The sequence below is a fragment of the Rhodococcus sp. PAMC28707 genome (assembly GCF_004795915.1).
Taxonomy (GTDB): Bacteria; Actinomycetota; Actinomycetes; order Mycobacteriales; family Mycobacteriaceae; genus Rhodococcoides.
The window spans coordinates 1,378,339-1,609,024 of the sequence record NZ_CP039253.1 but is presented as its reverse complement, the minus strand read 5'-3'; the positions used below and the strand labels follow the sequence as shown (position 1 = coordinate 1,609,024).

Genomic DNA, 230,686 nt, shown 5'->3' with positions numbered 1-230,686 from the left:
ATGACGCGGTGTGCCTGCCCGACGAAAGCGGCATGATCCTGCTCTCGCGGGACAACTTCGAGGCATTGATCGCCGACCACATCGATCAGGCCATCGAGTTCGCACGCAGTGTTCTCATCGATGCAAACGTTCCTATCGACGCCGTCGTTCTCATCGGTGGTGGGTCGCGCATCCCGCTCGTTCGTGAACGCGTCGGCCCATCTCTGCATTTGCCGGCGATCACCCCGAACGAGCCGGAAACTGTCTCGGCCCGCGGCGCAGCACTCTCGGCGCGCCCCGCTCCTGCAGCGCCGGTCCGGCCGGAATCGGACCCTGCGCCCGCCGCCGGCTTCGTCGCGCCTCGACCTGTCGAAACGACTCCGACCGCAGCGAACGCGCGGAAGAATCTACCCGCTGCAGATACGGGTGCGCGGCCGTTCTATCCGCCGACAGCCCCGGCTGTAGCTCCTACCGTTGCCGCGCCTGCCGTTTCTGCTGTGCCGGATGCGAGGGAAGTCGAATCGGCTTCGCCCGCCCCGAAACACTTCGCGCTCGAGAAGGTCTACTGGCTGGACGCGGATTACGAAGAAGACGACGGTGAAGACGAAGACGTGCGTAGACGACGCCGAATTCGGGCGTGGTCCGTATTCGGAGTTGCTGCTGCAGCGGTGATCGCCGTATCGGGATTCGTCGTGACGCGTCCGGACGCGCCCGCGGTCGTCGAGACCGCGGTGACGCAGCCGCCCGCCACCTCGAGCGTGGCAGGGACGTCACCTCTGGCAGCACCTCCGGTGATTCCGGCTCCGCTTCCGCCGCCACCGCCCGTGGAGACCGTCCCGGAAGCTCCGGTCGTCGAACCCGAACCCGAGGTTGTCGAACCGACGCGCCAGCAAGTTACCGAGGATCGAACGACGGAGCAATCTTCCGAGCCGGAGGTCGCACCGCCACCTCCGCCTCCACCGCCCCTGATCCCCGGCTTGCCGGACTTCACGCTGCCTACCTTGCCGCCGCTCTTCCCGCCCGCTCCCTGATCGAAGTTTCAGGCGACCGGATTCCGCGGGCGAATGTGCTCGAAGATCAGAGTGGTCTCGGTGGCGGCGACGGCTGGATGGGCGCTGAGGTTGTCCACGACGAAGTTGCGTAGTGCCGCGGTGTCTACCGTCGATACATGGATCAGAAAGTCGTCCGCGCCCGCGATGAAGTAGATGTTCAGCGTCTCCGCGAGCGCGGCGATCTGCTCACCGAATTCGTTGATTCTTCGTCGGGCATCCGCCTGTAGTCGGACCGAGATCATGGCCTGGATGCCCTGCCCGAGCGCTTCGGGATCGATTTCTGCATGAAACCCGCGAATGACTCCGCGCTCGACGAGGGAACGCACCCGTCCCAGGGCGGTCGATGGTGCAATGCCCGCTGCCGCCGCAAGTGCATTGTTGGGCGTTCGGGCGTTGTGCCGAAGTACGTCGATGAGGATGTGGTCGATGTCGTCGAGTGGCGTCTTTCGAGCATCTGCCGCGTGCCGAACATCGTTCGGATCATGCCTCACCCGGTCGCCATGCACTGAACTATTTGATCCCATCCACCCAATCTACAGAATTATGTTCACATCTCTTGAGCCTTTTTCTATTTATAATTCACAATTGTGGCAATCCGTCGAATTTCTATTCAGGAGGCCACCATGAAGATCGGAATTCCTCGCGAGATCAAGAACAACGAGTACCGGGTGGCCATCACCCCAGCGGGCGTACACGAATTGGTCTCGCACGGACACGAAGTCATCGTCGAATCCGAAGCAGGCGTCGGTTCGTCGTTCTGCGACACCGACTTCAAAGCGGCAGGCGCGCAGATATTCGCCGAGGCTGCCAAAGTGTGGGACGCGGCCGACCTGCTGCTCAAGGTCAAGGAGCCGATCGCCGAGGAGTACGCACTGCTCCGGCGTGATCAGGTCCTGTTCACCTTTCTGCATCTGGCTGCCTCGAAGCCCTGCATTGACGCATTGCTCGCATCGGGCACCACCGCAATCGCCTACGAGACCGTCACTGCCCCGAACGGATCACTCCCACTGCTGGCGCCGATGAGCGAGGTTGCCGGAAGGCTTGCACCGCAGGCAGGTGCCTACCATTTGATGGCCAGCGGTGGAGGCCGCGGCGTTCTCATGGGGGGAGTGCCCGGAGTGCGTCCGGCGAACGTCGTCGTCATCGGTGCAGGCGTGTCGGGGAGGAACGCCGTCGCCATCGCGCACGGCATGCACGCCGACGTCACGGTCCTCGATCTCGACGTGAAGGCGCTGCGCGGCATCGACGATCTGTACCACGGCAGCGTCAAGACGGTCGCGTCCAGCGCCTTCGAGCTCGAACAGGCCGTTCTGGCAGCCGACATGGTGATCGGGGCGGTATTGGTACCCGGGGCGAGAGCGCCGATGTTGGTCTCCGACAGTCTCGTTCAGCGCATGAAGCATGGTTCGGTGCTCGTCGACATCGCCATCGACCAGGGCGGCTGCTTCGAGAATTCGGTTCCCACTACGCACGCCGACCCGACCTACCGGGTGCACGAGTCGGTCTTCTACTGCGTCGCGAACATGCCGGGCGCTGTCCCGCGGACGTCGACCTATGCGTTGACCAACGCGACGCTGCCCTACGTCTGCGCGCTCGCCGACAAGGGTTGGGAAGAGGCATGCGAGGAGGACGCAGGCTTGCGTAACGGGCTCAGCACGCACCACGGTGATCTGTTGTCGGAGAGCGTCGCGGCAGCCTTCGCATGACTTTTCGGCTCTCCTAGCGAGAGTGCCTGCCTGCCTTTCTCGCGGTCGACTCCGACGGCTCGGGCGGCCCTCCCGGCCGGGCGAGCATAGCGGCGATGGCAGTGGTCAGCGGAACGGACAGCGCCAGCGCGATACCGCCGACCGAAGAGCGGACGATCTCGATGGCCACGGCGTCACCGGTCAGAACATCCTGGATGGATCGGCCGGTGACGCTGAACAGCAGTAGAAGTGGAAGCGCCCCACCGGCATACGCCAGCACCAGGGTGTAGACGGTGCTGGCGATATGGTCACGCCCCACGCGCATCGCGGAGGTGAAGATCTGCCGTCGCGTCGTCGTTGCGTCCGCCGAGGCGATCTCGAACGCAGTCGACGCCTGGGTGATCGTCACGTCGTTGAGGACACCGAGCGACCCGATGATGAACCCCGCAAGGAGCAATCCGGTGATGCTGACTTGTTGGATGTAGGCCTGAACGTTGGTGTTCTGTTCTTCCGACAGCCCCGTCAGGTGGGTCATCCGAATCGCAACATAGGACAACATTGCAGCCAACGCCATCGACATGAGAGTTCCGAGGAGGGCAGAACTCGTCCGCAGGTTGACGCCGTGCGCGAGGTAGAGAACGCCGTACAGAATGACAGCTCCGGAGACCAGGGCGACGGGAATCGCGGGTGCGCCGTCGAGAAGTGCAGGGAGCATGAATCCGACGAGCACGCCGAACGCCACTATCAATCCCAGCAGCGCACGAAATCCACGCCACCTCGCAACGATGCAGATGACGACGGCGAATACACCGACGATGACTGCGAGTGGCAGTCCGCGGGCGTAATCGTTGAACGAGTACTGGGTGGTTCCGGTGGGGTCGGTCTGCCGGACCAGCCGAATGCTCTCACCGGTGCGAAGGTCCGGTTGGCCGGGGCCCGGGACGACTTCGATCAGGGTCCGCGTGCCTGCATTCGGTCCTGAGTCGATCGTGACGATGCTGCGTTGGCAGTCGTATCCTGCGCTGGCAGGTGGCGTCGGGTTACCGGTGAATACGCGTCCGGACGAAGCGCTGCCGCAGGGCCCGATGTCTTGCGACACAATCGTGCCCGCTTCGCTTTGGACCGCGCGACCACCGGAGGTATTGAACGGGAGCGGGATGTCGACGTTCTGCTGGCTCGGCCACAGTGCAATTGCACCGCCGATCACGCATATTCCGATCGCGACGAGAAGCCCCACGACTATTCGTGCGGCGACGGGTCCGAGCGGTGCCGGTGCGTTGCTATGTCCGTGCCCATGACCGTGTGAATCCACGGTGACACAGTATCGGGGTGTGAAGAGCGGTCTGCAGCCTCATCGGATCTCGAACCGTTATGGAGCTCGGTGGCGGGGAGCAGGGGGGGCGTCCCCCGCCACCTTCCTGATCGCCCCGGGGGGGGGTGGGGTACGACCAGTGCTCGGGCACGCGAGGTGCCGTACGCCAATGTACAGATCTACAACTGATTTGGCAGGAGCATGCAACTGTTTTTTATGTCACTTTTCAATTAATTTCCCTACTTTACGGTCAGGTGCAGAAGTGATACCCGCAAACTTTGAACTGACAAACCTATTGCTTGTACGAAGCAAGAAAGTTGCCGAACCGTTCGATCGCCTCCGAAAGATCACGCGCCCACGGAAGCGTGACGATGCGCACATGGTCGTGTCCAGGCCAGTTGAAACCGGTGCCCTGCACCACCAGAATCTTCTCCTGCAACAGCAGATCCTGGACAAGCTTCTCGTCGTCGTAAATCTCGTGCACTTCGGGGTCGAGGCGCGGAAATGCGTACAGAGCACCGCGCGGTTTCACACACGAGACGCCGTGGATCTCATTCAACTTCTGCCACGCGACGTCACGCTGCTCGAGCAGTCGGCCACCGGGCAGAATGAGGTCATTGATGCTCTGATGTCCGCCCAGCGCCACCTGAATCGCATGTTGGGCGGGCACATTGGGGCACAGCCTGGTCGACGCCAACAGATCGATACCTTCGAGGAACCCGGCTGCATGGGCCTTGGGTCCGGTGATCGCGAGCCACCCTGCCCGGTACCCAGCCACCCGGTACGCCTTGGACAGCCCGTTGTACGTCAAGCACAGGAGGTCGGGAGCAAGGCTTGCCAACGACGTGTGTTCGGCGTCGTCGTAGAGGATGCGGTCGTAGATTTCGTCGGCCAACAGTAGAAGCTGATGCTTACGAGCCAGCTCGACGATGCCCCGCAGGATCTCCTTCGAATACACCGCACCGGTCGGGTTGTTCGGGTTGATCACCAACAGCGCCACCGTCTTGGGGGTGATCTTCGACTCGATGTCGGCGAGGTCGGGGTTCCACTCGTTTTCCTCGTCACATATGTAGTGCACGGCCTTGCCGCCCGCGAGCGTCGTCATCGCCGTCCACAGTGGGTAATCGGGTGCAGGGATCAGGACCTCGTCGCCGTCGTCGAGCAGTGCCTGCATCGTCATCGTGATGAGCTCGGACACGCCGTTACCCAGGTAGATGTCGTCGACGTCGAGCTCGGGGAAGCCAGGTTCGAGTTCGTAGCGCGTGACGATCGCACGCCGGGCGGACAGAATGCCCTTCGACTCCGAGTAGCCCTGCGCATACGGCAACGCGGCGATCATGTCACGGACTATGACGTCGGGCGCCTCGAAACCGAACGGCGCAGGGTTGCCGATATTGAGCTTGAGAATCCGATGACCTTCGGCTTCCAGTCGCGCCGCGTGGGCGTGTACCGGGCCGCGGATCTCGTACAGCACATTCTGCAGCTTGGTCGACTGCTGCAACGTGCGAGGTTGACGCGTCTGATGATTCGTCTGCGGATGGTTCACCCCCCTATCGTGCCAGGTCGGTGCCCAGCACATCCAGGCATAGTGGACCAGGCCTTTCTTGTCGGTCCAGGATGCGACAATTTTCATTATGTGCGGACGGTATGCCAGTACCCAGAGCGATCGTGACCTACGGGCAGTCTTCGACATTGCCGAGACCATCGGCGAAGAACTGCCCCCGGCGTACAACGTGGCGCCCACGCAGACCGTGCGAACCATTCTCGAGCGCGCACCCAAAGACGAACCCGAGGCCGACGCCGTACGGCAGTTGCGTTCGGTCCGCTGGGGTCTGATCCCGTCGTGGTCCAAGGACATCAAGATCGGCAGCAGGCTCATCAACGCGAGATCCGAGACGATCACCGAGAAGCCGGCATTCAAGAAGGCCGCAGCCCGTAGGCGATGCATCGTCCCGGCCGACGGATACTACGAGTGGGAGAAGCGCGAAGGCAGCAAAGTGCCCTACTTCCTGCACTCCGAACGACTCCTGGAGATGGCCGGCCTGTACGAGCTGTGGCGCGACCCGACGAAATCCGAGGAGGACCCGGATCGATGGGTCTGGTCGGTCACGGTATTGACGGCTCCCGCCGCGGACGCGCTCGGTCACATTCACGATCGCTCCCCGGTGATCGTGCCGGAGTCCCTCCGGTCCGAGTGGCTGGACCCGGCGATGACCGATCTGGGTTCGGTCCAGGAGATGCTGGCCGCTATCCCCGAACCGAGCTTGGTGCCCTACGAGGTGAGCTCCGCGGTCAACAGCGTCAAGAACGACAACCCCGATCTGCTTCAACCGGTCGGCTAGTTCCATCGTTGCCGGCACGAAGGTGCGCACGGTGCGGGGGAGGGACTCACCTACCCTGGTCGGTGTGACCTCTGCAGCGCTGCCCTTCGGATCCTGGCCATCCCCGATTTCCGCCGTCGATCTCTCCGCCAGCGGACACCCCGTCGAAGGGGGTCGGTTCGTCGGCGATGAGGTGTGGTGGTCGGAGATGCGGCCGACCGAAGGTGGGCGCACCACCATTTGCCGCATCGAGAACGGTGGTGTTACTGCACTACTGCCCGAGCCTTTCAACGCGCGCACCCGTGTTCACGAATACGGGGGTGGGGCGTGGACCGCGACCGATGACGGTCGGATCGTGTTCTCGGAGTTCACCGATCAACGTGTCTATATCGGCAAGCCCGGCGAGACACCGGTGGCGTTGACCCCGGCGCCTGCCGTGGCGGCAGCGGTTCGATACGGCGAACTGTCGATTGTCGGCAACGAAGTGCTGGCGGTTCGGGAAACCCACGACGGGGCGAAGGTTTCCCGCGACATCTGTGCGATTGCAGTCGACGGTTCCGGCGTTCGATCGCTGGCCTCGGGATCGGACTTCCTGGCGTACCCGAGGCTCTCGCCGAATGGGAACACGCTGGCGTTCGTCGCCTGGAACCACCCGCAGATGCCCTGGGATGGAACCGAACTCCGAATCGTCGATCTGGCCACCGGAGTGTCTCGAACAATCCTCGGCGGTACCGAGGAATCGGTGCTGCAACCGGAGTGGATCGACGACGAATCGCTGTACGTCATCAGTGACCGATCCGGATGGTGGAATCTTTACCGGACATCCGTCGATGCAGACCTAGTGGCTTTACATACAGCGGATGCGGACTTCGGTGCTCCGCTGTGGCAGCTCGGCGCACAGTGGTACTCGGTGCTCGACGACGGAAAGCTCCTGACAGTCAGGACCTTCGGCACCGATACGCTCGGCATCCTCGATCCCATCACCGGATCGCTCGACGACATCGACCTCGACGGGCTCACCTCCATTTCCCTCAGTGGCCGCCGCGGCTCGTCCGTGTTGCTGCGCACGGGCGGTGCACACAATGCCAGCGGGCTGCGACTGTTGGATCTCGACACGCGCTCGCTGGTGGAAATCCGCTCGGGGCGGGAGACGATTCCCGACGCCGCCTACCTCCCGCAGGGCGAGCCGATGACCTTCCAAGGCCCACAGCGCGAGGTCCATGCGATCGCCTACGCGCCGCGCAACCCCGAATACCACGGACTCGAAGGAGAATTGCCGCCCTACGTGGCATTCGTCCATGGAGGCCCGACGGCCCACGTCGCGCCCGCGCTCAACCCGGTATTCGCATACTTCACCAGCCGCGGAATCGGAGTTGTCGACGTCAACTACGGCGGATCGAGCGGATACGGGCGGGAATACCGTAACCGTCTCCGCGGTCAGTGGGGAGTGGTCGACGTCGAGGACACGATCGCGGCAGTGCAAGGCCTCGCCGACGCCGGCTTCGCAGATCCAACCAGACTCGCGATCGAAGGCGGATCGGCAGGAGGCTGGACCGTGCTGGCGGCACTCACATCCTCGGATGTATTCGCTTGCGGTGCTTCGTACTATGGTGTTGCCGAACTGGAAATGTTCGTCGCCGAGACTCATGACTTCGAATCACGGTACATCGACAGCCTGATCGGACCGCTCCCCGACACGATCGACCTGTACCGAAGTCGCGCACCGATCAACAACGTCGACGGATTGTCCTGCCCCGTACTGTTGCTGCAAGGGCTCTCCGACCCGATCGTGCCGCCGTCACAGGCCGAACGATTCCGGGATGCACTCGTACGCAAAGGCATTCGGCACGCATACCTGGCGTACGAGGGTGAATCGCACGGCTTCCGCAAATTGGAGACACAGGTTCACGCGCGGGAATCCGAACTATCTTTTTACGGTCAAGTGCTCGGCTTCACCCCGCCCGGAATCCCTCAGCTCGAATTGTGGAGGCCCTGAGCGTCGTTCGGTTTGGAGCGCGCACCCTTTTTGGTAACCGTGACCGGTTGTTCGCGTCCGAGCGCGGGGGTGCGCTTGGGAAAAAGGGTGCGCGCTCAGCGGGTTATCGCGGTCGGCGGCGGCGACTTGGCCGCTCTTAGCGCTGCGGCTTCGATTTTTCGACGAATCTCGATCGGCGCAGACAAGTCCGCCCACGTCAGACGGACCACTTGAATGCCGGCGTCGCGTATCGCGTCCTCGCGAAGCTTTTCGCGCCACACCACCTCGTGTGCGGTCGAGCCTTCGGGGACTAGTCGTCCGTATTTGATCTTGCCGTCGAACTCGCATGCCGTCGTGATAGCTCGAAGGTAGAAGTCGACGCGTGCGATCGATTTACCCTGCACGACAATCGAAGTCTGCAGCTCGGGACGGTAGCCGAGCTCGGCCAGTGCCACGCGAGTTCGAGATTCCCCGACGCTTTCCGCACGACCGTTCATGAAGTTGGCCACCCGTAACCCGGCTGCGTTCCCGGAATGCGTCGGGCGGAGATCCAGTGCGTTCACCACCTCGGCCGTGGTCAGATTGTGTAGCCGAGCGGCTTCGTCGGCCGCGCACACCGCAGGCTCGAACTTTTCGGAGCGTGCGATATCGGCGATGGTTCGTCCGAGACTCGTCACTCGAATACCGTCGACGTCCACTATCTCGTGTGGATGGTATGGCGAACAGTGTAGGACGCGAACCGAACTCGTGCGCGCTCCACTTCTGCGATTGCGTGTGACGTGCACTTTCCTCAAAGGCAGGCCCCACACCGACAGGCCATGGACGACGGCCGCCGAGACGTGACTGAGCACGGCATCAGGGGTGCGAGCCGCGCCGAATACTGCCTCGGCGATCACGCGGTGCTTGTCGACGGCACCGAGCGCGTCGAACTCGTCTCGGCTCACGAACGCCCCTGGGCGCAAACGCTTCCATGACTCGGTTCGGCAATAACGCTGTAGTTCGGAGTCGGTGATTCCGCGGGTGAGGGCGTCCTGCCGGCGAACGATTCGGGTCACGTGCTCATAGTCGTCAGCGATCCAGCTCAGGGCAATGGCCTGTGTATGGATCTGTGGATAACGCGAGCGCGCATCCTTTTTCACAAGTAAACCCCCTTTCTCTGAGGCGAGAAAGGGGGTGCACTTGCGAAAAAGGGTGTTCGGTTACTTCTTTCGGCCCGGAGCCTTCGCGCCCGCTCGGAATCCGAGACCGCCCGGCTTGGCGGCTGGGGGAGCAGCAGGTGCGTCACCGTTCGAGGGCTGTGCACTCTCGCCTGTCGAAGCGGTCGGCTCCTTGGCCTCGGCTTCGTTCGACACTGCAGGCTCGGACTCGACAGCTACTGGAGCCTCTACTACCGGTGCCTCTGCCGCCGGCTTGCCCGGTGCCTTGGCGCCTGGCTTCTTGTAGCCGGACTTGACTGCCAGGCCCTTGGCCTTGACGGTCGGCTTCGATTCGACGGCTGCTGAAGCTTCGGTCGCTGCCGGTGCCTCTGCTGACGGGGCCTCGGTTGCCGCCGGTGCCTCAGCCTCGACTGCTGGTGCCTCGGTTGCCTCAGCCGGCTTGCCCGGTGCCTTGGCGCCAGGCTTCTTGTAGCCGGACTTGACTGCGAGGCCCTTGGCCTTGACGGTCGGCTTCGATTCAGCAGCTGCCGGGGCCTCGGTCGCTGCCGGTGCCTCTGCTGCCGGAGCCTCGGTTGCCTCAGCCGGCTTGCCCGGTGCCTTGGCGCCCGGCTTCTTGAAGCCGGACTTCATGGCAAGACCCTTCGGCTTGACGGTCGGCTTGGTTTCCGTCGCTTCTGCCGAGGATTCCGTTGCCGACTTATTCGCTGCGGGTGCTGCAGCCTCCGCTGCCGAAGCTTCGGCGGCCGGTGCAGCAGCCTTGGCGCCAGGTGCCTTGCCTTTCACCTGAAGGCCCTTGCCACCTGGTGCTTTCGCGCCACCGGCCATACCGAGGCCCTTGGGCTTGGCTGCTGGCGGCGCGGCTTCTGCCTCGGGCGCAGCGGGTGTCGTGGCAGCTCCCGGTGCCTTCGCTCCCGGTGCTTTCGCGAGGCCCTTCATCTTCAGGCCACCGGCCTTGGGTGCCGGAGCTGCCGGTGCGGATGCCGACTCTGCGGGCTCTTCGACGGGCTGGACGCGCTCGGCTTCTTCGACCTCAGCGGCTTCCTCGGTGACGATGTCGGCCTGTGCAGGCTTCTCTCGTGGAATCACCTTGATGTTCTCGCCCAGAACCGAGGACTCGACGCGAGTGATCGACTCGAGCATCAGCTGCGCGACGTCGACGACCTCGACGCCTTCGTGTTCGCCACCCTCTTGGCGTGCGGTGACGCCGTCGGTGAGCATGACGCGGCAGAACGGACAACCGGTCGCGATCTTCTTCGGGTTCATGCTGAGCGCTTCGTCGACCCGGTCGACGTTGATGCGCTTGCCGATGTTCTCTTCCATCCACATACGAGCGCCACCGGCGCCGCAGCACATGGACCGTTCGCCGTGTCGTGGCATTTCCTTCAGGTTGGCACCCGAGGCTGCCATGAGTTCACGAGGAGCGTCGTAGACCTTGTTGTGACGTCCGAGGAAGCACGGGTCGTGGTATGTGATGTCCTGGCTGACCGACGCGACCGGGATCAGCTTCTTCTGACGGACGAGACGGTTGAGGAGCTGAGTGTGGTGCACGACCTCGTAGTCGCCACCGACCTGTGGGTACTCGTTGCCGAGCGCGTTGAAGCAGTGCGCACAGGTGACGACGATCTTTCGCTGCTTCTGCTCGACGCCGTCGAACAGGTTGTTCAGCGTCTCGATGTTCTGCATCGCGAGCTGCTGGAACAGGAATTCGTTACCGGCACGGCGCGCGGAGTCGCCGGTGCAGGTTTCGTCGGCGCCGAGGACCAGAAACTTGACTCCCGCAGTGGCGAGAAGCTCTGCGACGGCCTTGGTGGTCTTCTTGGCGCGGTCCTCGTAGGCACCGGCGCAACCGACCCAGAACAGGTACTCGTAGTCCTGGAAGGAATCGGCATCCTGCCCGAAGACGGGGATGTCGAAGTCCATCTCTTTGATCCAGTTGAGGCGGTCCTTGGAGTTCTGGCCCCAGGGGTTGCCCTTGTTCTCCAGGTTCTTGAACAGGCCTGCGAGCTCGGATGGGAACTCCGATTCGATGAGCACCTGGTAGCGACGCATGTCGAGGATGTGGTCGACGTGCTCGATGTCCACGGGGCACTGTTCGACGCAGGCGCCGCACTGGGTGCAGCTCCACAGTGTCTCGGGGTCGATGATGCCGCCGTCGATGGCTTCGGCGACGAGCTTGCGATCGGCTTCGTCGCGGGCTGACTGCGGGATCTTGTCGAGCTTGGCCTGGTCGGGTTTGCCTTCGGCGTCGACGAGTCCGATTTCGTCGCCTGCCATGTCCTTCTTGCCGCCGGCAAGAAGGTATGGGGCTTTGACCTGGCTGTGATCGCGCAGCGACATGATGAGCAGCTTGGGTGAGAGTGGCTTGCCGGTGTTCCAGGCGGGGCACTGCGACTGGCAGCGACCGCACTCGGTGCAGGTGGTGAAGTCGAGCCAGCCCTTCCAGCTGAAGTCCTCGATCTTGCCGGCGCCGAATGCGTCGACGTCGGGGTCGGCCTCTTCCATCACGAGGACCTTGCCGCCGGACATCATCGGCTTGGCTGCGCCGAGGGCGGCGGTGCCGTCGTCCTCACGCTTGAAGTAGATATTGGGGAACGCGGTGAAGCGGTGCCATGCGACGCCCCAGTCGATGTTCTGGCCGACGTAGTAGAGCCAGATCATGCCGGACATCAGCTTGATGAAGGCGAAGACCGAGACCATGACGACGCTGGCCGGAAGGATCTTGGCGACGTTCATCGTGAAGAAGTCGGTCCACGGGTTCGCGTGGCCGTAGGTGGCGATCTTGCCTGCCTTGACGAAGATCATGCCGAGGCCCTCGACGAGAACGACGGCCTCGACGAAGTAGGCAGCGCGGAACCGGGAGCCGGCGAAGCGCGACTGGCGCTCGGCCTTGCGAGGATGATTGAGCTGGCGAATGGTGATGAGAACGAGGATGCCGACGACGGTGCCGATGCCGAGAATCTCGTCCATCAGGTGGTAGATGGCCCAGTTGCCGAAGATGGGCCAGTGAAACTCGGGGTTGAACGTCTGGCCGTATGCCTCGAACCAGAAGACGGCTCCGAGCATGAAACCGACCATGACGAGCCAGTGCGCCCAGCCGACGGTGCGGAACTTGACCATTTTGGTGTGTGCGGCGAACTCGACGATCATCTGCTTGAAGCGAGGGATGATCGGGCGCCAGCGGTCCGGAGCGGGTTGCCCGAGGCGCACGATGTTGAACATCTTCAATCCACCGCGGATGAAGGAGTACCAACACACGAGACTGAGCAGCGCACCGAACGTGCCCAACGAAATCGTCACGGCGTTCATGTAAGCGGCCTTTCGTTATTTAGGCAGCGGGGGAGCTGCCTCGGGTCGAGCCCGACAAGCGTACGACTTTTCAGGTTACTCGCCAGTAATAAGGTTTGCGTACTGGTGGGTAACTTAGCAACGCGGAGATCGCTCTGCGCTGGTGGATCGCCGGATCGTTCAACTTTCCGGTGGGCTGAACCGGTCGGTAGAGTGCGTCCTGGTGGTCACGTTATGCGTAGGGCGAACACCGGTGTTCGAGAAGGCAGTCCTAAGTTCGCTCGCATTGCCTTCTTCGAGGGTTCGGATCGGCGGTCACCGACGCACGGTCGTAGTCCAAGTTCGGTACCGAATCGTGTCCATTGTTTGTGTCAGAGGGTTCAGATGTGACAAATGAGAACTATTGTGACTCGAAAAGAACGCGAGAGGATAACGATCGGTCGAGTTGTAGGTTATGCTGCTGCCGCACCGACTAACTCGCGGATTCGGTCTTGGGGTGTTTCTGCGTCTGCGGGGCAACTCTGTTCGACAACAGCCGGGCTCGATTTGCATAGAAACGGAAACAATCTCCAGATGAAACTCAGCAAAATGGTCGTCACATCGGTGCTCGTTGCCGCGGCGATGGGGCTCGCCAGCGGAACAGCCTATGCAGATCCGACTCCGGCGGCGCCAGAGGCTCCTGCACAGGACATCGGCTACGAGTCGAACCTCGAAGATCGCACCATCGTCACCACGATCGATGCGGGCGTCTTCAAGGTCGCCGACGACGGCAAGACCGTCGACGTGCTCGATCAGGCAGAGAACGTAGTCGTCACCCTGCCGCTCAGCTTCAATCTCGGCGGCATGAGCTTCCCGTACGAGCAGAACGTCGACAACGACGGCAAGACGCTCCGTCTCGTTCCTCAGCTCGATCTGACCAAGGCCTCGGCCAACTCCCGCACGCTCGGTGCAACGCAGGTCGCCTCGGCCGAAGAAAATTCAAAGGCCCAAGAGGTCTTCGCGTCGCAGCTTGGTATTGCGACCGCTATCGGTGGCTTCACTGGAACCGCAATCGGTTTCGGTATCGGTCTCATCGGCTTCCTTGCGGGCCCCGTCGGGATCGGTACTGTGCCAGCTTTCGCTGCAATTGGTGGAATCATTGGCACAATCGTCGCCGGCGGACCAACCTTGGTCGTGGCAGGAATCGATCTGCTCAACACCCTGAACGCTGCCCCGGGAACCACGCAGTTCGCGAAGTAGTTTCTCCACTCTCTTGCTCCAATGAGCCGGCCACCTCGACGAGGTGGCCGGCTCATTCGCGTTCCAGGTCAGCCGAATCGAACACCCGGGTCTGTCCATCTGATTCCCGACACCTCGATGATCACCAGGTAGCCGAACGACGCCGCCGACTGCGATCGCTCCGAGCCAGGACTGGTGCGCCTCGTGTGAATGAAGCCGTGTGAAGGTGCCCGACTGTCCGCGGCGATATCTGACGCGATGTCCGTCGAATTGAACACTGCCAGGACAGGTTTCGGCCCACGGGTGCGTGTGGAGACCCTCAGTCCGCGTGTCGGTTGTTCGGATGAATGTTTTGGTTTTCTTTGCAATCCCTTGGTACTTTGTTGGAGTGGAAACAGGCGTCACTGCAGTTACGATGCATGTCCACTCCGAGCCCTCGTCCATCGAATCCGAGTGGTCCGCGCTCGCTGACCGGGTCGGGACGGTGTTCTCGTCGAGGCCGAGCTTTGTGGTCAATGTTGCGCATGCGTTGAGTCTCGACTTCGAATTGGTGGCGATTCGTCGAGATGGGCGTTTGGTTGCGTCGGCAGCTTTGTCTCTGGTGCGCCGAGGGCCGTTCACTCTCGCAAAGGTGATCGGGACCGGTTTGGGAGTGCCGATCGAATTTCTCAGCGAGGATCCCGAAGCCTCCGACTCGTTGCTCGACGCCATTGCATCCCTCGGCTACATGGTCGATGCGGATTCGATGATTGCTAACGATCCCACCGTGCTGAGGCTCGCGCAGCACCCGTCGTGGACAGTCGAGATGATGGTGCGTGAACGTGTCCCGGTCATCGATCTGGCTGTCGGGCAGAGTGCCTCGGGCATTCGAAGTGCGAAGTCGCTGAAGAGGCTTCGCCAATACCGCAGCGAGGTGCAGCGTCGGTCGTCGTTCCGGGTCGAGGAGATCACCGAGGTCTCGCATCTGGACGCTCGGTGGAACGACATCTTGGAGGTAGCGGTCCGCGGGATCGCCGGCACCACGAAGATCAACTATCTGACTGCGCCGCACGGCGAGTTCGCTCATGACTTCCTACGGAGCGAGGCGCGAGCGGGCAGGCTCTGCATTGCAGGTCTGGTGATCGACGGGCAATGGGCAGCCCACGAGATCGGGCTGCGAACAGGCTCACGGATGGAAGGGTGGCTCACGCATTACGACCCGTCGGTCGGGCGGTGCCAACCCGGCCATCAACTGATCGAATGGTTCGCGAACAATCACGACGAACTGGGCGTCGACGCACTCGACCAGGGAGTAGGCGTCAACGAGATCAAATCGGCTTGGGCCACATCGGATTACGAGCTCGTTCGAGTGTCTGCGGTACCGACGGCCTGGGTCATGTCCGGGGTGCTGGTCCGACTTCTTCGCCAGCTTCCCCCGGCCCTCTCGCGCATGCGACGGTACGTCCAGCGCTTTCGGTGACTCGCCCCCGGGCGGAGCGGACTATTTTCAGTCGAGCGAGGCAGTCCTGACGGTTGTGCCTGTTTCTGCCGCAACCTGATCGATCGGGATTCCCAAGCTTGCCGTGCCACCGAACTGGGCGAGTGCAAGGTTGGCCTCGGTGCAATCCGGTGCGCCGCCACTGTTGGAGCCGCTGGTGATTCCCAGAGCGAGCGTTCCCGTCACGATGGCGCCACCACTGTCACCCGCGAGAGTGCATGCGGTACTTGCGAAGCCGCGAACGGTGCGGCTGGTGCCGTCGTCCATGAACAGTTGGGTCTCGACGCGGTCTGCGGCAACTACCCCGCAGGTGAACGAGGACGACTGACCGGACTTGCAGACGGGCGCTCCGACGACGGGGGAAGCAGTGCCGGTGATGGTCACCGTGCTGCCGTTGGCTCCGCGGACGGTCGGCTTGTCGAGACCGGAGGAGGTGCCGTTGTCGTTGAGTGAGATGACCGACCAGTCGAGTGCGCTGGGGGATCCGAGGCTGGACTTGGCGAAGGTGCCGATTTGGGTGCTCTCGTGCACGTTGGCCGGGTTGGGCAGGTAGACCGGTGCGCCGCCTACGCCGGTGGAGGCATTCGGATTGCAATGCCCTGCACTGAGGTTGACCGATTCGCCGGAGCCCGATGTGGCGTTGAATCCGAAGGAACAGACGCTGATGTCGGTGGGCGCGGTGTCCTTGATGGGACCCGAGGTGGTGACGTAGGTGTCTCCTCCCATCGGTGTGGGATCGGTGGGCTTGGGTCCACCCGGCGACAAATTGACCTTCAGGTTCGCCAGCAGTGTCGGAAGGTTGAGCGCGTTGCCGATGGGACTGTTCGCGAGGTCGATGACGATCTGATTGTCCAAAACGTCGATCGAGGTGCCGTTGACCTGACTGGCGACCTCGCGAGGCAAGGTGGAGATCCAGTTGTTCAGGTCCGTGAGGGACCGTTCCAGCCCGTCTGCCGAGACTGGGGCCTGCGCGGACTCGTAGCCGTCCTGCGCCACGGCATGGGCGGCGTCCTGAGATGTCACTGCGACGACTGCCTTGCCGTCGGGACCTATCCAGGCACCAGCGAAGTCGGCTGGTCGGTTGGCGCGGAAATCCGTTGCGTAAGTGGACAACTCCTGCGCACGGGCTGCGCGATCGAGGTACTCCTGGGGAGAGATTTTCAGATCGCGTTCTACAGCCTCTGCGAGTTCACGCGGCAACTGATCTGCGGCAGACTGGTCGACTCCACTGTCGGGCTCGGCCGAGGCCGGTGCAGAGAAGGTACCGAAGAGTAAAAACGCCGTCGAACAAACCACCGCTGCGCGCAGTGCCCCCGTGTTACGCATGAAATCCCTTCATCAGGTGCTGGCCGTCAGCGCCCCACCTTAGGCCATAGGTCACAAAAATTTATGAACGGTATGGTCAGCGGCCTGGCAGGGAAAGATCGGGAAACGTGAAGTCGGGAAAAGTCAGCCGTGGTGGCTGCGTTTTCGTCGGCGGGGGTGGTAATGAGGGTTCGACCGGATCGGGCGCAACGGTCTCCGGGGCGGGCGGGGGAAGTGGCTGCGCCGGAATCGTCTCGACGATCGGCGGCGCAGGATTCGGCGGCGCAGGAGTCGGCACCGATTCCGGGCTCGGCAATTCGCTGGGTGGGGCGCCGAAGGTCGGAATCGGCACGGCAGCGGCGGGGACAGGCGTCGGCGACGATTCGGTTGTCGGTGTGGCGCCCGCATCGGTGATCGTGGGGGGAGCGACGCCGGCTCCGTCGCTGAATGCACCCATGGCCGCGGCGATACCGATCGAGACGAGAACGAGCGCGACGGCAGCCGCTGTCACGATGGCGATGGGGCGCTTGGAGTTCGGTGATTCCGTCGACTGTGTACTTTCGTGCGCCGGTGGACCCTGCACCGGGATCGCCTCCGAGAATGCCAAGGCGGGCGCGGGAGTGACGACGGGCAGTGCGTCGGTATCGGCCGAATCTGCTGGGACCGGGTACATGGCTTCGACGATTCCCAGCGCACCGCGGGTGACGGTGACCTGGTCGAGGTCACCGGAGTTCGATCGAAAAAATTCCCGCGCAGCAGACTCGTCCGAGATCAGCGTGACCTGATCGAGGTCGACGCGGTCGAGGGCGTCCCGCACCGAGTCGATCGCGCGAGAACTCCAGGTGTTCGGGTGTGTCAGGACTGCGTGCGGCACGGTGCCACCGTGCTCGGCGGTCACCGCGTTCACGAGGCAGAAGGCGGCGGTCGCGACGAGATCTTCGGCGCGGAACTCTTGACCGCTGTCCTCTGGCTCGTCGACGCGGCCGAAGAATCCGACGAGGGGCGTCGAGTCCGCTGACGCGTCGGCTCCGAGTCGCGCGGTGCCGTCGCCGGAGTAGGACAGGGCGGTGTCGGTGACGAATACCGACGGGTGCTCGCTTCGGGTACGTCGATGGACTGCCACCGACACTCCGTCGGCGATCGTCATCGCCAGGTATCCGGTCATGGTGTCGGCTTCGCCATGGTGTCGTCCTGCTGACTGTCCGGGGTGGTGCCGCCGGACTCCGGGGGCTTCTCCGGATCGATCGGATCGGTCGGCTTCTCCGGGCTCGGCACGACCACCTCCGGCTTGTCGACGTCCGGCTCCACGGTCTTCGGCGTGGTCGTTTCCGGCCTGGTTTCGACCGAGGTCTTCGGGGCGGGCTCGGTCGTCGGAGGTGTGACGACGTCCGAGGTCCGAGGCGGTTTCGGGGGCTCAGTGGTGGGCGCAGGGGTCGGGGCGAGGATCTGTGCGGTCGATGGTTCGAGGAACGGTACGACCGTGGGGAACGGAATCTGCGAACTCGGTCGGACGATCGGAACGGTGGCCTCGGCGATCTGTGCGCTGTCGATCTCTGGAATCGACGGCCCGGAAGTGTCCTGAATCAACAGTGCCGTCAGGCCCGCGCCGAGCGTCAGCAGGGCTGCGAACGCGGCCGCCGCAAGGATGGGGGTGCGTGTCCACAGTGGGCGCACCGGAGTCCGCAGCGGTATTTCCTCGGTCACTGCCTCGATGGGGAACTCGGCGGCGAGCACCGCAGCGCCACGTGCGGCTGCGATACCGGAATCCGATCCGGCCCACCTGACATCGAGTCCTCCTGCCCAGGCTGCGCGCGCTTCGGACTCGGAGACGAGTGCGACGTGGTCGAGGCCGACGCGGCTCATGGCCATCCGCACTGCCGAGACCTGTTCCGCCGTCCAGCGGGCCGGGAATGTCGCCGCAGCTGCGAGCGTGTCCACCGGGGTGCCGATGGACTGGGCGACGTCGGCGAGAAGGCACCGAAGTGCCATCGCGACGAGGTCGCCGGGGGCATGATCACTCGATGCTTCTTCACCGATCGCGTCGACGAATCCGGTGAACTCGACCGCATCGGGGTCGACGGTTCGACCGAGCGAAGCCGAACCGTCGGCATGGACGTAGAGAACAGTGTCGTGCAGGGAGGCGACGTGCAGGGAAGGACTCGAATGCGCGGCCCGCGATACCGCTGCGATCGCGCGCTGATTGTCGATGTACATGCCGACGTCGGGTAATACGTGTGCGGGCGGATGGGCCTGCACCGGTTCGGCGGACCGATTTATCATCGCTACTGCTACCTCGTCGTCTACATATGCCTTGTGGGCGGAGTACTGAGATAGATGTCGTGTGCAGGCCCGCAGAAGTTACACAGCCCGCGCACGACTACACAGTAGTTCCGTAGCCCATCCCACGCAGCATCGACAGCAGTTCCGAGCGTGTGCCCGCACCGAGGCGCCGCTTGATGCGCGCGACGTGGTGTTCGACGGTCTTGGCAGAGATGTAGAGCCGATTGCCTGCTTCGCGGTAGGTGATGCCGAGGACGAGCATTTCCGCGACTTCTGCCTCGCGTGCGCTGAGCGCACCTTTCGGTTCTGCGGTTTCCGCGCTCGGTGACGCGACGGGCTGGCGAAGTGCTCGAGCCACCTGGAGCAATGTGGTCGCAGCTCGGGTGTCGGCGACGCGCAGTGCGGCTTCGCCGGCGAGGCGGGCGCCGTCCCACGACAATCCGAACTGGGTGAGCGAGTGGGCCGCCGCTTCGACGTCGGATACGTTCGGATGGCCTTGCAGTACGCCCAACCAGGCGCGACCGGCGGATGCGAGGGTGGCGCTGTACCGGTTCGATTCGGCTGCCGAGGCGAGTGCCCGCGCATGCGGAACCAGTTCGGTGGGGTTCTCGGCAGCGATGGCGGCCTGAACTCCGTACCAATGAAATGCCGACGCCCAGGCGCTCGGCTCGTCCAGGCCTGCAAGTACGGATTCGACCTGCGCAAGCAGATGCGTCATGCGGTCGGGTTGACCCACCCGCACGGACCCGAGCCAGAGTTCACCGATCGGTAGCAGTGAGAACAAGTCGGCCGAGTATTCGGCGATGACGTCCTGCGCCTCCTCCCAAGCATTGATCAGTGCCCCTCGGTCACCGGACCGGCGGGCCAGCCCGACTCCGATCGCGTGGAAGAAGAGTCGATTTCGACTGTGCGAAGACGGGATCCGCATCGTCTCGATGCGGGCTGCTGCTGCTGCCACATCACCGGACAGCATGCTCGCCCAGGTGTGGAGCAATGCAATTCTGGTGCCGCTCGGATGCTGCACGGGTGCGGTGGACCGCGACACCAGCGATTCGACGCGCCCGAGATCGCCACAGTGAAGCGCGAACAAGATGGCGGTTGCCGACGCAGTCTCGGGGGCCGCTCGCCTGACGTCGGCGCCGGACAGTGACACCGCGCGCATCAGTGTGTTCGTCGCAGCGGTGGTCTCGGCCGTCGACTCCGCAGTGATGGACTGCTGTAGTCCACTGTTCAGCAGGGTCAGCGCAGCAGTCGCCGACGTGGGCGGTGCTGTAGTCGCAGCCGTACCGGTAGGCACGACGCCTGCCACCGAGGCGACGACGGCGGCCAGTGGGGCGTCCGTTCCTGCGCGTTCGGGGCCGAGCCACTCGTAGAGTTGACGTCCACGCTCGGTCATGCCCCGCTCGGCAGCAACGGTGGCCGATGTCCTTATCGCTGTCCGCAATTGGCCTGCAGTCACCGAATCGCTGTGCTCGAGGATGTGATCACCGAATCGCTCGGCTGCATCGAGATCGCCGAGCACAGCTGCTACATCGGCCCTTCGCGCAGCCAAGGGAAGTGGTTCGGCGCCCGCGTCGACGGCACACGAATACAGCGTCGCGGCCGATTTGGGCTCTGCGCGATCAGCTTCGACGGTGAGGAAGTACGCCAACTGTGGATGTCGAACGCCTGCACCGACGATAGTCACTGCCATAGCGACGTCGAGAGTGTCTGTCTTGCAGCGATATTCGAGCAGGGAAGTAAGTATCTCAGAGAGTCGAGGTGCGCCGAGTGCGGCGAGTAATACCTCGGTGACACCGGACAGTGAGGGAGGTTCCTGTGCCAATACGCCTGCCGCTACTGCACTCTCGCGAACTGCTGCCGGATCGGTGGATCCCTCGATGAGTTCGGTCAGCACTTCGGTGTCGGATTCGGCGCCGAAATGAGCCAGCGCGACCACACTCTGCTCGGCGCGAGTCAACGCAGCGAGGTACATCACTCGATGAGCATGGACAGCGTCGACGACGACCTTGGTGACCGACATGTCCGCGTCGACACGTCTACTGGCCTCCAGCGCGACGTCGACGGTATTCTCACATCCACCGGTGGCGGTCAGGATGGTCCCGGCCAGCGCGCGCGAAATCGGTCGTCCAGCATTGGTTGCCCGGGCGGCGATGTCGGACTTGGTCAGCACGAAAGCTGCTACTTGTTGCCGAGCAACGGGGGAACGAGTCCGACGATGCCACCGACCGCATCGCCCGTGCCCTGAACAACACCCCCGACGCCCTGGCCGACGCCTTGAAGCACGTTCCCTGCGGCATCTCCGGCGTCGGACAAACCAGGACCGGTGTAAGCCGGTGGTGTGTAGGCCGGTGGTGTGTATCCCGGGAGCTGCGGATTCGGTGCGGGCACATTCGGTGCGGGCACATTCGGCGCAAAGACGCCCGGCACCGGGGCAGGGGCACCGGGTGCTCCGACTGCGGCAGCCGGAACGGCGGATCCTGGAACGGAGACGACCGAGCCGTCAGCGGCGATAGCCGTTCCCGGTGCCGGGATCAGCGATCCGTCGGCAGCCACGGTCGGAGCAGGTAGACCGTTTGCGGCCGTGCCCATCTCGGCAACGGTGGCGGCAGTTACCGCCGACGTACTGGCTCCGGTGCTGTTCTCCGACACCGAATCGACCGGCGCATCCTCGGTGGTCAACGCGGTTCCTACGGACAATCCGCCACCGGCGATGACCACGAGCGCGGCAACGCCAGCGAAGACGATACCGACCTTCCTGCGGCCGGATGCTCCGGTCGATTCGGTCGCGGACGTGGCAGCCGGCGATGCGAACGCTGGGCGCGGCGCGGGCCGGGTGAGCGCGACGGCAGCGGCAACCGGAGCGTCGAGGACAGCCGCGCGGGCCATCTCGTTGGCAAGCAATGCTGCGCCGATGGCGGGGATGCGGTCCGGATGCGGACTGGTGACCACCGGAACACGCAGGTGTGAGGAAACAAGTTCGGCGACAAGGGGAATGCTGGAGCTACCCCCGATGAGGAGGACCTGAGTCACATCGGAGACGTCGAGGCCGGAGGTGTGCAGCACGTCGCGAATCAGCTCGATGGAATCGAGGACCGGGCGGCGGATCAAGTCTTCGAGTTCGCCACGGACGAGCCGTGTCTCGGTGTGCACAGAAGGAAGGTCGATGGTCAGCGTCGTTGCAGTCTCCGAAGAAAGCTCTTCCTTCGCCTCACTGCAGCGGGCACGAAGTTCGACGAGGGCGCCGACGGTATCGGGATCGAACGGGTCGAATTCGAACGATGCGCTACTGGCCGCGGTGTCGAGGACGTGCTCGGTGATCAGGTGGTCGAACTGTGCTCCGCCGAAGTCGGTGGAGTTGGCTCCGGCTCCGATGGTTCCGGATTCGGCGCCGGTGCGCATCAGGGTGATATCGAGGGAGGAGGCGCCGAGGTCGTAGATGACGACGAGGCCGTCGCTCGCAGCGCCGCGTGAACCCTCGAGCCAGCGCATGGCCGCGGCCGAGTCGGGGACGAGCGTCGCATCGGGAACGCCTGCACGTTCCAAAGCGCCGCGGAGAACGTCGGTCGTATAGGTCGACCACCGGTCGGGATGAGTGACCACGACGGTGGGATCGCAGGGAGTGCCCGCACACGCTTCGGCAACGAGGGCCCGCGTGGCAGTGGCGAAGAGGTCCTCGGCCTGATGCGACCGTCCGTCCTCGTCGATGACGGGAACGGGGTCTCCGACGCGGTCGGCGAATCCGCTGATCAGATGGCGGCTCTGGCGATTCTGGCGCCCGGCGAGGCTGGGAGCGGCACCGGGGCGAAGGTCCAGAGCGGACCGGCGAGTGACGGTGAGCATTGCTTCATCGGTGGCGAAGTCGCGGGGCGCGTGGGGATCTTCGGAAGTATCGAGGGCAGCCACCGAGGCAGCTGTTCCAATCCGTATGCCGAGCCCTGCGCTCATCTTCATCTCCGGCTTCTTGTTCGATCCGCACGTCCTATTCGATCTTGTGTCGGAAGCATCGCACCTTTCGTTACGTCTCACAGCAGGTGAAGCGGTATCGAAGGGGAAATCCCCCAACAGCTCCGAATCCCCTAACGGCTCACCCCTAGGCCCGCTGGTTCGACTAGGGGGATCGGCCCCGTTCTGCCGGGAACCGGCGGCACATAGCTTTGTGATCAACCACGAAAGACCGAGCAAAAGAATGGAGCCACTTCACATGGCCACCAACGCAGTACTCGACTTCATCCTCAGCCTGCTCCGCGACGACAAGGCAGCTGCCGCATACTGCGCCAACCCGGATATCGCGCTGGCCGCGGCAGGGTTGGGGGATGTGTGCCATGCCGACATCGTCGCGGTTGCCCCCCTGGTAGCCGAGTCAGGGCTGTTCGCAGGAGCAAGCTCGCAGCTCTCGGCCATCCTCGGTGCGGGCGCAACGGGAAGCATCGAAGGCGGCCTGGCCGGTGGCGGTGCAATCGGCGGTGGACTATCGACCGGCCTTGGACTGACAGCCGGTGCCGTCGCAGGCGGAGGACTTGCAGGTGGCGGACTCATCGGTGGCGGCATCGGTGGTGGTGTAGATGGCAGCGTGGGCGGCGAGGTCGATCTGGCCGGTGACATCGCGGTCCAAATCGGTGCCTCGCTCAGTGCAGCTCTCGCCGCAGGCGGACACATCGGGGCCGACCTCGGCGCAGCGCTCGGTGCCGTACTGGACGCCGGCGCATTGGCAGACCTCGACCTCGCCGGAATCGCGAATGCCGACATCGGTGTCCTCGTCGGCGGCGCCCTCGGTACTGCCCTCGATCTGGACATCAGCGTCGTCGGCAGCCTGACCGCTGCATTGAACACCGCAATCGACGCTTCCGGACAGGCCGGAGTTTCGACCACGCTCGAAGGTGTCCTCGGTGGCGCATTCGGTGTAGGTGGCGAAGCCGGAGCAGGTCTCGGAGCAGCTTTCGACGGAGTTCTCGGCACAAGCGGTGCACTCGACCTCGGCGCAATCCTCGGTGCCGGTACCGAACTCGGAGCAACTCTCGACGGCGCACTCGGATCGGCTCTCGGCGCCGCGGGCGGCGTCGCAGGATCCGGTGATCTCGACCTCAGTGGTCTTACAAGCGCAGGCATTGCCGGTGGAATCGACGGCGGCATCGACGCCGTCGGCGAAGCAGGCTCGGGGGTCACCGGCGGATTGTCCGGGCTTGCCGGGCTGGGCGGCGGCCTTGCCGGAGGTCTCGGCAACCTGGGCGGCGAGCTGGGTGGCTCGCTCACCGGCGCGCTCGACGGCGCAGCAGCGGGTGCAGTGGACATCGGCGGCGGCGTAGCCGGAACCATCGACGCCGGCGCATCCGCTGGTGCCGACGCGGCTGTCTCCACGGGCGCAGGGGTAGCAGGCGCAGTCGGTGGTGGGCTCGGCTCGGCTACCGATCTGTCCGCCGATCTATCCGGCGCCGCTGCCGGTGGAGCCGACATGGTCGGTGCAGTCACCGGCGGCATCACGGGCGGCGCATCCGGATCGTTCGATTCGACCTCGGCCTTCGATTCGAGCGCCTGGTCCGGCATAGATTCGAGCATCTTCGGACAAGCACAGTCCGACGCGGGTCTGCACTCGGACACCGGTCTGCACGGTGACTTCGACAGCTCGGCACAGTCGGTCGCCGACCTGTCGACCGGTGATCACCACACCGATCTGCTCGACCCGTAACGATGCGGTTGCTCTGTCGTTAGAGTTCACCCGAATGCTCGAGAAGGAACGTGTATCGGAAAGAAGGCTATGGACGGGCAATCGAAGCAGCTGGCCGATTTGCTCGATCGCACTGCGGAAGTGGCGCAGAGTGTCGGTCGGTCCGATCTCGTGTCGAGAGTGGAACTCGCGAAGGAGCGAGTGCTCGATCCCAGAAGGCGCATCGTCGTCGTCGGGCCTCTGAAACAGGGAAAAAGCCAGTTCGTCAACTCGTTGCTCAATCTCGACGTGTGTTCGGTCGGTGACGACGAGACGACCGCCATCCCCACCGTTGTGCAGAACTCGGAACGTCCGTATGCAGAACTGGTGCTTGCCGATCCAGGCAACGAGGCCGTTCGGGTCGAAGTACCGCTCGAAGAACTACAGACCATCACCCCTGCTGATCCTCGGGCGCAATCGCGCGAGGTCCTTCGGCTCGAGATCAATGTACCGAGTCCGCTACTGGCCGACGGGCTCGTGCTCGTAGACACTCCCGGTGTGGGTGGCCATGGAAACCCGCATGCCGCAGGCACACTTGGATTGATTCCGTCCGCAGACGCGGTACTGGTCGTCTCCGATGCCAGTCGCGAGCTCACCGAGCCCGAAGTGTCTTTTCTCCGACAGGTTCTCGGCCTCTGCCCTTCGGTTGCATTGTTGGTCACCAAGACCGATCTCTATCCGCACTGGCGGCAGATCGTCGACGCCAACCTCGCTCACCTGGCTCGTGAAGGCCTCGATGTGCCGATCATCGCACTGTCTTCCTTGCTGCGATCACACGCACTTCGGCTCAGTGACGAGGAGTTGAACAGTGAGTCGGGATTTCCCGAGCTCTACACGTTCCTCCGCGAGAGCGTCCTCTCGCGCGCCGATGCGACGACGCGAGCTGCCGTCTCGCTCGATATCAGGTCGGTCACCGAGCATCTCACGCTGGCAATGTCGAGTGAGCTTGCGGCACTACGCGATCCGCAGCGAGCCGAGGCAGCTGTTGCCGGACTGCAACGGGCGAAAGTGGCGGCCGAGGAGCTGCACAAGAAGACCTCGCAGTGGCAGCACACCCTGTCCGACGGTATTGCCGACCTCGCCGCGGATATCGACCACGACCTTCGTGATCGACTGCGTCGAGTGACACGCGAGGCAGAGGAGACCGTGGACGGTGGGGATCCGAGTTCGGACTGGCTCGAGCTCGGTGACTGGCTCGAAGAGCAGATCGCCGCATCGGTGGGTGACAACTTCGTGTGGGCACACGACCGTGCGCTGTGGTTGTCCGAGCTCGTCGCGGAGCACTTCGCGGCCGCCGGCTCCGTCGCGCTGCCCGATCTCGATCTGGGCGATCTCGACGACATCCTCGAACCCGTTGCCTCGCTTGCCGATCTGGAGACGGGGAAGACCGGGATCACCCAGAAAGTCCTCGTCGGAATGCGTGGATCGTATGGAGGGGTGCTGATGTTCGGGCTCATCACCACCTTCGTCGGGCTCAGTTTGCTCAATCCGATTTCCATCGGTGCGGGCGTGCTGCTGGGCACCAAGGCGTACAAGGAGGACAAAGAAAATCAGGTCAGGGCTCGTCGTTCGGAAGCCAAGATCGCGATTCGCCGCTTCACCGATGACGTCAGCTTTCAGGTCGGTAAGGAATCGAAGGATCGGCTACGCCTGATTCAGCGGGTGCTGCGCGATCACTTCACCTCCATTGCCGAGCAGACGCTGCGATCGCTCAACGATTCACTGCGCGCAGCCCAGGACGCAGAAACCGTCGAAACGGCCGAAAGATCAACGAGGATAGAGCATTTGGATCGGGAGATGAAGGTCGTCGCGGAGCTGAACGAGCGTGCCTGCGCTCTAGTGCCGAACGGCCGAGCGCAGTGACACCGCTCGCCGATGCCCGTGAGCTGATCTCCGCCGCACGCGCTGCATATTCGATCGACACCTACGCCGCTGCCGCACTGACCGAGGTACTGGATCGGCTGGGCCAGCCGCTGCGCGTCGCGCTCGCCGGGTCGCTCAAGGCCGGTAAGTCGACACTGCTCAATTCTCTTGTCGGGCAAGATATAGCGCCGACCGACGCCACCGAATGCACCAAGGTCGTCACCTGGTATCGCAACGGTGCCAGTCCGAACGTCACAGCCTGGTACGACGGAGACAAGTCCACACACGTGCCGGTGCAGCGCCGCGACGGACGCTTGGCGTTCGACCTCGGCGATCTGACGGCGTCCGATGTCGACCGTCTCGAAGTCGAGTGGCCCGCGCGCGCCCTGACACACAGCACCATCATCGATACGCCCGGCACCTCCTCGCTCTCCCGAGACGTGTCGGCTCGCACGTTGTCGATGCTGGCGCCGGAGAACTCGTCTTCCGGGGCCGACGCCGTCGTGTATCTGATGCGGACGCTCAACGCTACCGACGTGAGCTTCCTCAGTCAGATCGGTGCTCATGTCGGCGGTGAGTCGGGACCGCTCGGTGTGATCGGAGTTCTCTCACGTGCGGACGAGGTCGGGGCAGGCCGGATGGACGCGATGATGTCCGCACACGAGGTTGCGGCTCGGTTCGCTGCGGAGTTGGAATCGACAGGACTGTGCCAGGCCGTCGTGCCGGTTGCGGGGTTGCTCGCGCTGGCCGCTGGAACATTGCGGCAGTCGGAGTTCGCGGCCTTCGAAACCCTGGCAGGTGTGCCCGAGAAAGATCTGGCGTTGGCGATGCTGTCGGCCGACCGGTTCTCGCGGCCCGGACTGCTTCCGGTCGATGCGGATCTGCGCGCGTCGATCGTCGATCGCTTCGGCATGTTCGGAATCAGGATGGCGATCACTCTGATCAAACTCGGCGTCCGTGATTCGCCGACATTGGCAGCGGAATTGACCGAACGGAGCGGGTTGAGCGAACTGCGCTCGGTGATCGACGTGCAGTTCGGTCAACGTGCGGACCAGCTGAAACTACATTCGGCACTCGTTGCGCTGCAGCGCATTCTCGAATCTCGGCCGATTGCGCAGTCCGCAGTCTTTCGAGCCGAAGCGGGCCGGATGCTGGCCGACGTGCATGGCTTTCAAGAACTACGGCTGCTCGGACGGCTACGATCCACCGTCCCGAAACTGCCCGACGGTGACCTCGCGGAACTGCAGCGGATCATCGGCGGATATGGCATCGACACCGCCGTCCGGCTCGGCTTGGATCCGGACTCCGGACCGGCCGAGCGCCGCGACAGGGCGCTCGACGCGATCTCGAAGTGGCGCAGACTTTCCGAGCATCCACTGCTCGATCAGTTCACCTCGCGCGCCTGCGCCATTGCGGCGCGCAGCGCAGAAGGTGTTGTCGCCGTGACGCATTGATCCGCGCGTCAGCGCAGGATGACCGGCACCCCCTGGTACGGGGCGAGGGTCATCGGGAAGCTGTTGAGCTCGTCGACCAGGCCGAGCTCCGAGTCGTCGAACATGTCGAAAACGCCCGCGCCGGGAGTCAGGAACTTGGACTGGATGGTGGCCGCTACCTCGTCCGAGGAGAAGTTGATGACCGTTGCCTGAATGGTGCCCTGACTCAGTTCGTGCACCATCACCAACAGTCCCTTGTGCGAGACGGTCGGTACATCGAGTTGTTGCGCGGTCGCAATGCCGAATCTGTTGCGAATCTCGATGATTCGACCGAGCTGGCTGGCAAACGAGTTTGGATCCTTCAGCTGTGCAGGCAAAGCACCATAGAGGCTGCGGCCACGAGGTATGCCCGATTCCGAGCGGACCGCGTCGGGGAAGCTGTCCATCAGATCGTGCGCGCCACGGTTGATCCAGCGGGTGTCGCCTTCGCGAATCAAATCCGCGACGTCCTCGGCGTCGATAGGAAGCACACCGAGTAGATCCCAACCCGACAACGCGAACACGCCCGGCTGCAGGGCGTTGAACATCGCGAGCATCAGATGAACGGTTTTGACGGTGTCGATATCGGACTCGTCCATCCGATCGAGATCGCGGATTCCGAGTGAAGCGGTGATGACACTGGCTGTGGTGCAAGCGATTCCGTTGGTGGTGAAGGTTCGGTTGTACGGCGCCCAACGTCCGGTGAGTCGATCGGTGAGATCGGACCGAATCAGATTGCCCAGATCCGAACCCTTCACGACGTCGCCGCAGTAGCTGAACTCGTCCTCTGCGTGCAGCGTTGCGAAGTGGATGAGCTCGAAGGTCAGTTCATCGTGGTTCTGCAGTGCGTGCACCAGCGAGGCCGGGTCGACGCCGTGGTCACGGCACAGCGTCATGGTGAGCCTGAGGAATTCGGTATTCCCCATGACGAGCGCGTGATGGTAGGCGGGTCGGTTGATGAAGTCGTACGACAGGTCGGCGCCGTTCTCGCTCATGGCCTTGATGTCGTCGATCGTCAAATTCAACTCTTGGAAGGTGAATCCGCCCATCTTGCGCACCACACTGGCGATCAGATGATTCGCGGCCTCCGACAGAGGGTGCCCCTCGGACCAGCCGGGGCCTTCCGCGCGACGCTCGACGCCGAGGAAGCCGTTGGCGTCCAATCGCAGCGCGCCGGCGCCGAGGTCGGCAATGGAGTGGCATGCGTCGCCGATCACCAGGCGCATCCCGGCGAACGACGGGTCGAGCCAGTTGATCGACGGCTGCCCGGCCTTGAAGTAGTGCAGGTACACCCAGCGACGCTCGATGCCGTCGATGCCGACGACGGGAGCTGTTGCGCTCCAGTTGGTTTCCTTTACTCCGAGCTCGTAGAAGATGACGCGTTGTAGCTGACCGATGATGTAGCCGGCGCGCGCGAGATTGGCTTCGGCTTCGGCGTCGATGTTCTGCGAGTCGGCACCGGCACGGACGCGCGGTAGTAGATGCCAGTCCTCCGGCTCGATCTCCACCATGTGGTAGATCCCCGGGTAGTCGGCGACCGCCATTTCGGCGAGGCGGAAATCCGCTCCCTTGCCGGTGTGCCCCGGGACGATGTCGTCGATGACGATGCCCTCGTATGCGGCGGCGACGACGCACAGGCGTCGAAACTCTTCCTCCGAGCCGAACGCGGGATCGATCTGCATCCCGATGCGATCGAAGTGACCGTCTACCGAAGGCGTCGGCTTCCAACCGTGGATACCGCCGGCGACCTTGACCGGTCCGGTGTGGACGGCGGTGATGCCGATATCGGAGAAGGCCTGCCAGAGTTCTTCGCTGCCCAGGGTGTGCAGAAAGCTGGTCTGCGGGGCGTTGATCACCGAGATCGGGTAGGCGGTGAACCAGACCGGGGCGCGCTCGACTGCTCCCCGTGGGTTGGGGTCGGCATAGGGGTTCTGCCACATGCTGCCCTTGCCGGAGAGCTGTTCGGCGATGAGTTTGGCATCCCTCAGCATCGACTGCTCGGTGAGCCATTCGACGTATTCACCATTGGCGGCGGTCGGATCGCTGTCCTGGGAGGAGTTGCCGATCCGGTTGGCCCGACGGACGGAGGGGCGGAGCGGTCGAGGTCTGGCTGGATAGAACTTCTCGTCGTAGGTGATCTCGCTTGGTTCGTGCTGCACTTCGGGATCCATATGCCTCCGTAGCCTCGCTTTTCCTCAAACCCTACGTAGGGAACGGACGGTCCGCAGTCTGGTATATCCCCGGTCGGGGCGCAGGCGAAACCCGGGGCAAGATGTTCGGCTCCTGAATTACATCGATGTTCTTCTGGGAGAACGTGATCGACCGGTGAGTAAAGCGTCACTCAATCGAGACCGCCTGGTATGGAATGTCTGGTTCGCATAGGTAATAGTCAATCTGGCAACAACAACATCAACTGCAACACCAACCTCATCTTTCACAGGAGACCCTCATGCGTCACATCGCCCGCGCCACCGTCCTGGCCTCGACAGCCGCTATTGCCGCCGCCATGGGTGCGGTCGTCCTGGCGCCCATCGCCTCCGCGGAGCCCGAAGCACCCGTAAGTCCCTTCGGTTCCTCGGCCGCCGAATCACCCGACCTCGTCGTCACGATCGGAACGGCGTGCGTGGCGAAAGACGACAAGAAGCCGGAGGGGGAGAAGGTCGGCGCGCTGGAGATCTCGGTCGAGAACGTCGGCAAGGGTGCCGCATCTGCGGTGTCCGTCAACTATGCGGTGCTGCCCGATGTCAACGGTGCCGCCACTGTCGAGAAGGTCGATCCGGGTAAGACGGAAAAGGTAATCGTGCCGAGTGGCGCAACCGAGTGGGTCTCGCGCCCGGGTGGTGTGGCGGTGTTCTCACCGCAGCTCGATGTCAACTACTCGAACAACGTCGCTGTCGGCCTGCTCAGTGTCGATTGCGCACCGGCGCCTGCCGACGTCGAGGAGTAGTCACGGACGGTTTCACCTCGATCCTGCGCCGTGACGGCACTGCCGTCACGGCGCAGTCTTGTGCGTAGGACGGCGTGTGTAAAAGGGTGCCGGGAACAAATTGCGCACATGCTCCGTTAACCCTTTCGACAGCCTTGAGTGGATGAGGCTCAAGTCCAGCTTGACGAACGAGAACTTGTCTTGCAGACTTGAGCGCAGTTCACTCAGCTAGGCATTTTTCACAGCAATAACAGGAGGAAACATTATGGCTCGTGCGGTCGGTATCGACCTCGGGACCACCAACTCGGTTGTGTCCGTCCTAGAGGGCGGCGAGCCGGTTGTGGTCGCCAACTCCGAAGGATCACGCACCACACCGTCGGTCGTCGCCTTCGCCAAGAATGGTGAAGTGCTCGTCGGCCAGCCCGCGAAGAACCAGGCGGTCACCAACGTCGACCGCACGATTCGTTCCGTGAAGCGTCACATCGGCACGGACTGGAACGTGGAGATCGACGGTAAGAAGTACACGCCACAGGAGATCAGTGCGCGCACGCTGCAGAAGCTGAAGCGCGACGCCGAGGCTTACCTGGGCGAGGAAATCACCGACGCGGTCATCACCGTGCCCGCTTACTTCGAGGACGCGCAGCGTCAGGCAACCAAAGAAGCCGGCCAGATCGCCGGCCTCAATGTCCTGCGCATCGTCAACGAGCCCACCGCGGCTGCACTCGCATACGGCCTGGACAAGGGCGACAGCGAGCAGACCATTCTGGTGTTCGACCTCGGTGGCGGCACGTTCGACGTCTCCCTGCTCGATATCGGCGACGGTGTCGTCGAGGTCCGTGCAACCTCGGGCGACAACCACCTCGGTGGCGACGACTGGGACGAGCGGATCGTCACCTGGCTCGTCGACAAGTTCAAGGCTCAGAACGGCATCGATCTGACCAAGGACAAAATGGCCCTGCAGCGTCTGCGTGAAGCTGCCGAGAAGGCGAAGATCGAACTGTCCTCCGGGCAGAGCACCTCGATCAACCTTCCGTACATCACGGTCGACGCCGACAAGAACCCGTTGTTCCTCGACGAGCAGCTCAGCCGCTCGGAGTTCCAGAAGATCACCTCCGACCTGCTCGATCGCACTCGTGCGCCGTTCCAGGCAGTGGTCAAGGACTCCGGCATCGCCGTCAAGGACATCGACCATGTCGTACTCGTCGGTGGTTCGACGCGTATGCCAGCGGTCTCCGAGCTGATCAAGGAACTGTCCGGCGGACGCGAGCCCAACAAGGGCGTCAACCCGGACGAGGTCGTGGCCGTCGGTGCCGCACTGCAGGCAGGCGTGCTCAAGGGTGAGGTCAAGGACGTTCTGCTCCTCGACGTCACACCGCTGTCCCTCGGTATCGAGACCAAGGGTGGCGTGATGACCAAGCTCATCGAGCGCAACACCACCATCCCGACCAAGAGGTCCGAGACCTTCACCACTGCTGACGACAGTCAGCCTTCGGTGCAGATCCAGGTCTTCCAGGGTGAACGCGAGATTGCTTCGCACAACAAGCTCCTCGGCTCCTTCGAGCTGACGGATCTGCCACCGGCCCCTCGCGGTGTGCCCCAGATCGAGGTCACCTTCGACATCGACGCCAACGGCATCGTGCACGTCACGGCCAAGGACAAGGGCACCGGCAAGGAAAACACGATCAAGATCCAGGACGGCTCCGGCTTGTCCAAGGAAGAGATCGACCGCATGGTGGCCGACGCGGAAGCTCACGCCGACGAGGACAAGGCTCGTCGCGAAGAGGCCGAGGTACGCAACCAGGCCGAGTCCCTCGTTCACCAGACGGAGAAGTTCGTCAAGGACAACGAGGACAAGGTCGACGCAGCTCTCAAGGGACGCGTCGAATCGGCAATCGAAGAGGCGAAGTCGGCTCTGAACGGCAGCGACATCTCGGCAGTCAAGACTGCAGTTGAGAAGCTGTCCACGGAGTCGCAGGCTCTCGGTACCGCCATCTACGAGGCTCAGGCCAACGAGCAAGGCGGCGCTGAGGGCGGTGCTCAGGCTGCTGACGACGGTGTCGTCGACGCCGAGGTCGTGGACGAGCCCGCCGACGACACGGACAAGAAGTGACGCCCCGCGACAGCGATCACGATCTGCCTAACTCCGAGAAGGAACCGGTCACTTTCGTGGACAAGCGAAAGATCGATCCCGAGACCGGTGAAGTTCGGGAAGGTGATGCAGTTCCGGAGCCCCTAGTGGGCACCGGGGCTGCACCCCAGCCCGGCTCGGCGGACCAAGGGGATGTCGAGGTAGAGGTGGTGGAGGACGTTCGCGATACACAGATCGCGGAACTCACCGCCGATCTGCAGCGGGTGTCGGCAGAGTATGCCAACTACCGTCGTCGGACCGACCGCGAGAAGCAGGTAGGAGCGGAGAACGCGAAAGCGTCCGTCGTCTCCCAGTTGATTCCCGTGCTCGACGATCTCGAGCGGGCACGCCAACACGGGGATCTCGAGACCGGGCCTCTCAAAGCACTGTCGGACAAGCTCGCCAGCGTCTTCGCGAACATCGGCCTCGCTGCTTTCGGCGCCGTCGGTGACAAGTTCGACCCTTCGGTTCACGAAGCTGTGTCCCATGAGGGTGAAGATCACTATCCGGTAATCGGAACGCTCATGCGTCCGGGTTACAAGCTCGGCGATCGCGTCCTGCGGACTGCGATGGTCGGTGTGGTCGATGATGCGTCACAAGATTCGGGAGCCGATGCTCCCGAGGGGCAGTAAACAAAAATAGCGTGAGAGGAGGAAACGCCCGGTGAGCCAGCGGGAGTGGATCGAGAAGGACTTCTACAAGGAACTGGGCGTTTCCTCCAACGCGTCCACAGACGAGATAAACAAGGCGTACCGGAAGCTGGCCAAGGACAACCATCCTGACGCCAATCCTGGAAACGTCGAGGCCGAGCGTCGCTTCAAGGCGGTCAGCGAGGCCAAGTCGGTTCTCATCGATCCGGCGAAACGTAAGGAGTACGACGAGGCCCGTCGACTCTTCGCTTCCGGTGGATTCGGCCAGGGCGGAGGCGGATTCAGCCCCGGTGCGGGCGGATTCGGCGGGGGTGGTGGCGGCCAGACCTTCGACGTCGGCGACATCTTCGGTCAAGCCGGAGGCGGCGACGGCGGAATCGGCGACATCTTCGGTGGACTGTTCAACCGCGGTGGGACGCAGCAGCGCCCCGCGGGCAACCGTCCACGACGGGGCAGCGACGTCGAGACCGAGACCACTCTCGGTTTCCGTGAAGCCACGCAAGGTGTCACCGTTCCCCTGCGACTCACCAGCCCGTCCTCGTGCACCACCTGTCACGGCAGCGGTGCGAAACCAGGAACCAGCCCGCGCGTATGCCCCAGATGCAACGGTGCAGGCGTGGTCAACCGCAACCAAGGCGCGTTCGGGTTCAGTGAGCCGTGCGACGACTGCCGCGGAAGTGGTTCGATCATCGACGATCCGTGCCAGGATTGCCGCGGTACCGGAGTGCAGAACCGCACGCGCACCATCACCGTGCGTGTCCCGCCCGGAGTGTCCGACGGCCAGAAGATCAGGTTGGCAGGCCAGGGCGAAGCCGGTCTGCGTGGGGCGCCGTCGGGCGATCTGTATGTCACAGTCCGGGTTCGGCCCGACAAGGTCTTCGGCCGCAGCGGCGACGATCTCACCGTGACGGTGCCGGTCAGCTACGGCGAACTGGTCCTCGGAGCCACGTTGTCGATCCCGACCCTCGACGGCCGAGTCGGCGTCAAGGTGCCACCGGGCACAGTCGACGGACGTGTACTGCGTGTTCGCGGACGAGGAGTTCCCAAGAAGACCGGAACCGCAGGTGACCTGATGGTCACCGTCAAGGTCGCGGTACCGCAGAAACTCGACGATCCCGCCATCGAGGCACTGCACGCTTATCTGGAAGCCGAGAAGGCCAGCGGATTCGACCCGCGGGCCGGGTGGGCAGGTGCGTAGTGACACTGCCTCCCACACCAGGACCGGGTAATTCCGCAGGCTCCACTCCAGGATCGGGTCACACTGACCCCGATGCCCAGGTGTTCGTCATCTCGGTCGCGGCCCAACTCGCAGGCATGCACGCGCAAACCCTGCGTACGTACGACCGTTTGGGGTTGGTGACGCCGCAACGCACTACCGGTGGGGGACGGCGTTACTCGCCGCGCGATGTGGCATTGCTGCGCGAAGTGCAGCGGCTCTCGCAGAACGAGGGCGTGAACCTGGCAGGCATCAAGCGGATCATCGAACTGACCAATCAGGTCGAGGCGCTGCAGACACGTGTCACCGAACTCGCCCAGGAGTTGGCGAACGTACACGTGGGTTATCGACGCGATCTCGTTCCCGTACAACGCAGCGCGTTGGTCGTCTGGAAACCTCGACACCAACGCTGAGCATCCATGTCGAAGTCCGGAAGCTATCGGCTGATCGCGCGCAGGCTGTGAGACCGCTTATCCTTGATGCCATGCAGATGTGGAACGCAAAAGTGGTCCAGTACAACCGACTACGCAACGACTTGGCTGTCGTCCGCCTAGTCGGGGACGCCGTTCCATTTCGAGCCGGACAGTCGATAGAGGTCGTGGTGCCGCAGAACGCAACACTGTCTCGACGGTATTCCTCGGCGCTTCCGCCGTCGGCGGACGGCAAGCTCGAATTTCATGTTCGAGCGGTGCCGGCGGGCTGGGTCAGTGGGTCGATCGTCAACGAAACCCGCCCGGGTGACGTGTGGCAACTCCGCAATCCGGGCGGCAACTTTCACATCGACGACTCCGGTCGAGATGTCGTCATGATCGCCGGAGGAACCGGGCTGGCGCCGATGCGTTCGCTCATTCTCGACTTGACGCGTCGTCCGTCGCCACCTCGAGTGACGTTGTACTTCGGTGGTCGATCGCCCAGCGATCTGTACGCCGCAGATCTGCTGTGGATCCTTGCGTCCGAACTGCCCTGGCTGAAAGTTGTGCCGGTGGTGGATCAATTGGCGGACCCATGGGCGCCGGACAGGTGGCATGAGGCAATCAATGCACACGTCGCGGACCCTGACGCGAAGTTCGGGGCGAAGCACTGCTGGGAAGGCAGCCTCGCCGACGTCATCGCCGTCCAGGGGCCCTTCGACCGTCATCAGGTTCTGGTGTGTGGTTCGCCGGGCATGGAATCTGCGACGCTGTCGGCATTGGTCGACAATGGAACGCCGATGGAGGCGGTCCAGCGCTGACTCGAGCGAAGCACTCGGCTATCGGATCCTCGTGGTTACGGGTGGGGCGCTACCGACCCTCGAACACCGGGGCTCGCTTCTCGGCGAATGCCCGCGGCCCTTCCTTGGCGTCGAGGCTCTTGAATACCGCTACTCCGAGTTCGGCGTCGATCTTGAACGCCTCTTCCTCGTGGAGTCCCTCGGTGTCTCGGATGGTCTTGAGAATCGCCTGCACGGCAAGCGGGCCGTTCGCGGCGATGAGTTCGGCGAGTTCGAGTGCCTTCTCCAGCGCCTGACCGTCGGGGACCACGTGACCGATCAGCCCGATCTCCTTGGCTTCGGCAGCGCGAATATGCCTGCCGGTCAACAGGATGTCGGCCGCGATCGTGTACGGGATCTGACGGACGAGCCGCACCGCGGATCCGCCGAGTGGAAAGAGTCCCCATTTTGCCTCGGAGACACCGAACTTGGCGCTTTCACCTGCGACGCGAATATCGGTGCCCTGAAGAATTTCGGTACCGCCTGCAATGGCGGGGCCCTCGACGGCTGCGATGAGCGGCTTGGTCAGCCTGCGGCCTTTGAGTAGGGCCTCGATCTTCGACAGGTCCCATCCGCCGCCGCTGAAACTGTCACCTGGGTGAGTGCTGGTCATTGCTTTGAGGTCGGCGCCTGCGCAGAACGCGCCGCCGGCGCCGGTCAGGATGGCGACCCGAATATCGGGGTCGGCATCGACGCGATCCCAGGCGTCGCGCATGATGGCCATCATCTCGCCGCTCAGTGCATTGCGCGCTTCGGGTCGGTTCATCGTCACGATGAGGACTTGGCCGCGTTTCTCCACGAGTGCGTGCGGTGATTCCGTTCCGATTTCCGGCGCGCTCGACGTCACTGTGGCTACCTCGCTCTTGTGATCTCAGTCTCAGATTGGCTATTGCCAGAAACGATAACACGTTCTACTTTTAACGCGTGGCCCTAAATATCGCAGACCTCGTCGAGCATGCAATCGACCTTGTTCCCGACCGTGTCGCCCTGGTGTCGGGAGACCGGGAGATCACCTACGCGCAGATGGAAGAGCGAACCAACCGACTAGCGCACTACCTGCAGAAGCAAGGCGTCAAGCCGGGTGACAAGGTCGGGGTGTACAGCCGCAATGGCATCGAGGCGATCGAGTCGATGGTCGCTGTCTTCAAGATTCGCGCTGTGGTGGTCAACGTGAACTACCGCTACATCGAGAACGAGTTGCAGTACATCTTCCAGAATTCGGACATGGTCGCACTCGTTCACGAAGCCCGTTACGCCGACAAGGTCGCCGCTGTCCTACCGACCTGTCCCCTCCTGAAGACGGCCGTCGTGATCGACGGCACCGAGGGCGAGGTCTCCTACGAAGACGCGCTGGCGAGTTCTTCCGCCGAACGCGACTTCGAGGAACGCACCAACGACGACATCTACATGCTCTACACCGGTGGAACCACAGGCAGTCCCAAGGGCGTCATGTGGAGGCACGAGGACATCTGGCGTGTGCTCGGCGGGGGCATCAACTTCTTGACCGGCGAATACGTCGAAGACGAGTGGGACATGGCCAAGATGGGCGCCGCGAACCCGCCGATGACGAGAATGCCGATTCCCCCGATGATCCACGGCGGGGCACAGTGGGCCACGTTGCAGAGCCTCTTCGGTGGCGGAAAGACTGTGCTGCACCCTGATTTCGAGGGCCACGCCATGTGGCAGCAGGTCGACAAGTACGGAGTCAACCTCGTTTTCATCACCGGCGATGCGATGGCACGACCGATGCTCGACGCGCTCATCGAAGGAGGCCCGGATGGCAAGCCCTACGACTTGTCCTCGCTCTTCCTGATCGCCAGCAGCGCAGCGTTGTTCTCACCGAGCATCAAGGAAAAGCTTCTCGAACTACTCCCCAACCGGATGATCACCGACTCGATCGGATCTTCCGAGACCGGCTTCGGCGGGCTGTCCATCGTCGCCAAGGGCGCCGAACACACCGGCGGACCGCGGGTGAAGATCGACGCCTCGACGATCGTGCTCGGTGAGGACGGCCGTCCCGTCGAGGCAGGCTCAGGAGTGAAGGGACTGCTGGCGCGGAGCGGGCACATACCAGTCGGGTACTACAAGGACGAGATCAAGACGGCCGAGACGTTCAAGGAGATCCACGGCGTCCGATACTCGATCCCCGGCGATTACGCCAGGGTGGAAGCCGACGGCAGCGTCACGATGCTCGGTCGCGGCTCGGTCTCGATCAATACCGGTGGCGAAAAGGTATTCCCCGAAGAGGTCGAAGGCGCGCTCAAATCGCACCCCGACGTGTTCGACGCCATCGTCGTCGGCGTACCGGACGAGCGGCTCGGCCACAAGGTCGCTGCCGTCGTACAGGCACGAGGCACACATCGTCCTACACTCGCAGACCTCGATACCGCTGCTCGCAAAGAGATTGCCGGATACAAGATTCCGCGTGCGGTGTGGTTCGTCGACGAGATCAAGCGTTCGCCGGCCGGCAAGCCCGACTACCGGTGGGCATTGAGTCAGACCGAACAGCGCCCGGCTGACGAGACCTCCGCGTCGCGGCTCGCCAGCGCAGAGAGCTGAGCAACCATGCATACCGATCTGTCGGAAAAGTTCGGAATAGAATTTCCGATCTTTGGCTTCACTCCGTCCGAACATGTCGCTGCGGCGATCACCCGAGCCGGCGGACTCGGTGTGCTCGGCTGTGTGCGGTTCAACGACGCCGAAGAACTGGACGCGGTGCTGACCTGGATGGATGAGAACACCGACGGTAAGCCGTACGGTGTCGACATCGTCATGCCTGCGAAGATTCCCACCGAGGGCGCCTCGGTGGACTTGAACGAATTGATCCCGGCCGAGCATCGAGCGTTCATCGACCGGACGCTCGATCAACTCGGTGTGCCGCCGCTCGACGACGATGCGGCACGTAACGAAGGGGTGCTCGGCTGGCTGCATTCGGTGGCCCGCTCGCACGTCGACGTCGCGTTGAAGCATCCGATCAAGTTGATCGCCAACGCGCTGGGCTCGCCGCCGACCGATGTGATCGCGCAGGCACACGAGCACGGCGTACCGGTCGCAGCGCTGGCAGGTACGTCGGAACACGCGCGCAGGCACATCGAAAACGGTGTCGACATCGTCATCGCTCAGGGGTATGAAGCAGGGGGTCATACCGGTGAGATCGCTTCGATGGTGCTGCTACCCGAGGTCGTCGAGGCGTTGGGCGACTCGGGCGCAGTCCTTGCGGCAGGCGGAATCGGCAGTGGACGGCAAGTAGCGGCCGCGCTGGCGCTCGGAGCCCAAGGTGTCTGGATGGGCTCGATGTGGCTGACCGCGGCCGAGTATCGCCTCGGTGCACGCGTGGAGGGCAAGCCATCGGCGATGCAGGAAGCATTGTTGACGGCGACATCGAGCGACACGGTTCGAACTCGCATCTACTCGGGCAAACCCGCGCGTTTGCTCAAGACGAAGTGGACCGAGGCGTGGAACAGCGCCGAGGCCCCCGAACCGCTACCGATGCCGTTGCAGAACATCTTGGTAAGTGAAGCGCACCAACGAATCAACAACGCCGACAATCCCGACGTGGTGGCCATGCCGGTGGGACAGATCGTGGGCAGGATGAACGAGATTCGAGCGGTCGCGGACATCATCGCCGATTTGGTGGTCGGGTTCGAGGAAGCAGTCAGCAGGCTCGACAAGATTCGCTAGATGATTCGGCGGGCTCGCGCAATCACAAGCGAGTCCGCCGAATTATGTTGCGGGGGAGTGTGTGTCGAGGCAGGTAAGTTCCGTTGCGGCCGGGTGGGGGCGCTCGAGGCAAGCAACGGGTTCCGAGCCGACTAGGGTTGGGTCGCACACGAATGAACGAACCGAATGGAGACTCGTAGTGGCTTCCGCGATTGCAGCAGGCGACCTGGTCCAGGCGAACGGGCACGCCGGCCCGTGGAAAGTGCTCGAGATTCGCCAGGGTCTCGCACTTCTGGAACATCACGGCGGCCATCGACTCTCGGTGCGGACCACCACACTATCGGTGGTCCGTAAAGGTTCTCCTGGGGGAGAGTCGCAGCACACGGGCTCCTCGGCAGCAGCTGTCGACGAGCCGCCGTCGCCTACTCTTTTCGACTGACCGGCCGTTAGAAGGATGCCCGAAAATCACTGCGGGGCAGGTCTTCTCGGTGTCTCCCGACCTGGCGTGTGCCAGGTCGGGAGATAAGTCCGAATCAGGCAGGCACGTCGGCGAGAGCGGAACCTAGACGGCGCAGCTGGGCGGTGGCATGTCCATAGGCGAACTCTGCACGCTTGGCGACGAGGAAGTATCGGTGCACCGGATGATCGCGATCGAGCCCGACGCCACCGTGAATGTGCACCAGCGTGTGCGCGACGCGGTGGCCCGCGTCCGCTGCCCAGAACTTCGCGACCGCAACATCTTCGTCACCGGTGTTGTCTGCGGAGAGGCTCCACGCTGCCTTCCAGAGCGTCAACCGGGCGCCCTTGACGTCGATATACCCGTCGGCCAACCGCTGTGCGACGGCCTGGAAGCTGCCGATCGGCTTACCGAACTGAACCCGTTCACGGGCGTACTCGGCGGTGAGCCGAAGCGATTCTTCCAGGACCCCGACCTGGTATGCGCAGGTTCCGAGCGTGACGCGTGCCAGAACCCAGCGCGTGACGTCCGGATCTGCGAGCAACCGGGTCGAGTCGACCTGCACCGAGTTCAATTCGAGAACTCCGATGCTGCGATTGTCGACGCCCTGCTGGGGTAGGACCGTGACGCCGGCGTCGTCCGCGCGAACGAGGAACGCGCCTGCGGCCGTCGTGACCAGGAACCCGTCGGCGACGGGTGCACTGTCGACGCCGATCTTGGAGCCGGTCAAAGTCCAACCGGTGTCGGTGCGGTCGGCTCGGGTCGACGGGTCGAGCGGCTCGCCGTGTTCCTCGTCGATTGCCAATGTCAGGATCGAGCTGCCTGCAACGGCTGGGGCTGCCCACTCGGTCCGCTGCTCGTCCGAGCCGAACCGGGCGATCGCCGCGGCGACCGAAGTACTTACCACGAACGGGACGGCGGCAAGGCCTCTGCCGAGTTCTATCGCGATCGACGATGCTTCCAGTTCTCCGTACCCGTCGCCGCCGATGGACTCGGGCGCGGCGGCCGACAGAAGTCCGCCGGACGTCAGCGCATCCCACAGTGCGCGGTCGATGCTGTCCGGGTTCGAATCCAGCTGTCGTTGGACGTCGTTCGTGCTGTGTTTGGTGACGATGTCATGGGTGAGCCCGGCGAGATCGCGCTGAGCCTCGGTGGTGGTGAAGTCCATTTCATTCTCTCCCGAAAAGTCAGCGTGCAGATGCGGGCAGGCCGAGCGCGGTCATACCGATGATGTCGCGTTGCACCTCGTTGGTGCCGCCGCCGAAGGTGAGGATCAACGAAGAGCGATGCAACCGTTCGAGTCGACCCTGTAGTTGGGCGCCAGGCGAGCCGCGCCGGAACGTGGCGGATGGCCCGAGGATTTCCATCATCGTGCGGTATGCCTCGGTTGCCAGTTCGGTGCCGTACACCTTGTTCGCCGACGCGTCGGCCGGGCCGGGGGTAGAGCTGGCGGCGGTGATTTCCCAGTTCAGCAGTTCGAGGTAGGACGCCTTCGCGTGGACCCGAGCGAGTGCAATCTGCACCCATTCCTGATCGATGATCCGAGTGCCGTCCGGCTTCTTGGTGTTCTGTGCCCACGCGCGGACCTCGCGGAGAGAGGCGACGAGGGGGCCGGCGGAGGTGAGAGCGACACGCTCGTGGTTGAGCTGGTTGGTGATCAACGACCAACCGCGGTTCTCCTCGCCCACGAGTGCGGTCTTCGGTACTCGCACATCCTGGTAGTAGGTCGCGCTGGTGTCAGGGCCTGCCATCGTGTGCACCGGCGTGGTGGAGAAGCCTTCGGCGTCGGTGGGAACGATCAGCATGCTGATCCCGCGGTGCTTGCGAGCCTCGGGATCGGTACGGCACGCGAGCCAGACGTAGTCGGCGTACTTGATGAGCGAGGTCCACATCTTCTGGCCGTTGATGACGTAGTCGTCGCCGTCGTGCACTGCAGTGGTGCGCAGCGCTGCCAAGTCGGTACCTGCTTCCGGCTCGGAGTAGCCGATCGAGAAGTGCAGATCGCCTGCAGAAATACGCGGAAGGAAGTACGCCTTCTGCTCCGGCGTGCCGAACGCCATGAGAGTCGGCGCGACACTGTTGATGGTCAGGAACGGAACCGGAGCACCCGCGGTGGCGGCCTCGTCGGTGAAGATGAGCTGGTCCATGGCCGAACGTGCCTGGCCACCGAACTCGGTAGGCCAGCCGAGCGCGAGCCAACCGTCGGTACCCATCTGTTTGACTACATCGCGATAAACGGTGCCCTCACCGTATTCACCGGACGTCGAGCTCAGTGCCTCGCGGCGCTCGGGGGTGATCAGGGTGGCGAAGTAGGCGCGTAATTCGGCGCGCAACTCGGACTGTTCCTCCGTGTACATGATCCGCATATCAGTGGTCCTCTCATGCCCGGAATCTGCAACAAGTTCATAGTGAGTCGACGTGGTTATCGTGCGCCACCCTCAGATAAGTCGAATCATTGCACATGGGGTGGAACAGGTTCTAGTCTTGAGGGATAAGCGGCCCGTCGGCCGGGTGCGCGGCCCCTAACCGGGACGACCGCAATGTACGTGCGCCGACGCGGCCACATCACTAATGAAAGTGGGTATCGACGGTGCTCGAGGTGGATTTTGATCGTTGTGAAGCGAACGGCGTTTGTGTAGGTGTAGCACCCCAGGTGTTCGACCTCGACGACGACGACCAACTGGTGGTGTCCGATACCGCAGACCTGCCCGAGAACAAGGCCGACGTAGACGAGGCAATAGCGGGTTGCCCGCGAGCTGCGTTGCGGTGGAAGGGATAGCTTGCTTGCCACAAACATAGAACACGTTCTACAGTCCGGAACGTGAAAGAGAAAGAGGTACGACTCGACGGCAGGGTAGCGCTCGTAACCGGTGCTGCGTCCGGACTCGGCCGCGCGGAGGCCATCGGCCTCGCGCAGTCGGGTGCTGACATAGTGCTCGGTGATATCGCCTCGGGACCCGCCGCAGACGAGACGATCGCGGCAATCGAGGCGACGGGCCGTCGGGTGGTCTTCGTACCGGGCGACGTGAGCGAACGTTCGACTGCCGACGCCATGTTCGCGGCCGCGCAGGACAAGTTCGGCCGCGTGGACATCGTCGTCAACAATGCTGGAATCGTTCGAGATCGCATGTTGTTCAACATGTCCGACGACGACTGGGATGCAGTCATTCGGGTGCACCTGCGCGGGCACTTTCTGCTCACGCGCAACGCAGGCGCTTACTGGCGGGCCGAGTCGAAGAAGTCGGGTGCCCCGGTCTATGGCCGAATCGTCAACACCTCTTCCGAGGCAGGTTTGTTGGGACCGGAGGGGCAGGCAAACTACGGCGCTGCCAAGGCTGGAATCACGGCACTGACGCTGTCGGCATCGCGGGCTTTGTCGCGCTACGGGGTGCGCGCCAACGCGATCTGTCCACGTGCTCGCACGACGATGACCGAGGCCGTCTTCGGTGATGCACCGGCCGACGGGGTGGACCCGTTGGCGCCCGAACACGTATCGACACTGGTGACCTATTTGTCTTCGCCTGCAGCGGACGCCGTCAACGGGCAGGTCTTCATCGTCTACGGACCGATGGTGGCTCTGATGGCCGCGCCCATCGTCGAGCAGCGGTTCGATGCGAGGTCGGGTGCGTGGACGCCTCAGTCGCTCGGTGCCGAGTTGAGTACGTACTTCGACGGCCGTGACCAGTCGAAGACTTTCTCGGCCGGTGCGGCTCTCGATCTCGATGCTTCCGAGGTCACGGTCGGTTCATAGCTTTTCGATTTCGGTCACATCGCCGACGATGCCGGGTGAAGATGATGCGAGCGCGTTGATATGAACGTTGCGGGTGCAAAACTAGATCATGTTCTAGTTTCGCACCCGTTTCTTCACTGTGAACTCTTCGCATGCAGTGCCTGAGCGGCCTTTCAGGATGTAGCGACATCCAGACATCTGGAATCCAAAATTCTTTTCCTGCAACATAAGTGAACAGAAGGGCCGTACGCGATATGTCCGACTCTCACGGGTCGTTCACGCTGTTCGGCGGCGAGAATGGCTGATACTTTGACTACTGAACGTGTTCTAGTTAACATGGGCCGGACGGCGATGACTTGGATCACATCGACACGCGCATCGAGGGAGGTTTCATGAACGATGTTCTACTCGTGCCGCTTCGTGCGGTCGGCGCTTTCTTCGACATGTCGTTCTACACCCTCCGGGCGGTGTTCACCCGGCCGTTCCAACGCCAGGAGTTCGTGGACCAAGCATGGTTCGTCGCGCGGGTGTCGATGGTGCCGACAGTCCTCGTCGCAGTGCCGTTCACGGTGCTGGTCAGCTTTACCATCAACATCCTGCTTCGCGAGATCGGCGCAGCGGACCTGAGCGGTGCGGGCGCTGCTCTGGGCGCGATCACGCAGGTCGGCCCCATCGTGACCGTCCTAATCGTCGCCGGCGCAGGTGCGACGGCCATCTGCGCCGACCTCGCTGCCCGCACCATCCGTGAAGAGATCGACGCGATGCGGGTACTCGGCATCAACCCGATCCACCGCCTCGTCGTCCCCCGAGTCCTTGCCTCGACCGTCATTGCCCTGCTGCTCAACGGTCTGGTGTGCACCATCGGTATTCTCGGCGGGTTCGTGTTCTCGGTATTCCTCCAAGGCGTCAACCCCGGGGCTTTCGTCAATGGCATCACGTTGCTCACCGGCGTCGGGGAACTCATCGTCTCGCAGGTCAAGGCCGGACTGTTCGGCATGATCGCGGGCCTCGTTGCCTGCTATCTCGGCTTGAACGTCCGAGGCGGCGCCAAGAGCGTCGGCGATGCCGTGAACCAAACCGTCGTATTCGCGTTCATGGCACTGTTCGTGGTCAACGTCGTAGTGACAGCAATCGGCATCAAGTTGACGACCGGATGAGGAGATTCTGAATGGCCGTCGCCGCTGCCGGCAGGTTCCGAACGACGCGTAAGCGTCTTGCCAACACCTCGCAGTCCTTCGACCGACTGGGCGAACAGGCGATCTTCTACTTTCGTGCGCTCGGGTCGGTGCCTCGGGCCGCGATTCACTACAAGAAGGAGACGCTGCGTCTCGTCGCCGAGATCAGCATGGGCTCCGGCGCGCTCGCCGTCATCGGCGGTACCGTCGTGATCGTGGGATTCCTGACACTCTTCGCGGGTGGAACGGTTGCCGTACAGGGGTTCTCATCCCTCGGAAATATCGGGGTCGAAGCCCTGACCGGATTCTTCGCCGCGTTCATCAACGTGCGAATTATTGCCCCGGTCATCGCAGGCATCGGTCTGGCCGCGACCATCGGTGCCGGTTCGACAGCGCAACTCGGTGCCATGAGGGTTTCCGAGGAGATCGACGCGCTGGAGTCGATGGCTATTCCGTCGATGCCTTACCTGGTCAGCACCCGAGTTCTTGCAGGCATGGTCGCAATCGTGCCCCTGTATTCGCTTGCGGTCATAGCCTCTTTCATTGCGAGTCGCTTCGCCACGGTGGTGCTGTTCGGACAATCCTCGGGCGTGTACGACCACTACTTCGACACATTTCTGATACCGACGGACATTCTGTGGTCCTTCGCGCAAGCGATCATCATGGCGCTCGCCGTGATGTTGATCCACACCTACTACGGCTATACCGCCAGCGGCGGTCCGGTCGGAGTGGGCGTGGCCGTCGGAAATGCGGTGCGCGCCTCGCTGATTGCAGTCGTGACCGTGACCCTGCTCATCTCGCTGGCTATTTACGGCAGCTCCGGCAACTTCAACTTGTCAGGGTAACGCGCACATGGACTCATCGAGCACCAAGAAACTCGCAGCCACCGGTCTCGTACTCGGCCTCGTCGTCATCGTGGCAGCTGCATTGACGGCCTTTGCAGGCGGATTCACCACGACCGTGCCGGTCACGGTCACCTCCGCGCGGGCCGGACTGGTCATGGACCCGCAGGCCAAGGTCAAGCTCCGCGGCGTCGAAGTAGGCCGTGTCGGTTCGATCTCGCAGGTGGACGGCATGGCCCGACTCGACCTCGATATGAATCCATCGACCCTGTCGATGATTCCGTCGAACGCCGCGGTCGAGATCAAGTCCACGACGGTCTTCGGTTCGAAGTACGTCAACTTCGTCGTTCCGCCCAACCCGTCGAATCAGAGCATCGAGGCCGGAGCTGTCGTCTCCGCAGACAGCGTTACCGTCGAGTTCAACACCCTTTTTCAGCACCTGTCGGAGGTGCTTCAAAAGATCGAGCCCGAGAAGCTCAACGCCACGCTCGGTGCCGTCTCCTCGGCGCTCCGCGGTCGCGGTGAAGAATTGGGAACGCTACTGGAAGACACCGATTCCTATCTCGAGACGATAAATCCGAGTCTTCCTGCATTGCAACGGGATCTATCTGCGGCAGCCGTCGTCACCAATGTCTATGCCGACGCGACTCCTGACCTCATGCGGGTTCTCGACAATGCGACAGACACCGGCAACACCATCGTCGCCGAGCAGGCCAATCTAGACCTCCTGCTCATGAATCTGACAGGACTGGCGGACACCGGAAATCAAGTGTTGAGCGAAAACGAGAAGCCTCTGGGGACAGCGCTCTCGACCCTTACCAAGACGACGACGCTTCTCGACGAGTATTCGCCCGCACTCACCTGCTTCCTCGTCGGTCTCAACAAGGGCCGCATCGCATTCGGACCGTACGCCGGGTCGGGGGACAATGCGTCGATCCAGCTCAGCGCGAGCTTCTTGCTGGGTGACCCTGCCTACACCGTCGAGAAGGACCTACCGAAGATTGCGGCCAGTGGTGGCCCCAACTGCTACGGCCTTCCAGACTTCGACCCGAAGCAGTCCCACGCGCCGTTCGTCGTCGCGGACACCGCCGATGTGCCCTACGTACCGGCCACGCAGCCGGCGGTCAATGTCCCCACCATCTTCCAATTCCTGTTTGCGGGGGCGTGGCCATGAGAAGCAATACCGTCAAACTATCGATCTTCGCTCTGGTGATGGTGCTCATCTTCGGTGCTCTGGCATTGGTGTTCAGCCAGTACAGATTCGGTAGCACCGATGTTTATCACGCGGAGTTCAGCGATGCGTCCGGGCTGAAATCCGGCGACAAGGTGCGTATCGCAGGCGTACCGGTCGGGGCCGTGAAGAGTGTCGATATCGGCGATGAAAACCTCGCCGATATCGACTTCGACGTGGATTCGAAATACCGACTCCTGACGAGCACCACTGCCACAGTTCGCTACGAGAACCTCGTCGGTGATCGGTACCTCGAATTGCTCGAAGGTCCGGGAGGAATCGAGGAACTCCCCAGCAAAGGCACGATTCCTGTTGGGCAGACCACCCCCGCCCTGGATCTGGACCTGTTGCTCGGTGGGTTCAAACCGCTACTGCGCGGTCTCGATCCTGAGCAAGTCAACGACCTTTCTGCGGCGCTGCTCGGTGTTTTGCAAGGCCAAGGCGGCACCCTTGTTTCGCTCCTCGGCAACACGAGTACCTTCACCAACACGCTTGCGGACCGTGACCAGCTGATCGGCGACGTCATCACCAATTTGAACAAAACCCTCGGAACTATCGACCGCCAGGGAACACAGTTCAAAACGACTATCGACTCCCTGCAGCAACTCGTCAGTGGACTTGCCGAGGACCGTGGCCCCATAGGTGACGCCATCCCGCGTATCGATTCGGCGACAGGTGATCTGGCTGGATTACTTCAAGCAACCCGTCCTGATCTCCAATCGATGATTGCGGAAGCGAATCGTACGTTCACTCAGCTCGACCTGGGCAAGGACAACATCGACAAAGTCCTCACCCGTCTGCCGAGTGACTACAAGAAGTTGATCCGAGTGGGTTCGTACGGCAGCTTCTTCCAGTTCTACCTATGCTCGAACACCTTCAAATTCACCGCTCCGGACGGGCAGACCCTGCTGGTCCCGACGGCGAAGCAAGATACAGGGCGGTGTGCAAATCTCAATGGACAAAACTAGAAATCTCGTCCATGTCGGAATCATCGGCATCGTCCTCGCCGTAAGCATTCTGCTCGCAACGTTGCAATACGACAGATTGCCGTTCATCGCCGGAGGCATCGGCTACTCGGCTCTGTTCGCCGATGCAGGTGGACTTGCGGTCGGAGACGATGTCTCCGTCTCCGGTGTCAAAGTCGGAAAGGTGGACGAGATTTCGCTTGCGGGCCAGGAAGTTCTGGTCGAGTTCACGGTTCAGGAGAGTATTCAACTCGGTGAGGCTACGTCCGCGGCTATCAAGACCAACACGATCCTGGGTCGCAAGTCGCTGAAGGTACAGCCCGACGGCCCCGGATCGATCGATTCCAAGGACACCATCCCCTCGAGTCGGACCAACTCGCCGTATTCGTTGACCGATGCTCTCGGCGATCTGAGCAACACTGTTGCCGATCTCGACACGAAGCAACTCGGCGACGCGATGAATGTAGTGTCCGATACCTTCTCCGACACTCCGCCGGAAGTTCGGACTGCCCTCGACGGCATCACCAGGCTTTCGCAGAGCATCAACACGCGTGACGAGTCGCTGCAGCAGTTGCTCGAACGAGCTGAGAGCGTGACGGGAATTCTCTCCGATCGCAGCGAACAGATCAATAAACTGATCGTCGACGGAAACGATCTCTTCGGCGAGCTCGATCGCAGACGAACCGCCATCAGTCAGCTGATCACCAATATCTCTTCGGTCTCACGCCAGCTGACGGCGCTGGTTCAAGAGAATCAAGCGCAGATGGGTCCGACGCTCGAGAAGCTCAACTCGGTGGTGGCGGTACTGCAGAAGAACAACGACAACATCGCCGGTGCGCTGGATGGACTCGGACCGTACATCAGTTCGCTGGGTGAATCGGTTGCGAGTGGGCCTTTCTTCGACGCTTACATCCAGAACATTCTCCCCAGCTCATGGTGGAAGACGGTCGTCGACACCGTCGTTGCTCCGGAGCAATTGCCGGGCACCCTGCAGGACTTGCTGCCGAAGAACGCTCCACCCATTCTGAAACCAGCGGGGCAATGATATGAAGAAAATACTGCTGTACGCCGGCGCGGTTGTGGTGGTCCTTGCACTTGTTGCAGCCGGATACTTCGTCTACACGGGACTCACCCAGAAGACCGTGGTTGCTCAATTCTCCTCCACCACTGGCCTGTACGCGGGCGACGATGTTCGGGTCCTGGGCGTCACCGTGGGAAGAGTCGACGAGATCGAACCGCAGGGAGATGATGCCCGCGTCACGATGACAGTCTCTTCCGACGTCGACATTCCTGCCGACGCCAAAGCCGTCATCATCGCGCAGTCTCTGGTATCCGGACGGTTCGTCCAACTGACACCCGTATTCTCGGGCGGGCCTGCAATGGCCGATGGGGCGACAATTCCGATGGAACGCACTGCAGTACCTGTCGAATGGGACGAGATCAAAACCGAGCTGACGAAGCTGTCGACGGCCCTCGGACCAGACGGTCCTGACCAGCAGGGTCCTGCAGGACGTTTCATCGACACGTTGGCCGCCAATCTCGACGGTAACGGCGACGCGCTCCGGTCCACTTTGCGAGAGCTGTCGGACACTATGCGTGTCCTCTCGGACGGGCGCACCGATCTGTTCTCCACGATCCGGAACCTGCAGGCGTTCGTCAGCGCGCTGTCGAACAGCAACGATCAGATCGTGCAGTTCGGCGGCAGATTGGCATCGGTGTCCGAGATGCTCGCACAAAGCTCCGACGAATTCGGGACAGCAATGACCGATCTCAACGTTGCGCTCGGTGAAGTTCAACGTTTCATCGCCGACAATCAAGCAGGTTTGGTCGAAGGCGTCGGGCGGTTGGCCGACGCAACGCAAGTGCTCACCACCAAACGACCGGAGATCGAGCGTGCCCTTCACGCAGGCCCGAATGCACTGGCGAACTTCAACAACATCTACCAGCCAGCACAGGGGTCACTGACAGGTGCCATTGCGCTCAACAACTTCGGCAACCCCATCAACTTCATCTGTGGAGCGGTCGCGGGCGTAGAGAACGCCACCTCGGAGCGAAGTGCCGCGCTCTGCAAGCAGTACCTCGGCCCGGTGCTCAGTTCGCTGGTCTTCAGTTATCCGGCGCTGCTGACGAATCCGATCATGGGTGCGAATGCGTATCCCGATCAGATCGTCTACACCGAGCCCGGACTGGAACAGGCCGCGACACCCGCACCGGCTCCTCAGCCGTCGCCGATCGCGGAGATGCCTACCGTTCAGATTCCGAGTCTCGGTGACCTGCTGGGAGGCGGACGATGACAACCCGTACACGTGCAGTCGCGAGAGTGGGGATACTTGCGATCGCCATGTCGACCACGCTGGCAGGCTGCGAGTGGAGCGGGTTGAACTCCTTGCCGCTTCCTGGAACCCAAGGTCGGGGTGAGAATGCATATCAGGTACAGATCGAGATGCCGAATGTGACTACGCTGTCGCAAAATTCACCGGTCCTGGTCGACGATGTGACAGTCGGTAGTGTCGAGTCGATCGTGGTTCAAAATTGGCATGCCCTTGTCACCGTGTCGTTGAACGAGAATGTCGAGTTGCCGGAAAACGTGTCCGCGAAGATCGGACAGACATCTCTGCTCGGTTCGCAGCACCTCGCGCTCGTACCTCCTACCGATCCAGAGGGAAGGTTGCAGAACGGCGACACGATTCCACTCGAGCGTGCCGGTGCGTATCCCACCACCGAGCAGACGCTGTCCTCGTTGTCCGTCGTACTCAACGGCGGTGGCCTCGCTCAGCTACAGGACATCACCACCGAATTGAACAATGCTGTCGGCGGACGAGAGGATTCGATCCGAGACCTGCTGCCCCGCCTCGACGAATTGGTCTCCAGCCTCGATGACCAGCGCGGCGATATCATCGCGGCGATGGAGGGCATCGATCGCCTGTCCGTCAACGTGGAGAATCAAAGCGCAACGCTGACAAAGGCTTTGAACGAGCTTCCGCCGGCGCTCGACGTGCTGATTGCACAGCGCCCCGATATCACCAACGCGTTCACCTCACTGGGCCGACTCAGCGACGTCGTCTCGAGACTGGTAGAGAACAGTGGCGCGGATCTGAAGACCAACATCGCCAGTCTCACCCCGGTACTCAACGCACTTGCCAACTCCGGCAACGCGTTGACCGACGTACTCTCCGTACTGCTGACCTACCCGTTCCCGCAAGAGGGAATCAACAATGTCATACGTGGCGACTACGCCAACCTCGGGATGACAATCGACTTGTCTCTCCCACGCCTCGACGCCAACTTCCTCACCGGCACTCCACTCGCTGGTCGTATGGGAGGTCTCGAGGGCGCTCTTGGTCGGCAGGCCGCACCGACCGCGGCAGCAGCCGGGGACCCGCTCCGCGGACCAGTGGCGACGCCGGTTCCGCCAGCGCCGGCGCCCCCGGCCCTGGAGATTCCGGGATTGCCGCCGATACCGCTACCTACGATTCCTGGATTTGGGGTACCGGCACCATGATGCTCACTAGGTTCGTCCGCATCCAGCTGATCATCTTCTCGATCCTCACCGTCATCGGACTGGTCGTCATGGCGACGAAATATATAGGTGTACCTGCACTTGTCGGAATCGGACGCTACGACGCCACCGTGGAACTGCCGACCACCGGCGGGCTGTACCCACACGCGAACGTCACGTACCGCGGCACCACGGTGGGTGAGGTCAAGACCGTCACGCTGACCTCGGACGGTGTCGATGCCCACCTGTCCCTCGACAGTAGTGTTTCCATCCCCGCCGATGTCGATGCCCAGGTGAAGAGCGTGTCCGCCATCGGCGAGCAGTATGTGGATCTCGTGCCGCGTGGATCGGGTGGGGCAGATATGTCCGACGGTGACGTCATACCGGTCGATCGGACGACGGTTCCACAGGATGTCGGTCCGATGTTGGACCAAGCGGACGCACTGGTGAAGAGCATTTCGGACACCCGGTTGCAGAGCGTCATCGACGAATCCTTCAAGGCATTCAACGGATCCGGACCGGACTTGCAGAAGCTCATCGACTCCACTCGGCTCTTCGTGCAGGAAGCGAACGCCAACTCCGGTGTTACCAAGCAATTATTGGAGCAGGTCGAGCCGCTGTTGAACGGTCAGGTTGTCAGCAGCGACGCAATTCGGTCGTGGACAAGCAATCTTGCGACCTTCACCGATCAGCTGCGCGCCAGTGACCCGGATCTGCGTGCGATCTTGCAAAAAGGTCCAGGTGCGGCAGCCGAGGCGAACACGCTGTTTCAGAATCTACGACCCACCTTGCCGATTCTGCTCGCCAATCTGGTCAGCATCGGTGAAGTCGGTGTCATCTACAACGCCGGAATCGAACAGATTCTGGTGCTGTACCCACCCATTACTGCAGCGCTCATGACTGCGGCAGGTAGCGGCCCGCCGGGCGAAGGCGCCATCGTCGACTTCCAGCTCGAAGTCAACGACCCGCCGGCATGTACGACGGGATTCTTGCCTGCCGATCAGCGTCGCGACCCCAACGATATGTCCGTGCCCGACACACCGGCCGACCTCTTTTGCAAGGTGGACCAGAACGACAGCACCGCAGTCCGCGGATCACGAAATCTGCCGTGCATGGAGGTGCCCGGTCGACGCGCACCGACACCGGAGATCTGCCGCAGCGACGCCGGGTACGTGCCGCTGGGTAACAACCCGCCATGGGGCCCGGTCGAGCAGGGCGAGCCTTCGTACACCGAAATCCCCAGTGGTGAAAGCAGTGTCACTCCGGCAGTGGCAGCACGCCCGTACGATCCGCAGACCGGAATGTACGTCGCACCCGGTGGCGTCGCCTACGCCCAACCCGGACTCAATGGTGGTGTCAGCGATCTGCAGGGCCTCATGTCGGTCCAGCAGGGCACTGGTTAACAGATTGCCCTTCGAGTCCACTCCGCCGCAGATGCGGCGCAGTGGACTCCTTGGGGTGTCGGCTTCAGAGGTTGCGGGCAGCGAAGGCCACAGCGAGGTCCAGGACCGCCTTGCCTTCCGGCAGTGCGCTGGCCATGACAGGGAACGCGTGCACCTGCCCTCTCCACACATGCGTTTCGACGGTTCGGCCGGCGACGCCGAGCTTCCGGGTCATCGATTCGACGTCTGGTCGCATGATTTCGTTCTCCGCAGTCGAGAGGAATACCGGTGGAAAGATCGACGGGTCGGCATTGACGGGCGAAGAAGCCCCGGGGATGGTGTCGGGTCCGGCGAGCCAGCGATCTTCGAGTGCAAGGACCTGCTTCATCGGAAGGTACGCATCCTTCTTCATGAACTTCCGCGGATGACTCTTCAAATCCAGATTGAGCAAAGGGGAGAACCCCAACACCGCGGCAGGCGGAGTGAGTCCTTCCAGCACAGCAAGTTCGGCGACCTTCATCGCGAGATAACCACCGGCAGAATCACCTGCAACGATGATCTTGGACGGATCTGCCACCGTGCCCAGTGCAGCGCGGTAGGAGCTCATCGCGTCGGCGATGGATGTACCGATTCCGCCGTCGGGGATCTGTCGGTATTCGACGGAGTACACGGGCACACCTGCGCGAGCGGACATTGTGGCGCAGGCGCTCCGGTGGGTGGCCAAACCGCAGAATACGAAACCTCCGCCGTGGAAGTAGAGGATGGTGGCATCGGCGAGAGATCCCGTCGCGACCCGCGGGTGTGTCGTCTTCTCGCATGGCACCCCGCCGAGGAAAACCTGCTCGATCTTGACGCGCTTGGGCTTGGGGAGTCGGTCGACGGCACGGTCGAGGTGACCGATCGCCCGGATACCGTTGTCGGTGAGTGGCCAGAGACTGAACGCCGGTTTCAGCGTCATCCGCATGGCGTAGGACAGTGCTCGTGCCTGGTGGCTGACGTCGTCGTGCCATGTGAGCGTGTGAGCCATAGGGAGTGGTCCTCTCGAGTCAATCCGAGAAGTGAGAGTATCAGCCCGGTGAACCAGTTCTAGTTCTCGACCGTTCTGTTACCCACAGCGTGCACAATGTGAATGAGATGTAGGTCGACACCGGTTCTAGTCGGCACGACCACTGGACGCAACGAGGAAGGTTTTTATGGCAGACGACGAGGGCACGGCGCCGAGGCGCCCACGCCGTCGGGCAGTACGACCGGCAGGGCCTATCGCGGGCGAATCGGCTTCGAAGAACACTTTCGAGGCACCGGCGACCGCACAGGACCCCCCCGTCGACACTCCGGACCTGAAGAAAGAGGAACCCACATCCTCCCTCGTCGGGGCTGACACCGAGAAGAAGCCGGCAACGCCGACGACGGAAGCGGCTGTGTCGGATGAAGAAAAGCCCGCGCAGAACGGGGATGCCCCGCATCCGAAAACGAAACGGCTCGGCCTAGTACTGACGTCGTTGTTCGTCGTCGTGGTTCTCGCCCTGCTCTCTGGAGGCGTCTACCTGTTCCTGGCCAATCGAGCGACGAGCGCCGATGACGCGCGAGCCGAGCGATTCGTACAGACCGCCCGACAGACCGTCTTGAATCTGACGACGATTCATCCCGATTCAGCGCAGGAGGACGTGGACCGGTTGTTGGCCGGCGCCAGTGGTGACTTCAAGGCCGAGTTCGAGGGCCGCGAGGGGCCGTTCGTCGACGTCGTCAAGCAGGCTCGTGTCGACTCGAACGGCGAAATCATCGAAGCTGGAATCGAAAACAGCAGCGAATATGCGGCGGATGTCCTGGTGGCCGCACGGGCAATGGTGAAGAACTCCGATGCCGAAGAACCCCAACCGCGCGACTTCCGGTTGCGCGTAACAGTCGCTGACGACGGTGACGTGATGACAGCGTCGAGAGTGGAGTTCGTGCCGTGATGAAATCTGGAATTCTTTTGCGCAGCTTGGCCGTCGTCATCGTGTTGGCCCTGGCCGCCGGTGTCGGGGTGCTGTTCTATCAGTATCGGCAGAACGAGCAAACCGAGCAGGCGCGCACCGATGCATTGACGGCAGCTTCGGCGCAGGCTACCTCGATGCTGGCCTACGACTTCGCCAATGTGGACCAGCAATTGGGCTCTGCGGCAGACGGTCTGACCGGAGACTTCAAGGACGAATACACTAAGTTGGTGACCGAAGTCATCGCTCCCAGTGCCAAAGAAAAGTCGCTCACCGTTCAGGTGACCGTGCAGGGCACCGCAGTCGTCTCGGCCGATCCGGACGAGGCAACGATAATGCTGTTCCTCAATCAGATCACCACCAGCACCGACGCTCCTGACGCTGCCAGCAGCGGCAGTCGGGTGCGGATGAAGATGGAAAAAGTCGACGGGCGTTGGCTCGCAAGCGAGTTGACTCCGATCTGAGCGGTGTCCACTGGAGGCTTGGTGGCCTCCAGTGGACAGCCCAGTCGAATCAGCGCTGAGTTGTCGGTTGGCCGTCCTGCGGCGGATTCGACAGCGCGTCGAGGAAGGACCTGGCCCATCGGTCGACGTCGTGTGCGAGTACCTGCCTACGCATGGCGCGCATACGCCGTCGGCCGTCCTCGGGCGCCTGCTCGAGCGCATCGATGATGGCGTCCTTGACGCTGTCGAGATCGTGCGGGTTGCACAGGTATGCCTGACGGAGTTCGGCAGCGGCACCGGTGAATTCGCTCAACACGAGCGAACCGCCGAGATCGCTGCGGCACGCAACGTACTCCTTGGCGACGAGATTCATCCCGTCGCGTAGGGGAGTGACCAGCATGACGTCTGCTGCGACGAAGTATGCGATGAGGTCGTCGCGCGGGATCGGTCGATGTAGATAGTGCACGACGGGGTGGCCGACCTGGCCGTACTCGCCGTTGATGCGGCCGACCTGCTGTTCGATCTCACCGCGCATCGCCTTGTAACTTTCGACGCGTTCGCGGCTCGGTGTGGCGAGCTGGACGATGATGTTCTCGGCCGGATCGACCCGGTCCTCTTCGAGAAGCTCGCGGAATGCGTTGAGCCGGACGTCGATTCCCTTGGTGTAGTCCAGACGGTCGACCCCGAGCATGATGCGCTTCGGGTTACCCAAATCCTTACGGATCTGCTTGGCACGATCACGGACCGCCTTGCGGCGTGACTTCTCGTCGAGATCCCCCGAATCGATGGAGATCGGGAACGCGCCGACGCGTACCGTCCGGAAGCCGACCTGGACGGATCCGAGCTTGGACCGCACCCCGACGGATCCGCGTGAGGTGACCTGACCGGCGAGTCTGCGGGCGAGGTACAGGAAGTTCTGGGCGCCGCCCGCGAGATGGAATCCGATGAGGTCGGCGCCGAGTAGGCCTTCGACGATCTCGGTCCGCCACGGCATCTGCATGAACAACTCGACCGGCGGGAAGGGGATGTGCAGAAAGAACCCGATGGTCAGATCTGGGCGCAGCATCCGCAGCATCTTCGGGACCAGCTGGAGCTGGTAGTCCTGGATCCACACCGTCGCACCCTGGGCTGCCGCAGCAGAGGTCGTCTCGGCGAACCGACGGTTGACCTCTACGTAGGCATTCCACCAGGAACGGTCGTAGATCGGTTTGACGATGACGTCGTGATAGAGCGGCCACAGGGTGCCGTTGGAGAAACCCTCGTAGTAGTCGGCGACTTCACGCTCGCTCAACGTGACGGGACACAGTTCGAGCTCGTCCTCGACGAACGGCTCGACCTCGACATCGGGGACCCCCGGCCAACCCACCCAGGCGCCGTTGTTGGCTCGAAGGATCGGTTCGAGTGCCGTCACCAGCCCGCCTGGGCTTCGCTTCCATCGCGTACTTCCGTCGGGAAGCGTCTCCAAGTCCACGGGCAACCTGTTGGCCACGACGACGAAATTGGAACCCTGCGAGGCGTCAGCCACTACTGTCCTATCGGTTCATCGTTCAGAACGTGCGATTGCCGGTGCGTGCGATCACTCGGGTTTTGCCGCCGGTTCGATGCCCAGCATTGCAAACAGCATGCGGCACTCGTCTGCGTCGAGCGCGTATGCAGCGACTACGCGCTGCGCCTGGCTGGCGGTCTCGTCGGCCAATTGGACGATCTCGTCGTCGGCGATGTCTTTGTCCGTGGTCGTACTGGCGGCCATGATCGTCTCCGTAGTGGTTGCTGGCGTGCTCGATTGGTGGTGCCGACGCGAAAGTTTCTTTCGCGTCGGCACCAACTCTATGAGAACTGGTCGCCCTCTCGCCACTTCTTCCGAACGAGCGCTGTGCTCGTCGAAGTGACCTGGGCCCTATCGGGGCATGGATTAGGGTCGGTCAATGCACTTTTCTTCCTCGGCGACGTGATGGGTGTGTCGACGACCACGAACCCCCCTTCGACCGGTACTGCGATTCTTCGCCGGAGTGTGCGACGCCAGCGCACCCGGATGATCATCTCCACCGTGTTCCTCTGCGTGCATCAGTTCTGCGAGACGATGGTTCCGGTCGCGATCGGTCTGATCGTCGGCCGTGCCATCGACACCGGTGACGGAACCGCGATGATCATCTCGCTGCTGGCTCTGGCTGGACTGTTCGTGGTTCTGTCGTATGCGTTTCGTTTCGGCGCCCGCATCATCGTGGTCGCGATCGAACGTGAGGCGCACATGATGCGCGTCGAGATCGCAGGTCGGGTGCTCCATCCCCGAGGCGTGCGCACCGACCTCGTGTCCGGCGAACTGCTGTCCGTTTCCACCTCCGACGCCGAGAAGACCTCGTGGATTCTCGATGTCATCGCGCGTACGGCCGCGGCGATCACCGCCACCCTCGTCAGCGCAATTGCGTTGCTGGTCATCGACATTCCGTTGGGGTTGGCGGTCGTCATCGCCACCCCGGTCATCATGTTCGGATTGCAGCGTGCGGCTCCGCTGCTGACCAAGGCCGCCACGGCGCAACAAGCAGAGGTTGCACGAGTGTCCGGCATGGCGACCGACCTGGTCGGCGGGGTGCGTCCACTACGCGGGATCGGTGCCGAGGACGCAGCATCGGCCCGATTCTTCGCCTCGAGCCGCACCGCATTGAGCGCGACGATGAAGATGGCCAAAGCCAACAGTATCTACCTCGGATTCTCGACGACGGTCAGTGCGCTGCTGTCCGTCGGAATTGCCGGCGCAGCAGGACTGTTCGCGCTACAGGGTCGAATCTCGGTAGGTGAGCTCATCACGGTGGTCGGACTGTCGCAGTTCATCATCGAACCGCTGACCACGATGTCGCGCCTACCGGGTGTCGCTGCAGTCGTGCGAGGTTCGGCCGATCGCCTGGCCTTGGTGCTCGGCGCGGATCACGTTCTGGCAGAGGCCGGTTCTGTGGCACCTCCGGCCACCGATATCGCGGCCGCGGGCATCGCATACCGGTCTCTCGACGGCTTCGATCTTTCGGCCGCCCCCGGGGAACTTCTCGGTGTGGTGGCACTGCGACCCCAGGACGGCGAGGCATTGGCCGCAGTGCTGTCCGGACAGATCAGCGAGGACGACTACCTCGGCACAGTGACCATCGGTGGCCTTGGAATCGGTGAACTCGGACTGGCCGATGCGCGTCGAACAGTTCTGGTGGAACCGCACAACACCGACCTGTTCGCGGGCACCGTGCGAACGAACGTCTCCGCCGGGCGCGCCCGCGAGGACCACGAACTCGACCGAATACTCGCCGCGTCCGCCGCTACCGATGTCGTCGCAATGCACGAGCATGGACTCGACCACGCAGTCACCGATCGCGGGGCCAGCTTGTCGGGCGGTCAGCGTCAACGTGTCGCATTGGCCCGGGCATTGTCGGTCTCGGCCCCGGTGCTCGTCCTGCACGACCCGACCACAGCGGTGGACGCCGTCACCGAACACTCCATTGCCGCCGGGATCAAGGAACTGCGTCATAGCGCCGATCGCGCCCAGACCACCATCCTCATCACGACCAGTCCCGCCCTTCTCGCAGTGACGGATCGAGTCGTAGTCGTCGACGACGGACGCGTCGTCGCCGAGGGAACGCATCACGACCTCGCAGTGACCGACGAACGCTACAAGGGAGCGGTCCTGCGATGACCACACCGGAACTTCTCCCCATCGCGACGGGTAAGCGGTCCTGGGCTTACCTGTCGAGCGAAATACGCGCCCAACGGGGACTGGCTCTCCTCACCCTCGCGATCAGTGCCGTCTCGGCGGCCATGTCGCTCATCCCCGTCTACGTCTTCGGCGTCCTCGTCGACCGCGTCACCGAAGGTGCCCCGACGTCGACGATCGTGAGCGTGGTGGTCGTCATCACCACGGCCGCGGTGATCGGAGGCATCTTCACGGCGCTGAGCACGTACATGATCAGCAAACTGGGCGAGCGGACTCTCGCGACGCTGCGCGAACGGGTACTTCGACGCGCACTGCACCTCCCGATCGGCACACTCGAACGAGTTGGCAAGGGAGACTTACTTTCCCGTGTCGGCGACGACGTCGCAGTCATGGCGAAGTCGATCGGTGAGGTCATCCCCAACATCGTCTCCGCGATTCTCCTCGTATCACTGAGCGTGGTCGCGATGCTGAGCCTGGACTGGCGTCTCGGGCTCGCAGGCATGGTCGCCATCCCGATGTACGTGCTGGCCCTGCGCTGGTACCTACCAAAATCGGCACCCCTCTACGCCGCCGAGCGCGTAGCCATGGGCGAGCGATCCCAGGCACTCATCAGCAGCATGCAGGGCGCACGCACCGTTCGCGCCTACGGACTCGAAGACACCCACCTGGCCGAAATCGACAAGGCGTCAGGCAAGGCTCGAGACATCGGCATCGACGTGTTCCGACTCTTCACACGCTTCGGTGCGCGCAGCAACCGTGCCGAATGCGTCGGACTGTCGGTGATTCTAGCCGCCGGATTCATGCTGGTCCAGGATGATTACGTGACCGTCGGACAGGTGACCGCAGCTGCGCTGCTGTTTCACCGGCTGTTCAACCCGATCGGCATGCTCATGTTCTCCTTCGACGACGTGCAATCGGCGGGCGCCAGCCTCGCGCGACTGGTCGGCGTCATCGATATTCCCGACGGGCGGTCGCCTGGGACAGGTGCCGTCCCGGTCGACGGAACACTGCAGATCACCGATCTCCGACACTCGTACGACACCGGCCACGAAATTCTGCACGGAATCGACCTGACCGTCGGTGCGGGGGAGACCGTCGCACTCGTCGGATCCACCGGTGCGGGCAAGTCGACGATCGCAGCAATCGCAGCGGGCTCCATCGATTCGACCTCCGGCACGGTACGGATCGGCGGCGCGACACTCGCCGAACTGGGCGAGAAAGGGCTGCGCAGACATATCGCGATCGTCAGCCAAGAAGTACACGTCTTCGCGGGCCCGCTGATCGAGGATCTACTACTCGCAGCACCGGATGCGAGCCGAGCGGACGTCCGCGCAGCACTCGACACCGTCGGCGCCACCCGATGGGTCGACACCCTGGGCAGCGGCATGGATACCGTTGTCGGAGAAGGCGGACACGAGTTGACCTCCGCCCAATCACAACAGCTGGCACTCGCGCGGCTCGTCCTCGCCGACCCCGCCGTCGCCGTGCTCGACGAAGCGACCGCCGAGGCCGGGAGCGCCGGCGCCCGAGACCTCGAGGCAGCAGCGGCAGCAGCAACCCGCGGACGCAGCACACTCGTTGTGGCACACCGGCTTACCCAGGCCGCTGCCGCCGATCGCGTCGTGGTCCTCGAACACGGCAAAATCCTCGAACAGGGGCCACACGCCGAACTCGTCGCGGCGGGCGGGCGTTACGCCGAACTGTGGTCGGCTTGGCAGGGACGATAGTTGTGGTTCAGCCCACGTGGACCCGTACGCCGAACTCGTCCGGTGCCAGATGGGAACGCAGCATGAAGTTTTCGTCGTAGTTGCCATCGCTCTGGCTGCGGTAAGCGATGGGCGAATCGGTGAACAGGGTCGACAAGCGATCGGTGAGCCCGTCCACTGCCTCTCGGTAGGCCTTCGGCGTCATCCGATCGGCACTGGCGACGAGGACGGGCGGCAGTACGGACATGCCTGTATAGAAAAAGATCCCATGGTGAATGGGGAACAGTAGTTCCTCCAGAGACCCGTTGATTCCGCGCGTGGACACCGTATGTTCGCTGCCGCCCATGCTCGTCACGATCAGTGCACGCTTACCGGACATCAGGCCGTCGCCGTAGCGCCGAGTCGAGCCGGCCTCGGATCTGATACCGTACCCGAACCCCTCGACGAACACGCGGTCCACCCAGCCTTTCAAAATCGCAGGCATCGAGAACCACCACAACGGAAACTGCAGTACGACGGCGTCCGCCCGGCGTAGTTTCGCTTGTTCGGTGACTATGTCCTTGGCCAAAGTTCCGCGCCGAAGGGCCGTGCTCGACGCCGTCGCGACATGCAGGCGGCCGGTTGGATCGTGGTCGTAGTCGCCTGCGCTGACGACGGGATTCCAGTTCATTCGATACAGATCGGACTGCTCGATACGGTGGCCCGCCTTCCGCAATTCGGCAAGGGCGACGTCTCGGAGGGCCCCGTTGAGCGATCGAGCTTCGGGATGAGCGAAGAGCCACAGAATGTTCATGCACTGAGCCTCTCGCCCCTGTCCGCAATCGGAAACTGGCTGAGAAGCCAACATGTGAAAGAATCAGGCCATGACTCACAGTGTCGTCGTTTTCGTCCGCGACGGACTGCTTGCGATGGAATTCGGCACCGTGCATCGATTGTTCGGACAGGCGCGATCCGAAGACGGAACCGCGTTGTACGACGTGGTGACATGCACATCGGTGCCGGGCTCGATCCGAACCGACACCGACGCCGAGATATACGTTCGGCACGGTGTCGAGGCGCTCGAACACGCCGACACCGTGATCGTCCCAGCCTCCGATCTCGACTACGGCGAACACTCATCGGCGAACACGATCACGCTGGACAGGGTTCCTGTCCATGCCCGGATTGCGTCGATCTGCACCGGCTCGTTCGTGCTGGCCGCACTCGGGTTACTCGACGGGCGTCGCGCGACCACCCACTGGAAGTCTGCAGAGCAGTTCCGCGCGCGCTATCCGCAGGTGAAGCTGGAGCCCGACGTTCTCTATACCCATGACGCCAACATCTTGACTTCCGCAGGGGAAGCATCGGGAATCGATCTGTGTCTCTACATGATTCGTGAGGACTTCGGCTCATCCGTGGCCAACCGCGTTGCGCGGGGAACCGTAGTGCCACCGCACCGCAGCGGTGGTCAGGCCCAATACATCGACATGCCGATACCGCGGTCGACCACGACTTCCACGGCGGCGGCGCAAGCGTGGGCGGTGGCGAACCTCGATGCACCTTTGAGTCTGGAGGTTCTCGCGGCGAAACTGTCCATGAGTGTGCGGACTTTTACCCGCCGTTTCACGGCCGAAGTTGGAATATCACCGGCCAAATGGATTGCCCAGCAACGCATTCACCGCGCACGTGAGCTACTGGAAAATACCGACCACAGCATCGACAGGGTCGCGGCCGAGGCGGGGTTCGGGACGGCAACCTCGATGCGTCAACAGTTGATGGCGGAGATAGGTGTCTCGCCCAGCGTCTATCGATTGACGTTCCGAGGGGGCTGAAACACCGAAAGCGCCCCCGGAGGGACGCTTTCGGTCTTTCGATCGGCTTGCTCAGCTGTTCTTCTCTGCGAGGAACAGCTTTTCGATACGAGCGGCTTCGGCTTTCTTGTCCTCGGCCTCTTCTTTGCTTTCAGCAGCGTCCGCCAGCTCGGATTCTGCGGGCGCGGCCGCGGCCTTCTCGGACTTGGCGATCTGCTCGTGCTGCTTCTTCTCCGCGTTACGGGCTTGCGCTGCCCGTGATTCGGCCACCTCGTCGGCGCGCTTCTTCTCCTCGGCTGCCTTCGCTTCGGCTTCCTGAGCGGCCTGCTGCTTGCGCTGTTCTGCCTGCTCGCGTGCCTTCCGCGCAGCATCATCCGCGGCCAGAGCAGCAGCCTTACGTTCCTTCTCGGCTGCTTCGCGAGTGGTCCTCAGCTTCTGGTCGGCGACTGCCTGGGTCGCGTCGGCGTCGGCTTCGAGTTTGCGGGCTTTGGCCAGCTCGTCGCTGAGGTGGACCTGCGCTTCGCCACGTTGCTCGACGTCTTTGTCGCCGAGCGCACTGCCGACGGCCTTGTCGAGCGATCCGACAGTGCGTTCGTACGCAATTCGAGCGGGTGCGTCCGTGCGCCACGTCTGCACGACGCTGGTTTCGAACAGGTGCAACGGGATTCGAACGATCTTGTACTGAAATCTGAGAATGGACAGCGGGATGCTGAGTACGTTCATGGAAGGACTGCTCCTGTTCACGGGTTGATGTCTTCGCGCAATGATTCGGCGTTGCGTCGAGCACGGTCTGCTGCCGCGCGGGCAGCCTCGGCCTCGGCCACTTCTTCGCCATGCTCCTGCACGGCCTTCAGTTCGTCCTGTGTCGCGGCTGCGGCGTCGGCCTGGCCCTCGGCAAGCGCCTCGATCTGTTCGGCGCGTGCGTCGACCTCGGCGTCGGCAACCTCGTCTCGGACGGTCTGATGCTTTTCCTTCTCTGCCGCGACGTGCTGTGCCTGCTGAACGCGACGGGCGCTTTCTGCCGAGGATTCGGCGCTCGCGCTGGCTGCATCGCGCTGCTGCTCGGCGGTATTTCGCACAGCAGCGAGATCCTCGGCGGCCTCCTCGGATTGCGCCTGGGCTGCCATCTCGGTGGCGTTCGCCTCTGCGCGTTCGCGGGCCTGTGCGCTTTGGAGTTGCCCCTCGGTGGTGAGGGAATCGTTGCCGGTTACTGCCCCGACAACCTCCTTGGCTTTGCCCTTCACCGCGTCGAACAGGCCTTTGCGGGCTTCTTCGGATGCGTTCTCATTGCTCACTGCAGTACCCCTCGCTTCTACTCCCCGGTGAATTTCGCCCGACAGTGATCTACATGCCGACCGCGCAACCATGGCGGACTACCCGACCGAGTGGAGCCGGAAACCCGCCGGTCGACCACTTCGCCGGCTCGGTCGTAAGCTCTCTTCCAGCCGCAGACGAGCAAAGGAGTTACATGCCGATCGCAACCGTGAACGGGATTTCGCTGAATTACCAGGTCAAAGGTTCTGGCGATTTGGTCGTTCTCATCATGGGCACCGGTAGCCCGGGACGAGTGTGGGACCTGCATCAGGTCCCCGAACTCGTCGAAGCCGGCTACCGCGTCTGCTATTTCGACAATCGTGGGATAGCGCCCTCGTCGGAGAGTGCGCAGGGCATGAAAATCGACGATCTCGTAGCCGATACCGCCGGACTCATCGAACTGATTCGTGAGGGCGACGAGAAGGCATATGTCGTCGGTACCTCGATGGGCTCACGCGTCGCGCAGGAACTGGCGCTGGCGCGACCCGAACTGGTCCGCAAAGCGGTATTCCTCGCCGGACATGCCCGTCTCGACGAGTTTCAGAAGACACTCGGCGAAGGTGAACGCGAACTCGCCGACGCCAAGACTGTATTACCACCGAAGTACGCCGCGGCGATCACGGCCGTGATGAACCTGTCCCCGACCACACTTGCCGACTCCCGATCGGCGCGTGACTGGCTCGACCTGTTCGAATTCTCGACGGCCCCGACATCACCCGGCGTGCGGGCTCAGCTGGGGATGGACGAGAACTTCGACAGAAGTGCCGCCTACGGAAAGATCTCCGTGCCCTGCTTGTCGGTCGGTTTCGAGCACGACCGGATGATCCCCCCGTACCTGAGCGCGGAGCTGGCGAAGGCGATCCCCGACGCCCAATACGTCGAGATTCCCGACGTCGGGCACTTCGGATATTTGGAGCGGCCAGAGGCGATCAACAGCGCCGTGCTGGCGTTTCTTCGAAGCTGACCTCCAGCATCGGCACTCGAGTGCGATACTGTGCGTTGCTAGGGTCGGGGGCACTTCACATTGAAGACTGCCGATAACAATACGTTTGCGACGAGTGAGGCGAGATGAGTACCAATCCATTCGATGACGAAGACGGACGCTTCTTCGTGCTGGTCAACGACGAAGACCAGCACTCGTTGTGGCCCACATTCTCCGATGTACCTCAGGGCTGGAAGGTCGTCTTCGGTGAAGACACCCGTGCAGCATGCTTGGAGTACGTGGAGAAGAACTGGACGGACATGCGCCCCCGCAGCCTCCGTGAAGCAATGGAGGCCGACGCAGCTGCACGTCAGTCCGCAGAGGGAACCCCCGAGGCTTAGACCTTCTTCTTTTTCTTGAGCTCGACAGGACCGCGTCGCCGACGAACAACCGGGCGGCGCGGTTCTTCTCTGCGTCGAAGAGTAGGACGTAGCAGTTCTTCGGTGCGAGCCAAGATGCGTGGACGACGCAACGTACGCGCACCCCACTCGCCGAGCGTGACCCCAGCTGCGAGACCACAACCGATACCGAACGCCGCGAGCAACGCACTGATGCCGAGCAGTAGCTGGTCGTTGAGCAGTGCGTAGAGGCCTCGGTACAGCGACAGACCAGGCAGCAGCGGTGTGATGCCGGCGACCGCGACGATCAGCGGCGGAATCAGCGCGCGACGTGCCATCAGACCACCGGCGAAACCGACGACGGTCGCCGCGAACGCCGACGCGATGATCGGCCCGGTGGACAGCGTCTGAATGAGCAGGTAGACCAGGGCACCAGCGAAGCCGCCGAGGAACGCGGCCGTCAACGCACGACGCTCCGCGTAGCAGGCCAGCGCATAGAACAACGAGGCTGCAGCACCCGCCAGCACCTTCGTCGGCAACTCGTCGATGCCAGGGGGCGGGTTGTTGGTGATCAGCGGCAGATCGCTTCCGACGATCGCGGCGATCTTCAACGACGTCGCAACACCGGCGATGATCCCGCCCGTCATCATCAGAACTTCGAAGAACCGTGCCGACGCAGTGATCGGTGCCCCGGTAATAGCGTCCTGAACCGAACCCACCAACGACAATCCCGATAGCAACACCGTCACTCCCGCCGCGATGACCAACGACGGCGAAATCGTGATATTCAACTGATCCTGAAAGTTGTACAGCGTGATGGCTGGGGTCGCCGCAACGAACCCGCCGACCACCTGCTGAAAAAAGAACGGCAGACCGACCCGGTTCAGGACTCGACCGATCCGGTCGATGACCATCGTCGTCAAGAAACTCACCACCGCCACGAGCGCATCGCCACCGACCAACACGCTGATCGCCGCTGCCATGCCGGACCAGGCAAGCGTCGCGATCCAACGGTTGTACGGGTGCGGGGCCTTGGTGATGGCGTCCAACGTCTCGCGCGCAAACGCCGGCGTCACCATCTTGACGCGGACATCGCGAATCAAGTTGTCCACCGCTGCCAGACGCGTGAAATCCATCGACCGGTATTCCACGATCCGCATCGTCGACGCCGGCGGCCGCGTCGGGCCGCGGTGAGCGCTGATCGTAATGGAGTTGTAGGTGACATCGACATCGCAACGAGCGAGGCCGTAGGTTGCCGCGATGTACTGCACCTGAGATGCCGTATCCATCGCGGAAGTCCCCGACGCAAGAAGAACCTCACCGACGCGTACCGCCAGATCCAGCACTTCTGCCACCACAGCATCGTCGGTGAGGTCGATCGGCCGCAGTGGTGAAGGTGCGGCTGTAGGGGTGTCGATGGTGGCGCGACGCTCGCCGGTGAGACGGCTGAGCGAGGCCGTCACGTCTTGCAGGAAAGTCATGACCGTCTTTACATAGCTGGGGTGATCCACGCACAAGGTACCTGCTGTTACTGAGCGAGGAGTGAGTGGATATGCTGGCTCAGCACCAACGCCTCCTTAGCTCAGCGGTAGAGCACTCGCCTTGTAAGCGAGCGGTCAACGGTTCAATCCCGTTAGGAGGCTCCACCAGACGGCCCTGACCAGTGAAAATGGTTGGGGCCGTATCTTTTTGGCCTGTTTCGGCCGCTCGTTTCTTGTGCGAGCCCGGTTCGTCCACCTGGGTTTATGTGTTGTTTGTGACCTGGGGATTTGCCGGTTCGGCGGCTCGATTCGGCGTTCGGTGTCACTGAATGTCACAACTCGTCGCCAACTCATCAGTGAGCATTCGTGTGGGTGTAGGTGGATGCGCTCGGACGGTGAGGGAGGTTGCCGGGCCGAAGTGCGCGTTGTAATCAGTATCGGTTCTGTAGGCTTGGAGCCTACGTATCCGACATTTTATGGAGGTGACTGTGACGACTAGCGATGTTCGACGCCGTCAAACCGGGTTACCTCCCGAGTTCGCGCGGCTTCCGATGCGGATGGTGCGGGCCGCGACGGCGGCCGATGTCTACGCGCACCCGCGCGCCGAGCTTGCGAGGCTGACGAACGTGGGTCTGCTGCATCGAGTGGCGACGGGCTTCTACGTAGCGATGCCCGACGACCGGGTCGGAACCGAGTGGATGCCTGGCTTGGAGGCAGCGGCAGCCGGTATCGCGGTTGCGGCCTACAGCGCCGACGATGCCGTCGTAATGGGTGTCAGCGCGGCCCGATTGCACGGAGCGATTCCGCGGGCGTTGGCGACGGCTGTGGTGGCAGTCCCGACGCGGCACGATCCGATTCGGTTGGCGGATCGGCAGGCGGTGGTTCGGTTCGTGGTACGCGACACGGCACGTCTGGATGCGGAGCGTATCGATACCGAGCTGGGCCCGGTGTTAGTGACGACGCCCGAGCAAACGGTGTTGGATTTAGTGAAGCGTCCGGGGCTCGGTGATGCCGAGGGTGAGGTGTGGCCGGCAGTGGAGCAGTTGCACCGGAAGTGCGACCGAGGCGTTTTGGCGGAGATCGCTGGGGCTCAGAAAATGCGCACGACGCTGACGCGGCTGCAGGGTCGGTTGGGGGAGCGAGGGTGAACGCAGACGAGTTGGCCTCGGTGGCCGCGCAATTAGGTGTCGCGCGCGCCCAGGTCGAGCGGGATCACCTGATCTCGCACCTGCTCGGTATGTGAGTGCGCACTCCGCGGACCGGGTTGTATTCGTGGGCGGAACAGCTTTGGCCCGAATCCATCTGGTCGATGGTCGTCTCAGCGAGGACATCGACCTGAGTGCGGTCGGTTCGAGGTCTGAGGTCGCTCGTGATCTCGATCGTGCACTCCCGCGCGCGGTGATGCGCAGCCACGGGCGACTGGTGTGGGATCCGGCGATCAGCGAGGTGCCCGAGCATCTCGGTGCAGTGTTGAGGTCGCAGTCCGGTCTGGCGGTCAAGGTGCAGTTGCTGTCGGCGGAAGGTCGCCCGGCCTGGCCGCTGGAGAACCGGCGGCTCGAACAGCGGTATGAGGATGCACCGGGAGCTGAGTTGACGGTGCCAATGCGGCCCGCGTTCGTTGCGGGTAAGACGGCCACCTGGTGTGATCGGCGGGCGTCCCGTGATCTGTGGGACTTGTGGGCACTGAACAGGATTGACGCATTCGAGCCGAAAGTGGCGGATTTGTATCGGAGGTTCGGACCCACGAACAAGCTGCCGGGGAAGTGGCAGTTCGCGGACGTACCGAACGAATCCGATTGGGAAAGCCAACTATCGGGACAGACGCGGCTGACCGTGACAGCGCGCGAAGCGGCAAACCTTGTGGCCCGGTCATGGCAGGCGCTGGGGACGCGTTAGTCGTGCGGTCGCAAAAAAAGTCTTGCGGCATAGGCTCCCAATGCAGACAGGCTGCGAGCGAATTATGCTGTGCTGCCGAATATTTGACGGTACGACTCTAGCTCTTCTTCGTCAATATCAACATCCCCGAGAAGGACGTACATTGTTGTGTCCCATGGGCGAAGGCCATCGTGCCGGGGAGTGAGTAGGATCGCGACTGTCCGGCACGAATCAACTGTGTCGGCGGGAAGCCTGGAGATCCATTCGTGGTGGCGGAGCATCGTCCACCCACGGACGACTGCTTGATGGTGTCCGCTGAGATGGTTCAGCACGCTGAAGGCCAATTGCAAGTGATTGTCTCCCAGCCAGTAACGGCGAGCCTCAAACCGCGTCTCACGATTGAGGGCGTCTCGAGCGATTCGGAGCTGGTTGAGCAGTCGTCGGCCGATCGCGGCCCGCTCTAGTACGGGATGCTGGTCGAGCATGTGCAGCACGTTCAAGCGGTCGAGTTCGGGACCATCCCAAGACGACGTAGCGACGTCCTCAAGCAGCTGGCGATACAGCGCTGCCCCTGCGGTGTCGATGCTCGATGCTGGCTCCCTCGGCAAGAGGGGGTACGAAATGTGTTGGGCTAGTGCTGGATAGTTGTGGTCGGTATCTGCGTTCCGGGTTGCTTCGAGGTCGGCATTCGCGAGCTCGAAATAGTGTGGCACATGTTCACCGGGTGCGACTTCGTCGTCTTCTATTCGGTGAATGTATGCGCCGACGGCGGTGATCGACCTCATCTGGTCGAAGAGGAATTCCCACTCACGCCGTAGAAGAGCTACTACTGCAAGCGAGGGCGTCGATGAGACGGTTGAGATGTGCTCGGGCGGCTGGTCGTGATCGATTATCACGACACCCACCCATGCGTATGCCGCGGCGTCGACGTGTATCGAGCGGCCCCGAGCGTTGTGAAGGGTCTTGGGTGTGGAAGTAAGGGTTCGTACTGTGCCTGCGGCCTGTCGTGCGCCCTTCGCGGCGTTCTTGGCAATCCACTTCAGTTCGCGCGCAGGGTTTGCGTCGGTGGGCACATCGCGGGACTTCACCTGGATGGCAAGTGCTCGATTTCCGAAGATGACTGTACCGTCGCCGAGCTCACGGGATGCTGTGCCTTTAGCGATCTTCTTGGGTGGCAACACGAAATCGGGGAGCCCCCACTGTGCCGCAGCGGCGAGGGTCGCGTTCTCGGCTGCAGTACCTCGACGCACTGCTGGTTCGAGGACTCGGGCGTGTGGAATCGTCCGCCCGAAAACACCGGTTTCAGTGTGGACCAGCATGACCATGTTGTCGTCGTCATCCCGATAGACCGCCAGGCCGAGTTCGGACTCAGCGAGCTGGGGTTCGAGGTCTGGATAATTCGAGTGATCGACCGGTGCCCAAGTGCCAGGGTCGATGTCGTCTTCGGTAGTCAAATTGTCCACGTCCACGTCCACGTCCAAGTCGAGGTCCGGGCGGCGGGGCGCTTCGCGCATACCAACCGAGCGCTCGAAGCCGCGAACAATTTCGGCTACAACTGCGAGAAGTGAGGCACATCGGCGGCCGACCGTGTCTTTGTCTGGGTTGCTAGGCCATGGAGGTAGCGCGAACGCGATGTCGAGGGCAACGCCCGGCCGACCGCGCAGGCCTCGCCCGCCGTCGGCTGGTTCTACCCGGAACCGCGCGATCGTGATTGGTGTCTGGACGAGTGTGGGCGGCTCGGCAACTAGTTCGACAATTTTGTGCGGTGGGTCCACCAGCACGGTCGGCTGAGCTGAGTGTGCCCATATTCCAAAAACCTCCGCGTCTGGGACGAGGGCGACGACATTCTTTAGCAAGCCCATTGCCGACCGCAGCATTGAGATTTGTGTAGGAGTTTCTGCTTCGATTGCGTAGGGCTGGAACAGCTCGAGGAGCTGCAGGTGGTCGGGGCGGAGACCATCCAACGCGCCGGAGCGGTGAAGCTCACTGAACTCGGACGGGGTTGAACAAAGCGGGAATTGGATCGGTCGATCAGGCGTGGGTGTGATGCCCGAAGTCAGTCTCTCAGTGGCCTGGATTGCCGCGTTCAGGCTGTCCCGCACTGCAGCAATGAAGTCTCGGCCACACTGTTGCAAAGCGTCGGCCTGCGTTGGACACTCGACCGACACGCCAAGCTCGCCGAGGCCTCGTTCGTCAGTCTCGATCCAGCAGCGCAGTGCGCTGTCGATGTCCAGATCTTCCCAGTGCGTCGCGATGTCGCGACGAAGCTGGTGCGCTGCATCCAGACATTGCCAGGCCTTCTCGAACGGCTCTGATCGCTGATCGTCGGTCGAATCGAGGGTAGTCATGCGTCGTTACTACACCACCAACCCGACAGTCTGGAATTGACGGCAAGTGCGCTAGCAGTGAATTACTGACCTAATCGCGACCATCTGGAAGGCCGGGCGTGGAAGCACGCGGCCAAGTCGAGAAGCTTGCGCCGCAGGACAACTTCGTTGTGTCGCCTGCGGCGCGGTAACCGCACTTAATTGAGATGCCTAACTGCCCGTGATTTCACGCCGCAGCCACAGTACGGATGCGACCAGGAGTGCGACGTTGGTTGAACCAACTAAAAGCCGTAAAGATGGTGGCGCGCATTGAACGCTGCGGGCCCGCCTTCTAAGATGTTCTCGACGTGTGACCGTATTGAGCCATCGTCAAGAGAACCGACTCCGTCAACCGCGGTGCGTCCGTGCTGTCCGTCCCCTTCCAGTGTAATTATCAGTTCGGCATCGCCCAATACCGGGACATTTGCATTGTGGGTGCTTGCTACGATTTGGCGTTTTGATCTGCCGCGAGGATTTCGGACAATGGAGATGACTATTCTCAGGCCGCGATCGCGGGCTGCCGATAACTGTAGTGGACGTCGTTCGGGGATCGGTACCCGATTGCCGAATGCCGGCGTCGTGGATTGTAGAACCCTTCGATATATCTGATGACATCTTGTCGCGCTTTGTCTTTCGTGGGATAGATCGTTCGGTAGACGCACTCGTTCTTGAGGGCCGCGAAGAAACTTTCCGCCATACTGTTGTCCCAACACACCCCGGTCCGCCCTATGGACGACCGCATCCCCAGCGAGCTCACCAAAGCCCGGTAGGCCCGCGATGCGTAGACACTGCCGCGATCGGAGTGAAAAATCGCTCCCGACTCGATCAGGGTCGTCGATGCCGCATTCGTCAACGCCGCCGCCACCAGTTCGGTACGCATATGGTCTGCGATCGACCAGCCCACGACTTTGCGGGAGTAGCAGTCGATGACCGTCGCGAGATATACGAACCCCTGCCAGGTGTGGATGTAGGTGATGTCGCCGACGAACTTCGCTCCTGGGCGATCAGCGGAGAAGTCGCGCACGAGCAGATCCGGCACGACCGGCTCGCTGTTCGGGTCGGAGTCGGTAGTGACCCGGAACGGCCGCGGCTGGCACGGCGCGAGGTCCTCGTCGCGCATGATCGATCGGACCAGTTCCGGGGAGCATTCAATCTCGGCTGCTCGCAGATCTGCGTGGATGCGGCGGTATCCGTACGTGCCGTGCGAGAGCCCGAAGAACACCCGAATACGTTGTGCCAGAGTATCTCTGCGGATCGCGGTTGCTGATTGCGGCCGGCTTTTCCAGTGGTAGAACCCGGAGGTGGAGACCGCGAGCCAGCGGCAGCGGTCGGTGATCGGTACTACCGCGGAGTCGTCCGCGACATAGGAATCGATGAACTCGTACTTCGCCACTACCGTGGCTCCCGTGCAAAGTACGAGGCTGCTTTTTTCAGGAAGGCTGCCTCGGCTCGAAGTTCTCGATTCTCCCGTTCGAGTTGGGCGAGGCGGGCTCGTTCGGTGAGGGTGAGTTCGGTGTCCGGGCCGCCGCCGTGAGTGTCCCGATACTTCACCAGCCACCGGCGCAGACTGTCGTCACCGACGTTGTAGGCCTTGGCGACTTCGCTGATCGGCTTGGAGGAGTCGATGACCTCTCGGCACAGTTCGTCCTTGAACTCGGGACTGAACGATCGACGCGATCTGCTCATGCTGGACTGGCTCATTTCAGTAGATCCCTATTCTAAGCGGGTCCACTGTCCGAAATCCCTGGGCCGATCATTTCCCCTTCAGGTTTCGAAGGTTTTTTACTATTCCATCGTAAACAAACCGGTTATCCAGATCATCTTCTGGTTGGTCAATCACGAGTGGTGCATTAGACGCGCCGAGAAGAAGAAGCAGCAGAGCGGTGGCGCTTTGGCCCTTCGACAGGTCGCCCATTTTCTTAAATTCGCGAGTGCTTGTTCCTGCTTGGACGTCCAGTTGGACTTCGACCGCCTGGCCCACTGACAATTCTTCAAGCTGTCGGAACAAGTGCTCTCCGGCCTCAAGGACTGATCGAGCCTGAGCACCAACGATGGAGTAATTTGTGTTTAGCTCGCTCTCTCCTCTCCTAGCTGCTTCGACAAATTCGCGAGTCGAGAAATTCTCTTGATCGACCGCCGCCATGATGCGATTGCGCTGACCGGAGGTGCACTGCTCGATCAACGATTTAATATGGCCGCGGTCACTGGCGGGGACCGGCTTTACGATCACAACACCGCCGGTCGTGGCATTCGCGGCGCGCACCGCTGAGGTCAGTTCCCTTGCTCGATTATTTTCGTGGCTTCCGAGAGTCTGTAGGAGGGTAATTCTTTCGGATTGCAGACTCTGGCGGGTGGTTGCAATGCTCGCTCGTCGAGACTCTTTGGCTTTTAACGTCTCAAGGGCCTTTGTAGTGTCCAGATACTTGTTTGGTTCAAGTCCTTCTTCAACGAGCTTTCGAAGCACTTCATCATGTTCATTTCGTTGCACGCGGACTGCATCTGTCCACTCGGACTGCGCGGTGGCGATGACTGCGGATGCGGATGCTAATGCATCTTGGGCTGCTGCGGCGAGCGAGGCGAGTGTGGTGGAGAGTGTTATCGACGCAGATTGAACTCGTTCGAGGTACGCAACATGGGGTGAATCGGCTATGTTCTCGAAGTCCGCTGCAAGCTTCGCTGCGAGCTCTGGATCTGTAAGAGGTGTCAAGGTTTCTATCGCTGAACTTACGCGCTCCCTCGCTTCAGCGAATACAGCGTCGTCTTGCGTCAGCCGCGTCACCTCTTTTAATCTCGTCGGCACGTCGGTATCGGTGTAATGCTGAACCTGCTCCTTGAGCCGAGGAATGTCCGCGAGTTCATCTTCTAACTGCGCCCGGCTTTCTTCCACACGCTTGAGCTGTTCGCGATTGTCTCGAAGGTCGGACAGGGTTTCGATATGATCGGCGCTCAGATCGCTACTTCCCTGGAAACGCTGCAGCATGCTTGCAACCTTTGAGCTGTCGTTCGTCAGTTCGGCTAACTCGTGTTGACCAAAAATCTCCACATTCGCTATTACGTCGGACGGCTGGAGACTCGTAACGGTGCCGCTCTCGTCTTTAACTACCGGTAGGTTGTTGATTGATCGTTCAACAGCGAAGGTTCGCAACGATGGCGCCGAGGTTTCGACAAGAAGCTTTACCACCGTGCCTGATTTTAGGACACCTTTGACGATGTTGTTGTGGTCACGCTGAGCGTCCGCGCCAATCGGTGTAATTCCTAGTACGAATCGAAGACTTTCGATGGCAGTAGATTTGCCGGTTCCACGTCCGCCGATGAGTGCCGTGAGGTCGGTTGAAAATGGGATCTTGACACCGTCAAGATAACCCCCCACCCAAGAAATTTCTTTCAGCATGGGTCGTGGCTCAACGGCAGGATCTGTTAATGAAATTCGAGTCTCGGGTGTCCTGACCGCGAGTTTGAGGCTATCGACGGAAAGTCTGCTGATCTTGTACCAGCAACTCGCTCCTTGGTCCTGGAGGGTCGCGGGCTTCGTCACGTCATCTGCGTACACAATGGCAAGAGGGTGTGCTCTGTCGTATGGCTTACTGCCGTTGACGATTGGTGTCTGATCGGTGCCATCGGGTTGGCTAGGCGTAATGCCTAGGGCGTGAAGGGAAGGGTGCATTATTTTTGTAACGAGTGGCGGACCCCCACGGCCAGTCAACAATCCGCTGTTCGGAACATTCACGTGCGCAGGAATTACCAGCGCTCCCTGCGCCGTCATCTTCTCAAGAATATCGGTGAACGATAAACCAGGAGTCCCATTGGCGCAGCCAGGTGAGACGCCACACATCCCGATCGCGGCGTTGATCGCCGTGGAATCAGTATCTGTCTCGAAGATCACTAGAATATGAACACCCTCGGCGGAGTTTGCTTCGAATCCAGGAAGAGCAACGATTCCTCGATCGGCCGCATCGCGAATCAGTTGCAGCGCTGAGTCAACTCTCCAATGATCGGTGACGGCAAATAGCTCGATGCCCTGTAACTCGCACGCGTCCAAGAGCGCACGGTTGTAATCAGACTCCGTGATGTATGTCCGCGACGGTGAACTCCTGCCCTGATACTCGTAGGGATTTACTTGCAGTGCTGCTCGCACCCATCGAGCCCCCTGCGTCTTAGTGCTGACCATTCCATCCCCCATGCTTCGCAAAAACCAACTGCTGCCAACACTCCTAGTAGGTTCAATACAGTAGTCAGTGACCCCGACACGTATGCGGGAATCCGTCGCATTTGCGGAATCGGTCGCAGGGCATGCCCTCGTCTACGTTGACGTTCTCGCATTGGGCGTCCAGTTGGCGATCATGACCGTCTGGTCCGAATTCAGCGACGCCGTCCACGGATGCCGGGTACGGCTTGGGTTTCGTTGAGGGCTTTTGGAGATCAAACGAAGCGTCGATTCGGTCTGCGTGGACCGTTGGCGCTCCGGTCCCATCAGGTGGCCACACCGTCGAGTAGTCACGGAATCCGCCAGTGTTTGCTAGCGGTCGACGAAGGGTTGTGCTGAAGTGTTGTCGCTGACCGGGCAGATCGAATTTCTCGGCCGATCGGCATGTCGAGAACTACGTGGAGTTCCGGTTGCAGCGAAAGAGTTCGTCGGTGGTCAAGAGACCAGCTGTCGCCTGCATTCAGTTCGGCGCGTAGGTTTACGCGTCCCGAGCCGTTCACGTAGAGACCGGAGTGGTCACTAACTCGGACGCCCGGACCGTCAACGTCAACGCCAACCCGATTGACCTGCAGGGCCGGCGTTAGCGGTCCCCAACCCTCGGCCTCCCACTCATCGCTGGAGATCGTCAAGGACCATCGGTGGTTGGGAAGCATCACCGTATTGTTCGAGTAGATGAAGAGACTCGTCTCGAAGGACAAGTTGTCGACCGTGGTAGTAGGTGCCAAGCAGAAGACTTCGGGATTTATTAGCTCAAGATCAGGCACTGCAGTGTTCGAGACCAGCAGACTGAGAAGCTGCGATCTGGTTGCCGTTCTCGTCTGGTTGCCCACCCTCCATGGGGCCTCGCGGCTGATGCTCCCGTTGTCTGTCGTAACCATGTAGGGTGAGCGGTCGGTCGCGAAGGACAACGCAATGACGCGGCCATGAATTGACGTCACAAGCAGTACTGAGATGTCTGGTGGTTGACCGTCGAACCACCGCTCGACTCCTGGCCACCAGTTCGCGATTTCGGTCTGAGTATCCGGAACCACTCGATGCCCATCCTCGTCGAGACCGACAATCCAGATGGCGTCGTCACCACGGGCAGCATTGCAGAGCCCAGCGATCTGTCGGGCTGTCTTGCGTAGGTCGCTGGTGGGCCACTCAGCCTTGCACTCAACATAATCATCTTCTGCAGTCCCGCCCGCGACAACGTGATCAACAATACTGGCGATATGGGCCTCGAAACGACGTTTGTCCACGACCCGACGTTAACCGATTATTCGGACAGGCACTCGGTTGCAGGGCACCATGCATATCTTAGATGTTAGGACTGCTCATATTGGAGCAGCGGCCCCTAATTGTTTCATCCAGGGAACTAGGGACGCGGCTACGCCTGCTGAGTTCGGTGCGAGCTGCATGGAGTTGCTAGGGGAGCAGAAAAGGGAACGTGCACGGTGAAACGCCTCCCACAGAGTGGGATTCTTGGTTCGGAACGTGCTAGTGCCCCTGTTGTGTTGACTGGCTATGCCGTGTGGGGTCGGACCCTGCCGCGGCGGCGTAGGTAACGTGTCAATCGACAACCATCGCAAGACCGGCGAATCATTCAGCGTGCATATTCCACACGATTTGTGCAATAGACCGATGCCTTCGCGCACCCACGAACCCTGACTGACTACGCCGGCCAGATTGACGAGAAACGGTGTCGGACTGCTCGCCTCTCATGTTCCAGTACATCCCCAGCCTTCCGGCTGGGTCGTCGGGCCAGTTCGGGGTCCAAGAGCGTGAACAGGTCGCGGTAGAGGGCTTGCGCGCCCGCAATCTGATCGGCCGCGTCGGGTCCGAGCTCATGGTTAGCGGTCACGCCAACGTCGACGCTGAAGAAGCCTGTGGGCACATTGCGCAGTCTAGACATCGAATGGCATCAGCCGGCGGTGGTTGTCCGGCGTTGATTTCGCATTAGTCGATCGAAAGCGGACGTCAGGCTTCGCCCAGGCAGTGTTCAGTGGGAGGGAGGAGGTAGTTCAAGCCTTCACATCGGATCTCTTTTACACTGTGGCCGGTGTCCTTATGGCCAATCGCGATCCGTCGCGTTGAGCGTTCGAGGTGCTTCGATCCGGTGCGCGCTCAGGTGGACTCACCTCCGTCTAGACGATCTCTCATCGCTGGCTTCGGTGTCACGAGCGTGTCACATGTAGGTACGAACGGACGTGGATTCGGGTGGTGCTGCCTGGACGATTGACACAGGTCAGAGCCTCTGTGGTGATTCCATACGGACGTATCTGGTTGTCTCGCAACATACTTGTAAGCGAGCGGTCAACGGTTCAATCCCGTTAGGAGGCTCTTTCGGACGGCTCTGACCAGTGAAAACGGTTGGGGCCGTCTTTTTTTGGCCTGTTTCCATCGCTCGTTTCTGCTGCGAGCCGGGTTCGTCCACCTGGGTTTGGGTGTTGGTTGTGACCTGGGGATTTGCCAGCAGATCGGCAGGATCGGGCGTTGGGTGTCACAGAATGTCACAACTCGTTGCTAACTCACCGGTGAGCGTTCATGTGGATGCAGGTGGATGCGCTTGGCCTGGGCAGGCGGCGTCGGCGATCGCTCGGGGGTGTTGCTGTCAGTGTCGGTTCTGTAGGCTCTGAGCCTACGTTCCCGATACTTACTGGAGGTGGCCGTGACTTCGAGCGATGTTCGACGCCGTCAGGCAGGGTTACCTCCCGAGTTCGCTCGCCTTCCGATGCGGGTGGTGCGGGCCGCGTCGGCCGCAGAGGTGTATGCCCATCCGCGTCCAGAGCTGGCGCGTTTGACGGACTTGGGTCTGTTGCATCGGGTGGCGACGGGCTTCTATGTGGCGGTGCCCGACGATCAGGTCGGGACTGAGTGGATGCCTGGCCTGGAGGCAGCGGCGGCCGGTATCGCGGTTGCTGCCTACAGCGCCGACGATGCCGTCGTGATGGGTGTCAGCGCGGCCCGGTTGCACGGGGCGATTCCGCGGGCGTTGGCGACGGCTGTGGTGGCTGTGCCGACACGCCACGATCCGATTCGGTTGGCAGATCGGCAGGCTCTGGTTCGGTTCGTCGTACGCGACACGGCACGTCTGGATGCGGAGCGCATCGATACCGAGTTGGGTCCGGTATTGGCGACTACTGCGGAGCAGACGGTGTTGGATCTGGTGAAGCGTCCGGGTCTCGGTGACGCCGAGGGTGAGGTGTGGCCGGCGGTGGAGCAGTTGTATCGGCGGTGTGACCCGGAAGTGCTGGCCGAGATCGCTGGGGCTCAGAAGATGAGAACGACTCTGTTGCGGCTGCAGGCTCGGTTGGGGGAGAAGTAGTGAATCGCGACGAGTTGGCCTCGGTGGCCGCGCAATTCGGTGTCGCGCGTGCACATGTCGGTAATTCGTCGTGTAGGCGAGATGGGATGACTGCGGCTTATGACAGGGGGAGTGCATAGTTGCTTTTCGAGTTCGATCGTCGAGCGGGTACGTAGCTATGGCTAGGGTCGGTGCGCATTCAGGATGGTTCTCATATTGGCGCGGTAGAACGCAAACGAGCTGTCTGAATCACCCCGGCGTGTCCGGAGACTTCGTTCTTTGGGAAGGATGGAGTCATGTCGTCAGGATCGCAGAAGAGGTACCCGCCGGAGTTGCGTGAGCGGGCGGTGCGGATGGTCGCCGAAGTCCAGCATGAGCATCCCTCCGAGTGGGCAGCGATCGAATCGGTCGCGCACAAGCTCGGTATCGGAACCGCACAGACGTTGCACAACTGGATCCGACGGTCCCAGACCGATGCCGGTCAGCGCCCCGGAGTGACCAGTGAGATGGCAGCGGAGATGAAAAAGCTCCGTGCGGAGAACCGAGAACTCAAGCGCGCCAACGAGATACTGAAATCAGCGTCGGTTTTCTTCGCGGCGGAGCTCGACCGCAACAACAAGTGATCATCGACTACATCGAGAACAACAAACAGGAGTACTTCCGTCGTGCCGATCTGCAGGGTGCTCACCGAGCACGGCTGCCCGATCGCGCCGTCCACCTACTACGAGGCCCGCAGCCGCGCAGCATCGAAACGAGCGGTACGCGATGAAAAGCTGAAGGCCGAGATCAGTCGGGTTCACGACCAGAACTACTCGGTCTACGGCGCACGCAAAGTCTGGCTGCAATTACGACGAGAGGACATCGACGTGGCCCGCTGCACTGTCGAACGACTGATGAGCACCCTCGGTCTCGAAGGAGCCCGACGTGGCAAGAAGAAGCGCACCACCATCGCAGATCCACAGGCGCAGCGGGCGGAGGATCTGGTGCAACGAAAGTTCAACCCGATCGGACCAAATGTGTTGTGGGTAGCAGACTTTACGTACGTTTCGACGTGGTCCGGGTGGGTGTACGTGGCATTCGTGATCGACGCCTACTCGCGGCGAATACTCGGATGGAGGACTTCGACGAGGATGACCACCCCGTTGGTTCTCGATGCGATCGAGCACGCGATCTGGACGAGACGACGTGAAGGCATCACGGACCTGTCGGGACTGATTCACCACCACGACCGCGGCGCCCAATACGCCCCCGCAAGCGGGAGGGACCCCCACTCGATTGCCTTCACCGAGCGGCTGACCGAGGCCGGCATCGATGCCTCGATCGGAACAACCGGGGACAGCTACGACAACGCCCTCGCGGAGACAATAAACGGCCTGTACAAGACCGAGCTGATCAAGCCGCAGGGACCGTGGCGAACAGTCGAACACGTAGAAATCGCCACGTTGGAATGGGTGGACTGGTTCAACCACCGCAGACTATACGAGCACTGCGGGGACATCCCACCAGCCGAACTCGAAGCGCTCTACTACGGTGAACACAGAACTCAGTGCATCGCGGAGTTTTCAAACTAGAAAGTCTCCGGACTTGCCGGGGTGATTCAGACTTCGCCGTTTGAACCTTTGAACGCGTGCTCCTGCTCGAACTGTTGGCGGAGTGAGTCCGACCCGACTCTGTAAATGTATTTGCTGGTGCGGCCGGTTAGCGCGGTGTCAGATGTGGAGTGGCCGTGGTGGTATAGCGTCTTGCGGTGGTCGTTAAGTGTACGTAACTCCACTGCTAGGTCCTGTGGTAGCACGCCGTCGCGCGCTAGGTGGTCGACGATCCGGCCGAGTCCCCAGCGGTCGGACCCCTGTGGTTTGGCACCGGACATTTGGATCGTCACCGCAAGATCACGTTCACAGCTCGCGTGGGCGCAAAAGATAGTGCCGCTGTCCGCGGCGGCTCGATAACAGCGGGCCGCATCCCGAATCAGGTACGAGTCCTCGACGTCCGCGGTCAATCCGAAGCCTGCGGGATTTTCCATGGAATCCATGGCTCTCCGGATGTCCGCCCGCCGTGATTCGTCCGTGGTTGTGGCGCTATCTCTAGCGGGTGGGTCTTCTACGCTCAACTTGCCCTCCAGCGTGAATCGGTCGATCCCGGGCATGGTATTACCATCCCAGGTTGGTTACTCGCAGGGTCGTAGTTTGAGGAAGAGTCTGGTTGTAAAGATGAACTTTGGCGCACAAACCTGGACCACACGAATCGACGTGTCGGCCTGGGAAGAGAGCTTTATAGAGGTGCAAGGCTCACATGCGCCCAGATGGTTGATCGAGCCCGGTGACTTCGCAACTCCGGTGCGGTGGTTGCACAAGGACGTCGTCAGCCACTACAACGCAAAAGAGGATCGATACCTTGAGCGCGGCGAGGACTGGTCGGAGATCCTTGCAACGCAGGTTGCGCATGCACTCGGATTGCCGGTTGCGCACACGCGGATGTGCTCTCGTGGCGGCAAACGCGGAACGATTTCCCGAGACGTTCGCCCAGAGGGGTTCGATCTTTGGAACGGCGCGGTGGTAATGGAGGACATCGACGGATACGTTCGGCACGCCGAGGGGAGTCCAGCGACAGACCCTGAGCGTCCTGATGTCAAGCGACCTGGGCATACGCTGTCGAACATCAAGATGGCTTTGGGGCAGTACGAACCACCGCGAACCGTCGACCGGGACGATGGCCTTACGTCCTTTGACGTCTTTGGGGGCTACACCGTCCTCGATGCATTGGTTTCGAACCGAGACAGGCATGAGGAGAACTGGGCGGTAGTTGTACCGCAACTGACGAGCATGTCCGCTCGGTTGGCACCGTCGTATGACCACGCTAGCTGTCTGGGGTTCAATCTGAATGACAGGAAGCGAGCGGGATACCTGCTCGATCTCGCCGCCTTTGCCGAGGGTGGAACTGCTCACCGCTTCGAGCACATTGGCAGGCCGCCTACCTTGGTCGACCATGCCTCTGAAGCTTTAAAACTGTGCAGCGAAGAAGGCAGGAATTGGTGGGTGTCGCGACTCCTGCAGCTTGACTTGACCCCGGTCCTGTCAGTCCTCGAGCGCAAAGGCCTTCCGGACATGTCGGACCTTGAAGCTAAGTTTGCTCTCGAACTGCTTACACTGAATTTGAGGAGGTTACGCGATGTCGTTGAGCACTACGCTTGAACCGACGGGCGACGGGCGACGGGCAAGCGACGTGCGCGATCTCCTCGTCTTGTGGCGACACCCGGTCACGAGGTGGATCCAACCGATTGGTCGACTCTCACAGGGGCTCGATCACTATTCGTTCTCTTACACGCGTGCTGCGGCGGAGATTCCTGAACTTCGGACCCTTCCTGGACTACCGGACTTGTGGCGCCGCTACGACTCGCAATCTCTGCCTGCGGTGTTCGGGCAACGCGTGATGGAGCGCTCGCGTTCGAACTACGACACCTACATGACTTGGTTGGGGCTCGACCCACGTATGGCGACGCCTTGGGAGCAGATCGTCTACTCGGGTGGCCGCCGTGCTGGCGACACACTCCAGTTCATGGAGGTCCCGTGCGTTGTTGATGGACGAGTTCATGCCCGTTTCCTCGTTAATGGGATTCGCCATGTGGCGGGGCAGCCGTGCACGTTCGTCAATCGAGTCACAAGGGTATCGCCACGCGAACATGAGGCGGCGTTCGCTCGGTTGCACGTGGGGGCAATTGTGACTATCGAGGCGGAAATTGAAAACGAGAGCGACGAGAACGCTTCGATGGTGACGGCGGGCGGGGTGCCACTTGGATGGGTACCCCGCAGCTTGTCCCAGGGAGTCCGGAAGCTCCTCGCTTATGGGCCTATTTCGCCAACTGTCATTGCGGTTCGCGGGATTGATACGCCATCGCATTTGAGACTGGTTCTTGATCTAGATGTGGAAGTTCCTGACGGGTTCAGTTTCGACCCCGCCGGAAATTGGCAACCGCTTGCTTGATCTGGGTTTCATTGATGGCCACCCGCGACCTGGCGAGGTGCGAGACCTTGGCTTGATGCCTTGAGACGCGAAGTTGGGTGTCACAAGGGTGTCACAAGTCGGTACCTACGCGGATGGATTCGGGTGGTACCGCCTGGACGATTGACGCAGGTCAGCACGGCTGTAGTGGTTCCATGCGGACGTATCTGGTTGTCTCGCAACACACTTGTAAGCGAGCGGTCAACGGTTCAATCCCGTTAGGAGGCTCCAGCGAAAAGGCTCCGACCAGATGGTGTGGTCGGAGCCTTTTTCGTGTGGTCTCTCGATGCCTCAGTGCACACTATCGGCGACTATCGACGGGATCCCGCAGATAGCGGCCGATAGTGTGCACTGAGGTGCCGGCGGTGGAGCAGTCGTATCGGCGGTGTTCGCCGAGGCTGCGGACCTCCAGAAAATGCGAACGACGTTCCAGAGGTTGGGGGAGCGTGGGGGAATCCCCAAACCGAGCGGTGTAGTTGAGCGCTATTTGGCACGCAGTCAGAAATTACCTGGGTCAGTCCCGTGGTTCAGGAGAGCACTGTCGTAGGGCATCATGAGTTGATGAGCGATCCCGAGTACCTCGCCACTTTGCTTGCTGGACTGGATGCTGAGATTGCGCGAGTCTCTGCTGCCGAATCGGGCTCCGACGAGCAGTTTTCTGCCATCGACGACGCGGCCGATGCCGTCTTGCGGTTGCGCGTGAAGGTCAAGGCCGGTTACCCCGGGAAGAAGGCTTACTACATCGCAGCGTCGACCGATCCGAACGGAATCAGAGTCGAGGGAATTTCCGCTTTGCAGGGCAAACGCGCCCACAAACTGGTGCGAGACGGCGGTTGGATGCACACGGATTCCACCACGGTGCTCGATCTTCTCGATGACGATCAGATCAGTCGGTACCGAGCCATCGCGGGACGCGGCGTAGCGCAGACGTTTCGAGACTCGCGTGAATATCTAGCAGCAGCAACAGGTCTCGCCGGAAAATAGACCACACCAGCAGCGCAGAAATCCGAACTGTCGGACGCAGGCGGAGTAGCGCTGGGATTCCCGCTGGGTGCGTGAGTGCCCGTAGTGCGCAGATCCTTCGAGTCACATTCAGCGGCGGGCCGCGGCGAACACGTCGACCGGGTGCGGCACCCGGGGCCTGCCGTCGGCGCCGGGTACCGAGACGGCGTCGAGATAGGCCCGCACCGGCCCGCGCAGTTCGGGGGTCAGCCGAGCCTGCACCGCGAAGTCGAGCACCCGCTCGCTCGCGGAGGCGAGGTCGACCAGTGCGTCCAGGGTGACCACTTCGTCGAGGGCGATGCCGGCGTCGACGAAGGCTTTTTCGACGTCGGCGCTGAACCACTGCCGGTGTCCCTCGAGCGGTGGGGCGAGCACGTCGACCAGTGCGTTGAGCGCGGCCCGCGGTGCGTTGAGCACCCACAGCTCGCCGCCGGGTCGCAGCAGGTCGATGGCGCCGCGGAGGGTCTCTTCCAGGTCGGCGACGTAGTAGATCGAGTGCACGAACAACACGACGTCGAAGGTCTCGTCCGCCGGGGCGTCGCTGAACGACGCGACGTGCACGTCGACGTCAAGCTCGTCGGCCTCCAGCGCAGCCATGTTCGCGGTGAAGAGCCTCGCGCTCCCGGACCAGGGTTCGATGCCGACGTAGCGCACCGGTCGGCCGGGTACCGCCAGCACCAGACCCTTGGCGAGGCGGGCGTCGAGCGAGCCGTCACCGCAGCCCACCGAGAGTATCGAGACCGGTCCGTCTCCTACTCTGGCCAGCCGGCTTGCGAGGTGCTCGGCGATCAGGCCGCGCTGGTCGGACAGTTGCTCGAATGCGGCGTGGTCGCGGGCGTAGGACTCCGGCTCGAGGCCGGCCAGGGCCACAGCACCACGCCGTTCGGCGCGCAAGTCGTCGAGGAGCACGGTAGCGGGAGCTAGGTTGGACATCAGATCGAGTAAACCACGGTGCCCCACCCGGTGTGTTGAGGTTGGCTCCTTAGTAGAGACGAGAAGTGGTGTGAGCAGAATTGGAGACACAGCCGACCGGAGTCTCGAACACTGGAGCGAGGCCGGTCGCACGGGCATGGAGGCGTTCTACGCCCTTGCCACCGAGGACTACCGCCAGCTGGCGTTGGCCGCCGACTGGCCCAGCCTGCTCGCCGAACGCGCGCACGACGGCTGGTCACTGCTCGACGTGGCCTGCGGCAGCGGCAAATTTCCCACCGCGCTGCGCCGCTACACCGACCTCTCCGCGCTGCCCGAGCTGGCCTACGACCTGCTCGACCCGTCGGCGTTCTCGGTCGCCGAGGCGCGCGGCGCGCTGGGCCCGCCGTTCGTGGCCAGAGACGACCTGGTGATGACACTGCAGGATCTCCCCGCCGACCACACCGGCTACGACGTCTTGTGGGCCACCCACGCGCTCTACGCCCTGCCGCCGGCCGAGTTGGACGTCGCGGCCGAGCGGTTCGTGGCCGCACTGGCCCCTGGCGGTCTGGGCCTGGTCGCGCAGGCCACGGCGGCCTCCCACTACCTCGCCTTCTACGACGCCTTCCGTGCAGGCGTGCGCGAGGCGACGCCGTACACAAGCGCCGAACAGGTGCGCGACGCGCTGGCGCGAGCCGGTGCCGATGTGCGTGAGCAGCGCATCACCTACACCACCGGCACGTCCGATCGCGGAGTCGCCGAGGGCTTCCTGCAGCGCTGCGCCTTCGACGACTCCGTGTCGTTGGAGGAGATGGAGGCGGCGCCCGTACTGGGCGACTATCTAGCCTCCTGCCGTGACGCCTCCGGCGCCTACACCTTCTCCCACGAGGCGGCCCTGCTGTGGATCTGAACAACACGTCGGCTCTGAACAACCCGACCAACGACCGGCTCCCCGAACAGAACCGGGAGGGCGGCATCGAACAGGACTGGGCGGGCGACGACCAGGACTGGTGGGACTGGTACGTCACGCTGGCCGCCAACGACCAGGTGCCCACCGAACTGGTCGACGGCCCGGGCCTGCCCGACGCGCCGGCGGCCACCGACGAGCAGGTCGAGCGCGAGCTGGCCGAGCCCTACGACCTCGACCCGGCATCGGTCGAGGCGTTCGCGCGGGAGGCTTTCGTGCGGCTGCCCGGCGTGCTGTCGCCGGCCGTCGTACGACGTCTCGCCGAGCACCTCGAGGGGTTGCTGCGCGCCGAGCACGGCGACGATGTCGCCGGCCGGTTCACCGCGCTGGAGCAGATGTGGCTACATGATGATCTGATGCGCGCCGTGGCGCTGTCGCCACGGATCGGCGGCCTGGCCGCTGCCTTACTCGAGGAACCCGGCGTTCGGCTTTACCACGACAACGCGCTGTCCAAGGAGCCCGGCTGCGGCCGCACGCCCTGGCACCACGACGCCGAGCACTTCCCGCTGCAGACCACTCAGGCGGTCACTGCCTGGATGCCGATGTCGGCGATCCCCGGCCGGATGGGTCCGTTGTCGTTCGCCCGCGGCCGCGAGGTGCTGGGCGAGGTGGCCGACTTGGAGTTCGACAAGGTCGGCACGTCGTACGACGAGGCTGTCACCCAGCGCTTCGCCGAGCGCGACGTCGCGGTGGAGTCCGGGCCGTTCGCGGTGGGCGACGTGTCTTTCCACTCGGCTCTGTGCTTCCACACCGCGGGCCCCAACCTGACCACGCAGCCGCGTCGGGCGCTGGCCACCACCTACTTCGCCGACGGCGCACGAGTGACGTCGTCACCGACTCTGATCAGCGGTACCTGGCGCGAGTTCCTCCCCGGCGTCGAGCCCGGCGGCCTTGCGGCCTCGGAGCTCAACCCCGTGGTCGGCCGCCGCAGCTGAGCCGACCCGGCCGGTCAGTCGGGCCGGAGACTCCTAAAACGCCGCCGCCCGGTGCACTGGTCTGATCAGCGATCCTGCCAGTGTGGTGTGCGTTTGCCGAGAAACGCGGAAATGCCTTCCTGGGCATCGCAGGTCGTAGCATTGTTCGCCATGACTTCCTGCATCGCAGCGTAGGCGTCGCTCTCGGACAGATCGATCTGTTGGTAGAACGCCTCTTTGCCGATACCGATGGTCATGGCACTCGAGCTTGCGATGGTCTCGGCCAGCGACCGGGTGACGGTGTCGAGGGATTCGGGGGCAACTACCTCGTTGACAAGCCCCCACTGCAGGGCGGTCGCCGCATCGATCATTTCTCCGGTCAGTAGCATCCGCATCGCCTGTTTGCGCCCGATTGCTCGAGTCAGGGCCACCATCGGCGTCGAGCAGAACAACCCGATCTTCACACCAGGGGTGCTGAAACGAGCGGTGGAGGAGGCAATCGCGAGGTCGCAGGAGGCGACCAGTTGGCAACCGGCAGCCAGGGCCATGCCCTGCACCGCAGCGATCACGGGCTGGTGAACGCGGTGAATGGTCAGCATCATCTCCGTGCAGACGGCGAAGATCTCGCGTTCCTCCTCCAGGGATCGCCCGACCACTTCGGTCAGGTCGTGGCCGGCCGAGAACGCGGGTCCTTCGGCGCGAACGACGATCACGCGTACGGCAGGGGTCGTTGACAGATCGAGCAATGCCTGTTGGAACCAGCGCATAGTTGCCACCGAGAGCGGATTTCGACGCTCCGGCTCGGTCAATGTCACGTAGCCGATGGTGTTTTCGACGGAGGTCGTGACGGCTGCAGCGGACGAATCCTGTGACATGAAAATCGCTCCTGTGGTGTGACGGCGGACGTCGCGCTGAGTGAGGTCGTGTAAGCGTACGTGCCGCGGAGGCGTCAGATCGGTCCAAAAATATTTTGGTCGAGATCGACGTGGGTGCTAGGACCACGGCATCGCGGTGGAGCCCGTTCCTCCGACCGATCCGAGAGCGCGCGAGTTGATCGAAGTTAATCTCCTGTCGCCTTACCTATTGCATTCCAACAGCGCTTCTGCTTCAGTAAGTAAATCAGAATTAGTCAACTTCAGGAGTTTGGGATGACGCGAAGAGTAGTGGTTGCAGGCGTAGGAATGATCCCCTTCGCGACGCCGAGTCGGTCCGAGACGTACGACGTGATGGGAACGACGGCAGCGCGTGCCGCCCTCGCCGACGCGGGTGTGGAGTACGGCGCAATTCAGCAGGCCTATGCGGGCTATGTCTACGGCGATTCCACATGCGGACAGGCCGTCGTATACGGCCTCGGTCTGACCGGAATCCCAGTCATCAACGTCAACAACAACTGCTCGACCGGCTCATCGGCCCTGTTCCTCGCCCGACAGGCTGTCGAGTCGGGTGCGGTCGACGTCGCACTCGCGGTCGGCTTCGAGCAGATGCAGCGGGGTGCGCTGGCTATGGGATTCACCGATCGACCGTCGCCGTTCGCGCGGTTCGACGAAGTGATGGATCAGGTCCAGGAACGGGACGAGTCACCTTTCGCCGCTCAGATGTTCGGTGGTGCAGGTCGTCAATACGCCGAGAAGTACGGCACCGCACCCGAAACGTTTGCAAAGATTTCCGTCAAGTCCCGCCTGCACGCCGCGAACAATCCGTACGCGGTGTTCAAGACGCCGACCAGCGTCGAAGAAGTACTCGCCTCACCGCACATCTACGGCACGCTCACTCGACTGCAATGCTGCCCGCCCACCTGCGGCGCGGCGGCGGCAGTCATCGTCAGCGAGGAATACGCCAAGAAGAACGGTCTCGACGCGTCCATTGTGATCAAAGCCCAAGCGATGACGACCGACTTTTCCTCGACATTCGATGAAAACGACATGACCAAGGTCGTCGGCTACGACATGTCGAAGGCTGCGGCGCAACAGGTTTACGAAATGTCCGGCGTCGGGCCCGAAGATATTCGCGTCGTCGAATTGCACGACTGTTTCACAGCCAATGAGCTGCTCACCTATGAGGCAATCGGCCTCACCCCCGAGGGAACAGCCGAAAAGTTCATCAACGACGGCAACAACACCTACGGCGGCCAGGTTGTCACCAACCCCTCCGGTGGCCTGCTGTCCAAGGGACACCCGCTCGGTGCGACGGGTCTCGCGCAGTGTGCGGAGCTGGTGTGGCAGTTGCGCGGCCAGGCACAGGCCCGTCAGGTCGAGGGAGATCTCAAAGTGGCCTTGCAGCACAACATCGGTCTCGGCGGCGCAGCCGTGGTCACCCTCTACGAGAAGGTGAGCTGAGCATGGCCGTCGATACCGCAGTGATCGGAACCGAGTTCGAGCCCGTCGACATCACCGTCGACGCAGCGCGGTTGCGATTCTTCGCCAAGGCCATCGGTGAGACGAACCCCGTCTATACCGACGTCGAGGCAGCCAAGGCGGCCGGGCACAAGGGTCTGCCTGTCCCGCCGACTTTCCTGTTCTCCATCGAGCTCGACAGTCCCGACCCATTCGCTTGGTTATCGGACCTCGGCGTCGATCTGCGCTTCGTCCTACACGGAGAACAAGCATTCACTTACCACTCGATCGCGTACCCGGGTGACACGTTGACTGCGAAGTCGACGATCGCCGATGTGTACTCGAAAAAGGGCGGTGCACTGGAATTCATCGTGAAAGACACCGCCGTCACCCGCGCTGATGGATCCGCCGTGGCGGACCTGAAATCTGTACTCGTCGTTCGGAACCCAGGAGTGGGCAAATGACACCTACCGAACACATCGAGGTCGCCGCCGTGCTCCCCACGTTGGAGATCGGCAAGATCACCAGAACGACGTTGGCACTGTTCGGCGGTGCCTCGGGCGATCACAACCCCATGCACATCGACATCGACGTTGCGAAGTCGGCAGGACTCGAGGACGTCTTCGCGCACGGCATGCTTTCGATGGCATACCTGGGTCGTTTGTTGACCAATTGGATTCCGCAGCAGGACATTCGCTCGTACCAGGTGAGGTTTGCTTCCATCACGCCCGTGTTGGCCAAGCCCACTGCCACCGGCAAAGTTGTCTCGATCGATCAGGTCGACGGTGAGCGCCGTGCCACCGTCGAACTCGCCGTCACCCTCGCCGACGGCACCGTCGCACTGACCGGCGACGCAGTCGTCGCGATCAATTGAAAGAGACTGCACACCATGGGAACTCTAGACAACAAGGTCGCGATCGTCTCTGGATCCGGCCGTGGGATCGGTCGGGAGATCGCACTCAAACTCGCCCGAGAGGGCGCGAAGGTGGTCGTCAACGACCTCGATGCGGAACCGGCCGATGAGACCGTTGCTGCGATCGAGACCGCCGGCGGTCTCGCCGTCGCGTGCGCCGGAAGTGTCACCGAAGACGGTTTTGCCGAGCGTTTCGTACAGACCGCCGTCGATTCTTTCGGCGGACTCGACATCATCGTCAACAATGCGGGCTACACCTGGGATTCGGTGATCCAGAAGATGACCGACGAGCAGTGGGATGCGATTCTCGACGTGCACCTCAAGGCTCCTTTTCGTATTCTGCGCGCCGCACAGCCCGTCATCGCGGCCGCAGTCAAGAAGGCCAAAGCTGCGGGTGAACCCATCCCATGTCGCAAGGTCGTCAACATCTCTTCTCTCGCTGGAACCGGCGGCAACCCAGGCCAGGCCAACTACTCTTCGGCAAAGGCCGGTGTCACTGGGCTGACCAAGACGTTGGCGAAGGAATGGGGCCGCTACAACGTCACCGTGAACACTGTTGCATTCGGCTTCATCAAGACCCGCCTCACCGAAGCGTCGGCAGATGGCCAAGCCACGATCGATGTTCAAGGCAAAGAGATCAAGGTCGGGGTCAATCCCGACCTGATGACCGCGATGGAACAGATGATCCCACTCGGTCGCGCCGGCGCACCGAGTGAAGCTGCAGGGGCGGTCTACTTGTTCTGCACCCCCGAATCCGATTACGTCAGCGCGCAGACCTTGGTCTGCGGCGGCGGCTTCAACTTCTAGGAGTCGAGAACATGGGCACAGCACAATACCGATCATCGTGGATCGACGACGACATAGTCGCCTTGAAAGACATGGCCACGAAGTTTTTCGAAGCCGAACTCCTACCGAACCAGGAGCGGTTCGCAGATCAGAAGTCTGTCGACCGAGACGTGTGGAACAAAGCCGGCAATCTCGGTCTGCTGTGTGCATCGATTCCGGAGCAATACGGCGGAGGTGGAGGCACCTACGCACACGATTTTGCTATTTTCGACGCGCAGTACCGTCTGGGCGACACCAGCTTCGGCAACATGGTCCACAGTGGCATCGTCGCGCATTACATACTCGCTTACGGGAGCGAGGAACAGAAGCAACGATGGCTGCCCAAGATGGCATCAGGCGAGCTCGTCGGTGCCATCGCGATGAGCGAGCCGGGCGCAGGATCCGATCTGAAAATGTTGCGTACCAATGCAGTTCACGATGGTGACGAATACGTGATCAACGGTGCGAAAACGTTCATCTCCAACGGAAAACACGCAGATCTCGTCATCGTCGCAGCCAAGACGGATCTCTCTGCCGGCGCCAAGGGCGTCTCGCTGATCGTGGTGGAGACAGCTGACGTCGACGGTTACCGAGTGGGCCGCGTACTCGACAAGATCGGCATGAAGGGACAGGACACGGCCGAACTTTTCTTCGAGGACGTCAGGGTCCCGGCCGAGAATCTGCTCGGCGACGAGGGCGCAGGTTTCGGCTATCTGATGAAGCAACTCCCACACGAACGACTGGTCATCGGAGTGTGTGCCGCAGCCGCCACCGAGGCTGCCGTCGCGATCACGGTGCAGTACACCAAGGATCGTTCGGCGTTCGGTGGACCACTGTTCGATATGCAGAACACGCGCTTCCAGTTGGCGGACTGCGCAACTCTTGCCAGAGTGTCGAGAGTGTTCGTCGACAACTGCATCGAACGCCATCTACGTGGTGAACTCGACAGCACCACAGCGTCGATGGCTAAGGCGTACACGACCGATGTTCAAGGCCGAGTCGTAGACAAATGTCTTCAATTGTTCGGTGGCTACGGGTACATGGCCGAGTACCAGATCGCTCGGATGTACGCGGATGCTCGGGTTCAACGTATTTATGGCGGCTCGAACGAAGTAATGAAAGATCTGATCGCCCGTTCACTGTGACCGCACAACGCGAAACTGGAAGTGAGAGTCCCGTGGGCCCTTTGAACGGCGCCGATATCCTCGCCCTGCGGCTGTATCAGGCCGGCGAGGCCGTGATGTGGCCGGTACGTTCGCGGGCTGGTGTCTCGACGAGGAGACGCTAGCGGCGTTGGCTTCTTCGAAAGCCGTGTCCTGAACTGAGTCAGGCACTCGTGGGTGGACTGATGTCCATGATCCGGTCACCGATGATGGATAGTTCCGCCACGAGGTGAGGCCTCTCGGATACTTCAGGGCTGTTCACCAGGATATTGACCGTGGTGATCGCAGCGAGAGCAATCGCACGCAATTCTTCGCCGTCCACGTCTGGATGCATGGTCCCGAGAAGGTGAACCCACTCGTCGACGTACTCGCGTTGACGGGAACGCAGTCGGTGGCGGAGGGGGTCGGCCAGACTCGCGGTCTCGTTGACCACGATGGTGATCAGGGCAGGGTGGTTCGTCATGACGTCGATGTACGAGAGTAGGGCGAGATGCAGGGCGTCGGATGCCGAATGCGCCTGCGTAAGAGCGCTGTTGAGGCCAGCGTCCAGTAGGTCCGCACCGCGATTCAGTGCCGCGAGCAGTATCTCGTCCTTTTTGGCGAAATGGTTGTAGATACTCGGGCCGGTCATCCCGGCTGCTTGCCCGATGTCATCCATCGTGACGGCGTGGAAACCGTGTTCGGCGAACAGTCCGGCCGCTTCGACGAGTAGGAGTTCTCGCCGAGACCTTCGCGTGTGCTGCGGGGAGAGGCCGGCCCCGCTGGGCAGCGACCCGGCGGATTCATCGGACTCCAAACGCGTGTCGGCGATCCTGCTCACTATGCCGTGCAACGCAGCGGTAAACCGATCGTCCGGGACCTGTGCACGGTGATAAGAGGGACTGAGAAGAACTGTCAGTACGGCGTGCGCGAGAAGCTGGCAGCTGTCGGGATCGAGGGTTTCCCGGTGGGCAGCGATCACAGTGCTGACCCTCAGGTGGCAGTAGCGCAGTCGGCGTCTCAACTCCATGCGTTCGACTCGTGGGAGGTTGCGGGCTTCGCGCTGCCATAAAATACCGATTCCGCGACGAGACACGGCCAACGCGACAAGCCGTGTCATCGTGGCTGCAAAGTCGAGGCTGTCGTCGCTGAGTGTCTCGACGAACCGGTCGGATCCTTCGAAGGTCAGCTCGATGAGCATGGCCTCCTTGTTTCGGAAGTGGCGGTACAGCGCTCCCGGGGTGATGCCGACTGCAGCGGCGATTGCGGCGATGCTCGCGTTGTTGTAGCCGACGTTGCCGAATTGATCCGCAGCGACGCCGAGTATCTGCGCCTTGCGGTCACGAGGGCGACGGGTACCCACGCTTGCGGCACCGGCCCGGGTTGTGCTCATTTCCCACCTATTCCGTTCGTGACGCGTTGATTCTAGGTTCGGTTGCCATGGTCACTGAAGCGGATCACCGAAGGGTAGGTGATCCTCTCGGGTCTCGATCCGAAGATATGCTCGATTTTATATCGAGGATGCCAGCCGAAGCTTGCCATTGAAACTAATTATAATTTACTTATACTCCAAAGATCCATTGCATGACCGGTTTTTCAACGCTATGGTCGTGATTGCAAATTCACGTGTGATCTACGTTACTGGGAGATGTACATGCCGACAATTGGGAGTGCCCTCACGACAAGTGCACAGCGGTGCCCGGACCGGACCGCTCTGGTCTACGGCGACACCAGGCGCACCTACAGAGAGCTCGACGCCGAGGTGAATCGGGCTGCGCACGCACTCGCGAAAGTTGGGTTGACCAAGGGTGACCGATTCGCCTTGATGGCAGGCAATTCCGATCGGTTCGTGATCGCGTTCTACGCCGCCGTGAAGCTCGGTGCTGTCGTAGTGCCGATCAATCCCAGATCGGCTCCACCCGAGCTGCGGTATCTGCTCGAGGACTCCGGTGCCACGGTTCTTGCCTTCGACTCGACGGTCGCCGCTGTGGTGCACGAGATGACGGAAGCATCGCCCAACGATGACGCACAGGTCCTGCTCCTGGCGCTCGGTGTGGTCGAGGGCTATCCGAGTCTCGCCGAGTTGGCAGAGCAGGAAACCACTGAGCACCCTGACATGCAGGTTCTGGAGACCGACGATTCGCTGATCCTCTATACCTCGGGCACCACGGGTAAGCCGAAGGGTGCGCTTTTCGATCATCATCGGACCATTTGGGTCGGTGTGAGCATCACGAGCTTGTTCGGGATCACGGACGGGGATCGATTGCTCCACGTCGCGCCGCTCTACCATGCCGCGGAGCTGACGATGATGTTGATTCCAGGGACGATGGTGGGGGCTACTCACGTCATCCTTCCTGCGTTCGATCCCGCCGCGGTACTGGAGGTGTTCGAGTCCGAAAAGATCACCGGATTCTTCGGCGTCCCGACGATGTACCAGCTTCTGCTTCGGCAACCTGATCTTGGCAAACGCGACTTGTCCTCTTGGCGCACAGGTATCTTCGGTGCGGCACCGATGCCCGCAGCTGCAGTCGAACGCCTGCTGGAAGCCCTACCTCAGGTCGAGCTGTATCAAGCATGCGGACAGACCGAGGGTGGTCCGGGCGGGATTTACAGTCGACCGGCAGAAGTGAGGGCCAAGCCTTCGGCGAGTGGACGGTCGAGTTTACTGGCTACCGTTGTGCGCGTAGTGGATCCAGAAGGCAAGGACGTTCCTGCAGGCTCCACCGGTGAGCTGATCATGCAGGGCGAAACGGTCATGAAGGGTTACTGGAACAAGCCTGCGGAGACCGCAGATGCAATTCGAGACGGGTGGCTGCACACCGGGGACCTCGCCAATGTCGACAGCGACGGCTACATCACCCTGGTCGACCGCATGAAGGACATGATCATCACGGGTGGTCGCAATGTTTACTCCGTCGAGGTCGAGAGTGCACTCGCAGGACTCGCCGGCGTAGCCGACTGCGCGGTGGTGGGCCGGAAGAACGAAGAGTACGGCGAAACTATCGTCGCAATCGTCACCCCCTTGCCTGGCTGCGAAATTACCCTGGAGGACCTTCGGGAGGGGGCAAGCAAGCTGATCTCGAATTACAAGCTTCCACGCGAACTGGTGATCGCCGAGATCCCACGTAATCCATCGGGGAAGATCCTCAAGCACAAACTGCGTGACCGATTGACCGAGACCTTCACGAGTGATCCGGTATCGGCACCGTCGACGTGATCGAGCACCGCACCGCGCCCCGACGTTTCGGGCTTGCTGCCGCACTGTGCGCCATGGTGTTGCTTCCTGTTGCACCTGCGCACGCGGTCCCACTGCCCGAACAATTCGCGGGCCGCACGGAGATTTTCCTCCCCTCCAACGATTCCGACGACGGGGGAGTCCAAGCAAGTTACGTCAGTTTCGAAGATCCCCTGCCTGCGGCTGCGGGGCAGCGGCCCTCGCAGTGTGATCGATTGGGTTACACACGTTTCCGTTCGACAAATGGACCAGACAATTCGGAAGATTCGGCGTCGGTGTTCGTCACGATGCCTGGATATCTCGAGGGTGCAGGCTCAGCCGAGCCTTTGGCGCGCAATACTGTACGCGCAGCAGGAGAGCGTGAACAGTACGTCGAAGTGTGGGTCTTGGATCGGCGAGCTAATTGTCTGGAAGATCATCGCGGACTCGTTGCTGCCGCAGACCGACAGGATCCGAATCTTGCGTTCGGCTACTACGGTCGTGGCCAGGAAATCGACGGAGTCCGGCACTCCCCGGCGGCTTCGGTCGACACTGCATTCCTCGGCACTATCGGACTGCAGCAGACTCTCGAAGACCAATTCACGGTCATGCAACAGTTGTCTCCGAACTACCGCAAAACCCGGACGATGTGTGGGGGGCATTCACTCGGCGGTTTGACGACAGGCGCATTCGCCAACTGGGACTTCGACGGCACACCCGGATACGACCAGTGCGCCGGATACTTCGTTCTGGATTCCCGCATGGATGTTGCCGATTCGACCTTCGCCGCTCTGTCCGGATTGGTCGGCAGTGCGCTACCCGGGAACTTGGCCGCAACAGTACAACCGTTGAACAACGCCTTGCCCTACATTCCGTTGTCCGAAGCCACCTTCACGATGCTGTCATCGATGTTGTCGGCAGCGAGTATCGACCCTGGAGCCGCAAGCACCATCCTGCCCAATATCCAACAGGATCTTGTCGCTCAGCTCGGAGCTCGTGCGGTGTCAGCTCCGAACTATCTCGACTTCCTTCTCGGACAGCCTGATCTGCGGACTCGACCCTATTCGAACTCTGCAGCCGTTGGCCTGGTTCTGGACGACAATTCGATGCCGATCGGGTTCGGGCGGGTGAGCATCGGCAGCTTCGATTCTCCGACTGCACCCAAGCAGTTTCCCCTTCCCTATGGGAGCGGTGCTGCATTCGCAGGCATCCTCGGCGGTAACAAGTCGGTGTCGCCTGCAGCCGGCAACAGTGCAGTCGGCTGGACGACCTACGACCAGGTCCCACGTGCAGGCATCGAAACCGTCGACGGTGATGTGTTCACCACGAGGGAGAGTGAGGTCACCGATATCTCCCAATTTTCCAGAACGTGGTCCAATGCTGTCGTAGACGGTCTGGAATGGTACTTCCCGACCCGCTTGTTGACCGAAACCCTCGCCTCCAATACTGGTGATCGCACTGGCGATTTGGTAAATCTGCGATACGACGTGACGCCCCAGGCGAAGGTGATCTACGTCGATGCAGGTGAAACTGGCTTCGCTGCCGGCTTGGATTCCCTCGGCACCACGTCGGTGGGAGCCGGTACCAGAGTGGACGCACCCGGTTACAACCACTTGGACCTGGTGACGGCGGCGTGGAATCAAAACAACGGCCGACCTGAGGTAGTAAGCCACTCGTTGATCGACTTCCTGAACGAGCGGGTGATCTCAGCAGATTGAAACCGACGGCAGCGGATAGCCGTGGCTGCATCTCACCGCGCAGCATCTTCGGCTCCTCATTTGGTGAAAAGCGATCTTCACAGATCAGATGGCAACGAAAGCGGGGGCAGTCCCAACACCGCCGAAGTTGAATTGGACAGGTGGCGGGGGCAATCTGTTCAGTCATGACAGACCTTGCATTCCGTCCGGCCAGAGGCGTGTTGGTGACAGGCGCTTCGCGGGGCATCGGACGCGCCGTCGCGCAGGCGTTCGCCGAGCGTGGCGATCGCGTCGCCGTGCATTATCGGACAGGCAGGGAAGAGGCCGAGGAGACACTCCGGCAGCTTCCCGGCGAGGGGCATGCGCTCGTGCAGGGCGACCTGGCGGATCCTCAGGCTGCGCTGTCACTCGTCTCGGAGGCGATCGCGGGTGTCGGCGGAGCACTGGACGTTTTGGTGTGCAACGCGGCTGTGGCGCCGTCGGAGCGCAACCGTCACTCGGTGGCGGAGACGTCGTACGACGAGTGGGTATCGAGTTGGAGAACCATGGTCGACGTCAACCTACTGGGTGCAGCCAACGTGACCTGGGCTGTGGCCAACCACCTGATAGAGCGACAAGCGCCGGGAGCGATCGTGAATGTGGGCTCGCGAGGTGCGTTTCGGGGTGAGCCCGAGCACCCGGCGTACGGCGCTGGTAAGGCGGCCTTGCATGCGTTCGGGCAGTCGATGGCGTTGGCGTTGGCTCCGCATCGAATCAGCGTGACCTCGGTGGCGCCCGGCTTCATCGCCACCGAGCGACAGCACACCAAGCTGGAAGGCCCGACGGGAGATGCGATCCGTGACCAGAGCCCGTTCGGCCGCGTCGGAACCCCCGAGGACGTCGCAGCCGGTGTCGTCTACCTTGCCTCACCCGAAGCCATGTGGTCCTCGGGCACGGTCCTCGACATCAACGGTGCGTCGTACCTGCGGTCATGAGAGGTGTGCGCACTGTGCTCTGCCGTAGAAGAAGTGGGGTCGTACTAGTCGTCGCGAAGAGGACTGTCGTGGCGAACAATGCCTCCACACAGGCGATGAGGATGGCAGCAGAGGACATGGGCATCGACATGGTCGACGGCGCGGCAGACCCGTCGCTGTGATGACCTGCGTGCCCACCGGGCATGCTCATATTTTGATGAATCGCGATCATACCGATACTCATCGTTGCGACGAGCGCCCAATCTCGAGTTCGCGGCCGAGACCATAAATGTTTGGCGCAGTAGAGACATCCGACTGCCATGACGGCAATGATGCCGGTCTGTGCCGGTCCGTGACCGGCGAGGCCGAACAGATGCACGACGGCCGATAGTACCGCCAACATCGAACCCACTCGCCCCGCCCAGGAGACGAGGCGAGTGGGTATCGGTGACGTCATGCTCACTCGTCCGAGCAGCAATGCTTCGCCGTGGACGCTGGCACGTTCAGGGCGGGGTTGCGACCGAAGAACCCGACCGGCTTGAGCTTGAATCCGGCGTAGTCGACGGGCATGACGGGCCAGTCCTCCGGGCGGGGGAAGTGTGTGAGCCCGAACGTGTGCCACAGGACAAGATCCTGTGCCTCCACGTTGCGGTCACCTGCGACGAACGTAGGAAGCCCACTGTCGCCGGGGTGCTGATTGACGAAATCGCCTGCGGGGTAGCGCTCTTTCTTGTCGTAGGGCGTGACCCACAAGTGCTTGGTCGCGAAAGCGGCACGTCCAGCGATCGAACTCGACGGGTCGGCCAGAAGCACCGGCTGACCTTCGGGATGTAGCGCGTAACCGACGTCTTGGCCGAGGCGGTTCTTCTTTTCCGGGTTGGTGATGTGCCATACCCGGGCTTTGGAATTATCAGCCAGTCGCTGTCCGTTGGACTCACTGGTGATCGTGGTCTTCTGTGGGCGGAAGGCGTTGCCCCACGGGTTGTCCGGTCCCATCGGTATCGGGACGGCGTCGACCTCGGTGACAGTGTTCGTCTGTCCGTCGACCTCCATGTCGAGTCGGGCGGAGAACAGGTGTTGGTGGAACGGAGCGCCGAGTCCAGGTGCCATCTCGGTAGAGAATCCTTCTGCACCGCGATAGGCGGAGGTGAAGACGATGCCGGTGGCCTTGGCTTCGAATTCGATGGTGCCGTCGAGGTACAGGTACCAATAGAAGCCGTAGTCGTAGTTGCCGATTGTGAGGAAGAACGAGATGACAAGCCGGCGCGAACGTCGTGTCTCGGTCATGCCATTGAACATATCCGTGTGCTTCCAGAGGATTCCGTAGTCCTCCTCGTGAAGGCAGATGGCATTTTTCATCAGCTTCGGGTGGCCCATCTCGTCCGCGACAGTAACATCGAAGTACTTGATTTCACCGAGACAGTCGCAACCGAGTTCGAGGGCGTTGGTGTACCGACCGAACAGGTACTCGCCCTGATCGAAGTAGTTCTGCCAGTACCGCACTGGCGACGGGTCTGCATAGGGCACCACCATTTCAGCGATGGATGCTCGATAGATGACCGGCCGTTCGGTTCCGTCGTCGTTGAAGGACAGCTGGTGCAATGTCAGGCCTTCACGCACGTCGAATCCGAACTTGAACTTCCAATCGGCCCAGCAGATCTCATTGCCATCGACGGTAAAACTTGCACCGTCGGGCTGAGTGATCTCGATCGGTTTCAGGTCGGTCCGGGTGGGAGAGGCATGTGGCGCGGCGTTCCACTCTCCTCGCTCGGCGGGGACGGGAAGTTCCATCTCGTCGACGACGTTGACGACCTTGCGTTCGGTCAGATCCACGTAGGCCACTACACCGTCGATGGGATGTGCCCAGGGCAGATCCGCTTCGTCTTCCTGGAAGAAAGCCAGAACCCGAACGATGCGATGACCGACCTCGTCCTCGTGTCCGAATACGCCCGCCGACAGCGGTACTGCTCGAACCTTGGCCGGGTCGATACTGCGCTTACTCATCGCAGCCAGCCAATCTCGACTGTCGAGCATGAAAGCTTCGATGTCCTCGAACTCGGCATCGAGGATGGGCACATGGCCGTCGTTTCCTGCATCGAGGGAGGTCTGTTCGATGATCTCACGGCTTGTGACCGAGACGATGTAGTCGGTTCCGACGCCGGTGGCTCGATCGAGCAGCAGTACTCGTAGGCGCCGTTCGATCGCCGAGTCGGCGGTGAATGCGTGCACGACAGCTTTGTCGGGCTCTTCGAGTGCCATGTACACAAACCGTGTGGACGCACCAACTGCTCCGCCATCGACGAGAACCGTACGGGCTATGTCGATCTCGTCGGCTGTCAGGGTACTGAGCGGGTGTGTCACCGTCGCGCTGTCCAAGGTGGTGTCAAGGAGTGTCATTTTGCGGTCTCTTTCTCTTCGGTGGTGTCGAGTACTGCTGCTTGCGGACGGATTACGGCAACGGCGATGCCGCCGAGAAACACTCCGACCAACAGCACTCCTATGAGTGCCGCGAGTGTGCGGGAGCCGCCCACGAGAAGAGGGAGGTTTGCGATGGTCAAGACGAGGAGCACTGTCAAGCCGATCAGTCCCAAAGCGGGAGCGAAAATCGTGTTCCACAGTCGCCGGTCGACCCTCGTTCGCCGGAAGTACACCAGGACGGCGACTGAGGTGATGGTCATCAGTGCCACGATTCCCACCGATGAGACACCGACGAACCAGGCAAAGACTTCGGTGACCGGATCGAGTCCGGCCAGGGCGGATGCCACAACCAGAACGAGCGCAGAGACGGTCTGCACGATGGAGGCGATGTACGGCGAAGAGTGTTTGACGTGTGCCTTACCGCATCGAGCGGGCAGAGCCGAACTGTTGGCGAGCGAGAAGATGTAACGGGAGAGAACGTTGTGGAAAGCGAGAAGAGCAGCGAACAAGCTGGAGATCAACAGGATCTGAACGAGATCGCCGGCGACAGCTCCGACGTACCGAGTCGCAGTCTCGGTGATCATGCCTTCCGGATTCTCGCTTGCGATGGCCACGGCCCCTTCATCTCCCCACGCGCTGACCAGCGCCCAACTGGAGATGGCGTAGAAGACGCCGATGACGATCAGTGCGGTGTAGGTGGCGCGCGGAATGGTACGAGCAGGATCTCGCGCTTCGTCACGAAAGATCGCAGTAGCTTCGAAACCGATGTATCCGGCAATGGCAAAAATCAGCGCAATTCCGGGGGCGCCGGAAAAGAATTCACTTGGATTCAGCGCCGCTGTGGAGAAACCCGTGTCTCCACCGCCCCGGAGGATGACGGCTGCGTCGATGACGAGCACGATTCCCACTTCGCAGACCAGGAGTACTCCCAGCACTTTGCCGGACAGATCGATATGCCGGTACCCCAATGTTGCAACGACCGCCATTATGGCGACTGCGTAGACATACCAGGGGATTTCCGGTCCGCCGTGCGCGGTGACGAAATCGTTGACCGCGGCACCGATGTACCCATACACAGCACCCTGAACTGCGGTGTAGGACAACAGCGCCAGAAATGCGGATCCCAGTCCGGCATGACGGCCGATTCCCTTGGTTATGTAGGTATAGAAGGCGCCCGCACCGGGGACGTGCTTGGACATAGAGGTGAACCCGACCGCGAACAGTAGAAGAATCGCTGTGCAGACCACGTAGGTCGCGGGGTATGCGGCACCGTTTCCGACTGCGATACCGAGAGGCACGGTGCCTGCAATGACTGTCAAAGGTGCTGCAGCTGCGACGACCATGAACACGATCGCGCCTGGGCCAAGTTTGCCGGACAGTTTTCGGGCATCGCCCTGACGCTCGGTAATCAACGGGATAGAAGGCTTGATTGTCATATTTTCTTACATCTTTCGGATGAAGTGACGATCGAGAGCACGAATGGATAGCAACTTGTCGACACGGTTGCCGCCGCATCACAGTCGGTCGAGAAACAAACTGGAGGGGTGGGTGACGGATTGTCATCCGCGGTTTCTCGACGGCAACACGTCATCCCCCCACCTGGTCAACTCACAGTGCGATATTGACGGACTTGCCCTGGGTGTACTCACCGATGGCACCCTCGCCGAGTTCCCTGCCCCACCCCGACTGCTTGTATCCCCCGAAGGGAAGCGCGGTGTCGAAAGCGTTGTGGCAGTTGATCCACACGGTGCCGGCCTTGATTTCCGCGGCAACTTCGTGAGCCTTCGATACGTCTCGGGTCCACACGCTCGCGGCAAGCCCGTAAGGGCTGTCGTTTGCCGCTGCGCGTACACCCTCGCTGCGGGAGAACGGAACTGCGACTGCGACCGGGCCGAATATCTCTTCCTGGTACACACTGAAGTTGTTCTCGACGTCGACCAGCAAGGTGGGTTCGACATAGAAGCCTTGGCTACCGTGTCTGCTGCCGCCGGTGAGGGCCCTGGCGCCGTCGGCGATACCGGCGTCGATGTACCCGGTTACCTTGTCGAGTTGTTCCGCCGAGATCAATGGACCTATGTCGTTGGTGGGGTCGAGTCCGGGGCCGATCTTCTGCGACCGGGCGAAATCTGCTATGCCGGCAGTGAATTCTTCGAAGATGCTGTCTTCGACGAGTAAACGCGTTCCGGCGGTGCAGGCTTGGCCATGATTGAACAAGAAGCCACTGGCAACGCCTGGTATGGCTGCAGTCATGTCGGCGTCGGCGAAGACGACCTGCGGACTCTTGCCGCCGAGTTCGAGAGAGACCTTCTTCAGGTTCCCCGACGCCGCTTGCACGATTTTCTTTCCGACCTCGGTCGAACCGGTAAAGGCGACCTTGTCCACATCCTCGTGGGAGGACAGCGCCGCACCGGCATCCCCGAAACCGGTCACGACGTTGAAGACTCCATCAGGAAGTCCCACCTCCGCGATGACCTCGGCCAGTAGCAACGCAGTCAGAGGGGTCTGTTCGGCGGGTTTCAGGATGACTGTATTTCCGCACGTCAATGCGGGTGCCACTTTGAATGCCGCCATGACGAGCGGAAAGTTCCACGGCACAATCTGGGCACACACGCCGACCGGCTCACGAAGGGTGTAGGCGTGGAATCGCCCACCCGGTACCCAAGGAACCGACACCGGAATCGTGCGTCCCTCGATCTTGGTGGCCCAGCCTGCATAGTAGAAGAAAATTTCCGCTGCCCAGGTGACGTCGACGGCCTGTGCGACGGCGACCGACTTGCCGTTGTCGATGGACTCCAGTTGCGCGAACTGCTCGGCCCGCGCGAGAATGCCTTCACCGATTTTCCAGAGCAGTCGTTGTCGTTGAGCAGGCGTTACTCGACGCCACTCGTCATTGTCGAATGCCCGACGCGCTGCCGCTACTGCACGGTCCACGTCCTGAGCTTCACCGTGCGGGACAGTGGTGATGGCCTCACCGGTTGCGGGGTCCATCGTCTCGAAAGCCTTGCCCGACGCGGCGTCGACCCAGCGGCCGTCGATGAACATCTGCTTCGGTGTCGAGATGAAGGCTCGCACTTCCGAGCTCAGGGTGATCGAAGAGCTTGCGACTGCAGTCATGGCGTCCTCTCGGATTGATGTGAATTGAATTACAGGGCAACCATTTTCGGTGCAATTACCGCACGCACTCGGTGTGCTCTGGTTCAGACACTAGGACGTCCATGTGGTTCACGTCACGCAAAAAATCGAATGGGTATCTCGCCGCCGTGGAATTCTCATTCGGGTTTCGTCGACTTTCTCATTTGAACTTCGAAGATTCGCCGAGGTGGACCGCGGTTACCTTGCCGTCGATCCCGATTTCGAACGTTTCGGGTGCAGGAAATTCCCATTTGGAGAGTTCGGGAGTTTCATTGCATTCGGTGCATACTTATTTCCTGGTTGAGCTAGCGTGCATCGATGTTCGGCTGGAACGAGCAAATCGGGAACGAGGTGAACCGTGGTCGACCGACCGCCCATCCGAACGAGCTCACCGGTAGCTGGTCTGCGCCGCGGACGGCTTACTTTCGTTCAAGTCCTTGCCCAGTCCGTGTCTGCTGTCGCGCCATCTGCGGTGATGGTCACGTTGCCTGCGCTGGTAATACCGAACGCCGGCGCGGCAACCATCGCGGTGTTCGCGGCTGCCGCAATGTTGATGACATTCGTCGGCTACAGCGTCGGGCAGTTCGCAAAGCGAATGGTCGCCGTCAGTGGTCTCTACAGCTACGCAGCCAAAGGGTTGGGTGCAGTGCCGGGGTTCGGGGCCGGCTGGTCCCTGATCATCGGTTACGCCGCAGCAGCAATGGCGAGTGTGGTCGGCGCCGCGAGCTACCTGTCGGCACTGCTGAACCGGGTCGGTGTGCCGACGGGCACAATCACTATCTCCATGCTGGCGGCCGTGGTCGGGGTGGTGGCGCTTGCGCTGATGATTCTCGGTGTGAGCATTTCATCTCGGGTGACGCTGGCAGTCGAGGTGTTTGCGATTCTCGCTGCCACGGCGGTACTCGCTGTGGCATTTCTACATACTGTCGGCGAGAGGACTACTGGCGTCGATCTGCCCACCGAGCATTCGTCGAACATCGGGTTCGCGCTTCTCCTGGCAATCACATCGTTCGTCGGCTTCGAGAGTGCAGGCACCGTCGCCCGTGAAGCGCGTAATCCATTGACCGCGGTGCCGAGAGCCATCAGGTGGACTCCGATCGCGCTCGGAGTTCTTTACATCGGAGCGGCGGCCGCACAAATGCCGGCACCCATCGAACAAAGCACAGACTTGGCAATTGTTCTGTCCCTCCCGGACAGCACCGGTGGTGCTTCCGTTGCGCTGTCGGTACTGATGGAGCTGGGGATCACTGCTTCGTGGTTTGCCTGCGTGCTCGGCTCGACGACCGCGTTGTCGCGGACCTTGTTCGCAATGGGACGCGAGGGCGTCATGCCAAAGATTCTCGGTCGCACCCACCCACGTTTCCACACTCCACATGCGGCGCTTCTCCTGTCGATCCCGGTCATAGTGGTGGTGCCGATCGTGTATCAATTGGTGGCTTCGTCGAGCCGTGAGGTCTTGATAGGACTATTGACGGTGTCTGCACACGGGTACGTCATCGCCTACATCTCCGTGTGTGTCGCTGCCCCTCTGTTTCTGCGCCGAATCGGGGAGCTGACTCGCACACCCCTGGTGATCGGCATCGCGGCAGCAACGATGCTCACCGCACTCATCACGTGGGCGGCGTTGTCCCGCACCTACATCGCAGGGGCCGGAACGGCGGTGTACATCCTGCTGCTCGCGGTCGGGTATGGGGTCTTCTTCGTGCGTGCTCGACGCGGCAGTGAGGCACGCGCCCGCGTCGGCGTGTACGACGAAACAACCGCAGACGATATCTTGACGAGTTACCGGCCGTGGGAGGTTCGGAGGTGAGCGGTAACGACAGCTCGTTCTCGGGCCGCCAACCCAAGGCTGTGCAGAGTGCGCTACGCGTGCTCGAGGCGGTAGCCCGCGCAGGTGCCGGGGTGACGGCCAAGGACGTCGCAGCGGTACTGGATATGCCCTCGGCGACTACGTACCGACTACTCAACATCCTGGCAGGGGAGGGGTACCTGGTCAGGCTTCCCGATTTATCGGGCTTTGCGCTGGGTCACAAGATCTCGGTGCTGATCGATGCCGCAGTAACCCCAACAGTCTGCACAGCTGCGCGCGAAGTTCTTGCTGACTTCCGTATGACCGTCAGATTCGGTGTACACCTGGCTTACTTCACGAACTCGGCACTTCGTATCGCAGACAATGACCCGGAGTACCCGATGCCGCACGACGAGTCGTTCTTGAATCGGAACCTGCACGCGGTTGCGCTGGGGAAGCTACTGCTTGCGGAGAAGAGTGATCCCATTGCTGCACTGCCGCCGACAGGGCCGACCGCATTGACACGTTCGACGATAGTAACTCGAAGCGAACTCGAGACACATTTACGGAATGTGCGAGTCGATGGTTTTGCCGTTCAGACCGGCGAAATCGACGACGATACCGCGTGCCTGGCAGTGCCGATCAGGTCGCAGTCCGGTTCTCTGGTTGCCGGCCTCGCACTGTCCGGTAGCGCGTCGAATGCGGTTGCGTTGCGACGGTGCTTACCCTCCTTGCGCGAGCACGCCCAGCAACTTTCTCCACTTTTGGCTTGACCGCGAGGAGAAACCGGTATCGGTAGGTTCACCGATACCGGTTTGTTCGGGACTTTCCTATCGTTTCTTTACAACGGCTTACTGCCGCTCGGAGTCAGTAGGAGAAAACATGTCCGGTCATGAATTATCCCGACAATCGTTCTTACCGATACAGCTACAACGCCGTCGCTCGTAGGACCCATCTGTCGGGGAGTATGGAGGTGCGCAGAGGTGGCGTTGTCGCTCTCGAACTTGATCCACTGCGTCGCGTAACCCGTGCACGCGAGATCAACCGCAGCTACTAAGACGTCCTGACCGGCGGGCGCACTGTGCACCCGCCGGTGTACCAGGCAACTCAGTCGAAGGTGCGATGTGGGACGCCTGCCATCAGCCCGCCGTCGACGATGAACTCGGATCCGGTGGAGTAGGAGGACTCTTCACTGGCCAGGAAGACGACCATCGAGGACACTTCGGAGGCATTGCCGCCACGACCGAGTGGGATCTGTAGGAAGTCTTCGGGGATGCCTTCGGTCATCGGGCTGTGAACGAAGCCGGGGTGAATGGAGTTGACCCGTACCTTCTTCGGCGCCAGCTCGAGCGCCACGGATTTCGTCAGGCCGCGCACTGCGAACTTCGTGGCGGTGTAACCGTGCAGTCCAGGACTACCGCGGAACCCTTCGACGGAGGAGATGTTGATGATCGAGCCGCCACCTGCGTCGATCATCGATTGGGCGCAGGCTCGGATACCGAGAAACGTTCCGGTGAGGTTGATGTCGAGAATGCGCTGCCACTCGGTGGTTTCGTAGGCGGTGATCAGGTTGCCGCCTACTATGCCGGCGTTGTTGACCAGAACTGTGACCGGTCCGAACTTCTCGGTGGTCGCTGCGACGGCCTCGGCCCAGCTGTCTTCCGAGGTGACGTCGAGATGCATGTAGTGTGCGGCGTCGCCCAATTCGCTTGCTGCCGAAGCGCCTTCCTCGTCGAGGATGTCGCCCAGGACAACTTTTGCGCCCTCGGCGATCATCGCGGCAGCGTGGGCCAGGCCCATTCCGCGTGCTGCGCCGCTTACCAATGCGACGCGTCCGGCCAAGCGATTCATCGAGTTCCTTCTTGTACGAGGACACAGCGCGTGCCGCTGTAGATGGTGGGCATACAGCGATTGCAATGTATGCAGAGAGAGGAAGTGACTTCCTCTTTCTGCATCCTGTTGATCAAATCCGGTTCACGCAGAAGTGCGCGCGCCATCGCCACGAACTCGAATCCTTCGGTCATGGCGAGGTCCATCGTTTCCCGCGTGGATATACCGCCGAGAAGGATGAGCGGGAGGTCCACTGCACTGCGGAACTGGCGTGCCTGTTCGAGCAGATAAGCCTCTTTGTAGGGGTAAGTGCGCAAGAACTTGCTGCCCACCATGCGGATACCGGCTCGCTGCGGTTGTGGGAACGACGCCGCGAAGTCGCGTAACGGTACATCTCCGCGAAAGAGGTACATCGGGTTCTTCAGCGAACTACCTGCGGTCAACTCGAGCGCATCGAGCGAGCCGTCGCTTTCCAGCCACTGGGCAACCTGGAGGCTCTCGTCGAGCCAGAAGCCGCCCGGGACTCCGTCGTCCATGTTCAACTTCGCGGTGACGGCGATCTCGGTTCCTACTTCGGCGCGCACGGCCGAGGCTACGGCCCGTGCGACGCGCGCCCGGTTTTCGAGGCTCCCGCCGAACTGGTCGGACCTGTGGTTCAGCGCTGGGCTGAGAAATGAGCTGACGAGATAGTTGTGCCCGAAATGCAGTTCGACAGCATCGAATCCGGACTGCACGGCGATTCTGGCTGCGCGGGCATGATCGGCGACGATGCGATCGAGGTCGGATGCGCTCGCTGTCCTCGTCAGCCGCATGCTCAGAGGGCTGATCTGCCACGAAGAGGCCAATGCCGTCGCACGGTTGGATTGCGAGTTCGCAACCGGTCCCGCGTGCCCGATCTGAGCGGAGATGGCGGCGCCCTCGGCGTGGACGGCTTCGGTCAGACGGGTGAGTCCTGCAACAGCTTCCGGGCGCATCCAAATCTGATGGCGGTCGGTTCTGCCCTCGGGCGAGGATGCGCAGTAGGCGACGGTGGTCATGGCGGCACCGCCGGCAGCGACGGCTCGGTGGAAATCGATCAGCTCATCGGTCACCAGAGCTTCCGGGGTGCGTCCTTCGAAGGTCGCGGCTTTGATGACACGGTTACGTAGCGTGAGGGGGCCGAGGTCGGCAGTTTCGAATATTTTCATGGCATTACCTTGTCGAGGAAGGGGTTTCGGAAGATTCTTCGTGGGTCGAACTCGTCGAATGCTGCGGAGGCGGACTCCCACTCGGGGTACCGGGAGGGGAGTGTTCGGGTCAGAAACTCGGTGTCGGCGTGTGACTGGTCGTTGGTGAACGCCCAGCCCTTCGAGTATTCGGGCCGCATAGTGCCGAGTGAACCGCAATAGTGTCCATGCATCCACAGCTCCATTTCGCGGAAGAATGCATGCATGCCTGGCGTGCCGGGGAAAGAGACCACGTTCAGCCAGATTGCCGTGTCCCATTCCGGATGGCCGGGAACCGGGGACAACGCTGAAAGAGACGGCGGGCCCGAGCTTTCCACGGACACATCCGCATCTTTGTCGAGTCCACACAAGCGCACCTCGAAAGGGCCGTTGACCGGGTACTGACCCAGTGAGCTGTAATGCGTGAGCCGCTCGTCGATCCAGTTGGTCATGTCGTGGATGATCGTGGCGACATCGGACCTGAGTGCGAGCACCACGCCTCCGCCCGCGGTCACTCGCAGTGTGGTCGCGCGCAGGTACAAGCGGACGTTCTTCGATGTGCCCCAGATGTCGGCGGTACCGGTGAGTGCCATGCCCGCCTTGACTGCGTCGAGCTGCGACGCGCCGAATGCAGGTGTGCCGGCCGCGAGCTGTGTCGCCACTACACCCAGCCCGTCGGTGAGCGGCTCGGGGATCATATCGGAGAACGCGTAGTTGTACGGTCCGGTCACTTCCCGTGATTGTTCCGGCCGGTTCGGTTCGTCGCTCCATATTTTGAGCCACGGCTCCTGGGTGAACGGGAACCAGATGGCTTCGACGCTTCCGAACTCGGCGAGATACTTCTCGAAAGTCCGACCCGGGGAACCCGCCGGGGCGAACAGTTCCTGCCAGCCGACGTCGAAGGTGCTGAGACATCGGAGGCGTTTGTCGGCGCCTGCCTGGAGCGTCACCGAGGTGATGAAGGTGCGGCCCAGGTGAGTGAGCAGTGGGCGAATGGCCGGGTCGGAACGGATGAAGGCCCGCGCGACGTATTCTCCTACGGAATCGTCCCAGACCACAGCCGTCAGGGCGGTGACAAGATTGCTGACGGTACCGAAGCTGGTTCCGGGGACTGCACTTTCTCCGTCGGCTGGAGGGGTGGCGCCGTGCGCGTCGATAGCGAGAGCGCCGCCGATGGTGATGTCGCCGATGGCCGGGATACTCGACCAACCCAGTCCGTGGCCTTCGAGTGCGGTCAATATGGACAGCAGGCTCGCGCCACCCTGAGCGGTCACCGTGGCAGGGGACCCCGTCGGATCCACGCTCACGCCGATCAGGTGCGTGGTCGTGTCGAGGAGAACTACCTTGTCGACGGGGTATCCGGGGACCACCGTCAACGGACTCCAGCCGTGCATGGAGCCGCGTGCTCGTAGCGTGTAGCCGTGCTTCGCGGCCCAGTTGGCCAGCGTCACCACCTCGCCTTCACCCCGCGGTGCGCATGTCCAGACGTGGTCGAAGACGATCTCTTTGGACCAGTTCACGTAGCTCTGCTGATAGAGGTCGATTCCCCCGGGGAACTCGGGCGGCACCGTGAGCGAGGCCTCGCCGACCGGTGCAGCAGCGGCGAGCGACCATTGGGACCCCGCGACTGCGGCTGCTACCGCGGTGGCGGCCGCAGCGCCGAAGAAGCGGCGCCGCGACAGCGACCCGTGTACGTTTTGTTCGACCATGCAGTTACCCCTATTGCAGTATTACGGTGCCAGCGGCACCACAATAGACGATAGACGATTGACGATGAGTGTGACGAAATTTCATGAATCCGGACAGCAGTAGCGGCAAAGGTCGGGCTGGCCGCCCCCGAGACAGCAGCGTCGACGACCGAGTGTTGTCGGCTACCCGCGAGCTACTGATGGAGCTCGGTTGGGAAGAATTGAGCATGCGTGGCGTCGCGGCCCGTGCCGGCGTCGGTCGCGGCACCATCGATCGAAGATGGTCGTCCAAAGCTGAGCTGGTGTTGCACTCGATCCTCGGAGCAACCCCCGACCTCGAACCGTTCGACGGTACGGACCCGAACGGTTGGGTGCGATGGGTGGCAACAGGCAGCCGCGAGCTGTTCGCCAAACCAGAAGTGCGCGCAGCAGTTCCGGGTCTGATCAGTACCTTCACTCGTAACGAGGATCTTCGTCGTCAGCTCTGGCAGAGCTTCAGCGGGCCTCCCGCCGAACTGTTCTCCGCAGGTTCGTCGCGGGATGCAGCGGACGACGCCATGCTCGACGCTAGAGCGCTGATCGCGATGGCGGCGGGAGCCTCACTGTTTCTCAGTATCATTGCGACAGAGGATGATACGGATCCTGTTCATCTTCGGATCGAAGAGCTTTTACTTCGCGCGATCGATCAGAAACCACGGTAGCGCGCCGAATAGCGGGCCGCGTCGTCGTCGATAGTGCGTTGCTTGTATGCGGTCAACAGCGCGGGATCGAGCCCATGGGTGACCAGGCGATGGCGCTGATAGATCGGTTTGAGAGCGATCATGAAATAGACGAACGGGAGCAACAGGATCAGCATCATGCCGGCGCGGACGAACAGTGGGCCCGGCACGAGCAGACACACGGCCAGCAGCGGGACCAGCGGGACGATGCATCGGGTTGCGTAGTGCCGCGTGGAACCCGGTCCGGTGATGTCGTGGATGACCCAGGCGCTGAACTTCTCGGGTAGTGGTCGGCCTGCGAGATAGGCGGCGATCTGCCGGACGCTCGGTCGAGGTGCGGTGGTCATCGAATCGGGTTCCAATCGGAGTCGGTCAGCGCGCTCGGGTAGCCGCTCAGACGCGCTTTGAGCCAGTTCAGCTCTTGGCGTAGAGCATCGGGGAGTTTATCGCCGCCTATCGTCGCGTACCACTGGTCGATGAGTGTTAGTTCCGCGAGTAGTTCGTCGGTGTCGGGTGTCATCGCAGTGTCGACATCGGCGCGATCGATGTCGAGTCCGGTGAGATCGAGTGAGCCGGAGGTGGGAACGTAGCCCAGGGGAGAAGGGTCCGCGTCGACCAGTCCGTCGATTCGGCGCAACGCCCAGTCGATGACCCGGAGGTTCTCACCGAAGCCCGGCCATAAGAAGGTTCCGTCATCACCGCGACGAAACCAGTTCACGTAGAAGATCTTCGGTAGCGCCCCTGGCGAACCAGCGAGGGACCCGATATCGAGCCAATGCTGGAAGTAGTCACCGACGTGGTAGCCGATGAAGGGGAGCATCGCCATGGGATCGCGACGGACCACCCCGACGCTTCCCGCCGAGGCGGCCGTCGTTTCCGAAGACAGTATCGAGGCCAGAAACACCCCGTGTTGCCAGTCGAATGCCTCGGTGATCAACGGGATCGTCGACGCACGACGGCCACCGAAGAAGATGGCAGAGATAGGGACTCCATGCGGGTCGTTCCACTCCGCTGCAGCAGTAGGGCACTGATCGATGGGCGCGCAGTAACGCGAATTCGGGTGCGCGGCGGCGGTATCGGAGTTCGGGGTCCAGTCGTTGCCACGCCAATCGATCAGATGCTCCGGCGCCTGCTCGGTCATTCCCTCCCACCACACACCACCGTCGTCGGTCAGAGCGACGTTGGTGAAGATCGAGTTGCCACCGGCGATGGTGCGCATGGCATTCGGGTTCGTCGCCATTCCGGTTCCGGGCGCCACGCCGAAAAATCCTGCTTCGGGGTTGGTGGCGTAGAGCTGCCCGTCCTCGCCGAATCGCAACCAGGCGATGTCGTCGCCGATGGTTTCTGCAGTCCATCCGTCGAGAGTCGGTTCGAGCATGGCGAGGTTGGTCTTGCCGCACGAGGAAGGGAATGCTGCGGCGATGTAGCGCACCTCGTTTGCGGGGGAGGTGAGTTTCAAGATGAGCATGTGTTCAGCCAGCCACCCTTCGTCACGCGCCATGGCTGAGGCGATCCGCAGGGCAAATGACTTCTTTCCCAGTAGTGCATTACCTCCGTAGCCGGATCCGTAGCTCCAGATCGTTCGGGTCTGAGGGAAGTGGCTGATGTACTTCGTGTTGTCACACGGCCACGGGACGTCGGGTTGACCCGGTGCCAGTGGAGCACCGACCGAATGAAGTCCTTTGACGAATGGTGCTTCGGTGCCCATACGTTCCCATACAGGTGCTCCGGTGCGGGTCATCACGCGCATCGATACTGCGACATATTCGGAATCGGTGATTTCGACACCGTATTTCGGCTCATCGGAGTCGATGGAACCCATGCAATACCCGACTACGTACATCGTTCGGCCGGCCATTGCGCCACGGAACTCCTCGGTCAACACCGTTGTCATGTCGACGGGATCCATCCAATTGTTCGTCGGTCCGGCGTCCGATTCGTTTTCCGTACAGATGAAGGTGCGATCTTCGACGCGTGCAACATCTCGGGGATCGGAGATGGCGCGGAAGGAGTTCGCAGGCACGCTCAGTGCGAAAAACGTGCCTCGATCTACGAGGATTGTTGTCAGTCGGTCCCATTCATCCGCGGTGCCGTCGCACCAGACGATCTGGTTTGGTGTGGTGAGTTCGACGACCTCGCTCACCCATATCAGCAGCTCTGCATGGGAGGTCGGTGCGAAGCCGAGATCGAGATCGACAGTGTTCGATGTGGTCATGGGTGTCCCTCCGAGGTGGCATAGAGTTCCAGTGATTCGGTGTGTTCACCGGCTGTACTGAAGACGTTCGACGAGATCCAGTGCCCGGCCGGCGTAGCGGGCGACTGTCGTGGTCAAGAGTGGTTGGTCGAGGTCGGGCAGGAGTTTGCCGCGGGGCGAAAGCACGGCGAGTGCCCGAGCGCAGGCCACCAGGACCGACGCGTCGACGCGGGTAGGTGCTCGCCGAGAGAGGGCGTCGAACAGGCCAGGCAACGCAAGTGAGGCGGCCGGCACAGGATCCGAGTCGATGGTGATCGTGCGTTCCATCTCGTCACCGATACGGTTTTCCGCGTCGGACAGGTCGACCAGAACATCGTTGTGTGAGATCAGGCGCCTCAGCGAAAAGTCCTGCGCGTCATGGTTACTCCAACTGGTGACGCTTCCGACTCCACATTCGATGAGCGCTGGACCCAGTAGTGGTGCGCGTTCGGGGCAGGCGATGATCACTCGCCCACGGCTGGGGGAAATACCGCGTTGGCCCAGCGTGGAGACGACCGACGCTGCCATCGCAGCGGTAGCGAGGTCGATCTCGGTGACGACAGTCGGGCCGCCCCGCACGTCGACGCGACGAGCGATCGCTTCGGAGTGTGCTGCGTTCGATCCGACCACCAGGGCGATACCGACGTTCGCGTCGACCGCGCACAGGCGATCGACGATGTCGGTCTCGGTGCAGTCGGCCAGCGGAAGTCGTGTCACACGCAGTGACGTGAGGTTCTCGATGATGGCGGCGTACTCCTCCATCGCAACCCAGCCGCGAATCGAACCGTCGGTTTGCCGTGCTCGCTGGGAGGATTCGTGTACTCCGACCACGGTCATGGCGCCAGGAGCGCCCGAAGCGGAGTGTTCCGCATGCCGGTATCGAGTCCTCATCGCGGACCTCCACTGATTGTTGAGTTTTGCATTATTGCACTACGTAGATTGACGGTATTCTTACTTGCGCAATAACGCAAGTAGGCGCAAGCTTGTGGTCGATCGAAAGCGACTGCCCGAATGCGTCTACCGAGGGTGAACCGAGAGGGAGTCGATGCTGGGGTCTGTCCGGGCTGTGCGCAGAATATGGGCATGCTGCACCTGCGTATCCTCTCGCCTTCGATGCTGACTCAGGACGTGCTCGCATGTCTTGTCGACAGTCCCGCTGTCAGCGGTATCGCGGTGACACGCGAGGCTTCCGTCGAACCTGTCGGCGACCTAGTCGTCGCCGATATAGCGCGGGAGGGAGCGAACGAGATCATCGACTTCCTACGCGATCTCGGAGTGCATCAGGATGGCAGCATTCATATCGAGCCGGTTCGTAGTTGGCTCTCGCGCTCGGGATTCGAAGCAGAAAAGCGAACACCGGGCAGTAGCGCAGACTCGGTGGTGTGGGCGGATGTGGCGCAGCGGTCGTACGACGACACAGAACTGAATTGGACTTACCTGAGTTTCATGGGCATGGCCACGCTGCTCGCATCGATCGCGATCATCATCGATTCGCAGATCCTGATAATCGGTGCAATGGTTCTCGGCCCGGAGTTCGGGGCTATCGCAGCTCTCGGTGTCGCGCTGGTGCGAAAACGACCTACGCTGCTGGTCCGTGCGAGCAGGACCCTCGTGATTGGATTCGTTCTCTCGATCGCTACGACCACTCTCTTCGTACTTGTGGCGCGCGCGGTGGGCTGGGTGGTCATCGATGACGTCACAGGACCTCGACCGAGCACCGCTTTCATCTACTCACCGGACAAATGGTCGTTCATCGTGGCAGTCATCGCGGCAGCAGCAGGGGTTCTGTCCATCACCTCGGCGAAGACGGGTGGGTTGTCCGGGGTGTTCATCTCGGTGACCACGGTGCCTGCCGCCGGAAACGTCGCGCTCGGAATAGCGTTCGGGGTTGGTACGGAAATTTGGGGCAGCACTCTTCAGTTGCTGCTCAATATCACCGGTATGGCGTTGGCAGGCTGGGCCACTCTGGCAATTCAGCAGAGCGTCTGGGCACGACTTTCTGCTCGTCGCGCTGCCGCCATAGACCGCTTCCGGAGTCGCTGAGCTCGCCACGAATTACTTCGGAACTCGAAGCTCCGTGCACATTTTCCGAAACTCCCCGTCATCGGCACGATCCAATGGAACTGCCAAAGCGATACCGTCGCAAAGATTCTCGTACTTCGATGCAAGCGCTGCAGGCAGTTCCGCGTACGTGCATTGCGTGACCAGCACGTCCAGTACGTCATCGGTAATTACATCAGCGAGATCAGCCCAGTCACCCGCGCGGGACATGGCGGTCAGCTTCTCGCCGACCTCGGACAGTCCGAGCGCATCGAGAGCAACGCGGTATGCCGGGGTGGAGTACAGAAACGCAAGTTCTTTTCGCGTAGGCTCCCGTGCCGATGCGACCGTGGCCGCATCGCGGCCGGTGATCGTCTTCGGGACCGCGATGATGCGAGGCCTTCGACCGGCACGTTCGAGATGGGGAATGGTGATCTGTTCGAGTACCTTCGGATGCGAACTCGTGGGATGAGCGACAAAGCCGTCGGCAATCTCGCCTGCGAGCATGCACATCCGCGCATTGACTCCGCCCGTCCATATTTCTGGAGATGGGATGTCGATCGGACCCGGATTGAAATAAGGTTGCAAGCGATCGAAGGTGTAATGCGTGCCCTGGTAATCCAATGCGCTCGAGTCGCGGAAGGCTACGAAGATCGCTCGAACAGCGCCGACATAGTCCCGTAGTTGCGCAACAGGGTCCGTCCATGGCATCGAATACCGCCCGACGATGTTCCCCCGCACCTGAGTCGCCAACCCCAACTGGAACCGGCCACCGGAGAAGCTCGCCAAATCCCAGGCCGCCAACGCCGTCACCATCGGGCTACGCGCAAACGCCACCACCATCGACGTCCGGACGACGAGGGTGGAGCTGTGCTCGACGGCCAACGCAGCGACCGCGAACGGATCTCGAACGGTTTCGGAGATGTGCACGGTGTCGAAACCGAGATCCTCTATGCGCCTGACGCGTTCTGCAACCTGGTGCAGAGGGGTATCGGCGGGTAGTGAAGAAACTAGTTCCATGTCGATTCAGGTGCTCCAGATGCTCGTGCCACGCGACGCTTTCCCTAGCGACCTTACGGCCGGCTGGTCACGCGCCCGGTCGCGGGACGTCCTTCTCCCACCTGGCCCGCCGCTCGGATTCCGACTGCTCCCACCACGGTGTGCCACGTTCTCCCAAAGCGACTTTCGCGGCCTGCACCCCCGCGCGGGAGGCGGCGGCGCCCCCGGTGGAGCGAACGTTGCGTCGCCAAGCCATGAGAATCGACCGTAGTTCGGCGTTGCGGTCCTCGGGAATGGAAGGGTCGGTCGCTCTCCAGCGTCGACCCTCGATCACGATGAAGTGTCCATCCTCGGTGTACTCGCGGTCGTCACTCACCCTGCCTCCCAGCTCCAGCGCTAGTCACAGCTCTCATGTCCTCGATGGTGCCAGAGCCGTCCGACGGTCCTGGTCGGTGGCGGTGTTGGATGGATGAGCAGTGGGTATGTGTGATCCGGTCGCGAGTGGCGCGGCGAAGGAGTGTGACAAGCATGGCTGGATTCGACCGATGATGCTGGCGCGAATGGACGAGTTTCAAAGAAGGCATCCATCGGCAGGATTTCCGCTGGCAGTGGTCTACAAATTCCTCGACGACCGTGGCGGATATCTCGCCGCCCTGATCGCGTACTACGCGTTCTTGTCGCTGTTTCCGCTACTGCTCTTGTTCACCACGCTGCTGGGCATCGTGCTTGCCGGTAATCCGGACCTGCAGGCCAGCATTCTCGACTCGGCGATGAGTCAGATACCCGTCATCGGAGATCAACTCGGCGAACCGGACCGTCTCAGCGGTGGTGTGACGGCGATTGTCATCGGAATTGTCGGCTCGCTCTACGGCGGGCTCGGCATCTCGCTCGCCGCGCAGTACGCGATGAACACCGCTTGGTCCGTTCCGCGCAACGAGCAGCCGGACCCGCTGCGGGCACGACTGCGGGGTCTACTGCTGCTCAGCACTGTGGGTACGGCCATCATCGGACTGACCGTTCTCAACGCCGTTGCATCGTCCGGCGTCTTCGGGTTTGCAGGTGGCACGCTGGCCCTGATCGGCGCCGTCGCAGTCAACGCCGTGGTCTTCTCCGCAGCGTTCAGAATCGGAACGCCCCGCCCGCTGACCCTCCGGAACGTACTGCCGGGGGCAATCGTCGCCGCAGTGCTCTGGCAGGCATTGCAAGCGTTCGGGGGAATCTACATCCGATATGTGGTGGGCAACGTCAGCACCAGTAACGGAGTCTTCGCGATCGTGCTCGGCTTGCTCGGATTCCTTTATATAGCATCGGTACTCATCGTTCTCTGTATCGAGATCAATGCCGTTCGAGTCGACGGACTGCATCCCCGTGCGCTACTGACGCCGTTCACCGATAATGTCGAACTCACCGAGGGTGACAAGAAGTCCTACACCGGCCAGGCAGAAGCGCAGCGGAACAAGGGGTTTCAGGACATCGTCGTCACCTACGAAGACTGACGGGTGCTTGCACGCCTACGCAGACGTGACCGAGTCGCCGAGTAGCGAGGACAGAATCCGCGCCAAGATAGCGAGCTCTGCCTCGCTCAGAGCGGTCAGGGCCGCAGGCGGTGTTCGAAGGACCTCGTTCGCCACGCGCGCGAGTTCACGCCCGGAGTCGGTGAGTGCAACGACGCGTCGACGTCGGTCGAGCGGGTCCTCCGTGCGTTCGAGGTGGCCTCTGGCCTCCAGGTCACGAAGAGCGATCGACAGGTACGGCGGATCGGAGCCGAGCTGTTCGGCGAGTTCGCCCGCCGAGAGTGGTCCGTGCAGGAGCTGTCGGAGAACTTTCGTTCTGAAGAAGCTCTCTCCGGTTGCGGCGACGACGGCGCGGTGTGGATCGGATACCTCGAGAACGAGCTTGCGTAGGTCGGACCAGACATCGGGGGCGTTCACGAGACCAGCTCCTTCGAGCGGGAGGCGACGGCGTGCGCGGTACCGCGCGCCCACCCTCCGGTGGTGACGACCGCCAGAATCAGAACCACGACACCGGCGCACAGCATGACTGTCCAGGCCGGTCGCGCAGCGTCGATGAAACCGTCCTCGAAGCTGCCGACCAGACCTGCGGTCACAATCGATCCGACGACCGCGACTCCGAGCGATTGGCCGATCTGTCGGCTCGTCGATGCGATCGCGGATGCAACGCCGGCCTGACTGCGTGGCATGCCCGATATCGCGGTGTTGGTGATGGGGGCGTTCACCACACCGAAGCCGATACCGAAAATGATGTACGACACCGCAAGCCAGCCGAAGGACGTGTCCGCAGTCAGGCGGGTGAGCATCGTGGCAGAGACGATGAAACCGACCCCGGCGACCACCAGTGAGATGCGCGGCCCGCGGGATCCGGTGATACGTCCGGAGATCGGGGCGAAAACGAGGGTCATCAAGGCCATCGGCAACGTGTACAGGCCGGCGTGCAGTGGGGAGTAGCCGCGGACGTCCTGCAGGTACAAGGTGTTGAGGAACAGAAAGCCACCCAGCGATGCGAAGGAGCACACGGCGATGATCGTGGCGCCGCTGAACGGGACGCTGCGAAAGAACGACAATTCGATGAGCGGTTCGGTGCGTCTGGACTCCGTCAGGATCAGCCCGACGAGTGATGCGAGGGTCACCGCGCCCGTCGTGAGGATGAGTGGGGAGGTCCAGCCCTTTGCCGATCCCTCGATGATCGTGAACACCAGACCGGCGAGCAACGCGATCATGAGGATCTGACCCGCGGGATCGAACTTGCGCGCATGGAGTGCCTTGGATTCCGGGATGTACTTCCACGTCAGTGCCAACGCGAGAAGTCCGATCGGGACGTTCACCCAGAAGATCGACTGCCACCCTGCCGACGTCACGAGCGCCCCGCCCAGCAACGGCCCCGCGGCCATCGACACGCCGACGACTCCACCCCAGACGCCGATCGCGCCTGCGCGTTCCTTGGGGTTGTCGAACGTGTTGGTGATGATCGACATTGCGACCGGATTCATCATCGATCCGCCGACGGCCTGAATCATGCGGAATGCCACCAACCAGCCCAGTGACGGCGCGACACTGCACAGTAGCGATCCGGTGATGAAGGATCCGGTGCCGATCATGAAGATCTTCTTGCGCCCGAAACGATCCGCGGAAGAGCCGCCGAGCATCAACAGCGAAGCCAGGACGAGGGTGTACGCGTCGATGATCCATTGGAGACCGGATACCGAGGAGTCGAGCTCGGCCCGAATCGACGGAAGCGCGACGTTGACGATGGTGTTGTCGATGCTGACCAGGAAGAGACTGAGGCAGCAGATGCCGAGCACGAGGTATCGGCGCTGTGACGAAGACTCTGTCATATGGACCGCCCGATGGTTGTACACCTACAAATGTTAGTTCGAGTATGAATTCTCGAGGCTTGCATGTGCAAGTGGCTAGTTCGGGGTTCTCTCATCGAGGACCCGCCACAGTGGATCGCTCGGCCCGATGTCGAACGTGCACTCTGTCGGTCTCGCATCCGGAACGAATGCCCACAGCAGTGCCCCAGCGGTACCTGCAGCCCGTTGACCGTCCATCTTCGCACCGATGTGTGCGGCACGATCTGCCGTCGCCGCGCAGGACCCCGCGAGTTCGCCGATCTCGGCCACCACGAGGGGCTTGCCGACCTCTGCCGTTTGCGTGATCCGACGCTGGAGTCCGTTCCACTGATCGCCGGGCAGTGCTACCCCGTCGGCGCCGTAGTCGTGGTACTGGAGAACATCGACGTTGGGTGACTCTGCCAGATAACGGTATTCGTCGCCTTGGCTTCCACATTGGCCACCGCCCGTGAGCCCGGCGGTGATCAAGGTTCGAGAATCGAGGGTGCGCACCCGTGCGCCGGCGGTATCGAAGAAATTGCGTAGAACGTCATCTGCGTCGGAGGCGCAGGTTCGTTTGTCCCAGGAGCAGTTCGCGTCCGTACAGGTGCTCGTTTCCGGTTCGCCGACGAGTTCCCACGCGGCAAGTGCGGGTGAGGCCTTCCAGCGCGTGACGGCAGTGTCGGCCCACTCCTCGAAGCTCAGAAGTGCAGTTGGGGTGGGGGAGGGCGGTGGTGTCGTCCAGCCGTCGATGTACCACTGTCGGTCCTTGAAGGCGTTGTCTTCGCACGCCCCGTCCTGCGGTGACAAGACTGGGATCAGAAGTTGATCGTGCGCTTCGGCCGCGGCGAAGACTGCGTCCATGGGACCGAAGTCGAGGGTGCCGGTGAAGCGGTTGATCGCGAGAGCTTGAAACGCGTCGAAGCGCGTCAGCGAGTGTGCAGGCAGGGCCGCGAAGTAGCTGTCGAGATCGACCATGGCCCCGCACCCGGCATTGACCGACCAATCCGTCGCCAGCTGGTAGGCATTGAATCCCGTCGGCCACCACGGTGCGCCGTCGAGTGTCAGACCGTCGGCGTCCGCGCTCACCCGAGCTTCCGGCGACGGCGCAGCGTCTGTCGGTACTGCACCGGTGACGGTGACGAGTAGTCCAGCGAGTGCCGCGGCGGCGACTCGACGAAAACGAACCGTGCTGGGCATAACGCAGATGATAGGCCTGTGTATTGACAACCGGTACATTCGCTCCCGTTGAATGGCATATCGACCGGCACTTATCGGGAAATCTCCGTCGAAATTATTCTTCCACCCCGCAATTCCAACCATACTGGTCGCGGGGATTGTTTATCTGCGCGCTTTCAGGGGTCCCTTCACCTGGTCATCGCGGGTAACGATAAATTCGATAAACATCGAGGACTGTTCACTCCTGATCGGTCATAATAATTCTCGAGAGATGCCACTTCCACCTAAAGGGCCGGACTATTTGATGTCGTCGACTATTGGTGTGCCTTCACGCTGTACTGCTCGAATAGCCGCAATCAGTGGGATCGTTGCGATTATGGTCCTTTCCTCCGTACCTGGAATCGCGCAAGCGCAGGACGCGGACTCGGAAGAGACAGCCCCGATCTCGCTGTCCCTCAGCGAAACCGGCCTAGGTGGTCCGATTGCACTGAATGGGCAGAGTGGCCGTGCTCAGGTCACCGTGCCGGTGCCACCGGGTACCACGCCGTCGTCGTTGAACGCCGTGCTCACCGTCCCGGCCTGGCTCGATCGAGGTTGGATCGATGTGGAGTCCGGCAACCGGCCCATCTCACGCGTCGCGCTCGCGCGCGACGCGCCGACGATCCCTATCTCCATCCCGCTGGCGGCAGTTCCAGTTGTCGGCGGAGCGGTGACCCTCGATCTCGCGTCGACGCTGATTCCCGACGCCGGCTTCTGCCCGAATGCCGTCGACGCGCAGCTGCGACTCCTCGACGCCCGAGTCGATTACACCGGGGCGCCGTCGATACCGCGAACGATCTCCGAGTTCCTGCCACCGGTGCTCCGACAGCTCACAGTATTCATGCCTGCCCAGCCGAACCGCGACATGATCTCGGCAGTGTTGACGTTGACGACGTCGGTGATCGACTACTACGGCGCGCAGCCCGTTCGGGTCGTCGTGCGCCCGGACACCGAATTGCAGGGTTCGCAACCGGACCAGACATTCGAACGGTCCGTCGTGGTGTCCGAGAACAACGACGCCTCAGCAGAACTGATCTTTCCGGCCGATCAATCACCTCCACGGCTGTTCGTCACCGGTAGCGATACGGCACTGACCGACCAGGTTCGATTGATCACCAGCAACATTGCCGACTTGGCGGTGACGACCAAAGCACTCGCGGGGGCGTCGGCTCCTCGTGCTGTTCTCGCACCCGATTCGACGACCCTCGACGATCTCGGAATCGGGACTGTCACCGGGAAAGGCGACTCCACCGCGACTGCGTCGCTCACGCTCGATCAAGCACGCCTGGGCCGCTCGGTCTCGGATGTGTCGGTGCATCTGACCGGAAATTACACCCCGGGCGTCGGATCGATCACTGCCGGGGTGGGAGGTAAGACGATCGCATCGTGGTCCGCCGACGATTCGGGTCGGTTGGATGAGTGGGTCGAGATCCCGAACGCCGAGCTGCGGAAAGCTACCACCCTCGACGTCAGCGTCGAGCACCCCTCGGATTCGGCCGCCGGATGTGGCACGCAGGCAGCGTCGACGATCACGGTCGACGGTTCCACTGTCGTCCGATCCGGACCTTCCTCGACGCCGGCTCCGCTGGGATTCGGATCGCTGCCGCAAGCCTTGATGCCGCAGTTCGACGTAGCGATGACCCAGGAAACCTTCGCCGATACCGTCCGTGCCGTCTCGGTCGTGACCGGACTGCAGCGCCTGTCCGCCAGGCCGATCATGCTGCAGGTCGTTTCTCTCGACGACGCGCTCGCCAGCTCCGACCCGGCCGTCGTGATTGCCGCCGACGGCGCTCTACCGGACTCGCTTTCATTGCCGCTGTCCTCGTCCGGCGCTACCACGTTCTCGATCGCAACGCCGGAATCCACAGACTCCGAATCAGACTCGGACACAGGCTCCTCGCTCACCGTCGATCCGGGGGTGCCTTACGCCAGCTTGCAGGTGACTACGACCGCGAACAACCAGGCATTGTTGGTGGCATCGTCGACAGGCAAGGGGGGCCGGCTCGACGCACTTCTGGGTTGGCTCGACGCCGATCCGTCGCGTTGGTTCGGCCGCAGCGGTGACATTCTCTTCGCTGTACCGGGAATCGAGCCGGTGTCGTTGTCGAGCGGTGACCTGGCAAAGGAGTCATCGGGGGAGTCGACGCAGGCCAACGGGTCCGGCGTCGATCGCCTGAGCGTGACGATCCTCGGAATTGCCGGCGCAGTATTGCTCGTCGCTCTCGTAGGTGCGGTCGTCCTCGTTGTGCGCTCTCGCCGCTCTGGTCGCCGTCGCCACCGCCGCCGCGACGATTCACCGCCGTCATGACTGCCGATGCCGAGGCCGGACCCGACCACACCGGGGAAGGGGACTCGGGCAGCGAGGACGTCGAACATCTCGATTCAGCACCGGAGAAAACGGGATGGACGGCGCACCCGGCCACGGTGATCGTGCTTCGGTGGCTTCTGCTCACCGGGTGCGTCGTGGTCGCGTTCTTTCCCACCTGGAAGCGGGTGTTGGAGGAAGCCACGAACGGCGCCATTACCGCATACATCTTCGTGCTCCCGTTCCTGGCGGCTGTGGCCGCGCAGGGGCTGGCTCGCCGCCGGGCCGGAGAGCTGCCGATTCACGATCGACAGACCGACGTCATTGTCGGCGGTCTCGCGTTACTGGCGTCGATCGCCGTCAAAGCCTTGTGGTTGCCGCGTTACTCCGAGCAGTACGCACTCGCGCACCTCGATGTCCTGTCGGCGTTGGTGTTCTTCTTCGGCGGCGCGATCCTGTTGTTCGGTCTTCGGCCGGTCGGCCGATTCTGGTCGGTGTGGTTGCTGCTGCTGGCATTGAGCCCGTTGATGTATCGGTTGGTCGCCATCAACGTCGGTGGAAGCCGATTCGCCTACGGCGCAGTGCTGGTGGTGTTGGGCGGGGTCGCAGGCGCGATAGCTGTCGGTCGTACTCGGCGTAGGGCGTGGCTCGGATTCGTCTGCACGGTGGCGACGGGGTTTGCGGTGCTGGCGTTCATCTTGGCCCTCTGGCCTCGAATCGACATCGTTCTGATGCAGCTGATCCCGACGGTCGGTGCCTCGATGGTGATCGGGGTGGGGTTCTATCTGCTCTCCAGGCGCGGTGAGAGCAAGAAACCGTTGCCGAAGGGCATGTCCTCGTCCTCGGCGAAACGTTCGCCGAGTTCGGCGATCATGGTGATCGTTGCTGCGGTGATCCTGCTCTTTCTCCCGCTGCCCGAGACAACGGTCATCCCGGATACCGCCGGCCCTCCGGGATCGACGTCCGTACCGTTGGCTCCGCCGACCGGGTGGAACCGGACAGCGATCCAATCGTACGACTGGGTGCGCTCGTACTTCGGGCAAACAGCCACGCTGAACCGGCAGACGATGAAAGCCGAAGACGGAAACCCCGAGTGGGACATCCAATCACGACCACGAACTGTGGTCGTGGACGTCCTCTCCACCACCAACCGAGCCAGCTTGGCGATCTATCCGGAAAGCACTCTGTATCGGCTGAGCAATACCCGCACCAGCGCTCCACTGCAGGTGCCCCTCGGGCACGGAGTCACCGGAACCCTGTACACCTCGGTCAGCGACGCATTGTTGTTGACCTGGACAAAATTGGTCTTCACCTGGGTACGCGGCGACGTCACCCAGCGAGTGACGATCATCAGCGTGGACAATCACGAGGACGGCGCTTCGTTCCCCAGGCCGATACCGTCGATGGCGTCGAATATCGGTACCAGCCTCGCGACCTTCCTACGCGGCAATTCCATCGTCGCCGACACCGACCCGGAGTACAAAGACCGCACGCTGCTGACCTCGTTCGGCACCGGTCTCGTTCGGGCGCAATGGAATATCGATACCAGAGGTGGACAGTGAGCAGCACGCCGCGGATTCCGCCGCGCGTCGGGGAGGAGACAGCGGAGTTTCGCGCAGCGGCGCTCGACGACGCCATCAACGGACTCGCCCGACGAAATCCATTGGCGTCGGCTGCGATCGCCTTCGTGCCGTGGCAGAAGTACACCGCCATCTCCATCGCCGTTCTCACTCTGGTGAGCGCTCTACTGAATCCTGTTCCGACACTGCTGGTATTGACGGTGTTGTGCACGCTGGGCTATCTGGCGATGATGTTCGACCGCCTGTTGATCTTCTCTCGGGGGTTGGATGCGACAGCGATCGTGACGGTCACCGATGAGCAAGCGCTCGCGATTCCGGACGAACTTCTTCCCGCGTACACGATCTTGGTCCCGGCATACAACGAGCCCGAGGTTGTCGGCGACCTCATCGCCGCCATGACCAACCTGAACTATCCGCCGGACAAACTACAAGTTCTGCTGCTGTTGGAAGAGGACGACGACGTCACCATCGACGCGGCGGCGCGCAGCGGAGTCAGCCAGATCGTGGAGGTAATCCTCGTCCCTGCCGGAGACCCTCGTACCAAACCGAAGGCCTGCAACTACGGACTGCATTTTGCGACCGGAACCATTGTCACGATCTTCGACGCCGAAGATCTCCCCGAACCTCTGCAGCTGCGTAGGGTCATCGCCGCGTTCGACCGTCTGCCCGATACCGTGGCCTGCGTCCAAGCAAAGTTGGCATTCCACAACGGCTCTCAGAATCTGCTGACCGGATGGTTCACCGCGGACTACGCGCTGTGGTTCGGCTACTTGCTCCCCGGTTTGATGCGCAGCACCTCACCGATTCCGCTGGGCGGCACATCCAATCATCTCCGGCGCGACGTCATCGAGCAGGTGGGCGCGTGGGACGGCTTCAACGTCACCGAGGATGCCGATCTCGGAGTGCGTATCGCCGCATCCGGTTACTCCACCGCGGTACTGGATTCGATCACACTCGAGGAAGCGAACAGTGACCCGATCAACTGGGTCAGACAGCGTTCACGCTGGTACAAGGGTTACCTTCAGACGTGGTTGGTGCATATGCGTCGACCTCTCGCTACCGTGCGTGCATTGGGCCCGGTCGGCACCTACCGACTGACGTTGTTGTTGGCAGGTACTCCGATCAGTGCCTGCATCAACATGATCTTCTGGTTCACCACGGCCGCTTGGATTCTCGGGCAACCAGACCTCATAGCCGCGCTGTTCCCGCCGTACATCTACTACTTCTCGCTGGTGTCACTGATCATCGGCAACGTCGCCACCATCTACATGTACCTGATCGCCAGTCGGGAAAGCGACAACGCCTACCTTCTCGTTCCGAGCCTGACCATGCCGCTGTACTGGGTGATGATGAGCGTTGCTGCTATCAAGGGATGCTGGCAGCTCATTCGGAACCCGTCCTACTGGGAGAAGACATTTCACGGACTGAACACGCCGACCACAGCAGCAGTCGAGACCGAAGAGACTCTCACGTGAGCTCTCGCGCACCATGGATCGTCTTCACCGCATCGTTGGCGGGCTACGTTGCGATCGGGTTGACGCTGAGCCTGAGGTTCGGCTACCTGCTCGGCGACGCATTGTCACGGACCTCGGCTGCACAGTCGGTTCTCCTGAGCCGCGACCCACATGTGTCCGCCATCGGATTCATCTTCACCCCGTTGACTGCGTTGGCACAGTTGCCGATCGTTGCGTTGTCTTCGTGGTGGCCGGCGATCACCCGGTGGAACATCTCCGGGATCCTGGTCTCGGCGGCGTTCATGGCAGGTGTTGTCGTGATGGTGTACGGAATCTGTCGGGATCGGGGTCTCTCGACCCGGTATTGCACGATCGTCACGGTGGTGTTCGCGATCAACCCGATGATCGTTTTCTACGGTGCGAACGGCATGAGCGAAGCAGTCTTTCTGTTCTTCGTCTGCTGGGCGGTGCGGCGCTTGATCCGCTGGGTACATACCGACGACGTCCACGATCTGGTCGTTGCGGGTATCGCACTGGCACTGGCCTACCTGACCCGCTACGACGGCGTCGTCGCTATTGCCGGTGCCGCTGTGCTGGTCGCGGCGATCACGCTGATGCGACGCGGAAGAGCGCAGTGGCGGCAGATGATTCGCCGCGCCGTGCTCGACGGGGTGCTCGTGGCAGGGCCAGGCTTCGCCGCGTTCGTGGTGTGGACCGGTACGAGTTGGTTGATCACCGGGGAAGCGTTGGCCCAATTGTCCTCGGGCTACGGCAATGCCGCGATTCTTGCGCAGTCCGGCGGTTCGACGGGAACCGCGCTGGGCAACACCGTGTTCGCGGTGACGGCCATTGTCGTGCTGGGGCCTGCGCTGTTGGTGGCCCTGCCGGTATCGGCGGTCCTCGCATTACGGCGACGCGATCTGGAATTCTTGGTCGGCCCGGTCGTGTTCGGGGCGGTCCTCGCATTCCAGGCCGTCAGCTTCATCGGCGGCTCCACCTTCGGTTTTCTGAGGTTCTATATCTGCGCGATACCGCTCGCCGTGGTCGCATTGGTGCAATTGGTTCCGCCGCGAGGCAATCCGCACACGCGGCGAGAAGGTGCGTTCCACCGTCCCCGGCCGGTTCGTGCGATGGTGCCGGCAGGGGTCGGCGTCGGGCTGGTGGTGTTGTCGGTGCTGGCAGTGCCGGTCACCGGCTGGGCGATGGTTCAGCCGAAGCTGGCTCCCCAGGAATATGCGCTGGGATATCTACTCGACCCGACCCCCTCGGCCGACGATGCCGATGCAGTCGCAGCTCGCACGATCATCGACTCGTTCGCCACCGAACGCGAACTCGCCGCATATCTGGACGCACAGAATCTGCCCGAAGGATCGGTTCTCGTCGACACCGTCTACGGGTTTGCGGTGGTCGCCGCGTCGTCGAATCCCTCGCAGTTCGTCGTGCCCTCCGACCAGGATTTCACCACGATTCTCAACGATCCGGGTGCAGCCGGAGTGAAGTATCTGCTGACGGTTCCCAACACCGGGCGTGGCGAATCCGACGCCGTCAACCGCAGGTATCCGACGATCTACGACAACGGTGCCACCATCTCCACACTTGCATTCGAGGTCCCCACTACGGGTGCAGATCAACCGAATTGGCGCATCTATCAGGTCGTCGACTGAGGCGAACCGGTACAGCGTTGCTCGCTATCGACCGGCGGCGTCGTATGCCGCGCCTTGAACACCGACGAGATCTACCAGGTCTCGCTGGGCGACGTTCATGTCCACCTGATGAATTCCCCAGTTCGGGGCCGGCACTGCCGGGATGAGCGAGGCCCCGGGCCCGTCTACCATGAGAACGCGTGGGCCCTCGTCGGTTGTGCACCGAGCATGGAGGCCGTCGACTTCCTGACCCGCGAGAATTCCGTGGATGGGAGCGTCGGCGTTCTCGCGCAACGACCCCGGATTGGTGCACAGCACCTCGACGTCGGGTCCGGCCGTATTCGGCGGCAGACCGAATCTCGCGTCTTCAGGTGCGGGATTCGAGAATGCCGAATAGGCGACTACACATCCGGTCTGCGTGGACTCGGTGCAGGCGGGCACGGAATCGAAGTCGCCTCCCACACCTTCGCCCTTGCGGACGAGCACGTTCCCGCCGATCAGCAGCGCCGAGACCAGTTGCGATTGGATGGGCTGACCATCGATGTGATCGGCGATCAGTTTTCGAAGGACGAAAGTGCCCTGGGAGTGTCCGATGAGGACCACACCACGGCCGTTGTTGTGGTGCTCGAGGTAGTCGTTCCAGGCGTTCTCGATGTCGGCGTATGCGAGGTTCCCGGCAGCGGTGCGTTCTTCCGCCGTCCCAGCGAACAATGCGCGGAGGGTGGTCTGCCGGTATATCGGCGCCCACACGTTGCAGTTCTCCCCGAAGGGCGCGGCCTGCAAGGCTGCCACAGCGCGCAACTCGGGAGAGGTGTCGAAGTTCGCGTTGGTGCTCTGCTGCAGTGACGCGGTGGGGTAGACGTAGAAGCAGTCCACCGGAGCGCCCGACCCACCGCCGCACGGGTCACCTTGCTGGCCGGGCTGACACAGCCAGGTCGTGGTCGCTGCGGGAGCAGGGTCGGCGGACACCGGCGAAGCGACCATGGCGAAGAACATCATGGCCAGCACACCGACGCGAAGCGCCAGGCCGGCGGAACGTGGGATCGGCACGAGGGTGACGATAGCAGGGCAGGTGCCTGGCCACGGGGAGTCCAGGAATCGGCCCGGAAACGCCTCCGAAACTACCGATCTTCCTCGATCGCGCCCCGAGGCAGCCTTTCTGCGCCCCAACTGCGTTCGATGAATCCGATGATGTTTTCGACATCTTCCGCCGGAATCTTGTCCGGCTCACCTTCCTCGAGCGGATCGGCGTGAAAGATGTAGAGGCGAGAGGCGAACTGGTCGAACGGCAGGGATCCTTCACCGGCTCGTTCACCATTTCCTGCGGTCCCGACGACGACGCCGTCACCCCAATCCTGGCCGCTGTCGTTGTTCGGATTGAAAAAATAGACCCGCATGATGCCGTCGGGATCGGCGGTGACACGCAGGATGGCGATCGCATGCCAGCCGATGTAGCGGGCCGCACTGTCGGTGACGGCGACGCCGGCCGGTTGCGGGTGAATCAGCGGCTGACCACCGTTGTACGCAGGGTGATAGGAGGCGTGAAACTGCCGAATGAAGCCGTCGAGGTCGATCAGATTTCCGGTCGCGACGTCGACGTTGATGTGGAATTCCCGAGCAGACCACCAGCCGTGGAACTCGGGATTGACCCAGCGATGCGGGTCGCCTTCACGGTCGGCGCAGCGTCGGACCATCTCTGCGTAAATTCGGTCGAGGTGCGGCACCAGCAGCAACGAAACCGGATCGAGGTCGATCGGATCGGTGGTCGCGACGCCGCCCACGCTATCGGTCGAGGAAATCGGTCGACCCTCGAAGTGCATGACGATCTCGTCGTCACGTGCAGCCCAGACGACCATCTGCAGCAGATAGTCGGGATCGTTGTACGCCCACATGGACAGTGCTCGCGCAGACTGGCACGTGGGATTGTCACCTTGGCCGACACCGAGTGGTTGGCCGAGCATCGACAACAGTCCACCGAGCAACCGCGACTCCGGATCGGGACCCGGACCGAATGCGACAAGCATTTTCTCGCGCACCTTCGGTGACAGCTTCAGTGAAATCTGCCGCCACAGGGAAGGGACTACCGGTGGCTCGTACAGAGTCCCTCGGTCGAGAAGCAGCGCCAGGCCGTACAGGCACTGTGCTGTCTCCGGATACACGGTCTCGGAAACGAGCCGCTGAACGAGTTCCGGATATCGCTGCAGACAGGTCCTGCCGGTGTCGGACAGTCCGAGCGCCTCGGCCAGTACGTAACTGTTGTGCTCGACCAGGTAACGCATGAGGGTCGCGTGATAAGGCGAGACCAACCCGGTGTCGTGCATTGCCCGGGCGAAACCGCGTGCCTCGAACTGCAGCGCTTCCGAATCCATGACCGCGAGCCGCGACCGATAGACGTCGACCCCGGGGTCCTCCCGACACGCTTCGGTAGTGCCGAACAGCGCCGTGATCAACCGGTCGAGACCCTGCCCGGACGTACCGAGATCCACGGTGGGGTCGTCGCGGTAGATCGCGATGCGGGTGACCATCGCCTTGACGTTGTCCACCTGAATCGGGCGTTGACGCAACACACGCCAGATCTCTTCGAGGAGTTCGTCGAGAACGCTGTCGTAACCGATCTGTTCGGCTACGTAGCCGAACAGATCGCGAATGAGATGAGCCGTGCGCCCGAGTCGAACTCGCTCTGCCTCCGACGGCGCTGTGAACAACACTTCGAGGTTCATGGCGAGGACCTGGGACAGGAACCGGCGAGCATTTTCCGGCGTCACCGCCGGGTGGTCGTATTCGCCGGCAACGATCGCCACCATCCGAAGTTCGCTCGTCGCCTCGAGCACTACGGTGTCGTTGTTGCCGCTTCGCAGGCTCGGGCCGACGAACGCCGGAACGAGGATGTCCGGCTGCGCCCAGTCCGATCCGGCGAACAGTCCCGCGTTCTCGAGGAGTTCGGCACGCTCCCGAATCGCTGCACAGCCGCCGGGTTGAGACAGCACACGATGCAAAGAGTCGAGGACGCGTCGGAGCTTGCTGCTCTTGGTGAACTCCGGAGCAGTTGCGAACGCTTCGGTTGCGTGATCGAGCTGCGCGAGGCGCGAAGCCAATGCTCGATCGGCCGCTGTGGCCGCATCGGTGACCGACGGTTCTTCCGTCGACTGTGCCGGTGGCGTGTGGTCGTCCCCGAGTTCCTGCCTCACACGTAGAAGTCCAATTCTTCCTGTTGTTTGAGCAGATCACGCATCCGGTACGGATCTTCGCCGAAGAAGTACAGCAATCCCCAGTGCGTACCGAAAGCCGTACGCTTGGTGACGGTCTCCTCGACGGGCGCCGAGAGGTCGTTCGTCTCGTAGTAGTCGTCGTCCAACGTGACGTCGGGGATGACGAGGTTGCTGACGACGCGTCGACGGGGGTACACACCGAAGCAGCCGGCAACACCGGTGGCGTCGACGACCTCCTTGGGGAAGAAGGCGTCGATCTCTTCCTCGGTGGTCTTCGGGTCGAACGCCAGTACCAGGCCTTGGTAAGCATTGAAGCCGTAGGCGCGCTCGAGTAGCTCGAAAACTTTGAAACCTGGTGGCCGGTAAGCAACTTCGCCGAAGTACATCTCGCCGTCGCTGGTGACGAAGTACTCGGGGTGGATGAACCCGAATTCGATCTCGAAGGTCTTGATCAGCTTCTCGATCTGCACGGTGATCTGATCGCGGTACTTCTCGAGCTCGGGGGTGGCGGGTACGAACACCGAGTATCCGAGGGTCACGTACTCGGAGATGTTGAGGAACTTGATCTTTCCGTTGTGGATCCAGGCTTCGACGGCGAACTCCCAGCCGTCGAGATGCGATTCCATCAGAGCCGGGAATTCCTCGTCGGGGATCGAGTCGACATCGTCAGGTGTCCTGATCACCCGGTGGCCGAGGCAGCCTGCCTTGTCGAACGCTTTGACGTGAATCGGGTCGTTGGGATCGCCGTCGAGTTTGAGGAGAGTTTGGTTGACGCGTTTGAGGAAGCGGATCACATCTTCACGGTCGTGAGCCTCCTCGAAGATCCCGACGCGAATCCCACCGAGCTGTGCACGACGCTTCATCAGGGACTTGTCTCGCAACAACATCGCCTGCCCGAACAGGCGTGGGTTGCCCAGCAGTACCGAGTTGATGGCGCCGGCCCACTCGACAGTTTCCTCGTACAGCGGGATCGCGACGTCGACACCCATATCGCGCAGTGTTTCGGCGATCTCGAGCGAACGGTCGTTGAGACGTTCGAAGTTCCACGGAAGATAGGGAATATCGTGCTCAGTGCAGTATTGCTCGGCCCAATCCGGTGCCACGACGACATACCTGCGGTCGAACTTGTCGAGGGCTTCCACAGCCGGCAAGCTCCAGCCGAGTAGTGCTACGTAGCCCGTGTCCGGATTCTTCTCGAGCCGTGCAGGCTGAGACATAAAGATCCTTCCCAATCGGTGTTCCGTGGTCGAAGTCCTCCGCTCCACGGTACAGAGTGTGCACTTCGCGACCGACGGGCTACCTCTCGGCGCACTGTCTGACGGCCGCGCTCACACTCCCTGTGCCAATGCACGTCCGGCTTGCCGACCACTGAATATGCAGCCGCCGAGGAAGGTGCCCTCCAGCGATCGATATCCGTGCACACCGCCGCCGCCGAACCCGGCGATCTCACCGGCCGCCCACAGTCCCGGCACCGTATTCCCGTCCGAATTCTGCACGCGACCGTCGAGATCGGTCTGAATTCCGCCGAGGGTCTTACGGGTGATGATGTTCAGTCGCACTGCGATCAACGGACCGGACTTGGGATCGAGAATTTTGTGCAGCGACGCAGTACGAGCTATCCGCTCGCCACGGGAGCGTCGAGAATTGTGAATTGCGGAGACTTGCAGGTCCTTGGTGAACGGGTTGTCCGTTTCACGGTCTCGTGCGGTGATCTGCCGCTCCAGATCGCGGGCATCGATGAGATTGTCACCGGTGATCTTGTTCATGCCTGCGACCAACTCGGACAACGTTTTTGCGACGACGAAGTCCTCGCCGTGCTCTTTGAATGCCTCGACCGGTCCGCTCGCTCCGGGTAGTACCCGCCCGAGAACGAGTTTGAGGTTCTTGTCCGTGATATCGGGGTTCTGCTCGGATCCCGAGAGTGCGAATTCCTTCTCGATGATTTTCTGCGTGAGAACGAACCACGAGTAGTCGTATCCGCTGTCTTGAATTGTTTTCAGCGTGCCGAGAGTGTCGAAGCCGGGGAAGTTCGGGACCGGGAAGCGTTGTCCGCGTGCGTCGAACCACATCGAAGACGGGCCGGGGATGATGCGAATCCCATGGTTCTTCCAGATGGGATCCCAGTTCTTGATTCCCTCGGTGTAGTGCCACATCCGGTCCTTGTTGACCAACCGGCCACCCGCACGCTCGGTGATACCGAGCATGCGTCCGTCGACGTGCTCGGGTACTCCGGAGATCATCGACGTGGGGGGTGTGCCCAATCGAACGGGCCAATTTTCCCGCACCAGATCGTGATTGGCGCCGATTCCACCGGCGGTGACCAACACCGCACCGGCATGGAACTCGAACTCCTCGACCTCGACCCGCGTGCTTCCCGAACCCCGGACCGAGGCGCTGGGCTCGAGAACCGATCCTCGGACGCCGTCGACGCCATCGTCGGTGATGGTGAGCTCGTCCACGCGATGGCGGAACCCGAAGCGCACCAAGCCTTTCGTGGCAGCCTCGCGGACACGCCGTTCGAATGGGGCGAGAACGCCGGGGCCCGTTCCCCAGGTGAGGTGGAAGCGTGGCACCGAGTTGCCGTGGCCCTCGGCGAGGTAGCCGCCGCGTTCGGCCCAACCGACGATGGGAACCCATCGCATTCCCTGCGCGTGCAGCCACGATCGTTTCTCGCCCGACGCAAACTCCAAGTAGGCCTGTGCCCACTGGTAACCCCAGTAGTCCTCACCCTTGGGGTCGTCGATGCCACGGTCGAACGTCGCGGTGCCGAGCCAGTCCTGCAATGCCAATTCGGGGGAATCCTTGATGCCCATCCTGCGCTGCTCGGGGGTATCGATCATGAACAGGCCACCGAGTGACCAGAAGGCCTGGCCACCGAGATTCTGTTCCGGTTCCTGATCGAGCAGAAGTACCCGTTTGCCCGCGTCGGCCAGTTCGGCGGTGGCCACCAGGCCTGCCAGACCAGCGCCGACCACGATTACGTCCGCATCCATCGTCGAACCTCTTCCCCTTGTCGTTCCCCTGCACGCTTCTGCTGCACGCCAGTGCACCATGTCGTGTCGGTCTCGACAATAGAGTTCCGCGTCCAGCGCCGAAGAACAAGCTCGCTTTCGATCACAGAGCTACTCGGTCTCGACGACGCGGCCCTTGAATTAGTTCGAACGACCGATACTCGATCTGCCGGCACGGTGTGAAGATTGCTTCCGACGGACTTTCCCTCTCCCTCTGGAGCAATCATGTTGAGTAGTAATGCAATATTGAAATCGATCACGGTTGTTGCGACTTTGGTTGCCGCGTCCCTCGCACTGCCCGGGGTCGCGTCGGCACAGCCCTCGACAGGAAGCGTCGACGGCGTAATCGCCAGTGGGAGCGCCGCTCTCGACAATGGAAGTAGCATTCTCGACGGCGGCAGCATCGTCGACGGCGCTATCGGCATTCTGAACAGCGGTAGCTCCATGATCAACAGCCTTCCCGGCACAGGCTCGATCGCGCCGCGCCAGTTCTGCAACCAGGACACACTGGCAGGTGGTCCGGGGGTGACGCAGACCCTCCATGACCTCGGACGTAGCGGACCGGCTTCATTCGAGCTTCGCTGGGAAACCCTCGACATCCCGGACAACATCGACGTGTTCTACCAGGGTGCGCTCGTCTTCAGCACGGGATACGTGGGCGATGACACGAACGAGGGAACCGGTTCTGCCGTGATCGACCTTCCTCCCGGCATCGACACGAATGTCCTGGTCAAGGTCATCGGCCCCGGCGGAACCGAGTGGAACTACACCGTAGGGTGCCCGTTCGCGTAAGACTTTCACCCGGCGCAGGTGGTCGATCGATCGCTCTTGCCTCGATGAACGGCGTTACTGTTCTGTTACTTTCCGTTACTTATTCGTGATGCGCGCGCCGGGCTGGATGACACTTGCCGTCACCACACTTGCAACAAGTCCCCAAGCACGTCACCACATTTCGCGGAAGGAACCCGATGGCTGCCATCCTGTTCGGATCGATCAGCACGCTTGCCGATACGTCCGAAATTCAACGACAAGCATTCAACGACGCCTTTGCCGCGCACGATCTGGGCTGGACCTGGGAGCGTCAGGACTACATCGAGATGCTGGCGAGCAACGGCGGCGCGGCTCGCATCGCCGAATATGCACACTCACGCGGTGAGGAAGTCGACTCCGCAGCAGTGCATTCCACGAAGTCGGAGATCTTTCAGAAGCTGCTGGCCAACTCCGACGTAGACCCGCGCCCCGGCGTCGTCGAGACCATCGCCGATGCGAAGAAGTACGACATCAAGGTCGGTCTCGTGACCACCACCTCCCCAGAAAACGTCAATGCTTTGCTCGGCGCTCTGACGGCTGTCGACGTCGACTTGTTCGACGTAGTAGTCGATTCCGCGAGTGTCTCGCAAGGCAAGCCGGATCGGGCGGCGTACATGTTCGCCCTCGGGCGCCTCGGCGAGAACGCAAAGAACTGCGTTGCTATCGAGGACAACGTCGGTGGCGTCGGTGCCGCTGTAGCTGCACACGTTCGCTGCGTCGCGTTCCCCAACGCGAACACGGTAGGGGGCGACTTCTCCGCGGCGGTGGAAACCGTCGATCATCTCGACGCGGATCGGCTCCGCTCGCTGACCGAAGGCAACCGATGAGCAGCATGCAAGCAAAGGTGACTGCGACCGAACGTGCCTTCCATGTCGAGGGATACGAGAAGATCGAGTACGACCTTCTCTATGTGGATGGTGTCTTCTCGGTGGGCAATACCGAACTGGCGGACAGCTACCGGCAGTACGGGCGGGCGCTCATGGTCGTAGACGAGGTCGTCTACTCGATCTACGGTGAGCAGATCCGTGCGTATTTCCAACACCACGACATTGCCTTGACCGTGCTGCCGGTGAAGATCGCCGAGACCGCCAAGTCGCTCGAGACGTTCGAGCAGATCGTGGGCGAATTCGACCGGTTCGGGCTGGTGCGCACCGAACCGGTCCTGGTCGTCGGCGGCGGGCTCACTACCGACGTCGCCGGGTACGCGTGCGCAAGCTACCGACGCAACACGCCGTACATCAGAATCCCGACGACGCTGATCGGGCTGATCGATGCAAGTGTGTCCATCAAGGTCGCGGTGAATTTCGGAAAGCACAAGAATCGTCTGGGCGCCTACCACGCTTCGCAGAAGGTCCTGCTGGACTTTTCTTTCCTTCGTTCGCTACCGGAAGATCAGGTCCGGAACGGCATGGCGGAGTTGATCAAGATCTCCGTAGTCGGTAACAGTGCAATTTTCGACATGCTCGACGAACACGGCCCGGAACTGCTCCGCACCAGATTCGGTCACCTCGATGGGACAGCCGAATTACGCGCTGTTGCAGACAGTCTGACGTATCAGGCCATCGACACCATGCTCGAACTCGAGGCGCCGAATCTACACGAGATCGAACTGGATCGCGTCATCGCCTTCGGTCACACCTGGAGCCCGACGCTGGAATTGACGCCACCGGCGCCGTTCTTCCACGGACATGCAATCAATATCGATATGGCATTGTCGACCACTCTCGCCGAGCAGCGCGGGCACATCACCTCCGAAGAGCGCGATCGAGTACTCTGGACCATGTCCCGCCTCGGCCTCGCGCTCGACAGCGACTACCTGACGTCCGAACTACTCTCCGAGGCAACGAGTTCGATCCTCAAGACTCGCGATGGCATCCTGCGTGCCGCAGTTCCCGACCCGATCGGAGCGTGTCGATTCCTCAACGATGTGACGACGGCAGAACTCGCCGACGTGTTGACGTTGCACAAGAAGATCTGCTTGGACTTCGACCGCGGCGGAGAGGGAGTAGACATGTTCACCTCCGACCGGAGTCGGTGAGTGACATCGACTCTCGAACGGAACCGCGCCCGGTCACACCGTCGACCATCCTTGCCGCGGAATTGCGGGAGGTGACCGAACTGCTGGCAGATGTGGCGTCGATTCCCCACGAGCTGATGAGCAGGATCACCCGGATGCGAGATCTGGCCGCAGGGCTGGATCCGTACCTCGAACGCTGCACCACGGAAGAGTCTTCGGCTCTGGCAGCGTTGTCGCAGCGGACGCATACTGCCGACTGGGCTTCGCGGCCAGTGGAGCAGGAAATGTTGTCCGGGCAGGTCGAGGGCCAGTTGCTGAAGTTCCTGGTGCACATGACCGGAGCAACGCGAGTGCTCGAGATCGGCATGTTCACCGGCTACTCCGCGCTGGCCATGGCAGAAGCTCTCCCGCCGCACGGGGAAGTGGTGGCCTGTGAGATCGACGAGTACGTGGCCGGCTTCGCGCGGGAAAGCTTTGCAGAGTCGGCAGCGGGTGCGCGCATCGTCGTCGAAGTCGGACCGGCCTCGGAGACTCTGCGTCGGCTCAACGGAACCTCACGTCCCTTCGACCTCGTATTCCTGGATGCGGACAAAACCGGATATCTCGACTACTACCGGACGCTGCTCGATACCGATCTGCTGACCGCGAACGCAGTCATCGTCGTGGACAACACGTTGATGCAGGGCCAGCCCTACGCGCCGGCGGATGGTCGGACCGGCAACGGCGACGCGATCGCGGACTTCAACCACTACGTCGCGAAGGACCCCCGCGTCGAGCAGGTCCTTCTGCCGTTGCGAGACGGTGTGACGCTCATTCGACGGATAGCGGTGTAGCGGACATGGTGTCTTCGGCAGTGCGCACGGTCGGGGCCCTGGCAGGTTTGATCGCCACGCTGCCACTCGACCTTGCCGTAGTGGGATACGCCGTTGCCCGGCGATTCGATCCACCCTTCGACGCACAGGGTTCATCGAGCCGGACAATTCTGATCAGTGGCGGAAAGATGACCAAAGCGCTTCAACTGGCACGGTCGTTCCACCTGGCAGGTCACCGAGTGGTCCTCGTCGAATCACCCAAGTATCGGTTCACCGGGCATCGGTTCTCTCGGGCAGTCGATCGCTTCTACTGCGTGCCCGAGCCCACCGACCCCGGGTACGCAAAAGCCTTGCGCGACGTGGTCGTCCGTGAAGGTGTCGACGTGTTCGTTCCGGTGGCGAGTCCAGCGGCGAGCATTCACGATGCCGACGCGCGGAACATACTCGACGGATACTGCGAAGTCGTGCACGCAGACTCCGAGACCGTGCGCATGCTCGACGACAAATCGCGGTTCTCTCGGATGGCGGAGTCGATGGGACTTGGAGTTCCAGACTGGAAGCGGATCACCGACCCGCAGCAGATCGATACTTTCGATTTCGCTCCCGGTCGTGAGTACATTCTCAAACGCATCGCCTACAACCCCGTCGGGCGTATGGATCTGACACGCCTGTCCCGGAGCACCCCGGAGCGGAATGCTGCTTTCGCGCGCAGCCTCGGTATCGACGAGGACGACCCGTGGATACTGCAGGAGTTCATCTCCGGTCAGGAGTACTGTACCCACGGAACCGTGCGCGGCGGTGCGCTGCAGGTCTACGCTTGCTGCGAGTCCTCGGCATTCCAGGTCAACTACGAGATGAGCGATAAGCCCGAGATTCGTTCCTGGGTAGAGACATTCGTGGAAACGCTCGGTGTCACCGGCCAGTTGTCGTTCGATTTCATCGAGGCTTCGGACGGGCAGGTCTACGCGATCGAATGTAATCCGCGCACGCACTCGGCCATCACCATGTTCTACGACCACCCGGATCTCGCTGCTGCGTACCTCGAGGACGGTCACTCGGTCGTCGAACCCACCCAGTCCTCGCGCCCGACGTACTGGATCTATCACGAACTGTGGCGGCTGCTCACCGAGTCGCAGCGCCGACATCGACTCGGAGTGATTCTGCGCGGAACCGATGCGGTGTACGAACGTTGGGACCCGTTGCCCTACTTGCTGGTTCATCACCTGCAGATTCCTTCACTGCTGCTGAAGAACCTGAAGTCCGGGCGAGGCTGGACGCGAATAGATTTCAACATCGGCAAACTCGTCGAGAATGGAGGGGACTGATGTCGCCGACATCGGTACTGGTCCTGGTGGGCTCGGCGGTCGACGACTTCAACGCCGATCTGTCGCGCGTCTACGCCGGGGGATTCCTCGATGCGTTCGCGGGTAACCCGGCCTACAGTCTTCGAATCGCATTCGTCTCACCGGACGGATGCTGGCGCTTTCCGGAAAGCCTCGAGTCGTCGAGTATCGCTGCAGCGAAACCTATTTCACTGAGCCACGCAATCTCGGAAATATCCAGCCGGCATATCGATGTCGTCGTTCCCCAGATGTTCTGTCGGCCCGGGATGACAACATACCGCTCGCTGTTCGAACTGCTCGGCGTTCCATACGTGGGGAACCGGCCGGAAGTGATGGCGATGACGGCAGAGAAGAACATTGCCCGGGCTATCGTCGCGGCAGCCGGCGTCGCAGTTCCAGACGGGGTCTTAGTCTCCCGCGGCGACCTGACGAAAACGGAATCGTCGAGAGCGATGGTGCCGGTCGTGGTCAAGCCCGTCGATTCCGACAATTCGATGGGGGTGACACTGGTTCGCGATCCGAGAGAACTCGCCGCCGCCGTGAACGAGGCGTTGCAGTACTCGCAATCGGCACTCATCGAGTCGTATATCGAATTGGGCCGCGAGGTGCGCTGCGGGATCATCGTCCGCGACGGCGACCTGGTGTGCCTACCGTTGGAGGAGTACGCCGTCGACGAGGTGTCGAACCCGATCCGTGGCCGCGCCGACAAACTCGACCGGACCGACGACGGTGAGCTGTACCTCGTTGCCAAGGAGGCCACTCGCGCCTGGATAGTCGACAGCGACGATCCCATCACCGAGAAAGTCTTCGATGCCGCCAGGGCATGCCATGTCGCGCTGGGGTGCCGTCAGTACAGCCTGTTCGATTTCCGCATCGATCGAGACGGAAACCCGTGGTTCCTCGAAGCCGGTCTCTACTGCTCGTACTCCCCGAGCAGTGTCATCGCCGTCATGGCCGCGGCGGCAGGCATTCCTCTCGACGAACTGTTCGCCCTGGCGATAGAGGAGGGGAACCGATGAAACACGAGGTTCTGCACCCCATCGGGGTCCGCATCACCGAAGTCGACCCCGCCCGTTTGACCGCCGAAGACGTCGAGGAGTTCGCGACGCTTCTTGCTCGGCACGGCGTCGCAGTCATGCCCGATCGCGAGATCGACGACGACCAGTTCCTGGCGTTTCTTCGTTCCTTCGGTGACCTGATGTTCACCGAAGGGGAGAGCCCGCTCGACGGCTATCCCGATCTCAACGTGATCAGCAATGTCGGAAGAGCGACCCGACCGAAGTCGACGTTTCACGTCGACACCACCTACATCGAGCATCCGCCTGCCTACACCTCGCTGCGAGCAGTGGAAGTCCCGACCACGGGCGGCCAGACGCTGTTCAGTGACCAGTACGAGGCCTACGACTCCTTGCCTGCCGAGATCCGCGCCGACATCGACGGGCGAACTGTCACGCACGTGGTGACCGGACTCGATGGATTCGAGGATGTGTCAGCGAAGCATCCGCTGGTCCGAGTGCATCCGATCTCCGGACGGAAGGCTCTGTATCTTTCCGCGCCCGCCCGCTGTGTGGCGGTGACTGGCAAAACGGAAGCCGAAGCAGCAACGCTGATCCGGTATCTCGTGGAGCACTCGACACGACCGGAGAACGTACTCGAGCACTCGTGGTCACCCGGTGACCTCGTCATCTGGGACAACCGCTGCGTCATGCACCGCGCGGACCACAGCGGTGTCGTCGGTGACCGCGTCATGCACCGCGGAATGGTGGCCGAGTTCGAGACAAGCGTGGACCATCGCGTCGATAGCTAGAATCAGCCATGGCCGAACCGATCGACGAGCACTTTCTGGATCGAATCGGTTCCCTCTGCTCAGGCAGGAGCTCGGTGAACCGGTCAGCGACGACCGACCGCATCCTCGAGCTGTTCGACGCCCAGCTCGGCAGCAGACATCTCGATCTCGTAGCGCGCTGGCTCCGCTCGATCGGGCGCGGTTTCTACACGATCGGTAGCGCGGGACACGAGAGCAACGCAGCGGTTGCCGGTGCACTACGACCGACGGACCCGGCGTTGTTGCACTACCGCTCAGGGGCCTTCTACCTCGAACGTGCACGCCAGGGCGGCGGCAGCGATCCGATACGCGACGTCCTCGAAGGCCTCGTCGCGGCGACGAGCGAGCCGATGTCCGGTGGCCGTCACAAAGTGTTCGGCCGAGCCGACCTTGCCGTCATTCCACAGACCTCGACCATAGCCTCGCATCTTCCCCGCGCAGTCGGCGTCGCATTCTCGATTCCACGAGCGAAAAAGCTCGGTGTGCCCTCACCGTGGCCTGGGGATGCCGTCGTGATCTGCAGTTTCGGCGACGCGTCGGCCAACCATTCGACGGCACTGGGTGCCGTCAACACCGCTGTTCACTCGGCTTACCAGGGCGTGCCGTTGCCGCTGCTGTTCGTCTGCGAGGACAACGGCATCGGAATCAGCGTGCGGACACCGGCGGGTTGGATCGCGTCCAACTTCGCCGAACGCCGCGGACTCGAATACTTCTTCGCCGACGGCAGTGACCTGCACGAGGTTCTCGCGACGGCGACGGCGGCATCGACCTGGGTGCGCACGCACCGCAAGCCTGCTTTTCTGCATCTGCGGACCGTCCGCTTGATGGGCCACGCCGGATCCGACGTCGAATCTGCGTACCGTGGAGCTTCGGAAATATCTGCCGACTATGCGCGAGATCCGGTTCTCTGCACGGCACGGTGGTTGATCGAGAATGGCGCTCTCACTGCCGAGGACGTGCTGGAGCGCTACGAAGCCAAGCGTGCTCAGGTGATCGGGGCCGCGCGCGAGATCGCGGAACTACCGCACCTCGGTTCCGCGGCCGAGGTGATGAAGCCGCTGTCGGAGATGATGCGCGACATCGCCTCGACGCCGCAGGCAGGCCCTATATCGTCTGCGGCAGCGACTGTCGCGGGGGCAGGGGCAGGGGCTCCGCTGACATTTGCGCAGGCGGTGAATCGAGCGTTGCTCGAGGTTCTCGAACGCTATCGGCAGGCTGTTCTGTTCGGTGAGGATGTCGCCAGGAAGGGTGGTGTCTACGGCGTCACGCGTGGGTTGCTGGACAGAGTGGGGCCTGCGCGTGTGTTCGACACCGTTCTCGACGAGCAGGCGATACTCGGACTCGCTGCGGGAGCGGGTTTTTCAGGATTACTGCCGATTGCGGAGATTCAGTACCTGGCGTACCTGCACAATGCTGCCGATCAGATTCGGGGTGAAGCGGCGACACTGCAGTTCTTTTCGAATCGGCAGTACCGAAACCCGATGGTGGTCCGTATCGCTGCATACGGCTATCAGAAGGGCTTCGGCGGGCACTTTCACAACGACAATTCTGTTGCAGCGCTGAGGGATATCCCCGGGATCGTCATAGCGTCGCCGTCGCGGCCGGACGATGCTGCCGCAATGATGCTGGCCTGTGCCGACGCCGCGGTTCGTCACGGTGCGGTGTGCATCTTTCTCGAGCCGATTGCGTTGTCCCACACCAAAGATCTGTACGAGGACGGTGATGGGGAGTGGATGAGTAGCTACCCGACCGAGCCCGTGGAGGTGGGCCGCGTGCGGGTGTACGGCGAGGGAAACGATCTGACGATCGTCACGTTCGGTAACGGTGTCCGGATGAGCCTGCGCTGTGCTCGGGAGCTCGAAAGAGTCGACATCGGTGTACGCGTGGTGGATATGCGCTGGATCGCTCCGCTGCCCATCGCGGACATCGAACATCATGCTCGGGCGACCGGCCGAGTCCTGGTGGTCGACGAGACTCGCAGCACGGGCGGAGTCGGTGAAGGAGTGATCGCGGCGCTGGCCGACGCAGGCTTCGACGGCATCGTCGGCAGGGTGGCGAGCAAGGACAGCTTCATTCCCCTGGGCGACGCGGCGCTCGAGGTTCTGCTGTCCGAGGACAGCATCATCGACGCGTCAGGCCGAATCCTTGACGGTGTCGACGAAGGGGGCGAGCAGTAATGCCATGTCGGCGGCGACGTCGGCGGAATTCGACGGTGGCATCGATATATAGCTCAATGCCAGCCGGACGATGGCGCGGCCGAGGACGTCGGCGTTGTGCGGTGAGGCCCGAATCCAGCTGTGCTCGAAGGTCTCGGCAAGTCGAGATGCTGCATGTTCGAGCAGAATGCCACTTTCGGTGGTGACGAGGCGAAGTAGATCCGGAGGTGGGTCGTCGGTCAGTATCGACAACACGAGTGGGTCGGAGGCGCTCCGCCCGAAGAACTGGGTGAAGGCCAGATACAACGTGCGGAGGCTGTCGTTCTCGTTGGCGTAGATTGCGCTGTCGACGGCCGAGACGAAGGTGTCGGTGAGGCGCAACGCGTAGCCCTGGGCCAAACCCTTTCTGGTGCCGAACTCTTTGTAGAGGGTTTGGCGACTGACCCCCGCAGTCTTGGCGACGTCCGTCATGTTGACGTTCGACCAGGTGTGCTCGAGCAGTAGGGAGTGGAGCGCATCGAGGATGGTGGTGCGCATCAGGCTGGTCACAGCGCTCTTGAAAGGGCTGGTCGTCTCCGGTCGCACAGTCACTTCGTCGACTGTACCGCCCGCCGTCACGGCCTGCTGATCTCGACCATGAAGAAGTCGGCCTTGGCGGCACCACAATCGGGGCAGCTCCAGTCCTCCGGAATGTCCTCCCATTTGGTCCCTGGCTCGATGCCATCATCGGGCCAGCCGATTTCCTCGTCGTACTCGAATCCGCATTGGATGCATTGGTAGAGCTTGAAATCGGTGGACATATCAGTCTGCTTTCTGTTCGAAGTCGATCTTTTCTCGCACGCCACAATCCGGGCACGGCCAGTCTTCGGCGATGTCGGTCCACGGGGTGCCGGCCGGAAATCCCTCACGCGGTGCGCCGACGGACTCGTCGTAGACGAAGTTGCACACGGGACATTGGTAGCTGGTCATCACTGTGCCTCCTCAGTCGCACCGTAGCGAGCAAGGATCTTCGCGCGCTTGCTCGGTTCGATGTTGACGTTGGTGATGTCACCGAGGTAATGCTCCAACACCCTGTGGTCCATCACCTTTCGCCAGATCGGTGGGAAGTAAGCGAGGGCGATCATGCTTGCGTAGCCGCTGGGGAGGTTCGGTGCACCTTCCATACTGCGCAGGGTCTGGTACCTGCGGGTCGGGTTCGCGTGGTGATCGCTGTGCCGCTGAAGGTGATAAAGAAAGATGTTGGTGACGATGTGATCGGAGTTCCAACTGTGTTCCGGTGCGCACCGCTCGTATCGGCCCGAGGCGGTCTTACCGCGAAGCAGCCCGTAATGCTCCAGGTAGTTGACGGTTTCGAGGAGCGCGAATCCGTAGACGGCCTGCAGAATCAGGTATGGCGCGATACCGATGCCGAACACGGCGATGAGTCCACCGAACAACACGACCGACATCAGCCAGGCGTTGAGGACGTCGTTGCGAATGTTCCACGTGGATTTGCCGAGTCGATCCATCCGAGTCTTTTCCAGCTCCCACGACGAGCGCAGGCTTCCCCACACACTGCGGGGGAGGAAGCGCCAGAAGCTCTCGCCGAACTTCGAGCTCGCCGGGTCTTCCGGCGTAGCGACCCGAACGTGGTGGCCGCGGTTGTGCTCGATGAAGAAGTGTCCGTAGAACGTTTGCGCCAATGTGACTTTCGACAGCCAGCGTTCGAGGCTCGGCTTCTTGTGCCCCATTTCGTGTGCCGTGTTGATTCCTACTCCGCCCACGACGCCGATGCTGATGGCGAGTCCGATCTTCGATGCGAGCCCGAGGCCGCCGTCGATCCCGAGCCAGCTGAGGTTCTCTGCTGTCCACAGGTAGCAGGCGAAGACGAGGCTCGCGAGCTGGAAGGGGATGTAGATGTACGTGCAGTAGCGGTAGTACTTGTCGTTCTCCAGACGCTCCATGACCTCGTCGGGCGGATTTTGACCGTCCGGACCGAAGAACAGATCGAGCGCAGGCAAGAGTCCGTAGACGAGGATCGGCCCGATCCACCACAGCGCCGGGGAGACCGCAGACCAGCCGAGTTGGTTGAAGACCCAGATCATCGCGGTGGCGAAGAAGACGGCGGTGGGCGGGACGAGACCCATCAGCCATAGGTAACGCTTCTTGTCGTGCCACTCCTCGACGGGGGTGCTCGACTGGGGACTCATCTGGGTTGCCACGACGCAAACTCCTCATCTGACGCGGATCACAAGTGGTGCATGTCACTTAGTAAATGACAATACAGCAGATATGTAAACCCGGTGGACAAATGGGGAGATTTGTCGACGCAGTGAAGCCCTCTTCTCAATCCTCGATCGGCACTCCGAGATGCCGGGCGAGCTTGCGCATCGTGTGGACGATCTGCTCTTCTTTCACTCGCGGAAACCCGGCAGCCCTGCGGAACTCCGGATCGGTGACGCGTGACCAGTCGTAGACCTGGGTGAGCGCGGTCCGGTCGTCGGTAACAGCATCGAGCTCCCATGACCAGCGGGTTCCGCGCGGCTCCATACCCGCCCGGTTGGGAATCCACCCGATCCGGCGATCCTGCTCGAAGACGAACACGGTGTTCTCCATGACGTACTCACCGATCGCAGGCTGGTACATCTCCATCGCGAACATTTCGCCCACAGCGGTGAGCGGCATCGGGTCGATTGCGCCCTGCAACATCTCCGATCCATCCAGCTCGGCCTGTAGTTCCGGATTCGCCAGGGCCGCGAAGATCGATGCTGCGGGGGCGTCGATCACGCGTCGGACCGTCAGTTGTTCGGTCAAAGGGAGCTCGCTTCCAGTCTGGTGGCGTTACCTCTCGCGCACGTATGTACCCGAAGCGATCGAGCCTATTCCTCTCAGGCCAGTTTCAGCCCTGCAACAGCGTTGCTGTTTTCCGGCCTGGGGAGTCCGTAATGCCCGCGCAGAGTGTCCGCGGTGTATTCGGTACGGAACAAACCCCGAGCCTGCAGGATCGGCACGACGTGGTCGACGAAGAGGTCCAGACCCGACGGGAGGACGGGCGGCATGATGTTGAAGCCATCTGCAGCGCCGCTGACGAACCACGACTCGAGTGCATCGGCGACCTGGTCGGGAGTCCCGGTGAACGTACGGTGACCACGTCCACCGCCGAGTCGGCCGATCAGTTGGCGGACGGTCAGCTTCTCTCGACGAGCGAGATCGACGATCAAGGTATAGCGACTCTTGGCACCCTCGATAGCGTCCTCGGGTAGCAGGTCGGACGGTAGTTGCTCGTCGAGAGGTAAGTCTGCGATCGGGACCTTCAACAGGTCGGCGAGTTGGCCGTGGGCGAATTCGTGGACGATGTAGCTCTCCAATTCAGCAGCCTTGGCCTCGGCTTCTGCTTCGGTGCTCCCGAGGACCGGGACGATGCCGGGGAGCACCTTGGTGGCGTCCGGATCGCGCCCGAACCTCGCCGTCCGCGTTTTGATGTCGGCATAGAACTCCTGAGCGTCGGCGAGCGTCTGTTGGGCGGTGAAGATGGCCTCGGCGTACTGCGCGGCAAAGGCGCGTCCATCCGTGGAAGATCCCGCTTGCACGAGCAGCGGATAGCCCTGCGGGCTACGAGCGACGTTGAGCGCACCGTCCACGGAATAGAATTCACCGTGGTGGTGTGGTGGGTGGATCTTCTTCGCGTCACCCCAGATGCCCGACGCCTTGTCGGCGACCTGCACGTCGTCTTCCCAACTGTCCCATAGCTTCTGGGCTACCTCGACGAATTCTCTTGCGCGACGATAACGTTCGGCGTGCGAAGGTTGATCGGTGAGACCGAAATTGCGAGCTGCGTCGCCGCCGGCAGTGGTGACGATGTTCCATCCTGCGCGTCCACCGCTGAGGTGGTCGATGGAGGCGAACCTGCGCGCCAGGTTGTACGGGCTGTTGTACGACGTCGACGCCGTCGCGATGAGACCGATCTTGTCGCTGACCACGGCCAATGCCGACAGCAGGGTCAGTGGTTCGAAACCGCCGGAAGGGCGGCGACCGACATCGGCATACAGGACCGGGCCATCTGCGAAGAAGATGGAATCGAACAGGCCACGCTCGGCTGTCCGTGTCAGTCGAACGTAATGCTCGAGGCTTCCGTTGGCGTCGGGATCGCTCTCGGGCAGACGCCACGAGGCCTCGTGATGGCCGGTTGACATCAGAAAAGCGTTCAGATGCAGCTGCTTGGTCATGCGGACACCTCGATGGAATCGACGACACCCAGGGCTGCGAGCAACTCGTCGCGATAGGTGCCGAACAGTGGATTTTTTCGGTCACGGGGGCGGTCGAGTTCGATGGTGAGATCGAGTCCGATTCGGCCGTCTTCGAGCACCACTACGCGGTCGGCGAGCGATACTGCCTCGTCGACATCGTGGGTGACGAGGAGAACGGTGGGGCGGTGTCGGTGGCACAGTTCTTGGATCAATTTGTGCATCCGGATGCGGGTCAGGGCGTCGAGTGCTCCGAAGGGTTCGTCGGCGAGCAGGAGCTGGGGGTCCCACACCAGTGATCGAGCCAGCGCAGCGCGTTGGGCCTCGCCGCCGGACAGCTCCGACGGCCATGCGCGCTCCCGCCCGCCGAGTCCGACCTCGGCGAGGGCGGCGACTCCACGTGCACGAACTTCGCTCCCGGGGGCGCCGAGCAGCACGTTGTCGAGGACGCGCTTCCAGGGCAGAAGCCGAGAGTCCTGAAACACCATGGAGATTCGATCAGGGGTGGTGATTGTGCCGGAACCGACCACATCGTCGTCCAGTTCGGCGACGGCGCGCAGCAGCGTGCTCTTCCCTGATCCGCTGCGGCCGAGCAGGGCGACGAATTGCCCCGCCGGAATGTCGATGTCGAGGTGGTCGAGCACGGTCCGAGTGCCGAACTCTCGCACCAATCCACTGATCTTCAATCCAAGTTTCCCAGTTTCGAGTTGCCCAAGGGTCTCTAGTGCAGTCCGCGACGCCATGACAGTGCCTTCCTTTCAATTGTTCGAATGATGGTGTCGGTGAAGAATCCGAACACTCCGTAGATGACGAGCCCGACCACGATGACGTCCATCTGGCCGTAGTTCTGCGCTTGGAACATCATGTAGCCGAGTCCGCTCGTGGCGTTGATCTGTTCGAGTACGACGAGCGAGAGCCAGGAGATGTTGACCGCCAATCGAAGTCCGATGAACAACCCTGGTAGCGCACCGGGGAATACCACCTGTCGAATGAACTGGGTTCGGTTCAGTCGAAGCACCTGCGCGAGTTCGACATAGCGGTGGTCGATACCCTGCAGTGCTGCAACGAGATTGATGTAGATCGGCACGAACACGCTCAACGCGATGATGACGATCTTGAAGCTCTCACCGATTCCGAGCCACAGGATCAGCAGCGGAATGAGGCCGAGCGTGGGAATCGCGCGCTTGAGCTGGACCGTGCCGTCGATCAGGGTGTCGCCGACTCGGGTGAGACCGGCCAGCAACGACAGCACCAGCGCGAATGCAAGACCGAGCCCGAACCCGATCGCTGCCCGTTGCAGCGAGGTCGCGATGTCACCCACGAGGGTGCCGGTCGTCCACAGGTCGAGAAAGGTCGCGGCGATGGTCCACGGGGCAGGCAACATACGAGTGTCGATCAACTCGTAGGTCGAGGAGATGCTCCAGAGCCCGAGAATCAGGACCGGCCCGGCAATCGGTGCCCACCGCGGGGATCGTCTCGGTACCAGCCGTTTTCGGCGAGCGGTCGGGGGCGTAGGGATGGCGGTCGGTGCAGCTTGTTCGGTGGTGGCGCGGGTGGGGCGTAGCGAGAGAGTCGTCATTTCAGCTCCGGTACTCGGTGTCGATCGCGTCGGCGAGGATGTTCTCGAATCGCCGGTCGAACAGTGTCTCGGCGTCGAACGAATCGACGAAGCCTGCAGCGGAGAGCAGTTCGATATTCTTCTGCTGCCACCCGATGGCCTCGTCCCAGGTGGGCGGATAGATGGGCCGGTTGGCCAGCGCGATCACTGCTCGGGCGTCGGCCGGCGCCAGATTCTGAGTTTCGACGTAGAACTTCTGCGCCCAGATCTCCGGGTTCTCCCAGATCCAGATGTTGGCGCGCGCCCAGATAGGGATGTAGGACGCGAGTGCCGCCGCCTTGTCGCCGTCTTCGAGCACGGTGGTCGGTGCCCACAGGATGCTGAGCAGATCGACCACGTCGGTAGTGATGACCCTGGCGCCGTCGGCCCGGTACTGCTCCAGATACTTGGGCACCTGGGAGTTGCCCAACACTGCCACGTCGACCTGCCCGGACTGCAATGCAGTGAGAAACTGGTTGCTGGTCAGATTTGTCAGCGTCACCTCCGACTGAGCGATTCCGGCTTCTTCCAAGGCACGCAGCAGGACTGCGCCTTGGGCTTGTCCCTGTGAAAATGCGAGCGTCTTTCCGGCGAAGTCCTTCACGGTCTCGATGTCGGACCCCGGCTTGGTTGCAAAGGCGTAGTTGGGAGTTCGCGTCAACTGCACTGCCACGATTTTTGCATCGAGTCCCTGATACTCGGCTTGGATCGGAGGTAGTCCGGCATTCGTTGCGACATCGAGGGACTTGGAGCGGAATGCATTGATGACGTCGGGTCCTGCAGTGACGTTGGGCCACTCCGGAACTTGGAAGCGCAGTTCGTTTTTCAGTGAAGACAAGCCCAACGCCAGCGCCACCGATCCCAGCGGGGACGAGATCTTCAGCGTGGTATCGGGTGCAAACTCGGTAGGGATGGCGCTCTTGCTCGTGAGAAGTGTTGCAGGGCGGGCGGTTCCAGTGCAAGCCGCGAGTCCTAGTGCGGCGGCACCACCGATGAGCCCACGAATGAACAATCGTCTGTCAAGCGTTGCAGAAGAATGGGTATGGAGAGGCATGAGAAGTCCTTACTGGTTTTCCGGACATGGCCGGACAATCGGCGATAGGCGCCGAACAAGAATCAGCGAGAGTGGATGAAGGGAATCGACCCGAGACAACACTCGGCCCTAGCGGAGCATCCGGCGGCGCACACTGCGCTGCTTCCGTACCTGAGCGTCTTCACCGAATCGAGAGTAGGGGGAGAGCGGTAGCGCCGGAAGCTATGAAATCCCGGTGATCGAAAGTATCGGCTCGTTACCGATCTCGCATTCGAGTGGGCAGGTATAGTTGAACAAAACACCCCGCCCACAAGCAGAGGATTCATGGACAGCGATAGACCCGGGCCGGACGCGGCTCCACGCACGATGTCGACAATGTGCGAGGCGGTGTCCGGCGAATGAGCGAAGTGCTCGCCCTCCTTCTCGGCATCCTCGTCGTCTTCCTTATCACGGTCGTCACCGGCTATTTCGTGGCGCAGGAATTTGCTTACATGACCGTGGATCGGTCTCGACTCAAAGCTCGCGCAGAGGCCGGTGACACAGGCGCGCGGCGCACTCTCGAGGTCACCAAGCGCACCTCGTTCATGCTGTCCGGCGCGCAACTCGGTATCACGGTGACCGGACTTCTCGTCGGTTACGTGGCAGAGCCGCTCATCGGACAATCCCTGGGCACACTGCTCGGCGGGGTCGGTATTCCGACCGCGGTCGGAATAGGTATCGGCGCCGTAGTAGCGCTGCTGTTCTCGACCTTCATCCAGATGTTGTTCGGCGAGCTGTTTCCCAAGAACTTCGCAATCGCCCGGCCCGAGCCGGTCGCACGCTGGTTGTCCTTGTCGACAACGATGTATCTGAAGTTGTTCGGATGGCTCATCACCATCTTCGACCAGTCATCGAATCTGCTGCTGAAAGCGCTGAAGATCGAGCCGGTCCACGACGTCGAACATTCTGCGACACTTCGCGACCTCGAACACATCGTTGCCGAGTCGCGGGGTTCCGGCGATCTGCCCGACGAGTTGTCCGATCTCCTCGATCGGATTCTCGACTTCCCGACGCGAACCGTCGAGCATGCGATGATTCCGCGATCTCGCGCCGCGACTGTGCGTGCCCACGATTCGCTGGCAAGTGTCACGGCTTTGATGGGACACGAGCATTCACGTTATCCAGTGCTGGACGAAGATGACGGCATCGTGGGTGTGGTGCATCTGCAGGACATTCTGATTGCGGTAGATCGGCCGGACGCCGAAGTCCGCGAGTTCGTTCGCCCGGCATTGATTCTGCCGGAGACGCAGGCACTTCCCGATGCTGTTCTCGAATTGCAGTCATCGAAGAATCAGCTCGCCTGTGTGATCGATGAATACGGCGGATTGACGGGTGTCGTCACCATCGAGGACTTGGCCGAGGAGCTCGTCGGGGAGATTACCGACGAGCACGACGCCGGCGAAGTCGATCCGACACCGATCTCAGCCGAGGACGGTACCTGGACGATGGGCGGTGAGGTTCATATCGATGAGGTCGAACGTTCCATCGATCATGATCTGCCCGGCGGTGACTACGAAACGATCGCCGGTTTGATCATCTCCCATCATGGAGCTTTGCCCAGCGTCGGAACCGTAGTGGAAGTCGAGCTGCCCGCCGATTCGGCCGACCTGGTGAACGACGACGACGAAGTTCCGGAGCGGTACGTAGTTCTCGAGGTGCTCGAGATCGACAACTACGTCCCTTCGACGGTCAGACTTCAACTGAGACAACGCGATTCGCGTAGCAGTGACCATCCCGACGATACTCACCGCTCCGATGACCGAGAAAAGGATTCCCACCGATGAGCGATCCGTGGATCGTGCTGGCGGTCACCGTCGGACTGATCGCTGCAAGTGCATTCTTCGTCGCCGTGGAGTTCGCGTTGCTTGCGGCAAAGCGTCACCGGCTCGAGGATGCGGCGAGCATCAGCAGGTCGGCACGAGCGGCCCTGCGTAGTTCGAGTGAGCTGACGGTGCTGCTGGCAGGTTCACAGCTCGGCATCACCCTGTGCACGTTGGCACTCGGCGCCACCACCAAACCCGCCGTTCACCATTGGCTCACACCGGCTTTCGAGTCCTGGGGTATCGCGTACTGGGTGTCGGACGTGGCCGGCTTCGTGCTCGCGCTCATCATCGTCACCTTTCTTCATCTCGTGGTCGGCGAAATGGCACCGAAGTCGTGGGCCATCGCTCATCCGGAACGGTCCGCGACGTTGCTGGCCATTCCGATGCGCGGGTTCATGTGGCTGACTCGCCCGATACTCATCGCTCTCAACGGTATGGCGAACTGGTGCCTACGCAAGGTCGGCGTCGAACCATCGGAACAGCTCGCCTCGGGACAGAACGCCGAGGACCTGCGCCAGCTGGTGGAACATTCCGTCAATGTCGGGGCGCTGGACATCAGCTACTCGGCGCAGATCTCCGGTGCGCTGGACTTGCAGAAGCTGGTGGTTCGTGACCTGCTGATGTCGCCGGGTCTGCCCGTGTCGGTGTCCTCGGCAGCAACGATCGCAGACGTCCGAGCGGCGTCGATCGAGTCGGGGCACCTGCGCATTCTCGTGCGCGACGATGAGATCGTCAGCGGTGTAGTCCATGTTCGCGACACCCTCAACGGCGATGTCACCCTCTCCGAGATCACTCGCCCCGTACTCACCTTGCAGGTAGAAACTCCGGTGTACGTCGCACTGGCTTCGATGCGCGAGACGAGCAATCATCTTGCGCTTGTCGTCGATGGACAGCAGACGCTCGGCGTGGTGACGCTGTCCGATGTCCTCTCGTGGCTGTTGCCGACTGCCACCTTGCCCGGCTGAAGACAACTCCCGAAGGCATGAGAACAAAAAAGAACTCGGCCCTCGCCGTCGTATGTCCCGCGAGGGCCGAGTGGTTGTTTCTCGAGCGTTTCAGATTGGATTGATGACCAGCAGCGTTGCCCAATACGTGGCAACGTCGTGGCCGACCTGGGGGAGTAACAGGTCATACAGAAGGTAGGACATCATCTCGCTCGAGCTCCTCGTTGTTCGCGGCACAGGCGCCACTTCAGGGGTTAACGCTCTACATGGTTCACGAGCCTCGCTGGAAGGTCAATCACCCCGGCGGAATCCGCCCGTCGGGCGAGTTTCCAGAGGATGGGAGCCGATAGATGAAGGACGTCGCGTTCGAGCTGAGTGAGCTCCTCGTCCATCGCGTCGGCGAGCCACTTGTCGCGCTGTGCACGGTCCGCTGCGACGAGAGTCGTTCCTTCGGCGGTCACCACGATCAACAATCGTCGCCGATCGGAGGTGTCCGGGGTGCGGGTCACCAAACCCTCTGCTTCGAGGGCGTTGAGATTACTTGTCAGCGACTGGATCCGCACGCCCTGCATCGCAGCGAGATCTACGGGGGCGCTCGATCCGCCGCTTCGCTCGACGTCGCCGAGAATCTGCATCTGACTCGGCGTCAGGTAGGGCACCGGGCGCTGCTTGCGCAACCTTCTCGTCAAAGCGAGCATCGCCTCGCTGAACTCCGAGGTGCTCATCTATCCGCCTGCTGCACGCCGTCGGTACGCATCCTGATAGCTTAATCGCCGCTGGACCTGCGTGAATACAACTACGTTCTCGCGCTCGGGTGCGGAGCGCGAGAACGTAGTGTTCAACGTGAAACCTGCGCTGAGATCAGGTCAGCCGATGCAGCCCTGCAGGGTGGTGAAGCTCCCCGCGATGCCGGGTCCCTGGCATAAGGCACCGGTGGGGGTCAGCGTGACGGTGGCACCCGGGCCGGCAATCGCGATGGACAGCCCCAGTCCGACGGCCGAGTTTTCCGCGAGGCTGCCCGGTCCGAATGCGATCGCAGCCGGTCCTCCGCCCGCCGTGCCGTCCGCTACCGCGATGCCGCCGTTGAATCCTAGAGCGAGTGCTGCTGCGTTGGCCATGGCGTTGGCAGATCCCCAGCCGTCGAAACCGTATCCGGCTGCCGCGCTCGTGGCATCGGCCTGACTGTCGCACTGGGAGTTTCCGACCAGCGACGCTGCAGCGTTGCCGCCCGGTGCAGTCGTACATCCGACCGGGGCGGCGGACGCCGTCGCGGGAACGAGTGCGGCGAACGCCAGTGCTGTGCCGATGGCTGCTACGCCGCCGAGACTTCTCTTCACTGCTGTCATGCTGGCTGTGGACATGTCGAGCCTCCCGATAGGTCGTTGGTAATGGTGGGCAACGTGGAACTGGTTCCTCGCAGCACCCTCCTCTACGTTCCTCTCTCTGGGACACAGCGAACCCAAGCGGCCATTACGTATCTGTCACGCAATGGTCACGGCAAGGTCACGACGGCAAGATTTCGAATTCAGCAGAAGTCCCCGTGAACGGTGTGAGCCGGCCATCGATCGCCCGGGCATCGCCGAAATACACGATGCGGTAGCGCCCGGCTTGCTGAGAGGCCGGAACATCCCACGCGATCGTGGTGTCGGTGATCGGCCCAGAGTTGTCGAAGACGATGGTCGTGTACCAGTCGCTGTCGTCGTACTCTCGAACCCAGCTCGCACCGTCGGCCCGCTCCACGGCCAAATATGTGTCGTCACGTCGCAAATTCGAGTTCGGGTTCGTACCGGAAAACCGCACTGCGACATGTGCGCCGACGTCGTACTGCGGGGACGGTTGACTCAACACGTCGCCGAATGCCCTGCCGGGGGCCGGAAGATCGACGAACGCGATACCGCTGGGAGAGTTCGGTATCGCGCCGGTCAGGTCCGGTTGCGAAGTTCCGTTGTCGATCGTCCGGCCATCTCGCATGGCGGATGCGAGGTCGACGGCGATTTGAACGGTTGCCGGGAGTTGCCAGCGACCGAACGGGGTCGCACCGCCTTCGTAATCCTGCTGATCGTATTCCTCGGGTGTGGTCAGGTAGTGGCCGTAGCCGTTGGTGTACCCCTGCACGACGATCTGATCGGAATCGACGCCGAGCGTGTCGGCCAGGGCTGTTCGCAAGCGCGAGCCTGCGACGATGGTCGGCTCGAACGGGCAGGAGAACAGGAAGAACCCGCCCAGCCGCGCGAGGTGAAAAGGAAGCTGCTGCTGCACGATTCCTGGTATCAATCCGACGGGGAGAAGGATGTCCTTCGGAGCATGTGCATCGCGTAGCCACTGCGGCATCACCACCGAACCGAGAGCTGCCAGAGCGGGATTGCCGCCACGCTCGCCCTCTTGAAGTCCGAGTTCCGGTAGTCCGCCGCCATCCTCCTGACTCGACGCCGCGAAGGCGGCACCGAGCGCCGCGGGGCTGGTGGTATGGGTGCGGCCATCGCCGGTGAACTCCGGTCGGACGGTGAAGCCGGAGAAGTCTGCGTACACCCACCTGACATCGATTCCGGTGCCGACTGCGCTCGCAGCGGACTCGGTTTGCGCACGCGCAGTATCGAATTGGCGCATGCCGATGATGCGGGTGTTCTCGAATTCGTCAGTCGTCGGACCTGTTCCAGGCTGCCTGTCCAGGTTGGGGGTGATGTCGCCGGGGGTGCTTTGGCAGAATGCGGCGACGAAGGTGGGGTTGCGGTAGTCGACCTTCTCGACCTCCCGCTCCCAGTGCCATGCTGCATATCCCTTGTTATCGGTGCTGATCAATGTGTTCGTGGCCTTCATCGACGTGCCGTGGGTGGCGAACCAGTTGATGATGCCTGTCAGTTCCCCGTCCCGCATCACCTGTAGGTTGACCGATCGCGGATCGATCTTGCCCGGGAATCGAGAGGTGTCCGAGATCGGATCTCGATCGAATGCTTTGGGAGAGCGGTTGACTCCGGCATCGGTCAAGGAGCCGGTGGTGATGGAGACCTGACCGGGTTGCACGTCGTCGTGTGCCCGTCCGATCGCGTCCACGATGCCCGCGACGTTGGACTCGAAGGTGATCGGCCGGAACCCCAGCGTGGTGATGTCCACCAAGAGATGGCCGTCGGTTCCGCCGGGGGCGGCATGGGTGTGGGTTGCCGAGAGCAGGACGTTCCCTCGGTGATAGAGATCGCCGAATCGAACGGCAAGGCGCCGGAGCACTTCTTCGAGAATGCTCTCGAACATGAGGCCGACCTCGCACGTCACATGCACGAGTCGCTGGGCCGAAGCGGCGTCGACGAACACGAACGCCCGCGCCCGCTGCCGCAGGTGCAGGCCCGCTGAGGACTGTTCCAGGACTGCGTACCCGTTCATTCCGGCACCGAGCGGTTCACCTGTCATGTCGCCGATGCCTCGGCCGACTTCGAGACCCCCCGGTGCCGCCCACGCCCGCCCCGCACTCCCAAGTGTCGCACTCCCAAGGGTTGCAGCCCCGAGGGCCGCGACCCCGGTGGCGGCGAGAAATGATCGTCTACCGAGTCCTGAATTCACTACGATTGCCCCCATGCTCGTCGATTCGAACTGCACGGTAACACCGTCTCACCGGACGCAGTGTCGCTCTACGCCAGTGAGTTCTCGTGCTGGCTTGTCTCCGATCCCGATCGTGAGGGCAGCGACGACGATCCCGATCAGAACACCGATGAGGGTGTCGCCGACCCGACTGATCGCGACGGCTGGGGACAGCTGTCCGGCTATGCCGGTCAGAAGCAGCGCCATCGGTGTGACGGCGATCGTGGTGAGGCCGTAGTTCTTCATGACGAGGAGTTCGGCAACGATCTGCAGAACGATGATGGCGAGCGTTGTCTGCCAGTATCCGAACGCACCTGCAATCAGTGCGGCGGCGATGACAGCGCCGCCGACATTCCCGAGTAGCCGCTGTATGCCGCGCTCGACCGTCGTGTGAAAAGTGATGCCCTGCAGGGCGGCCATCGCGCCCATAGTCGCCCACAAAGGATGCTCGAAGCCGAAAGCAGTTGCGCACCAAGCGGCCAACAATGATGCCACGGCGATGCGTGCCGCATTGATCACAAGTGCCCGTGAGGTCAACATGCGCACGCCGACGGCAAAGAAGTTTTCAGGTGTAGTGGCGAGCTCGGCAGCGCGCACCGGCAACGCGTCGTACCTGCGCATCTTTCGCAGTGCGCGTTCGTGAGCGAGGATTTCTGCTGCATGAGAAGGATTTTCGCCACGTGCCCAGGCGTCGAGCACCTGCTCGGCGTCGTCGAGGAGAGTGGTCAGTCCGAGGCTGTGATCGCGCGAGGTCGGCCGGGTATTGAGTGCAACGATCACGCGAGCGTGTTCGATCGACGCTCGGGCGATGCCGTCTTGTCTCGAGTCGGTGGCCGCGAGAGCGCGGGCGACCGCGAGTTGGCCGGGCCCGACAGGGTGGAGCAACGCCGGCAGCATTGCCGCTACCCATCCGATGGCAGCACCGATGGACACCGAAACGAAAACTTCGACCACGTCCCCGGCGGCGCTCGCGAACCCGACAGCCGCGGTCGAAGCGAACACGAGGATGACAGGGCCGGGTCCGGTGATGGAGAAGGCAGACAGTGCAAGGGCGGCGACTCCGGCTGCCAGGGAGATCGCGAAGATGTGGATAGCAGAGGAGGACGTTATCGTGCCGACCACGGCGCCCAGTGTTGCCCAAAGCACTATCGAGCCGCCGACCAGCGCCAGCTTGCCTGCGCGCCGTGGGTACGGCTCGTAGCGCGTGAATGCGCTGCACAGGGCGCCCAGGGCAGCGAAGCCTGCGAGTTCGGGCCTGCCGAGAATGCCTCCACCGACGAGTACGACGGCGATTGCTGCACCGACCCGGAGGGCTGGAGCGATAGTCGCATCGGCGTGCCCGAGCGTCATCGCCTGGCGCCAGGCCGCTCGCGAAGTGGCGTGAGCGAGCGCCGAACGGGTGTGGTCGAGTCGAATCACGGGAACGGGCACGTTAATACTTTACAGGTATTTCACTAGTAAAGTAAATGTCGCCATCTGTGACCTGGGCCGTAGGGTGAAGAGCATGACCTCGGTGCAGAAATCTGGCGGAGACTTCGTGGATCAGGTCCGCCGTGAGTGGGGCGCCCTCTTTCCGGACATCGACACTTCGCCGATCGAAGTTCTCGCACGGATCGGAAGGATCGCTGCGCAGGCCAACCACTTACTCGATTCCACACTCGCGCCGAGTGGGGTGTCGCGGGCCGAATTCGACGTCTTGAGCGCACTGCGCCGGGCTCAACGACCACTACGAGCGAGCGAAGTAACCTCGGTGACGATGCTCAGTGGGGCATCCACCACGAAGATCTCGGAACGCCTGGTGAAGGAAGGCTTGGTCGAGCGCCGCGGCTTGGACCGCGATGCGCGAGTCGTGCTGTTACAACTCACCGCTGCCGGCGTCGAATTGGTCGACACCGTCTTTCCGCTGCGACTCGCGCGTGATCGTGAACTGCTCGACGGGCTGAGCCAGGATGAAACAGAGGCGTTGGCACACCTGCTACGGAAGGTAGCGCTCGAGATCGAGTAACGCGACTCTTCGCATGTGAGTGGAACGTCCTCGATGAGAGCTGATTCCACTCACATGCGAGGCGCCTACACGGTGCAGAGTGGCTGAACGCCCGTTGCTCCGCCTGGTGTGGGCGAGGTGAGAATCAGGCACGAGTTGTAGCCGAGCGATTCGGCGACGGCGCGGATTTCGCGGAATGTTTCCGGGCTCGCTTCGGATGAGCGGGACAGGACGAAGCCCGAAGTCCGGAACGGATCTCCGACGAACGCCCAGGAGTAGTCGTCCGCGATGTAGGCGACGATGTAGTTGGTCGGCCCTTCCGGGTTCTCCTGGGTCGGTACGCCCGGAAAGCTCACGTGCAGCTGGGCATTCGTCACCGTGTCGTTGACGCGGGCGTTGCCGAGAATGTAGTTCTGCTCCCCGTTCCAGGTGGTGCACGTGTTCTCCACGCGCACGTTCGCCGGATCGAGCAGGGTGTATTTGGCTTGTGTGTCGCGCGCGCATTCGAGGTTGAACGGCTGCGGTACGGCGGCAATTTGATTCCAGGTGCCCTGGTATTCAGCGACATCGAGGGACGGGACGGGGGCGAGGGGTTCGAATCCGGCCGAACCGGACGGGGCAGGTGCTGCCTGCGCGATTCCGCCGGCGAGCAGCATCCCCGTGGCGCATGCGCCCGCAACGAGCGCGCGTGTGAGCATCGAATGTACCTTCATGGATTTCACTCCTTTTGTCCCACCAGTTCGGTACTGCTGGAATCGAATGTGTTCGGCCACCATATCCCCGGGCCGATGAGGGTGAACAGGGCTGGAATGACCAACGTGCGCACCACGAAGGTATCCAGCAGAATGCCGAGGCCGACGATGATACCCAGCTGAGTGAGCGTGATGAGCGGAAGTACACCGAGCACACAGAACACCGCGGCCAGCACGATGCCAGCACTCGTGATGACACCACCCGTGGCGCCCACCGCCCGCACGATGGCCGAGCGAGTGCCATGGCCGGGCGTCTCCTCCCGGGTACGCGTGACGAGGAAGATCGTGTAGTCGACGCCGAGGGCAACCAAGAACAGGAAGGCGAACAGCGGAACGTTGTCGTCGAGAGCCGGGAATCCGAAGATGTGCAAGCTCACCCAGCTACCGATGCCAAGGGCCGCCAGGGCGCTCAGCACTGTCGTGCCGACGAGCACCAGCGGGGCGACGATGGCGCGCAACAATACGAGCAGCACAGCGAGAACGACGATCAGAATGGCGGGCACGACGACGAGCCGGTCCCTGGCGGCGGCGTCACTGGTGTCGAGGGCTTGGGCGTCACTGCCGCCGACGAGCGCCTCGGCATCTGGAATGTCCTCCAGCGAACCGCGTAGATCCTCGATGACGGCGAACGCTTCCTCGGACGCAGGCGGCGAGTCGGATACGACGGACCATCGAGTCAGGCCGGTGCCGGAGTCGGCGCCACGAGTGAACGAGGTGACGGCGGCGTTGGCTGCCAGGACGGACTCGATCTCGGCGGCCGAATCCGTCTTTCCGACCACTGTCGTCGGATCGGCGAGACCTGCGGGGAAGTGCTCGGAGAGGGTGTCGAAGCCTTCGACGGATTCGGCGGTCACGCGGAACTGCTCGGTCTGTGACAAGCCGATACCGGTTCCGAAAAGAGCACCGGCACAGGCGAGGAGCGCGACGATCGTGATCGACGCCGTGCGTGCTGGATGTCGTGATACTGCGGCGGCGATGGAGAACCAGGCCCCCGAGGTGGCGGTATCGCGATCGTCAGGTCCTGGGATGAAGGGCCAGAACAGCTTTCGTCCGAACAATGCCAGCAGCGGGGGAAGAACGAGGAGGACGAACACGGCTGCGACGACGAGGCCTGCTGCCGCGAGTGCACCCAGGCTGCGGGTGCTGGGCAGGATCGCCAGTAGCAGTGTCAACAATGCCAGCACGACGGTGGCGTTGCTGGCGAGAATTGCAGGCCCGGCGTGGCGGACGGCTCGGGCAAGTGCACGTCGATGATCGGGCTCGGCCCGCAACTCTTCCCGATATCTCGAAATCAACAGCAACGCGTAGTTCGTACCCGCTCCGAAGACGAGAACGCTGGTGATGCCGGAGGTGGAACCGTCGAACGACAGGCCGGTCACCTCGGCGAGCGCCGTTCCGACGGAGGTGGCGACGCGATCGCCGAAGCCGATGACGAGGAGCGGAACCAGCCACAGAACAGGCGATCTGTACGTCACGATGAGAAGGATCGCGACCACGAGTGCGGTGACCGCGAGGAGGGTGAAGTTTGCGCCGGAGAAGGAGTTCGCGATGTCGGCGCCGAATGCCGGTCCGCCGGTCACCTGCGCGTCGAGGCCGTCGGGAAGGCCGTCGACGGCAGCGGTGCGCAGCGAGGTGACGAGGTCGTCGAGAGTGAACCCGGACAGCGAACTGTCTATCGGAACCAGGCCGAGCGTTGCTTTGCCGTCGGGTGCCGGCACGAGCGGAGGCGAACCGGTGTCGGTGCCCGCGGCGACCGCGGTCCGATCGAGGGCTTGCTGCGCGGCGGCCAGATCGGCTTCGGACAACACCTCGCCATCGGATCGACTGACGACGAGTATCGCCGGTGCGGTGTCTGCGCCGGGGAATTGGGTCAACAGCTCGGTGACCTGGGCGGACTCAGCTGCGGGTGGCACCGAGGACGGTGCGCTTCCGGCCGAGTCGTTCTCGCCGACGAGCGCCATGAACCCTAGCGAGAGCACCAGGACGGCCAGCGCGACTGCCCACGACCGGCGTGAGGTGACAATCCGGGCGAATCCGATCCAGAAGCCGTCTTCGCGGCGTGAGCTGTCCACAGGCAAACAATCTCACTAACTGAGACATTAATCAACCGGCAAGATCAGGCGCCGGCCATGCGGATAGTCTGAGCGCATCTTCGAAGAGAGAGGACCGCAGTGGCCGATCGAAGCGAGCTGGAATCGAAAATCTCGTCCGACGTACGTGCGCTGTCCGCCGTCTCCGAGGAGATCGGGCGCGCATTCAGCGCGCAACACGAACTGCGACACAACGATTTTCGTGCACTGCTCCTGATCATGGTCGCCGACGTCGAAGGCACGCCGCTGACGACGGGCGAACTCGGCGCCCGGCTCGGGTTGTCGTCCGCAGCTATGACGTACTTGGTCGAGCGGATGATCGAGTCGGGTCATATACGACGAGAAAAAGACGAACGTGACCGTCGAAAAGTGATTCTCCGCTATGCCGACCACGGCATGGCCGTCGCACGTGAATTCTTCGGTCCGCTCGGTATGCGTACCAATTCCGCGCTTGCCGATGTGCCCGACTCGGATCTTGCTGCGGCGCATCGAGTTTTCGTCGCTTTGATCGACTCGATGCGCGGGCATCACGAGGAACTCCTTCCACGGATCACCTGAGATCTCGGTGTTCGATTCGTCTTCACTATGCCGGACGGCCCGAGTAACGTAGGATTGACCGAGGTTGAGCTAACAGCCGTTGTCGGGGGAGACGCCCTGGCTGTCTCAGCCGTTAGCGGAACTCAAGTTCACATTCGACTGTCACCGCTCTCGTACCGTTTCCCTCCCGATCGAAAAGACGATGGGATGGCTATGACTGTTACTCCGCGCGGTGTCGAAGACGACGCAACCGCACACAACCAGGCCGCAATGAATACTCATGCCACAGCAGATACCTCGGTGTCCGTGGCTGCTACCGGCGCAATATTTCGAGCCGTACCGTTCGGCTCGGCCGCGCTCGTTGTCAGCGTGCACGGCGACATCGATATCCGCAGTGCACCGATGCTGGCCGAGTTCGCATCCACCCACATCGACGCGCACCGGCACCTCGTACTCGACCTGTCCGATGTCGGCTTCTTCGGCATCGCCGGCCTTACCGTCTTCAGCGCCCTCGACAGTGGGACCGAAGAAGCAGGGTCGAGCTGGTCGCTAGTAGAAGGACACCCGGTGCATCGGTTGTTGGAAGCTGCGTCGCTCCAACCTGCCGTGCAGGTCTTCGATCGAGTTGCCGACGCCGTCGAAGCGGCATCGAAGCGCTAACGTTCTTCTCGGTCTCGGGTGACCAGCTCCAGCAAGGAGCTGGTCACCTTTTTTCGTATCCGGCCGAGCGGACCCTGCTGACCCAATGCCGCTCGCGCAGCGTTCATCCCTGCTGCCCCGTGAACTCCTCCGCCGGGATGCGCAGAAGAGCTACCGAGAAACAGTCCCTCGACGACGGTTTCCGAACGTCCGAGTCCGGGTGTCGGCCGAAAGATCAACTGCTGCTGCAACTGTGCGGTTCCGCCGTTGACCGCGCCGCCGTAGAGATTGCCGTTCTCGCCCATCAGATCGGACGGTCGCTGGACCACCTCGGCGATGATCGACCCGCTGAACCCGGGGGCGTGTTCTTCGAGCACCTCGCGTACCCGGTCGGCGACAGTATCGGCTGACGCGTCGTCGGTCACTCCGCGCGGCAAATGCGTGTACGCCCAGGCGCTCTCGGTGCCCGCCGGTGATCTGGAGGCGTCTGCCGTGGTCATCTGCCCGAACAGCATGAACGGACGTTCCGGGAGCACCCCGGTGGTCAGATCGGCCAACCATCGGACCAGGCCGTCGTCGTCGGCGCCCAGATGCACGGTCCCGGCACCCGAGAGGCTTGCCGAGCGCCACGGGATGGGGCGGTCGAGGGCGTAGTTGACCTTGACCACTGGGGTATCCCATTCGAAGTTGCGGAGATCCTCGTGCACCCGTCGGGGTACCGCGTCAACCGGAAGCAAGGAACCGTAGAGCATCGGTGCGGAGACGTCGGCTATGACGGCCCGACGGACGAACACCGTATCCCCACCCTCCGTATGAACCGCTGACACACGTCCGCCGGCGACATCGATGCGATCGACCGGGCTGCCGCAGCGCAGTTCCGCCTTGCCTGCACGGCTCACGAGCGCATCGGCGAGCTTGCTCGCGCCACCCGTAGGCACCGGATATCCGACGTCCTGCGCCAACATCGTCAGCAGATAGCCCATCGCACCACTGACGGGCGCGTCGGAAGGGGCGTCACCGTGCATGGCATTGCCCAGCAGGAGGCACCTGGCGGCCTCGCTTCGGAAGAGCTCGTGCGCCATGACGCGTGCCGGTAGAGCCATGAACCGCCCGAACCGCAGAACGTCCGCGGCACCCAAGGTTCTGGCCAACGACGCAGCGGCGCGCACCGGCGGGAACGGTCCGAAGAAGGCGTCGAGCATCGGCTTCCGGATCTTCGTCCACTGATCGAACAGGTCGAACCAGGCATCGCCATCGCGACTGTCGTATTGGGCCAACGCCGCGGCGGTATCGGCGACGTCGTTGTGGACGACGGGGGCGGACTCGTCCATCGAGGAGCGTGCGTGGCCGTAGACGGTGGGCGAACGCGACCACCGCAGGCCATGATGCTCGAGGTCGAGTGAGGTCATCACGGGTGACGCGGCGCCCAACGGATAGAAAGCACTGAAGAGATCACTGCTGAATCCTGGTATGAGCTCGGCACTGCGGACAGCGCCTCCGGCTTCGGGGCCGGCCTCCAGAATTACTACGTCCCAGCCTGCGTCTGCCAATGCAGCAGCCGCTACGAGTCCGTTGTGTCCGGCGCCGATCACCACGGCGTCCGCAGAACGAAGTGTCATGAGCCCTACGGTACGTCTCGGTGAAAGACACAACGGTCGTGATGTTTGGTGCGCGGAGACCTGGGCACCCCCTTCAGATGTCGACGAGCAGTGAGCGCGAGCATATGCAGACAGATTCGGTGCACGATGCGGTGTCCGCAGGGGCGCCTGTCGAGGCCGCGCGGGACGCGTCCGACTGGGAGCCGGGGGCCGAGCCGACCGAGGCCCGATTCGTCGGTGTGCCGAGAGTGGACACCGAATCCGATCCGCTCGACGACGCAGGACCCTATGTCGTCGTATCGGTGGATCAACGCGGCGCCGATATCGACACCTTCGATGCCCGGGGCGTCGCGACGAGTTCGATTACGGTCGAGTCCGGAACTGCGCCACGACACCGCGCAGGGGAGAAGACCGTCGTCGAGATCGTCGCCGAAATGTACGACACCGAGACGGTCGAGCAAATTTTTGTGGTGGGCATACTCCCCGTGCGTCCACAGCTCGTGCAGAGCTTGCCCGCGCGAATGCTGAACGACGTCATCGAGCTCGAAATCGGTTCGAGGGCAGACGGTTCCGACTCCGATCTCATCCGCTCGGCCGTGCAGGAAGTGCGCGAACGAGCGGCCTTACTTGCGCGTGAGCAGTGAGCGAAGGAAGAACATGAGGTTCGCAGGCCGCTCGGCCAGGCGGCGCATGAAGTAGCCGTACCACTGATTGCCGTAGGGAACGTAGACCCGAAGGTTCTTCCCTTCGGCTGCCAGGCGAAGTTGTTCGGCCTCGCGGATTCCGAACAGCATCTGGTATTCGTAGTCGACTTCTGTCCGACCGGAAGATTCGGCACATCGTGCTGCAGCGTGGATCATCTCGGGGTCGTGGGACGCAACCATCGGGTAGCCGTCGCCATCCATGAGGATTCGGAGACACCGCACATACGAGTCGGCGACGTCACCAGGGCTTCCGTAGGCGACCGCAAGTGGTTCGTTGTATGCGCCCTTGCACAAGCGAATCCGAGAGTGGGGGCCGGAGAACTCGCGGCAGTCGTCCGCGGTGCGCATGAGATAGGCCTGCAGCACGGTGCCGACGTCGGAAAACTCCTGCCGTAATTCCCTTACGACGGACAACCTCGCATCCGTAGTCGTGTGGTCCTCCGCATCCACTGTCACCCACATACCTGCCCGGGCGGCGGCGGAACAGATGGTGCGTGCGCCGTCGAGTGCGAGCGAACGAGCGATGCCCTGCCCGAGCGCCGATAATTTCACCGACACCTCGAGGGCGTCGTGTTGTTCGGTTCGCAAGGCCGAACAAGACTGCAGCAAAGAAAGATACGCATCGACCGTGGCCTTCGCCGTCGCTACGTCGGTGGTGTCCTCCCCGAGGTAGTCGACACTGACCTTCCGGCCGGAAGCCAACAACGAACGCACTGCCGCCATCGCGTCGGACTCCGATTCCCCTGCTACGAAACGGTCCACCAACGTTCTGGTGAGTGGAAATCGGCTCACCATCGCCTCGAGTCTCGCGGATCGTGCCGCGGCCAGAAGCGCAGGTCGGAGCGGATTGGCAACCACCGCACTCACGTCGAACCCTTGCCCGCCTGGTGGGGGTAGTGGTGATCGGTAGGCGGAACGAATGTCTCCTTGACCGTGCGCGCGGAGGCCCACCGCAGCAGGTTTTGCGCAGACCCGGCCTTGTCGTTCGTCCCGGACGCTCGCGCTCCGCCGAACGGTTGCTGACCCACGACGGCGCCGGACGGCTTGTCGTTCACATAGAAATTGCCTGCTGCGAATCTCAATGCCGAGTGCGCCTGCTCGATGGCCGTCCGATCTTTCGCAACGACTGCTCCGGTGAGTGCGTACTTCGATCCGCAGTCGATTTTGCTCAGGATGTCCTGGTAGGAATTCCGCGCAGAATCCTCGTACACGTGCACCGTCAGGATCGGACCGAAGTACTCGGTGGCGAATGCTTCGTCCGTCGGGTCGTCACCGAGAAGAACTGTGGGAGAGACGAAGTAACCTTCGGAGTCGTCACACGTTCCACCTGTCGCGATGGTGAGGCCCGGCGTGGACCTGGCGCGATCGAGCGCGGCGGCATTGCGGTCGAAGGCCCGCTGGTCGATGACTGCGCCACCGAAATTGGACAGGTCGCTCACATCGCCGAATTTCAATTGCGACACCTGTTCGACGAACGGATCTCCCATCCGGTTCCAGAGGGACCTCGGTACGAAAGCCCGTGATGCGGCGGAGCACTTTTGTCCCTGGTAGTCGAACGCTCCCCGGATCAGCGCAGTGGTGAGGACGTCAGGATCGGCCGAACTGTGTGCGAGAACGAAGTCCTTGCCCCCCGTTTCGCCGACCAGCCTCGGATAGGAGTTGTACCGGGCGATGTTGTTTCCCACCTCACGCCAGAGGTGCTGAAACGTCGCCGTCGAACCGGTGAAGTGGATCCCTGCCAGCCGTGGGTCGCTCAATGCGTGCTCGGATACGAGTGGACCGTCCCCGAGCACCAGGTTGATCACTCCGGGTGGAAGTCCCGCCGCTTCGAGCAGTTGCAGAGTCAGATATGCGGCGACGGACTGAGTCGGCGACGGCTTCCACAGCACGGTGTTGCCCATCAGCGCGGGCGCCGTGGGCAGATTACCGGCGATCGCCGTGAAGTTGAACGGAGTGATGGCGTAGACGAACCCTTCGAGCGGGCGATAGTCCACCCGATTCCATACTCCTGGGGAACTCACCGGCTGGTCTGCCAGAATGTGCCGCGCGAAAGAGACGTTGAATCTCCAGAAGTCGACCAGCTCGCACGGCGCGTCGATCTCGGCCTGGTAGACGGACTTCGACTGGCCCAACATCGTTGCCGCCGCCACTGTTTCACGCCAGGGTCCGGCAAGAAGGTCCGCGGCCCGCAGGAACACCGCGGCCCGATCGTCGAACGAGCGATCACGCCATGCCGGTGCGGCCGTGATGGCTGCGTCGATTGCGTCGCGGACGTCCTGGTGTGTGGCGCTGGTGAAGATGCCGATGACGGACGAGTGCCGGTGGGGTTGCACGACGTGCTGTCCGGGTCCGGTACCGGAGCGATGTACGCCTCCGATGACCTGGTGAAGGTGGGATGGATTCGAGGAAAGGTCGTCCAATCGAGCGCGCAGGCGAGCACGTTCAGGGCTGCCGGGAGCATAGGTATTGACCGGTTCGTTGATCGGAACGGGTACCGAAGTGACGGCGTCCATGAAGACTCCTCCTGACCGCACTCGCTGAACTATTCGGGCTACGTGGGACCAATCCAAGCCTGTGAACAGCCGTTTGTATTCAGCTGATCGAACGAGAAGTGTGTGCTCTACTTGTCCAGATGGACGAAGATTCCAGAGTCGAGCTGGCGACACTGCTCGACGCCTTACCCGGTGCGTTCGTCGAACTCGTCGTGAGCCCGGCCGGGGGACACACCGACATCCGCTCGGTAGCGTTGCTCGACGGCAGCGACCTGTCCGACAACGCGGTCGCCGACCTGGCCCTGGTGGTCGGTGCCTCCGAATCCGGACTTCTGGCATGGTTCGACGATCTGGAGTTGGCGCGGCCGCACACGCGGCCACGGGCAGTGATGGCCAAGGGCGTCGGCGATTCGGTGCCGATCCAACACGCGGCGCGGCAGTGCGGGATCGCGCTGATCGCCGTCCACCCGCAGACGAACTGGGAACGGTTGCTGTCGATCGTTCGTGGAGTGCTCGATCATTCGCTTCGGCGCCTCGACACCGATGATGTCGACGAAGGACGTTTCGGTGCCGACACCGACCTTTACGGTCTCGCGCGCACTGTCGCATCCCTGACCAAGGGAATGGTGAGTATCGAGGACGAGCGATCGCACGTGCTGGCGTACTCGGCGTCGGAGAGCGCGGCCGACGAACTCCGAACACTGTCCATTCTCGGTCGCGAAGGCCCGGCCGACTACCTGCGCACCCTCACCGACTGGGGCGTATTCGAACGCATCAGAACCAGCGACGACGTTCTCGAAGTGCCCGCCGCCCCCGACCTCGGCATTCGGCGTCGACTCGTCGTGGGGATCAGATCGATTCCCGACGCGTCCGGCACCATCGCCAACCTGGGCTCGATCTGGATTCAAGAAGGCAATCGACCCATATCCGAGGACGCGGATGGCGTCCTGACCGGTGCCGCTGCCGTCGCGGCGCGGTTGATCACACGCATTCTGGATGCGCCGAGCAACGAGGCCGTGCAGATTCAGCGATTGCTCGGCGCGCGAGGGGGAGGCGTCGACATCCCGTCGCTTGCTGCGGCACTGTCGATTCCGACGTCGGGGCCGGCCGCGACGATCGGATTCGCCGCGGTCGACAGCCGCCCGATCGGCGAGGTTGCGCCCGCGGTTCGGTTGCATGCCAGTGCCTTTCATCGCCTCTCCTTGGCGACGAAAATCGGTGACCGTATCTACGTACTGTTCCCGGCGATCACCTCGGTGAAGGCCGTGGAATCCTGGACGCGGGAAGTGATCGTTCGGATCGAAGAGCGGACCGGCGTCGCGCTGCGTGCGGCACTGACCGTTCCCGTCGCGTCACTCACCGACGTCCCGGCAGCTCGATTCGAAGTCGATCGAGTGCTCGACCGCACCATGGGTGAGCATCGGGTCACCTCGCTCGCCGAGTCACGTACGTCCGTTCTGCTGGGCGAAATCGTAGAACTCGTCTCCCATCACCCGCAGTTGCTCGACCCGCGAATGGAGACGCTCAGGAGTTACGACGCGAGGCACTCCTCGGCGATGGTGTCGAGTCTGGCCGTCTATCTTTCGCGCTTCGGCGAGATTCGTAGTGCTGCAGCGGAACTGGGTGTGCACCCGAATACGCTGAGGTACCGGATAGCTCGCGTCGAGCAGATTCTCGGAGCCGACCTTTCCGATCCTGACGAGCGGGTGCTGATGGAGATTCAGCTCCGACTTCTGCCGCGGCACGATTGATCAGGTGATGCCGGTCGTGAGCAGCGCGGCCAGTTCGGCGTAGGCCTGCGAGTCTTCGAGCCCGGTGCGCTCGGCCACCTCGCGGCTCTGGATTCGAGCCATCGTCGTCGCAGCCACATCGGCAACGAAAACGGCATGGACTCCGCGGACGTCCCCGGCCGAAGTGCCTTCGTCGATCAGTTGCTGCACGCGTGCAGCGGCAATAGCGGTGTTCTGCTCGTAGACCTCGCGGGCAGGGGGGAACGCTGCGAGATCGTCCATGAACTGCGCCGACGCGGGTTGCAGTGCAATGCCGACCGCCGACAGGTACTCGGTCAGTCGCGCGCCGGTCCCCTCGACGGTAGCGATGGATGCCTCGACTCGGTCGGTCGCGCCACGGAAGAAATGAACGGTCGCGGTCCGCACGAGCTCATCCTTGCTCCCCGCCAATGTGTACAGCGTCGATTTGCTGCATCGCAGACGGGCCGCGATGTCCTCGAGCGTCAGGTGCGCGAATCCTTCGTCGAGGAACAACGCGACCAGTTGGTCGAAGAGCTGGGCGCGTCGGATAGTCGCGTGAGCTGCGGTCATACCGCGAAAGAGTACTGCACTCGACGCCACAGTACTGTGTGCAGTACTGTGAACGTGATTCCAGTACTGTCCGTGGTTTCGTGAGGAGTGCCCAGTGCCCGTCGATCGCCTGCTGCCCACCGAGGAAGCCAAAGATCTCATCCAGCTCACCCGTGACGTCGCGGACAAAGTGCTCGACCCGATCGTCGACGCACACGAAAAAGCCGAGACGTACCCGGACGGCGTGTTCGCTCAGCTCGGCGAGGCAGGGTTGCTCAGTCTGCCGTTTCCCGAGGAATGGGGCGGCGGAGCGCAGCCGTACGAGGTCTACCTGCAGGTCCTCGAAGAGTTGGCGTCCCGATGGGCCGCGGTCGCGGTAGCCGTCAGCGTGCACAGCCTCGCCTGCTCGCCGTTACTGGCATTCGGAACCGAGGAGCAGAAGCAACGCTGGTTGCCGGAGATGCTCGGTGGCTCGCAGATCGGTGCCTACTCCCTGTCCGAGCCGCAGGCCGGATCCGACGCCGCCGCCCTGACCTGCAAGGCAGTGCCATCCGGTGACGGATACTCTGTCACGGGAGCGAAAGCGTGGATCACCCACGGCGGCATCGCCGACTTCTACAACCTCTTCGCACGCACCGGTGAGGGGTCGAAGGGTATCTCCTGCTTCCTGGTGCCCAAGAACCTCGACGGGCTCACGTTCGGCAAACCCGAGGAGAAGATGGGACTGCACTCGGTACCGACGACCTCGGCTCATTACGACGGCGCCTACCTTCCAACCGAACGACGTATCGGTACCGAGGGGCAGGGCCTGCAGATCGCTTTCAGTGCACTCGATTCCGGGCGTCTCGGTATTGCCGCGGTCGCCGTCGGAATCGCCCAAGCGGCCCTCGACGACGCGGTGGCCTACGCGAACGAACGTACGACGTTCGGCAAGAAGATCGTCGACCATCAGGGGCTTGGATTCCTGCTGGCCGACATGGCAGCCGCCGTCGATTCTGCCCGCGCTATGTATATCGACGCCGCCCGACGCCGCGACAGCGGGCTCGACTATTCGCGAAGCGCATCCGTCGCCAAGCTCATCGCCACCGATGCCGCGATGAAGGTGACCACCGACGCCGTCCAGGTGTTCGGTGGATACGGATATACCCGCGACTTCCGGGTCGAGCGGTACATGCGGGATGCAAAGATCACGCAGATATTCGAGGGCACCAACCAGATTCAGCGTCTCGTGATCGCGCGGGGACTGCGGTCGGTGGGTTAATCTTCGGTGATGGCTGACATCCAGGTCGACACCCCCGCAGGCCCGATTGCCGCTGTACTGGAAATGCCCGCTGGGGAAGGGCCGTGGCCGGGTGTCGTGATCGTGCACGACGCATTCGGCCTGAACTCGGATACCGTAGCCATCGCGCGCCGGTTCGCCGATCAGGGCTACCTGGCGCTGGCGCCCGACTTGTACAGCCGAGGCGGAATGCGCAAGTGTGTTGTCGGTGTCTTCCGAGCGCTTCTCGGGCAGAGCGGCGTCGCCGTGGACGATCTGCTGGGGGCTCGGGAGTATCTGTTCGCGCGTGAGGACGCGACCGACAGCGTCGGGATAGTCGGGTTCTGTATGGGCGGCGGATTCGCGCTGCTGTTGTCGCCGAGAGGGTTCGGGGCGAGCGCGCCGTTCTACGGAGTCTCGCCGAAGGATATGGAGGAGGCGCTCGACGGCGCATGCCCGATCGTCGCCTCGTACGGAAAGAACGATCCGAGTTTGATCGGTGCGGGTAGGAAACTCGAAAAAGTACTGTCCGACAAAGGAATTCCACACGACGTCAAGACGTACCCGGGCGCCGGTCACAGTTTCGCGAACGCACTCCCCGGCAACAAGACGGCTGCGGTTCTCCGGCGTATCAGCGGCCTCGGATTCAAAGAGGAGCAGGCCGAAGACGCCTTTGCTCGGGTGTTCGACTTCTTCGGTCGGCACCTTCACTGAAGCTCGGACACGGGCTGCTTCCCTTTGAGCCAGCGGTTGGGGAGCCGTCCGACCAGTTCGCCCAGCGGATTTACGGCAGCAGAGAGTATCTCGACCGAATCCTGCAGGATGTCGACACTGACACCCATACGTTCGAGGTTCGGGGCAAGCGAAGACAACGTTTCGGACAGGCTGACGAGCTGATCGAGGGGACCGCCCTTGGCGGTCAGTCGTTCGATGGCGCCGCCCTCGGAGAGTAGTTGTTCGAGCAGGCCGCCTTCCTCGAGTGCCCGTTCGATGATTCCGCCCTCCCTCGTCAGCAATTCGAGGGGACCATCGGTCGCGGTGAGCCGCTCGAGCGGACCTTCGACGGCGGTGATCCGATCGAGAAGCCCGCCCTCGGCAAGCAGCCGTTCGAGAGGGCCGTCCTCGGCGAGCAACCTGTCGAGTGGCCCGCCCGTGGCCGTCACCCGATCGACCGGGCCGCCGTCGGCCAGCAGCCTTTCCAGCGTGCCTTCCTCCGCGGTCAACCGATCGACTACGCCACCGGGTGCGAGGAGCCGGTCCAGTGGCCCACCTTCGCGGAGGGCGTTACCGAAGGCACGGTCGTCCGAAGTCAGCTGGCCGAGTTGTGTGAGCAACTGCATGGTGCCGCCGCGAGGATTGGCTACCGCCGCGAGGCTCATCGGGTTGACGGCGCCAGATTCCAGGACGAATCGCGTGGTGGAGAGGACCGTGCTGGTCACTTGCAGCGCAGTTTCCGTCATCGCGATCCCGGCACGCGCAGGGAATGTGATCGCCGACACCCAGTTCATGGTTTTACTGTAACCGCTGGAGACATCATGGAAGGACCTTCAAGCCGACCACGCAGCCGACGATGCCCATCAACAGCGCAACCTTGATCCACGACGCGGCCTCGTCGCCGGTGATCATCGCGTAGGTGACGGTGAGTGCCGCGCCGATCGCGACCCAGACCGCGTAGGCGGTGCCGGTCGGTAACGTGCGCATCGCGAGTGCGAGACCGCCCATGCTGATCACGAGAGCGACGGCGAACACGATCGTCGGACCAAGTTTGGAGAATCCGTCGGACTTGCCGAGGGCCGTTGCCCAGACCGCTTCGAAGGCGCCGGAGACGACCAAAATCAACCAAGCCACGCGTACAACACTCCCTTGCACCGTCTTGTCGCAGGCCGGGTACGGTGCGCTCGTCCGCTAGTCATGAAGAGACCGGTACGACGGTACCGCAACGTACAGGTTCACAGGAACATCACAGCGAGCGCCCAGTAAGTGCGCAGGCGTCCGGTTCATGATGGTGGTGTGAGCCATCCACCGCGAGCGCGCGTACTGGTTGTCGACGACGAACCGACGATTCGGGAACTGCTGTCGGTCAGTCTCCGATTCCAGGGCTTCGACGTCCAGACTGCCGCTTCGGGTCCGGAAGGCCTGGACAAGGCGAGAACATTTCGCCCCGAAGCGGTGATCCTCGACGTCATGATGCCAGGAATGGACGGCTTCGGGCTCCTTCGCCGACTACGAGCAGACGGCGTCGACGCGCCAGCGCTGTTTCTCACAGCCCGGGATTCCGTCGAGGACAAGGTGACTGGACTGACGCTCGGTGCCGACGACTACGTCACCAAGCCGTTCAGCCTCGAAGAGGTCGTTGCTCGCCTACGCGTCATACTTCGGCGGTCGGGTAAAACAGAAGAGGCAGAACCGTCGCGAATCTCTTTCGCGGACATCGAACTCGACGACGACACGCACGAAGTGTGGAAGGCCGGCGAACCGGTTTCGCTCTCACCCACCGAGTTCACACTCCTGCGTTACTTCATGATCAATGCGGGCACGGTGCTCAGTAAGCCGCGGATCCTCGATCACGTGTGGCACTACGACTTCGGCGGCGAGGTCGGGGTCGTCGAATCGTACGTGTCCTACTTGCGCCGCAAAGTCGACACCGGGGACAAGCCTCTCATCCACACCCTGCGGGGCGTCGGCTACGTCATGCGGAAGCCGCGGTGAGACTTCGCAGCATTCCACTGCGATTCACCCTGGTGGCGGCGTTGCTGCTACTCGTCGCCGCCGGCCTTCTGGCGTCAGGAATCGCCGTGACGTCGACTCTCCAGACTTCGCTGGTCCGACGTGTCGATCAATCTCTCGTCGAGGCGTCCCGTACCTGGGCCGAACCGCGGGGTCTCGACGGCCCGCCGTCGTCGTCGTCGTCGTCGAAAGGTCGACCGCCGAGCGACTTCTACGTCGATGTGACCGACCCTGCGGGGCAGTCGCGATTCGTGCTGACGCCGGATGCTGACATCGGTGTTCCCGACACCGACGGTGTCCCGATCGGAACCACGGTTACCGTGCGATCGAAAGGCGGCGGCACCGAATGGCGTGTGCTGACGATCAGCAACCAGAACGGTTCGACTGTGGTCGCGCAGCCGCTCATCGCGGTCGAAACGACCGTCGACAGATTGATCGTGCTCCAAACGATGATCGGCGCAGTCGTTCTCGCAGTGCTTGCCGTCGTCGCATACTTCGTCGTTCGCGGCAGTCTGCGCCCGCTCGTCGAGGTCGAGGAGACTGCCGCCGCGATTGCCGCCGGAGACCTGCACCAGCGTGTCCCCGAACGCAGTGAGCGCACCGAGATCGGCAAACTGTCGGCGGCGCTGAACGGAATGCTGACACAAATCCAGCGTGCCTTCGCAGCCAGTGCGGCATCGGAGGAGGCAGCACGCGCGTCGGAGGACAAGATGCGACGCTTCGTCGCCGACGCGAGCCATGAGTTGCGAACGCCGTTGACGACGATCAGAGGATTCGCCGAGCTCTACCGCCAAGGCGCGATGAGCGATATCACGCTGCTGATGAAACGGATCGAAGGTGAAGCGGCCAGGATGGGCCTGCTCGTCGAGGATCTGCTGATGTTGGCGCGGTTGGATGCTCAACGGCCCCTCGAGATGAACAACGTCGATCTGCTGTCCTTGGCGACAGACGCAGTCCTCGATGCCAAAGCAGTATCTCCCGAACGCGCAATTTCCCTGAAAATGCTTCCTGGGCCTGGTATTCCAGAGGTCAATGGAGACGATGCACGGTTGCGTCAAGTACTGGGAAACCTGATGGGCAACGCAATCCGGCACACCCCCGCGGAAGCCGAGATCACGGTCTGCGTCGGAACCACCGACACGACAACGCTACTGGAAGTACGCGACACCGGCCCCGGGCTGTCGGCAGAAGAATCCATACACGTCTTCGAGCGGTTCTATCGCGCCGACTCTTCACGCACACGCGAAAGCGGTGGCAGCGGACTCGGGCTGTCGATCGTTGCCGCACTGGTCAGCGCACACGGCGGGACCGTGACCGTAGACAGCACACCGGGACAGGGCGCGAGCTTCCGCGTCGAACTACCACGTATCGACGGGTAGGGCCGCGCTAGTTCTTCTTTCCCCGGCACAGCAGCACGACCAGTGCGCCGACTACCGATACTGCGGAGGTGAACAGGACTGCGGAGTTCCAACCTTCGACGAGCGCGGCAGGAGAACTCGTTCCTCGCGGCACCGCCAACACCGCAACCACGGTCACACCTACCGCAGATCCGACATAGCGGGCGGTGTTGTTCGCGCCGCTGCCCATCCCCGCACGTCCGGCCGGGACGCTCGCGACGGCTTCGCGCCCTAGTGCTGCGTTCAGAACTCCGCTCGCGATACCTGCGAACAGCAGGCCCGGGAGGAGTCGAGGCCAGGTCGAGTCCACCGACAGGCCGAGCATTGCGAGCTGCCCGATCGCAACCCCGATCAGACCTGCTGCCAGTTGCACACTGCCGGTGACGCGGGCTGGAATACGTCGCGCGAGAAGGGCTGTCACGACGGAAGTAGCGGACCAGGCGAAGAGCAACAGCGCCGCGCCCAAAGCATCGATGTTGTAGGCGTTACCGAGAAATCCGGACATGAACGACATCAGCGCGATGATCCCCGCACCAGTGACGACTGCCGCGACCGTAGCTGCGACGAACGCGGGTTGGGTGAACAGTTTCAGATCGAGCATTGCTGCGCGACTTCGGTATTCGACGACGACGAAAACGATCAGTAGCACCGCCGATACCGCGAAGAGAATCAACGGGAGTGGCCGCACCCACCCTTGGCGCCCTTCGACGAGGGCAGCGAGAAGAGCGCTCAACCCGAACGCCAGTAGGAGCGCGCCGGCGGGATCGAGTCCACGAGGAGTATCGGACGTCGACTCCCGCACGAATCGATGCGCGGCGACGGCGAGCAGTGCGCCGGCGACCGCTACCAGCCAATACGCGTCACGCCAGGTTGCCAGCCGATCGAGCGTCGCGACCAGGAGAGGGCCGAGGGCGATGCCTGCGCCGAGGCTGGCGCCCCACACGCCACTGGCATGCGCACGGCGTGGGCCTGCCGGGTGAGTATGCGCAATGATTCCGAGGCTCGACGCGATCACGGCGGCGCCGCCCAGTCCTTGCAGCACGCGCGCAAGAACGAAGATCACGGTATTCGGCGACACAGCGCAGACCACCGAGGCGACCGCCAGCACGAGCACGCCGAAAACGAACGTGCGACGCCTCCCGAAGTCGTCGGCCAGCGTTCCGGTGGTGAGCAGTGCCGCACTGAGCCCGATGCTCATGGAACTGAGAATCCACGTCTTACCGGCAGCGTCACTGCCGAGGGTGGCGGCGGTGGAGTTGATCGTCGCCAGCGGTGACGTGAACGCGACGAGAGTGAGCAGGGTGCCGAGGGCAGCGATCGTGAGGGACCGTCGCTGGTCGACGGCAGAGTCGATGATGGTCATCCGCGTGGGGACCGAGCGAAATCAGGTAGGGACGTTGGCGCCGTGGCCGGCCTCGCGGAGCGCGGCACGCAGCTTCTCTGCGGCCTCGTCCTGCGACTGCGGTGACGGGTTCGGGTCTGCGCCGGAGATGTCGAAGTTACCCATGTCGTAGGCCGGGAACACGTGCAGGTGAAGGTGCGGAACCTCGAGCCCGGCAATCAACAGCCCTGCCCTCGGTGCGTCGAACGCCGACCGCACTGCTGTGCCGATCACCTGCGCGACCGCCGTGATCTTGGCGAAGGTGGCGCCGTCGACGTCCTGCCACTGATCGATTTCTTCGCGAGGAACGACGAGCGTGTGACCTGGAGTAACCGGGGCGATAGTCAAAAATGCCACAACGTCCTCGTCCTGCCACACGAATCGTCCCGGAATCTCACCGCTGATTATCTTGCTGAAAACCGATGCCATAGCTGCAAGGATAGGCGGATCACAGCTGATTGCCAGCTCGGTGGCAGGGACGTCGCAGGTCGAGGCCCGAACCTGTTGTCATGACAGCGAACTCACTACTTCGAGCCGGACGGAACGAAGACAACCGCCGAGAGTCGGATTCGACAGCCACCGCCACCCTCGAGGTGGTCATTCCCGCGTACAACGAGGAAAACGATCTCGAGCAGTGCGTCCGGCGGCTACACGAGCACCTCGATGCGAACATTCCCTTTCGCGCCCAGATCACGATCGCCGACAACGCGAGCACGGACGGGACCCTCGCCGTCGCACATCGTCTCGCCGGTGACATCGATGGAGTCCGCGTCCATCACCTGAACGACCGAGGGCGAGGGCGTGCACTGAAGGCAGTGTGGTCCGCGTCCGAAGCCGACGTTGTGGCCTACATGGACGTCGACCTCTCCACCGATCTCAATGCGTTGATGCCGCTCATCGCATCGCTCGTGTCCGGACACTCCGACCTCGCGATCGGATCACGACTCAACCGATCCTCGCGGGTGGTGCGTGGCGCGAAACGCGAAATGATCTCACGCAGTTACAACCTGATTCTGCGTACCTCGCTGCGCGCACGCTTCTCGGATGCACAGTGCGGATTCAAAGCCATCCGGACGGACGTCGCCCAGGAGCTACTGCCGCTGGTTCAGGACACCGGTTGGTTTTTCGACACCGAACTGCTCGTCCTCGCCGAGAGAGTCGGACTCCGTATCCATGAAGTTCCGGTGGACTGGGTCGACGACCCCGACAGCAGCGTCGACATCGTCGATACTGCGATCAAGGACCTGCAGGGGTGCTGGCGGATCGGGAGAGCTCTCGCTTGCGGCGCCCTGCCGATCGCCGAGCTGCGCACGAGCCTCGGGCGGGAGCCTTTGGTGCCAGGTGTGCCGCACGGCATGGTCGGACAGCTGGTTCGGTTCGCCATCATCGGGGTGTCGAGCACTGCAGCGTACGCATTGCTGTACTTGATCCTGCATCCGCTGATCGGAGCGCAGGCCGCCAACTTCTTCGGCCTACTGATCACTGCAGTGTTCAACACCGCAGCAAATCGAGCCTTCACGTTCGGAATTCGGGGCTCGAAGAGCGCAGGCAAGCATCAGATTCAGGGATTGATCGTCTTCGCCTTCGCGCTGCTCATGACCAGTGGTGCACTGGCGATACTGCACGCGTGGGTGCCAGGAGCATCCAGGCACCTCGAACTTGCCGTTCTCGTGGTGGCGAATCTCGTCGCAACGGTATGTCGATTCGTCGCCCTCCGTTGGGTTTTCCGTACCGCCGAAGAAGCCGCACAGTGAGGGCATCGGGTCGCCGTTGGGAGTGGATCGGTCTCGGCGCGCTCCTCCTCGGCACGGCCGTCGCCTACATCTGGGGCCTCGGTGCGTCCGGCTGGGCCAATTCCTTCTACTCCGCTGCAATACAGGCAGGGTCGGTGTCGTGGAAGGCGTTCTTCTTCGGCTCCTCCGACGCGGCCAACTCGATCACCGTGGACAAACCACCGATGTCACTATGGCTGATGGCGCTGTCGGTTCGAATATTCGGACTGAACTCGTGGGCGATGCTGATCCCGCAGGCGTTGCTCGGCGTCGGTGCCGTGGCGTTGCTGTGGGCGACCGTTCGAAGGCAATTCGGAGCTGCAGCAGGGCTTCTTGCCGGTCTGACACTGGCGGTCACCCCTGTTGCGGCCCTGATGTTCCGCTTCAACAACCCCGACGCGTTGCTCGTACTTCTGATGATCGCTGCAGTCTGGGCGGCGATGCGTGCCGTCGAGGGCGGCCGCACTCGGTGGCTCGTGCTCACCGGCGTATTCGTCGGCTTCGGATTCTTGACCAAGCAGTTGCAAGTGATGCTCGTGATCCCGCCGATTGCGCTGGTCTACCTGTTCGCAGGCCCACCGAAGCTGGGTAAGCGGCTCCTGCAGTTGTTTGCTGCGCTCGGTGCCGCGATCGTATCCGCCGGCTGGTGGCTGCTGATCGTCGAGCTGTGGCCCGCGTCGTCGAGGCCGTGGATCGGTGGCTCGCAGAACAATTCGATCCTCGAACTCACCTTCGGATACAACGGACTCGGACGCCTGAGTGGCAACGAGACCGGCAGTGTCACTCCGGGTGGCGCACACGCAGGTGACGGGACCGGTGGAGCAGGCCGCAGCATGTGGGGTGAAACCGGAATCACCCGCATGTTCGACCCCTCCCAAGGAGGTCAGATCGCGTGGCTGATTCCGTCCGCGCTACTCCTTGTCGTACTGGGAATCGTGCTGCGCGGCAAAGTTGGTCGAGAAGATCCGCAACGTGCAGCACTGGCGGTATGGGGACTGTGGCTGCTGGTTACCGGGTTGACGTTCAGCTTCATGGCAGGCATCTTCCATTCGTATTACACAGTTGCACTTGCCCCTGCGATCGCCGCCTCGATCGGCGCAGGCAGTGTGCTCGCCTGGCGCAGTCGCGAACGATACTGGGTCCGGATCGGAATGGCGGTGGCCACCCTCGTCGCGGTAGCGACGGCATGGATTCTGTTGGGCCGCAGCGCAGAATTCCAGCCGTGGCTTCGTTGGACGATCCTCGGCTTCGGCATCCTGGGCGCAGTGCTCGTACTGATTCCGGCCATGACACGTGGAAAGCTGGCGGCCGCATCGATTCTCGCCATGATGTTCGCAGGACTGGCAGGTCCTACTGCGTACACCGTCGATACGCTCGCAACCCCGCACACCGGTTCCATCGTCACCGCCGGACCCGATGTCGGCGGGATGGGAGGTTTCGGCGGAGGTATGCGCGGTGACCGCGGCACGCGTGATGGCGGTGGCCCTGGTCGAGCGCCGGGTGCGGCGGGAGTTCCCGGCGGCGTCACGGACGAACGCGGCACGACGGATGGACGTGGCGGCGGCACCGGCGATGGCGCAGGAGGATTGCTTCAGGGCAGCACCCCGACCGAGGCCATCATCTCGCTGCTCGACACCGACGCTCAGTCGTACACCTGGGTCGCGGCAGCAGTCGGCTCCAACACTGCCTCCGGCTACCAACTGGCCACCGAGGATCCGGTCATGCCGATCGGTGGATTCAACGGCAGCGATCCGTCGCCGACACTCGCTGAATTCCAGCGGTACGTTGCCGACGGCGAAATCCACTACTTCATCGCAGGTGGCGGGATGGGCGGAAACAAGACCGGAACTTCGTCCGAGATAGCGGAATGGGTGGCGGCCAACTACACCGCGACCACGGTGGACAGCGTGACGTTGTACGACCTGAATAGCTGAGTTTTCGCTCGGAGCGGGTCGAGCCGATACTCTTGTCCACTGTGCGCGTACTCGTCATAGGTTCCGGTGCTCGTGAGCACGCCCTCCTACTTGCTCTGAGCAAGGACCCCAAGGTCAGCAAGCTGCTGGTCGCTCCAGGTAATGCAGGAACGGCTAAGCTCGCCGAGCAACACCCCGTCGATGTCGCCTCGGGTGCGGCGGTCACCGAACTGGCTCGCAAGGTCGAAGCGGACCTGGTCGTCATCGGGCCGGAAGTTCCGCTCGTACTCGGCGTCGCCGACGCATTGCGCGAGGCCGGGATCGCCACCTTCGGACCGTCTGCAGAAGCTGCTCGTATCGAAGGCTCGAAGGCGTTCGCCAAAGACGTCATGGCTGCGGCCGGCGTCCGAACCGCGCACAGTGAGATCGTCGATTCACCCGCGAAGCTCGATGCGGCACTCGACCGATTCGGACCCAACTGGGTCGTCAAGGACGACGGACTCGCGGCAGGCAAGGGCGTCGTGGTCACCACCGATCGGCTCGTCGCCCGCGATCACGCCGCCGAACTCCTCGAAACCGGACATCCGGTGTTGCTCGAGTCCTTCCTCGACGGACCCGAGGTGTCACTGTTCTGCCTCGTCGACGGCGAGACGGTAGTGCCCCTGTTGCCGGCGCAAGACCACAAGCGTGTCGGCGACGGCGACACCGGACCGAACACCGGCGGAATGGGGGCGTACACCCCGCTTCCGTGGCTTCCGCAGGCCGTCGTGGACCAGATCGTCAGCGAGGTCGTCGAGCCCGTCGCCGCCGAGATGGTCAAGCGTGGCTGCCCGTTCTCCGGCCTGCTGTACGCGGGCCTCGCGATCGGCGTCGACGGCCCCGCAGTGGTCGAGTTCAACTGTCGCTTCGGCGATCCCGAGACCCAGGCAGTTCTCGAGTTGCTCGATTCTCCTCTCGGTGAGGCGTTGAACGCGACAGCTACCGGGACGCTGGTTTCGTTGGCACCTTTGCAATGGAAGGACGGCGCTGCGGTAACCGTGGTCCTGGCGGCGGAGAACTACCCCGGCCGTCCGCGCACCGGAGATGCGATCACCGGAGCCGAGGGCGAGGGCGTTTTCCACGCAGGTACGGCCTCGCGCGAGGGCAAGGTCGTCTCCGCAGGTGGCCGGGTACTCAGCGTCGTGGGTTCCGGTGCGGATCTCGCCGCTGCCCGAGCTGATGCGTACTCGAAGATCGAGTCGATCCGGTTGCCGGGTAGCCACTTTCGCACCGATATCGGCCTCGCAGCCCTCGAGGGCCGAATCTCTTTGTGAGCCCCGTGAATTTTGCTCCACTATTGCGCGAAACTTCCCGAATCCCGTAAATTTCGCGCAATAGTGGAGCTCTATGCACCTCTGCTCTTTCTACGGCGCCGCACCACCGCGGCTATCTGATCGGCAACTCGGTCCAGATCGCGGTTCACCGTGGCTGCCGAGAATCTGAGCACCAACCAGTCGTCCAGCACCATCGTGTTCTGACGCACGCGGTCGTTGTCGAATGTGCGCGGATCTATGTGGAACTGGCGCCCGTCGATTTCCACGATCACCCGCGCCAGCCGACAGGCCAAGTCGACGATGTAGCGGCCGAGCGCCGTGTTGATCTCCATCCGAATACCTCGGGCCAACACAGCCCGCGCCACCAGGCGCTCTGGCTCCGACCAGGTTCCCGGACAACATTTCTCGAGCTGCCGACGAACCTCTCGCATGCCCGCCATTCCCTTGGCGGACTCACAGTGATCGACGACATCTCTCCACGACACCCGTGAGGAGATGCACCGGTCGAAGAACTGTTCCAAAGGTAGACCCTGCATCGCGGCGGCCACATCGACGAAGCACTGCACCGCCGATACGACCCGGAATCCTCGGTGCTCTTCGGGCGACACCGAGCGGCGGTGTACTTTCAGCCAACCCTGCCCCGTGGTCCGCGAGTTCCTGGGCAGGGTCACATGAACGACGGTGGGCTCGGTGTCGAGTAGATCCCACAACCACGCGGCGCTGAGGTGGCTCAACACTGCATCTTCGCGCCACAGCCTCGCCGCCACACATAATTCGTAGTACGAAGGTTCCGGGTCCGAATAGACACCCGGCAGCAACCGGATCAGGCTGCCGCTGCGCATCCGTCGGGTGATACCGGATCGACCGATACCTGATTCTTCGAGCTGCATGCGTGTGTACACCCCCATGCCAAAGAACGGTGCACTGTTTCAGACACTGTCGGGGGTTCGAAACGAGATCTGTGGATAAGTGCCGTGCCTGTGGATAGGGCTAGATCGTAAACGGTTCGATGAGCGCCGAACGCAGGTCTTCCGGGGTCACCGAAGCCAGCGCATCGAGATATGCGACGGCGAAAGTTCCTGGGCCGCTTGATTTTGCGGCTGCACGTTCCGATGCGACCGCCACGTGTGCGTGTGCCGACGTGATGCCGATCAGCGGTGTCGGTGACACGCTGAGGTACGCGGCCACGAGCGCCGCGAGCGAACATCCAGTAGCGGTGACCTTGGTCAGAAGTGGGCTACCTCCACCGACTTTCACGCCCACGGGCCCGGCTTCGCTTCGTCCGACGATGTAGTCGACCGGACCGGACGCCGACACCACCTGCGCGAACTCGAGCAGTGCCACTGCTGCTGGAACCGCGGCCTGGGAATCGGAAGCACTGTCGACTCCGCGCGCGAAGTTGCCGAGCCCCGCGAGCGCGATGATCTCCGAGGCGTTCCCGCGAATTGCCGTGGGTTCGAGCGTCAAGAGCCCGGCGGCGAGTTCGGTTCGCCACGGTAGTCCGCCGACGCCCACCGGATCCAGAACCCACGGCGTGCCTGCCGCACGAGCAGCCTCCGCTGCCAGCGTGAAGGCGGCAGCGGTTCCATCGTCGGGGGTGCCCAGGTTGACGAGAACTCCGGAAGCGATCGAGGCGAATCCGGCGGCCTCGTGGACATTGTCGATGTGCGCGTTGCTGGCCCCGGCGGCGAGCAGAACATTGGTGACGAAGTTGGCGGACACCACGTTGGTCAGTGATTGCACCAGCGGAGTCGACGAGCGGAGTGCATCGAGGGCATTCGCTACGTCGGTCACGGTAGGGCAGGTCGTCGATTCCGGCATTCGTACAGTCTTTCACTGGGTGTTTTTCACTGCGGGCTAGCCTCGAGGTGTGCGCACAGAGTCGAACAGATCCAAGATCGAGCCGTTCCACGTGATGGACGTATTCAAAGCCGCCGCCCTACGAGCGCGCACGCACGGCGACGTACTTTCCCTGGCCGCCGGACAACCGTCGACGTCGGCGCCTGCTCCGGTACTTCGGGCGGCACGGGAGGCCCTCGACGCGCATGTACTGGGGTACACCGAGACACTCGGCATCCTGCCGCTCCGCGAAGCAATCGCCCGGCATCACGCGCACGAGGCAGGCATCGCGGTCCATGCCGACGAGGTCGTGGTCACGACCGGCTCTTCGGGGGCATTCACGCTGCTGTTTCTGGCGGCCTTCGACGTCGGCGACACCGTGGTCATGGCTCGGCCCGGGTACCCGGCCTACCGAAATACTCTCGCTGCGCTCGGATGTCGCGTCGTGGAATTGGACTGCGGGATCGAGTCCAGATTTCAGCCGACGGTCGCCATGCTCGACGCTCTGCCGGAACCGCCCAAAGGGTTGATCATCGCCAGTCCCGCCAACCCGACGGGCACCATCATCGACGCCGACGAACTCGCCGCGATCGCACGCTGGTGTGAGCAGCACGGAACGTTGCTGATCTCCGACGAGATCTATCACGGCATCTCCTACGGTGATGCTCGAACGTCGAGCGCGTGGGAGACGTCGAAGGAATCGGTAGTGATCGGTTCGGTGTCCAAATACTTCTCGATGACGGGCTGGCGGCTCGGCTGGATGCTACTGCCGCGGACCCTGCACCGGGCGGTGGAGCGACTGGCATCGAACATGACCGTCTGCCCGCCCGCGATCTCACAGGTAGCGGCCATTGCCGCGTTCACCGAGGAGTCACGCACCGAACTCGACGCTCACGTGCACCGCTACGCCGTCAACCGCAGGATCCTGCTCGACGGTTTGGCTGCCGGCGGGATCACCGATCTCGCCCCTGCGGACGGGGCGTTCTACGCGTACGCCGACATCGAGCACCTGACCCAGGACTCACGGGCATGGTGCGAGAACGTGCTCGCGACGACGGGTGTGGCACTTGCCCCCGGCGTCGACTTCGATACCGAGGCAGGACACCACACCGTTCGATTCTCGTTCGCAGGTACGACCGAGCACGTGCAGGAGGCATTGGTGCGCCTGGCACCGGTCCTACGCGCGCAGGGTCGATAGACGTGAGAGGGCGTCGCGAATATCGGCCTCGGACACGTCGCGATGCGTCACGAATCGGACTTTGCCCGCAACAGTGACGGCGCCGATGCCCTTCTCGGCAAGCTCGGAGACGGTTCCGACGGGGTCGGCCGACGTCGCGAGCACGATGTTCGTATCCGGTTCCATCACATCCCAGCCCCGCTCGCGTAGCCCCTCGGCCAGCAGTCGAGCGTTGTCGTGGTCGGCGGCAAGCGAGGCGAGGTTGTCCAGCGCCACCAGCCCCGCCGCTGCAAGTATTCCGCCTTGACGAACGCCGCCGCCGAGCATCTTGCGGACGCGTCGAGCCTCGGTGATGCGGGCCGAATCGGATACGAGCATCGACCCGACAGGCGCGCCGAGGCCCTTACTGAGGCATACCTGGACAGAATCGGCGCCGACGGTCAGTTCGCGTGGCTGCACACCCTGCGCGACGGCCGCATTCCACACACGCGCCCCGTCGAGGTGCACGAGCAGGCCCGCGTTGCGAGCTGCGGCCAGCAGCGCGTTCCATTCCTCGGGTCCGAACACTGCACCGCCGGCAAAGTTATGCGAGTTCTCCAGGCACAACAGCGTGGTGTTCAGAGTGAAGTACGGTCCAGGTCCGCCTGCCGACGCCGTCACGGTCGCAGGCGTAGGACGACCGGGCCCGCCATCGTGTGGCAGCGCCGACGGCATTCCCTGCGCCAACCACGCTGCCGTCCCCAACTCGGACCCGAGAACATGAGAATGCTCCGGCGCCAGAAACGCATCACCACGTCGCAAGTGCAGCATCAGCGCGATGATGTTGCCCATCGAACCGCTCGGGACCCACAGTGCAGCCTCGTATCCGAGCATCGACGCGACGCGTTCTTCCAGTCGCGCCATCGTCGGGTCGTGGTCGAGGACATCGTCACCGACCTCGGCGTCGGCCATCGCAGCCCGCATGGCTGCATCCGGGCGAGTCACCGTATCGGAGCGGAGGTCGATAGTTCTGTGTTGCATGAAGTTCACGATTCCACACGATCGAATGGCCCGTTTGCCCCAGCGGAGAAGGGTGGGCCTGGCACGATGGCTTTCAAATGCCAGAAGCACCTGCAGGGCCAACAATCAAGGTGTCGGGCGCAACCCCGAAAGGGGAGCGTCGACGACACGCATTGGCTTCTGCCGCCGCCGAGCTCCTGGTCGAGGGCGGATTCGACGCAGTTCGCCACCGCTCGGTCGCAACCCGCGCCGATCTTCCGCTCGCATCGACGACGTACTACTTCCACTCGCTCGCCGACCTCATCGCGTGCGCGGTGGAAATACTGGGCAACCGCGAACTCGAAGTCATGAGGGGACGGATCGACGAACTCGGAAATCTCGATCAAGACGTCGAGTCGACAGTCGAACTGATCGTGGACCTGCTCATCGGTCCGGAAGACGACTCGATCGAAGGACGCGAACGGCTCATCGCCCGCTACGAACGATTCATCGCCTCGGCGCGACATCCCGAACTGCGGGAAGTGCAGCTGCGGCTACGCGCACAGACCGACGACCTGCTCACCGACGTCCTGCGACGCTCAGGACGCACCGTAGACGAACTGCAACTACGACGGCTCGTGGCCGTCGTCGACGGCGTCGTAGTCGGTGCTCTCGGCGAGGTCGACCCGGAACCCCGAACGATGGCACGGAGCATGTTGCTCAGAGTCATCGACGTCGTGGCCCCTGCACAATGAACACACCGTCTCTTCTGGTCGTTCCGCAGGCTCCACTCCTGCACCACCTGGTCGTTCCGCAGGCTCCACTCCTGCACCACCTGGTCGTTCCGCAGGCTCCACTCCTGCACCACCTGGTCGTTCCGCAGGCTCCACTCCTGCACCACCTGGTCGTTCCGCAGGCTCCACTCCTGCACCACCTGGTCGTTCCGCAGGCTCCACTCCTGCACCACCTGGTCGTTCCGCAGGCTCCACTCCTGCGTAAACTTGCCTCTCGTGACTATCCCGAATGTCCTGGCCACCCGTTATGCGAGCAAAGAACTGGTGAACCTGTGGTCTCCGGAGCACAAGATCGTCCTCGAGCGCCAGCTGTGGTTGGCCGTTCTCAAAGCGCAGGCCACCCTCGGTATCGATGTGCCCACAGCTGCGATCAACGACTACGAGAACGTGATCGGCACCGTCGACCTCGCGTCGATCGCGGCGCGTGAGCGTGTCACCCGCCACGACGTCAAGGCCCGTATCGAAGAGTTCAACGCACTCGCGGGCCACGAGCACATCCACAAGGGCTTGACTTCCCGTGACCTGACCGAGAACGTCGAGCAGTTGCAGATTCTTCGCTCGATGGAACATGTCCACAGTCACGGCGTGGCCGTAGCTGCGCGGCTCGCCGAACGCGCCGCGGAATACTCCTCCCTCGTGATGACGGGGCGCAGTCACAACGTCGCCGCACAGGCTACGACCCTCGGTAAGCGCTTCGCGTCGGCGGCGGACGAACTGTTGATCGGCCTCGCGCGAATGCAGGAGCTGATCGCTCGATACCCCCTTCGCGGGATCAAGGGCCCGATGGGTACCTCGCAGGACATGCTCGACCTGTTCGGGGGAGACGCCTCGAAGTTGACCGCTCTCGAGCGAATCGTCGCCGACCACCTCGGGTTCCGGCACGTGCTCACCAGCGTCGGTCAGGTCTACCCTCGCTCGCTCGACCACGACGTCGTGTCCGCGCTCGTTCAGATCGGGGCCGCACCTTCCTCGTTTGCGCATACGGTTCGGCTGATGGCAGGCCACGAGCTGGTGACCGAGGGCTTCCAGCCCGGTCAGGTCGGATCTTCGGCGATGCCCCACAAGATGAACACGCGTTCGTGTGAGCGAGTCAACGGTCTGCAGGTGGTGTTGCGCGGTTACGGATCGATGGCAGCCGAACTCGCAGGCGCTCAGTGGAACGAGGGCGACGTCTTCTGCTCGGTCGTCCGCCGCGTCGCGCTACCGGATGCGTTCTTCGCGATCGACGGCATGATCGAGACCTTCTTGACGGTGCTCGACGAGTTCGGTGCGTACCCGGCCGTCATCGCCAAGGAACTCACGCGCTACCTCCCGTTCCTCGCGACGACGAAGGTGCTCATGGCTTCCGTTCGTGCCGGGGTCGGTCGTGAGACGGCACATGAGGCCATCAAGGAACACGCTGTTGCCGTCGCACTCGCGATGCGGGAGCAGGGGCAGGATCCGGATCTGCTGGATCGCCTCGCCGCCGACGACCGCATCCCGCTCGATCGTGCTGCACTCGACGCCGCACTTGCCGACAAGTCGGCGTTCATCGGCTCGGCGGAATCGCAGGTCGCGGCCGTCGTCTCGGACGTCGAGACGCTGATCGCGCAGTTCCCGGAAGCTGCGAAGTACTCTCCGTCACCGATTCTCTAGTAGCTCCGGCAGATCGGCCACCGAACCGATGATGTGATTCGGCTGCATGCCGAATTCGTTCTTGGCTCGGCGGTCGAGGGTGTCCTGGCAGAACTTTCCGGTGCGGACCAGGACACCGGTCATGCCGACCACCTGGGCTGCGAGTACGTCGTTGTCGATGTCGTCACCGACCATGACGACGTCGACCGGGTCGACGCCCATTCTTTCTGCAGCGGTCTGAAAGCCAAGTGGCGCAGGCTTTCCGATGGCCTGTGCACTGTGGCCGGATGCCTTTTCCATGCCGGCGAGATACATTCCGGTGTCGATGCGGAGTCCGGATCCGGTGGTCCACATGAGACTTCGGTGCATTGCGACGACGGGGATGCCGCGGCACAGCCAGTCGTAGACCCGGCTCAGGCGCTCATGGGTGAACTCGGGACCGGCTCCGCCGACGACGACGACGTCGGGAACGAGTGTCGACGACTCGTCGACGAACTCGATTCCAGGCATGTCGCCCGAGATGTCGCCGCTGTTGACGATCACGACGGAAGCGCCCGGGTAGGTTTCGCGCAGGTGGTCGGCGGTGAGGCTAGCGGCCGTGACGATGTCGTCCGCATGGACCGGCAGGCCGACTCCCGCCAACGACTCCGCGATCTGTGCGCGAGTTTTCGAGGTGGTGTTCGTCAGGAAGGCGCGGGCGATGTCCTTGCGGTCGAGATAGTCGAGGGTCTCGTGGGCACCCGGGATCGGCTTCCACGAGGTGACGAGTACCCCGTCGATGTCGAACAGAACGCCGCCCAGGATACTCATGGTCAGACTTTAGTCGCAGCACCGTTCTGGTGCAGTTCTAGACTGTCTCTTTGTGAACCCCTATACGATCTTTGCCGAAATCATTGCAGGGAACGCGGAATCGTCTCGCGTCTACGAGGACGACGTGGTCATCGCGTTCATGGACATCCGGCCGGTCACGCGTGGGCACGTTCTGGTGGTCCCGAAGAAGCAGGCTCGCTCGTTGGCGGAGTTGGAGCCGGACACCGGCGGTCATCTGTTCGTCGTCGGGCAGAAGATCGCGGCGGCGCTACGGGCGAGCGACCCCCGGTGCGCGGGGGTGAACCTGTTCCTTGCGGATGGGGAAATCGCCGGCCAGGAAATCTTCCATGTCCATCTTCATGTCATTCCGCGTACCTCGGGTGACGGATTCGGTCTTCGTGCCCGACCGACTTCCCCCGAACGCGCCGAGCTCGACACCCAGGCTGCACATATCGCGAACGCTTTGGGGTAACTGATCCATGCCTGCGGCAACGAAGAAGACCGATCAGGCCGACAGGCTCGAACAGTCCGGTGGGCTCGCCGAGACGAACTCGCGCCGCGCTCTCGGCCTACTCGTTCTGCTCGGCGTTCTTGCCGCGATCTGTTTGCTCAGTATCGCGGTCGGCACCAAGTACATTCCGCCGAGCGAGGTCTGGGATGCACTGTTCCATTTCGACGAGTCGAGCAATCACGTCATCATCCGCGAGATCCGCGTACCGCGGACCGTGCTGGGGTTGATCGTCGGCGTCGCTCTCGGTGTCAGCGGCGCGCTCATTCAGGCTATGACGCGTAACCCGTTGGCGGACCCCGGCATCCTCGGAGTCAACGCCGGCGCGGCCTTCTTCGTCGCGCTCGCTGTCGGCATGCTCGGATTCACCGGCATCTGGTCCTACATCTGGTTCGCGTTTCTCGGCGCCATCCTCGCGACGGTGGCGGTGTATGCACTCGGGTCCATGTCACGAGCAGGCGCGACGCCGATCCGGCTCACGCTGTCCGGAATTGCGCTGTCCGCGGTGCTCGGGGGCATCACCTCCGGCATGCTGTTGCTCGATCCTGATGCGTTCGACAAGATGCGCTTGTGGGGTGTTGGTTCGCTGGCTGGCCGTGGACTGGACATTTCGTTGGCGATCTTGCCGTTCGTCATCGTCGGTTCGGTGCTCGCACTCGTCATCGCGCGACCCCTCAATGCCCTTGCTCTGGGAGACGACCTCGCGCTTTCGCTGGGTGCGAAAGTGAACAGCACCCGGGTGATCGGTGTCGTTGCAGTCACTCTTCTGGCCGGTGCTGCGACGGCGGCCGCAGGTCCGATCGGCTTCGTCGGCTTGATGATTCCGCATATGGTGCGGTGGTTCGTCGGACCCGATCAGCGGTGGATCCTGCTGTACACCGTTGGCGCGGCGCCGTGTCTGCTGCTGCTCTCCGACATCGTCGGGCGTCTGGTCATCAGGCCTGGCGAACTGCAGGTCGGGATCGTCACCGCGTTCGTCGGAGCGCCGGTACTGATCTTTCTCGTGCGCCGCAAGAAAGTCAGTGGGCTGTGACGACCGAGACCGAGGTCGATTTCGGTCGCAGAGTCCGCATAATGCGTTTTGCCGGTGACAAGTTCAGCGGGCGGGTAGACATCCGCACCGTGGTGGTCTGCAGCATTCTGGCGCTCGTATCGCTCGCCGTCGCGGTCCTCGCGCTCGGCACCGGTGACTACTACATCCCGCCGGGCGAAGTATTGGCTGCGGTGTTTTCCGATGCCGGGCGGTTCACCGAACTGATCGTCATGCAGTGGCGATTCCCGAGAGTTGCCCTGGCCTTGCTTCTCGGTGGCGCTCTGGGTGTGTCGGGTGCGATTTTTCAATCGCTGACGCGAAATCCGTTGGGAAGCCCTGACATCATCGGCTTCGATACCGGCTCGTACACCGGTGCGCTGATCGTCATCCTCGCGCTGGGAGGCGGCTACTATCCCACCGGCGTGGGCGCCTTCGTCGGTGGGATCTCGACCGCTGCAGTGGTGTACGTCCTCGCTTTCAAACGTGGAGTACAAGGATTTCGGCTGATCATCGTCGGGATTGCGATCAGCGCGATCCTGGCGTCGGTCAACACCTGGTTGATCGTCAAAGCCGATCTCTCCGATGCGCTGGCCGCCGCTGTGTGGGGCGCGGGGACTCTCAACGGCCTCAGCTGGGGGCAGGTACTTCCGGTGGTGATCGTGTTGATCGTTCTGACGCCGCTGCTCGCTGTCTTCGCGGGGCGCCTACGGATGCTCGAGCTGGGCGACGACGCCGCGAAAGCGCTCGGTATCCGGGCGGAGCCGACGCGGCTGATACTTATCGTTCTCGGAGTGGCGCTGACTGCGCTCGTCACGGCCGTAGCCGGTCCGATCTCGTTCATCTCGCTCGCTGCGCCGCAGCTGGCACGACGGTTGACCAAGACTGCGGGTGTCGCGCTGATTCCGTCGGCGGTGATGGGTGCATTGCTGCTGCTCGTCAGTGACTTTGCCGCGCAGCGCATATTCGCGCCGACGCAGTTGCCGGTCGGTGTCGTGACGGTGTCCATCGGTGGGGCATATTTCGTGTGGTTGTTGGCTCGGGAAGGTAGAAAACAGTGACCGGAAAGAAGCCGCGCTTGCATGCGGACGACGTCACGATCGGATACGACAAGCGCATCGTCAGTGAGGGGCTGACCGTCGAGATTCCGGACGGTAAGTTCACCGTCATCGTCGGTCCCAACGCGAGTGGCAAATCGACCCTACTGCGTGCACTGTCGCGGTTGTTGAAACCGACGGTCGGGACAGTACTTCTGGACGGCAAGGCGATCTCGACGTATCCGGCCAAGGAAGTTGCCCGACGCCTCGGGCTGCTGCCGCAGACTTCCATCGCGCCGGATGGCATCTCGGTGGCGGATCTCGTTGCACGCGGCCGTTATCCGCATCAGAAGCTGATCAGGCAATGGTCGCGAGACGACGAGGCTGCTGTCGTGTTCGCGATGAACGCGACCGGCGTGAGCGACCTCTCCGGCCGGTTGGTCGACGAGTTGTCCGGAGGTCAGCGTCAGCGAGTATGGGTGGCAATGGTTCTCGCCCAGCAAACCCCGTTGATGTTGCTCGACGAACCAACCACTTTCCTCGATATCGCGCACCAGATCGACGTTCTCGATCTGTGCGCGCAACTCAATCGAGATCAGGGCACCACGATGGTCGCGGTGCTGCACGATCTCAATCACGCCTGCCGCTATGCAGATCACATCATCGCGATGAAGGACGGCGCGGTTGTCACTCGCGGTAATCCTGCGGAGGTCATCACCGCGGAACTGGTGGAGGCGGTATTCGGATTGCCGTGTCGCATCATCGAGGATCCGGAGTCGCTCACGCCGTTGGTCATTCCGCTCGCGCGCCCACGACCCTCGTGATGGATGCCGGTCATGCTCGCAGCGTGGCACCGCCGTCGACGTAGAGCGATTGCATGGTGATGTGACGGGCTCGATCCGACAGTAGGAATTCGACAGCGTCGGCTGCTGCACCGTCGTCGTGCGGACACGAGACCCCGTGTCGATAGTGGTACGAGATATCCATGCACGGCCCTTCCGTGACGCTTCGATCCGTCGACTCGCGGCATTGGCTAGGGAAGCCCGTAACCCCATTTGTGTGTAGGTTAGGCTAAGTTTATTTCCTGACGGCTGGTGTCGAAGCTTCTGCGGGATGAGTGAAGATGTCCGGCCCGGCCGCGAACACCGCGTGCCGGTTACGATCGACGATCTCGAAAGGGTCTACCTCAGTGTCTGATTCACAGTTTCGACGGCATGGTCTTCGCATATTTGCCACCGCATCGGTGGCATTCGTAGCGCTAGGGCTGGCTTCGTGCAGCTCCGAGCACTCGAGCGAGGACGCCTCGGGTACCGAGACGCGAGTGGTCTCCACCGACAAGGGCGACATCACGGTGCCTGCCGAGCCACAAAAGATCGCCGTGCTGTCGGCAGGCCTAGCCGGCTACCTGTTCACACTCGATGCCCCCATCGCGATCACCGACACCAGGCTGCTCGGAGTGACGAACCTCGACGGCGGCTTCCCACCGCAGTGGGCGGAAAAGGCAGACAAGCAGGGTACGCAAGAACTGCCTGCTGGTGAAACGTTGAACATCGAGGCACTCGCCGCAGCCGAACCCGACCTCATCATCGGTGGCGGCCAGGGAATCTCGGCTGTTCAGGCGAACGAGTCGTACGATCAGCTCAGCAATATCGCACCGACGGTCTTGATTTCGTCCTCGTTGGCAACGTGGCAAGAACAGCTGACCGCGGTCGCCGAGGCCGCCGGTGAGAGCGAGAAGGTCGACGGTCTGCTGCAGGCCTACGAAGACAAGGTCGCCGAGGTGAAGGACGCGATCACCATTCCAGCGACGCCCGTGTCGTACTTCTTGTCGCTGAGTACCAACGAGCCCGCGTTCATCCCACAGAGCGCCACCTTGCCCACACTGCTCTCGGCCGTCGGTTTCGAGCCGGACGACGTCATCACCAAGGCGAACAACCCCGAACTGTACGGCTCGGGTGACTCGTTCATCATCAGCAACGAACTGTTGGCGCCGGTAGGCAGTGCCCCGGCCATGTTCGTCGTCCCGGTCGCCGGACGCACTCTCGCAGAGCTCCAACAGGATCCGCTGTACGTCGGCCTGCCTGCATTCGCCGGCAACAAGGTCTACGAACTGCCTGCTACCAGCTACCGTCCTGACTACGACGGCGTGATGGCAACTCTGGACCAGGTCCAGGAGATGTTCACCGAATAGGACGATTCGGCCCGAAACCTGTTCGCCGAACAACGAGGGAAAACACTGTGCTCACCCGTGAGACCGTCATCGGCGATATCGCCACCGCCCTGGATCGGCCGGTCTGCGAGTGCTGAACACTTCTGAGAGAGAGGCATTTTCGATGGTGGCGACTGTTCGCGAGGTCGAGGTTTTTCCGATTTGCATACGAGAACTGGACGTTCTACGGGTGGAGGACATCACCCCAGGAATGCGTCGAGTGATCGTCGGGGGTCCCTCGATGGATCGCCACGTTCGCGACGGCGTCGAGCTTCCGCCAGTACGTACCAGGGGCTTCGACGACGACGTCAAGATTCTGCCCGTCGACCCAGCGACCGGCACCCTGCCGTTCACGGTTCCGGTCAACTCCGACAACGGGACGGTCGACTGGCCGGCGGGCTCGTTCCAGTACAGCCGGACGTACACCGTGCGCCGCTTCGACGAGGAAACCCGTGAGATGGCACTGGACTTCGCGATGCACGATGGTGGGCTGGCAGCTGGCTGGGCATTCGGAGTGCAGGCGGGGGAGAAGATCCTCATCGCCGGGCCGAAACATTCTTCGTCGCTGCCGCGTGAGGTGGATTGGATGCTGATCGCCGGAGACGAGACCGCGCTGCCCGCCATCGCGCATTGCCTCGAAAAGCTGCCCGCAGATCTGCCGGCGACCGTGGTGATCGAGGTGGCCGAGCCCTCGCACCGCCAGGAACTGTTCTCCGCGGCTTCGGTGGACATCACCTGGCTGTACCGCTCGGAGAACGACGGCCAGTCGCGGATGGTGGACACTGTGCAGGCCGCGCAGTGGCGTCCAGGCCAGCCGTATCTCTGGGTCGCCGGTGAGGCGTCGACCATCAAGCCTTTGCGCCGATGGGCCAAGCAGGACAAGCAGATCCCGAAGCAGTTCGTCGAGATCGCCGGATACTGGCGTTTTCGTGAGACGAGCACGATAGTTGCGGGCCAATCGGTTCTCGATCCCGCAGGTGAGCCGAGTCCCGACGAACGACTCCACGAAATGTCGGAACTACTGCCACCTTTCGCTATTCGTACCGCGGTGACAGTGGGTATCTTTGCCGCCGTCGACGGCGGCAAAGAGTCCGCGGACGCAATTGCAGCGGAATGCGCGACGCATCCGGGTGCGACGGCGAAGCTGCTGCGACACCTCGTGCTGATGGATCTCATGAGCCACGACGACGGCCGCTTCACCCTGACCGAGATGGGATCCATCCTGGCCGATCAGGACACTTTCGCCAGTCAGGCATTGCACTTCGACAAGATCCACACTCGTCTGGATCTGGCGTTCCTCGGATTGCTCGAATCGGTTCGGACGGGGTTGCCCGCAGCCGCGCACAGCTTCCTCGACAAGAAAACCGATCCGAGTTTTATCGAAGACTTCCACGAAGAGTCCGCGTTCGGAGCGGTATACCGTGCCCCGGCATTGCCGGATGCGGTGGACCTGGAAGAGGTAACGTCCGTCGCGATCTACGGCGAAGGTGCCGGGGTGTACGCCGATACGCTGGCACGCGTACGTCCGGAAATGTCGATATCTCTCGTCGGGCTTCCGGCCTTGAACGCCAGGAACCTCGGTGACGTCGCGGAGACGCGTCGGGACGCAATCACCCGCGTCGACGCCAGCGAATTCGCAGCTTTGGTAGCACCCGTCGACTTGGTGATCGCTGTCGACGTGCTCGACACGCATCCGGACTCCGACGCTCTGTTGCTGTTGCGCACTCTCGGGGCATCCGCCAGGCGAGTCGTGCTGATCACCGACCTACTCGATCCGTCGACGACGGACGATCACGATACCGAGGAGGACCTGCTGCGGCTGTGTCTCTACGGCGCCGGGCGTCGTACCGAAGCGGAGGTGTGCGCGTTGGTAGCCGAATCCGGCGGTGGAGTCGCACGGGTGGGGTCACTGGGGTGGGGGTCGACGGTGTTGGAGTTCGCGGCACCCCTGTACGAAAGTGGCAGGGTAGGCTAGCCTACGTCAATGGTCATCGTGACGGGGGCGAAGAAATGAGTGAAGGCGAACTCGGCTTCTACTATGCAGACGTAGTAGGCGTCGAACAGCTCACCACGCACATGGTTCGGGTGACGTTCGGCGGTGAGCACCTGGCCCGGTACGAGGGCATCGGTGCACCGGACGAATGCGTCGCCGTCTACTTCCCGCGCGACGGTGAAACCGCCCCACCGCCGATGACCGCGGTCGACGGAGTCTGGTGGTACCACGGAATCGAAGACGTCCCCGACGGTCGTAACTACACGGTCCGGCGGTTGAACAGTGCCGCAGGCGAGCTGATCATCGACTTTTTCGCACACGACGGGGGAGTCGCAGCCACCTGGGCGCTGCAGGCAAGCGTCGGCCAACGGGTGCTGCTGGCGCGTCCGCGATCCTGGTACCGCGTTCCGGCCGACGTCCAATGGCAACTCCTCGTCGCCGACATGACCGGACTCCCCGCGCTCGGACGCATCATCGAGGAACTTCCGGCCGGTGCCCGAGCTCACGCAGTCGTAGAGGTCCTCGAGCGGGGCGACATCCAAAGCTTCGACACCGCAGCATCCGTCACCTACGACTGGCGCATCGGTTCCGGAAACGGTGACTGCGCAAGCGTTCTCGACGAAGCCGTACGCAACTACGAACTACCCGAAGGCGTCGGATACGTGTGGTTCGCAGGTGAGGCCGCATCTTCGCGGGTAGTACGCAAGTACTTCCGCAAGGACCGAGGTTTCGACATCGCGCACTTCCACATCATCGGATACTGGCGCGCGCGATCCGAACAGTGGCTCGAGAAGTACAAGAAATACCAGGGCGAGGCACTGGCGCTCTACAACAGCGTCATCGAGGCCGGGCGCACCGAACAAGAGGCGAGCGAGGAATTCGACGCCATGCTCGAGCGCGTCGGGCTGTAGGCGACTGCGTCGCATCTGCGTCCGAGAGATACTCACTGCGTGAGTACTTCTCTGGCAGAACCCGGTATCCCGTTGGCGGTGTTATGCGTCGTCATGGCGCTGCTGGCGGCCATCGTCTATCGGGTTTCAGGTATCGGACCATCTTTCACCGTCCCTGCAGCCGCTCTGCGCGGCGTCGCGCAGCTGGCGGCTGTGTCGCTCGTACTCACGGCCGCTCTCGAGTACCTGTGGTCATCGCTCCTCGTCCTGCTGGCAATGTTCGTCGCGGCCGCATTCACCTCGGCTCGGCGATCGGAGTCGGGCCTCTCCGGATCGTGGCTCGCGATACCACTCGCCGCCGGGATCGGCGTCGTGGTTCCGCTGTGTCTGATGACCGGGGTTGTTCCAGCACAAGGGATTGCAATAGTGCCGGTGGGCGGAATCATTCTCGGCGGCACGATGATCGCGACATCTCTTTCCGCGCGCAGGTCTCTCGACGCTCTCTCTCAGCGGCGTGGTGAAGTCGAGGCGGCCCTGAGCCTTGGGCTCAGTGAACGAGATTCACGGTTGGAAGTAATTCGACCGACGGCCGCTGATGCGCTTCTACCCGGACTGGATCAAACGAGGACAGTCGGCCTCGTTACGCTGCCGGGCGCATTCGTGGGAGTGCTATTGGCCAGTGGGTCTGCCATCCAGGCCGGAGCGGTTCAGATTCTCGTTCTGGTCGGCATACTCTTGGCGCAGAGCCTGGCGGCGTCGTTTACCGTCGAATTCGTGGCGCGCGGTTACGTACAGCGCTCCCCGCGAGTCAAGTAGTCACCTTCTTCGGCATGAACAACGCAGCAACAGCCATCAGTACGGCAGCCGCCGCCACCCCGAGAAAGACCACGTGGATGGCGTCGGACAGCTGTTGTGGATCGGGTTCGCCGGGGCCGGAGATCCGAGAGTTGACGATGGCTCCGAAGATTGCGACGCCAACGGCACTTCCGATCGATCGCGCAAACATGTTGGTGGCGGTGACGACGCCACGTTCGGACCATTCGACGCTCGATTGCGCGGCGATGAGGGTGGGACTTGCGATCAACCCCATACCGAGACCGATGACGAAACATACGACGGCGATCTGCCAGATGGCGCTACCGGAACCGATGAACGTCGACGCCACCGCACCGACGAGGGCGATGGACGCGCCGGTCAACGCGGTCGTGCGGAAGCCGAACCGCAGATAGAGCCTGCCCGATTGCGAGGCAGCGATCGGCCATCCAAGGGTGAGCGTCGCGAGTGCGAACCCCGCCACGATCGCGCCGGTCCCGAGCACCCCTTGGACGAAGGTCGGTACATACGAGGTCAGGCCCAGAACCAGCGCTCCGACGAGCAACGAGATGACGCTACTGACGAGAAGGACTCGCCGGGTGAAGACCCACAACGGCAGAATCGGCTCGGGCACTCGCGTCTGCACCCACGCGAACAACGTGAGTGCGAGGACACATGCGGAAAAGATCGAGAGACTGATCGGCGACGCCCATGACCACGACTGTCCGCCTTCGAGCAGACCCAGCAGCATCAGTGCTGCACCCGTGGTGAGCAGCCCCGCTCCTAGGTAGTCGATCTTCGGCGTCGTCCGTTCTACGGCACCCTCGTGGAACTTGGTGATCAGCATCCACGCCGCGAGCAGACACAACGGGATGTTGACGAAGAAGATCCAACGCCACGACAGGTATTCGGAGAAGATGCCGCCGAGGGCCGGACCCAGCACCGCCGACATGGCCCAGACGCTTGCGAGATATCCCTGTGCTTTTGCGCGTTCGGCCAACGTGTAGATGTCACCGGCAATCGTGATCGACATCGGTTGCACGGCGCCCGCGCCGAGACCCTGGACCGCTCGAAAAGCGATCAGCGCCGGCATGCTCCACGCCAGTCCGCACAGAATCGAACCGAGCAGGAAGACGCCGATGCCGAACAGCATGATCTTCTTGCGTCCGAACAGGTCGGACAACTTGCCGTACAGCGGCACCGACACGGCCTGGGCAAGCAGGTAGATCGAGAACAACCACGGGAACTGACCGAAGCCGCCGAGGTCGCCGACGATGGTCAGGACTGCGGTGGCGATGATCGTGGAGTCCAACGCAACCAGCGAGGTGCTGAGCATCAACGCGATGAGTACGGGCCCACGTTCGGACCGGAAGCCGACGTCGGCGACTTCGTTGTTCGTTGCCATTACAGTTCATTGTTCTCCCGTCGCCGGGAGAGCGTGTCATCAGGCCCAGATAGGGTGATTACGTGCGCCCAACTCTTCATAGCTATCAGCATCTGGCCGGCGGCAAGGTTCGCGATCTCTATATCGTCGACGAAGATCACCTGCTTCTTGTCGCGAGCGACCGCATCTCCGCCTACGACCACGTCCTCGATACCCCGATCCCCGACAAGGGCAGGGTCCTGACGGCGATGAGCGTGTTCTTCTTCGACCAGCTCGGCGGAGTGAATCATCTCGCCGGCGACCCGCTCGACGAGAGGATTCCGCAGGAACTCCTCGGACGGGCTCTGGTGGTGAAGAAGCTGCAGATGGTCCCGATCGAGTGCGTCGTCCGTGGCTATCTGACGGGTTCCGGATTGTCGGACTACCGCAGCACCGGCGCGGTATGCGGAGTCGAACTGCCGCAGGGCCTTCTCGAATCCTCCAAGCTGGACGAGCCCATCTTCACCCCGGCCGCCAAGGCAGCGATGGGGGAGCACGACGAGAACGTGGACTTCCAGACCGTCGTCGATCAGGTCGGGGAAGCGCTTGCCTTCAAGCTTCGCTCGGAAACCCTCGAGATCTACATCAGTGCCGCGAATTTCGCGCTCGATCGTGGAATCATTTTGGCCGACACCAAGTTCGAGTTCGGTCTCGACCGTGACGGCAATCTCGTACTCGCAGACGAGGTTCTCACCCCCGACTCCTCGCGCTACTGGCCCGCCGACGGCTACGCCGAAGGTCGGGTGCAGCCGAGTTTCGACAAGCAGTACGTCCGCGACTGGCTCACCGGTGAATCCGGTTGGGACCGCTATGGGCAGACCCCACCGCCGCCACTTCCAGACGAAGTCGTCGCAGCGACGCGCGCACGTTACATCGAGGCCTACGAACGCATTTCGGGTCTGAACTTCGAAGATTGGGTCAAGCCATGACACTCACACCGCCGATCGCCAAGAAGGTTCCGCTGAAACGAACCCATCATGGCGATACCTTCGTGGACAATTACGAATGGTTGCGCGACAAGGACGACGCCGAGGTGATCGCCTACCTCGAAGCCGAGAACGCGTACACCGAGCAGGAGACCGCCGGGCTGGCCGAGCTGCGGGGGCAGATATTCGACGAGATCAAATCGCGCACGCAGGAAACCGATCTGTCGGTCCCGACGCGGATGGGCAACTGGTGGTACTACTCGCGCACCCTCGAAGGGAAGTCGTACGGGCTCCAATGCCGTTGCCCAGTCGACTCACCCGACAACTGGACCCCGCCGACACTGTCGGCGGACACCGAGATCGCCGGCGAGCAGATCCTCCTCGACTCCAATCTCGAAGCAGAAGGACACGACTTCTTCTCGCTCGGCGCCTTCTCGATCAGCCAGGACGGGAACCTGCTGGCCTACTCGACCGACACCGAAGGCGACGAGCGATACACGCTGCGCTTCAAGGACCTCTCGACCGGAGAACTGCTCGCAGACACGATCGAAAACGTCTCCACGGGTGCAACGTGGGCTATCGATCACCGCCACGTCTTCTATCAAACCGTCGATGAATCCTGGCGGCCGGACACCGTGTGGCGTCACACTCTCGGTACCCCTACCGAGCAAGACCAGAAGGTCTTCCACGAGCCCGACGAAAGCTACTGGGTCGGCTTCGGATCCACTCGCAGCGAAAAATACCTGATGATCTGGGTGGGGTCGAAGATCACCACCGAATGCCTCGTCCTCGAATCCGCCGATCCGGAAGGCGAATTCCGCGTCGTTCTGCCGCGCGTCGACGGTGTCGAATACAGCGTCGAACACGCTGTCGTGAAGGGTGAGGATCGATTCCTCATCCAGCACAACGGATCGGTGAACGGCTGGGGCACCGAAGGGGAGAAGGCCGAGAACTTTCTGCTCGCCGAGGCCCCCGTCGACAATCCCGAGGACCAGCGGATCCTCGTTCCACATCGCACCGACGTTCGACTCGAGGACGTCGATGCGTTCGCCGACCACCTCGTACTCAATTATCGACGCGAGGCTCTGACGCGGCTGGCGATCTGGCCGCTCGACGAGAACGGTTACGGCGAGTACACGGAGATGACGTTCGACGAGGAGCTCTACTCCGTCGGAGCGGGTTCCAACCCGGAGTGGAGTCAGCCTCTGCTGCGTCTGGTGTACACCTCGTTCATCACCCCCGCCAAGGTCTACGACTACGACCTCGCGACGGGTGAGATGCTGCTGCGTAGGTCGCAGCCGGTATTGGGTGACTTCGACGCGAACGACTATGTGCAGCATCGTGAGTGGGCCACTGCCGCGGACGGAACTCGAGTTCCGTTGTCGGTCGTCCTACGCAAGGATGCGCCGGATGGGGCCGCTCCGACGCTGCTGTACGGCTACGGTTCGTACGAGGCGAGCATGGATCCGTCCTTCTCGGTCGCCCGACTCTCGCTGCTGGATCGGGGCATCGTGTTCGTCGTCGCGCATGTTCGCGGCGGCGGCGAAATGGGTAGAGCGTGGTACGACAACGGCAAGACCCTGACGAAGAAGAACACGTTCACCGACTTCGTCTCTGCCGCACAGTATCTGATCGACAGTGGGCGTACCTCGCCCGATCATCTCGTCGCCGACGGCGGAAGCGCGGGTGGCCTGCTGATGGGCGCGGTCGCGAACCTCGCACCCGAACTGTTCAACGGGATTCTCGCCAATGTGCCCTTCGTCGATCCCTTGACCTCCATCCTCGACCCATCGCTGCCACTGACCGTCATCGAATGGGACGAATGGGGTAATCCGTTGGCCGACATGGAGGTGTACGAGTACATGAAGTCCTACAGCCCCTACGAGAACGTAGAGGCGAAGGACTACCCGAGCATCCTGGCGATCACCTCGATCAACGACACCCGCGTGCTGTACGTCGAGCCGGCGAAATGGGTTGCTGCGCTGCGCGCTACGAAGACCGGCGACTCCGACCTGCTGCTCAAGACCGAAATGAGTGCGGGCCACGGTGGCGTCAGTGGACGATACGAGAAGTGGAAGGAAGCAGCCTTCGAGTACGCCTGGATCGTGGACAAGACAGGCGGTTCGCTCGACTACCGCCAGAGGTAACGGACCTGCGGTCGACCCGCTTTGCCGTATTCGGTGATGCGGGTGACCAGTCCGTCGTCGGCGAGGCGCTCGAGGTACCTCCAGGCCGTTACTCGCGACACCCCGCCCGCCTGGGCGACCTCGGAGGCGTTGAGGCCGGCGGGCGCCCGTCGGACGATGGCGGTGATGCCGTCCATCGTCTGTGGCGCAATGCCTTTGGGTGTGGAGGCGCGCTCGTCGGCGATGCGCAGATGGGACATCGCGCGGTCGATGTCGCGTTGACTGGCCGCACTCTTACCCGCAGGCAGCGCGTCGTGAAATTCGCGATACCGCTCGAGCTTGTCGCGGAACGCCGCGAACGTGAACGGCTTGAGGAGATACAGAACGACACCATGGGCGACCGCGGACCGCACGACCGAGAGGTCACGCTCGGACGTGATGGCGATGACGTCCGGGCTCGGACGCAGACCGCCCAGAGCAGCCGCCACGTCGATGCCGTTGGCGTCGGGCAGGCCGATATCGAGAAGGACGAGATCTATGGGTTCCTCGGCTCGGCTTGCCGCGCGCATCGCCCCGTGTCCGCTGTGCGCGACGGCGGCGACGGTGAAGCCGGGCACTCGGTCGACGTAGCTTCGGTGCGCCTCGGCGATCAGCGGTTCGTCGTCCACGACCAGGACCCTGATCACGACCGGACTCCGGACGGGATGCGAGCGAGAAGTACTGAACCGTAGGTGAGTGCGGTGGTCAACTCCCCGCGGTGGCGCTTGACGATCTGGGTGACCAACGCGAGTCCGAGTCCACGGGAATCGGCCTTCGTCGAATAGCCGCGAGTCATTGCCGTACGCAGCGTTTCCGGTGACATTCCTGGGCCGCTGTCGGCCACGCGAACGATGAGGACCTCACCGGAGTCACGGACCGTCACTTCGACCCACGGTTGTTCGGATTCTTTCGAGGCATCGATCGCATTGTCTATCAGATTTCCCACCACGGTGACCAATTCGCGCGGAGTCAGCACGCCCACGAGTCCGAGCGCAGTGTCCTCGGTGACGGTCAGTTCCACGCCTTGTTCGCCGGCCTGACTCATCTTGCCGAGCAGCAGTGCCGCCAGTGCGGGTTCCTGGACCGATGCCATCAATCGGTCGATCAGATGCTGTGACAACTCCAGGTCTGCAGTTGCGAACTCGACAGCTTCTTCGGAGCGGCCGAGTTCGACCATGGTGATGACCGTGTGCAGACGGTTCGCCGATTCATGGGCCTGCGACCGGAGTGACTCGGCGAAGCTGCGGACCGAATCGAGTTCGCCCATGATGTTCTGCAGTTCGGTGCGGTCACGGATGCTGAGGACCTGGCCGAGCCGAGTGCCCTCCCACATCACCGGATCCTGGTTGACGAACAGGACCCTGGAATCGGTGAGATGAAGTTCGCCGCGGACGATGCCGGTGTCCATCGACTGCATCGACTCCGGCAGCGAGGCCCGCGTCACCGGCCCATCCGCGAGGTCGAGAAGTCGACGCGCTTCGTCGTTGACGAGTTCGGCACTTTCACCCTCGCCGAACACCACCAGTCCTTCCCCGATCGAATGCAGCACGGCATCGTGATGGCCGTACATGGTGCGCAACTGCGCAGGCGCCATTCCCAGGGTCTGCCGTCGGAGGCGTCGACCGAGAAGCACGGATCCTGCTGCAGCGGCAGCGAATCCCGCAAGTACGACGGCGAAGATCATGGGTAGACCACGAACGAACTGTTCGCTGATCTTCGCGCGGGTGACGCCTGCCGATACGAGGCCGACGATATTTCCCGAGGTGTCGATGACCGGGGTGACCGAACGGATCGATGGACCGAGCGACCCGACGTACGTCTCGGTGATGGTCTCACCGCGCAGAGCGTCATCGATGTTGCCGCTGAACGGTTTACCGATCAGGTCGACGGTCGTGTGCGTGAATCTGGTGCGGTCCGGGGCCATGACGACGATGAAGTCGACGCCGGTGATCTTGCGGATGCGTTCGGTTTCGGGTTGTAGCCGAGCCGTCGGATTCTCGGAGGCAACAGCCAACGGCGTCGACGGTTCATTGGCGATGCTGGCGGCTACCGCGACGACTACCCGGGATGTCGCTTCGTCACTGTTGGAGCGTTCGTTCAGAACGGTGAGGATGCCGCCTGCAGCGACGACGACAGCGATGACCGCCAGCTGCAAGAGCAATACCTGCCCTGCCACGCTCGTCGGACGCTTGGCCATGTCATGTCACCTCGAAGAAATAGTAGAACCATGAACAGAATGAACGTATTGGTGACTGTGGCCTCGATCTGCACCAGCATCGTTCCCTAGCGCGGCGTGATCCACCTCACGCAGCACAAGTCGCAGATATAGCCGCAGAGGACGTACCAATGACTACCAGCATCGATGCTGACACAAGCCAGACTCCGCCGCCCAAACCCAAGGCGAAGCGGGACAAGACCCACTGGCTGTACATCGCCGTGATCATCGCAGTAGTCGCCGGCGTCATTGTCGGTCTGCTGTGGAAGGAAGTCGGCGTCGACCTGGCGGTACTCGGCACATTGTTCGTCAGTTTGATCAAGATGATGATCAGCCCGGTCATCTTCTGCACCATCGTCCTCGGCATCGGATCGGTGCGAGCCGCAGCCAGCGTCGGCAAGGTCGGCGGACTGGCGCTTGCCTACTTCCTCACTATGTCGACCATCGCCCTTGGTATCGGCATGGTCGTCGGCAACCTCATCCAGCCAGGCAGCGGCCTCAACATCCCGGCCAGTGGCGCAGGTGACAAGTACGCGGCCACCGCGGAGGGCGCGGGCGGCACGATGGACTTCATCGCCGGCATCATTCCGGAGACGCTCCTGTCCTCGCTGACCGAAGGCTCGGTGCTGCAAACTCTGTTCGTAGCAATCCTCGTCGGCTTCGCGCTGCAAGCGATGGGCAAGCAGGGCGAAGGCATCCTCAAGGGCATCGGTGCAGTGCAGAAACTCGTCTTCCGTATCCTCACGATGATCCTCTGGCTCGCCCCGATCGGTGCCTTCGGAGCCATCGCAGGCGTCGTCGGCGCAACCGGATTCGATGCCGTCATCCAGCTCGGCACCCTGATGTTGGCGTTCTACATCACCTGCGCCATCTTCGTCTTCGGCTTCCTCGGCCTGATTCTTCGCTTCGTCGCAGGCTTCTCGATCTTCAAGCTGGTCAAATACCTGGCCCGCGAATACCTGCTGATCGTCGCGACCAGCTCCTCCGAGTCGGCGCTGCCGCGGCTGATCGCCAAGATGGAGCATGTCGGTGTCGAGCGCACCACCGTCGGAATCGTTGTCCCGACCGGATATTCGTTCAACCTGGACGGAACCGCCATCTACCTGACGATGGCGTCGATCTTCATCGCCGACGCCATGAACCTGCCGCTGTCGATCCCCGAGCAGTTCTCGTTGCTGCTCTTCATGATCATCGCCAGCAAGGGCGCCGCAGGCGTCTCCGGTGCCGGTCTGGCCACGCTCGCCGGCGGCCTACAGAGCCACCGCCCCGAGTTGCTCGACGGAATCGGCCTCATCGTCGGAATCGACCGCTTCATGTCCGAAGCTCGTGCTGTGACCAACTTCTCCGGCAACGCCGTCGCCACCCTGCTGGTCGGCACGTGGACCAAGACGATCGATGCATCCCGCGTCAAAACAGTTCTCGACGGCAACTTGCCGTTCGACGAGACCACCATGGTCGACGATCACCTTCCGGAGGACGACAAGCGCGTAGAGCGCGTCGAACTCGAGAAGGCCTCGGCCAGGGTCTGATACCTGCCGGGCGCCGCGCACCCCCCGTCGCCCGGTTCGGAAATGAAGAGAACGACCCTCACCGAGGGTCGTTCTCTTTTCATATGGTCGGTTCCCCTTCCCGCGATAACCACAGGTAAGTTCGTCGTCATGACTGAAGTTCAGAACATCGGGATCAACACGCTGGGCGGCGCGCCCACCACGCTCGATGAGTACGCAGGCCGAGCAGTGTTGGTGGTGAACGTCGCATCCAAGTGCGGCCTGACCCCTCAATACTCCACCCTCGAAAAGATGGCCACCGAGTACGCGGCGCAGGGCTTGTCGGTCATCGGCATTCCCTGCAACCAGTTCGGTGGACAGGAACCCGGCACAGCCGAAGAGATCGAATCGTTCTGCTCCACCACCTACGGAGTCACCTTCCCGATGTTCGAGAAGGTCGATGTCAACGGCGAAAATCGGCATCCGCTCTACGCCGAGCTCACCAAAACCGAAGACGCAGAGGGCACGGCAGGCGACATCCAGTGGAACTTCGAGAAGTTCCTGATCTCGCCCGACGGCGTCGTCACCAACCGGTTCCGTCCCCGCACCGAACCCGATGCACCCGAAGTTCTCGCAGCGATCGACAAGATCCTGCCGAAAGAGACCATCGCCGTTTAGACACGGTCAATGCTGATGTCGAGCCTCGTTCACCCTGGTGCGCGAGGCTCGAGTCATGTCTGGAGCACTGATCGTTTCGGTAAGTGGAATCAGAGACGACACCCGTGACCACGCAGCGGAATTCGCCCGTGAACTCGACTCGCGATCGGTGCCACTGTCGTTGCTCGTCGCGCCCCGGTTGAAGGACAAGTACCGGCTGGCGAAGGATTCGGCTACCCAGCAATGGCTTCGGGGCCGACGCGAGAGCGGGGATGCCATCGTCCTGCACGGCTACGATCAGGCGGCAACCAAGCGTCGCCGCGCCGAGTTCGCCTCCCTGCCGCGTCACGAGGCTCGGCTGCGACTGATGGCTGCCGATCGAGTCATGGAAGAGACCGGCTTGCGGACAAGGGTTTTCGCGCCGCCCCGGTGGCTCGCCTCGCCTGGCGCGGTATCGGCATTGCCGGATGCCGGATTTCGGATGATCGCCGGTATCAATGCAATTCGAGACCTGGAGACGGGTACCACAGCGCGTGGACGAGTTCTCGGCATCGGGGAAGGCATGAAGGCCGAACCGTGGTGGTGCAGGGCGCTCGTGATCGGTGCGGGCCGCGCAGCTCGACGTGACGGCCTGGTGCGATTGGCCGTCAGTGCTCAGCAACTCGGGTCCAGCGGGCCGCGCCGGGCGATGCTCGACGCGATCGACCTCGCGCTCTACAGCGGGGCGGTGCCTGGCGTCTACGAGCACGTGCGGCCGGTTCGCCGAGCCGCATAGCCGTCAGTGGTGTATCCCTTGGGTGTAACGGACCATTCGGTTCGCAGGATGTAACCCCCGACTGTGCACCCGACATTGCAGGTGGCGACATGAAACGGCTTCTTCTCGTAGCGATCAGCGTCATGGCCTTTGTGGCGTGCGGAAATTCCGAGGGCGGAAATGCGACGGCAGCCCCGGAATCCTCTGCAGCACCTGGACAGCAGAATGTGCCGCAGACCTTCGTGCCCTCGTCTGGGTCTCTCCCGCCCATCATCGAGGATCGCCCGCCCGGTACGAGAACGGAAGTGGTTCCGCGCGCCGAGGCGGCCCCGGCTACGCGTACGCCCGGTTCGCAATCTCCCGTCTGCTTGGATCTTGCCTCGACGACAGTGACCGATGCTCTCGCCTCACTGCCGCAGTACTTCGACGGCGTTCCGTGGGTAGCAACGCAGATCGGTGACCCGTGTGCGTCGTTCACCTGGGTTCGCGCCGATACGTCCGGCGGCACCGCCAGCTCGCCGGTGCAGGTGTTGTTCTTCGCCGACGGCGACTACCTCGGCACCGGAACGTCCGAGCCGTACGCCTTCACATTCGTCGACTCACAGTCCGTCGACACCATCACCGTCGGGTACCGCTGGCCCGTCGGTGACGATGCCAACGCCAACCCGACGGGCGGTCCCGCCTTGATTCGCTATCAGTGGGACGGGTCCTCGGTGACCATGCTGGACGCGCTCCCCGTCGAGGTGACGGGGTCCTAGAGCTCGATCGAACCTTCCTCCGGGAACGTCCGGAATTCGGTGTTCTCGTCGGCCAACTCCTTGTAGCGCCCGTAGTAGATCCCGCGGGCCTGCTCGGCGATGATGGCCTGGTGGATCGGGAAGGCCGTGCGGGGCGCGACTGCGCGTAGGAAGTCGACGGTTTCGGAGAGCTTCATCCACGGCGCCGCGGCTGGGAGCGCGAGGATGTCCACCTTCTGCTCGGGGACGAACAGTGAATCGCCCGGATGCAACAACTGGGACGGATTCTCGGGAGTTCCGAGGAGATAACCCGTGTTGTCGATCACCGGTAGGTCCGGGTGAATCACCGCATGAGTGCCGCCGACTCCTGTCACCTGGATGCCGCCGACACCGAACACATCCCCCGGGTGCGTCGCCGTCCAGCGTTCGCCGAGCTGCGACGCCGTCATCGGGTCGGCGTAGAGCGCTGCCCGCGGATTGCCTTGCACCAATGCCGGCAGACGCTCGAGGTCCACGTGATCAGGGTGCTGGTGGGTGATCAGGATGGCGTCGAGACCGGTGATGCCGTCGAATCCGTGGGAAAAGTTGCCGGGATCGAAGAGGACGGTCGTTCCGTTCAGTTCGACGAGGAGGCAGGAATGTCCGAAGTGAGTCAGCCGCATCACCCCACAGTAAACGCAGTGTCATCCGCACGGCAGTGCCTGCGTAGACTCTCACCTGCCGGTACCTATATCTCGAGGAGCTTTCACGTGGCCCGTGTTGTTGTCGACGTCATGCCCAAGACCGAAATTCTCGACCCGCAGGGTCAGGCCATTACAGGCGCTCTGGGGCGTCTAGGGATCGCAGGTGTGTCCGATGTGCGTCAGGGCAAGCGTTTCGAGCTCGAGGTCGACGACAGTGTCGACGACGCCGAGCTGGAAAAGATCGCCGAATCGCTGCTCTCGAACACGGTCATCGAGGACTGGAAAGTGACCCGTCTCGCATGAGCACTCGCATCGGTGTCATCACCTTTCCTGGAACTCTCGACGACGTCGACGCCTCCCGCGCGGTGACGTTGGCAGGCGGCGAGGCCGTCAGCTTGTGGCACGCGGACGCCGACCTGAAGAACGTCGACGCGGTCGTCGTTCCGGGCGGCTTCTCCTACGGTGACTATCTGCGCGCCGGCGCCATCGCCCGGTTCGCACCCGTCATGGAATCCGTCGTCAAGGCAGCAGAAGGCGGCATGCCCGTCCTCGGTATCTGCAACGGTTTTCAGATTCTCTGCGAGGCCGGGCTGCTGCCAGGCGCTCTGACGCGTAACGAGGATCTGCACTTCGTGTGCCGCGACCAGTGGCTGAAGGTGGAGAACAGCAACACCGCATGGTCCTCGCGCTACGAGGCCGGCGCCGAGATCCTCATCCCCGTCAAGAACGCCGAAGGTCGATTCCAGGCCTCCGAAGAGGTTCTCGACGAGCTCGAGGGCGAAGGCCGGGTCGTGTTCCGCTACAGCGGTTCCAACCCTAACGGTTCGCAACGCGCAATCGCCGGTATCTCCTCGGCCAACGGTCGCATCGTCGGACTCATGCCGCATCCCGAGCACGCCACCGAGCCCCTCACCGGCCCGAGCGACGACGGTCTGGGCATCTTCTACTCGGCGCTCGACGCGATCGTCTCGGCCTGACCTGCTCGACTGCCACAATGGTCCCCATGTCGACTCAAGCGTCCGCTGCCGGTCTGTGCAACTTCATCGACGTCTCACCATCGCCCTTCCACGTGTGTCGAACAGTGGCAGTGCAATTGGAGGAGGTCGGCTTCGTTCGGGTCGAAGAGACCGAAGGATGGCCGACCGCTGAGGGCAGGTACTACCTGATCCGCGGTGGTTCGCTGGTGGCGTGGAGCACCGAGAGCGAATCTCGTGATTCCGGTCGTTCCGCAGGCTCCACTCCTGATTCCGGTCGTTCCGCAGGCTCCACTCCTGATTCCGGTCGTTCCGCAGGCTCCACTCCTGGCCCGTTCCGCATCGTCGGCGGCCATACCGACAGCCCCAACCTGCGGGTCAAGCAGCATCCGGACCTCGAGTCGGCAGGCTGGCAGATGGTCGGGCTCGAACCGTACGGCGGGGCTTGGCTCAACTCCTGGCTCGACCGCGACCTCGGGATATCCGGCCGCCTCAGCGTCCGTGACGGCAACGCCCTACGCGAGGTACTGGTGAAGGTGGACGAGCCGATCCTGCGTGTCCCGCAGTTGGCTATCCACCTGTCCGAGGACCGCAAGGGCGTCACACTCGATCCGCAGCGCCACGTCAACGCGATCTGGGGGATCGGACGCTCACCACGGTCCTTTCTCTCCTACGTCGCCGAACGCGAGGGAGTGGACCCATCGGCTGTGCTCGGCTGGGAACTCATGACACACGACCTGGCTCCGAGCGCAATCGTCGGCGTCGAATCCGAACTCGTCAGCGCGCCGCGCCTGGACAACCAGGGCACCTGTTACGCCGGAACACAGGCCTTGATCGCCGCAGTGGAGAACCCCACGAACGTCACCCCGGTGTTGGCGCTCTTCGACCACGAAGAGGTCGGCAGCATGTCGGACCGCGGAGCATTCTCCGATCTGCTGAACACCGTGCTCGAGCGAATCGTGCTCGGCCGCGGCGGCGGACGCGAGCAGTTCTTGCGGACGATGGCCGGATCTATTTGTGCCTCAGGCGATATGGCGCACGCGACGCACCCGAACTACCCGGACCGACACGAGCCCGCGCACCGCATCGAGCTCGGCGGCGGGCCGGTGCTCAAGGTGAATCAAAATCTGCGGTACGCAACGGATTCCGTGGGCGCCGGGGCTTTCGCGTTGGCCTGCGATCAAGCCGGGGTGACTATGCAACGCTACGTTCACCGCGCCGATCTGCCGTGCGGATCGACCATCGGACCGATCACCGCGTCTCGAACGGGGATCTCCACCGTCGACGTCGGGGCGGCGCAGTTGGCGATGCACTCGGCGCGCGAGCTGATGGGTGCAGCCGACGTCTCCGCCTACGCTGCTGCGCTCGCTGCGTTCCTCGCTCCAGCTCAGTAAGCGAACACCTTTTTTCCGAGGCAGACCCCCGCGCTGTTCGGCTAGCGCTGGGGTGCGCTCGGGAAAAAGGGTGCGCGCTTTTGAGCGCGCGAACACTGCGAGCCGCTCCCACAACACTTGCGCCCGGCCCCGCCCGATAGACTTCAGCTGGCATTTCGCTCCAAGAAGGGACCCCACTCCTCGTGTCCGTCGATACAGTGACAACCGCAGCCGCCACACCCGATGTAGAGCAGCCGTACAAAGAGCTCGGACTCAAGGAAGACGAGTACGTCCGAATCAAGGAAATACTCGGCCGTCGCCCCACCGATGCCGAGCTTGCGATGTACTCGGTCATGTGGAGCGAGCACTGCTCGTACAAGTCCTCCAAGGTGCACCTGAAGTACTTCGGGGAGACCACCACGGACGAGATGCGCACCTCGATGCTTGCGGGCATCGGCGAGAATGCAGGCGTCGTCGACGTCGGTGACGGCTGGGCCGTCACGTTCAAGGTCGAGAGCCACAACCACCCGTCGTACGTCGAGCCCTATCAGGGCGCCGCGACAGGCGTGGGCGGCATCGTCCGCGACATCATGGCCATGGGTGCGCGTCCCATCGCCGTCATGGATCAATTGCGATTCGGTGCCGCTGATGCACCGGACACTCGTCGCGTGCTGAGCGGCATCGTCTCGGGAGTCGGTGGATACGGAAACTCCCTCGGCCTCCCCAACATCGGCGGAGAGACGGTGTTCGACGCCTCCTACGCCGGTAACCCGCTGCTCAATGCTCTGTGTGCCGGTGTCATGCGGGTAGAGGACATGCATCTCGCGTTCGCATCGGGGCTGGGCAACAAGATCATTTTGTTCGGCGCGCGTACCGGTCTCGACGGCATCGGTGGCGTTTCCGTTCTCGCCTCGGAGACCTTCGACGGCGACGAGACCGACGGCAAGCGCAAGAAGCTTCCGGCGGTTCAGGTGGGCGACCCGTTCGCCGAGAAGGTCCTCATCGAGGCGTGCCTGGAACTGTATGCAGGCAAACTCGTCGTCGGCATCCAGGATCTCGGCGGTGCCGGATTGTCTTGTGCCACTTCTGAACTTGCGTCCGCAGGCAGTGGGGGAATGTCCATCGAGCTGGAGAAGGTGCCGATGCGCGCCACCGGCATGACCCCCGCCGAGGTGCTCTCGAGCGAGTCGCAGGAGCGCATGTGCGCTGTCGTGACTCCGGACAATGTCGATGCGTTCATGGCGGTCTGCAAGAAGTGGGATGTGTTGGCCACCGTCATCGGCGAGGTAACCGACGGCGACCACCTCGAGATCACCTGGCATGGCGAAACCGTCGTCGATGTTCCGCCGAAGACGGTCGCCCACGATGGCCCGGTCTACAACCGTCCGGTGCAGCGTCCAGCGCATCAGGACGCACTGATCGCGAACACGACTGCGTCGCTGAAGCGTCCGGAAACGCCGGATGAATTGAAGGCAACTTTGCTGAAGATGATTGCCTCGCCGCAGCTCTGCAGCCGTAAGTTCATCACCGAGCAGTACGACCGCTACGTTCGCGGCAACACCGTGCTGGCGGAGAACGCCGATTCCGGAATGATCCGCATCGACGAGAAGACGGGTCGCGGTATCGCGCTCGCTACCGATGCATCGGGCCGCTACACCGCGCTCGATCCATATCAGGGTGCTCAGCTGGCTCTTGCCGAGGCATTTCGCAACGTCGCCGTCACCGGTGCGACTCCCAAGGCCGTCACCAACTGCCTCAACTTCGGTTCCCCCGAAGACCCGGGCGTCATGTGGCAGTTCCAGCAGGCCGTCCGCGGTCTCGCCGACGGCTGCGTCACTCTCGGTATCCCCGTTACCGGCGGAAATGTCAGCTTCTACAACCAGACCGGCTCCGAGCCGATCCTGCCGACGCCAGTGGTGGGCGTCCTCGGCGTGATCGACGACGTGCACCGACGCATCCCGACGGGCCTCGGTCTCGAGCCCGGCGAAACGTTGATCCTGCTCGGTGAGACGCACGACGAGCTGGACGGTTCCATCTGGTCACAGGTCGAGCACGATCATCTCGGTGGCGTCCCGCCGAAGGTCGATCTCGCGCGGGAGCAGTTGCTGGCGGACATCCTTCTCGCCGGTTCGCGCGACGGCATGGTCACCGCCGCCCACGATCTGTCCGAGGGTGGACTGGCTCAGGCCGTCGTAGAGGCCGCCTTGGCCGGTGAAACCGGATGCCGCATTCTGCTCCCCGAGGGTGCGGATCCTTTCGTGGCGCTGTTCTCGGAGTCTTCGGGTCGTGTTCTCGTCGCGGTCCCGCGCACCGAGGAGACTCGTTTTTCCAACATGTGCACCGCTCGTCGGCTGCCGTGGACGCGCATCGGCGTTGTCGACGAGGGCTCCGACGAGATCGAGGTTCAGGGTCAGTTCTCGGTCCCGATGACCGAGCTGCGAGAAGTATTCGAGGGCACTCTTCCCCGACTCTTCGGGTAGGGCCGTGACGCGGGGCGAGGTATCGGAGGACGCGACGGAGGTCGTGAGCACAGTCGAGCGAGAACATGCTCACTACCTCCGCATTCCCGTCGAGTTCTCGATGCCTTCCCCGCTCGCGCATCCCTTTCTCATGTGGCTTTGGAGTCTGCCGAAGCTCGACTTCACCGGCCTCGCCTTCAGTGCACTGTTCTTCTGCTGGTCGCTGACGCCGTCGCTCCTGCCCCGAGATTGGTTGTTCCAGGGCCTCATCGGGGGAATCAATTCGGCGATCGGTTACGGGTTCGGTGTCGCCGTCGGATGGCTGGTACTCCGAGTGTTTCTGCGGCCACGTTCGTGGTGGCCGCTGCGGCCACGAGCCGAGCTGGGCCTGAAGATCTTCGTCCCGATCGCTGCAGTCCTCGCTTCGCTCGTGATGCTCGCCTACTCCGCAGGCTGGCAACGCGAACTAGCTGCACTGATGGACGCCGAGGGAACCACGACGACCGGTTACTTGCGGACCGGGGCTCTGAGTATCGCCACGGCCGCTTTGTTGATCTCGGCGATTCGGGTCCTCCGTGACTTCGTTCGACTCGTAGTCCGACAGATCAACAAGTTGATCAAGATGCCGCGCGAGGTCGCCAACGTCATCGGTGTGGTGTTGGTCGTCGTTCTCGTCGTCACGCTCGTTCAAGGCGTGCTGCTTCGGGCGGTGTCCGACGTGACGAACTCGATCTTCAGTCTCCAGAACGACGACACTCGCGACGGCCTAATGCAGCCCACGCGGCCGGAGCGATCCGGAAGTCCGCAGTCCGCCGCGTCGTGGGACTCACTCGGATTCGAAGGCCGAAACTTTGTCTCCAGCGGCATGAACGCCGGCGAGTTGACCCAAGCGCTCGGACGGAACGCAATGGAGCCGATCCGCGCATACGCCGGACTGGAATCCGCCGACAACCAGGACGAGCGGCTCGACCTCGTCGTCGACGAACTCGAAAGAACCGGCGCCTTCCAACGTAGCGCCCTGGTCGTCGTACCCACGACGGGGACGGGCTGGGTCAATCCGACAGCCATCGAAGCAGCCGAATTGATGTTCGACGGCAACGTGGCCACGGTGGCCGCGCAATACTCCTATCTTCCGAGCTGGATTTCTTTTCTTGCCGAACGAGAAATCGCATCGGAGGCAGGCAAGGCACTCATCGACAAGGTTCACGAGCGCTGGCTGCAAGAGCCGGAGGCCACGCGCCCCAAGTTCTACGTCTACGGCGAAAGCCTCGGCACCAATGCCGGCGAGGGTGCGTTCGACGGTCTGGCCGACATCCGTGACACGACCGACGGCGTGCTGTGGGTGGGACCGCCGAACTCCAATCGCCTCTGGAGTCAATTCGTGGATCGACGCGACCCGGGCAGCCCGGAAGTGCTTCCGGTCTACTCGGACGGTCTGGTGCTGCGCTTCGCCGACAACTCGGGAGCGATACCGCCCGTGGGTCAACCCTGGTACGGCCCGCGGGTGCTCTACGTACAGCACGCGTCGGATCCCGTCGTCTGGTGGTCGCCGGACCTACTGTTCGAGCGGCCGGACTGGCTGTCCGAGGCACCCGGGCCCGATCGACTGCCCGATATGCGGTGGTTCCCGATCGTCACGTTCTGGCAGGTGGCAGCGGACCTGACCAATGCCGCAGGCGTCCCGGACGGTCACGGACACAATTACGGAACGCTGGTCCTCGACGGGTGGGTATCGATCGCCGCCCCCGATGGGTGGACCGCCGCCGACACCGAACGTGTGCGAGCCGTCATGGACGCATACAAGGGCAAGGACGGCCCGGAAAAGTGATCCGCGGGATTGTGCTCGGCGCGGTGACCACGGGCTGGAGTGCTTGGGTGTTGCCGCGGTTGGCGTTGTCCGACCGGCACAATGCCCTCGCGAATCTCTCGTTCGGAGTCGGCACAGCCGTCCTCGTCCGCACGCTCGGCATCCGCCCCGCAGGCCCGCGGCGTTCGTCCTGGCGTTCGGGGCTCGCCTGGGGAGCCGCGGCCGGCGCTGTGCCGGTGGTAAGCGCAGTCGTCATCGCGGCCCGACCGTCGTGGCTGGAGCGCGTGCGTCCATCCGACAACGACCTCGCCGAGTGGATCCTGTTTCGCATTCCGTTCGGAACCGTCACGTGCGAGGAACTTGTCTTCCGAAGCGTGTTCGACGCAGTATCACCCGCACTGTCGCCAATGTTCTTCGGGCTGTGGCACATTCATCCGGCACGTACAGCAGGCGATTCGGTGGTCGGCACCGTGATCGGAACCGCGGCCGCGGGGGTCATGTTCTCGTGGCTACGGCGGCGCAGCGGCAGCGTCCTCGCCCCTGCGCTGCTGCATCTGTCGGTCAACGTCAGTGGGGCGGTTCTGGCTGGAACTAGGCCGCTGTAACTAGGCTGGGGCGATGGCGCCGAGCAAACTCGTAACCCCCGAACAGGTACGCGAAGCGGTGCTGGCCGTCGCCGACTGGACCAGAGGCCAGGACGTCGAGAAGCCCTCACGTGCCGCGCTCGCCGATGCAGTTCGAACCACGGTACGCACTCTCGCGCAGGTCGCACCGGGTTCGAGTGTGGAGGTTCGGGTTCCGCCCTTCGTGGCGGTGCAGTGCATCACCGGCCCGCGGCACACCCGCGGCACGCCGCCGAACGTCGTCGAGACAGATCCGTACACCTGGTTGCAGATAGCGACAGGGGTCCGCACCTTCGACGATGCGCTGAAAGATGGATCCATCACAGCCTCCGGCAGTCGGGCGGGTGACGTCGCACACTGGTTGCCGATCATGCGGCTGCCGATCCTGCGGGAATGAGCCCCCGAGGGAATGCTCAGCACGTACGATGCGTTGCCTCTTGCCGTGGGCCCGTAGACTGGTCCCCGCCCCCCGCCCTCGTCCCCCTTAGGGAGCAGTGCCAGTGACCAACGCCGAGTTGTCGGTCGACAGTCCGAATCTTTTGGTAGGCAAACCGCTGGATGTACCCGAAAGTGAGCCGCGAGAAGAGTGCGGTGTATTCGGTGTATGGGCTCCAGGCGAGGATGTGGCAAAACTTACTTATTACGGTCTGTATGCGTTGCAACACAGAGGCCAGGAGGCCGCGGGTATCGCCGTCTCCGACGGCGCACAGGTGCTGGTCTTCAAAGACCTCGGACTCGTCAGCCAGGTATTCGACGAGCAGACCCTCGGCGCCATGCCGGGGCACGTCGCAATCGGACACTGCCGCTACTCCACGAGCGGTTCGGTCATCTGGGAGAACGCGCAGCCCATTTTCCGCACGACCACTGCCGGGACGGGCATCGCGCTCGGCCACAACGGAAACCTGGTCAACTTCGCCGAACTTGCCACCAGGGCTCGCGACGCAGGTCTCATCAGCGACCGACTCCAGGGCAACGGGACGTCGGACTCCGACGTCGTGACAGCCCTGCTGGCCCACAAGGCCGCCGATCGAACCATCGAGCAGGCTGCGATGGAACTGTTGCCGACGCTCGAGGGCGCATTCTGCCTCACCTTCATGGACGAGCACACGCTGTACGCCGCGCGTGATCCGCATGGCGTACGGCCGCTGTCGTTGGGGCGGCTCGATCGGGGGTGGGTCGTAGCCAGTGAGACGGCTGCACTCGATATCGTCGGTGCCGCCTTCGTACGCGACATCGAGCCTGGTGAACTGCTCGCTATCGACGCCGATGGTGTTCGATCCTCACGCTTCGCCTCCCCGGAGCCCAAGGGCTGCGTGTTCGAATACGTGTACCTGGCCCGTCCCGACAGCGTCATCGGCGGCCGCTCCGTGCACTCCACTCGGGTCGAGATCGGTCGACGGCTCGCGAAGGAACACCCCGCCGAGGGTGATCTGGTCATTCCGGTTCCCGAGAGCGGCACTCCGGCAGCGGTCGGGTTCGCACAGGGCTCCGGCATTCCGTACGGCCAGGGACTGATGAAGAACGCCTACGTCGGGCGAACGTTCATCCAGCCGTCGCAGACCATTCGTCAGCTCGGTATTCGGCTCAAGCTCAATCCGCTCAAGGAAGTCATTCGCGGTAAGCGTCTGATCGTGGTCGACGACTCGATCGTGCGCGGCAACACGCAACGCGCCCTCATCCGAATGCTGCGTGAGGCAGGCGCACTCGAGATCCACGTGCGGATCGCGTCGCCGCCCGTTCGTTGGCCATGCTTCTACGGCATCGACTTCGCCTCTCCGGCAGAGTTGATCGCCAACGGCGTCGATTCCGGGGACGGAATCCTCGAAGGTGTGCGTCAGGCCATCGGTGCCGACTCCCTCGGATACATCTCGATAGAGGGGATGGTTGCGGCATCGGAGCAGCCCGAATCAAGGCTCTGTACTGCATGTTTCACGGGCGAGTACCCGATCGCCCTTCCGCCGGACAACGCTCTCGGCAAGCATGTGCTCGAAGGCATGCTTGCAACGGCCGCCGGCCAACAGACCGAGACAGACAACGCCAACGCGAGCGCACTGAGCAGACCGTAGTCTCATGTGATCTTCAGCCTCGTGTGATCGTCGTTACGTCCTATTCGGCGATGTCGACGTCACAACCAGTCGACTAGGTCTGTCGTGTTCCCGGACGATTGCCCGCTCCGGTACCGTGAGAGCGCACTATGCGCACGATGCGCGAAGACAAACAGTACGAGCACACAGGCTGGAGCCGCATGACCGAGGAAACCCGACCACCGAGCGCAACCTCCTCTGGTGGTGCTTCCTACGCCTCGGCAGGCGTCGACATCGCCGCAGGGGACCGAGCGGTCGAACTGTTCGCCCCCCTCGCCAAGAAGGCGAGTCGACCCGAGGTCATGGGCGGTCTTGGCGGATTCGCCGGACTGTTCGCGCTCAAGAGCGACTACCGGGAGCCGATTCTCGCCGCCTCGACAGACGGGGTAGGCACCAAGGTCGCCGTCGCGCAGGCGATGGGCAAGCACGACACCCTCGGATTGGATCTCGTGGCGATGGTCGTCGACGACCTGGTCGTCTGCGGAGCTGAACCGCTGTTCCTGCAGGATTACATCGCCGTCGGCCGCGTAGTACCGGAAATGGTCGCTGAGCTCGTCAAGGGCATTGCAGACGGCTGCGTCATTGCGGGCTGTGCGCTTCTCGGAGGCGAGACGGCCGAGCATCCAGGTCTGATGGCAGACGGAGACTACGATCTGTCGGCAACCGGGGTAGGCGTGGTCGAAGCCGATTCGGTTCTGGGCCCCGATCGCGTGCGCCCCGGCGACGTCGTGATCGGAATGGGATCCTCGGGTCTGCACTCCAACGGGTACTCCCTTGCACGCAAGGTTCTGCTCGAGATCAACCACATGGATCTCGGCGGTCACGTCGAAGAGTTCGGCCGCACTCTCGGTGAGGAGCTGCTCGAGCCCACCAAGATCTATGCCAAAGACTGCCTGGCGTTGGCTGCCGAGACCGAGGTGCGGACGTTCTGTCACGTCACGGGTGGCGGGTTGGCGAACAACCTGGGACGCGTCATGCCCGCAGGGCTCGTGGCCGAACTGGACCGTGGAACGTGGAGTCCGGCACCGGTGTTCTCACTGATCGCTCAGCGTGGACGCGTCGAACGCAGCGAGATGGAGCAGACGTTCAATATGGGGGTCGGCATGGTCGCCATCGTGGCGCCCGAAGACGTTGACCGTGCACTCGCTGTCCTGACTGCACGACACATCGAATGCTGGACTCTGGGAACGGTCAAGAAGTCGACGGACATTACCGTCGCAACCGATCGCGCCGTACTGCTGGGAAATCACCCACGCTTCTGAGCGCCAAGCGACCTATGACAACTGCAGGGAATTTATACAACTGAGGGGGAGCCGCGGTGCGGCTCCCCCTCAGTTGTATAAATCGCAGGTCAGCGTCGCCAGTCCTCGTATTCATCCTCTTCGACGCGGGTGTAGCTTTCCGCGTCCGAGGAGGATATGCCGCCCGAGGTAATGCCGCCACGGTGGGACTTGGACGAACCGCCGGAGAGTTCTCTTTGTAAACTCTCCAAGTCCGTTGTTGGAGAGCTGTACTTGAGCTCACGAGCGACCTTTGTCTGCTTTGCCTTAGCCCTGCCTCGGCCCATGGCGTTGCCCCCTCGCGGACTTGCGGGGCGGCCTGGGGAAATTTGGGCGCCCCGTTGGTTTTGGTATTTCTTCCTGGACCACACTCTAGCGCGAGAACGGCCCAGATGCTCATACGCCTCCGGGTAGCGTTATTCCTTCTTATATGTATGGCCGGTCAAGAGGTGCCGGTCAGGGCCGCTGGCCTGCGGCAATGCCCGTAGCTTCGGTAAAGAGTCACGAAGACGCATCGCGACGCAAAGCTCGCCTGTCTTGCGATTATCTCCCGCGGAGCCGATCGATTGCTGCACGGCCCGCCTGAACGTCGTCGTAGTTCGGAATCGAATCCGGGTCGATCGACGCAGCACACGGACCGACTACCAACTCGGTGCCGGCAGGAATGGTTCTCTTGATCAGAGCCAACGCGATGGGACCGAGTTCGAAGTGATCGACGACGGTGCCGAGCCGGCCGACGGTCCGCCCTCCGGCCGTCACCGGATCCCCCGTTTCGGGCCTGCCGTCGGCAGAACCGTCGAGATGAAGAAGAACCAGATGGCGGGGTGGTCGACCCAGGTTGTGCACGCGCGCGACGGTCTCCTGCCCGCGGTAGCAACCCTTGCTCAGATGCACGGCGCCGAGTTCGGCAACTCCGCCGATCCAACGGACCTCGTGGGGGATGGTCTTCTCGTCCGTGTCGATACCGACACGGGGGCGAATCGACTCGACCCGCAGCGCCTCGTATGTCCAGGTGCCGGCGGGGGTCGCGCCCTGCTCGCGTAACTTCTTGAACCACGCTGCAAGCGACGTGCGCGGGACGAGCAGGTCGTATGCGTTCTGGCCGGGCCACGGCATCCGCCGGATGAACCCGCCACCTTCGAGGGGGAGCGCGGCATAGACGTCCTCGGGGGTCGGCGCACCGGCAGCCCCGAGCACTCGCTGCGCGTCCGAGCCCAGCACGCTCAAGACCGCGAGTTCGTGGCCTTCCCGAGGCTCGGCTTTGGACCAGAACACCATCTTCTTCAGGAACGCGAGGAGATCGGGCCCGTTCGCGGCCTCGGTGTCGATCCACGTGATGCCGTCGAGATCGGTCTGCACGAAGTGATGTTCGACGCGTCCGTTGATGTCCAGACTCAGGTTCTCTGCCGACATGCCGTCGGGCAGGTTCTGGACCTGTTGGCTGGAAATCGTATCGAGCCAGGTCAGGCGCTCGTCTCCGCTGATCGCTATGACGAAGCGGTTGGAGCGGTCGATGACTGCCGCAGCAGATGTCGCATCTCGTTGCTCACCGAAGGGGTTCCCGTAGTGCCAGGCCACGGCATGGTCTGCAGAGTCTTCGGGCGAAGGCACAGCGCCGGGGAGGGTGAGAAGTGGGCTCGGGTCGATCGGGGCGGTATCGGACACGTCTCCCATAGTAGGAGCATCAGGCAGGAGCGCAGCCTGCGGAGCGACCCGATCAGGCAGGAGCGCAGCCTGCGGAGCGACCCGATCAGGCAGGAGCGCAGCCTGCGGAGCGACCCGATAAGGCAGGAGCGCAGCCTGCGGAGCGACCCAACTAGGGTGGGCGCCATGTCCGACCGTGTAGTAGTGACCCTCGATGGGCAAGTTCACGACGCAGATCAACCGCTTTTGTGTGCCGACGACCTTGCCGCAGTTCGGGGTGACGGAGTTTTCGAGACGCTTCTGATTCGGGACGGCGCGGCGTGTGGGGTGGAGAGGCACCTGACGCGCCTGGCTTCCTCGGCGAGGGCTCTAGATCTGCCTGAGCCCGACTTGGATGACTGGAGGCTGGTCATCGGGCTCGCGGTGGACGAGTGGGAGCGCAAGACGCGGAGCGAGGGTGCGCTGCGGGTGGTGTTGAGTCGCGGCAGGGAGAGTGGTGGTGGCCCGACGGGTTACGCGACCGTGGGTCCACTGCACGAACGGGTTGCCAAGGCCCGTGCGGAAGGGGTGTCGGCTATCACGCTCGGCCGCGGGTACTCGGTGGATTTTGCTGCGGCAGCGCCGTGGCAGTTGATGGGTGCCAAGACGCTGTCGTATGCGACCAACATGGCCGCTTTGCGGTATGCCGCCCAGCAGGGTGCCGACGAGGTGATCTATACCAGCAATGAGGGGCAGGTTCTCGAGGGTCCGCGGTCCACGGTGGTCATCTCTCGCGGTAAGACACTGATCACACCGCCGGTCGAGCACGGGATCTTGGCGGGTACCACTGTCGACGCCTTGTTCGACGTCGCGACCGCTAAGGGATACACCTGCGAGAAGTCGAACATCTTTCCTGCGGATCTGATTGCTGCAGAGGGCGTTTGGTTGGTCTCGAGTATCACACTCGCGGCGCGTGTCGTCACCCTGAACGGGGTCACGCTTGGCACCCCTGACAACGCCGACGACATCCGTTCGATGGTCGATTTCGCGATCGAACGTGGGGAGGGCGACACTGTCGACGCTTGAGCTACTACTTCGCGTAGTAGTAATCTGGGAGTCGCTGTAACAAGCCCGCGTGAGCGGTAACTTCAGTTACCTGCCCGGGGGGCGGGAGAGTCGGAGTCGTCATGGATACCTTGGACATTTCGAGGTGGCAATTCGGTATCACCACCGTCTACCACTTCATTCTCGTTCCGCTGACGATCGGTCTTGCCCCGATCATCGCGGCGATGCAGACGATGTGGGTGATCACCAAGAAGGACTCCTGGTATCGACTGACCAAGTTCTTCGGAAAACTCTTCCTCATAAACTTCGCGCTCGGTGTCGCAACCGGCATCGTCCAGGAGTTTCAGTTCGGCATGAACTGGAGCGAGTACTCCCGCTTCGTCGGTGACGTCTTCGGCGCACCGCTCGCGCTGGAAGGGCTCGTCGCGTTCTTCCTCGAGTCGACCTTCCTCGGACTGTGGATCTTCGGATGGGGCCGGCTGCCCAAACTCGTTCACCTGGCCACGATCTGGCTCGTCGCTATCGGTGTCAATGCCTCCGCCTTCTTCATCATCGCCGCCAACTCGTTCATGCAGCATCCAGTCGGTGCGATCTACAACGAAGAGACCGGTCGCGCGGAACTGACGAGTATCTGGGAACTGCTCACCAACAACACCGCCCTCGCCGCATTCCCGCACGCCGTTGCCGGTGCATTCCTGACGGCCGGAACGTTCGTCGCCGGGATCTCGGGCTGGTGGATGGTGCGTGAGGCACGCAAGGGTGGCGACACCAACTCGCGGAGCATGTTCCGTCCGGCCGCTCGCATGTCCTTCGTGGTCATGATCCTGTCCGGCATCGCGCTGATCTACACCGGTGACGTCCAGGGCAAGCTCATGTTCGAGCAGCAACCCATGAAGATGGCCTCGGCGGAATCGCTCTGCCACACCGAAACCGATCCGAACTTCTCGATCCTGACCGTCGGCACCCACAACAACTGCGACGGCGTCACTCACGTTCTCGAAGTGCCGTTCGTGCTGCCCTACCTTGCCGAGGGGCAGTTCTCCGGAGTCACCCTGCAGGGCGTCGAAGACCTACAACTTCAGTACGAACAGCAGTTCGGGCCGGGCAATTACCGACCCAACCTGTTCGTCACCTACTGGTCTTTCCGCGCGATGATCGGTCTGGCCGCGGGCTCGGCACTGCTCGCGATCGCCGGACTCTGGGTGACCCGAGGTGGACGCGTCCCGAACCAGCGCTGGTTCTCCTGGCTGAGCCTCGCCGCGATCCCGACGCCGTTCCTGGCCAACAGTGCCGGCTGGATCTTCACCGAAATGGGACGTCAGCCGTGGGTTGTCGCGCCCAACCCGACCGGCGTCGATCGAATAAGACTCACTGTCGATCAGGGAGTGTCCGATCATCCGGCCTCCCTCGTCGTTGCCTCGCTGGTGACGTTCACGGTGGTCTACGCAGCTCTTGGCGTCGTGTGGTACTTCCTCCTCCACAAATATGTCGTCGAAGGCCCGCTGGAACACGATCAGCACCCACCGGGTAGCGATCAAGACGATCCGACGGATGACGACGCTCCGCAACAACTCTCGTTCGCGTACTGAGGGGAACGATCATGGGACTTCAAGAATTCTGGTTCGTAGCGATCGCAGTGTTGTTCACCGGCTACTTCGTCCTCGAAGGTTTCGACTTCGGCGTCGGCATGCTGATCCCGGTCTTCGGACGGGCATCGGATCCGAAAGTCGGAGAACGCCGGCGTCGCGCAGTTCTCAACACCATCGGACCGGTGTGGGACGGAAACGAGGTGTGGCTCATCACCGCCGGAGGTGCACTGTTCGCGGCATTCCCGGAGTGGTACGCAACCCTGTTCTCCGGGTTCTATATACCGTTGCTGCTGATCCTCGTCGCGCTCATCCTGCGTATCTGCGCTATCGAGTACCGCGGCAAGATCGACGACCCGGTGTGGCGACGACGCTGTGATCTCGGCATCGGAATCGGCTCGTGGATACCGGCCGTGCTGTGGGGCGTCGCGTTCGCCAACATCGTGCGCGGAGTCGCAATCGACGAGAACAAGAAGGTGACCGCCGGGTTCCTCGACCTGCTCTCCCCGTATGCCTTGCTCGGCGGCGCCACGATGGCTCTGGTGTTCGCGCTGCACGGAGCCGTGTTCATTGCGCTCAAGACTGCAGGGGATGTGCACGAGGACGCGGTCAAAATGGCGGTACGGCTATCTGTTCCGGCTGTTGTGGTCGGCGGCGCCTTCGCATTGTGGACTCAACTCGCATACGGGACGGGGTGGACGTGGATCATGGTCGGGATCGCCGCTCTCGCGCTGATCGCCGTTGTCGCTCTCACCGCCAAGGTGCGCGAGGGCTGGGCATTCGTGTTCACCACGATCGCCGTCATCGCCGTCGTCGTTCTGCTGTTCGGATCACTGTTCCCCGACGTGATGCCGTCCACGACCGACCCTGCGTTCAGCTTGACCATCGAGAACGCGTCGTCGAGCCCGTACACGCTCAAGGTGATGACCTGGGCAGCGGCCTTCACGGCACCGGTCATCATCGGATACCAGGCATGGACTTACTGGGTATTCCGCCAGCGCATCTCCACCGCACACATTCCCGACTCGATCGGATTGTCACTCGGTCGCAAGTCATGACAGTCACCGCCGCGCCGCGCCGGGGGCCTATCGACCCTCGGTTGTGGCGATACTCGCGATCGGCGCGGCGGTATCTGCTGTCGACAGTGCTTCTGTCGCTTGTCGATACCGCGGCGATCATCGTCTCCGCGGTCATGACAGGCACAGTGCTCGCGGGTGTCATCACCGATCCCGCAGCACGATCGATCTCGCACTGGTCCGGGCAGTTGGCGGTTCTTGCCGGAGCCATCGTGGTCAGGACTACCTCGACTTGGCTGCAATCGCGCTACGCGCATCGTGCGGCCTCGCGCGTGGTCGAAGAACTCGAGAACGACGTCCTCGCCGCCGCGTCGAACAGTGATCCACGTCGACTCGATTCCGAGCGCGAAGGCGTTGCCACGGTCGTGACCAGGGCTTTAGGCGGCCTCGCGCCCTATCTCACCGGCTACGTGCCCGCGTTGATCCTCGCGGGAACGCTGACGCCACTGACACTCATGGTCATCCTGACCGAGGATCTGACATCGGCAGTGATCATCTTTGTCACGCTTCCGCTGATTCCGATCTTCATGATCCTGATCGGCCTGCTGACCAAGGGGAAAGCAGAGGCGACGCTCGAATCGATGACGCGACTGTCTGCCCAACTACTCGACCTCCTTGCAGGACTTCCGACGCTCCGGGCACTTGGCCGTGAACACGGGCCTGCAGCGCGGGTCCGGGCACTCGGCGAAGCACATCGCCGCGCGACCATGCGCGCACTGAAGATCGCGTTTCTGTCCTCGATGGTGCTCGAACTGCTTGCCACACTGTGTGTGGCTCTCGTCGCCGTGAGCATCGGACTCCGACTGGTCTTCGGGGACATGGCTCTCGAGGCCGGCATCATCGCGCTGGTACTCGCGCCCGAGGTGTACGTTCCGCTACGCCGGGTCGGGGCCCAATTCCACGCAGCCGAGGACGGCGTCGCGGCGTCGGAGAAGGCGTTCGGCGTGCTGGACGATCGCCCGACGGAGAGGGCGGGAACGCGTTCGATTCAAGCCTTCGGCGCAAGACTGGAGCTGGCCTCGATTTCTGTCGATGCACGTGGCGGCAGCGCCCCACACCGACTCGACGCCGTATTCGAACCCGGCACCGTGACAGTGCTGGCCGGTGCGAACGGGGCAGGAAAGTCGACGGCGCTGAGCGTGATGCTCGCGCTGACTGCGCCCGACGAAGGCAGGGTCACCGTCGGCGGAACAGACTTGGCCGAGGTCGATGTGCAGTCCTGGTGGCGTCAGATCGCATGGCTCCCGCAACGACCCGTCCTTCTTCCCGGCACCCTGGAGAGCAATCTCCTGCTCACCGGAACACGGCCCGATCCCCAGGAACTCGACAGCATCTGTGCAGCAACAGGTTTCGATCAGGTTCTGGCAGAGCTACCGCTCGGATGGCAGACCGTCGTCGGTACCGGAGGTGTCGGGCTCTCCCTCGGACAACGCCAACGTCTCGCCCTGACACGAGTCCTGACCTCCTCGGCCCCGGTGCTTCTGCTCGACGAACCCACGGCTCACCTCGACGCGACCCACGAAGCGACAGTACTGAAAACCATTCGTCGCCTGGCCGACGAGGGCAGAACCGTCGTAGTGGTCGGTCACCGTCGGTCGGTTCTCATCAGTGCCGACACGATCATCGAAGTGCAGGCACGCCATGCTCGTTGACCTTCGGCGCGCTCTCGAACTTCTCGAACTTCGGCCGTCCCGAGTCGCCATGTCCGTGGCGGCAGGGGTCGCGACCTTGGGTAGCGCACTGACCCTTGCGGCAGTATCCGCCTGGCTCATCACCCGCGCCTGGCAGATGCCACCGGTGTTGGATCTGACGGTCGCCGTCGTAGCGGTTAGGGCACTGGGCATTTCGCGCGGGGCGTTCCGATACCTGGAACGCCTGGCAACCCACGACACCGCCCTGCGCGGCACGACGTCGGCGAGAACTCGTCTCTACGAACGACTCGCCGCAGGCAACCCGGCTGCAGCAGCGGGATTGCGTCGCGGCGATCTGATGTCGCGCACCGGCAACGACGTCGACGTGCTCGGTGACGTCGTGGTACGTGCGATCGTGCCGATCTGCGTATCGATAGTTCTGGCGATTGCAGCTGTCGTCGTGTTGGCGTTCGTCTCGCCGGCTGCGGCACTGATTTTGTTGCTGGCTCTCGCGGTCGCCGGGGTACTCGCGCCCTACTGGGCGGCGAGAGCTGCCGTCATCGCCGAGTCCGAGGGCATTTCGGCCCGTGCGGAGTTCAGCGAAACCGCCGTCCGCGCCCTCGATCACGCCGGGGAATTGCGGGTCGCCGGACGATTGCACGAGACCCTTCGGGATGCTGCCGAAGCCAACCGCGCATCGGTGAAGGCCCGCGACCGAGCGGCACTGCCTGCAGCCTTCGCCGACGCGGCATTACCTCTCTCTATCGGTGCGGCGGTGCTGGGCTCCTTGCTGGTCGGTATCTCGTTGTACGGCAGCACGGGCGGAACAGCTGGTGGTATGACGCCGATGGCGTTGGCGATCATCGTGCTGGTGCCCCTTTCCGCCTTCGAGGCGACCTCTGCTCTGCCTGGTGCTGCCATTGCACTGACGAGGGCCCGCATTTCGGCGTCACGCATCGTGGAGCTGCTGGACGCTGCGGATGAGGCCGCTCCGCAGACGGTGAATGATCTGGACTCGCTCACCGACCGTGTCAGTGCGAGAAACTTGCGGTGTGGCTGGCCGGGGTCTTCCTCGACTACGGTGCCGGTCGATCTCGAGGTAGGTCCCGGAGCGAGGGTAGCGATCGTCGGCCCCAGCGGCATCGGCAAAAGCACCCTCTTGATGACGCTCGCGGGACTGCTGCCGCCGATCAGCGGAACCGTCGAGGGCTCCGGTGCCCGTTTCTTCGCCGAGGATGCGCACCTGTTCGACACCTCGATTCTCGAAAACCTGAGGGTGGCACGCGGCGACGTCCAGCCGGACGAGGCGGTCGAGGCGCTCGACCGAGTCGGCCTCGGCGCTTGGATCTCTTCCCTCCCTGACGGCATCGACACGACCCTCGTCGGCGGTGCGCAGGCGGTGTCCGGAGGTCAGCGTCGACGCATTCTGCTGGCTCGTGCGCTGTTGTCCGACGCGCCGATTCTGCTGCTGGACGAGCCGACCGAACACCTCGACGACGACGGGGGAGCGCAGCTGTTGCGACGGCTCCTCGACCGCTCCGACGGTATCGTCGACGGTAATCGTGCGGTCGTGGTGGTGACGCATCAGCTTCCGGCGGACAACCATGCGGACCTGGTCTTGGACCTCGGCATGTCCGGCGGAAATATTCCTTTGCCGACTTCGGAATCGCGGCGTACGTTGTCGAGTACACGGGAGAGGAGGTGGTCTGACGTTGAAGAACTCTAGGACGCGTGAGGTGGCTGTCAGCTAGCCGCAACCGCTGACGGATTCACTTTTCGAAGACCGCGCGAGCGGCAAGCGAATCCAAGGCAGCTACCCGGCCCCCGAGCCCTCGGTCTAATCCGCCCGAGACCTGAAAGCAGGTATGGCTCGGGGGCCGTTCGCGTGCGCGGGGAGAATCTCTTGAAGGGCCGACGGCTGGCTGAAGGACCCATGAGGGCCTCTGGGCTGGAAAGAGTGTTGTCAGCCGATATAGCGGACGAGGCGCGCAGACAGCCGTGGTGCCAGTTCGCCGTCGGCGTCTACACGTTCCTCGACGTATGCGAGGTCGGCACCATCGACGATGCCGTAGAGCCGCTTGGCGCCACCGACGAGGGCGCCCGAAGTGGACCGGATCACGACATCGGTCGCGAGTTCCCACGAAGTCTGATTGAGCGCGTGCCCGTAATAGAGTTCGACGACGCCGGTGCTGTGCGTCAGCAGAAACTCGATGACCTCAGGCGTCTCGCTGCCCTTGACGTCATCGCCGGTAATTCGCCAGAAGCCGGTTTCGCGAAGGTCGGGATGCGCATAGTTTCCGTCGGAGTCGAGGCGCCACGAGCGAGATTCCCAGCTGAGGTAGGCACCGCCGTCGTGTGAGACGACAATTTGCTGCCCGAACGGGTACTCCTGTCCCGACTCGGGATCGCGACCCTCGCCTTCGCCGCGCCAGACGCCGACCAACGGAAGCAGCGCAAGCATCGCTGGATTCAGTTCGGGTCCGAGGCGAAGGTTGGCGGTATCTTCAGGGTGCGGAAGATCCGGCAACGTCGGAATGTTGCGTGTCGACGCCGCTGCAAACTTCTCGGCAGCTTCGGCGATCGCATCATTGGCGGACCGTGTGGTCTCGCCCGACTCGTCGGCTGCGCGCTCGGTCACGATTCTTCGGTGACCAAGCGGTAGACGACGTAGAGCGAGAACGCGATGATGGCTACTGCAGCCAGTGCCAGCAGAAGCTCGAAGAAGATGACCACGACGCCGAGTTTAGACCCACGCTGTTCACTCCGCAGAATCGCGGTCGCGACAACGCCGAAGTCGATAGTGCGATCTCCCAGTATCGGGCCCCCGACATCGGGGATTCACACTCTGTAGCAAACGATGGGGGCTCGGCACGGTACCTTCTCCAGTGTGTGTGTCGGGCGTTGTACGCCCGACACCTTTTGTGTGGTCGAAAGCTGTCTCGAAGTGTGCTGGAGAGGATCTCGAATGCGTCGCCGAACACGTGCGGGCTCGATTTTGACGAAGTCCGCGACGCTGGGGGTGGCGTTGCTCCTTGCTGTTCCCGCGGCCGCAGCCGCATCCCCGGAATCGGGCTCGTCGACGACTGGGTCTGCAGGCGCACCCTCTTCCGAAGAAGACGGCCCGAACATCGATCCGAACAACTTTGCCCAAGACTGCCCGGACGTTCTGATGCTCGCAGTGTCCGGTGCAACCGACTCGGACGCCGATCGTGATCCGCTGAACGAAGAACCCCGCTCGCCGATGGCCAATTGGGTGGGCAACGTGACGCTCCCTGCCGGCCAGGTCGGAGCGAGCAACCCGGGATCGGTCGGCTGGCTCTACGTCCCGTATCCATCGACGTACGGAGTGGGATTCCTCTCCGACGTGCCCACGTATCAAGAATCGGTTGCCGCAGGCGTCGCCTCGACCAACAGTCTGCTCGACGAGTACAAGAACAAGTGCGGCGAGAACACCAAGTTCGTGCTCCTCGGCTACAGCGTCGGCGGCGAGGTGGTCGAGCGTGTCGCGATGGAACTCGGACACCGTGCACCCGATGCGCTCGTCACGGGCGAAGACATCGCCGGTGTTGCACTCTTGGGGGATCCGTACCGACCTGCAGGTGTACCCAACATCGACGAGCCCGGCCCGACGCGCGGTGGGTTCCAGTCGCCGGAGGCCAAGGATTACGGCACGCTGAACGACAAGATGACATGGGCTTGTCGACCCTACGATCTCGCATGTGACGCTCCCGAGAACATTCTGGCGCTGCAACTGGCACTCGGAGTGCTCGGACAGATGCGGCTGACGGTGTTCGACCCCGTCCAGACCGTCGCCGACTTCGCCCGCACCGTGACCTCCATAGCCACCCGCGCGATCGTCGACATCGTCACCCAGAAGGACTGGGTAGGGTCCGAGGAGACGCTGCTCGAAGTGCTTCTCAAGGTTTCCGATCGGACCTACCAGGTCGACGAGGGGAAAGCCCTGGCAGAGCTGACCCCCGAGCGTCTACGCGAAGACCTCGACTGGGCGATGGGGCCAGGAGCGGAGACGGTGCGTGCCAAAGTGCGTGCTGAAGGCGAAGGTCTGGTGGAGAACAACAAGGGGATAGTCGACGTCCTCGTCGAGCCGTACATCTTTCTCGGATTCCTCCAGCACCTGTTGTACTGGAACAACAATCCGAATGACGGCCGTGTGTGGGAGAGCGAAAAAATTGTCGCCTGGGTGACGGATCTGGCCGAAACCGAACGCGAGAGAAAGGGCGTCGACGACGCACCTCCGGCACCCTCCGAGGTCGAGCCCGGCCCGGCTCCGCAGACACTCCCGACGCCCGGAACCCTCACTCGCGACACCGATCTGGGAGCACTGCTCGATTCCTTCGGAGTAGCGCTACCGCCGGGGGTCTTCCCGCCCCGGTACTCGACGGTTCCCGAGCCGACCACTGCGCAGCCGACCGAGATAGTGCCGCAGAACTAGGCAGGCCACGAAAGAGCCCCGCATCGACGAAGAATCGATGCGGGGCTCTTTCGTGCTCTGTATGAAATCAGGCTCCGACGGTCACATTCGCCGAGTGCACGCCTGCACCCTCCGGGGTGATCACCGCGTCACCGTTACCGGACGCGGACAGTGCACGCAAAGTCCACTTGCCGGGTGCCGCGAAGAACCGGAAGTCTCCGGTTCCCGACGCCACTACCTCTGCTGTGAACTCGCCGGTGCCGTCGAGCAAACGCACGAATGCGCCGCCCACAGGCTCACCGTCGGTGGCAAGAACACGACCGGTGATGACGGTCTCCTTCTCGACATCGACGCCTGCCGGAATAGTTTGGCCTTGAACGGGTGCTCCGCACATGATCAGTGAACCTCCAACTCGATGGGTGCTCCCACGAGGGAGCCGTACTCGACCCAGCTGCCGTCGTAGTTCTTGACGTCGGACTTGCCGAGAAGTTCCTTCAAAACGAACCAGGTGTGGCTCGAGCGCTCGCCGATGCGGCAGTAAGCGATGGTCGCCTTGCCCTCGTCGTAGCCCTTTTCCTTGTACAGCGCTTCGAGGGCGTCGTCGTTCTTGAACGTGCCGTCCTCGTTGGCGGTGGTGCTCCACGGGATGTTGATCGCGGAGGGCACGTGTCCACGCTGCTGCGCCTGCTCCTGCGGCAGGTGCGCCGGCGCGAGGATCTTGCCGGAGAACTCGTCGGGGGAGCGGACGTCGATGAGGTTCTTGTTGCCGATGGCGTCGATGACCTCGTCGCGGAATGCGCGGATCGACAGGTCGGGCGCTTGTGCTCGGTACTGGGTCGTGTCCCGGGTGACGACATCGCTCGACAGTGGACGACCGTCGAGTTCCCACTTCTTACGGCCACCGTCGATGAGCTTGACGTCCTTGTGGCCGTACAACTTGAAGTACCAGTACGCGTAGGCAGCGAACCAGTTGTTGTTACCGCCGTACAGCACGATGGTGTCGTCGTTGGCGATTCCCTTCGCCGACAGGAGATCTGAGAACTGATCCTGGCCGAGGAAGTCGCGGCGAACCGGGTCCTGCAGGTCCTTGCGCCAGTCGAGTTTCACTGCGCCTTCGATGTGACCGCCGTCGTAGGCGCTTGCGTCTTCGTCGACCTCGACGAAAACGGTCTTCGTGGCGTTCAGGTTCTGCTCGGCCCAGTCGGCAGAGACCAGGACGTCGGAGCGGGCCATGGGTTTCCTTTCGGTGATGGATATCAGAGGGGAGAAATTGTGTCGGTAGGTATGTCAGGCGCTGGCGGTATGCGGTCGCACGCGCGCCACGAGGGGATAGATCTGGCAGCCGAGGCACAAGGCGAAGGCCGCATTGAGGAAGGCCGCGAACAGTGCAAAGCCAGTGGCCACAGCGCCGAGAGTCGGTAGTCCAGCGGCGAAACCGAGGACACCGGCGGCCGCGAACAGGAAGCCGACGAGCTGCGCGAACCTCAGTGGCGGCGTTGGCTCGCGTTCGCTGGTCGGCGACAACCTCGGTGCGAGAATCAGTCCGAACAG

200 protein-coding genes, 1 tRNA gene, 2 pseudogenes and 1 riboswitch (2 of these 204 running past the window's edge) are annotated in these 230,686 nt (G+C 62.5%); of the genes and pseudogenes, 117 read left to right on the top strand and 86 right to left on the bottom strand.

Annotation, left to right across the window (positions count from 1 at the left end; genetic code table 11):
* A protein-coding gene (locus tag E5720_RS07265; RefSeq protein WP_136170096.1) for an Hsp70 family protein crosses the window boundary here: on the top strand, positions 1-1,010 show its 3' portion. Its footprint begins 595 nt before the window's first position; only the last 1,010 of its 1,605 coding nucleotides appear in the window; the start codon falls outside the window, past its left edge; it ends in the stop codon at positions 1,008-1,010.
* Between the two features lie 8 nt (positions 1,011-1,018).
* Here the strand turns inward: E5720_RS07265 and E5720_RS07260 are convergent, their stop codons facing one another.
* Positions 1,019-1,522, bottom strand: coding sequence for an Lrp/AsnC family transcriptional regulator (locus E5720_RS07260; protein ID WP_247596204.1), 504 nt, complete (start codon positions 1,520-1,522; stop codon positions 1,019-1,021).
* 132 nt (positions 1,523-1,654) lie between these two features.
* Here E5720_RS07260 and ald point away from each other — a divergent pair, with 132 nt between their 5' ends.
* Positions 1,655-2,737 (top strand): alanine dehydrogenase, encoded by a 1,083-nt coding sequence (gene ald, locus E5720_RS07255; protein WP_136170094.1) that lies wholly within the window; start codon positions 1,655-1,657, stop codon positions 2,735-2,737.
* A gap of 13 nt (positions 2,738-2,750) precedes the next feature.
* Here ald and E5720_RS07250 read toward each other — a convergent pair whose 3' ends face one another.
* Together E5720_RS07250 and E5720_RS07245 are read right to left on the bottom strand one after the other, a co-directional pair.
* On the bottom strand, positions 2,751-4,028 hold the full coding sequence (locus E5720_RS07250; protein ID WP_136170093.1) for a YibE/F family protein: 1,278 nt from the start codon (positions 4,026-4,028) through the stop codon (positions 2,751-2,753).
* A 292-nt stretch (positions 4,029-4,320) separates the two neighbouring features.
* The gene (locus E5720_RS07245) at positions 4,321-5,574 is read right to left on the bottom strand and encodes a pyridoxal phosphate-dependent aminotransferase (RefSeq protein WP_136170092.1); all 1,254 of its coding nucleotides are present in this window, start codon (positions 5,572-5,574) and stop codon (positions 4,321-4,323) included.
* An 88-nt stretch (positions 5,575-5,662) separates the two neighbouring features.
* Here E5720_RS07245 and E5720_RS07240 point away from each other — a divergent pair, with 88 nt between their 5' ends.
* Entirely contained in the window at positions 5,663-6,370 is a 708-nt protein-coding gene (locus E5720_RS07240) for an SOS response-associated peptidase (RefSeq protein WP_136170091.1), read from the top strand.
* Positions 6,371-6,434: 64 nt separating this feature from the next.
* Positions 6,435-8,345, top strand: a complete 1,911-nt coding sequence (locus E5720_RS07235; protein ID WP_136170090.1) for a prolyl oligopeptidase family serine peptidase — start codon at positions 6,435-6,437, stop codon at positions 8,343-8,345.
* A 95-nt stretch (positions 8,346-8,440) separates the two neighbouring features.
* On the opposite strand, the gene E5720_RS07230 is transcribed toward E5720_RS07235, so the two are convergent.
* Together E5720_RS07230 and E5720_RS07225 are read right to left on the bottom strand one after the other, a co-directional pair.
* Positions 8,441-9,463 carry a hypothetical protein gene (locus E5720_RS07230; protein WP_247596203.1) on the bottom strand — a complete coding sequence of 341 codons (1,023 nt, stop codon included), beginning with the start codon at positions 9,461-9,463 and terminating at the stop codon, positions 8,441-8,443.
* Between the two features lie 60 nt (positions 9,464-9,523).
* Positions 9,524-12,787 carry a (Fe-S)-binding protein gene (locus tag E5720_RS07225; RefSeq protein WP_136170089.1) on the bottom strand — a complete coding sequence of 1,088 codons (3,264 nt, stop codon included), beginning with the start codon at positions 12,785-12,787 and terminating at the stop codon, positions 9,524-9,526.
* A 552-nt stretch (positions 12,788-13,339) separates the two neighbouring features.
* Here E5720_RS07225 and E5720_RS07220 point away from each other — a divergent pair.
* Positions 13,340-14,005, top strand: a complete 666-nt coding sequence (locus tag E5720_RS07220; protein WP_136170088.1) for an ammonium transporter — start codon at positions 13,340-13,342, stop codon at positions 14,003-14,005.
* Positions 14,006-14,073: 68 nt separating this feature from the next.
* Here the strand turns inward: E5720_RS07220 and E5720_RS07215 are convergent, their stop codons facing one another.
* Positions 14,074-14,262 (bottom strand): hypothetical protein, encoded by a 189-nt coding sequence (locus E5720_RS07215; RefSeq protein WP_136170087.1) that lies wholly within the window; start codon positions 14,260-14,262, stop codon positions 14,074-14,076.
* A gap of 110 nt (positions 14,263-14,372) precedes the next feature.
* On the opposite strand from E5720_RS07215, the gene E5720_RS07210 reads away from it, so the two are divergent.
* A complete protein-coding gene (locus E5720_RS07210) occupies positions 14,373-15,443 on the top strand; it encodes a GNAT family N-acetyltransferase (protein WP_168708293.1) in 1,071 nt (356 codons plus the stop codon).
* Between the two features lie 27 nt (positions 15,444-15,470).
* On the opposite strand, the gene E5720_RS07205 is transcribed toward E5720_RS07210, so the two are convergent.
* From E5720_RS07205 to E5720_RS07185, 5 genes are all read right to left on the bottom strand, one after another.
* Positions 15,471-16,787 (bottom strand): S1 family peptidase, encoded by a 1,317-nt coding sequence (locus E5720_RS07205; protein ID WP_210729968.1) that lies wholly within the window; start codon positions 16,785-16,787, stop codon positions 15,471-15,473.
* A 76-nt stretch (positions 16,788-16,863) separates the two neighbouring features.
* Positions 16,864-17,931, bottom strand: a complete 1,068-nt coding sequence (locus E5720_RS07200) for a hypothetical protein (RefSeq protein WP_136170085.1) — start codon at positions 17,929-17,931, stop codon at positions 16,864-16,866.
* A complete protein-coding gene (locus E5720_RS07195; protein WP_136170084.1) occupies positions 17,928-19,046 on the bottom strand; it encodes a hypothetical protein in 1,119 nt (372 codons plus the stop codon). The genes E5720_RS07200 and E5720_RS07195 overlap by 4 nt, the downstream gene beginning before the upstream one ends.
* 97 nt (positions 19,047-19,143) lie before the next feature.
* Positions 19,144-21,219, bottom strand: a complete 2,076-nt coding sequence (locus E5720_RS07190) for a helix-turn-helix transcriptional regulator (RefSeq protein WP_136170083.1) — start codon at positions 21,217-21,219, stop codon at positions 19,144-19,146.
* Between the two features lie 8 nt (positions 21,220-21,227).
* Complete coding sequence (locus E5720_RS07185) at positions 21,228-22,994, bottom strand: Hsp70 family protein (protein WP_247596202.1); 1,767 nt, start codon at positions 22,992-22,994, stop codon at positions 21,228-21,230.
* Positions 22,995-23,250: 256 nt separating this feature from the next.
* Here E5720_RS07185 and E5720_RS07180 point away from each other — a divergent pair, with 256 nt between their 5' ends.
* The 3 genes from E5720_RS07180 (at position 23,251) to E5720_RS07170 (ending at position 28,067) form a co-directional block, all read left to right on the top strand.
* Positions 23,251-24,732, top strand: a complete 1,482-nt coding sequence (locus tag E5720_RS07180) for an IniB N-terminal domain-containing protein (RefSeq protein WP_136170081.1) — start codon at positions 23,251-23,253, stop codon at positions 24,730-24,732.
* Between the two features lie 69 nt (positions 24,733-24,801).
* The gene (locus tag E5720_RS07175; RefSeq protein WP_136170080.1) at positions 24,802-26,613 is read left to right on the top strand and encodes a dynamin family protein; all 1,812 of its coding nucleotides are present in this window, start codon (positions 24,802-24,804) and stop codon (positions 26,611-26,613) included.
* The gene (locus E5720_RS07170; RefSeq protein ID WP_136170079.1) at positions 26,610-28,067 is read left to right on the top strand and encodes a dynamin family protein; all 1,458 of its coding nucleotides are present in this window, start codon (positions 26,610-26,612) and stop codon (positions 28,065-28,067) included. Before E5720_RS07175 ends, E5720_RS07170 begins: the two co-directional genes overlap by 4 nt.
* Positions 28,068-28,075: 8 nt before the next feature.
* Here the strand turns inward: E5720_RS07170 and treS are convergent, their stop codons facing one another.
* Complete coding sequence (gene treS, locus E5720_RS07165) at positions 28,076-30,256, bottom strand: maltose alpha-D-glucosyltransferase (RefSeq protein WP_136170078.1); 2,181 nt, start codon at positions 30,254-30,256, stop codon at positions 28,076-28,078.
* Between the two features lie 278 nt (positions 30,257-30,534).
* Between treS and E5720_RS07160 the strand changes: the two genes are divergently transcribed.
* The 6 genes from E5720_RS07160 to E5720_RS07135 all read left to right on the top strand — a co-directional run bounded on the left by E5720_RS07160 (position 30,535) and on the right by E5720_RS07135 (position 36,236).
* The gene (locus E5720_RS07160) at positions 30,535-31,032 is read left to right on the top strand and encodes a Pro-kumamolisin, activation domain family protein (RefSeq protein ID WP_136170077.1); all 498 of its coding nucleotides are present in this window, start codon (positions 30,535-30,537) and stop codon (positions 31,030-31,032) included.
* 244 nt (positions 31,033-31,276) lie between these two features.
* Positions 31,277-33,121, top strand: a complete 1,845-nt coding sequence (gene dnaK / locus E5720_RS07155; protein WP_136170076.1) for a molecular chaperone DnaK — start codon at positions 31,277-31,279, stop codon at positions 33,119-33,121.
* On the top strand, positions 33,118-33,771 hold the full coding sequence (grpE, locus tag E5720_RS07150) for a nucleotide exchange factor GrpE (protein WP_136170075.1): 654 nt from the start codon (positions 33,118-33,120) through the stop codon (positions 33,769-33,771). The genes dnaK and grpE overlap by 4 nt, the downstream gene beginning before the upstream one ends.
* Positions 33,772-33,802: 31 nt before the next feature.
* The gene (gene dnaJ / locus E5720_RS07145; RefSeq protein WP_136170074.1) at positions 33,803-34,987 is read left to right on the top strand and encodes a molecular chaperone DnaJ; all 1,185 of its coding nucleotides are present in this window, start codon (positions 33,803-33,805) and stop codon (positions 34,985-34,987) included.
* 5 nt (positions 34,988-34,992) lie between these two features.
* On the top strand, positions 34,993-35,418 hold the full coding sequence (locus E5720_RS07140) for a helix-turn-helix transcriptional regulator (RefSeq protein WP_136172503.1): 426 nt from the start codon (positions 34,993-34,995) through the stop codon (positions 35,416-35,418).
* Positions 35,419-35,489: 71 nt separating this feature from the next.
* Positions 35,490-36,236, top strand: a complete 747-nt coding sequence (locus tag E5720_RS07135) for an FAD-binding oxidoreductase (RefSeq protein ID WP_136170073.1) — start codon at positions 35,490-35,492, stop codon at positions 36,234-36,236.
* Positions 36,237-36,285: 49 nt separating this feature from the next.
* Here E5720_RS07135 and E5720_RS07130 read toward each other — a convergent pair whose 3' ends face one another.
* On the bottom strand, positions 36,286-37,020 hold the full coding sequence (locus E5720_RS07130) for a crotonase/enoyl-CoA hydratase family protein (protein WP_247596297.1): 735 nt from the start codon (positions 37,018-37,020) through the stop codon (positions 36,286-36,288).
* A gap of 158 nt (positions 37,021-37,178) precedes the next feature.
* On the opposite strand from E5720_RS07130, the gene E5720_RS07125 reads away from it, so the two are divergent.
* From E5720_RS07125 to E5720_RS07115, 3 genes are all read left to right on the top strand, one after another.
* On the top strand, positions 37,179-38,813 hold the full coding sequence (locus E5720_RS07125) for an acyl-CoA synthetase (RefSeq protein ID WP_136170071.1): 1,635 nt from the start codon (positions 37,179-37,181) through the stop codon (positions 38,811-38,813).
* A 6-nt stretch (positions 38,814-38,819) separates the two neighbouring features.
* Positions 38,820-39,935 (top strand): nitronate monooxygenase family protein, encoded by a 1,116-nt coding sequence (locus E5720_RS07120; protein ID WP_136170070.1) that lies wholly within the window; start codon positions 38,820-38,822, stop codon positions 39,933-39,935.
* 178 nt (positions 39,936-40,113) lie between these two features.
* Entirely contained in the window at positions 40,114-40,353 is a 240-nt protein-coding gene (locus E5720_RS07115) for a hypothetical protein (RefSeq protein ID WP_136170069.1), read from the top strand.
* 94 nt (positions 40,354-40,447) lie between these two features.
* On the opposite strand, the gene E5720_RS07110 is transcribed toward E5720_RS07115, so the two are convergent.
* Both E5720_RS07110 and E5720_RS07105 read right to left on the bottom strand, forming a co-directional pair.
* On the bottom strand, positions 40,448-41,539 hold the full coding sequence (locus E5720_RS07110) for an acyl-CoA dehydrogenase family protein (protein WP_136170068.1): 1,092 nt from the start codon (positions 41,537-41,539) through the stop codon (positions 40,448-40,450).
* Positions 41,540-41,558: 19 nt separating this feature from the next.
* Entirely contained in the window at positions 41,559-42,737 is a 1,179-nt protein-coding gene (locus E5720_RS07105) for an acyl-CoA dehydrogenase family protein (RefSeq protein WP_136170067.1), read from the bottom strand.
* A 224-nt stretch (positions 42,738-42,961) separates the two neighbouring features.
* Between E5720_RS07105 and E5720_RS07100 the strand changes: the two genes are divergently transcribed.
* The 10 genes from E5720_RS07100 (at position 42,962) to E5720_RS07055 (ending at position 53,216) form a co-directional block, all read left to right on the top strand.
* Positions 42,962-43,150 carry a ferredoxin gene (locus E5720_RS07100; RefSeq protein WP_136170066.1) on the top strand — a complete coding sequence of 63 codons (189 nt, stop codon included), beginning with the start codon at positions 42,962-42,964 and terminating at the stop codon, positions 43,148-43,150.
* 42 nt (positions 43,151-43,192) lie between these two features.
* On the top strand, positions 43,193-44,122 hold the full coding sequence (locus E5720_RS07095) for a 3-oxoacyl-ACP reductase (RefSeq protein WP_136170065.1): 930 nt from the start codon (positions 43,193-43,195) through the stop codon (positions 44,120-44,122).
* A gap of 371 nt (positions 44,123-44,493) precedes the next feature.
* Entirely contained in the window at positions 44,494-45,258 is a 765-nt protein-coding gene (locus E5720_RS07090; RefSeq protein ID WP_136170064.1) for an ABC transporter permease, read from the top strand.
* Between the two features lie 11 nt (positions 45,259-45,269).
* Positions 45,270-46,121, top strand: a complete 852-nt coding sequence (locus E5720_RS07085) for an ABC transporter permease (RefSeq protein ID WP_136170063.1) — start codon at positions 45,270-45,272, stop codon at positions 46,119-46,121.
* Between the two features lie 7 nt (positions 46,122-46,128).
* Positions 46,129-47,292, top strand: a complete 1,164-nt coding sequence (locus E5720_RS07080; RefSeq protein ID WP_136170062.1) for an MCE family protein — start codon at positions 46,129-46,131, stop codon at positions 47,290-47,292.
* Complete coding sequence (locus E5720_RS07075) at positions 47,289-48,317, top strand: MCE family protein (protein ID WP_136170061.1); 1,029 nt, start codon at positions 47,289-47,291, stop codon at positions 48,315-48,317. Before E5720_RS07080 ends, E5720_RS07075 begins: the two co-directional genes overlap by 4 nt.
* Positions 48,304-49,359: an MCE family protein gene (locus E5720_RS07070; RefSeq protein ID WP_168708292.1), complete on the top strand. Its 1,056-nt coding sequence runs from the start codon at positions 48,304-48,306 to the stop codon at positions 49,357-49,359. The genes E5720_RS07075 and E5720_RS07070 overlap by 14 nt, the downstream gene beginning before the upstream one ends.
* Position 49,360: 1 nt before the next feature.
* On the top strand, positions 49,361-50,608 hold the full coding sequence (locus tag E5720_RS07065; RefSeq protein ID WP_136170060.1) for an MCE family protein: 1,248 nt from the start codon (positions 49,361-49,363) through the stop codon (positions 50,606-50,608).
* Positions 50,605-51,816 carry an MCE family protein gene (locus tag E5720_RS07060; RefSeq protein ID WP_136170059.1) on the top strand — a complete coding sequence of 404 codons (1,212 nt, stop codon included), beginning with the start codon at positions 50,605-50,607 and terminating at the stop codon, positions 51,814-51,816. The genes E5720_RS07065 and E5720_RS07060 overlap by 4 nt, the downstream gene beginning before the upstream one ends.
* Positions 51,813-53,216, top strand: coding sequence for an MlaD family protein (locus tag E5720_RS07055; protein WP_136170058.1), 1,404 nt, complete (start codon positions 51,813-51,815; stop codon positions 53,214-53,216). The genes E5720_RS07060 and E5720_RS07055 overlap by 4 nt, the downstream gene beginning before the upstream one ends.
* Positions 53,217-53,280: 64 nt before the next feature.
* On the opposite strand, the gene E5720_RS07050 is transcribed toward E5720_RS07055, so the two are convergent.
* A complete protein-coding gene (locus tag E5720_RS07050) occupies positions 53,281-54,222 on the bottom strand; it encodes an alpha/beta hydrolase fold domain-containing protein (protein WP_136170057.1) in 942 nt (313 codons plus the stop codon).
* A gap of 166 nt (positions 54,223-54,388) precedes the next feature.
* On the opposite strand from E5720_RS07050, the gene E5720_RS07045 reads away from it, so the two are divergent.
* Positions 54,389-55,150 carry a hypothetical protein gene (locus E5720_RS07045; protein ID WP_247596201.1) on the top strand — a complete coding sequence of 254 codons (762 nt, stop codon included), beginning with the start codon at positions 54,389-54,391 and terminating at the stop codon, positions 55,148-55,150.
* Positions 55,150-55,632, top strand: coding sequence for a h domain protein (locus tag E5720_RS07040; RefSeq protein ID WP_136170056.1), 483 nt, complete (start codon positions 55,150-55,152; stop codon positions 55,630-55,632). Before E5720_RS07045 ends, E5720_RS07040 begins: the two co-directional genes overlap by 1 nt.
* Before the next feature lie 49 nt (positions 55,633-55,681).
* Here the strand turns inward: E5720_RS07040 and E5720_RS07035 are convergent, their stop codons facing one another.
* Both E5720_RS07035 and E5720_RS21600 read right to left on the bottom strand, forming a co-directional pair.
* Positions 55,682-57,136 carry a trehalose-6-phosphate synthase gene (locus E5720_RS07035; RefSeq protein WP_136170055.1) on the bottom strand — a complete coding sequence of 485 codons (1,455 nt, stop codon included), beginning with the start codon at positions 57,134-57,136 and terminating at the stop codon, positions 55,682-55,684.
* A gap of 51 nt (positions 57,137-57,187) precedes the next feature.
* A complete protein-coding gene (locus tag E5720_RS21600) occupies positions 57,188-57,361 on the bottom strand; it encodes a hypothetical protein (protein ID WP_168708291.1) in 174 nt (57 codons plus the stop codon).
* A gap of 282 nt (positions 57,362-57,643) precedes the next feature.
* On the opposite strand from E5720_RS21600, the gene E5720_RS07030 reads away from it, so the two are divergent.
* Positions 57,644-59,284, top strand: coding sequence for an ABC transporter ATP-binding protein (locus E5720_RS07030; RefSeq protein WP_136170054.1), 1,641 nt, complete (start codon positions 57,644-57,646; stop codon positions 59,282-59,284).
* Positions 59,281-61,029 (top strand): ABC transporter ATP-binding protein, encoded by a 1,749-nt coding sequence (locus E5720_RS07025; RefSeq protein ID WP_136170053.1) that lies wholly within the window; start codon positions 59,281-59,283, stop codon positions 61,027-61,029. Before E5720_RS07030 ends, E5720_RS07025 begins: the two co-directional genes overlap by 4 nt.
* Before the next feature lie 7 nt (positions 61,030-61,036).
* On the opposite strand, the gene E5720_RS07020 is transcribed toward E5720_RS07025, so the two are convergent.
* Positions 61,037-61,801, bottom strand: a complete 765-nt coding sequence (locus tag E5720_RS07020) for an NAD(P)H-dependent oxidoreductase (RefSeq protein WP_136170052.1) — start codon at positions 61,799-61,801, stop codon at positions 61,037-61,039.
* Between the two features lie 70 nt (positions 61,802-61,871).
* Here E5720_RS07020 and E5720_RS07015 point away from each other — a divergent pair, with 70 nt between their 5' ends.
* Entirely contained in the window at positions 61,872-62,819 is a 948-nt protein-coding gene (locus E5720_RS07015; RefSeq protein ID WP_136170051.1) for a helix-turn-helix domain-containing protein, read from the top strand.
* 51 nt (positions 62,820-62,870) lie between these two features.
* Here E5720_RS07015 and E5720_RS07010 read toward each other — a convergent pair whose 3' ends face one another.
* Together E5720_RS07010 and E5720_RS07005 are read right to left on the bottom strand one after the other, a co-directional pair.
* On the bottom strand, positions 62,871-63,521 hold the full coding sequence (locus E5720_RS07010) for a hypothetical protein (protein WP_136170050.1): 651 nt from the start codon (positions 63,519-63,521) through the stop codon (positions 62,871-62,873).
* 17 nt (positions 63,522-63,538) lie between these two features.
* Positions 63,539-64,093 (bottom strand): CsbD family protein, encoded by a 555-nt coding sequence (locus E5720_RS07005; RefSeq protein ID WP_136170049.1) that lies wholly within the window; start codon positions 64,091-64,093, stop codon positions 63,539-63,541.
* A gap of 173 nt (positions 64,094-64,266) precedes the next feature.
* Here E5720_RS07005 and E5720_RS07000 point away from each other — a divergent pair, with 173 nt between their 5' ends.
* On the top strand, positions 64,267-65,076 hold the full coding sequence (locus E5720_RS07000; RefSeq protein ID WP_136170048.1) for an alpha/beta hydrolase: 810 nt from the start codon (positions 64,267-64,269) through the stop codon (positions 65,074-65,076).
* A gap of 104 nt (positions 65,077-65,180) precedes the next feature.
* Positions 65,181-65,435, top strand: coding sequence for an MbtH family protein (locus tag E5720_RS06995; protein WP_084347229.1), 255 nt, complete (start codon positions 65,181-65,183; stop codon positions 65,433-65,435).
* Here E5720_RS06995 and E5720_RS06990 read toward each other — a convergent pair.
* On the bottom strand, positions 65,432-66,913 hold the full coding sequence (locus E5720_RS06990; protein ID WP_136170047.1) for a threonine/serine exporter family protein: 1,482 nt from the start codon (positions 66,911-66,913) through the stop codon (positions 65,432-65,434). The two genes, E5720_RS06995 and E5720_RS06990, sit on opposite strands and share 4 nt — an antisense overlap.
* Positions 66,914-67,003: 90 nt before the next feature.
* Between E5720_RS06990 and E5720_RS06985 the strand changes: the two genes are divergently transcribed.
* The 3 genes from E5720_RS06985 (at position 67,004) to E5720_RS06975 (ending at position 68,809) form a co-directional block, all read left to right on the top strand.
* Positions 67,004-67,078 (top strand) — tRNA-Thr (locus tag E5720_RS06985).
* Between the two features lie 323 nt (positions 67,079-67,401).
* A complete protein-coding gene (locus tag E5720_RS06980; RefSeq protein ID WP_348769849.1) occupies positions 67,402-68,061 on the top strand; it encodes a type IV toxin-antitoxin system AbiEi family antitoxin in 660 nt (219 codons plus the stop codon).
* A 124-nt stretch (positions 68,062-68,185) separates the two neighbouring features.
* A complete protein-coding gene (locus tag E5720_RS06975) occupies positions 68,186-68,809 on the top strand; it encodes a nucleotidyl transferase AbiEii/AbiGii toxin family protein (protein WP_348769848.1) in 624 nt (207 codons plus the stop codon).
* Between the two features lie 62 nt (positions 68,810-68,871).
* Here the strand turns inward: E5720_RS06975 and E5720_RS06970 are convergent, their stop codons facing one another.
* The 3 genes from E5720_RS06970 to E5720_RS06960 form a co-directional block, all read right to left on the bottom strand.
* Entirely contained in the window at positions 68,872-71,136 is a 2,265-nt protein-coding gene (locus tag E5720_RS06970; RefSeq protein WP_136170046.1) for a hypothetical protein, read from the bottom strand.
* A gap of 517 nt (positions 71,137-71,653) precedes the next feature.
* Positions 71,654-72,840 (bottom strand): IS3 family transposase gene (locus E5720_RS06965; protein WP_136172499.1). Its coding sequence is split into 2 segments (ribosomal slippage): positions 71,654-72,573 and positions 72,573-72,840, totalling 1,188 coding nucleotides; the frame shifts between segments, so codons are not numbered across the junction.
* A gap of 67 nt (positions 72,841-72,907) precedes the next feature.
* A complete protein-coding gene (locus E5720_RS06960) occupies positions 72,908-75,289 on the bottom strand; it encodes an AAA family ATPase (RefSeq protein ID WP_210729967.1) in 2,382 nt (793 codons plus the stop codon).
* Between the two features lie 100 nt (positions 75,290-75,389).
* Between E5720_RS06960 and E5720_RS21595 the strand changes: the two genes are divergently transcribed.
* From E5720_RS21595 to E5720_RS06950, 3 genes and pseudogenes are all read left to right on the top strand, one after another.
* Positions 75,390-75,560, top strand: coding sequence for a hypothetical protein (locus E5720_RS21595; protein WP_168708290.1), 171 nt, complete (start codon positions 75,390-75,392; stop codon positions 75,558-75,560).
* Positions 75,561-78,008: 2,448 nt separating this feature from the next.
* Positions 78,009-78,665 (top strand): type IV toxin-antitoxin system AbiEi family antitoxin, encoded by a 657-nt coding sequence (locus E5720_RS06955; protein WP_348769847.1) that lies wholly within the window; start codon positions 78,009-78,011, stop codon positions 78,663-78,665.
* Between the two features lie 275 nt (positions 78,666-78,940).
* Positions 78,941-80,215, top strand: a pseudogene (locus E5720_RS06950) (IS3 family transposase).
* A gap of 26 nt (positions 80,216-80,241) precedes the next feature.
* Here the strand turns inward: E5720_RS06950 and E5720_RS06945 are convergent.
* A complete protein-coding gene (locus E5720_RS06945) occupies positions 80,242-80,676 on the bottom strand; it encodes a hypothetical protein (protein ID WP_136170044.1) in 435 nt (144 codons plus the stop codon).
* A 178-nt stretch (positions 80,677-80,854) separates the two neighbouring features.
* On the opposite strand from E5720_RS06945, the gene E5720_RS06940 reads away from it, so the two are divergent.
* The 3 genes from E5720_RS06940 (at position 80,855) to E5720_RS06930 (ending at position 83,627) form a co-directional block, all read left to right on the top strand.
* The gene (locus E5720_RS06940) at positions 80,855-81,835 is read left to right on the top strand and encodes a hypothetical protein (RefSeq protein WP_136170043.1); all 981 of its coding nucleotides are present in this window, start codon (positions 80,855-80,857) and stop codon (positions 81,833-81,835) included.
* Complete coding sequence (locus E5720_RS06935; protein WP_136170042.1) at positions 81,813-82,625, top strand: hypothetical protein; 813 nt, start codon at positions 81,813-81,815, stop codon at positions 82,623-82,625. Before E5720_RS06940 ends, E5720_RS06935 begins: the two co-directional genes overlap by 23 nt.
* 579 nt (positions 82,626-83,204) lie before the next feature.
* Entirely contained in the window at positions 83,205-83,627 is a 423-nt protein-coding gene (locus tag E5720_RS06930) for a phosphate acetyltransferase (protein WP_136170041.1), read from the top strand.
* Between the two features lie 108 nt (positions 83,628-83,735).
* Here the strand turns inward: E5720_RS06930 and E5720_RS06925 are convergent, their stop codons facing one another.
* Positions 83,736-84,554 (bottom strand): class I SAM-dependent methyltransferase, encoded by an 819-nt coding sequence (locus E5720_RS06925; RefSeq protein ID WP_168708289.1) that lies wholly within the window; start codon positions 84,552-84,554, stop codon positions 83,736-83,738.
* 160 nt (positions 84,555-84,714) lie between these two features.
* Here E5720_RS06925 and E5720_RS06920 point away from each other — a divergent pair, with 160 nt between their 5' ends.
* Both E5720_RS06920 and E5720_RS06915 read left to right on the top strand, forming a co-directional pair.
* Complete coding sequence (locus E5720_RS06920; RefSeq protein WP_136170039.1) at positions 84,715-85,464, top strand: class I SAM-dependent methyltransferase; 750 nt, start codon at positions 84,715-84,717, stop codon at positions 85,462-85,464.
* Positions 85,455-86,456: a phytanoyl-CoA dioxygenase family protein gene (locus E5720_RS06915; RefSeq protein ID WP_136170038.1), complete on the top strand. Its 1,002-nt coding sequence runs from the start codon at positions 85,455-85,457 to the stop codon at positions 86,454-86,456. The genes E5720_RS06920 and E5720_RS06915 overlap by 10 nt, the downstream gene beginning before the upstream one ends.
* 65 nt (positions 86,457-86,521) lie before the next feature.
* On the opposite strand, the gene E5720_RS06910 is transcribed toward E5720_RS06915, so the two are convergent.
* Positions 86,522-87,310 carry an enoyl-CoA hydratase gene (locus E5720_RS06910; RefSeq protein ID WP_136170037.1) on the bottom strand — a complete coding sequence of 263 codons (789 nt, stop codon included), beginning with the start codon at positions 87,308-87,310 and terminating at the stop codon, positions 86,522-86,524.
* Between the two features lie 273 nt (positions 87,311-87,583).
* Between E5720_RS06910 and E5720_RS06905 the strand changes: the two genes are divergently transcribed.
* The 5 genes from E5720_RS06905 to E5720_RS06885 are packed head-to-tail and all read left to right on the top strand — an operon-like array spanning position 87,584 to position 91,651.
* Positions 87,584-88,771: a lipid-transfer protein gene (locus E5720_RS06905; protein ID WP_136170036.1), complete on the top strand. Its 1,188-nt coding sequence runs from the start codon at positions 87,584-87,586 to the stop codon at positions 88,769-88,771.
* 2 nt (positions 88,772-88,773) lie between these two features.
* The gene (locus E5720_RS06900; protein WP_136170035.1) at positions 88,774-89,232 is read left to right on the top strand and encodes a MaoC family dehydratase N-terminal domain-containing protein; all 459 of its coding nucleotides are present in this window, start codon (positions 88,774-88,776) and stop codon (positions 89,230-89,232) included.
* Complete coding sequence (locus E5720_RS06895) at positions 89,229-89,642, top strand: MaoC/PaaZ C-terminal domain-containing protein (protein WP_136170034.1); 414 nt, start codon at positions 89,229-89,231, stop codon at positions 89,640-89,642. Before E5720_RS06900 ends, E5720_RS06895 begins: the two co-directional genes overlap by 4 nt.
* A 15-nt stretch (positions 89,643-89,657) precedes the next feature.
* Positions 89,658-90,488, top strand: coding sequence for an SDR family oxidoreductase (locus tag E5720_RS06890; protein ID WP_136170033.1), 831 nt, complete (start codon positions 89,658-89,660; stop codon positions 90,486-90,488).
* An 11-nt stretch (positions 90,489-90,499) separates the two neighbouring features.
* A complete protein-coding gene (locus E5720_RS06885; RefSeq protein ID WP_136170032.1) occupies positions 90,500-91,651 on the top strand; it encodes an acyl-CoA dehydrogenase family protein in 1,152 nt (383 codons plus the stop codon).
* Positions 91,652-91,832: 181 nt separating this feature from the next.
* Here E5720_RS06885 and E5720_RS06880 read toward each other — a convergent pair whose 3' ends face one another.
* The gene (locus E5720_RS06880; RefSeq protein WP_136170031.1) at positions 91,833-93,041 is read right to left on the bottom strand and encodes a TetR/AcrR family transcriptional regulator; all 1,209 of its coding nucleotides are present in this window, start codon (positions 93,039-93,041) and stop codon (positions 91,833-91,835) included.
* 261 nt (positions 93,042-93,302) lie between these two features.
* Between E5720_RS06880 and E5720_RS06875 the strand changes: the two genes are divergently transcribed.
* The 3 genes from E5720_RS06875 (at position 93,303) to E5720_RS06865 (ending at position 97,533) form a co-directional block, all read left to right on the top strand.
* Entirely contained in the window at positions 93,303-94,865 is a 1,563-nt protein-coding gene (locus E5720_RS06875; RefSeq protein ID WP_136170030.1) for a long-chain-fatty-acid--CoA ligase, read from the top strand.
* The gene (locus E5720_RS06870) at positions 94,862-96,580 is read left to right on the top strand and encodes a hypothetical protein (protein WP_136170029.1); all 1,719 of its coding nucleotides are present in this window, start codon (positions 94,862-94,864) and stop codon (positions 96,578-96,580) included. The genes E5720_RS06875 and E5720_RS06870 overlap by 4 nt, the downstream gene beginning before the upstream one ends.
* Before the next feature lie 164 nt (positions 96,581-96,744).
* A complete protein-coding gene (locus E5720_RS06865; protein WP_136170028.1) occupies positions 96,745-97,533 on the top strand; it encodes an SDR family oxidoreductase in 789 nt (262 codons plus the stop codon).
* On the opposite strand, the gene E5720_RS06860 is transcribed toward E5720_RS06865, so the two are convergent.
* The 4 genes from E5720_RS06860 to E5720_RS06845 form a co-directional block, all read right to left on the bottom strand.
* Positions 97,505-97,969 (bottom strand): hypothetical protein, encoded by a 465-nt coding sequence (locus tag E5720_RS06860; RefSeq protein WP_136170027.1) that lies wholly within the window; start codon positions 97,967-97,969, stop codon positions 97,505-97,507. The two genes, E5720_RS06865 and E5720_RS06860, sit on opposite strands and share 29 nt — an antisense overlap.
* A gap of 2 nt (positions 97,970-97,971) precedes the next feature.
* Positions 97,972-99,909, bottom strand: a complete 1,938-nt coding sequence (locus tag E5720_RS06855) for a primary-amine oxidase (RefSeq protein WP_136170026.1) — start codon at positions 99,907-99,909, stop codon at positions 97,972-97,974.
* Positions 99,906-101,366, bottom strand: coding sequence for an APC family permease (locus E5720_RS06850; RefSeq protein ID WP_136170025.1), 1,461 nt, complete (start codon positions 101,364-101,366; stop codon positions 99,906-99,908). The genes E5720_RS06855 and E5720_RS06850 overlap by 4 nt, the downstream gene beginning before the upstream one ends.
* A 172-nt stretch (positions 101,367-101,538) precedes the next feature.
* Entirely contained in the window at positions 101,539-103,044 is a 1,506-nt protein-coding gene (locus E5720_RS06845) for an aldehyde dehydrogenase family protein (RefSeq protein WP_136170024.1), read from the bottom strand.
* Between the two features lie 376 nt (positions 103,045-103,420).
* Between E5720_RS06845 and E5720_RS06840 the strand changes: the two genes are divergently transcribed.
* Entirely contained in the window at positions 103,421-104,872 is a 1,452-nt protein-coding gene (locus E5720_RS06840; RefSeq protein WP_247596200.1) for an APC family permease, read from the top strand.
* Positions 104,869-105,624 carry an IclR family transcriptional regulator C-terminal domain-containing protein gene (locus E5720_RS06835; protein WP_136170023.1) on the top strand — a complete coding sequence of 252 codons (756 nt, stop codon included), beginning with the start codon at positions 104,869-104,871 and terminating at the stop codon, positions 105,622-105,624. Before E5720_RS06840 ends, E5720_RS06835 begins: the two co-directional genes overlap by 4 nt.
* Before the next feature lie 334 nt (positions 105,625-105,958).
* On the opposite strand, the gene E5720_RS06830 is transcribed toward E5720_RS06835, so the two are convergent.
* Genes E5720_RS06830 through E5720_RS06820 form a run of 3 tightly spaced genes read right to left on the bottom strand, consistent with a single transcriptional unit; the run spans position 105,959 to position 109,595 of the window.
* Positions 105,959-106,702 (bottom strand): glucose 1-dehydrogenase, encoded by a 744-nt coding sequence (locus E5720_RS06830; protein ID WP_136170022.1) that lies wholly within the window; start codon positions 106,700-106,702, stop codon positions 105,959-105,961.
* Complete coding sequence (locus tag E5720_RS06825) at positions 106,699-107,868, bottom strand: NADH:flavin oxidoreductase (RefSeq protein WP_136170021.1); 1,170 nt, start codon at positions 107,866-107,868, stop codon at positions 106,699-106,701. The genes E5720_RS06830 and E5720_RS06825 overlap by 4 nt, the downstream gene beginning before the upstream one ends.
* Positions 107,865-109,595 carry a cholesterol oxidase substrate-binding domain-containing protein gene (locus tag E5720_RS06820; protein WP_136170020.1) on the bottom strand — a complete coding sequence of 577 codons (1,731 nt, stop codon included), beginning with the start codon at positions 109,593-109,595 and terminating at the stop codon, positions 107,865-107,867. The genes E5720_RS06825 and E5720_RS06820 overlap by 4 nt, the downstream gene beginning before the upstream one ends.
* Positions 109,596-109,678: 83 nt before the next feature.
* Here E5720_RS06820 and E5720_RS06815 point away from each other — a divergent pair, with 83 nt between their 5' ends.
* Positions 109,679-110,275, top strand: coding sequence for a helix-turn-helix domain-containing protein (locus E5720_RS06815; protein ID WP_136170019.1), 597 nt, complete (start codon positions 109,679-109,681; stop codon positions 110,273-110,275).
* On the opposite strand, the gene E5720_RS06810 is transcribed toward E5720_RS06815, so the two are convergent.
* From E5720_RS06810 to E5720_RS06800, 3 genes are read right to left on the bottom strand one after another with little or no spacing between them, the layout of a single operon-like run.
* Positions 110,260-110,640: a DUF5313 family protein gene (locus tag E5720_RS06810; protein ID WP_136170018.1), complete on the bottom strand. Its 381-nt coding sequence runs from the start codon at positions 110,638-110,640 to the stop codon at positions 110,260-110,262. The two genes, E5720_RS06815 and E5720_RS06810, sit on opposite strands and share 16 nt — an antisense overlap.
* Positions 110,637-112,508 carry a phosphoenolpyruvate carboxykinase (GTP) gene (locus E5720_RS06805; protein ID WP_136170017.1) on the bottom strand — a complete coding sequence of 624 codons (1,872 nt, stop codon included), beginning with the start codon at positions 112,506-112,508 and terminating at the stop codon, positions 110,637-110,639. Before E5720_RS06805 ends, E5720_RS06810 begins: the two co-directional genes overlap by 4 nt.
* Positions 112,509-112,553: 45 nt before the next feature.
* Positions 112,554-113,417, bottom strand: coding sequence for a hypothetical protein (locus tag E5720_RS06800; RefSeq protein WP_136170016.1), 864 nt, complete (start codon positions 113,415-113,417; stop codon positions 112,554-112,556).
* A gap of 192 nt (positions 113,418-113,609) precedes the next feature.
* On the opposite strand from E5720_RS06800, the gene E5720_RS06795 reads away from it, so the two are divergent.
* A complete protein-coding gene (locus E5720_RS06795) occupies positions 113,610-114,569 on the top strand; it encodes a DUF389 domain-containing protein (protein ID WP_136170015.1) in 960 nt (319 codons plus the stop codon).
* Positions 114,570-114,581: 12 nt separating this feature from the next.
* On the opposite strand, the gene E5720_RS06790 is transcribed toward E5720_RS06795, so the two are convergent.
* Positions 114,582-115,586: a TIGR03617 family F420-dependent LLM class oxidoreductase gene (locus tag E5720_RS06790; protein WP_136170014.1), complete on the bottom strand. Its 1,005-nt coding sequence runs from the start codon at positions 115,584-115,586 to the stop codon at positions 114,582-114,584.
* A gap of 67 nt (positions 115,587-115,653) precedes the next feature.
* Complete coding sequence (locus tag E5720_RS06785) at positions 115,654-115,941, bottom strand: hypothetical protein (protein ID WP_136170013.1); 288 nt, start codon at positions 115,939-115,941, stop codon at positions 115,654-115,656.
* A 184-nt stretch (positions 115,942-116,125) separates the two neighbouring features.
* Between E5720_RS06785 and E5720_RS06780 the strand changes: the two genes are divergently transcribed.
* Entirely contained in the window at positions 116,126-117,061 is a 936-nt protein-coding gene (locus tag E5720_RS06780) for a YhjD/YihY/BrkB family envelope integrity protein (RefSeq protein ID WP_247596199.1), read from the top strand.
* A 15-nt stretch (positions 117,062-117,076) separates the two neighbouring features.
* On the opposite strand, the gene E5720_RS06775 is transcribed toward E5720_RS06780, so the two are convergent.
* From E5720_RS06775 to E5720_RS06765, 3 genes are all read right to left on the bottom strand, one after another.
* Positions 117,077-117,496: a MarR family transcriptional regulator gene (locus E5720_RS06775; RefSeq protein WP_136170012.1), complete on the bottom strand. Its 420-nt coding sequence runs from the start codon at positions 117,494-117,496 to the stop codon at positions 117,077-117,079.
* Positions 117,493-118,917, bottom strand: a complete 1,425-nt coding sequence (locus tag E5720_RS06770) for an MFS transporter (protein ID WP_136170011.1) — start codon at positions 118,915-118,917, stop codon at positions 117,493-117,495. Before E5720_RS06770 ends, E5720_RS06775 begins: the two co-directional genes overlap by 4 nt.
* A 75-nt stretch (positions 118,918-118,992) precedes the next feature.
* Entirely contained in the window at positions 118,993-120,114 is a 1,122-nt protein-coding gene (locus E5720_RS06765; RefSeq protein WP_136170010.1) for a beta-mannosidase, read from the bottom strand.
* A gap of 355 nt (positions 120,115-120,469) precedes the next feature.
* Between E5720_RS06765 and E5720_RS06760 the strand changes: the two genes are divergently transcribed.
* From E5720_RS06760 to E5720_RS06745, 4 genes are read left to right on the top strand one after another with little or no spacing between them, the layout of a single operon-like run.
* A complete protein-coding gene (locus tag E5720_RS06760; protein WP_136170009.1) occupies positions 120,470-122,440 on the top strand; it encodes a hypothetical protein in 1,971 nt (656 codons plus the stop codon).
* On the top strand, positions 122,437-123,999 hold the full coding sequence (locus E5720_RS06755) for a hypothetical protein (protein WP_136170008.1): 1,563 nt from the start codon (positions 122,437-122,439) through the stop codon (positions 123,997-123,999). The genes E5720_RS06760 and E5720_RS06755 overlap by 4 nt, the downstream gene beginning before the upstream one ends.
* The gene (locus E5720_RS06750; RefSeq protein WP_247596198.1) at positions 123,996-125,492 is read left to right on the top strand and encodes a glycosyltransferase; all 1,497 of its coding nucleotides are present in this window, start codon (positions 123,996-123,998) and stop codon (positions 125,490-125,492) included. The genes E5720_RS06755 and E5720_RS06750 overlap by 4 nt, the downstream gene beginning before the upstream one ends.
* Positions 125,489-127,135 (top strand): glycosyltransferase family 39 protein, encoded by a 1,647-nt coding sequence (locus E5720_RS06745; RefSeq protein ID WP_247596197.1) that lies wholly within the window; start codon positions 125,489-125,491, stop codon positions 127,133-127,135. The genes E5720_RS06750 and E5720_RS06745 overlap by 4 nt, the downstream gene beginning before the upstream one ends.
* Positions 127,136-127,159: 24 nt before the next feature.
* On the opposite strand, the gene E5720_RS06740 is transcribed toward E5720_RS06745, so the two are convergent.
* The 4 genes from E5720_RS06740 to E5720_RS06725 form a co-directional block, all read right to left on the bottom strand.
* Positions 127,160-128,164 carry a DUF3089 domain-containing protein gene (locus E5720_RS06740; protein WP_247596196.1) on the bottom strand — a complete coding sequence of 335 codons (1,005 nt, stop codon included), beginning with the start codon at positions 128,162-128,164 and terminating at the stop codon, positions 127,160-127,162.
* Between the two features lie 71 nt (positions 128,165-128,235).
* A complete protein-coding gene (locus tag E5720_RS06735; protein ID WP_247596195.1) occupies positions 128,236-130,302 on the bottom strand; it encodes a hypothetical protein in 2,067 nt (688 codons plus the stop codon).
* Positions 130,299-131,540: a carboxylate--amine ligase gene (locus tag E5720_RS06730; protein WP_136170005.1), complete on the bottom strand. Its 1,242-nt coding sequence runs from the start codon at positions 131,538-131,540 to the stop codon at positions 130,299-130,301. Before E5720_RS06730 ends, E5720_RS06735 begins: the two co-directional genes overlap by 4 nt.
* A 111-nt stretch (positions 131,541-131,651) precedes the next feature.
* Positions 131,652-133,316 carry an FAD-binding dehydrogenase gene (locus tag E5720_RS06725; RefSeq protein WP_136170004.1) on the bottom strand — a complete coding sequence of 555 codons (1,665 nt, stop codon included), beginning with the start codon at positions 133,314-133,316 and terminating at the stop codon, positions 131,652-131,654.
* Between the two features lie 243 nt (positions 133,317-133,559).
* On the opposite strand from E5720_RS06725, the gene E5720_RS06720 reads away from it, so the two are divergent.
* From E5720_RS06720 to E5720_RS06685, 8 genes are all read left to right on the top strand, one after another.
* Positions 133,560-134,126 carry a hypothetical protein gene (locus tag E5720_RS06720; protein WP_136170003.1) on the top strand — a complete coding sequence of 189 codons (567 nt, stop codon included), beginning with the start codon at positions 133,560-133,562 and terminating at the stop codon, positions 134,124-134,126.
* 176 nt (positions 134,127-134,302) lie between these two features.
* Positions 134,303-134,971 carry an HAD-IA family hydrolase gene (locus E5720_RS06715; RefSeq protein ID WP_136170002.1) on the top strand — a complete coding sequence of 223 codons (669 nt, stop codon included), beginning with the start codon at positions 134,303-134,305 and terminating at the stop codon, positions 134,969-134,971.
* The gene (locus tag E5720_RS06710; RefSeq protein ID WP_136170001.1) at positions 134,968-136,182 is read left to right on the top strand and encodes a sedoheptulose 7-phosphate cyclase; all 1,215 of its coding nucleotides are present in this window, start codon (positions 134,968-134,970) and stop codon (positions 136,180-136,182) included. Before E5720_RS06715 ends, E5720_RS06710 begins: the two co-directional genes overlap by 4 nt.
* Positions 136,179-136,994 (top strand): class I SAM-dependent methyltransferase, encoded by an 816-nt coding sequence (locus E5720_RS06705; protein WP_247596194.1) that lies wholly within the window; start codon positions 136,179-136,181, stop codon positions 136,992-136,994. The genes E5720_RS06710 and E5720_RS06705 overlap by 4 nt, the downstream gene beginning before the upstream one ends.
* A 5-nt stretch (positions 136,995-136,999) precedes the next feature.
* A complete protein-coding gene (locus E5720_RS06700) occupies positions 137,000-138,298 on the top strand; it encodes an ATP-grasp domain-containing protein (protein ID WP_136170000.1) in 1,299 nt (432 codons plus the stop codon).
* The gene (locus E5720_RS06695; protein WP_136169999.1) at positions 138,298-139,335 is read left to right on the top strand and encodes an ATP-grasp domain-containing protein; all 1,038 of its coding nucleotides are present in this window, start codon (positions 138,298-138,300) and stop codon (positions 139,333-139,335) included. The genes E5720_RS06700 and E5720_RS06695 overlap by 1 nt, the downstream gene beginning before the upstream one ends.
* The gene (locus tag E5720_RS06690; RefSeq protein ID WP_136169998.1) at positions 139,332-140,123 is read left to right on the top strand and encodes a TauD/TfdA family dioxygenase; all 792 of its coding nucleotides are present in this window, start codon (positions 139,332-139,334) and stop codon (positions 140,121-140,123) included. The genes E5720_RS06695 and E5720_RS06690 overlap by 4 nt, the downstream gene beginning before the upstream one ends.
* Positions 140,124-140,131: 8 nt before the next feature.
* Entirely contained in the window at positions 140,132-142,318 is a 2,187-nt protein-coding gene (locus E5720_RS06685) for a thiamine pyrophosphate-dependent enzyme (RefSeq protein WP_136169997.1), read from the top strand.
* Here E5720_RS06685 and E5720_RS06680 read toward each other — a convergent pair.
* From E5720_RS06680 to E5720_RS06640, 9 genes are all read right to left on the bottom strand, one after another.
* Complete coding sequence (locus E5720_RS06680) at positions 142,274-142,834, bottom strand: TetR family transcriptional regulator (protein ID WP_210730028.1); 561 nt, start codon at positions 142,832-142,834, stop codon at positions 142,274-142,276. The genes E5720_RS06685 and E5720_RS06680 overlap by 45 nt on opposite strands.
* A 77-nt stretch (positions 142,835-142,911) precedes the next feature.
* The gene (locus E5720_RS06675) at positions 142,912-143,097 is read right to left on the bottom strand and encodes a rubredoxin (RefSeq protein ID WP_088945317.1); all 186 of its coding nucleotides are present in this window, start codon (positions 143,095-143,097) and stop codon (positions 142,912-142,914) included.
* 1 nt (position 143,098) lies between these two features.
* Positions 143,099-143,266, bottom strand: coding sequence for a rubredoxin (locus E5720_RS06670; RefSeq protein WP_136169995.1), 168 nt, complete (start codon positions 143,264-143,266; stop codon positions 143,099-143,101).
* Positions 143,266-144,486 carry an alkane 1-monooxygenase gene (locus E5720_RS06665; protein WP_136172492.1) on the bottom strand — a complete coding sequence of 407 codons (1,221 nt, stop codon included), beginning with the start codon at positions 144,484-144,486 and terminating at the stop codon, positions 143,266-143,268. The genes E5720_RS06670 and E5720_RS06665 overlap by 1 nt, the downstream gene beginning before the upstream one ends.
* A 136-nt stretch (positions 144,487-144,622) precedes the next feature.
* Positions 144,623-145,090, bottom strand: a complete 468-nt coding sequence (locus E5720_RS06660; protein ID WP_136169994.1) for an SRPBCC domain-containing protein — start codon at positions 145,088-145,090, stop codon at positions 144,623-144,625.
* A 74-nt stretch (positions 145,091-145,164) separates the two neighbouring features.
* Positions 145,165-146,502 (bottom strand): LLM class flavin-dependent oxidoreductase, encoded by a 1,338-nt coding sequence (locus tag E5720_RS06655; RefSeq protein ID WP_136169993.1) that lies wholly within the window; start codon positions 146,500-146,502, stop codon positions 145,165-145,167.
* The gene (locus E5720_RS06650) at positions 146,499-147,263 is read right to left on the bottom strand and encodes an ABC transporter ATP-binding protein (protein WP_136169992.1); all 765 of its coding nucleotides are present in this window, start codon (positions 147,261-147,263) and stop codon (positions 146,499-146,501) included. Before E5720_RS06650 ends, E5720_RS06655 begins: the two co-directional genes overlap by 4 nt.
* Entirely contained in the window at positions 147,242-148,099 is an 858-nt protein-coding gene (locus E5720_RS06645; protein WP_136169991.1) for an ABC transporter permease, read from the bottom strand. The genes E5720_RS06650 and E5720_RS06645 overlap by 22 nt, the downstream gene beginning before the upstream one ends.
* 1 nt (position 148,100) lies before the next feature.
* Positions 148,101-149,171: an ABC transporter substrate-binding protein gene (locus E5720_RS06640; RefSeq protein ID WP_136169990.1), complete on the bottom strand. Its 1,071-nt coding sequence runs from the start codon at positions 149,169-149,171 to the stop codon at positions 148,101-148,103.
* 377 nt (positions 149,172-149,548) lie between these two features.
* Between E5720_RS06640 and E5720_RS06635 the strand changes: the two genes are divergently transcribed.
* Together E5720_RS06635 and E5720_RS06630 are read left to right on the top strand one after the other, a co-directional pair.
* Positions 149,549-150,973: a hemolysin family protein gene (locus E5720_RS06635; protein ID WP_136169989.1), complete on the top strand. Its 1,425-nt coding sequence runs from the start codon at positions 149,549-149,551 to the stop codon at positions 150,971-150,973.
* A complete protein-coding gene (locus E5720_RS06630) occupies positions 150,970-151,977 on the top strand; it encodes a hemolysin family protein (RefSeq protein ID WP_136169988.1) in 1,008 nt (335 codons plus the stop codon). The genes E5720_RS06635 and E5720_RS06630 overlap by 4 nt, the downstream gene beginning before the upstream one ends.
* 233 nt (positions 151,978-152,210) lie before the next feature.
* On the opposite strand, the gene E5720_RS06625 is transcribed toward E5720_RS06630, so the two are convergent.
* From E5720_RS06625 to E5720_RS06610, 4 genes are all read right to left on the bottom strand, one after another.
* Complete coding sequence (locus E5720_RS06625) at positions 152,211-152,681, bottom strand: MarR family transcriptional regulator (protein ID WP_136169987.1); 471 nt, start codon at positions 152,679-152,681, stop codon at positions 152,211-152,213.
* A 141-nt stretch (positions 152,682-152,822) separates the two neighbouring features.
* Complete coding sequence (locus E5720_RS06620) at positions 152,823-153,317, bottom strand: DUF6764 family protein (protein ID WP_247596193.1); 495 nt, start codon at positions 153,315-153,317, stop codon at positions 152,823-152,825.
* Between the two features lie 142 nt (positions 153,318-153,459).
* Positions 153,460-155,523 (bottom strand): neutral/alkaline non-lysosomal ceramidase N-terminal domain-containing protein, encoded by a 2,064-nt coding sequence (locus tag E5720_RS06615; protein ID WP_136169986.1) that lies wholly within the window; start codon positions 155,521-155,523, stop codon positions 153,460-153,462.
* A 33-nt stretch (positions 155,524-155,556) separates the two neighbouring features.
* Positions 155,557-156,957 carry an FUSC family protein gene (locus E5720_RS06610; RefSeq protein WP_247596192.1) on the bottom strand — a complete coding sequence of 467 codons (1,401 nt, stop codon included), beginning with the start codon at positions 156,955-156,957 and terminating at the stop codon, positions 155,557-155,559.
* Between the two features lie 73 nt (positions 156,958-157,030).
* Between E5720_RS06610 and E5720_RS06605 the strand changes: the two genes are divergently transcribed.
* On the top strand, positions 157,031-157,531 hold the full coding sequence (locus tag E5720_RS06605; protein WP_136169985.1) for a MarR family transcriptional regulator: 501 nt from the start codon (positions 157,031-157,033) through the stop codon (positions 157,529-157,531).
* 65 nt (positions 157,532-157,596) lie between these two features.
* Here E5720_RS06605 and E5720_RS06600 read toward each other — a convergent pair whose 3' ends face one another.
* Both E5720_RS06600 and E5720_RS06595 read right to left on the bottom strand, forming a co-directional pair.
* Complete coding sequence (locus E5720_RS06600; RefSeq protein WP_136169984.1) at positions 157,597-158,223, bottom strand: lipocalin family protein; 627 nt, start codon at positions 158,221-158,223, stop codon at positions 157,597-157,599.
* Positions 158,224-158,228: 5 nt separating this feature from the next.
* Complete coding sequence (locus tag E5720_RS06595; protein ID WP_136172489.1) at positions 158,229-160,223, bottom strand: MMPL family transporter; 1,995 nt, start codon at positions 160,221-160,223, stop codon at positions 158,229-158,231.
* Between the two features lie 210 nt (positions 160,224-160,433).
* On the opposite strand from E5720_RS06595, the gene E5720_RS06590 reads away from it, so the two are divergent.
* Both E5720_RS06590 and E5720_RS06585 read left to right on the top strand, forming a co-directional pair.
* Entirely contained in the window at positions 160,434-160,910 is a 477-nt protein-coding gene (locus E5720_RS06590) for a MarR family winged helix-turn-helix transcriptional regulator (RefSeq protein WP_136169983.1), read from the top strand.
* A 192-nt stretch (positions 160,911-161,102) separates the two neighbouring features.
* Positions 161,103-161,549, top strand: coding sequence for an STAS domain-containing protein (locus tag E5720_RS06585; protein ID WP_247596191.1), 447 nt, complete (start codon positions 161,103-161,105; stop codon positions 161,547-161,549).
* Here the strand turns inward: E5720_RS06585 and E5720_RS06580 are convergent.
* Positions 161,546-163,147 carry an NAD(P)/FAD-dependent oxidoreductase gene (locus E5720_RS06580; protein ID WP_136169982.1) on the bottom strand — a complete coding sequence of 534 codons (1,602 nt, stop codon included), beginning with the start codon at positions 163,145-163,147 and terminating at the stop codon, positions 161,546-161,548. The genes E5720_RS06585 and E5720_RS06580 overlap by 4 nt on opposite strands.
* Before the next feature lie 77 nt (positions 163,148-163,224).
* Here E5720_RS06580 and E5720_RS06575 point away from each other — a divergent pair, with 77 nt between their 5' ends.
* Complete coding sequence (locus E5720_RS06575) at positions 163,225-163,770, top strand: hypothetical protein (RefSeq protein WP_136169981.1); 546 nt, start codon at positions 163,225-163,227, stop codon at positions 163,768-163,770.
* Here the strand turns inward: E5720_RS06575 and E5720_RS06570 are convergent.
* Together E5720_RS06570 and pruA are read right to left on the bottom strand one after the other, a co-directional pair.
* A complete protein-coding gene (locus E5720_RS06570) occupies positions 163,750-164,697 on the bottom strand; it encodes a proline dehydrogenase family protein (protein ID WP_136169980.1) in 948 nt (315 codons plus the stop codon). The genes E5720_RS06575 and E5720_RS06570 overlap by 21 nt on opposite strands.
* Complete coding sequence (gene pruA / locus E5720_RS06565; protein WP_136169979.1) at positions 164,694-166,343, bottom strand: L-glutamate gamma-semialdehyde dehydrogenase; 1,650 nt, start codon at positions 166,341-166,343, stop codon at positions 164,694-164,696. The genes E5720_RS06570 and pruA overlap by 4 nt, the downstream gene beginning before the upstream one ends.
* Positions 166,344-166,462: 119 nt before the next feature.
* Here pruA and E5720_RS06560 point away from each other — a divergent pair, with 119 nt between their 5' ends.
* Positions 166,463-168,073, top strand: coding sequence for a PucR family transcriptional regulator (locus E5720_RS06560; RefSeq protein ID WP_136169978.1), 1,611 nt, complete (start codon positions 166,463-166,465; stop codon positions 168,071-168,073).
* On the opposite strand, the gene E5720_RS06555 is transcribed toward E5720_RS06560, so the two are convergent.
* Positions 168,074-168,643 carry a TetR/AcrR family transcriptional regulator gene (locus tag E5720_RS06555; RefSeq protein ID WP_136169977.1) on the bottom strand — a complete coding sequence of 190 codons (570 nt, stop codon included), beginning with the start codon at positions 168,641-168,643 and terminating at the stop codon, positions 168,074-168,076.
* A 94-nt stretch (positions 168,644-168,737) separates the two neighbouring features.
* On the opposite strand from E5720_RS06555, the gene E5720_RS06550 reads away from it, so the two are divergent.
* A complete protein-coding gene (locus E5720_RS06550; RefSeq protein WP_136169976.1) occupies positions 168,738-169,883 on the top strand; it encodes an acyl-CoA dehydrogenase family protein in 1,146 nt (381 codons plus the stop codon).
* A 9-nt stretch (positions 169,884-169,892) separates the two neighbouring features.
* Positions 169,893-170,594: a dienelactone hydrolase family protein gene (locus E5720_RS06545; RefSeq protein WP_136169975.1), complete on the top strand. Its 702-nt coding sequence runs from the start codon at positions 169,893-169,895 to the stop codon at positions 170,592-170,594.
* Here the strand turns inward: E5720_RS06545 and E5720_RS06540 are convergent.
* Both E5720_RS06540 and E5720_RS06535 read right to left on the bottom strand, forming a co-directional pair.
* Positions 170,588-171,388, bottom strand: coding sequence for an ABC transporter (locus E5720_RS06540; RefSeq protein ID WP_136169974.1), 801 nt, complete (start codon positions 171,386-171,388; stop codon positions 170,588-170,590). The genes E5720_RS06545 and E5720_RS06540 overlap by 7 nt on opposite strands.
* Positions 171,389-171,413: 25 nt before the next feature.
* The gene (locus E5720_RS06535) at positions 171,414-171,728 is read right to left on the bottom strand and encodes a multidrug efflux SMR transporter (protein ID WP_136169973.1); all 315 of its coding nucleotides are present in this window, start codon (positions 171,726-171,728) and stop codon (positions 171,414-171,416) included.
* Between the two features lie 14 nt (positions 171,729-171,742).
* Positions 171,743-171,807: riboswitch (guanidine-III (ykkC-III) riboswitch) on the bottom strand.
* An 83-nt stretch (positions 171,808-171,890) separates the two neighbouring features.
* Here E5720_RS06535 and E5720_RS06530 point away from each other — a divergent pair.
* Both E5720_RS06530 and E5720_RS06525 read left to right on the top strand, forming a co-directional pair.
* Positions 171,891-172,589 (top strand): response regulator transcription factor, encoded by a 699-nt coding sequence (locus E5720_RS06530; protein WP_136169972.1) that lies wholly within the window; start codon positions 171,891-171,893, stop codon positions 172,587-172,589.
* A gap of 11 nt (positions 172,590-172,600) precedes the next feature.
* Complete coding sequence (locus E5720_RS06525; protein ID WP_136172487.1) at positions 172,601-173,986, top strand: HAMP domain-containing sensor histidine kinase; 1,386 nt, start codon at positions 172,601-172,603, stop codon at positions 173,984-173,986.
* A 7-nt stretch (positions 173,987-173,993) separates the two neighbouring features.
* Here E5720_RS06525 and E5720_RS06520 read toward each other — a convergent pair whose 3' ends face one another.
* Together E5720_RS06520 and E5720_RS06515 are read right to left on the bottom strand one after the other, a co-directional pair.
* Complete coding sequence (locus E5720_RS06520) at positions 173,994-175,367, bottom strand: MFS transporter (RefSeq protein ID WP_136169971.1); 1,374 nt, start codon at positions 175,365-175,367, stop codon at positions 173,994-173,996.
* 21 nt (positions 175,368-175,388) lie between these two features.
* Complete coding sequence (locus E5720_RS06515; RefSeq protein ID WP_088945295.1) at positions 175,389-175,814, bottom strand: HIT family protein; 426 nt, start codon at positions 175,812-175,814, stop codon at positions 175,389-175,391.
* Positions 175,815-175,894: 80 nt separating this feature from the next.
* Between E5720_RS06515 and E5720_RS06510 the strand changes: the two genes are divergently transcribed.
* The 3 genes from E5720_RS06510 to purD are packed head-to-tail and all read left to right on the top strand — an operon-like array spanning position 175,895 to position 180,383.
* Complete coding sequence (locus tag E5720_RS06510; RefSeq protein ID WP_136169970.1) at positions 175,895-177,139, top strand: bifunctional glycosyltransferase family 2/GtrA family protein; 1,245 nt, start codon at positions 175,895-175,897, stop codon at positions 177,137-177,139.
* The gene (locus tag E5720_RS06505) at positions 177,136-179,091 is read left to right on the top strand and encodes a glycosyltransferase family 39 protein (protein ID WP_247596189.1); all 1,956 of its coding nucleotides are present in this window, start codon (positions 177,136-177,138) and stop codon (positions 179,089-179,091) included. The genes E5720_RS06510 and E5720_RS06505 overlap by 4 nt, the downstream gene beginning before the upstream one ends.
* A 41-nt stretch (positions 179,092-179,132) precedes the next feature.
* Positions 179,133-180,383 carry a phosphoribosylamine--glycine ligase gene (gene purD / locus E5720_RS06500; RefSeq protein ID WP_136169968.1) on the top strand — a complete coding sequence of 417 codons (1,251 nt, stop codon included), beginning with the start codon at positions 179,133-179,135 and terminating at the stop codon, positions 180,381-180,383.
* A 71-nt stretch (positions 180,384-180,454) separates the two neighbouring features.
* On the opposite strand, the gene E5720_RS06495 is transcribed toward purD, so the two are convergent.
* Positions 180,455-181,291, bottom strand: coding sequence for a DUF559 domain-containing protein (locus E5720_RS06495; protein ID WP_136169967.1), 837 nt, complete (start codon positions 181,289-181,291; stop codon positions 180,455-180,457).
* Positions 181,292-181,373: 82 nt separating this feature from the next.
* Positions 181,374-182,204 (bottom strand): hydroxyethylthiazole kinase, encoded by an 831-nt coding sequence (gene thiM / locus E5720_RS06490; RefSeq protein WP_136169966.1) that lies wholly within the window; start codon positions 182,202-182,204, stop codon positions 181,374-181,376.
* 94 nt (positions 182,205-182,298) lie between these two features.
* On the opposite strand from thiM, the gene E5720_RS06485 reads away from it, so the two are divergent.
* A complete protein-coding gene (locus E5720_RS06485) occupies positions 182,299-183,420 on the top strand; it encodes a pyridoxal phosphate-dependent aminotransferase (RefSeq protein WP_210730027.1) in 1,122 nt (373 codons plus the stop codon).
* On the opposite strand, the gene E5720_RS06480 is transcribed toward E5720_RS06485, so the two are convergent.
* Positions 183,400-184,419, bottom strand: coding sequence for a GntG family PLP-dependent aldolase (locus E5720_RS06480; protein WP_136169964.1), 1,020 nt, complete (start codon positions 184,417-184,419; stop codon positions 183,400-183,402). The two genes, E5720_RS06485 and E5720_RS06480, sit on opposite strands and share 21 nt — an antisense overlap.
* Positions 184,420-184,496: 77 nt before the next feature.
* Here E5720_RS06480 and E5720_RS06475 point away from each other — a divergent pair, with 77 nt between their 5' ends.
* Positions 184,497-185,132 (top strand): TetR family transcriptional regulator, encoded by a 636-nt coding sequence (locus E5720_RS06475; protein WP_136169963.1) that lies wholly within the window; start codon positions 184,497-184,499, stop codon positions 185,130-185,132.
* Between the two features lie 246 nt (positions 185,133-185,378).
* Entirely contained in the window at positions 185,379-186,806 is a 1,428-nt protein-coding gene (purB, locus tag E5720_RS06465) for an adenylosuccinate lyase (RefSeq protein ID WP_136169962.1), read from the top strand.
* Here purB and E5720_RS06460 read toward each other — a convergent pair.
* Positions 186,792-187,595, bottom strand: a complete 804-nt coding sequence (locus tag E5720_RS06460) for an HAD-IIA family hydrolase (RefSeq protein WP_136169961.1) — start codon at positions 187,593-187,595, stop codon at positions 186,792-186,794. The two genes, purB and E5720_RS06460, sit on opposite strands and share 15 nt — an antisense overlap.
* Positions 187,596-187,647: 52 nt before the next feature.
* Between E5720_RS06460 and E5720_RS06455 the strand changes: the two genes are divergently transcribed.
* Genes E5720_RS06455 through E5720_RS06440 form a run of 4 tightly spaced genes read left to right on the top strand, consistent with a single transcriptional unit; the run spans position 187,648 to position 190,994 of the window.
* The gene (locus E5720_RS06455; RefSeq protein ID WP_084347045.1) at positions 187,648-188,067 is read left to right on the top strand and encodes an HIT domain-containing protein; all 420 of its coding nucleotides are present in this window, start codon (positions 187,648-187,650) and stop codon (positions 188,065-188,067) included.
* A gap of 7 nt (positions 188,068-188,074) precedes the next feature.
* Positions 188,075-189,136, top strand: coding sequence for an iron chelate uptake ABC transporter family permease subunit (locus E5720_RS06450; protein ID WP_136169960.1), 1,062 nt, complete (start codon positions 188,075-188,077; stop codon positions 189,134-189,136).
* A gap of 41 nt (positions 189,137-189,177) precedes the next feature.
* Complete coding sequence (locus E5720_RS06445; RefSeq protein ID WP_136172486.1) at positions 189,178-190,194, top strand: iron chelate uptake ABC transporter family permease subunit; 1,017 nt, start codon at positions 189,178-189,180, stop codon at positions 190,192-190,194.
* Entirely contained in the window at positions 190,191-190,994 is an 804-nt protein-coding gene (locus E5720_RS06440) for an ABC transporter ATP-binding protein (RefSeq protein ID WP_136169959.1), read from the top strand. Before E5720_RS06445 ends, E5720_RS06440 begins: the two co-directional genes overlap by 4 nt.
* A 10-nt stretch (positions 190,995-191,004) precedes the next feature.
* Here the strand turns inward: E5720_RS06440 and E5720_RS06435 are convergent.
* Positions 191,005-191,097: pseudogene (locus tag E5720_RS06435) on the bottom strand (2,3-dihydro-2,3-dihydroxybenzoate dehydrogenase); the annotation flags it as partial.
* Positions 191,098-191,359: 262 nt separating this feature from the next.
* Between E5720_RS06435 and E5720_RS06430 the strand changes: the two are divergent.
* The 4 genes from E5720_RS06430 to E5720_RS06415 all read left to right on the top strand — a co-directional run bounded on the left by E5720_RS06430 (position 191,360) and on the right by E5720_RS06415 (position 196,078).
* On the top strand, positions 191,360-192,361 hold the full coding sequence (locus tag E5720_RS06430) for an ABC transporter substrate-binding protein (RefSeq protein WP_247596188.1): 1,002 nt from the start codon (positions 191,360-191,362) through the stop codon (positions 192,359-192,361).
* 142 nt (positions 192,362-192,503) lie between these two features.
* Positions 192,504-194,354: a siderophore-interacting protein gene (locus E5720_RS06425; RefSeq protein ID WP_136169957.1), complete on the top strand. Its 1,851-nt coding sequence runs from the start codon at positions 192,504-192,506 to the stop codon at positions 194,352-194,354.
* A 35-nt stretch (positions 194,355-194,389) separates the two neighbouring features.
* Entirely contained in the window at positions 194,390-195,283 is an 894-nt protein-coding gene (locus E5720_RS06420; RefSeq protein ID WP_136169956.1) for a siderophore-interacting protein, read from the top strand.
* A gap of 39 nt (positions 195,284-195,322) precedes the next feature.
* Positions 195,323-196,078 carry an ABC transporter permease gene (locus E5720_RS06415; protein WP_136169955.1) on the top strand — a complete coding sequence of 252 codons (756 nt, stop codon included), beginning with the start codon at positions 195,323-195,325 and terminating at the stop codon, positions 196,076-196,078.
* On the opposite strand, the gene E5720_RS06410 is transcribed toward E5720_RS06415, so the two are convergent.
* A complete protein-coding gene (locus E5720_RS06410; RefSeq protein WP_136169954.1) occupies positions 196,071-197,480 on the bottom strand; it encodes an MDR family MFS transporter in 1,410 nt (469 codons plus the stop codon). The genes E5720_RS06415 and E5720_RS06410 overlap by 8 nt on opposite strands.
* Positions 197,481-197,542: 62 nt before the next feature.
* Between E5720_RS06410 and E5720_RS06405 the strand changes: the two genes are divergently transcribed.
* Both E5720_RS06405 and E5720_RS06400 read left to right on the top strand, forming a co-directional pair.
* Positions 197,543-198,427, top strand: coding sequence for a phosphoribosylaminoimidazolesuccinocarboxamide synthase (locus E5720_RS06405; protein ID WP_136169953.1), 885 nt, complete (start codon positions 197,543-197,545; stop codon positions 198,425-198,427).
* Positions 198,424-200,571, top strand: a complete 2,148-nt coding sequence (locus E5720_RS06400) for a S9 family peptidase (protein ID WP_136169952.1) — start codon at positions 198,424-198,426, stop codon at positions 200,569-200,571. Before E5720_RS06405 ends, E5720_RS06400 begins: the two co-directional genes overlap by 4 nt.
* Here E5720_RS06400 and E5720_RS06395 read toward each other — a convergent pair.
* Positions 200,556-201,236: a response regulator gene (locus tag E5720_RS06395; protein WP_136169951.1), complete on the bottom strand. Its 681-nt coding sequence runs from the start codon at positions 201,234-201,236 to the stop codon at positions 200,556-200,558. The genes E5720_RS06400 and E5720_RS06395 overlap by 16 nt on opposite strands.
* Positions 201,233-202,786: an ATP-binding protein gene (locus tag E5720_RS06390; RefSeq protein WP_136169950.1), complete on the bottom strand. Its 1,554-nt coding sequence runs from the start codon at positions 202,784-202,786 to the stop codon at positions 201,233-201,235. The genes E5720_RS06395 and E5720_RS06390 overlap by 4 nt, the downstream gene beginning before the upstream one ends.
* Positions 202,787-202,935: 149 nt before the next feature.
* Here E5720_RS06390 and E5720_RS06385 point away from each other — a divergent pair, with 149 nt between their 5' ends.
* The 4 genes from E5720_RS06385 to E5720_RS06370 all read left to right on the top strand — a co-directional run bounded on the left by E5720_RS06385 (position 202,936) and on the right by E5720_RS06370 (position 206,460).
* Complete coding sequence (locus E5720_RS06385; protein WP_136169949.1) at positions 202,936-204,333, top strand: cation:dicarboxylase symporter family transporter; 1,398 nt, start codon at positions 202,936-202,938, stop codon at positions 204,331-204,333.
* Positions 204,334-204,462: 129 nt separating this feature from the next.
* Complete coding sequence (locus E5720_RS06380) at positions 204,463-204,969, top strand: glutathione peroxidase (RefSeq protein ID WP_136169948.1); 507 nt, start codon at positions 204,463-204,465, stop codon at positions 204,967-204,969.
* A 55-nt stretch (positions 204,970-205,024) separates the two neighbouring features.
* Positions 205,025-205,723, top strand: coding sequence for a DUF2334 domain-containing protein (locus E5720_RS06375; RefSeq protein ID WP_136169947.1), 699 nt, complete (start codon positions 205,025-205,027; stop codon positions 205,721-205,723).
* Positions 205,724-205,812: 89 nt separating this feature from the next.
* A complete protein-coding gene (locus E5720_RS06370) occupies positions 205,813-206,460 on the top strand; it encodes an LppP/LprE family lipoprotein (protein ID WP_136169946.1) in 648 nt (215 codons plus the stop codon).
* Here the strand turns inward: E5720_RS06370 and E5720_RS06365 are convergent.
* Entirely contained in the window at positions 206,457-207,101 is a 645-nt protein-coding gene (locus E5720_RS06365; RefSeq protein ID WP_136169945.1) for an MBL fold metallo-hydrolase, read from the bottom strand. The two genes, E5720_RS06370 and E5720_RS06365, sit on opposite strands and share 4 nt — an antisense overlap.
* A gap of 87 nt (positions 207,102-207,188) precedes the next feature.
* On the opposite strand from E5720_RS06365, the gene purS reads away from it, so the two are divergent.
* From purS to purM, 9 genes are all read left to right on the top strand, one after another.
* On the top strand, positions 207,189-207,425 hold the full coding sequence (gene purS, locus E5720_RS06360; protein WP_136169944.1) for a phosphoribosylformylglycinamidine synthase subunit PurS: 237 nt from the start codon (positions 207,189-207,191) through the stop codon (positions 207,423-207,425).
* Entirely contained in the window at positions 207,422-208,099 is a 678-nt protein-coding gene (gene purQ, locus E5720_RS06355; protein WP_136169943.1) for a phosphoribosylformylglycinamidine synthase subunit PurQ, read from the top strand. Before purS ends, purQ begins: the two co-directional genes overlap by 4 nt.
* A 17-nt stretch (positions 208,100-208,116) precedes the next feature.
* A complete protein-coding gene (locus E5720_RS06350; RefSeq protein ID WP_136169942.1) occupies positions 208,117-209,490 on the top strand; it encodes a M18 family aminopeptidase in 1,374 nt (457 codons plus the stop codon).
* 182 nt (positions 209,491-209,672) lie between these two features.
* Complete coding sequence (purL, locus tag E5720_RS06345) at positions 209,673-211,949, top strand: phosphoribosylformylglycinamidine synthase subunit PurL (protein ID WP_136169941.1); 2,277 nt, start codon at positions 209,673-209,675, stop codon at positions 211,947-211,949.
* A gap of 100 nt (positions 211,950-212,049) precedes the next feature.
* Entirely contained in the window at positions 212,050-213,756 is a 1,707-nt protein-coding gene (locus tag E5720_RS06340) for an alpha/beta hydrolase (RefSeq protein WP_210730026.1), read from the top strand.
* Complete coding sequence (locus E5720_RS06335) at positions 213,753-214,340, top strand: CPBP family intramembrane glutamic endopeptidase (RefSeq protein ID WP_247596187.1); 588 nt, start codon at positions 213,753-213,755, stop codon at positions 214,338-214,340. The genes E5720_RS06340 and E5720_RS06335 overlap by 4 nt, the downstream gene beginning before the upstream one ends.
* 13 nt (positions 214,341-214,353) lie before the next feature.
* On the top strand, positions 214,354-214,755 hold the full coding sequence (locus E5720_RS06330) for a sterol carrier family protein (protein WP_136169939.1): 402 nt from the start codon (positions 214,354-214,356) through the stop codon (positions 214,753-214,755).
* Positions 214,756-214,858: 103 nt separating this feature from the next.
* Positions 214,859-216,424 carry an amidophosphoribosyltransferase gene (gene purF, locus E5720_RS06325; protein ID WP_084347076.1) on the top strand — a complete coding sequence of 522 codons (1,566 nt, stop codon included), beginning with the start codon at positions 214,859-214,861 and terminating at the stop codon, positions 216,422-216,424.
* 179 nt (positions 216,425-216,603) lie between these two features.
* On the top strand, positions 216,604-217,704 hold the full coding sequence (purM, locus tag E5720_RS06320) for a phosphoribosylformylglycinamidine cyclo-ligase (protein ID WP_136172484.1): 1,101 nt from the start codon (positions 216,604-216,606) through the stop codon (positions 217,702-217,704).
* A gap of 89 nt (positions 217,705-217,793) precedes the next feature.
* Here purM and E5720_RS06315 read toward each other — a convergent pair whose 3' ends face one another.
* Together E5720_RS06315 and E5720_RS06310 are read right to left on the bottom strand one after the other, a co-directional pair.
* Positions 217,794-218,009 (bottom strand): DUF3073 domain-containing protein, encoded by a 216-nt coding sequence (locus E5720_RS06315; RefSeq protein ID WP_084347077.1) that lies wholly within the window; start codon positions 218,007-218,009, stop codon positions 217,794-217,796.
* Positions 218,010-218,265: 256 nt separating this feature from the next.
* Positions 218,266-219,387, bottom strand: coding sequence for a folate-binding protein YgfZ (locus tag E5720_RS06310; protein ID WP_210730025.1), 1,122 nt, complete (start codon positions 219,385-219,387; stop codon positions 218,266-218,268).
* Between the two features lie 165 nt (positions 219,388-219,552).
* Between E5720_RS06310 and E5720_RS06305 the strand changes: the two genes are divergently transcribed.
* From E5720_RS06305 to cydC, 5 genes are all read left to right on the top strand, one after another.
* Positions 219,553-220,431: an aminodeoxychorismate lyase gene (locus E5720_RS06305; protein WP_136169938.1), complete on the top strand. Its 879-nt coding sequence runs from the start codon at positions 219,553-219,555 to the stop codon at positions 220,429-220,431.
* A gap of 101 nt (positions 220,432-220,532) precedes the next feature.
* Complete coding sequence (locus E5720_RS06300; protein WP_136169937.1) at positions 220,533-221,999, top strand: cytochrome ubiquinol oxidase subunit I; 1,467 nt, start codon at positions 220,533-220,535, stop codon at positions 221,997-221,999.
* An 11-nt stretch (positions 222,000-222,010) separates the two neighbouring features.
* Positions 222,011-223,054: a cytochrome d ubiquinol oxidase subunit II gene (cydB, locus tag E5720_RS06295; protein ID WP_136169936.1), complete on the top strand. Its 1,044-nt coding sequence runs from the start codon at positions 222,011-222,013 to the stop codon at positions 223,052-223,054.
* Complete coding sequence (gene cydD, locus E5720_RS06290; RefSeq protein WP_136169935.1) at positions 223,051-224,724, top strand: thiol reductant ABC exporter subunit CydD; 1,674 nt, start codon at positions 223,051-223,053, stop codon at positions 224,722-224,724. Before cydB ends, cydD begins: the two co-directional genes overlap by 4 nt.
* The gene (gene cydC, locus E5720_RS06285; protein ID WP_136169934.1) at positions 224,714-226,429 is read left to right on the top strand and encodes a thiol reductant ABC exporter subunit CydC; all 1,716 of its coding nucleotides are present in this window, start codon (positions 224,714-224,716) and stop codon (positions 226,427-226,429) included. Before cydD ends, cydC begins: the two co-directional genes overlap by 11 nt.
* A 237-nt stretch (positions 226,430-226,666) precedes the next feature.
* Here cydC and E5720_RS06280 read toward each other — a convergent pair whose 3' ends face one another.
* Positions 226,667-227,341 (bottom strand): FABP family protein, encoded by a 675-nt coding sequence (locus E5720_RS06280; protein ID WP_136169933.1) that lies wholly within the window; start codon positions 227,339-227,341, stop codon positions 226,667-226,669.
* Between the two features lie 327 nt (positions 227,342-227,668).
* On the opposite strand from E5720_RS06280, the gene E5720_RS06275 reads away from it, so the two are divergent.
* Positions 227,669-229,156: a cutinase family protein gene (locus E5720_RS06275; RefSeq protein WP_136169932.1), complete on the top strand. Its 1,488-nt coding sequence runs from the start codon at positions 227,669-227,671 to the stop codon at positions 229,154-229,156.
* 67 nt (positions 229,157-229,223) lie between these two features.
* Here E5720_RS06275 and E5720_RS06270 read toward each other — a convergent pair whose 3' ends face one another.
* The 3 genes in view from E5720_RS06270 to E5720_RS06260 are tightly spaced (at most 54 nt apart) and all read right to left on the bottom strand, a layout consistent with a single transcriptional unit that may run on beyond the window.
* Positions 229,224-229,529, bottom strand: coding sequence for a DUF1416 domain-containing protein (locus E5720_RS06270; protein ID WP_136169931.1), 306 nt, complete (start codon positions 229,527-229,529; stop codon positions 229,224-229,226).
* A gap of 2 nt (positions 229,530-229,531) precedes the next feature.
* Positions 229,532-230,368, bottom strand: coding sequence for a sulfurtransferase (locus tag E5720_RS06265; protein WP_084347087.1), 837 nt, complete (start codon positions 230,366-230,368; stop codon positions 229,532-229,534).
* A 54-nt stretch (positions 230,369-230,422) separates the two neighbouring features.
* A protein-coding gene (locus E5720_RS06260; RefSeq protein ID WP_136169930.1) for a DUF4395 domain-containing protein crosses the window boundary here: on the bottom strand, positions 230,423-230,686 show its 3' portion. 204 nt of this gene lie beyond the right edge of the window; only the last 264 of its 468 coding nucleotides appear in the window; its start codon lies off the right edge, out of view; the stop codon is at positions 230,423-230,425.

Excerpts from the sequence above, each read along its gene's own strand:
- E5720_RS06800 (WP_136170016.1), bottom strand. The coding sequence starts at position 113,417 with ATGAGGACTCGATACCGGCATGCGGAACACTCCGCTTCGGGCGCTCCT.
- E5720_RS07045 (WP_247596201.1), top strand. The coding sequence starts at position 54,389 with ATGGCAGACGACGAGGGCACGGCGCCGAGGCGCCCACGCCGTCGGGCA.
- E5720_RS06655 (WP_136169993.1), bottom strand. The coding sequence starts at position 146,502 with ATGACCAAGCAGCTGCATCTGAACGCTTTTCTGATGTCAACCGGCCAT.
- E5720_RS06720 (WP_136170003.1), top strand. The coding sequence starts at position 133,560 with ATGTTGAGTAGTAATGCAATATTGAAATCGATCACGGTTGTTGCGACT.
- E5720_RS06880 (WP_136170031.1), bottom strand. The coding sequence starts at position 93,041 with ATGAGCACAACCCGGGCCGGTGCCGCAAGCGTGGGTACCCGTCGCCCT.
- E5720_RS06885 (WP_136170032.1), top strand. The coding sequence starts at position 90,500 with ATGGGCACAGCACAATACCGATCATCGTGGATCGACGACGACATAGTC.
- purM (WP_136172484.1), top strand. The coding sequence starts at position 216,604 with ATGACCGAGGAAACCCGACCACCGAGCGCAACCTCCTCTGGTGGTGCT.
- E5720_RS07000 (WP_136170048.1), top strand. The coding sequence starts at position 64,267 with ATGCCGATCGCAACCGTGAACGGGATTTCGCTGAATTACCAGGTCAAA.
- E5720_RS06995 (WP_084347229.1), top strand. The coding sequence starts at position 65,181 with ATGAGTACCAATCCATTCGATGACGAAGACGGACGCTTCTTCGTGCTG.
- treS (WP_136170078.1), bottom strand. The coding sequence starts at position 30,256 with ATGGATCCCGAAGTGCAGCACGAACCAAGCGAGATCACCTACGACGAG.
- E5720_RS07200 (WP_136170085.1), bottom strand. The coding sequence starts at position 17,931 with ATGACCGGATACCTGGCGATGACGATCGCCGACGGAGTGTCGGTGGCA.
- E5720_RS06665 (WP_136172492.1), bottom strand. The coding sequence starts at position 144,486 with ATGAGTCCCCAGTCGAGCACCCCCGTCGAGGAGTGGCACGACAAGAAG.
- E5720_RS06555 (WP_136169977.1), bottom strand. The coding sequence starts at position 168,643 with ATGACCGCAGCTCACGCGACTATCCGACGCGCCCAGCTCTTCGACCAA.
- E5720_RS06410 (WP_136169954.1), bottom strand. The coding sequence starts at position 197,480 with ATGGCAACGAACAACGAAGTCGCCGACGTCGGCTTCCGGTCCGAACGT.
- E5720_RS07020 (WP_136170052.1), bottom strand. The coding sequence starts at position 61,801 with ATGAACATTCTGTGGCTCTTCGCTCATCCCGAAGCTCGATCGCTCAAC.
- E5720_RS06475 (WP_136169963.1), top strand. The coding sequence starts at position 184,497 with ATGCCAGAAGCACCTGCAGGGCCAACAATCAAGGTGTCGGGCGCAACC.
- E5720_RS06805 (WP_136170017.1), bottom strand. The coding sequence starts at position 112,508 with ATGACCACATCGAACACTGTCGATCTCGATCTCGGCTTCGCACCGACC.
- E5720_RS07175 (WP_136170080.1), top strand. The coding sequence starts at position 24,802 with ATGGACGGGCAATCGAAGCAGCTGGCCGATTTGCTCGATCGCACTGCG.
- E5720_RS06725 (WP_136170004.1), bottom strand. The coding sequence starts at position 133,316 with ATGGATGCGGACGTAATCGTGGTCGGCGCTGGTCTGGCAGGCCTGGTG.
- E5720_RS06270 (WP_136169931.1), bottom strand. The coding sequence starts at position 229,529 with ATGTGCGGAGCACCCGTTCAAGGCCAAACTATTCCGGCAGGCGTCGAT.
- E5720_RS06460 (WP_136169961.1), bottom strand. The coding sequence starts at position 187,595 with ATGAGTATCCTGGGCGGCGTTCTGTTCGACATCGACGGGGTACTCGTC.
- E5720_RS07010 (WP_136170050.1), bottom strand. The coding sequence starts at position 63,521 with ATGAACGTACTCAGCATCCCGCTGTCCATTCTCAGATTTCAGTACAAG.
- E5720_RS06370 (WP_136169946.1), top strand. The coding sequence starts at position 205,813 with ATGAAACGGCTTCTTCTCGTAGCGATCAGCGTCATGGCCTTTGTGGCG.
- purQ (WP_136169943.1), top strand. The coding sequence starts at position 207,422 with ATGAGCACTCGCATCGGTGTCATCACCTTTCCTGGAACTCTCGACGAC.
- E5720_RS06615 (WP_136169986.1), bottom strand. The coding sequence starts at position 155,523 with ATGGGGGCAATCGTAGTGAATTCAGGACTCGGTAGACGATCATTTCTC.
- E5720_RS06450 (WP_136169960.1), top strand. The coding sequence starts at position 188,075 with ATGCCTGCGGCAACGAAGAAGACCGATCAGGCCGACAGGCTCGAACAG.
- E5720_RS06770 (WP_136170011.1), bottom strand. The coding sequence starts at position 118,917 with ATGACAGAGTCTTCGTCACAGCGCCGATACCTCGTGCTCGGCATCTGC.
- E5720_RS06650 (WP_136169992.1), bottom strand. The coding sequence starts at position 147,263 with ATGGCGTCGCGGACTGCACTAGAGACCCTTGGGCAACTCGAAACTGGG.
- E5720_RS06630 (WP_136169988.1), top strand. The coding sequence starts at position 150,970 with ATGAGCGATCCGTGGATCGTGCTGGCGGTCACCGTCGGACTGATCGCT.
- E5720_RS07120 (WP_136170070.1), top strand. The coding sequence starts at position 38,820 with ATGCATACCGATCTGTCGGAAAAGTTCGGAATAGAATTTCCGATCTTT.
- E5720_RS06375 (WP_136169947.1), top strand. The coding sequence starts at position 205,025 with ATGTCTGGAGCACTGATCGTTTCGGTAAGTGGAATCAGAGACGACACC.
- E5720_RS06560 (WP_136169978.1), top strand. The coding sequence starts at position 166,463 with ATGGACGAAGATTCCAGAGTCGAGCTGGCGACACTGCTCGACGCCTTA.
- E5720_RS06850 (WP_136170025.1), bottom strand. The coding sequence starts at position 101,366 with ATGACAATCAAGCCTTCTATCCCGTTGATTACCGAGCGTCAGGGCGAT.
- E5720_RS06385 (WP_136169949.1), top strand. The coding sequence starts at position 202,936 with ATGACTACCAGCATCGATGCTGACACAAGCCAGACTCCGCCGCCCAAA.
- E5720_RS06900 (WP_136170035.1), top strand. The coding sequence starts at position 88,774 with ATGGCCGTCGATACCGCAGTGATCGGAACCGAGTTCGAGCCCGTCGAC.
- E5720_RS07180 (WP_136170081.1), top strand. The coding sequence starts at position 23,251 with ATGGCCACCAACGCAGTACTCGACTTCATCCTCAGCCTGCTCCGCGAC.
- E5720_RS06585 (WP_247596191.1), top strand. The coding sequence starts at position 161,103 with ATGACTGTTACTCCGCGCGGTGTCGAAGACGACGCAACCGCACACAAC.
- E5720_RS06400 (WP_136169952.1), top strand. The coding sequence starts at position 198,424 with ATGACACTCACACCGCCGATCGCCAAGAAGGTTCCGCTGAAACGAACC.
- E5720_RS06340 (WP_210730026.1), top strand. The coding sequence starts at position 212,050 with ATGCCTTCCCCGCTCGCGCATCCCTTTCTCATGTGGCTTTGGAGTCTG.
- E5720_RS07025 (WP_136170053.1), top strand. The coding sequence starts at position 59,281 with ATGACCACACCGGAACTTCTCCCCATCGCGACGGGTAAGCGGTCCTGG.
- E5720_RS06635 (WP_136169989.1), top strand. The coding sequence starts at position 149,549 with ATGAGCGAAGTGCTCGCCCTCCTTCTCGGCATCCTCGTCGTCTTCCTT.
- E5720_RS06580 (WP_136169982.1), bottom strand. The coding sequence starts at position 163,147 with ATGACACTTCGTTCTGCGGACGCCGTGGTGATCGGCGCCGGACACAAC.
- E5720_RS06645 (WP_136169991.1), bottom strand. The coding sequence starts at position 148,099 with ATGACGACTCTCTCGCTACGCCCCACCCGCGCCACCACCGAACAAGCT.
- E5720_RS07055 (WP_136170058.1), top strand. The coding sequence starts at position 51,813 with ATGATGCTCACTAGGTTCGTCCGCATCCAGCTGATCATCTTCTCGATC.
- E5720_RS06910 (WP_136170037.1), bottom strand. The coding sequence starts at position 87,310 with ATGTCACAGGATTCGTCCGCTGCAGCCGTCACGACCTCCGTCGAAAAC.
- E5720_RS06675 (WP_088945317.1), bottom strand. The coding sequence starts at position 143,097 with ATGTCCACCGATTTCAAGCTCTACCAATGCATCCAATGCGGATTCGAG.
- E5720_RS06815 (WP_136170019.1), top strand. The coding sequence starts at position 109,679 with ATGAATCCGGACAGCAGTAGCGGCAAAGGTCGGGCTGGCCGCCCCCGA.
- E5720_RS06315 (WP_084347077.1), bottom strand. The coding sequence starts at position 218,009 with ATGGGCCGAGGCAGGGCTAAGGCAAAGCAGACAAAGGTCGCTCGTGAG.
- E5720_RS06545 (WP_136169975.1), top strand. The coding sequence starts at position 169,893 with ATGGCTGACATCCAGGTCGACACCCCCGCAGGCCCGATTGCCGCTGTA.
- E5720_RS07060 (WP_136170059.1), top strand. The coding sequence starts at position 50,605 with ATGACAACCCGTACACGTGCAGTCGCGAGAGTGGGGATACTTGCGATC.
- E5720_RS07220 (WP_136170088.1), top strand. The coding sequence starts at position 13,340 with ATGAAACTCAGCAAAATGGTCGTCACATCGGTGCTCGTTGCCGCGGCG.
- E5720_RS06710 (WP_136170001.1), top strand. The coding sequence starts at position 134,968 with ATGAGCAGCATGCAAGCAAAGGTGACTGCGACCGAACGTGCCTTCCAT.
- E5720_RS07040 (WP_136170056.1), top strand. The coding sequence starts at position 55,150 with ATGAAATCTGGAATTCTTTTGCGCAGCTTGGCCGTCGTCATCGTGTTG.
- E5720_RS06365 (WP_136169945.1), bottom strand. The coding sequence starts at position 207,101 with ATGCGGCTGACTCACTTCGGACATTCCTGCCTCCTCGTCGAACTGAAC.
- E5720_RS06620 (WP_247596193.1), bottom strand. The coding sequence starts at position 153,317 with ATGTCCACAGCCAGCATGACAGCAGTGAAGAGAAGTCTCGGCGGCGTA.
- E5720_RS21600 (WP_168708291.1), bottom strand. The coding sequence starts at position 57,361 with ATGGCCGCCAGTACGACCACGGACAAAGACATCGCCGACGACGAGATC.
- E5720_RS06945 (WP_136170044.1), bottom strand. The coding sequence starts at position 80,676 with ATGGATTCCATGGAAAATCCCGCAGGCTTCGGATTGACCGCGGACGTC.
- E5720_RS06920 (WP_136170039.1), top strand. The coding sequence starts at position 84,715 with ATGGAGGCGTTCTACGCCCTTGCCACCGAGGACTACCGCCAGCTGGCG.
- E5720_RS06825 (WP_136170021.1), bottom strand. The coding sequence starts at position 107,868 with ATGAAAATATTCGAAACTGCCGACCTCGGCCCCCTCACGCTACGTAAC.
- dnaK (WP_136170076.1), top strand. The coding sequence starts at position 31,277 with ATGGCTCGTGCGGTCGGTATCGACCTCGGGACCACCAACTCGGTTGTG.
- E5720_RS06810 (WP_136170018.1), bottom strand. The coding sequence starts at position 110,640 with ATGACCACCGCACCTCGACCGAGCGTCCGGCAGATCGCCGCCTATCTC.
- E5720_RS07160 (WP_136170077.1), top strand. The coding sequence starts at position 30,535 with ATGCGTCACATCGCCCGCGCCACCGTCCTGGCCTCGACAGCCGCTATT.
- E5720_RS07085 (WP_136170063.1), top strand. The coding sequence starts at position 45,270 with ATGGCCGTCGCCGCTGCCGGCAGGTTCCGAACGACGCGTAAGCGTCTT.
- E5720_RS06680 (WP_210730028.1), bottom strand. The coding sequence starts at position 142,834 with ATGCGCACCACCATCCTCGATGCGCTCCACTCCCTACTGCTCGAGCAC.
- E5720_RS06625 (WP_136169987.1), bottom strand. The coding sequence starts at position 152,681 with ATGAGCACCTCGGAGTTCAGCGAGGCGATGCTCGCTTTGACGAGAAGG.
- E5720_RS06300 (WP_136169937.1), top strand. The coding sequence starts at position 220,533 with ATGGATACCTTGGACATTTCGAGGTGGCAATTCGGTATCACCACCGTC.
- E5720_RS06855 (WP_136170026.1), bottom strand. The coding sequence starts at position 99,909 with ATGACACTCCTTGACACCACCTTGGACAGCGCGACGGTGACACACCCG.
- E5720_RS07135 (WP_136170073.1), top strand. The coding sequence starts at position 35,490 with ATGCAGATGTGGAACGCAAAAGTGGTCCAGTACAACCGACTACGCAAC.
- E5720_RS06420 (WP_136169956.1), top strand. The coding sequence starts at position 194,390 with ATGAGTGAAGGCGAACTCGGCTTCTACTATGCAGACGTAGTAGGCGTC.
- E5720_RS06970 (WP_136170046.1), bottom strand. The coding sequence starts at position 71,136 with ATGACTACCCTCGATTCGACCGACGATCAGCGATCAGAGCCGTTCGAG.
- E5720_RS06515 (WP_088945295.1), bottom strand. The coding sequence starts at position 175,814 with ATGGCATCGGTTTTCAGCAAGATAATCAGCGGTGAGATTCCGGGACGA.
- E5720_RS07030 (WP_136170054.1), top strand. The coding sequence starts at position 57,644 with ATGATCATCTCCACCGTGTTCCTCTGCGTGCATCAGTTCTGCGAGACG.
- E5720_RS06795 (WP_136170015.1), top strand. The coding sequence starts at position 113,610 with ATGCTGCACCTGCGTATCCTCTCGCCTTCGATGCTGACTCAGGACGTG.
- E5720_RS06890 (WP_136170033.1), top strand. The coding sequence starts at position 89,658 with ATGGGAACTCTAGACAACAAGGTCGCGATCGTCTCTGGATCCGGCCGT.
- E5720_RS06520 (WP_136169971.1), bottom strand. The coding sequence starts at position 175,367 with ATGACCATCATCGACTCTGCCGTCGACCAGCGACGGTCCCTCACGATC.
- cydC (WP_136169934.1), top strand. The coding sequence starts at position 224,714 with ATGCTCGTTGACCTTCGGCGCGCTCTCGAACTTCTCGAACTTCGGCCG.
- cydB (WP_136169936.1), top strand. The coding sequence starts at position 222,011 with ATGGGACTTCAAGAATTCTGGTTCGTAGCGATCGCAGTGTTGTTCACC.
- E5720_RS06790 (WP_136170014.1), bottom strand. The coding sequence starts at position 115,586 with ATGGAACTAGTTTCTTCACTACCCGCCGATACCCCTCTGCACCAGGTT.
- E5720_RS06275 (WP_136169932.1), top strand. The coding sequence starts at position 227,669 with ATGCGTCGCCGAACACGTGCGGGCTCGATTTTGACGAAGTCCGCGACG.
- E5720_RS06865 (WP_136170028.1), top strand. The coding sequence starts at position 96,745 with ATGACAGACCTTGCATTCCGTCCGGCCAGAGGCGTGTTGGTGACAGGC.
- E5720_RS06715 (WP_136170002.1), top strand. The coding sequence starts at position 134,303 with ATGGCTGCCATCCTGTTCGGATCGATCAGCACGCTTGCCGATACGTCC.
- E5720_RS06445 (WP_136172486.1), top strand. The coding sequence starts at position 189,178 with ATGCGTTTTGCCGGTGACAAGTTCAGCGGGCGGGTAGACATCCGCACC.
- E5720_RS06600 (WP_136169984.1), bottom strand. The coding sequence starts at position 158,223 with ATGAAGGTACATTCGATGCTCACACGCGCGCTCGTTGCGGGCGCATGC.
- E5720_RS06765 (WP_136170010.1), bottom strand. The coding sequence starts at position 120,114 with ATGCCCAGCACGGTTCGTTTTCGTCGAGTCGCCGCCGCGGCACTCGCT.
- cydD (WP_136169935.1), top strand. The coding sequence starts at position 223,051 with ATGACAGTCACCGCCGCGCCGCGCCGGGGGCCTATCGACCCTCGGTTG.
- E5720_RS07105 (WP_136170067.1), bottom strand. The coding sequence starts at position 42,737 with ATGCGGATCATGTACACGGAGGAACAGTCCGAGTTGCGCGCCGAATTA.
- E5720_RS06390 (WP_136169950.1), bottom strand. The coding sequence starts at position 202,786 with ATGGCCAAGCGTCCGACGAGCGTGGCAGGGCAGGTATTGCTCTTGCAG.
- E5720_RS06640 (WP_136169990.1), bottom strand. The coding sequence starts at position 149,171 with ATGCCTCTCCATACCCATTCTTCTGCAACGCTTGACAGACGATTGTTC.
- E5720_RS06940 (WP_136170043.1), top strand. The coding sequence starts at position 80,855 with ATGAACTTTGGCGCACAAACCTGGACCACACGAATCGACGTGTCGGCC.
- E5720_RS07240 (WP_136170091.1), top strand. The coding sequence starts at position 5,663 with ATGTGCGGACGGTATGCCAGTACCCAGAGCGATCGTGACCTACGGGCA.
- E5720_RS06575 (WP_136169981.1), top strand. The coding sequence starts at position 163,225 with ATGTCGACGAGCAGTGAGCGCGAGCATATGCAGACAGATTCGGTGCAC.
- E5720_RS06935 (WP_136170042.1), top strand. The coding sequence starts at position 81,813 with ATGTCGTTGAGCACTACGCTTGAACCGACGGGCGACGGGCGACGGGCA.
- E5720_RS07050 (WP_136170057.1), bottom strand. The coding sequence starts at position 54,222 with ATGGCTCACACGCTCACATGGCACGACGACGTCAGCCACCAGGCACGA.
- E5720_RS06685 (WP_136169997.1), top strand. The coding sequence starts at position 140,132 with ATGGCCGAACCGATCGACGAGCACTTTCTGGATCGAATCGGTTCCCTC.
- E5720_RS06760 (WP_136170009.1), top strand. The coding sequence starts at position 120,470 with ATGGTCCTTTCCTCCGTACCTGGAATCGCGCAAGCGCAGGACGCGGAC.
- E5720_RS07195 (WP_136170084.1), bottom strand. The coding sequence starts at position 19,046 with ATGATAAATCGGTCCGCCGAACCGGTGCAGGCCCATCCGCCCGCACAC.
- E5720_RS06305 (WP_136169938.1), top strand. The coding sequence starts at position 219,553 with ATGTCCGACCGTGTAGTAGTGACCCTCGATGGGCAAGTTCACGACGCA.
- E5720_RS07065 (WP_136170060.1), top strand. The coding sequence starts at position 49,361 with ATGAAGAAAATACTGCTGTACGCCGGCGCGGTTGTGGTGGTCCTTGCA.
- E5720_RS06860 (WP_136170027.1), bottom strand. The coding sequence starts at position 97,969 with ATGACGTCACCGATACCCACTCGCCTCGTCTCCTGGGCGGGGCGAGTG.
- E5720_RS06380 (WP_136169948.1), top strand. The coding sequence starts at position 204,463 with ATGACTGAAGTTCAGAACATCGGGATCAACACGCTGGGCGGCGCGCCC.
- E5720_RS06990 (WP_136170047.1), bottom strand. The coding sequence starts at position 66,913 with ATGACTTTCCTGCAAGACGTGACGGCCTCGCTCAGCCGTCTCACCGGC.
- E5720_RS07075 (WP_136170061.1), top strand. The coding sequence starts at position 47,289 with ATGAGAAGCAATACCGTCAAACTATCGATCTTCGCTCTGGTGATGGTG.
- E5720_RS06730 (WP_136170005.1), bottom strand. The coding sequence starts at position 131,540 with ATGTCTCAGCCTGCACGGCTCGAGAAGAATCCGGACACGGGCTACGTA.
- E5720_RS06845 (WP_136170024.1), bottom strand. The coding sequence starts at position 103,044 with ATGACTGCAGTCGCAAGCTCTTCGATCACCCTGAGCTCGGAAGTGCGA.
- E5720_RS06510 (WP_136169970.1), top strand. The coding sequence starts at position 175,895 with ATGACAGCGAACTCACTACTTCGAGCCGGACGGAACGAAGACAACCGC.
- E5720_RS06595 (WP_136172489.1), bottom strand. The coding sequence starts at position 160,223 with ATGGCGCTCGTCGGCGAGAACGACTCGGCCGGAAGCGCACCGTCCTCG.
- E5720_RS07090 (WP_136170064.1), top strand. The coding sequence starts at position 44,494 with ATGAACGATGTTCTACTCGTGCCGCTTCGTGCGGTCGGCGCTTTCTTC.
- E5720_RS06495 (WP_136169967.1), bottom strand. The coding sequence starts at position 181,291 with ATGGGGGTGTACACACGCATGCAGCTCGAAGAATCAGGTATCGGTCGA.
- E5720_RS06895 (WP_136170034.1), top strand. The coding sequence starts at position 89,229 with ATGACACCTACCGAACACATCGAGGTCGCCGCCGTGCTCCCCACGTTG.
- E5720_RS06350 (WP_136169942.1), top strand. The coding sequence starts at position 208,117 with ATGGTCCCCATGTCGACTCAAGCGTCCGCTGCCGGTCTGTGCAACTTC.
- E5720_RS07205 (WP_210729968.1), bottom strand. The coding sequence starts at position 16,787 with ATGCGTAACACGGGGGCACTGCGCGCAGCGGTGGTTTGTTCGACGGCG.
- E5720_RS07130 (WP_247596297.1), bottom strand. The coding sequence starts at position 37,020 with ATGAACCGACCCGAAGCGCGCAATGCACTGAGCGGCGAGATGATGGCC.
- E5720_RS06605 (WP_136169985.1), top strand. The coding sequence starts at position 157,031 with ATGACCTCGGTGCAGAAATCTGGCGGAGACTTCGTGGATCAGGTCCGC.
- E5720_RS07070 (WP_168708292.1), top strand. The coding sequence starts at position 48,304 with ATGGACAAAACTAGAAATCTCGTCCATGTCGGAATCATCGGCATCGTC.
- thiM (WP_136169966.1), bottom strand. The coding sequence starts at position 182,204 with ATGCCGGAATCGACGACCTGCCCTACCGTGACCGACGTAGCGAATGCC.
- E5720_RS06670 (WP_136169995.1), bottom strand. The coding sequence starts at position 143,266 with ATGACCAGCTACCAATGTCCCGTGTGCAACTTCGTCTACGACGAGTCC.
- E5720_RS06330 (WP_136169939.1), top strand. The coding sequence starts at position 214,354 with ATGGCGCCGAGCAAACTCGTAACCCCCGAACAGGTACGCGAAGCGGTG.
- E5720_RS06425 (WP_136169957.1), top strand. The coding sequence starts at position 192,504 with ATGGTGGCGACTGTTCGCGAGGTCGAGGTTTTTCCGATTTGCATACGA.
- E5720_RS06780 (WP_247596199.1), top strand. The coding sequence starts at position 116,126 with ATGGACGAGTTTCAAAGAAGGCATCCATCGGCAGGATTTCCGCTGGCA.
- E5720_RS06930 (WP_136170041.1), top strand. The coding sequence starts at position 83,205 with ATGAGCGATCCCGAGTACCTCGCCACTTTGCTTGCTGGACTGGATGCT.
- E5720_RS06905 (WP_136170036.1), top strand. The coding sequence starts at position 87,584 with ATGACGCGAAGAGTAGTGGTTGCAGGCGTAGGAATGATCCCCTTCGCG.
- E5720_RS06755 (WP_136170008.1), top strand. The coding sequence starts at position 122,437 with ATGACTGCCGATGCCGAGGCCGGACCCGACCACACCGGGGAAGGGGAC.
- E5720_RS06830 (WP_136170022.1), bottom strand. The coding sequence starts at position 106,702 with ATGAATCGCTTGGCCGGACGCGTCGCATTGGTAAGCGGCGCAGCACGC.
- E5720_RS06480 (WP_136169964.1), bottom strand. The coding sequence starts at position 184,419 with ATGCAACACAGAACTATCGACCTCCGCTCCGATACGGTGACTCGCCCG.
- pruA (WP_136169979.1), bottom strand. The coding sequence starts at position 166,343 with ATGGACGCCGTCACTTCGGTACCCGTTCCGATCAACGAACCGGTCAAT.
- E5720_RS06485 (WP_210730027.1), top strand. The coding sequence starts at position 182,299 with ATGGACGTATTCAAAGCCGCCGCCCTACGAGCGCGCACGCACGGCGAC.
- E5720_RS06695 (WP_136169999.1), top strand. The coding sequence starts at position 138,298 with ATGTCGCCGACATCGGTACTGGTCCTGGTGGGCTCGGCGGTCGACGAC.
- E5720_RS06875 (WP_136170030.1), top strand. The coding sequence starts at position 93,303 with ATGCCGACAATTGGGAGTGCCCTCACGACAAGTGCACAGCGGTGCCCG.
- E5720_RS07110 (WP_136170068.1), bottom strand. The coding sequence starts at position 41,539 with ATGGACTTCACCACCACCGAGGCTCAGCGCGATCTCGCCGGGCTCACC.
- E5720_RS06540 (WP_136169974.1), bottom strand. The coding sequence starts at position 171,388 with ATGAACTGGGTGTCGGCGATCACATTCCCTGCGCGTGCCGGGATCGCG.
- E5720_RS07080 (WP_136170062.1), top strand. The coding sequence starts at position 46,129 with ATGGACTCATCGAGCACCAAGAAACTCGCAGCCACCGGTCTCGTACTC.
- E5720_RS07015 (WP_136170051.1), top strand. The coding sequence starts at position 61,872 with ATGACTCACAGTGTCGTCGTTTTCGTCCGCGACGGACTGCTTGCGATG.
- ald (WP_136170094.1), top strand. The coding sequence starts at position 1,655 with ATGAAGATCGGAATTCCTCGCGAGATCAAGAACAACGAGTACCGGGTG.
- E5720_RS06820 (WP_136170020.1), bottom strand. The coding sequence starts at position 109,595 with ATGGTCGAACAAAACGTACACGGGTCGCTGTCGCGGCGCCGCTTCTTC.
- E5720_RS07185 (WP_247596202.1), bottom strand. The coding sequence starts at position 22,994 with ATGAGCGCAGGGCTCGGCATACGGATTGGAACAGCTGCCTCGGTGGCT.
- E5720_RS06690 (WP_136169998.1), top strand. The coding sequence starts at position 139,332 with ATGAAACACGAGGTTCTGCACCCCATCGGGGTCCGCATCACCGAAGTC.
- E5720_RS06700 (WP_136170000.1), top strand. The coding sequence starts at position 137,000 with ATGGTGTCTTCGGCAGTGCGCACGGTCGGGGCCCTGGCAGGTTTGATC.
- E5720_RS07225 (WP_136170089.1), bottom strand. The coding sequence starts at position 12,787 with ATGAACGCCGTGACGATTTCGTTGGGCACGTTCGGTGCGCTGCTCAGT.
- E5720_RS06265 (WP_084347087.1), bottom strand. The coding sequence starts at position 230,368 with ATGGCCCGCTCCGACGTCCTGGTCTCTGCCGACTGGGCCGAGCAGAAC.